We start from the raw sequence: 183606 nt of genomic DNA on the forward strand, positions 1-183606 counted from the left end.
CCTGCAGACGGTCTACCGCTCGATGCGGCTGGTGACGGTGCTCTACGGCCTGCTCTACATCCTGAATTCGCTGCTGCTGTTTTCGGTCACCGCTATTTCGCTGTGGCTATGGCTCGGCCAGGCGGTGACGATCGGCGCCGTCGCCGTGGTCATCGGCCTTGTGCTCAGGCTCTGGGGCATGTCGCAATGGATCATGTGGGAAATGTCGGGCCTGTTCGAAAACATCGGCACGGTGCAGGACGGCATCGGCTCGATCTCTTTGCCGCGCCTTGTCGACGACAGGCCGGGCGCCAAGGATATTGCCGTCACCAGGGGCGAGATCCGCTTCGACGACATCCGCTTCCATTACGGCAAGCAGAAGGGGGTCATCGAGCGGCTGTCGCTGACGGTGAAGCCGGGCGAAAAGGTCGGCATCGTTGGCCGTTCCGGCGCCGGAAAGTCGACGCTGGTCAATCTTTTGTTGCGCTTCTACGACCTGGAAAGCGGAAAGATCCTGATCGACGGCCAGGAGATCGCGTCGGTGACGCAGGATTCGCTGCGCGCCCAGATCGGCATGGTCACGCAGGATACCTCGCTGCTGCATCGTTCGGTGCGCGAGAACATCCTCTATGGGCGGCCGGACGCTTCCGAAGAGATGCTGGTCGAGGCGGCGCGGCGCGCCGAGGCGCTGGACTTCATCTCCGGGCTTTCGGACGCCAGCGGCCGCAAGGAGTTCGAGGCGCATGTCGGCGACCGCGGCGTCAAATTGTCCGGCGGCCAGCGGCAACGCATCGCCATTGCCCGCGTCATGCTGAAGGACGCGCCGATCCTCATTCTCGACGAGGCGACGTCCGCGCTCGATTCCGAGGCCGAGGCGGCCATCCAGGAGAACCTCTACAAGCTCATGCAAGGCAAGACTGTCATCGCCATTGCCCACCGGCTGTCGACCATCGCCGCGATGGACAGGCTCGTCGTCATGGACAAGGGTCGGGTCATCGAGGAAGGGTCGCACGAGGAACTGGTCGCCAGCGGCGGGCTCTATGCGCAGCTCTGGCAGCGCCAGTCGGGCGGTTTCCTGCTCGACGACGGGCCGTCCGAAGCCGCCAACGATGCGGTTGCCAAGGGGCAAGCCGCAGAATGATGGCCGCCGCATGATGACAGCCGTCTATCGCTGGTTCGAGAACTGGGTCTATCCGTTCCGGGAGCCCGCGAATCTTCGGCCACCTGCCGGCGTCGGCGGTTTCCTCTGGCACTATGTCGGCCAGGCGAAGTTCGCCTTCTTCGCCATGCTGGTCATTGGCGGCATCGCGCCGCTGGTCGAAGCCGGACTGTTCTACTTCGTCGGGCGGCTGGTCGATATTCTCGACCAACTTCCCGGCCAGCGTAGCTGGCATGCCTTGTGGACCGCCGCCGGCCCCGAACTCGTTTTCATGATCGTCGTGGTGCTGGTCGTCCGCACCATCGTCGTCGGTCTGTCGGCACTGGTCGACGAGCAGACGATCACGCCCGGCTTCTACAATCTGGTGCGCTGGCAGGCGCATCGGCATGTCTCGCGCCAGTCCTATGCCTTTTTCCAGAACGATTTCGCCGGCCGCATCTCGACCAAGGTCTGGCAGGCGGGGCAGGCGACCGGCGACCTGATGGAAAGCTTCATCGAGGTCGTCTGGTTCATGGTCGTCTATACGGTGACGACGCTGGCGCTGGTCGCCGGCCTTGACCTCAGGCTGGCGGTGCTGGTGGTGATCTGGATCACGGCCTTCGGCTTGCTGGCCAAGCTCTATCTGCCGGCTATCCGCAAGCATGCCGAGGCAACCGCCGAAGCCGGCTCGATGATCACCGGCCGCATCGTCGATTCCTATTCGAACGTGCAGACGTTGAAACTGTTCTCCGCTGACGGCGACGACCGCTACATCAGGAACGGTTTTGATATCTATCTCGATGCGCTGCGGCCGTTCACCCGCCGGCTGACTGGCGTGCGAATGGCGCTGACCACGCTGTCGGGCATCATGATCACGGCGATCGCCTGCTTTGCCGTCTATCTCTGGGTCGAAGGTTCGATCACCGTCGGCGCCGTCGCCTTCACGCTGTCGCTGGTGTTGCGGCTCAACATGCTGCTGGGACGGCTGATGATGCAGCTCAACGGCATATTGCGGAACCTCGGCGTGCTAGAGAACTCCAAGGCGCTGATCTCGCAGCCGCTCGGCCTGATCGATGCGCCGGATGCCAAGGAGCTCGTGGTGGCGGGCGGGCGCATCGATGTCAAGAACGTCGAGTTCCACTACGGCAAGGGATTCGGCGTGCTCAACGGGATCGACCTCGTCGTGCGGCCGGGCGAGAAGGTCGGGCTGGTCGGGCCGTCCGGCGCCGGCAAGACGACGTTGGTCAATCTTATCCTGCGCCTCTACGACCTCGAGAGTGGCAAGATCACCATTGACGGGCAGGATGTTTCCGCGGTGACGCAGAACTCGTTGCGCGCCAATATCGGCGTGGTCAGCCAGGATACCGCGCTGTTCCACCGTTCCTTGCGCGACAACATCAAGCTCGGCATGCCGGAGGCGACCGACGCGCAAGTGATCGCGGCGGCGAAAAAGGCCGAGGCGCACGACTTCATCCTCGGTTTGCGCGACAATCGCGACCGTGCCGGCTACGAGGCCTTTGTCGGCGAGCGCGGCGTAAAACTGTCAGGCGGCCAGCGCCAGCGCGTGGCGATTGCGCGCGTCTTCCTCAAGGATGCGCCGATCCTGGTGCTGGACGAGGCGACCTCGGCGCTCGATTCCGACATCGAGGCGGCGATCCAGGAAAACCTGACCAGGCTGATGGAGAACAAGACGGTCATCGCCATCGCGCACCGGCTGTCGACGATCGCGGCGCTCGATCGCCTGGTGGTGCTCGACGGAGGCCGCATCGTCGAGCAAGGCACGCATGACGAACTGGTGGCGCTCGACGGGCTCTATGCCCGGCTGTGGAAGCGGCAGTCCGGCGGGTTCCTCTATCATGAGGACAGCGTGCTGGAAGAGACGAGACCGGCGGAGTAGAACGCGATCATGTCGGTCAGAATGCCCTCGAATTTTGGACAAAGCAGCGCGCAGGAGAGCGCGCTCGACCTGCTCGGCCACGAGATCCTGGCCGAAAAGGCAGCCGCACTTGGCCGCACCGGCCAGCGCGTCGAGGAAACCCTGAAGAAGCTGCGCGAGAACAGCGAGGACGACCATCGCGCCCGGCTGCTGAAGGAAGCTGCAGCAGCCGTCCATGCCTATTTCATCCAGCGCGAGCTCTGCGGCTTGCGCAGGCATGAGTCCGTGATCCGCGAATACGACATCCCACGGGCGGTGCTGGTCAGGCTCGGCGCCAGCTAGGCGGACGAGATGTGATGCGGCCCGCCTCAGGCTGTCCCCGGGGCAGACATCATTCCAGCCACTCGGTGATGAAACTGCCGTTCTCGTGGATGTCGGTGGTTTCCAGCGGGCCTGGGCCGAGATTGGTGAATTTGTGCGGCGTGTTGGGCGGCACGATCAGGATCTGGCCGGCGGAGGCCTCGATCTCCTGATCGCCGACGGTGAACAGGCCGGTGCCCTGGCGGATGATGAAGATCTCGGCGTAGGGATGGGTGTGCAGCCGCGGGCCGCCGCCGACATCAGGCAGATAGTTGAAGATCAGGCAGGAGTTGGAGCCGTAGGCGCCGCATTGCAACTCGCCCTTCCAGCGGTCGGAGCGAACAGCCCATGTGTCGCGGTCTATGACGTGTGCCATGGACAGAGGATAGAACGCGCCCGCGTCTGTTGTCGAGGCAAACGCCGGCCGCGGATCCGCCGTTGATATAAGGCGGTTTGGCCGGGGCCGAACAGTATCTTGTGCCACCCCGTCCGGCGCCGGATTGCGCCCCCGCGACAATCTGCCCTTGTGCCTCCACCCCGCTGGACAAAAACGGGCTTCACGCATAAACCGAAGTCCAAATGCCGGAGGAATTCGCAAGCCTGTTCGCCATGCGCTGTCGGGTTGGCGTGAATGAGCGGGGAACAAGGCTCGACCACCGGCACGGAAGAGGCGAAAGGATCAGGCACCCGTGAGCGCAACCGACATCCAGGATCCCAACCGTCGTGATTTTCTCTACGTCGCCACCGGCATGGCCGCAGTGGTCGGCGCGGGTGCCGTCGCCTGGCCGTTCATCGACCAGATGCGCCCGGACGCTTCGACGCTGGCGCTGGCCTCGGTCGAAGTCGACGTCTCCTCGCTGACCCCGGGCATGTCGCTGATCGTCAAATGGCGCGGCAAGCCGGTGGTCGTGCGCAACCGCACCGAACAAGAGATGAAGGACGGCGAGACCGTCAATCTGGCCGACCTCAAGGATCCGATCGCCCGCAACGCCAACCTGCCTGCCGATGCGCCGGCGACCGACGCCAACCGCACCACGCCGGGCAAGGAAGCCTGGATGGTGATGGTTCAGGTCTGCACCCATCTGGGCTGCATCCCGCTCGGCCAGGAAGGCGATTTCGGCGGCTGGTTCTGCCCGTGCCATGGCTCGGTGTACGACACCGCCGGCCGCATCCGCAAAGGCCCGGCGCCCGAGAACATGGCGGTGCCGGTATTCAAGTTCATTTCCGATACCAAGATCCTTATCGGTTGAGGCAGGGGATATTTCGATGAGCGAGGGACACTCGACCTATACGCCCAAGACCGGTATCGAACGCTGGTTCGACGCCCGCATGCCGCTGCCGCGGCTGGTCCATGATTCCTTTGTCTCCTATCCGGTGCCGCGCAATCTCAACTACGCGTGGACCTTCGGCGGCATCCTCTCGATCATGCTGGTGGCACAGATACTGACCGGCATCGTGCTGGCCATGCACTACACGGCCGACACCAATCTCGCCTTCGATTCGGTCGAGAAGATCATGCGCGACGTGAATTCGGGATGGCTGCTGCGCTATCTCCATTCCAACGGCGCCTCGTTCTTCTTCGTCGCCGTCTACATCCACATCTTCCGCGGCCTCTACTACGGCTCCTACAAGGCGCCGCGCGAGCTGCTGTGGATCCTCGGCTGCATCATCTACCTGTTGATGATGGCGACGGGCTTCATGGGCTATGTGCTGCCCTGGGGCCAGATGAGCTTCTGGGGCGCCACCGTCATCACCGGCTTCTTCACCGCCATTCCGCTGGTCGGCACCTGGGTCCAGGAGCTGTTGCTCGGCGGCTTTGCCGTCGACAATCCGACGCTCAACCGCTTCTTTGCGCTGCACTATCTGTTGCCGTTCATGATTGCCGGTGTCGTCGTGCTGCACGTCTGGGCGCTGCATGTGGTCGGGCAGTCGAATCCGACCGGCATCGAGGTCAAGTCGAAGACCGACACCGTCGCCTTCACCCCTTATGCGACCATCAAGGACGCGTTCGGCATGATCGTGTTTCTGTTCGTCTTTGCCTATTTCGTGTTCTATCTGCCGAACTTTCTCGGCCATCCCGACAATTACACGATCGCCAACCCGCTGAAGACGCCGGCCCATATCGTGCCGGAATGGTACTTCCTGCCGTTCTACGCGATCCTGCGTGCCATCACCTTCAACATCGGGCCGATCAATTCCAAGCTCGGCGGCGTGCTGTGCATGTTCGGCRCTATCGTCATGCTGTTCCTGGTGCCTTGGCTCGACACCTCCAAGGTGCGCTCGGCGGTCTACCGCCCGTGGTACAAATTGTTCTTCTGGCTGTTCGCGGCCGACGCCATCCTGCTCGGATGGTTGGGCTCGCAACCTGCCGAGGGCAGCTATGTCTTCATGGCGCAGATGGCGACGCTGTTCTACTTCGCCTTCTTCCTGGTCGCGCTGCCGGTGCTGGGCCTGATCGAGACGCCGCGAAGGCTGCCCAATTCGATCACCGAGGCGGTGCTTGAGAAGAACAAGGGCGGCGGTCATCATCCTGCGGGGGCTACGGCCGCGCCGGAAACCAAGGGCTGAGCGGTAGAGAATCTAAGGGGATTTGGCATGAAGAAGATTCTCACCTCGCTGGCGCTGATTGGCCTTGTCGCCGCCGGCGTTGGAGCAGCAAACACCGGGGCAATCGCCGCCGAAGAGGCACACAACGCTGCCGCGCCGACGCATTTCCCGATCGACGAGCCGAAGGAGATGGACTGGAGCTTCGCCGGTCCGTTCGGCACCTACGACAAGGCGCAGCTGCAGCGCGGCCTGAAGGTCTACAAGGAAGTCTGCTCGGCCTGCCATTCGATGAACCTGGTGGCGTTCCGCACGCTCGAAGGCCTCGGTTACTCGGAAGCCCAGATCAAGTCGCTGTCGGCCGAATACACGATCCATGACGGTCCCAACGACGCCGGCGACATGTTCGATCGTCCCGGCAAGCCGTCCGACCATTTCCCAGCGCCGTTCGCCAACGTCGAGGCCGCCGCTGCCGCCAATGGCGGCGCTGCCCCGCCCGACATGTCGCTGCTGGCCAAGGCGCGCGGCGTCGAGCGCGGCTTTCCGCGCTTCGTCTTCGACATCTTCACGCAATATGCCCAGGGCGGTCCCGACTACATCCACTCGCTGCTGACCGGCTATGACGAGCAGCCGCCGGCCGGCATGGTGATCCCGGAAGGTACGCACTACAATCCCTACTTCCTGTCCGGCGTGTCGCTGAAGATGCCGAAGCCGCTCTCAGACGGCCAGGTGACCTATGACGACGGTTCGCCGCAGACCGTTGACCAGTATTCCCGCGACGTGTCGGCTTTCCTGATGTGGGCGGCCGAGCCACACATGGAAGACCGCAAGAAGACCGGTTTCCGTGTCCTGGTGTTCCTGCTGCTGTTCGGCGCGCTGGTCTACCTGACCAAGCGCAAGGTATGGGAAGGCGTGGCGCACTGAGCGCTGCAAGCTTCGAAAATGCGAGGGCGCCGAAAGGCGCCCTTTTTGCATTCTGGAGCAGGTGAGAACACCGGCCGTGTCACATGGCCGTCACCGCATTCGGCGATGCTGTGTTGCCCTCATCAAAGGATCGCACCCATGAAGAAATATGCATCGCTTGCCGCAGGCTTTCTGCTGCTTGTCGTCGGCTCCACGGCCTATGCCGACGACGCGGCACCCTTCGTCACCAACAAGGACATCGACCTGACGATGATCCTGCCACCGCCGCCGGCAAACGATTCCGCCCAGACGAAAGCCGAGTTGGGCGAGGTGCTGACGCTGCAGGTGACGCGTACCCCTGAAATGGAAGCCAGGGCCATCGCCGATGCCCAGGAGGACGTCTGGCGCTTCGCCGATGTCATGGGACCGAAGTTCAACAAGGAAACGCTGCCGAAGTTCAGCGCCTTCTTCGATCGCGTCGTTGCCACCGAGGGCGCGGTCGTCGACCCGGCCAAGGATGTCTGGAAGCGTCCGCGACCGCATCAGCTGAGCGATCTCGTCAAGCCCGTGGTCAAGCTGTCGAGTTCCGGTTCCTGGCCGTCCGGCCATGCGACGGTCGGCACCATGATGGGCATCATCCTTTCCGACATGGTTCCGGAAAAGCGCGCCGAGATCATGGCGCGCGCGGCCGAATACGCCCACAACCGTGAGGTCGGCGGCATCCACTATCCCTCCGATATCGAGATGGGCAAGATTTCCGGCAGCGTCATTGCCGCGATCCTGCTCAGCCGCCCCGATTTCAAGGCCGAATACGAAGTGGCGCGGTCCGAGCTCCGCTCCGACCTTGGCATGTGACAACCATCCTGCTCAAAAGGCAGCCGGCAGACGAAAAGGGCGCCCCAGGCGCCCTTTTTAGTGCGGTCACGGCCCACGAGGCGAACCGATCCTTTGCCAGACAATTTTTTGCCAGGCGGCACATGGCGGTAGCCGTCCCTGGCCTCGCCGGGTTACGATCGGCCAAATCCCTTTGACGTCCCTTCTGCCGAATCTGGACGACCGATCCCCGGAGAGCCGCCTGATGAAACCGTCGCTTGAAGACACGCTGCTTGCCGCGATCCGCACCATTCCCGATTATCCGAAGCCCGGTATCCTGTTTCGCGACATCACCACGCTGCTTGGCAATGCGCGCGCTTTCCGCCGCGCCATCGACGAACTGGTGCATCCCTATGCCGGCCAGAAGATCGACAAGATCGCCGGCATCGAGGCGCGTGGCTTCATCCTTGGCGGCGCCGTCGCCCACCAGCTTTCGGCTGGTTTCGTGCCGATCCGCAAGAAGGGCAAGCTGCCCTACGAGACAGTGCGCGTCGCCTACAGCCTGGAATATGGGCTGGACGAGATGGAGATGCACAAGGACGGCGTTGCTCCGGGCGAGAAGGTGATCCTCGTCGACGACCTGATCGCCACCGGCGGCACGGCGGAGGCGGCGGTGAAGCTGCTGCGGCAGATCGGCGCCGACATTCTCGCCGCCTGCTTCGTCATCGACCTGCCGGACCTGGGCGGGCGTGCCAAGCTGGAAGCGCTCGGCGTGCCGGTCAGGACGCTGATCGGGTTTGAGGGGGTTTGAGACCGGTTTGCCGAAGGCAAATTGAAAGGTCCAGTGGACCTTTCAAAGGGCTCGAACGCCCGGAGCGATAGCGAAGGGCAGGGTAGGGCAACGCGGGACACCAACGCTGGTGCCGCCCCTCATCCGCCCTTCGGGCACCTTCTCCCCGTGAACGGGGAGAAGGAAGAAACTCACCCCGCCTTCACCAGCACCGCGCTCTCAAACTCCAGCACCTTGTCGCCGGTCGAATCGAAGGCTTCCGCGCGTAGCGCCAGCATTCGCCAGCCGGGGCGCGAGGCAATGGGGCGATGGGAAAGTGCGGTGCGGCTGAAGGTGACGGTTTCACCGGCATAGACAGGCTTCAGCCATTTCAGGTTCTTGAAGCCGGGCGAGGGGCCGAATTCGGGCAACGGGCCGGGGCCGGTCCAGTTGATGCCTTCGGCGTCCATGCGGGTTTCGAGATTGTATTTCATCCAGGTGGCGGCGGTATGCCAGCCTGACGCGCAGAGGCCGCCCAAGACGCTGTTCTTTGCCGCCTCTTCGTCGACATGAAAAACCTGCGGATCGTATTTGCGGGCGAATGTCTTGATCGCCTCGGGTTCGAATCTATGCGAACCGAGCGTGACGGCGACACCGATGCAAAAGTACTCGTCCAGCGTCATGCGCTGGCCTCACGGGTCAGGAACATGCAGGTGTTTTCGAATTCGAAGACGCTTTCGCCGCGCTGGTTGAACAGTTCGCTGCGCATGGTGATCAGGCCGATCTGCGGCTTCGACCTGGAAACGCGTTTGGCAAGCACTGTCGCTTTGCCGGTGAGCGTGTCGCCGGCCAGCACCGGCTTCTTCCATTTGACCTGGTCGACGCCGGGTGCCCCTTGCGAGGTCGAGTCGAGCAGGAAGGCATCACACAGCATGCGCATGAACATGGCGCAGGTGTGCCAGCCGGAAGCCGCCAGCCCGCCAAGGATGCTGGCCTTGCCGGCTTCCTCGTCGAGATGCATTGGCTGCGCATCGAATTCCTGCGCGAATTCGATGATCTCGGCCGCACTTACCTGCTTCTTGCCGAGGTCGAGCGACGCGCCCTCGGTGAAATCCTCGTAGGCCCAAGTCTTTCCGGTCATCATCCGAATCCGGTTCAAGATTGTACGATCGCCAAGGATCGGCGTTCCCGGATGCAGGCCGGACGGCGTTTGGTCAAGCGATTTCTGGTGAGCCAAGCCTTGCTCAGAGCCAGCCGCGGCGACGGAAATACCAGAAGGGCAGGATCGCCGACAGGATCATCAAGCCGATGGCGAAGGGGTAGCCGAGCTGCCATTTGAGCTCGGGGATGATGTCGAAATTCATGCCGTAGATCGAGGCGACGAGCGTCGGCGGCAGGAAGATGACGGCGGCGACCGAGAAGATTTTGATGATGGCGTTCTGTTCGATCGAGATCATGCCGAGCGTCGCGTCGAGCAGGAACGAGATCTTCTGCGACAGGAAGGTGGCGTGGTCGGCGAGCGACAGCACGTCGCGCGACAGCGTCTTGATGCGGGCGCGGATGTCCTTGCTCATCTTCGTCTGGGTGGCGACATGGGCGAGGAAGCCGGCAAGGCGCTGCAGCGAGATCAGGCTGTCGCGGACCGAGGAGGCGATGTCCTCCTTGCGGCCTATGGCTTTCAGCAATTCCTGGAAGTCGCGGTTGCGCTTCGACACCTTGGTCGAGCGCGCCTCGAAGATGTCGCGCGAAATCGCTTCCACGTCGCGGCCGGCGCGCTCCAGAATGTCGGCGAGACGGTCGACGATCGCCTCCAGCAGGCCGATCAGGATGGTGTCGCCGCTGGTGCAGCCGGTTGCGACCTTCTCGGCGCGCAGCGGGAAGGTCTTGAAGGCCTTCGGTTCGTGATAGCGTATGGTGACCAGCCGCTGCCCGGCGAGCGCGAAGGTGACCGGCGACATCAGCGGATCGTCGGCCTCGGTCTGGGCGGGCAGCGTGGCGGTCATGAAATAGGCGCCGTCCTCGACATAGAGGCGGCTCGAAATCTCGATCTCCTCCATCTCCTCGCGGGTCGGGATGGCGACGCCGAGCCAGCTCTCGATGGCGGCTTCCTCATCCTTGGTCGGATTGAGAAGATCGGCCCAGACGACTTTGTCGCTGTTTTGCAAGAGATCATCGACGGTGCGCAGCCGGTCATTGTCCACGACGAAGGCCTTGATCATCGCCGGGTCTCCCTGCTGGGGCCAAAAAATGGATGGCACGGGACGGCCAAGCGCCGACCACGTGCAGCAGCCGATTAGACCTGCGACGTGGCAAGGTCAAGGCGCGTGAAAACGCACGGCCCGACGCCCGCGAAGCTACAATCGCGCCAAACGTCAGAGCCTGTTAGACAGCCGCTTCCAGCTCAGGTGTTGAACTTGAACAGCAGCACGTCGCCGTCCTGGACGACATATTCCTTGCCTTCATCACGCGCCTTGCCGGCTTCCTTGGCCGCCACTTCGCCGCCTAGCGTGACGTAGTCGTTGTAGGCGATGGTCTGGGCGCGGATGAAGCCGCGCTCGAAATCGGTGTGGATGACGCCGGCGGCCTGCGGGGCCTTGTCGCCCTTGTGGATCGTCCAGGCCCGCGTCTCTTTCGGCCCGGCGGTGAAATAGGTGATCAGATGCAACAGATCGTAACCGGCGCGGATGACCTTGTTGAGGCCGGGCTCGTCGAGACCGAGCGAGGACAGGAACTCCATCTCTTCCTCGTCGGAGAGCTGGGCGACTTCGGCCTCGATCGCGGCCGAGATCACCACGGTGCCGGCGCCCTGCGCGGTGGCCATCTTTTCCACGGCCCTGGTGTGCTCATTGCCGGTGGCGGCGTCGGCCTCGGCGACGTTGCAGACATAGAGCACGGGATGCGAGGTCAAGAGGTTCAGCCCTTGCAGGATGCGCAAATCTTCGGCGGAAATGCCCTTGAGCAGAATGCGCGTCGGCTTGCCGGCCTGCAGCAATTCGAGTGCTGCCTCCATCATCGGCAACACGGTGGTGGCTTCCTTGTCCTTGCTGCCGGCGCGCTTGCGGATCTGCACGATGCGGCGCTCGAGGCTGTCGAGATCGGCAAGCATCAGTTCGGTCTCGACGGTCTCGGCGTCGGCGACGGGGTCGATGCGGCCCTCGACATGAGTGATGTCGTCATCTTCGAAACAGCGCAGCACATGGACGATGGCGTCGACTTCGCGGATGTTGGCAAGGAACTGGTTGCCCAGCCCTTCGCCCTTGGAGGCGCCGCGCACCAGGCCGGCAATGTCGACGAAGGAGATGCGGGTCGGGATGATCTCCTTCGACTTAGCGACCGAGGCGATCTTCTGCAGGCGCGGGTCGGGCACCGCCACCTCGCCGGTGTTCGGTTCGATGGTGCAGAACGGATAGTTGGCGGCCTGCGCCGCCGCCGTCCTGGTCAACGCGTTGAATAGCGTCGACTTGCCGACGTTGGGCAAGCCAACGATACCGCATTTGAAACCCATTTTGTCCGGTCCTATCGGGAAAATAGAAATTTGATCAGGGCTATGGGGAAAGGGCCGATGATCGTCAAGGCGCAATTCAATTCAGGCGCTGCGCAATATCGTCAGTGCCTATGGTCAACGAGCGAACGCCGGACCTGCTCAATATGTGCAGGAGATGCCAGAACGCGTCGACTTCGGCGGTTCCGAAATCGATCGTCAGCTGCCCATCGAGCAGCAGTGTGCTGTGAATGATGTTTCCGACGATTTCCTTCGTTTCACGGTCGCCATCGATGTCGAACCAACTGCGAAACCATTCGTCGAAGAGATCGCCGTCAAGTTTCTTGGTATCGAACTTGAAATGGACTTCGTCCCACCTGAACGGCGAGATGGTGACATCCACTCCGCCGATCCCGGCGTGGATATCGGGAGAGAATTTCAGATAGGTATCGCTGTTGATGAATTGCGGATCTGGCTGTCCGTCACTGGCGACGAAGTCGACCGCGATGAAATTTCGGTAGAAGGAATCGACGTTCGAGAACTTGACCTCGGTCGCGTGCGATCCTTGGCTGTTGGCCGCCAGTTCGCCGACAGTCGAGACGAAGTGATCGATATATTTCTGCCGGATGCCACGGACCAGTTCCTGAACATCATCCATGTTCATGGTTCACTCCTTGCCGAACAGCTTCTTCAGCATCGCGGCCATCGGACCAGTCTCGGGCAGCTTGACCGCCGGCTGCTGCGGCCGCGCTTGGCGGACATGACTTTGGGCCTTTGGGCCCGGGGCTTTCGGCGCCTTGGGCTGCGGGCTGTCGTCGTCGCCGGTCGGCGTCAACCTGTCGCGTAACGCCAGCGTCACCCGGTTCATGAAGGAATTGTCGTCGCCCTTGGCAAGCAGTCCGGCGTCGCCGGCGATGGCGTCGAGCAGCACGTCCAGCCAGTCGCGGTCGGCCTTGGCGAAATCGCCAAGCACATGGCCGTGCACCATTTCCTTGACGCCGGGATGGCCGACGCCGATGCGCACGCGGCGATAGTCCTTGCCGACATGCTGGTCGAGCGAGCGAATGCCGTTATGGCCGCCGGATCCGCCGCCGACCTTGACCCGCAATTTGCCGGCGGCAAGGTCGATCTCGTCATAGAAGACTGTAAGCGCCGAAGGGCCAAGCTTGTAGAAGCGCAGCGCTTCGCCAACCGCTTGTCCCGACAGGTTCATGAAGGTCTGCGGCTTGATCAGGATGATTTTTTCGCCGGCAAGCGTGCCTTCGGCGATCAGGCCCTGGAATTTCTTCGACCAGGGCGAAAAGGAATGGCGGCGGGCAATTGCGTCCGCCGCCATGAAGCCGACATTGTGCCGGTTATCAGCATATTTCGCGCCCGGATTGCCGAGGCCTGCAAATACAAGCATCGTCAGCTCCGGGCCGGAATATTACTTCTCTTCGGCGGCAGGTGCTGCCGCTTCAGGTGCTGCCACTTCAGCCGTCTCTTCGACCTCCGGCTTCATCGCCGACGAGCCGGCAATGGTCGCGATGGTGAAGTCGCGGTCGGAGATCACCGGCTTGACGCCGGCCGGCAGGGTGACTGCCGAGATGTGGATCGAATCGCCGATGTCGGCGCCGGTGAGATCGACGGTGATGAATTCCGGGATCGCATTGGCCGGGCAGTGGAACTCGACTTCGTGACGCACGATGTTGAGCACGCCGCCGCGCTTGATGCCGGGCGACTTGTCTTCGTTGATGAAGTGGACAGGCACGTCGACATTGACTTCGGTGTCCTTGCCGATGCGCAGGAAGTCGACATGAACAGGGAAATCCTTGACCGGGTCGAGCTGGAAGTCCTTCGGCAGGACCTGGATCTTCTTGCCGTCGACATCGATCGTGGCGATCGTGGTCAGAAACCCGCCGCCGTGGATCTTGTAGTAGATGTCCTTGTAGGTGAGCGCGATAGCCAGGGGAGGCTGCTTGTCACCATAGATTACTGCAGGCACTTTACCGTTGCGGCGAACTGCACGGGCGGACCCCTTACCGACCTGTTCGCGTGCTTCGGCCTTGAGCTCGTAAGTGTCGTGGCTCATGGCATTTCCTTTCGGTTTGTTCTGGAGCGTTCGCGGCAAGCAATGTGCCTGGCCGTAAACGTCGAAAGCCGCCGGGTGAGGCGGCCTTCCGCCGCGTTGCCTCCAAGGGTGTCTACGCGGGTGGCGGCTCTATAGCGGAAGGCGGCCGGAGGTGCAAGCCAAAGGCGTCGCCGCCGCTGTTCAGGTCGGCAGCGGCTTACCGGCCTGCTCGGCTACCATGTATTCGGCGTACCAGTCGGGCCAGTTCTCATCGCGTTGTCCGCCTGTACGATTCTCGTGCTCGCCATGCGCGGCCGCGGCTCGCCGGAGTGCGGCTGCAAGCTCGGTCGACGAGGTGAATGTGGTGTCGCCGGCGTCCACCCGTCCGGGCAGTCGCGCGGTGATTTCCTGCAACAGCCAGCCATTGCCGTCCGGATCCTTGAAGGTGGCGAACGAGGAGTAGCTGCGCCCCTCGGGATCCCTGCCACTGAGCGGCGGCTGTCCGGGTCCCGCGCGGTGGAACACTTCGCTGGGATTGGCGCCGCGCACCAGAAGCTCGGCGCGCGCCGCTTCGATATCGGACACAATGAGATAAAGCCCTTGTGCCGCGCCGGGCGCGGATGGCGTGAGGCCGGTGCCGAAGTGGATCGAGGCCGGTGAGCCCGGAGGCGTGAACTGCACGACCCGAAACGTGTCGCCGACGGGGAAGTCGGCGTCCAGCCGCCACCCCAGGCCGCCGTAGAAGCGCTTGGCGCGGTCGACGTCCGAAACAGGGATGACGACGGCCTCGAGCTTCATGTCGACGCCTGTCTGAGTACTGCTCATGATCAACCTCCTTGGGTTTCCGCCCGGAGATTTGATACCGCGTTCAGGAGCGGGTGGTAAACCGCCCGCTCAGGCATTCAGGCAGCGCCGGCCTCCAGCTTTCTGGCTTGCTTCATGTTCGGCAGGAACACCGTCAGCAGGCCGAGCAGCGGCAGATACGAACAGATCTGGAAGACGAAATCGATGCCTTTCATGTCGGCGATGACGCCGAGCACGGCAGCTGCGATGCCACCCATGCCGAAGGCGAAGCCGAAGAAGATGCCGGCGATCGTACCGACACGCCCAGGCACCAGTTCCTGCGCAAAGACGACGATGTTGGAGAAGGCCGAGGACAGGATCAGGCCGATCAGCACGGTCAGCACCATCGTCCATTCGAAATTGGCGTAGGGCAGGGCAAGTGTGAACGGCAGCACGCCGACGATGGAGAACCAGATCATCGCCTTCTGGCCATAGCGGTCGCCGAACGGGCCGCCGAGCAGGATGCCGAGCGCCGAGGCGCCGAGGAACAGGAACAGCATGACCTGGCTCATCTGCACCGAAACGCCGAATTTATGAATGGAATAGAAGGTGTAGTAGCTGGACAGGCTGGCGATGTAGGCGTTCTTGGTCAGCACCAGCAAGGTCAGCACCGCCAGCGCTCCCATCACCTTGCGGCGCGGGAAGGGCGAGACGAAGCTTGCCGCTTTGCGGTTACCCTGCGCGGCGCGCATCCGGCTGTACCAGCCGCCGACCCGCCACAAGACGATGATGCCGATCAGAGAGCCGACGGCGAACCAGGAAATGCTGGTCTGGCCGAACGGCACGACGATAAAGGCGGCGAGCAGCGGTCCCATGGACTGGCCGAAATTGCCGCCGACCTGGAACAGCGATTGCGCCAGGCCAAAGCGACCGCCCGAGGCAAACCGGGCAATGCGGGAGGATTCCGGGTGGAAGATAGCCGAGCCGATGCCAATCAGCGACGCACCGACCAGAAGCAGGGCATAGTGGCCGGCATAGGCCAGCACGATCAGGCCGATCAGCGAGGAAGCCATGCCGTAGGGCAGGGAATAGGGCATCGGTCGCTTGTCGGTGATCATGCCGATGACCGGCTGCAGCAGCGACGCCGTTACCTGAAAGGTGAAGGTCAAAAGACCGATCTGCCAGAAATCGAGACCGTAATTCTCTTTCAGCAGCGGATAGATCGCCGGCAGCAGCGACTGCATGATGTCATTGATGCCATGGCAAAAGCTCACCGCCAGGATGACGGTGAAGGCGGTCGCCTGGGCTGAAGAGAGGCTGGCGCCGGCTGGCGGCGCAATGCTGGTGGCTGTCGTATCGGTCAAGGCAAGCTCCGAGGTCTTTTTGGCGGGTGTTAACCCGCGGGCAGGCTTGGCGGCCGCTCCTGCGGACCGCCTTAAGGACGCTCGTCTGAAGCGCCTTGGGGGACGGTTGCCTTATAAGCTGCTTGCGAGGCGACTTCTTTCGTGGTTTGGTCCAATAGTTTCGCAAGTGGGCCATAGCCAATGCCGCATGGCAGGGAAATCTTCAGAGGCGACGCCGCCGAGCTCGGCCGACTGCATCAGAGTCGCTGGCAGTGGCTGGAGCAGGCTGTCGGGCCGGCAGTGGCGTTGCCGACCGAATATCCGGACGGCTACCATGTGCCGCAACACCATCACAGCCGCAGCCAGCTGCTGCATGCGCTGGTCGGCGTCGTGCTGGTGACGACGCGGCATGGGCGCTGGATGGTGCCCCCCGATCACGCCATGTGGATCCCGGCGGGGATCGAGCATTCCGTCGAGATGCTGGGCGATGTCTCGATGCGCTCGGTCTATGTGATGCCGGAAGCGATCGCCGGGCTGCCGGATAGTTTGCGCGTCGTCGGCATCACCGATTTGATGCACAGCCTGATCGTGGAATCGGAGAAGCTGCCGCAAGGCGCCGAGCTGGAGGGGCGCGGCGGGCTGATCATGAACCTCCTGCTGCATGAGATCCCGAACCTGCCGGAACGGCCGCTCGGTCTGCCATTTCCGTCCGATCCAAAGCTGGCAGCGCTATGCCGGCGTTTTGTCGCGGCACCTTCGCCGCATGCGACGATCGACGAATGGGCCGACATCGTCGGCATGAGCCGCCGCTCCTTCACCCGCGCCTTCCATCGCCAGACCGGCTTGTCGCTGTCGACATGGCGCCAGCAGGCCTGTCTGTTCGCGGCCCTGCCGCGGCTGGCCGACGGCGAACCGATCACCAGGGTGGCGCTCGATCTCGGCTATGACAGCGTGCCGGCCTTCATCACCATGTTCAAGCGCATGCTGGGGGCGTCACCGCGCGGCTACATGCGCGGCGCGCGCGATGCCGGCGAAGGCATGCGGCGGAAAAGCGGGCCGGCTCTGCTTGAGGGTCCGACGCTCTAGTCGAACAGGCTCGACACCGATTCCTCGGTCGCGGTGCGCGAGATCGCTTCGCCCATCAGGTCGGCGATCGAAATAACGCGGATGTTGTGGGCGTCAAGAACGGCTTGCGTCGGCTGGATGGAATCGGTGATCACCAGTTCCTGCAGCTTCGAGCCGGCGATACGGGCACAGGCGCCGCCCGACAAAACGCCGTGGGTGATGTAGGCGGTGACGCTGGTGGCGCCATTGGCAAGCAGCGCGTCCGCGGCGTTGCAAAGCGTGCCGCCGGAATCGACGATGTCGTCGATGAGCAGGCAATCCTTGCCGGCGACCGCGCCGATGATGTTCATGACTTCGGATTCGCCCGGCCGCTCGCGGCGCTTGTCGACGATGGCGAGTTGTGCGTCGAAGCGCTTGGCCAGCGCGCGGGCCCGCACCACGCCGCCAATATCGGGCGAGACGACGACGACATTGGCAAGCTGTTTGTATTTTGCCTTCACGTCGCGGGCCATGACCGGCACCGAGAACAGATTGTCGGTCGGGATGTCGAAAAAGCCCTGGATCTGGCCGGCATGGAGATCGAGCGTCAGCACGCGATCGACGCCGGCGCGGGTGATCATGTTGGCGACCAGCTTGGCCGAGATCGGTGTGCGGCCGGAGGCGCGGCGGTCCTGCCTAGCATAGCCGAAATAGGGGATGACCGCGGTGATGCGCTTTGCAGACGAGCGCATGAAGGCATCGATCATGATGAGCAGTTCCATCAGGTGATCGTTGGTCGGGAAAGAGGTGGACTGCAGGATGAAGACATCCTCGCCGCGCACGTTTTCCTGGATTTCGACGAAGATTTCCTGATCGGCGAAGCGCCTGACGCTGGCTTTGCCCAGCGGGACATTGAGGTAGCGGGCGACCGCTTCGGCCAGCACCCTGTTGGAATTGCCCGCGAAGAGCTTCATGCACCGTTCCTGGTGAAGGATGGAGAGACCTAGCAGACTCTCAAGAGCCTCTTAACCGGGCTTTTAGCGGGCCGCGCCGGTATTGCAAGCCTCGTGATCGGGAATCCGCCGGCTAATCTCAAAAACGTCAACACTGACGAAAGCCGGCAACACGCCGATCAGCCGGCGGCGCCGCCAAGCCATGCGGCGAACTGGTCGATCGTCTGGTCGGCGATCGCCTGCATGGTTGCCGGCGCGACCGCCGCCCAGCCTTCGCCGCCACTGACCGAGGGGGATTTCTGCTGGCCGTTGATGCGGTGCAGCCGGTTGCCCGCGGGGTCATAGACATCCCAGACATAGATGACGGTGGTGTCCTTGCCTTCCGTCATCGTCGAGAAATAGCCCTTCAGCACATGCGTGGCGGTCTGGTCGGCGCTGCCGGCAAGCGTGATGCCGCGCTGCCTGGCGCGCGTCTGAAGTTCCGCCGTCAACGGCGTTGCGGCTTCCACCGAGGCGCCGACGATCGGCGCCACCTGCAGCCGCGTCTTCGACAGGATGGCCGCACTCTGGGCCGGTGTGGTTGGGGTCTGAGCAGCAGTGGCGGGCGACGAAGGCGCCGGAGTGGCGGCTGCAGCACTGCCCGGTGCTGCCGGCACCGTCTGTGTCAAGGTCGTTGGCGGGGCGATGGCCGAAGGCTCGAGGACGTCCTTGGCATTGGTGCAGGCAGCCAGCGCCAGTGCGGCGAGCAATGACACGGTCGTCACATGCGATCGTCTCATTTGCCTGAAAACTCCTTGGCGCTGAACGCCCTCCGCATTCCTGCCATTATGGATTCACTGTACGATCAAGTCGAGATCATGGCGCGAAAGCGGCTTCGGCTGCGATTCGGTGGTCAGATAGGTGCGGCCAAGCGTCATCGCCGTCTCGGTTTCGGAGTCCATGATGATCATGTGGGCAAACAGCGTCATGTTGGGCGCGATCGGCTCGGGATTGCCCTGGTAGAACATCGGCATGTCCATCCAGGACGGGGTGAAGCGAGCGCCAACCGAATAGCCGCAAGCGTTCAGCCGGTGCTTGGTCAGATTGTGGGCCTCGAGCGTGCGGGCATGGGCATCGAAGACGTCGCCAAAGGTGTTGCCCGGCGTCATCGCCTTTTCGACGGCAAGAATTGCAGCGCGGGCGGCATCGAAAAGCTCCTGGTGACGCTTCGACACCTTGCCGGTCAGCACGGTGCGCATCATCGGCGCATGATAGTGGTGGAAGACGCCGGCCCATTCGAGCGTCAGCTGGTCGTTCTTGGTGAGTTTGCGGCGGCCGGCCTTGTAGCGGCACAGCAGCGCGTCGACACCGGAGCCGATGATGAACTCGTTGGCCGGATAGTCGCCGCCACCGGCAAAGATCGCGCCCTGCATGGCGGCCAGGATCAAGGCTTCGTCGCCACCCTGCTTGATCAGCGGCAGGGCCGCATCGAGCGCATCGTCCGAAAGATTTGCAGCCTTTTCAGCCTTGGTGATTTCGGCCGGGCTCTTGAACAGCCGCAGCCGGCCGACGATGCCGGAGGCGTCGGCGATCTGGCCAAAGGTCTGCAACTGTTCATCGAGGCGACGGCCATTGTAGGCAGTCAGGCCGTGCGTGTCGTATTCGACGCCGATGCGGGCGCCGAGCAGGCCGAGTTCATTGAGCAAATTGCGCAGGTCGACCGCCGGATTGGCACCGTCCCGGTCGGTCCACAGCACGATGTTGTCGATGATCGAGGTGTGGCGCGCCTGGCGCAGATCGGCCGAGCGGGTGAGCAGGACCATCGACCCATCGGCTTTCACCACCAGGCACTGGAAGAAGCAGAAGCCGAACGTGTCGTAGCCGGTSAGCCAGTACATGCTYTCCTGRGCRAASAGCAGCAYSGCGTCGAGCTTCTTCTCGGCGAGTTCGATCATCAGACGATCGCGCCGCGCGTCAAATTCCGGCCGTTCGAAATGCAGCGCCATCACTCTTTCTCCAAAACGATTGCCGAAACCTGTCGCCCATAGTCCGGTTCCTTCCGGTGCGTGGTGCGCCGGTAGGAGTAAAAAAGCTCTTCCTCAGCATAGGTACAGCGGCCGAGGCCTTCTGCGGTCACGCCGGCCTTGTTGAGCCTGTCGACCGTATAGAGGTTGAGGTCGAACATCGCATGCCCTGGATTTGCCGAGGGTGTGAAATAGTTGATGTTTTCGGCATCCGCGTCGACAAAGCGGGCGACGAATTCCGGTCCGACCTCGTAGTTCTCGGGGCCGATGGAAGGGCCGAGCACGGCGACAATCCGCTCGCGGCGGGCGCCGAGGCCTTCCATCGCGCGAACCGTGTTTTCGAGCACCCCAGTGAAAGCGCCCTTCCAGCCGGCGTGTGCGGCGCCGATGATGCGCGCCTCGGCATCCGCGAACAGGATTGGTCCGCAATCGGCTGTCGAGGCGCCGACGGCGATACCTGGCCGGTCGGTGACGACGGCGTCGGCCCTGGGCCGCTCGCCGGCAAAGGGCTCGCGGGCAATGACGACATCCGGTGAATGGATCTGGTGAGCGGTCAGCAAATGGTTTGCCGGAACGCCCATCCAGTCGGCGACACGGCGGCGGTTCTCGGCAACCAGCGTCTGGTCGTCGTTCGAGCCCGTGCCGATGTTGAGACCCTGATAGATGCCGCTGGAGACGCCGCCAACGCGTGTGAAATAGCCGTGACGGATGCCTTGCGCGCGCGCATTCTCCAGCAAGGGCGACCGAACGGGATCCGGCTTGGTCTGATTCAGCATGGACGCGTTGTTGTCCGCGCCAGCGATTTCGTCAAGGCGAAGTTCAAGGCGAGTGCCGGACCAGACCCTGGACAAAGGCAGCCAGACGCCATGTCCGGCGGCCTCGCCGGCTTGGCGAAAAGCCGGCCTTCGACTATAGGCAGTGATCGACGGACCAGACGGTTTGGGTTCCGGCGAAAGTGTCAATGGCCTGGAAACCACTCAAGAGCCTGATCCGCCGGATTCATCAGAACCGCCGCGTGCGCAAAGCGAAGGATTTCCGCAACGCGCTGGTGGAAGGCTATTTTCGCTCGCGGGATGTGGCTTCGGGGCTCAAATTCGCTGAAACATTGCGGCAGACCGGCTCGCGGCACTATTGCTTTGCCATTGCCTTCAACACGCCCTGGGTCATCGATGCGCTAGCCAAGGCCTGGCTGACCTATTCGACCGACATGACGCTTGTCGTTGTCGACAATTCGTCAAACCGCGCGGCACGACAGGCGATCGAGACCGTTTGCCGGGCGCGAGGCATTGCCTATTTCGGCTTGCCGCGAAACCCGGAATGGAACCCCAACCGGTCGCATGGCACCTCGATGAACTGGGTGTTCCACAACATCGTTCGTCATCTGAGGCCAGAGCTGTTTGGCTATCTGGATCATGATTGCCTGCCGATCGTTGCGATCGACATACCCTGGCGAATGCAGGGCAAAGCGGCCTTTGGCGCCAGATATCCTGCCAAGAGAGGCCATGAAGGGTGGTATTTCTGGGCGGGACTTTGCTTCTTTCGCTATGCGGTGGTGGAAGATCTCGATCTCGATTTCACGCCTCGCTTCGAGACCGGGCTGGACACTGGCGGCGGCAATTGGCCAATGCTTCGTGACAGGTTGGACGAAGGCAACATCGCCGACGTTGGAAAGACGATGGTCAGGCTGGGGCTAGGTGGCGTAGACGTCGACCACCGCATGCTCGGCGACAGCTTCTTCCATATTGGCGGCGCCTCATACGGGGACCTGATCAGTACGCAGCGCCACCGCCGGCTGATGTCGGATTATCTCTGGGACACCTATCTCGGCGGCGTGGCGGGACGGCTTGTAAACGACCTCTAAGGATGGTCAGCCGATTGATGGCTGTATCCCTTTGTTTGAGCATGATCTTTTCCGAAAACTGGATTCCATTTTTCGGGATCATGCTCTAGCCGACTGCCTTCGGCTGGATTTTCAGCACCTTGAAAAGCTCCCCCATGGCGTCGGGGCCGGCCAGTCGCTCGACGGCGTCGGCAATGGCGTGTCGCGACTGTTCATTCGCCTGCGCGCCGAGCAGCCCGGCTCGCTCGATCAGGCCCATGCCAAGCAGGAATTCGCCCTGTGTGGTGAGCTGTGCATCGAGGCCGTGCGTCCGAACAATCCTGGCTAAGGCGGCGAAATCGACGTGGGCGGTGAGATCGGCTTCGCCCGGATTGGCCAGCACATCTTCGTAATCGTGTTTGCGCAAGGCCTGCAATGTGTCGCCGACGCCAGGCTTGAGATGGCCGTAGTCGATGAACAGGCCAGCCCCGCCGTGCTCGGCCAATCGCTCGGCGATGGCTGCCATCAAGGCAGCGCGGGCGGGCGCGATCTCGACAATCGCGCCTTGCGGCGCATTCCCGGCGTCGTTCGGCAACAATGTGGCATCGACCGAACCGACGCCGGCGAAGAAACGCAATTCATCGGCGTCGTCGAGGCCGATCACCCGTTCGCGCCAGCCGGTGCCGGCACGGATGAACTGGCGGATGGGGACCGCGTCGAACAATTCATTGCCGACGATGAGCAGCGGCGCCTTTGGCAGCGTGTCGATGGTTTCGTGCCAGTCGATCCTGGCGGCAGTCCCGGCAAGCGTCTGCTTCTGGATTTCGGACAATCTCGGGCTGGTCTCGATCATGGCGAAGGATGCGCCGGCGGTGAGCGCCGGATCGAGCCGCGAGAAAGTGCGCAGCATGTCCTTCATCAGCGTGCCGCGACCGGGGCCGATCTCTGCGACGGTGACCGGCGCCGGCCGGCCGATCGCCTGCCAGGCCTGGTAGAACCAGACGGCAACAAGCTCGCCAAACATCTGGCTGATCTCGGGCGCGGTGACAAAATCGCCGGCAGCACCGAAAGGCTCGCGCGTCGTATAGTAGCCATCGTCAGGATCGAACAGGCAGAGCGCCATGTACTCGTTGACGGGGATAGGCCCTACCGCGCCGATCAGGTCGACGATGCGGGCTTTCAGCCGTGTCATGCCGGCTGCGGCTGTGGCACCTGCCTGGCCGTCGCCATCGCCCAGATGCCGACAAGCACCATCGGCAGCGAGAGGATCATGCCCATGGTCAGCCAGTCGGTGCCGAGGAGATAGCCGAGCTGCTGGTCGGGCTCACGGAAGAATTCGACGAAGATACGCGACAGGCCATAGCCGCAGATGAAGGCACCGCCGACGAAGCGCGGTGTCTTCAGCTTGAGGCGCGAATGGGTGAGGATGCGCAAGACGAGAAACAGCACCAACCCCTCGAGCAGCGCCTCATAGATCTGGCTCGGATGGCGCGAAAACGGTCCGCCATTTGGGAATTCGACGGCCCACGGCACGTCTGTCACCCGGCCCCAGAGTTCGGAGTTGATGAAATTCGCGACGCGCACAAGGCCCAGCCCAACCGGCACGCCGGCCGCCACCACGTCGAACAGTGACCAGGTGCGGATGCCGCGCATCCGGGAAAACAGCGTCATGGCGATAATGACGCCGAGCAGACCGCCGTGGAACGACATGCCGCCTTGCCAGACGGCAACGATGTCGAGCGGGTGGGCGATGTAGCGCGACAGATCGTAAAACAGCACGTAGCCGACGCGGCCGCCCAGCACCACGCCAATGGCCGCCCAGACGATGAAGTCGTCGAGATCCACGGGCTTCATCGGCAGGACGCCATCGGGCCACAGCTTTGAGTTGGTGACGAGCCGCTTGGCATACCACCAGGCAAACAGGATGCCGACAATGTAGCCGATGCCATACCAGTGCACCGCCAGTGGCCCGATCTGGATGAGGATCGGGTTGATGTTGGGGAAGGGCAGGGAGGCCAGTGGCAGCAGGAAATATTCGTTCAACGGGGAACTCTCGATTGCGATCGCGTTTGGGCGCGGACCATGCGGCAGGGTTTTGGCAGGGTCAAGGCAAGGTCGACGCGGCAAAAACGGCTCTAGGAAGCAGGCTATCCTGCCTGTACTGCCGCCTCAGCGCTTAGCTGCGGCCAATGCCTTGTATTTGGCCCCCAGGCGATCAAGCACGTTTTCGGCTGGCTTTGCTCGCCCGGCGTTGGCATCGCTGATGCCTCTGGCAAGCGCTGCGTCGAGCGCGGCAAGACGCTCGTCCAAATCCGCACGGATGGCCATCGCACACTCCCAAAAACTCTTCTTGTGCTGATACCAGCTATTGGCTCGGCAGATCAAATCGCATCTGACTTGATGCCGCAGCCACCGCAACGTTCTTGCATTCCGCGCTGCGCGCCACTACGTGAATTCGAGCAAGCGAGGATTTGCCATGTCGACCGGACCGAACCGCATTCTCGATGAATTCGCCAAGTTGATGACCGACGCCGCCGGTGCCGCGCAAGGGGTACGGCGCGAGGTGGAGACAGCCTTCAAGGGGCAGGCCGAGCGCATCCTCAACACAATGGATGTGGTGCAGCGCGAGGAGTTCGAGGCCGCCCGCGACATGGCTGCCAAGGCGCGCGAGGAAAACACCCGCCTGGCTGCCCGCATCGAAGCGCTAGAGGCCAAGCTTGCCGAATTGACCGGACAGGCCGCACCGGCGGCGGCGGCCAAGCCGAAACCAAAAAAATAATCGTTAACTTTTCCACAAAGCACAATCCGAAAAAGCGCTTTGCCGTGAATCGCTTACCGGCATTGCATGAATCTTTGTGACAGCGCCTTTCCACATGCGAATGACGCAGTGCGAAAAATTGGGCTGTTCACGCGACTCCCGATCAATAGACTGAATTTGTTGCATGATTCGGAGCAGGGTCATGCGCCGGGCGGTGGGGTCCGGTCTGGGGTCTTTGCGTTGATGAAGTCCCGGCCGTCCGAGTTCTAGACACGATTGTTCGTTGTGTGTGCCTCTCCCGCGGAGCGTGTGGTGGCGCTCCCAGAACGACAGGAAGCATTCCATGGAACTTCTCGAACTCGAATTCTCCCGCGAAATCCATCCGGTGGATGTCATCGAGCAGGTGGCGCACAACAACGACTGGTCCTTCGAGCGGGCCGGTGATGACGAGATTTCGATTTCGGTTGCCGGAAGCTGGACCGACTACCATGTCTCATTCTCCTGGATGGAGGATTTCGAAGCGCTGCATCTGGCCTGCGCTTTTGACATCAAGGTGCCGGAGGCACGCGCTCTTGAGGTGATGCGGCTGTTGTCGCTGATCAACGAGCAGATGCTGTTCGGCCATTTCGACCTCTGGGAGCAGGAAGGCGCGATCATGTTCCGCCAGTCGCTGCTGCTGGCCGGCGGAGTCGAGCCGTCGAGCCAGCAGGTCGAGGTGCTTTTGTCGTCGGCGTTGGAAGCCTGCGAATGCTATTTCCAGGCATTCCAGTTCGTCGTCTGGTCGGGAACATCGGCCAAGGACGCGCTGGCCGGCGTGCTGTTCGAGACCTACGGAAACGCCTGAGCCAGAACCTGCGATGAGTTCGAGCAGCGCGCGCAAGCCCGAGATCAGCTTTGCCGATTTCGACCGTGTCGACATTCGTGCCGGCACGATCGTTGAAGCCGAGCCGTTCCCCGAGGCGCGCAAGCCGGCATTCAAGCTGAAGATCGATTTCGGCGCTGACATCGGCATCAAGAAGTCGTCGGCGCAGATCACCAAATACTATGCGCCGGAAACGCTGATCGGCCGGCAGGTGTTCGCCGTGGTCAATTTTCCGCCGCGCCAGATCGGGCCGTTCATGTCGGAAGTGCTGACGCTCGGCTTTCCCGACGAGGAGGGCGCCGTCGTGCTTGGCGCGATCGAGCGCAAAGTGCCCGACGGCGGTCGCCTGTTCTAGCGAGCAGCCTGCCGCTGCTCAGAAGTCGCGGCAGGCGCCATCACGCCGCAGCCGGCCGGATTGAAGCGATGGCTGGGGGCCGAAACGCGCCGAGAATGGTTCCGACCGTTGCGGCTGAGAGCACGAGATGCAGGACGTCGAACGGCCAGGCTAGACCGAAATGCATCAGCATAAGGTTCAAGGGCGACGCGCCATCCCCGGGAATCAGGATCAAGGCTGCGGCCAGGACCAGCCCGTATTTGAGTATGGCAACTAATGCGAAAACGATGAACATTATGGCGACGAAGCGCAGATGATTGCCGTCGAGCGCACGCCAGCACCCGATTGGATCAAAAGATCCCGTCCAGAGAAAGTCGCCGACAAAGAGATATGTGCAGGCAAGTACGAAACCACCCGCGAACACGTTGAAGACTCCCATCGCCGACGCCCAAGGCGCGACGTCCTCGGGGTTGAGCGGCAGGTCACGTGTGGCCAGCAGGCCGGCAATAAGCAGTCGGTGCTCGCCGTCGACCGCAAAGCCGCATAGAAGCTGGATGGCCGCGAGAAGCAACGCAGCCAGGAGGATCCGCCGGCCGAGCTCGAAGCGCAGGCCCGGGATAGCGAAGCGTTTGACACTTTCAACGCCGCGCGAAACAACGACACGGCCGTGCTCGGGCGCGTTTGCCATACGGTCCAGAACGAACGCAAGGACCATCGCCGAGAACGGCGCGGCAACAATCGGAGAAAGCCAAGTCCTGGGGTCAAAGCCTCGCGATAGAAGCCAGGTGGGCGCCTGCCCCGGGTCGGCAAAAAGGATGAGAGCAAGCACCGTCAGACAGAGCGTCGTCAGAAAGCAGGGAAACCAGGCGGCCACGAAGAGTGGCCAGGCATTCGCACGGCAATAGTCGAACACCCTCGCAACGGTCTTGCTGATGCGCAAGACGCGACGCTTCGGCGATACGGCAGGCAATTCGTCCGGCGTTGATATCGGCGTCAATCCCGCAGGGAACTACAGATGCGGAATAATGCACTGCAAGGAACTGTCGCACAAGCTCACGAAAGGAACTGTGCTTGCACTGCTCACATACCAAAAGTATGCTCCGCTCCGGTTACTGGTGTCACCATTCTCGGCTCGGTTAACCTGAATCCCAATACATCCCACCGCGAAATCTATCAGGCTGCAAGTTTCCGCGGCATCCCCAGCGCTTCCTCGACCGTGTCGAGAAACATTTCCGCGCAAGCATTCCAGCTGTAGCGCAAGGCACGCTGGCGCGCTTCGGCGCGGTCGACGTTGAGCGCGGTGAGTGACGCTTCGCGCAGGTCGTTCGACACCGCCCCGCCAATGCCGTCGCCGACGATGTCGATCGGCCCTGTCACCGGATAGGCGGCGACCGGCGTGCCGCTGGCCAGCGCCTCGATGATGACGTTGCCGAACGTGTCGGTGCGGCTTGGAAAGACGAAGACATCGGCCGAGGCATAGATTTCCGCCAATTCGTCATTGGGACGGTGGCCGAGGAAATGCGCTTGCGGATATCTGGCCTTGAGTTTTGCCAGTTCCGGCCCTTCGCCGACGATCACCTTGCTGCCCGGCAGGTCGAGGTCGAGGAATGCGGTCAGGTTCTTCTCGATGGCGACGCGGCCGACGCAGAGGAAGATCGGGCCGGGAAATCCAAGGTCTTTCCTCTTCTCCGGCCGAAAGTGATCTGTGTCGACGCCACGCGTCCATGGCCTGAGCTTGGTGAAACCGCGCGCCGCAAGATCGTCGGCCAGCGACTGGGTGGCGACCAGCGTGCCCTGTCCGGAATTGTGGAAGTCGCGCAGCCAGCGATAGGCCCAGCTTTCGGGGACCGGCAGTCGTGCGCTGAGATATTCGGGAAAGCGCGTGTGATAGCTGGTCGTGAACGGCCGGCCGGCGTGGCGGCAGTAGCGCCGCGCCATGATGCCGAGCGGTCCCTCGGTGACGATGTGGATATGGTCTGCCTTGCGCGCCTCGATCAGGCGCGAAACATTGCCCGGCGTGGTCAGTGCCAGCCTTATATCCGGATAGGTCGGCAAAGGCAGCGTGCGAAAGATGTTCGGCGTCAGGAAATCAACCGAGACGTCGAAGGATTTCAGCGTTTCGGTGAGCCGTTCCAGCGTGTGGACGACGCCGTTGACTTGCGGGCGCCAGGCGTCGGTGACCATCAATATGCGCATGGCGGCCCTTTGCTTGAAAGGTCGATGGTTGCCTTGAAACGATGCCGGAACGGCGACCAGCTTGCTGCCCTCGCTTCGCTCCAGCGCACCCGGGCGGGCACGGGATCAAAGTGAGGCGGCAAGGCCGAATCAAGAGTGGTCGCGCGCTTCATGCGCGCTCTTCACCATGGTTTCATGACGGGCGGATGAAGCCTCGTACCTGGTGCAGCTAGGCGGGGACCTTGATCACCGCCCGCAAACCGCCGAGCGGGCTGTCGTCAAGCGTGATGTCGCCGCCATGGCTGCGGGCAATGTCGCGGGCGATGGACAGGCCAAGCCCGGTGCCGCTGGCGTCGAGGTTGCGGGCTTCGTCAAGGCGCACGAAAGGCTTGAACACGTGTTCGCGTTTTTCGGCTGGAATGCCCGGACCGTCATCATCGATGGTGACGAGAAGTGAGCCGCGGCCGTGGTTGGCGGTGATCTCGACGGTCTTGGCATAGCGGAAGGCATTGCCGACGACGTTTGACAGCAGCCGGGCGAAAGCGTGGGGCCGCACATGCACATCCGGATCGCCGGCAAGCACGGTCGACAGCTTGCGCCTGTGCAGCGTCGCCTCCTCGCCGAGCTTCTGGAAATAGGCCTCGAGATCGAAACGGCCGGCGTCTTCCGATGCCTCGCCGCGCGCGAAGGCGAGATAGCCCTCCAGCATCGACTGCATGTCGTCGATGTCCTGATCGAGCGCTGCCTTGGTCTCGGCTTTGCCGCCGGTCAGCGCCAGCTGCAATTTGAAGCGGGTCAGGATGGTTCGCAGATCATGGCTGACACCGGTCAGCATGGCGGTGCGCTGCTCGAGCTGGCGTTCGATGCGCTCGCGCATCTGGATGAAGGCAAAGCCGGCGCGGCGAACCTCCTCGGCCCCGCGCGGGCGGAAATCGCGCGGCATCGGTCGGCCCTTGCCAAAACTCTCGGCGGCCTCGGCCAGGGTAAGGATCGGCCGGATCTGGTTGCGCAGGAAGGGGATGGCGATCATCAGCAGCACCAGCGAGGTGCCGACCATCCAGATCAGGAAGATATGAGTGTTCGAGGCATAGGCCTGGCTGCGGCGCACGAAGACGCGCAGCACCTTGCCCTCGAGCTGGACGCGGACCTCGACGATGTTGGAATTGCCGACCGTGTCGATCCAGAACGGACGGTTGATCTGGCGGGTGATCTCGGTTGAGAGAACATCGTCCAGAATCGAGAAAAACGGCTTTGGACCGGGCGCCGGCAGCGGATCGGGCGGCAGCAGGTCGACCTTCAGCTGCATACGATCCTGGGCAATGCGGATGACATTGGCGTAGTCGGCGTCGTGCGGATAGGTCTCGATCAGGTCGATGATCGCGGCGATGTCGCGCACGGTGGCCTGCGACAGGCGCTGCGTCACGGTCTGCCAGTGGCGTTCCATGAAGACAAAGGCGACGACCGATTGTAGCAGGATCATCGGCGCGATGACGATGATCAGGGAGCGGGCATAGAGCCGCTTGGGCATATAGAGCGCTACCAGGCGCCAGAACCGGTTCCAGGCACGCGGCATTGCCTTCAGCGTGCGCGTCAAGCGATCGCTCACGCCGCCATTTCCCGGCTGTCGCAGTTCCGTGGTCGCCATTCGCCCTTTTCGCTCGTCTGCGGCCTTCCAGCAAAGGGCCGGGTCGGCATTCTATTCCACGCTGAGCCGTTCTGGAACAGCTGTGGCCGTTCCAGTGCTTAGGCTGTCAAACGCTCGATTGCCGTCATTGATATCAAAGGCTTTATTCCCAGATTGTCAAACCAGCTTTCGGACCGCGGCCGATCCGATTGCAGTGGTATCGACGCGTATATAAGTCTTTTTCCTACACTCAACAGGGCGGAATTCAGCTCTTCCGAGATGTCCGTTGCCAGGGGATTGACGAAGGTCTGCACTTTCAGGGCGGCCGATGACCAACAGGCGCAGAAGCGCAAGAATCGTGATCGAGTTTACACCGGCGCGGAGCGAGGTTGGAACCAGTTCGCGTATTGAGCGTTTCGATCGGATGATCAGACGGTTTGCCTACGCCCTTATCTTCGTCCAGGTATCCATGGCGACTGCGCTCGCTACGCAGGTATTCTTGTCGACCGCCGAAGAAGCCCGCAAAGCAGAACTCTCGGTTAAGCCGGCGCCGGTCGCAAACGACGGATGCGCCAAGGCGACGTGGCCCAATATTCCGGAACGATGTCTGCAACGAGCCGAGCCGAAGGTGGTGACGCTCGTGCTCAGCCAAAACAACTGATGGGTGCGCTATCCACGGATGGCTCTTGCTGATTTGCAGGCTGCCATGCGCAGCTGGCTGCACTGCCGCAGGACCACCAACGCTCCGTTAATCCTCGCGCAACCTCTGCAATCTATCTTGAATGCCAGATTGCCGAGGGTGACATGAAGCGCAAGTCGATAATGCTCTTTGCCTTCCCAGCTCTGATCCTGCTGATTCTGGCAGGGGAGCGTATGGCAGCTTTCTTGCTAGGAGCCTATCCCGCCAGTCCGACAATGTGGCGAATTTGGCTTGAACTAAGGCCCCTGTCGACGATGTTCTGGCAGCAGGTTGATCTTTATCTCGGGGGGTCGATGGTCCTTGATGCCTCCATCCTCGCCGCCGCTTCGACCGTTTGCTGGATGGCGTGTCGGACAAGAAAGTCGGCCGCCTTCTTCCTTGCCAATCACGTCGCCCTGCTTTTCGCCGGGGTGATGATCGCGGTCACCAGCCATTCCGAAACAGCAAGCACGATCGCCTCATTCACCGTACCCGGCGGTCTTCCGTTCCAACTAATGGTCGATTTCACCTTGAAAAACAGCCTTGTACTGTTTTTGGGCGTGACAGCATGCGCCTACTGTCATGTCGCCTTCCTCAGCGAAGCTCGACAGCGGTCCGAAGCGCTGGCCGCGAGGCTTGTTGCTCTGCAGCGAGATGTCTAGAGACTTTTCCATCCCGATGGAATCGGGATGAGGCGCTATCTCTTTGTTTAAGCATGATCTTTTGCGAAAACCGGCTCCCTGCTCAGGGGCAGCCCGACGTTTTCCAGCGCTAGTTGATCTTTCGGTAGTAAACCTTGCCGTCCGCCTGCTGTATGCGCTGGTAGTCGGGGCTTGGGGCAGGCGCCGCAGCTGCAATCCGCCTTTTGGGCGGACGCGGCGCATCGACAACGCTGGGGTCGGTTGCGTCTTCACCGTCGATAACGGTGGGTGCCTCCGCCACGGCGCTGGTCGCGACCATCGAAGGTTCCGCTGCGCTCGACATGACTTCGTCGCCGGCAACTGGCTGGTTCTGTTCCAGCTTAGCTATGCTCCGGTTGATTTCACCGAAGCTGCTCTGCAGTTGACTGTCCAGTTTTTCAAATCGGCTCTGAAAACCGTTGTTGACCGTATCCAGCCGGCCCCCGATTCGTTGCTCGAACGTCCCGAGTTGTTCCAGGCGTCCTTCCAAAAAGCGCATATCGCTGATGCCGCGGTAGAGATAGACCGCGGCTATTATGTTCACCAAGGTGATCAGGGACGTGCCGATGACGACAGCGCCGATCAGGCTTTTGTCACTCGGTTTCCCTACAGCAGCCTGCTCTTCAATGTGGGTTGCCGCCCCAATCTCGATTGCCGGCATGTCCGGTTCGCTGATCATCGTCATTGGACCACCACCTTTGCGCCGACCGCGACGCGCTTGAAGAGATCGATCACATCGGTGTTGGTAAGGCGAAAACACCCCGATGTTCCGTCGAAGCCGACCCCTTTGGGATCGTTGGTGCCGTGTATGCGATAGAGCGTGTCACGCCCGTCCCGAAGCAGATAGAGCGCTCTGGCGCCAAGTGGATTGTAGGGACCGGCAGGCACCATTTCCGGCAGCTCCGGCTGGCGGGCGCGCATTTCCCTGGGCGGGCGCCATTCCGGCCATTCGGTCTTCGCCCCCACCTTGACGACCCCGGTCCAGCCAAATCCGTCCCGTCCGACGCTGATCTGATAGCGAAGCGCCTGGCCTTGCCGGGTCACCAGATAAAGCGCTTTCTCGCCCTTGCGGATAACGATCGTTCCGGGTTGTTCCGTGGTTTCAAAGGCGACAGTTTTGCGCAGGCTGGGACCCATTGCCGGCAGCGGCGGCCGTTCCGAAAGTGCCGATCGCGCGTAGGCGTCCTGGACGGACATCGCCAGCACGACGCCCATGACGCAGGCGCCGGCCAGTCCTTGGACGATCCGATACCTACTTGGCAGCGTCATCGAGCCGCTCTTTGAACATCCGCTTCAGATCCTTGTTGAAGCGCGCACGCCCATCCACCTCGGCAGGCAGGATAGCACGGTTCAAGGCATCGGTCAGAAGCGCATTGTCCAGCGCGACCGACTTGATGTGCGGCGCCTTGAAAATCTTTTCGAGCTCGCTGCGCGAAAAGTGGTTCCCGAACCATTTGCGCTTGTGCTTGTTGGCGACCAGCGTGATGCTGACCGCATTGCCGCGCAACTCACGAATCTTCTTGTAGAGCCGCTTGCCTTGCCGCAGCGAGGCGACGTTGAGTTCGAAGACGATGAAGATCTCATCGCTCGTCGACAGCACGGAATTGTGCCAGGGGGTCTCGATGTTCGGCAGATCGATGACGATGTCGTCGAACCGATAGGCGACGAGGTCCAGCAGCCGAAACACGAAATCGGCGCCTTGCGGCTCGAACGGCAGTTGCGGCCTTTCGAAGGAATAGAGCGTCAGCCCGGACGGACGCGAAAGCTTGATGACATCCATCAGCTCGACATCGAGTCTCTCCGGCATGCCGATGATCCCGCCAAGGTCGAACTGGTTGAACTGGTTGAGATAGGCGCCGCAATTGGCGCTCTGGAAATCGAGATCGACCAGGCAGGTGGAAGCCGCGCGCTCTGCCGATTTCGACGCCAGGTGTTCCGCCGCCGACAAGGCCAGTGTCGTGGCGCCGGCGCCGCCGCTTGCGCCGATGAAGGTGATGATGCGGCTCTTGGTTCCCTGGTTGCCGGTGTCGTGGAAGGTCACTGCGTTGAGCAGTTCCTTGCCGTCGAGTGGCTTGTGCAGCCAGTCCGAGGCGTTCATCCGCACCAGCACCCGCGTCTGCTCCGACGTCAGTTCGTCGGAGACCGCGATTAGCGGCACGGTTGCCCATTTGGAGCGCGCCTCGACGATGCCGGGCTGGCCGAGCATCTCGCCATGGCCAAGGTCGAGGATGACGATGCCCGGACGCGTGTCGGCAGGCGGGCCCTTGAGGAAGTCGCCTATCTCGGAAATCCGGACATCGTAGATCGCCAGCGCGTCGAGCCGCGTCGCCACATCGCGCTTGAAATTCGCATCCGACGAGAACAGCGCCACCTGCTTTCGCTTGGTCGGCAGCACTTTTGTGTTGATGGCATTCATGGCGCGGTACTCTTCAAATCTTCGCCCGTTACCGTGCTTAGCATGGAGGGCATGGTCATATTGCGGAGCCCAGGCACCAGTCCGCCCAGGAAGAAGAACTGGAATGTAATGTTCCGAAGATTGACAGTGATGGTCGGCACCGGGCCGCCCAGCCGGGTCTGGTAGCCGAGGCCGGTAGCAGAATAGGTCACGACGACGTTGCTGCGCAGCAAGCCAGGGAAAAAGTGACACATGCCGGATCGCTGGTTTGCTGTCGGCGTGGGGCAGGCATCGTCGTTGGTGACGGCTGTGTCCCCGCGAAAGATGCGACTGAAATTAGTGGCGTCGAATGCGCCGCTGTTGGTGCAGGAGCCAGTGGAACCGGCATAGCTGCAGGCGAACGGCCCATAGGCGCCTGCAACCACCGGAGCGCCCGGGGTCGTGGTCGGTGCGGCTGTCGCAAGGGCGGTTGCAACGGGATTGGAAATGGATGCAAGCCGAGCGCCGATCTGCACGGCCTTGGTCGCGGCATTCCATTGATACAAGGCATAGCCGAAATCGACAAAGCCGAGGGTCAAGGTGAGGAGCAGCGTCATCGCGATGGCCATTTCGACCATCGTCGCTCCGTCTTCCGATGTCACGAACCGCTTCATCATCATCAAAATCGGATGAACCGCTCCTGATGGCTGGCGTTGAGCGTGATCGGGCCGATGTTGAGCAGCGAAAGCATGCCGATGCCGCTGTAGGCAAGGGTGCCGGATGCCGTCACAACGCAGACTTGGGATGTCGTCGAGAGGTAGAGAACGACCCCGTTGACGTCGACCGTGTTGTAGCAAGTGGAAGTGTTGACGGTCACGTTGAAACCAGGGACGCGCTCAGTGCCGCCAGCTACATAGCCGCGCTCGGCAATGTTTTTTGCAACGGCGGCACAGTTAATTGTCAGATTGGCTTGAGTGTAGATTTGGCTGTTGCAACGCGCGGCGAAACGCGCTGCATCGTCAAGGCCGGCTTCCATCAACAGCTTGTCATGGATCAGATTGCCGAACTCGAACACGCCAGCCGACAAGAGCAGCATCAGCGGCGCCACTATCGCCATTTCAATAAGCACCGTGCCGCGCTGGTCGCGCCTAAATCTCCGGAGATGGCGAGCTATCAGCCGAACCATTGTCGTCATCACCGGTAAAGCTGCGCTTCGTCGCGCAGGAAGTTGTCGAGCGTGCCTTGCCCGCCGCGGCCAGTAATGTCGACGAGCTCGACAAAGACCGACCCTCCCTGCGACGCACCCGGAACGGGTTCCGTCATGAAGAAACTGGCGAAGGCTTCAACGGGAAGGTTGGTGCTGTTGCCGCTCAGATTGTTTCCGGCGGCCTGAAGCGCGTTGCAGTTCAGGATCGCGCCGTAAAGCAGTCTTCGGTCGACGGAGGTGACCGGCGGCTGGCACGAACTCGGTGGCGTTCCCACCTCGCCCCCTGCCGAGGCTGTTCCGACCAGGCTATTCGCAAGCTCGTATTTGTAGACCTGGTACCGGGTCGGCTTGGTCGTATTCCACGAAGAGGGATAGCTGGCGGAAGCGAAGTTGGTGCTCCAATAGCCGGAGAGGTTCCAATTTCCGTCGCCCATCCGTCCGCCCATATAGGGCGTGGTGGCATCCCTGGGCAGGCCCATGTTGCCGGTCCCATTGAACGTCAACTGATTGTAGGAAGGGCATTGGTTGCCATTGCCATTGCCGTTTCCATTGCCGCCCGTCGACGCACCCTTGCGGACATTCGCAGCCGGACCATATTCCGGGCTGTTGAAGGCATTGCCGCTGGCGTTGATACCGAAGCGAACGTTGAACGCGTCCTGGACCGGGCCATTGTTCTGGCCGGTCTTGGTGCTTACGCCCTGCGCCGAATAGCAGCCAAGGGGTGTCGAGGTGGCGATTGTCTGTGCGAGTGCCTGGGCGCCGTTGCCGACATCGTCCGGCGGTGCCAGGAAGCCGAAATTGCCCGGCCCATAGGCCGCGTTGTTCCCCACCAATCGCAGTTCGATCTCCCGGCGATGAACTGCCGGGTCGGTCACAGCCTGCTCGAGCGTCGCCCCACCCGCCGAATTGGTGCCATTCACCATCTCATACGGATTGCACATGAAGACGGGTGTGTAGTTGCAGACGCCGGAGGTGAACCCGGCAACCGAGACGGTGCTGAGATTGTAGCTGCTGTTGGCCGTACCTCCCGAGGACACAATGGAAACGGGGAAAAACGGCGTCAAGGTCTCCGGTTGTGCTTTTACCTGAATAAATCGGGTCACGATTGCCGATGCGGCATAGTTGGCTGGCGTAATCGGGGAGGAGTCGTTTGTTGGAATGGAGGCGAGGAAACACCATGAAACCTGCCCTTTCGACCGGCACGCCGAATAGGTTGAGTCAACGGTAGTGGCCCCGGTGCCGGTTAATAGCGGCACAGTGCCTCCATCCGAGAACCTGGTGCTGTTGGAGACGAGATTGGTCAGAGCGTTCTCGGCGCGTGTCCAAGCGTCGGATCGGCCATTCAACTCGGCAGCAGCGGCAAGCGCCAATGCGTCGGTGCCCTTCTGCAAGTCGTTGTGCAGATTGTTCATCCGGCTCGCGTCGATCGCCAGCAGCGAGAAGCCGATGATTGCCGGCAGCATGACGCTGATGAGGATCAGCGCTATTCCCCTCTGATCGTGCCAGAACGCGCGAATGGTTCGCAACATGGCGTTACTCTTAGCTCCCCTGGCGCCAGAACCCCTCGTCAGCCTGGCGCGTATAAAACCGCATCCTTCTGTTCAGTTCGCGGTCGGCGTGCCGACATTAACCGTGATCGCCGGCGGCGGCGGTGGTGGCGGTGGGAATTTGTAGTTGTGGGCAACAAGCGCAGCCCGCGTGCCGTCGCCTTCTATTCTGGTGTTCTTCGAGTTCGGATTGAACGGATCGACCGTCTGCAGCAGCGAATTGTATTTCTGGGTGTCGCCGGCGGCGAGCGTCACCGTGTCGTAGTGGTTCAGATAGTCCGCGGCGCAGCCCGATAATGCACCGGCGCACAGAATGAGGATCAGGACACTATTTCTTGACATAGAGCATCTTGTCCTTCGATTTGAAGTCCAGCATGTGGCCATATGGGCCGGTGACGCCGTCGCCGGTTTCATATTTTCTGATCATGTCCTTGTTCACTTCAAGCTGACCGAGGATGAAGAACTCCGGATCGTTGGCCGGTCGTGTCTTGTCGAACGGGGTCGCCAACTGCTCGCCGGGTTTCACCGGCCGCACGATATGCGGCGTGACGATCACCACCAGTTCGGTTTCTTCCTTCTGGTTGCTCGAATTGCGGAACAGCGCGCCGATGACCGGTACCTGGCCCAGCCACGGCACCTGGTTCTGCAGCTTGGTGGTCTTGCTGGACAACAAGCCGCCGACCGCGAAACTCTGGCCGTCGCGCAGTTCGACGACAGTCTCCAACTTGCGGTTGGTGAAGATCGGATCGCCAGCGGTGGTAAAGCCGGTGAGGTCACTCACTTCCGGCGCCAGCTTCATATGGATCTTGCCGTCGTCGAGTACGACTGGCGTGAACAGCAGATTGACGCCGAATTGCTTGTACACGATGCTTATCTGGCCATCGGTACCGACGACACGGATAGGCACTTCGCCGCCGGCGTTGAAGCTGGCTGGCTCACCGGACAGAGTGGTGAGATTGGGTTCAGCCAGCGTGCGCACGACGCCCTTGGCCTCAAGCGCCTCGATGATCAGGTCGACCTTGATGTTGCTGTCAATGACGCGCGTAATCAGCGCGGCGAAAGGATTGCTGGTCGACAGCAGGCCGCTGAGCAGATCGCCCGGGCCGAGCACTACACCATCTTTGTCGGCCGCCGCGACACCCGTCCCTGTACGGGTTGTGCCGCTGCTATTCGTGCTCCTGATCGACACGCCGAGATCGCGGCCGGCGTTGCGCTTGGCCTCAAGCACGCGGACCTCGAGATTCACCTGCTGGCTGTCGTCGACGATGACGGAATTGATGATGGCGTCAGGGCCATACTGCTGTGCCACCTCAAGGATCGACGCCAGCGTGGCGCCGTCCTTGACATGGCCGCCGAGCCTGACCTTGCCGTTGATCGAACCGATTTCGATGCGCGCCCTGGGCGCTACCTGGCGGATCGCTTGCGCCATGTCGCTGACGTCGACGCCGACCTCGATCTGGATGACGCCGAGCGAGCGCTTTTCCGGGGAGAAGAGATTGACCGTCGTAGTGCCGGCGCTCTTGCCGATGACGTAAAGCGTCCGGTCAGTCATCGGCTGGGCATCGGCGATCTTCTCGTCGCCGACAACGATATCGCCGAGATTGGCGCTCACCTGGAGGGTCACCGATTGCGACATCGGCAGGAAAATCCGATGGACGCTGGGGTTGGACACATCAATGAAGCGGTCGGCAGCGTGAGCCGCAAAGCTGAGCAGCGCTACAGAACAAGTCACAGCGGTCGCCAGTGGTCCCCAGAACGCACGCATCTACGCTACCCCCTTGCCGGCTGATTCGGACTCCGCTTATCCTAATATGCCGGTATTACTTTTGTCGCGGCACATCGTATGTTTCGAGTTTTATACCTCGAAAGACACCGACTGTCGCCCGCACCGGTTGTTCCGGCTGCACATATTTGACTACTTCCTTGACAATTTCCTTCACCTGCGGCGCAGATGCCACTACCGGAGCCGGCTTGATCTTGCTCAGATCGTCGAGCCTGCTTCCTACCCGGTCCACGGCCTGGGCCAACCCGGCCAATTTGTCGTCGGCGCGCTTGCGCTCGGCTGCCGCCTCGGCTTCGGCTGCAGCCTGCTTGCTGAGTTCAGCTTGCCTGGCGGCGACATCCTCGGGCGTATCGCCTGTAAGATCGGAAAGTGTGACGCGCTCGGTGGTCTCGCCCTGGCTGGCCGCGGCCTGGCGAAGCGCCAGCGACAACTGGCCAGCGCCGGCTGCCAATGTCAGCTTCTGCGCATCCTTGGTGTTGACTTCGACTGTCACGGCCTTGACCACAGTCGGGCTGTCCTTGCTCTCGTCGGCCACCTGATCGACGGCAAGCACCTTGACGCTCTGCAGCAGCACGTCGACAAAACTCTTGTCCGCGCCTCCGTCGCTGCGCATGGTACGCGTCAACAGCACATCGACACGATCACCAGGGAAGACGAAGCCGGCAACGCCAAGCACGTCGTTGACCCTGATCGAAACGGCTTTCATGCCTTCGCTCAGCACTGCCGATAGCGTGGCGCGCTGGCCGGGGCCGGTGATCTTTGTTGCAAGTATAGGCTCGTTGACGCCGATCGCCTGAAGGGCCTGTTTGCTGCCTTCGCCTTTCAGCAACTCCGTGGTCGTCTTGAAGGCACCGGCCGGAACCGCGCCTGCCGGCCACGCGACCTCCCGCAGCTTGTCCGCGGTCAGTGTGTCGCCGAATTTCAGCGCCACAGCCGCGACTACTACGGAGTCGTGTTGAACGTCATCCGACTTCGCCAGCGCACTGCGCTGGTTGGCCAGCCAGATATTGGCAAGTACCACCGCCAATACACCGAACACGCCGGCGAGGACGATCATAATGATTGTATTGGCGCGCATAGACCCCAAGCCCCAATTCCAGTGAATCGCCCGCCCTGGGCGAAGTAGGGTCCGGGCATTGCTGCCCGGACCCTGGATATTTCTGTGATCAGCTACCGGAGCCGCTGGCGCAGCTGCCGGGAACGCCATTGGCGTTCATGGCAGTGCAAAGGCCGGTAAACCGTCCCGTCACCCACAGACCGATGCCGACGATGATCAGAATAGATGCAGCGGCGATGATGCCGATCAGGATGGAATATTCGACCATAGCAGCGCCGTTTTCGTCGTCGCGGAACTGCCGGGCCACCGTCATGAGCTTCTTCATGTCAATGTCTCCCCTTGGAGGTTGAACCCGACGAGACAGAGCCAAGGATGAACCCCATACCCAGCATCCCCCGTCGACTTGATCTAAGTCCCGACAAAAAGCGAAGTCAAACGGGATTAACAGTTCCTTAACCTTCGAATACCTGATGTGAAGCCAGTTCAATTTCGACAAAGGCTTGATTCGCTTAACTTTTCAAGTGTTCTTAACCATTCGTTCACAATTGCATCTCACACAAGGCGGAAGGCTCATCATATTAGGGTATGTGCATAGTCCTTTATATGTAAGGGTTTACGGGAGCCCTGCAGAGGCACATTCCCACATTGCAGGGCGAAACGTTTCGTGAGGTCAGAGTTGGGGTGTGCCCCTGGATACACAGTCTCAAAATAAAACGATTTTTTTGGGGTCTCGTCTTAACTATGTTGTAAGTATTAGGTCTTCGCCGCCGCGCTCGGCGCTTGTGCCCTGCGTGGTTAACGCTTAGTTTCCAGCCTTGGGGAATCTCGGGGGCTCGAACGACATGTTAGGCCGCTTCATCAAGGGACCGAATGAGCCGCGGGCGGTGCTGCCGACACCCGTCGTGGCGGCGTCGAATGGAGCGGCAATCGTTCCGGTGGCAGAGACTGAACCGTATGGCGATGATTTTCTGACGCTGAAGGTCGAGCTTCACCGGCATCTCATCGACCGGTTCAACCTGACCGCCCTTGAAAGCGCCTCCAAGGACGAAATTCTGAACGAGATCAGGCCAATTGTGCGCGAGTTCGTTCGCCAACGGAACGTGCCGCTGAACGCCCGTGAACTCGATCAATTGACCAGCGACACCGCGGACGAGATGCTGGGGCTGGGGCCGATCGAGCCGCTGCTCAAGGACGACTCGATCGCCGACATTCTGATCAACACCCATAACCGGGTGTTCATCGAGCGCCGTGGCGTGATCGAGGAAACCTCGATCCGTTTCCGCGACGAGGCGCACCTGCTGCGTATCATCAACAAGATCGTGTCGGCCATCGGGCGCCGCGTCGATGAATCCGCGCCGATGGTCGATGCGCGCCTCGCGGACGGATCACGCGTCAACGTCGCGGTGCGGCCGATTTCGGTGGATGGCCCGCTGGTGTCGATCCGCAAGTTCTCGAAGAATCCCTATTCGCTCGAGCGCCTGATCGCATTCAATTCGATCCGCCCGCCGATGGTGGAATTGCTGCGGATCGCCGTGCAGGCTCGCAAATCCATCCTGGTTTCGGGCGGCACCGGCAGCGGCAAGACGACTTTGCTCAACGCGCTGTCGAGCTACATCCCAGCCAAGGAGCGCCTGATCACCATCGAGGATGCGGCGGAGCTGCAATTGCAGCAGCCGCATGTCGGCCGGCTGGAGACGCGCCCGCCCAACATCGAAGGCAAAGGTGAGGTTCGCCAGCGCGAATTGCTCAAGAATGCGCTTCGCATGCGGCCGGACCGCATCATCGTCGGTGAGGTTCGCGGCGAGGAAGCCTTCGACATGCTGCAGGCGATGAACACCGGCCATGAAGGCTCGATGACCACCATCCATGCCAACACGCCGCGTGACGCCATATCTCGGCTCGAGCAGATGGTCGGCATGGCCGGCATGCCGATGAGCCATGACTCCATCCGGGCGCAGATCGCATCGGCCATCGATATCATCGTGCAGACGCAGCGCCTTTCCGATGGCGGCAGGCGGGTCATCTCCATATCGGAGCTGACCGGCATGGAGGGCAATGTCATCCAACTCCAGGAAATCTATCATTTCGTCCGGCGCGATGTCGCCGCCGACGGCACGATCATCGGCGATTTTCGGGCAACCGGTGTTCGCCCGCGCTTTGCCCAGGAGGCGGCGACACTGGGGCATCATTTCGCCAAAGATGCCTTCAATCCGCAGGTTGCGCTGTAATGCTGACCGGTCAGACCTTGCTTTATTTCATCTATGTGCTGGCTGCCGCTTCGGTGATCCTCGCAGTCGAGTCTCTCTACGTGTCTTACTCGGCGCGGCGTGTAAGGCTCGGTGTTATCAATCGCCGGCTCAAGCGGCTCGGAGAGGAGGGGCCGGCGGAACAGACCCTGCAAGGTCTTTTGCGCGAGCGAGGCCTGAGCTCCACCGGCGACTACCTTTTTGGAGCTATAGGTCTAAACAGGCTTTATACGCAGTCAGGCACCACTGGGAATCCAATCCTCTTTGCAGTGATCTTCATGCTCGCGGGACTGGTTGTAGGGCTTCTCGCTACACTGGTCTTCAACCTGCAGATGGTTATCGGGTTCATTGCCTTTCTCGTGATCGGCTTCGTGCTGCCCTTGCTGGTTCTGCGGCGAGCGCGCAACAAACGAATCCTCAAATTCGCCCGGCAACTTCCCGACGCTCTCGACATGATCGTGCGGTCGCTCAGGGCTGGCCACCCGGCATCGGTGGCAATCAGCTTGGTCGCACGAGAGATGCCTGACCCGATAGGAACCGAATTCGGCATCGTATCCGACGAGATCACTTTCGGTCTCAGCCTGGAGCAGGCAGTGCGAAAGCTGTCGGAGCGGGTCGGCTTCGAGGGGCTGCATTTGCTGTCGGTGTCACTCTCGATCCAATCCAAGACCGGTGGCAACCTCACGGAAATTCTGGCCAATCTTTCGGGGGTCCTGCGTCAACGGCAAAAGCTTCGCATGAAGATCAAAGCGCTTACGGCTGAAGGCCGAGTGTCGGCCTGGATCATATCCTTGTTTCCTCTGGTGATGTTCCTGATCCTTCAGATCACCGCACCCGAATACTATGGAACAGTGTGGAACAATCCGCTGATGTTGCCTGCGTTTACGATTTTCGGGGGCTGGGCGCTGCTGGGCGACTTCATCATGTATCGCATGGTCAACTTCGATATCTAACGGGGGCGAAGCACGGATTTGTTCGCGAATTTGCAGGACCTGGGTCTACTCATCTCCATTGCGGTCTTTCTGACCGCGGTAGCGCTTTTCCTTTTCGGAGCGCTCATCATGCTGCCGGCGCTGCAGACGCGAAAACTGGTGACGCAGAGCCTGATTGCCGAAGGCATTCCCAATCGCCGGTCCCTGCTGGGACAGGAGCAGCTTGCGAAGATCGCTGCCCAGCGTCCGATCCAGGCCTATTTCCGGACTGCCGAGAAGGAGCGCGGGGAACCAAATGCGCTGGAGGCCAAGCTTTTCCGCGCCGGCTTCTATCAATCAAGCTCGCCGGTGATCTACACCTTGTCGCGGCTCGCTGTGGTGTGTCTCGGCTTCCTGGGTTGCTATGCGATACTATCGCGGGTACTGCCGCCATATTTGCCGGGTTTCATACCTTATGTCGTCTCCGCTCTGTTCGGTCTCGCCTGCTTGGTGATTCCAAGCGTCATGCTCGACCGCTTTGAAAATGGAAAGAAGCAGCTTTACCGTCGCGGCTTTCCGGACTTCATGGATATGATGATCACCTGCGCCGATGCCGGCATGAGCCTGGAGGCAGCGGTCGAGCGTGTCAGCCAGGAACTGGCCGGCACCCACAAATGGCTGGGCATTCAACTTGCGATCATGAATCTGCAAATGCGCGCCGGCAAGCCGTTGCGGGAAGCGTTGCGTGAACTCGCCGACCGCTTGGGACTTGAAGAGGCACGGTCTTTGGCGGTGCTTTTCAGGCAGTCGGAAGAACTTGGCACCAGCCTGACCGACGCTTTGCGGGTTTACAGCGACGAGATGCGCAGCCAGCGGATCCTGCTCGCCGAGGAGCGCGCCAATTCCCTGCCGGTCAAAATGATGATCCCTTTGGGACTTTGCGTTTTTCCAGTTGTGCTTATGGTAATTCTGCTGCCGGTAATCATCCGGATGAAGGGCGTTTTCTTCTAGTTATGGTTACGTTTTGATTCTAATATGACATGGGGGAACCCTAGGGGAAAACTATATGAGATGGCAAAACGCGGCCGCAGCCGGCCTGTTGATCATGGCGATTGCCGGCTGTCAGACGGACGCCACCGACGGTGTGGTTCGCACCAATGAGCCCTCCAAGGGCGACGTGACGTCTTTTGGCGATGCGTTCGATGGGCTGAAGACGGTCAGCGATGTCGAATACTACGCCTCGGACCTAGCCGTCGCCGAAGCCAAGAACCAGTTCCGCGCGGAAAATTACGGCAATGCCGGTGCCTTGTTCTTCAAGGCGACGCAACTTGCGCCTAATGATGGCAATGCATGGATGGGTTTGGCCGCCTCCTGCGACCGGATCCATCGCTTCGACCTCGCTGACCGGGCCTATGGCCGTGCCTTCAAGCTGGTTGGCGCGACGCCTGAATATTACAACAATGTCGGCTATTCCTATCTGCTGCGCGGCAAGCTGCAGGACGCGCGCAGCAATTTCCTCAAGGCCTACGAGCTGGCGCCCAATGATCCGACAGTCGCCAACAATCTGAAACTCCTATCTTCAAGCGTGCAGAACGTCGAGCGGTAGAGCACCTCTATGTTGTTTGCCGCTTCGTTGCTGCTGAAGGCGCTTGCCGTCCCTCTGCTTGCGCGGATCGCCTGGCTCGACTTCACCACTCAGAAGATATCCAACAGCAATGTGCTGCTGCTGCTTAGCCTGGGCGCCAGCTCACTGCTGTTGTTGGCCCTTCCGTCCGACTCTTGGTGGGACATGACGCTGAGTGCGCTTGCCGGCCTGCTGCTGTTTATCGTGCTCTTCCCATTCTGGGTCTTGCGCAAGGTCGGTGCCGGCGATGTCAAGCTGATGGCGGTCATACCGTTCCTGGTCGGCGGCAGCGGCCTCGTCGTGTTTTCTCTGCTCCTGATGGTGTTCGCCGTGGTCATGGCCATGGTGATGAAAAACCCGTTTCTGCTGCCGGAAGGTGCGTTTCGCGTCTATGTCCAGCACATGGACCGCAAGGGCGTTGTGCCTTTCGGCGTGCCGATTTCGGCAGCCGCGACTGGCGCTATTGCCTTCCAGATATACGGGAGTTTGGTGATGGCCAGCAGCTCGGGAGTTCTGCAGCAGCTGAACTAGCTCTTGGCGTGGCCATAAGCGGTTCGCTCTTCGACGGCCAATTACCGTCCTACCCATCGCCCGGAATATCGCCAGATCATCACAGTTGCGATGATGGCCAGATAGCCGTCGGTGGCGTAGTGCCATCCGAAGTAGATCGAGCCGAACATGATAAGGCCTGCGTAAATCCAGGCGATCAAGCCGGCCCATCGGTTGAGGCCCCAGAGGAAAAGGGCGTTCAGGACAGCGATGGCAACGTGGAAACTCGGCATGGCCGAAATTCCGGTACCGATCGACGCTTTGTGGGTCGTGTAGGACGAATAAAGATAGTCGGCGATCAGCAGGATGTCGGGGCCGGCATTGCTCGCGTTCAGCGATGCCATGAGGTCTTCGAACCTGTCAGACGCAAACATCCGGTCGTAGAAGATCGGCCCAGCCGAGGACGCGGCCAACCTCACGATCACGCCCAGAACAATCACCACCGCGGTGAGCGACAGGAAGTAGCGCTGACGCTTTGCAGCATCGTCAAGCCAGGCTGCGACGACAACAATGCCGGCAAGCAGAACAAACCACAGATGCGAATAAAGGATATAGAGCGCCCGATCGGCAAAGGCTGGAATAGGCCGAGCGCGCGCCCATTGCCAGGGATCGCCGAAATGCAAGGCCACGTCGATCCTCGCCAGGATATGATCGGCGAAGAACGGCACCATCTGCGAGAATTCGTGCTTGAAGGTTGTGAACGCAGCCAGACAAAGGATGAAGATTCCGAGCGTGCACGTCGCTCCGATGCCTCGTGACTTCAGCTTGTCCCGCAACCAGCTGAGTGGAGAGCCCGGCCGGTTGATGATGGCGGCAATGGCGAGCCCGAGCAATATCAGGAAGGGCAGCACGAGGTAGAGAAGTCTCAGCCTGTAGGTGCCCAGCGCCGCAAAATAGGTGTCAGGATAGAGGTAGGCCGCGAGCCCGGCATAGCATAGGCAGAACACTGCGAGCTTTGCGGAAGCGGAGAATCGCGGTCGTTCGACGGCTAGGTCAGGCGCCATTTCCATTGCCGTACCGGCTTCTTCTTGACGATAGGGAGCGGCGGTGGTTCGCCGGAGACCGTCGGCCTTGGGGGCTCAAGCACCAGGCGTTCGATGAGCGCAACAGCACCTGCGCTGATCGCGCCAGCAAGCGCTACAATGAAAAGCCCCTTGAGAAAGCCCAAATCAGATCCCGCTCCCGACCGGAGAATGCGACCGGCAGCACCAAAACGCAACCAACTTCCTTCGCCTGCCTGGCCCTGACCCCAACTTTCTCGACCTGCTTCAGCGCGTCCTTTTCGACCCGGTAGAACGGCATCGAACGCTGGCTGGATCCGTCCGCCTGGAGCCGGAACAGGTCCGTCGCGGAACCCGCTCGGGTCTATCGAGGCGCGGCTATTCCACGCTGAGCCGATAGCCGATACCGCGCACGGTCTGCAGCCAGACCGGATTGGACGGATCGCGCTCGATCTTGCGGCGCAGCCGGTTGATCTGGACGTCGATGGTGCGCTCGCCGACTTCCGAATCGTCGCCGACAAGTTCATGGCGCGGTATGGTTTCGCCGGCCCTTGCGGCGAAAATCGCCAGGATCTCCTGCTCGCGGTCGGTCAGCTTCAGCGCCTCGCCGCCGCGCTTCAGCTCTCGCCTGGCGATCTGGAACGTGTAGGGACCGAAGACCAGTTGCTCGACCTTTGGCGTCGTCGTCGGGCCGCCACGGCGCAGGATGTTGTTGATGCGCAGGATCAGTTCGCGCGGGTCGAATGGCTTCGGCAGATAATCGTCGGCGCCGGCCTCAAGCCCGGTGATGCGGCTGTCGGTTTCCGACAGCGCGGTGAGCATCAGGATCGGCACGTTCTTCTCGGCCCGCAACGCCTTGGTGAGATCGACGCCGCTTTCGCCCGGCATCATGACGTCGAGCACGATCAGATCGAAATCGAGACCGACAAGCTTTCGCCTGGCTTCGCCGGAATTTCCGGCAACGGTGACGCGAAAGCCGTTCTCGGTCAGATACTGCTTGAGCAGGTTGCGGATGCGGGTGTCGTCATCGACCACAAGCAGATGCGGTGCGTCGTCGTCCGGTGCTGCCGGGTGATCAACCCTCTCAATGGTCTCCATGGCTTTTCCCCGATGCGTTCGCAGGCACAATGTCGATCTGCGCTCTTAGTTCCGGATTCACCATCGCTTCCAGGAAACGTTCGATCAAGGTGCGTTCGGTGGCTCCGGAATCCTCCAATGCCGCACGGATGCGGCGCGACTGTGGCCGTGCCAGCGCCAGCGCCAGGGCACGGCCCTTGGCCGTCGGATAGAGTTCGCGCTGGCGACGGTCGCGAGGGCCTTGCAACTGGACGATATGATCGGTGTCGATCAGCTGCTTGAGCACGCGCGCCAGGCTCTGCTTGGTGATTTTCAGCACGTCCAGCAGTTCGGCGACGGTGAGGCCCGGCCGGCGATTGACGAAGTGCAGGACGCGGTGGTGGGCGCGGCCGAAACCATAGTCGGCCAGGATCTGATCGGGATCGGAGGTGAAATCGCGATAGGCGAAGAAGAACAATTCGATGATGGCGAAGTCGATGCCGTCCTCGTCGGTGATCGCCGTCCTGATCGGTTTTCCGGCAACTGGGCTTCGATCCGTCATCTTTTCTCCATGCGAAGCAGGAAATTATGTCAGTACTATTGACGTAATTTCCTGGCAATGGTAATTTTTGGCAAGCTTTTCGGTGGATTGCGAACGAAAAGGCAAAGGGAAGCGGTTTTTCCGGAACTTCCTGAGTTTGCCAACCCTCAAATATCCGCCTACGCTTTGAGACACCGGCTGCCCGGCGCGGCCGAGACGAAACACGCAACGAAAAAAATGTGCGGGCCGCCGCTCGCGGGAGGTTTCCATGGCATCCGTTCCCTTTGACCAGCTGGACGGCTTTATCTGGATGAACGGCGAGTTCGTCAAATGGGGCGACGCCAAGATCCACGTGCTGACTCACGGCCTGCATTATGCCGGCGCCGTCTTCGAGGGCGAGCGCGCCTATGGCGGCGAGATTTTCAAGCTCAACGAGCATACCGAGCGCCTGCATGAATCGGCACATCTGCTCGGCTACACGATTCCCTACTCGGTGGCCGAGCTCAACGATGCCTCCACCACGCTGTTGAAGAAGCAGGGGTTCCAGGACGCCTATGTCAGGCCGATCGCCTGGCGCGGCAGCGAGCAGATGGGCGTTGCGGCGCAGAACAATCGTATCAACTGCGCCATCGCCATCTGGCAGTGGCCGAGCTACTTCGATCCGGCACAGAAGCTCAAGGGCATCCGTCTCGATCTGGCGGAATGGCGCCGGCCCGATCCGCGCACCGCGCCGTCCAAATCGAAGGCCTCCGGCCTCTACATGATCTGCACCATGTCCAAGCATGCCGCCGAAGCCAAGGGCTATGCCGATGCCATGATGCTTGACTGGCGCGGCCAGGTCGCGGAAGCGACGGGCGCCAACATCTTCTTCGTCAAGGACGGCAAGATCCATACGCCCACGCCCGATTGCTTCCTCGACGGCATCACCCGCCGCACGGTCATCAGCCTTGCCAAGGAGCGTGGCATCGAGGTGATCGAGCGCGCGATCATTCCGGACGAACTCGAAGGCTTCCAGCAGTGCTTCCTGACCGGAACGGCGGCTGAAGTGACGCCGGTTTCGGAGGTTGGGCCCTACCGATTCGAGGTCGGCGAAATCGCCAAAACACTGATGAATGACTACTCGGCCGCAGTGCAACCCAAGCATGCGATCGCCGCAGAATAGCGTAAGTCACAGCTTTTTAGTCAAGCAGGGGCGGTTTTCGGGCCGCCCCTTTTATTTCAGCATCTCTGCATTTGACTTTCCTCCAATTCAGCGTCTCATGATGGCGTCGGCCCGGGAGGCTGGCAGTTATGGAGGGACTGGTAATATGGATATGAACACGCTTCTTCCGATCATTATTCAGGTGATTACGGGTATCATCGGTGGTCAGGCGGTGGGCGCGGCGCTCAAACAGGCAGCCTTGGGTCAGCTTCCCAAGATTCTGGGCGGCGCTCTCGGCGGCGTCGGCGGCGCGGCTATCCTCGGCAGCCTGCTCGGCGGCGGTGCGGTCGATCCGGCAGCGGCTGCGGCGGCCACCAGCGGATTGGGCAGCGCGTTGAACCTCAACAACATCGTTGGCGGTGCCGGCGGCGGCGCCATCCTGACCGGCATCATCGGCGCGGTCATGGGTGCGATGAAGAAATAAGCCTTCAGCGTTTCAGGCTTCTCGCATGGGCGGCTGCGGCCGCCCATTTCTATTTTTGGGCTAACTCGCCGGCCGCTTTTTGGCGGTGGACGGCTTTCGCCTCTGTCTCTACATCGGAGATGAGATAGCGAAAGGACGATCATGGGGCAGCTCAATGCCGGCATCGTGCCGGTCACACCGTTCCAGCAGAATTGCACCATCCTGTTCGACATGGATGACAAGCATGGTGTCGTCGTCGATCCGGGCGGCGATATCGAGAAGCTGCTGTCGGTGCTGAGAGACAACGCGATCACCGCGGGCGCGATCTGGATCACGCATGGCCATATCGATCATGCCGGCGGTGCGATGGAACTGAAGGAGGCGCTCGGCGTCGACATCATCGGCCCGCACGAGGCCGACAAGCCGCTGCTGGCCAATCTCGAGAACCAGGCCAAGCGCTTCGGCATCACCGATCCGGTGCGCAACTGCGTGCCCGACCGGTTTCTCACCGAAGGCGAAACCGTGTCGTTCGGCCAGCATGTGTTCGAGGTTCTTCATTGTCCCGGTCACGCGCCCGGCCATGTCGTCTACTACAACCGTGCGGCGAAGTTCGCCCATGTCGGCGACGTGCTGTTTCGCGGCTCGGTCGGACGCACGGATCTGCCGGGCGGTGACCATGCCGCGCTGATCGCCTCGATCAAGGAGAAGCTTCTGCCGCTTGGCGACGACATCGGCTTCATCTGCGGCCATGGGCCTGGTGGCCGTTTCGGCGAGGAGCGGCGGACCAATCCGTTCCTGACCTGATGCTTTTTGCTTCGACGGCAAAATCGAACAAGAAAAAAGCGCCGGCCTTGCGGACAGCGCTTTTTAGCTTTGGGGCAGGGACACCTCAGTTGGCGGTGCAGAAATGCTGCTCGCCGTCATTGCCGGTGAAGGTTCCCGAGCGGGAGTTGAAGGTCCGGTAGCGATCCGAGCAGTATTCGTACCATTCGCGGGTCCACGGCTCGGCGTAGCGGTCGGCATAAACGACCCGCGGCTGTACGTAGTAGCGGCGTACCGGTGCCGGCCGGGCGTAACCATCGTAGTCGTCATAGCCGGGATCGTAGTATCTCGGCTGCGGGTTGTTGAGCGCGCCAACGATCAGCGCGCCGGCTGCCAGGCCAAGGACGCCGGCGGCGAGGGCGTCACCATTGTGATGCCGGTGATGGCGCCACTCATCGGCATTGGCCGCAGGCAAGGTGGCGAGCGTGGTCGCGGCGATGGCTGCGGACAGGATGGTGGTCTTGAAAATGCGATTCATCTTGGTCTCCTTCGTGCCGGCCCGTGCAGTTTTCGGGGGGATGCGGTCCGGCTTTACCAAAGATTAATAGGCGACCGTGGCTGAACGGGGGCTGAACGAAATTTTCGGACGTTCAATGCGTGCGCCAGAAACCGCACGCTCGCAGAGAGCGGACATCACCCCGTTCGGTCCTGTCTTTCAGGCCGGCTCAGCCGACCGAAAGGTTGACGGCCTTCGGCCCCTTGCCACGCTTGTCCGGCTCGGTGTCGAAGGACACTTTCTGCCCATCCTCAAGACCGGGAAGACCCGACGCCTGCACGGCGGAAATATGGACGAAGACATCCTTCGCGCCATCGTCCGGCGTGATGAAGCCGAAGCCTTTGGCATGATTGAAGAATTTGACGGTGCCGGTCTGCGGCATGGGAAGCTCCCTTTGATCCCATAAAGTCCAGTCTCGGGCCGGCAAATGCCCGAAGGGAAATTTGTCCTTTATTTTAGCGCTATCGGCAAGAGAAAGTTTTGCGGGGGCGGGCTAAAGCGCGTCGCGTTGAAGCGGATTCATGCAACGCACTTTAAGTCTTTGTTTTGATGCATGTCGTTGTCCAAAACCGCTGCGCACTTTTGGGCGACATGCATTAGGCGCGCCGGACACGAAAAAGGCGCGACAAGAACCGTCGCGCCTTCGAAAAAATTCGAGCCCGACTCCGGAAGCCGGCTCAAGGTCTTGCAGCGTCCTCTCGCACGTCCGAACGGACGCGCAATGGTTCAGGCTGCGCGCAGATTGACCGCCTTCGGACCCTTGCCCATGCGGTCGGGCTCGACGTCGAAGGTGACCTTCTGGCCATCCACGAGAGTACGCAGGCCCGAAGCCTCTATCGCGGAAATGTGGACGAACACATCCTTGGCGCCGCCGTCTGGCGTGATGAAGCCGAAGCCTTTGGTCGCGTTGAAGAATTTAACGGTGCCGGTCTGGGCCATTGGGGAAACTCCTTCACCCGTGTCAGTCTTGTGGTTTGCCCGCCGCCTGGCGCCGTGGGCAAGTCCCGGTGGTTGCTTCGGCAGTCACGCATTTGCGCATGGTCAAACCCCCCGCCGAAAACGGGGCCGTCAGAGATTCACAGTATCGGGGAAAGGTCGTCCAAAACGTTCCGCTCTCCGGGTCGCAAATGCCCGAACACAAAATTTATCGCACGGAAACGTGATGGTTGCAAGATAGGCCCGCGGGGCGCCCCGATGGGCGCATCCCGACGTAGCGCATCGATAGACCCGGCTCTCTCCCCGGTCATCGGCCAGAGCCCGGCCACGCATGGTCCAGCGGCGGAAAGCGGGCGATGTCAGGGGTGGCGCCGGCACGCGCGCCGCGTCGTTTCCGCAAACGGCGGACCGCAAACGGGGGTTGCATTTGCGACCGGAATGAAGAGGATTGGCTGGCGTGTTTAGCGCCGGGACGGGGGGCTCGAGGGAGACATATTCATGAGATTTCTTGCGGCAATCTTCTCGCGACAGGGCTTTGCCATCCTGTTCGTGTCGGCAATTCTTGGCGCCTGTACGGTGGTGGTCGATGAGGGACCAGGGCCGCGCCCGCCAAGGCCGGAGCCGCAATTCTGCCCCAAGCACTATGAGCCTGTCTGCGCCCGGCGGGGCGGCGACCGCCAGACCTTTGCCAATGCCTGCCTTGCCGAGCGGGCCGGATATCGCATTCTGCGCGACGGCGAGTGCCGCGACGGTGGTGGTGACGGCGAGGAGCAGACATTCTGCACCCGCGAATATGCTCCGGTCTGTGCCCGCCGCCATGGCGAACTGCGCACTTTCCCGAACGAATGCGAGGCACGTGCCGCCGACTACAACGTCGTCGACGACGGTCCCTGCTGAGGAGTGAGCGGGGCGCGTCTCACACCTCTACGGGATACGCCCCATCAGCCGGCCCGGCGTAAAGCTCGCTGCCATCCTCGTCGGAAATGCGCAGGCGGTCGGGGATCTGCGGCATGGCCAGTGTGTGGAACAACGCGCTCGCGCCTTGCAAGGCGGCGCGCAAATTGGGCGCCTCCAGCGACACCTTGTCGAGCATCGCCTCGTCCGCATCGCGCGACCGATAGAACTCGATGACGAAGTTCAAGCGCGCCTCCGTGTTGGACAGGCATCCTGCATCGCGTTAGATATGCAGCGGCGCCTCTCGCCTTCGAGGCACCGGCGAGCGGTCCGTTTGCTTCCGCTACTTGGACTTCGGCTTCAGTCCGGTTTCCGCCTGCTTGACCGCCGAGCCGAAGGGCGAGGCCGGTTTTGCCGCCACCTTGTCCTTCTTGGGCTTGCGTGTCTCGCGATTGCTGCGCTGTTGACCCTTGGCCATTCTCTGGTCCCTCGTTGTGTGTCTGTTGAGGTGCGGACGAGAGCCTGATCCATTCGGGTGGATCGGGATGGGGCTCTGTCTTGTTATTCAAGCGCGATGGTCTAGACCGCCGGATTGTCGGCCGCTTCGAGATTGTCTTCCGTGGTGACCCGCTCGTGGGTCTCCTGCTCGCTGCGGATGCGGTATTGCGGCGAGCCGTCCTTGACCGGCATCATGCTCTTGATCTGGAACAATTCCGCGGTCTTCTGCACCAGGCCGGTGCGGCTTTTCATGCGCACTGTCTGGCCGATCGCGAAAAGATGCGCGGGCGTGTCGGTGCGTGGGCGTGCATTCTGCTGGAAACGGATCATGCGGCGTTCTCCCGGTCTTGCCGAAGCGCTGTTTCGAGTTCGGCGTGGTCGATGGCGATGAGCTGGCTGGTCGGGCTTTTCACCGTCCTTGCCGGCAGATGGATGAAGGTGGCGACACGGCGCCAGGCAAGCCACGACATGCCGTCGATCAGCTCTTCGTCGTGGTCGATGTCATAGTCGCCGGCCGGCAATTTTCCTTCCAGCCCGCCGAGCACGAAAGGTGCTGCGAAGTGGGCGATGGAATGGGTGGTGCGGCCGGACATTCTGGTGCCTCGATGTTCTATCAATCCGCGCGAGCGGTTTCTTGAAAGAGAGAAATGGTCGCGAGGTGTCGCGCGCCCTGTATCGGCAATCTGGGTATCGGCGATCTTGAATGAGGTTGACGGGTCGAGACTCTGACGCCGCGAGATGCCAAGCCTGACCCAAAATTGACCTCAAATCTTTATTCCGGAATCCCGGATAAATCAAGAAGATTCCTGTAAATCCCTGATCTTATCGCAAAAATCGTCCCCTATAACTATCTGTAGAATGCTGATAGGGTGCGGACGCATTCTCAAAAATTGTTTGATATTTCGCCGGAACATTTGTCCCGGCATTTGTATTTTATTTAGGCGTAGGAGGAGAAAACATGATTTCTGTAAAAACCCCGGACGGCTCCACCGTGACAATCAAGCCGATCGTCAAGCCGATCAAAGTCATCTCGGCGCGGCTGACGATCAGAAGCGACGAGGCAGCAAGGCGGATGATCGCCGACACCGACGGCACGCTGCGCCGCGCGCGCCAGCTTGCCGAAAGCAACCGCCTGATTTGACAGGGGCGGATCCCGTCTTGATCCGCTCTTGAATCTGCGTCTGCCATGGCTTAGGTCCGGCAAGCGGACAAACACGGTAGGTTTCCCATCACCAGAGATCCAAAACAACGGGCAGGCGCAGGCGGACAGCCGCCGCTAGGGCTAGACCAGCGCGTGCAGCAGGCGTTGCATCTGCATCAGGCCGGCCGCCGGCAAGAGGCCGAGATGCTGTACCGGCAGGTGCTGGCGCAAAAGGCCAATCACCCTGCGGCTGCGCATTTCCTCGGGCTGCTGCTGCACCAGACCGGGCGCAGCGCCGATGGGCTGGCGTTGCTCGAACAGTCGGTGCGTTTGCTGCCGAACAATCCGGATTTTCTCAACAATCTCGGCACGGTGATGCGCGATCTCGGCCGCGTTGCCGCGGCCGTGGATTTCTTCCGCGGTGCAGTGAACCTCAAGCCAGATCAGCTCGCGGCGCGCGACAATCTCGGTTCGGCGCTGAAACAGCTCGGCCAGTTCGAGGATGCCGAAGCCATCTATCGCGGCACGGTCGGACGCAATCCCTTCCATGTGCGTGCACGCATCGGGCTAGCCGAAACGCTGCAGGAAGCAGGGCGTCTGGATGAGGCGTTGGCAACCTTCCGCGAGGCGCTGACGATCCGGCCGAAGGATGCCGACCTGTTGCACGGCTTAGGCGTCGGGCTGATGGAAAAGGGCAAGCTCGACGAGGCGGCCGATCTCTTCCGGCAGGCGCTGGCGGTCGATCCCGGCATGGCGAGAGCCTGGCTGATGCTGACGCAGGTCAAGCCGCAAAAGGAGCGCGACGTGGAACTGACCGGCATGGAGGCACAGCATGCCAAGGCGGCGGCCGACAGCCTGGCGCGCATGCAGCTGTCCTTCGGTCTCGGCAAGGCCAATGACGATTTGAAGGACTATGGCCGCGCCTTCGATTATTTCGCCGAGGGCAATGCGATCCGGCGCAAAGGCATCGACTACGATGCGGGCAGGACGCGCGCCGAATTCGAGGCGATGAAGGCGACCTTCAACGCCGGCTTCTTCGAAAAGCACAGACCGAGCACGATCAGCGACGACACGCCGATCTTTATTGTCGGCATGCCGCGCTCCGGCACTACGCTGATCGAGCAGATCATCGCCAGCCATCCCAAGGTCTATGGCGCGGGCGAGCTCTCGATCCTGAAGACGGCGGTGGGAAAACAGTTTCCGCTGACCATGAAGGGCGGCTTCCCCCAGGGCATAGCCGACATGCCCGACAAGGCCTTCTTCGAGGCAGGTCAGGCCTATCTCGACATGCTGCACGCCCGCTATCCCGGCTTCCGGCATGTCACCGACAAGATGCCGGGCAATTTCCTTTTGGTCGGCTTCATCCATCTGATGCTGCCGAAGGCAAAGATCATCCATTGCGCGCGCGATGCGGCGGCGACATGCCTGTCGATCTACAAGGTGCATTTCCGCGGCGACAGCCATCGCTACGGCTACGACCTTGGCGAGCTCGCCGATTTCCACAATCTCTACACCGACATCATGGCGCATTGGCGCGCCGTGCTGCCCGGCGTCGTGCACGATGTGCGCTACGAGGATTTCGTCGCCGACCAGGAAGGGCAGACGCGGGCGCTGATCGCCCATCTCGGCCTGCCCTGGGATGACGCCGCGCTGTCGTTCCACGAGACCGACCGTCCCGTGCGCACGGCCTCGGCCGCGCAAGTGCGCCAGCCGATGTACCAGGGCTCGGTCGATCTGTGGAAGCGCTATGGCGACCGGCTCAAGCCGTTGCTCGACAGGCTGGACTGAACAATCAGGCCAATGCCTTGAGCTGATCGGCTTGCGCCTTCTGCTCGTAGCACAGAAAGACGTTGCCATTGCCAAAGGTCTGCGATCGGCTCAGCTTTATGTCGAGCCGTTTGCCGATGCCTTCGAACATCGTCCTGCCGGCGCCGAGCACGACCGGAACGATGACGAATTGGTATTCGTCGATCAGACCTTCCTCGGCCAATTGGGCGATGAGATTGCCGCTTCCCAGGATGGTTATGTGATTGCCCGGCTGCTGCTTCAGTTCCCGGAGCTTCGCGGCTGGTCCGCTTTTGACCAACTCGGTGTTGTTCCAACTGGCTGCGTCGAGCGTGCGGGAAAACACGACCTTCGGCATGGTGTTCATTCGATCGGCGACCACCGGCGCGATCTGTGCGGCCAGCGGCGTTGGCCAGAACTGGATCATCAGGTCATAGGTGACGCGGCCTAGCACCAGCATGCCGCCGCCTTTGGCATTGTTGGCGACGAAGGCGTTCCATTCCGGGTCCTGGCTGTGCGCCCAATCCATGGCGCCGTGCCCGTCGGTAAAATAGCCATCGAGCGATATGCTGTTGAAAACGATCAGCTTGCGCATAAGTCGGTCCTATTTTTTCGAGAAATCGAGTCGAGTTTCGCGTTCTGCCGTTGGCATCGGAACGCCCGGTCTACAGTTCCATGAACGGCTGGAAGCCGCCGAAGATCATGCGCTTCATATCGAAGGGCATAGGCCCCCAATCGGGCGTCAAACGCGGGTCGGCCATGACCTTGGGCATCACCGTGTCGCGACTTTCCCTCGATTCATAGACCACCCAGGAAAAGACGACGATCTCGTCGTCTTTTGCCTGCACGGCACGCGGAAACGAGGTCACCTCGCCATAGGGCACGTCGTCGCCGATGCATTCGACATAGGCGAGTGCGCCGTGTTCCATCCATATGGGGCCGGTGAGGTTGGCCAGCCTTTTGTAGTCATCGAGATTCGCCTTGGGCACGGCGAGTACAAAACCATCGACATAGGACATGAGGTTCTCCTGGGTTAGCGGCGCTCTTCCTTCTCCCCTTGTGGGAGAAGGTGGATCGGCGCGCAGCGCCGAGACGGATGAGGGGTGTCCCAGCTTGGCGCCAAGTTACCCCTCACCCGGATTGCCAGCCGAATTGCCAAGAGCAATCCGGGGCAATCCGACCTCTCCCACAGGGGGAGAGGTAAAAGCCTCAGGCTTTCTTGGCTGGTGCGTTCATGGCCCACTCGACACCGAAGGGGTCGCGCATGTTGCCCCACTGGTCTCCCCAGAACATGACCTGGAGCGGCACGGCGACTTCGCAGCCGGCCTCGACGGCGCGCTTCCACCAGGCTTCGATCTCGTCGCTGCCGAGGTGGAGCTGCATGGTGTAGCCCTGCGGCTTGACGGCGGGCATCCCGTTTTCGGGGTAGAAATCGGAGAGCATCAGCGTCGAGCCGTTGATGTGAAGGTGGATGTGCATGGTGCGGCCCTGGTCATCCGGCGGGTAGAAGAACACCTGCTCGGCGCCAAAAGCCTTCTTATAGAACTCGGCAGCCTTGAAGGCGCCGTCCAGTTGCAGATAGGGGGTCAATCCACCGAGAACTTTCGCGGCCGGCTGAACGGGGGTCTGGTCGGTCATGTCTTGCTCCTCTTTGCGTTGGGTCCGGGCGTGTGATCTGGCCTTGCGGACCATAGGACGAACGAGGTGACGGCATTCCTACATGGCCGCCGCGATTTTTTTGCGTGAAATGAACTTGCGTCGGGGGCCGCCAATCAGAGCGCAAATCTCGGAGCTCGCAGGCTAGAAAAGGGGGCTCCGCGCCGCTTCCTCAAGCCCCCTTGGGACGACCATGATCCTTTACTACCAGACCCACTCGCCCTTCGCGCGCAAGGCACTCGTCTTCGCGCATGAGGTCGGTATTGCCGATCGGCTCGAGGTCATTCATCACGAGACCAGCCCGACCTCGCGCAATGCGCGCATCTATGCCGAAAACCCGCTTGGAAAGGTGCCGGTGCTGTTGCGGCCAGACGCGTCGCCGCTCTTCGATTCCGATGTCATCTGCGCCTATTTCGACACGCTGCATGACGGCCGCAAGCTGCTGCCGCAAGACGGAGAGGCGCGCTGGCAAGCATTGCGGCTGCAAGCATTCGCTCAAGGGTTGGCGCAGACGGGCATAGCTTTGCGTTGGGAGACGGAAAGGCGGCCCGAACAGTTGCGTTATGCTGCTCTTGCCCAGGGATACCGGGACAAGATCGAGGCGAGCTATGACTGGATCGAGAGCACGCTGGATGATGAGGCCCCGCTCCATGTCGGCCATATAGCGCTCGCCACCACACTGTCCTGGATGGCATTCCGCCAGCTTCCGTCGTTTCGCGAGCGGGCAGGCTGAGGCGCTGGTTCGAGGCTTTCGAAAGGCGCGGATCGATGCAGGCGACGCCGCTGTCGGGCGACACGCACGATTGAGCAATGGTCGCCCCGTGGCGGCCTACATCGATATTGTCCGACCGCATGGTCAGGGCGCCCTGCGGATCCGCGGGCCGTTTTGCGCGTCGATGACGATTTCCGGCCAGCCGATATCCTTGCGCAGTTCGATCGGCAGGGACAGCAGCTCGCGCTCGCTGCGATGGCGGGCGCGGTTCTGTGCGTAGCGGGTGGCGACGCGGCCTATGGATGACAGAATGGACATGATGCTTTCTCCTCAGATGAAGCCGGCATCATCGTGTCGGCATCCCAAGGACGCGGTACGTTCAGGCGATCCGACAGAGCGCCGGAAGTATTTTACGAGACATGCGAAAACATGGGCCGCAACGCCATGCGGCCCATGCATTCCGGTAGTTCCTCAACCCGCCACTTCGGCCACCGAGCGGAAGAAATCCTCGGGGTCCTCGACCTCGATCAGCTTCCGCTTCTCGATCAGCCAGAAGCGGTTGCCGATCACCCTGATGAAGGAACGGTCGTGCGAAGCGAGCAGACAGCTTGCCTGATGCGCCAGCAGTTCCCCCTCCAGCGCTTCCTGGCCGTCGATATCGAGATGGTTGGTCGGCTCGTCGAGCAAATAGAAGTTGGGGTTGGCGAGCCTGAGCGCCAGCATCATCAACCGCGCCTTCTGCCCGCCCGACAGCACGGCGATCTTTTTCTCCTGCATCTCGATGACCACGCCGGCGCCGGCAAGCAGCGAGCGGGCGCGCTGCTCGCCGACATCGTAGCGGCGTGAGACCATCGCCAGCGGCGTGTCGTCGCTGCTGATGCCGGCCAGCGCCTGGTCGCTGTAGCCGAGCGCCGTCGACGGCGTCACCTTCACGTTCGGCACCGTTTCCGGCTCGGCGATGGCGTTGCGGATCAAGGTGACGAAGCGCGACTTGCCGACGCCGTTGCGGCCGAGCAGGACTATACGGTCGCCCTGGCAGATATGACGCTTGCCGGTCCGAAACAGCAGGGTTCCGTCAGGTGTTTCGACCGCCGCATCGTCGAGCGTGATCAGCACCTTGGCATGGGTGCCGCGATTGACCAGCCTGATCGCGCCCGCCGATTTCTCGCGGTGTGCCGGTGCCGCTGATACTTCGAGGCGCTCTGCCCGCTGGTTGAGGTGCTTGGTCTTGACCACCAAAAGATCGCTGCCCGAATTGATGCCGATGTTGTTGAGCTTGGCGGCCTGCCGGCGCAATTGCTGCGCCACCTTCATGTCGCGCTCGAACTTGCGCGCCATCGAGGCGTCGACTTCGTCCAGCGCCTGCCTCGCTCTGGAATAGGGCAGCGCAAACACCGGCGATTGTTCCGGGCGCAGGAACAGCGTCCTGTTGGTGACGGCGTCGAGGAATGCACGGTCGTGGCTTGCGATGACCACCGGCACCTCGCGAGGCAACGCGTTCAGCCAGGTTTCCAGCTGGCCGATCTTGGCGAGGTCGAGATGGTTGGTCGGCTCATCGAGCAGCAGCACATCCGGATCGGTGACCCAGACACGCGCGATCAGCGCCAGCCTTTGCCAGCCACCGCTCAAGGCCCGCATCGTCCGTTCGCGCATCGGCTCCGGCACATCGAGCGAATCCAGCACCACGTCGACGCGCCACAGCTCGCTTTCGGCCTGCTCCGCCGGCAAGGCATCGGCGACAATGTGATGAAAGCTGTGGTCGAGGAGAGCTGGCGGAACCGACTGCTCGACATGACCGACGCGCAGGCCGCGGGTGCGGGTGATGTCGCCGGAGGTCGGCTCGATCACGCCGGTCAGGCATTTGAGCAGAGTGGATTTGCCGCGACCGTTGGCGGCAACGATGCCGAGCCGGTCGCCGGCGCCGATGGTGAGGTCGAGATTGGAGAACAGCGGCGCACTCATGGTGACGCCGAGGGATTTGAGGCTGATCAGGGCCATTTTGATTTCTCTGGTCTGTCCGGAGGAAAGGTCCGGTTCAATGCACTTTGACGGTGCGCAGGCTGGCCATCAGGCTCGGCGTTGCGGCACCACGAAGGGCAGACCAAATAATCGAAGCGGGAAAAACCCGTGATGACCCTGGTCAGCCCTGCAAGCAAGCTCGCAGGGCAGAAATCGGGCCACGCTGACGATGGTGACGAGAAAAATCAAACACGTGAGCCCTCCTTTCAAGACGTTCGAGTGTGCGGAGCGATTACACCAAAGGCTGGGCGGATGGCAAGGGGACCGCTTTCGCCCGGCGCGGGAACGGATCCAGCACCAGCAAGCAACCGCAGATGATCGCCACCGCGCCGAAGCCCTGGATGATGGTCAGCGACTCGCCGAGCATGACCGTGCCGACCAGCACCGCGATCACGGTCACGGCGAACTCGACGCTGATCGCCCTGGTGGCGCCGATGCTGGAAACCAGCCGGAAATAGACGACGTAGGTCATTGCGCTCATCACGCAGGCGAGAATGGCGAGATAGAGGAAGTCCACGACGCGCGGCATTGCCGGTACCGGCACGGCGAGCAGCAGCGGCAGCGTCATCAACCCGCCAAACAGGAAGGCGGCACTGGTGACTTCCAGCGAGCCAACCGAGCGCAAATGACGGTTGGCGTAGTTGCTGCCGAATGCCGCCGAGAAGGAACTGAGCAGCGAGGCGGCGCAGCCGAGTGCGAAGGATGTCGTCATTGGCACCGAGGGAAAGCCGACGAGCACCATGATGCCGGCGGCCCCGAGCAGCAGGCCGGCCAGCCCGCGCACGGTGATGCGCTCCAGCCCCCAAAGCTGGGAAAGGATCATCGAGAACAGCGGGATCGCCGCGACGAGAATGGCCGCCATCGCCGTGCCGATGCGCGGGGTGGCATAGGACAGACCGATCAGCTGTGCCGCAACCGTCGTTGCGCCGACCATGGCGAATGGCCGCCAGCCGGCGCTGAAATCGAGCTTGCGCCTGGTCGCACCCGCCAGCAGCAGCAGCGTGACGCCGGCGATCAGCGACCGCAAGGTGACCGCGCCGATCCAGCCAAAGGCATGCACCACCTTGAGCAGGACCAGGAATGACAACCCCCAGGTGATGGCCAGGAAGATGTAGGAGGCGACGTCTCTGGGTTTCATGGTTGGGGGGTCAGTGGGAGGGCTTGCTGCGCGGAGGGGATCGCAACCGGCCGTATCGGTTCCGCCGGCGGCTGGCAAGGGTGGGCTCATGGTCCAGCGGGGCTGCTCATGCGTTGCAAAGCCGGGACTATCAATGCGCCGACGGTGGAGCGCTTCCCTTCTCCTCTTGTGGGAGAAGGAAAAGCAGGCGCTACCGTCCCGGCCTGCCCGTCTTGCCCGGCCGGCGCTTTTCGCGGCGAGCATCTGCCGGATCTTCATAAGAGCCGATGCCGGCGCGTTCGCGCTTGACCGGCTTGTCGCCTTCGATCGGCGTTTCGGTCCGCCGCACGGTCATCTCGTCGAGAGAATTCTTCTTGAACAGCGGCTTGGTGGTGTCACCCGGAATGCCGAAGTCGGAGCCATGCGCCTCTTCGGCTGATTGTTTCTTGAACAGCACGCGCGACACCGCACCGGCCGGTGTCGGCATGTCGGTGCCTGGCCCCATGGCGTCGAGATCTGGCTTGCGGAAGAGGTTGGGCCGGGCAGCCTTGGCCGCCGCTTCGGCGGCTTGTGCCGCGTCGAGCTTGCGGAAACGCTCCTGTTCCTCTGATGTACGATGCTTGGCCACGCCCTTGTTGTGCTTGCCCTTCTCGCGGCCCGAGACTGGGCTTTCCATGTCGGCATATTTGGCGAGCGGGTCCTCGGAGATGGACAGCTCCATCTCGCGCAGCCGCTTGATCTCGTCGCGAATGCGGGCGGCTTTCTCGAAATCGAGATTGGTGGCGGCCTCGCGCATCTGCTTGTCCATGGCGTCGAGATGGGCCTTCAGATTGTTGCCCATCATGGCGCCGGCGCTGTCGGTGAACTGCGAGATATCGGCGCGGACGTGGTCCTTCTCGTAGACCGAATCGAGAATGTCGGAGATGCGCGACTTGACCGATTCCGGCGTGATGCCGTTGGCCTCGTTCCACTCCATCTGCTTCTCGCGGCGGCGACCGGTCTCGGCCATCGCCCGCTCCATCGAGCCGGTGATCTGGTCGGCATAGAGGATGACCTTGCCGTCGACATTGCGAGCGGCGCGGCCGATGGTCTGGATCAGCGACGTCTCCGAGCGCAAAAAGCCTTCCTTGTCGGCGTCGAGAATGGCGACGAAGCCGCATTCGGGAATGTCGAGACCCTCGCGCAACAGGTTGATGCCGACCAGCACGTCGAAAGCGCCGAGGCGCAAATCCCTAAGGATTTCGATGCGCTCCAGCGTGTCGATGTCGGAGTGCATGTAGCGGACGCGGATGCCTTGCTCGTGCAGATATTCGGTCAGGTCTTCGGCCATGCGCTTGGTCAGCACCGTCACCAGCGTGCGGTAACCGGCCTTGGTGGTATCGCGGATTTCGCCAACGACATCGTCGACCTGGCTCTTGGCCGGACGCACCTCGACCGGTGGGTCGATCAGGCCGGTCGGGCGGATGACCTGCTCGGCGAAGACGCCGCCGGACTGTTCCATTTCCCAGCCGCCGGGCGTCGCTGAAACCGCCACCGAGAGCGGCCGCATAGCGTCCCATTCCTCGAAGCGCAGCGGCCGGTTGTCCATGCACGACGGCAGACGGAAGCCGTATTCGGCCAGCGTCGCCTTGCGCCTGAAGTCGCCGCGATACATGCCACCGATCTGCGGCACGGTGACGTGGCTTTCGTCGATGAAGACCAGCGCATTGTCGGGGATGTATTCAAACAAGGTCGGCGGCGGATCACCGGGCTGGCGGCCGGTGAGATAGCGCGAATAGTTCTCGATGCCGGCGCAGGAGCCGGTGGCTTCCAGCATTTCCAGATCGAAGCGTGTGCGCTGCTCCAGCCGCTGCGCCTCCAGCAGGCGGCCGGCGCGCTCAAGCTCCACCAGCCGGTGCTTGAGCTCTTCCTTGATCGACTTGATGGCCTGGTTCAGGGTCGGACGCGGCGTCACATAGTGCGAGTTGGCGTAGATCTTGACGCTCTTCAGCTCGCCGGTCTTCTGGCCGGTCAGCGGATCGAATTCGGTGATCTGCTCGATCTCGTCGCCGAACATCGAAATGCGCCAGGCGCGATCCTCAAGGTGGGCCGGAAAGATCTCGATCGTGTCGCCGCGCACGCGAAACGAGCCGCGGACGAAGTTGATGTCCTGCCGCTTGTATTGCTGGGCGACGAGATCGGCGAGCAAGGCGCGCTGGTCGAGCCGGTCGCCGATCTGCATCTGGAAGGTCATCGCCGTGTAGGTCTCGACCGAGCCGATACCGTAGATGCAAGACACCGAGGCGACGATAATGACGTCGTCGCGCTCGAGCAGCGAGCGCGTCGCGGAATGGCGCATGCGGTCGATCTGCTCGTTGATCGAGGATTCCTTCTCGATGAAGGTATCGGTGCGCGGGACGTAGGCTTCCGGCTGGTAGTAATCGTAGTAGGAGACGAAATACTCSACSGCRTTKTYSGGGAAGAAKYTCTTGAACTCGSAATAGAGCTGSGCCGCCAGCGTCTTGTTGGGCGCCAGGATSAGGGCAGGGCGCTGCGTCTCCTCGATCACCTTGGCCATGGTGAATGTTTTGCCCGAGCCGGTAACGCCGAGCAGCACCTGGGTGCGGTCATTGTCGTTGACGCCCTCGACCAGATCCTTGATCGCCGTCGGCTGGTCGCCGGCCGGCTCGAAATCCGACACCATTTTGATGGCGATGCCGCCTTCAGATTTTTCCGGACGGGCAGGGCGGTGCGGTGTCCAAAGCACGCCGTCCTTGTGCAAGGGATTGCCGGATTCGATCAGCGCCGACAGCGCGGCGACCGTGGCGGTGACGCCGCCGGAGGCCATGGTCTCGGCGTCCTCCAGCGAAATGTCGAGGCCGGCGACTGGATTGAGGCCAGCCGCGGTTCGCTCCCGAGCCGAGGCCGCGCCGCCCATCGAAGTGCCGCGCGCCGAGCGGCCGGGCGCGGCGGAGCGTTCAGGGATCTTTTTTGCGGCCTTCGGCGACTTGCTGGAGGCGCGCCCTTCCTTCTCGGCTTCCTGTTCGATCTGCTCGGCCCAATCGGCGATCGAGCCGGTCAGCGGCGCACCGCTGAATTCGGCTTGCGGCGCCTCGGCAAAGCCGCCCTTGTGCAGGGGCTGAGAGGCATCGAGGAAATCGGTCAGCGGGCTGCGCCGCTTGGGTGGCGAAGCGCTGTTGTCGCCCGCCGGCGGCGGCGTCTTTTTATCGGGAGATTTGGCCATGTTCCGAATATGGGCAGAGTCAGCCAAAATGGAAAGAGCCGAGTGGCGAGCCGCTCGGGACGAAACCAGGCTGCTGACACAAGGGTGTCAGGAGCCGTGTCGCCTGGAACCGCTCTCTCCCCTCAATTGAACCACAGCGCAAACGTCAGAAACCCGCTGCCGCCGAACTGGCGCTGGATCTGGTTGAATTCCTCGCTGGTCAGGATCTTTCCGCTTTCGAGATAGGGGGCGACGGCCGGGCCGGTGATCGACAGCACCAGATCGAAGGTTTTCGGTTCGTCGAAGAACCGCTTCATGTTGATGCCTTTGCCGGTGATGCGGAAATGCGGCAGCAAGGTGCGGCCTTCGAGCAGATCCTCGGCCATGGTCAAGGTGGCGAGCCAGGCCTGGACCTGCTCCTCGCCGACTTCGAGGCCGGTGAGCCGGTTGGTGCCTTTCTGCTGCGGGCCGGGCAGCCATTCGCGGTCATTGTCGGTCTCGGCGCGGATCGATTTCCAGTCTTCGCGCGACAGCCGGATCATTTCCAGCAGATGACGCCGCGCTGCTTGACGGCGCTCCGGCTCGACCACCGGCCAGTTGATGAGATGCACAAGAGAGATGAAATCGGCGAGGCGCCATTCCGAGGTGAGGATACCGCCGCCCATGCCGCCGTCCGGCGGGACGAGAATGTCCTGCAGCGGCAGTTTTGCGCGCGGAAACAGCATGTGAAACGAGCCGTCGAACATGTTCCTGAAGTCATGCGCCAGCCAAAAATCCGCCTGCGCCATCAGGAATTCGGCATAGCCCTGCAGCCAGAAACCGTCGGCGCGGTCGAAGCGGAAGATGAGCGGGGTGGCGTCCGGCGCATCGCCGCTATTGTTGGACAGTGCCGCCATGATTGCGGCGAGACTTTCCTGCGGCGTGATGTTGCCATCCTCGTCGAGGTCGACGCCGACATGGGCGAGATCGATCTCCATGCCGATATCGGCATCGGCGGGCACTGAACCCAGCGTTGCCGCGGACTTTTCAAGCCGGTCGCGGAAGGCGACCAGGATGGCGCGAAACTGCTCGTAGGTCAGCGGCTCGGGATTGGGATTTTCCGGCACCGGCAGCCGCATCAGCGGTAGCATGAAGGATTGCGGGCTCTCGAAACCGTGGCGGTGCAGGCCACTGGCCAGGATCTCCAGTGCGGCGAAGAATTCGCCGGCGCCGGCGGCATAGGCCGATGCGGAATCGGTGGGGGCGGCGGCCTCCAACGCGGCCAGCGCGCTGTTCCGCTCTGCCACGGTTCTGGCCTCGAACAGAGCGTTTGCGGCATCTGGCGCCGCGGCGAAAGAGGAAGACAGCGGCAGCAGCAGAATGAACGCTGATGCCAGCAGGGTCGAAAGTCGCTTCATAATGATCCTCCGATGGCTGTTCCGCTGCAACCATACACGCATCTGCTGCGCTGCGCCTGCCGGTGCTGATGCGGTGCGGGCCTGTATTTCAATTGGCCAAGACTTCGACGCTTCAACGATCCCGGCAGACAGTCTACACAAGGCAAACGATTGGACATCGCGTGTCGAACTATCCGCTTTCCTATAAACTGTCGTGGCTGCCGCGCTTCCTGAAGCCTTCGCTCAGTGGCGATATCAATGGCTTTGCACCGGCGGCCGCAACCATGATCGAACCGCCGCCGGCGCGGACGGTGCGGCTGGCCTTCGTTGGCGATATCTCGGCGGTTGCCAATCGTGCCATGCCCGAATGCGACCCGGCGATCGCGGCGCTGCTTGGCACCGCCGACCTGGTGATCGGCAATTGCGAAAGTCCGGTCGTGGAGCGACCAAGGGTTGTCGCCGGCACGCGGCTTGGCACGCATCATGCGATGACAGAGCGATTTCTTGCAGACGCGCTGGCGGCTGTCGGCATCCCACGCAAGAAGCTCGTGTTGTCGCTGGCCAACAATCATGTGTTCGACCAGGGCGTGGCGGGCTTTGACGAGACGGTTGCGGCGCTGAAACGCCTCGGCATCCGCAGCATAGGTACCACTGCCAAAGGTCCGATCGCGCGGATTGCGGTCGGGCCGCTGACCATCGGCTTTGCCGCCTTCACCCTGTGGCGCAATGCCGACGCGGCTTTGTTTGCCGGCCGCGTGTCCATGCAAAGCGATCCGGCACTTTGGTCGCGCGATGCGGCCAAGGGCGCCGATCTGCTCTGCGCCGTGCCGCATTGGGATTGGGAGTTCCGGCATTTTCCGCGCGCGCAAACGCGGGCGCTGGCCAGGCATCTGGCCGGGCACGGCGTTGGACTGGTCGCCGGCCACCACGCCCATGTCGTGCAGCCGGTTGAGCGGCTCGGCAAGGCGCTTGTCGCCTATGGGCTTGGCGATTTTCTTGGCACCGCCTTTGCCCACCAGCCATGGCCCGGCCGCATCGGTTGCGTTTTCGTCGTCGACGTTAGTGCCGATCTCGGCAAGCGCGGCGCGATCGCCGCCTACGGGCTGCACCCTTTCATGCGGGTGCGCGCCGGCAATCATGAGCGGCTGGTGCCGGTGGCGGCGCTGCAGGGTCGGATGCGTGGCAGGGTCGAGGGTCGGTTGAAGACGATCTTTGGCGGCTGACGACTTTCCCGCGAAAGCGGCTATCATGGGCCACTAGAGCGTTTCACCGTTTCGCGGAAACGGCGATCCGCTCTATCTCTGTTTTTACGCGATTCCGGGCGGAAAACCGCTCACACTTTTCCTGGAATTGCTCAAAGGCTTGCGAGGGGGCGATGGAAACAGCAGATTTCATGCCGAGCGAAGCGGTGATCGCTGGCATCAGGAAAAATATCGAAGCTTATGAGGCCGGACGGGCGTCGGCCTACCGCCAGGTGCGCTGGCGGGTGCCGGTGTTTTTGGGGCCGCTGCTGGTCTTTGTCGTGCTGGTGGCCTGGCTGTTCAACAAGGTCGCCGACGCCAACGAGCAGTGGTTCTCGACACCGCATGTGTTCCTCTATGTCGGCTGCTTCTTCACAGCGCTGCTGCTCTATTTCCTGGCGATCACACCGGCGACGCGGCTGCAGCAATCGTTTCGCGACACGCTGCTTCCGATCATCTTCGGTTTCATCAGAGATATGCGCTATCAGCATGGCGTGACGCCGAATTCCTTCGACCGGCTGCCGCGCGCCGTGGTCGGCTCCTTCAACCGGCAGGCCTTCGACGACATCGTGTCCGGCCGCTACGAGGACTTTCCGTTCGAACTCTACGAGGCAGAGTTGCGCGTAGGGACGGCCAAAAGCTCGTCGACGGTATTCAAGGGCGTCATCGTTGCCTTCGAGACGATTGCGCCGTTCCCCGGCATATTGGTGGCGGCGCGGCGGGCCAATGCGGTCGTCGGTTTCTTCCGCAGCATATTCACAGCAAAGATGCAGGAATTGTCATCCGGCGACGCGGCGCTCGATGCTGCCTACGAATTTCGCACCGACAATATCGCGGCCGCCCAGCCGCTGGTGACCGGCCGGCTGGCGCAGGCGCTGAAATGGCTGCATGAAACATGGCCCGAGGACCAGGCACGGGTGGCGCTCAACGGCAGCGACGGTTTCCTGCTTTTGCCGCAGCCGAAGAATTTTTTCGAACTGCCCGCTATTTCCGTGCCGCTCGACTACACCAGCCACATCGCGCCGATGATCGCCGACATGGGCGCTATGCTGGCGACGGCGGCGCTGGTGCGCAAGATCGGCGCGAAAGACGACGCGGGCTAGCCGGATCAGGAAACAAAATGTGTCCTCGGCGATGTTATGAGAACCATTTCGTGATGCCGCCGGCCGCGAAATGCGGCAGGCGCGTGATGGTCACAAGACGGTTGTTTCGGGCGACTAACCGACTCTTTTCGTGGGAAAAGCGCTGTAGCAGGCGACCGCCCGATTGGCCGGATCAGCGGGACCGTCTGACAATGTGTCAGAATTAAGTAGCTGATTCTGTTTGCAAAATTCATTCAACGTGATTTGCGGCCGGTAGCTTTCCGTACCAGCTTCGGGGCGTTCGGTGGCTGCCGCTTCCACGAGGCAGCGGTCCCGGCAAACTGAAACGGAGTACCTACCGATGAAGAAAATCCTTGTGACCACCGCCGCCATGCTCGCCTTTGTTGGCGCCGCCTATGCCGCGACCGTTCAAGGCACCATCCAGGCGGTCGATCCGACAACCAAGTCGATCACGCTGGACGACGGCAAGATCTACCAGCTGCCGCCGGAAGCGGCGATCGAAAAACTGAAGATCGGCGCCAAGGTGGCGGTGACCGTCGACGACAAGACCGGGCTGGTCACGTCGATCGAAAAAGCTTCGTAGAGATATTGCCGGCAGCAGCCTGCTGTCGGAACCTTTTTCAACAATGCCCCCTGTCCCAGGAGTGGTCGGTCCCGTCCGGGGCCGGCCGCTTTCATGCCGATGTTGCCAGTCAGGGCCAGGCGACCAGGATGACGCTCATCAACCCCACCGGCTGCATTCTGCGGCTGGCGTCCTATCCGGAATTGCCGGCGTTCCTCGCCAGCAAACGGCAATTTGATCCGATGGCGCTGTTTTCCTCGACCTTCTGCCGTGCGATCAAAGCGCTAAGCGGCGTGGCATAGCAGACGGCAGGAGCGGCGATGCGAACGAGATCAGCGGCGATGGCACTGGCTGTTGTGGCGCTTTGCTGCGGCCCGGCAGGATCGGAAGACCTCAAGGCGTTCAAGCTGACAATCGACGGCGTCGCCGTCGATATCGATGCCGGCGAGAGCGTCGACGTCACCTTGCCGGATGGGAAGAAGGCCAGGGCGACGCTCCAGCGCAACGACTTCGCCACCTTTTCTGGTGACCATTTCTCCTTCGTCCATCCGAGCGACGTCCAGGTTACCAAGACCGATCTGGATGAGCACACCAGCCAGTATCTGATGGCGTCGGCGCTCGGAACGATCGTCATCCTGCAAGAATATTCGGCAATGAACCCGGTGGCGCTCAACCAGCTGATGCTGCAGGAGATGACTAAGGAATCGGTGCAAGCGGGCGCGACGCTCACCCAGGAGCCGACAACGCGCAAGCTTGCCGATGGCAGGGAACTGACCGGCATCCGTGCCACGGTCAAAACGCGAACCGAAAGCGCCGACTATGAGGTGCTCAGCTTCGGCGCGTCGGATCAGGGCGTCATCATGGTCACGCGCCTTGGCGAGGAAAACGCCAAGACCGAAGGGCCGCTGATCGACAGATTCTGGCAGAGCCTTGAAATTAAGCTTTAGAGCCTGTTGTCCAGTCGGGCTTACAGCCCGTCCGGCATCAGCCCCGTCAGCCAGTTCGCCGACCGCTTGGCGATGCCGACAGTCGCGGACGCGGCGCGGCCGAGGTCGGTCTTGACCACGGCGTAACCGTTTTTCGTGCGATAGAGCACGCCGGTTCCGCCATTGACCACTTGTTCATAGGCGACGGGCCGGGCAGCGGCCGCGTCCATGGCCGTCGTCGGCGAGCCGACGGGGACGCTCGGCCGATGGCTCAGTTCCGGCGGCAGCGGGCTTTCAACCCTGACGACCTTGCTGACAGGCTTCAACTCCGGGCGGGACGCGGTCGCGGCCAGTTGCGAGGAGGACGACGAGCCCTTCGTGCGGCAGATGCCGGAGACCAGCGGGTAGTTGAAATTTTTCTGGTGCAACATCTGGCTTTTCATCGCCGCCTGGCAGTCGGCGATGGTCGCCCATTTGGCCGGCGTTTCGCCGATATACTCGCAGAGCTTGGCGTCGCAGTCGCAGCCGACGATGGTCATGGCGACAAGGGCGGTCTTGATCACGGTCTTGTCCCTTCGAATTGCCCCACGGCAGCCTCTCCATCGCTGCGGAACAAGGCGGGATTTTGGCCACGATCAAGGAATGAGCGCGGCGAAGCGCGACATGACGCCCAAGGGTGCCAGCTGTGACCGAAAAACCTCAGTAATCGTAGACGTGTTCGAGCTTGGCGCCGGCCTTGATCAGCGCCGGCAGCACCAGATGCAGCTTGCGCACGGCAACGGTCAGGCCGGTGCGGTGCATCTCCGGTTGGGCCGGAAGCGGGTAGCTGAACAAGATGCGGGCACCCTCCGGCGGGGCGACCTCGCTGGCGGATAGAACGCTGATCATGATCTCGTCATTGCCGCCGATTTCGACGAAGGAAACGCCCTTGTCGATCAGCCGCGGGATCATCTCGGTGAACACCTGGTAGCGTTTGGTGACGAAGATCGTGCCGTCAGCGCCGAAATCGCGCTCGAGCAAGGTGTCGGCCTCATCGTGCGTTGCTTCGCCGACCGGCCCTTTGGCCCAGACATGGATGTCGCGCAGGGCCGGGCCAGAGGTGGCGGCGAGTGCCTTGGTGATCAGGTCGGCGCAGGCTTGCTTGATCGTGTCGGCGAGGCCGAAGGCGAGCTTGCGTTCGCTGGTGCGTACGCCGCTGTCGCCCGGCGCCGGCTGCACGGCAAACAGTCCGGCACGCTTGTCGGCATAGGGAAACTGGTACCATGGCACCTGATCGAGAAAGCTCGCATATTCGCCCGCCACCTTGGCCTGGTAGATGTCGGCGGCGGTACGCTTGCCGGCGGTTGCCTCGGTGATGCGGCCGACCGTGTTCTCATAGGCCCATTGCAGGGCATGCTCGATCGTGTGGCTGGTGCCGATGACGACCAGCATCTGGTGTTTGTCGAAGTTGAATTTGTCGCTCGCGCTGGCCCGGATCATCATCGCGTAGTCCTGCCAGAAGCGGCCGACATAGGCGAAGTAGGGGAAGCCGCTCGGCTGGTTCTTGTCGACGAAGCCGGCATAGTCGCGGGCGGCGTAGACGATCGACCGTTCGGGGTAGGTGAGGTAGGTCGATTCCTCCGGCCGCTGGTAGCCGGGAAGCTCGGCCCGGACCTTGTCGGCCAGCGCCTTCGGCGGCGCGCCATCGGCAATGCCCGCCAGAGGTGCGGTGTCCAGCGACGGCGTGGTCAGGAAGCCGTAGCTCAACCCGACGATCGGGATGAGGATAACAATGACGATCAGCCAGAGGATCGTCTTGATGATGCGCTTCAGCCAGCGGAACAGGAACATTCCGGTCAGGCCGTGGCGAAGTGGTCGATGCCGGCGTCGAGGCAGCCCGAACCGGTGATCAGGCCGAGCAAACCGTCGAACAGACAGACCGAGCCGAGCTTGAAATAGAAAACCGCCTGGCGATGGGAGATGAAAGCCGCCGCCTCCGCCCAGACGCCGGAGAAGGCGTACAGCAGGTCATCGGCACGCTTCTGGATCAACGTCATGAAGTATCCCCTTCAAGCGACGCGACGATAGTAGCCGATTCTGCCGCAGGGTGAAGCGGCACCACGACAGGTTGCGGGGGGATGGCCAGAAAGACAGTCGGCGCCGGGATTTCTCCCAGCGCCTCCCTGTCAGATCAGGACACGGTCGCGGCAGCAACTTCCGTAAAGTCATCGCGCCTTGCCGGCCTTGATTTTGACGGTCCTGCCAGTCACCACCCGAGGGCAGTGCCCGTTCCAGACCACGCCGATCTCCACCCTTGCGAGCTTCGCCCAGCGCGCCATCGAAGGTTTTTGCCGTCCTTCATGGCAGCATCGGTCCGCCGTTGGCGTTCGCACGCTTTCCGCGGCCCCGTAGGTCTCGGCATCCGTCCCTCCAACAGGCAAGCCTGCTCTCGTTCCGGGCCGTACGGGCCTCAGGAAATCCGCCTTTTCGCTTTGCCTTTCGGCGTGGCGATCGGTAGCCGCCTGAGATGGGTTCAAGGTACGCCGGGGAAGTGGTTTGCGATACTGCTGCGAGCCTGTGGATAGCGGGATTATCGGGGACTACGTTCGGCAGCGAAGGGATTTTTTCGGCCGCACCCAACCGACAGGCGGGTCCAGTCATTTGTGGTATGCTCGGGACATTCGACCTTGCTCTGCAGTCCGGCGCGGTCTTCAATGCCGGCAAAGGATTCGAGGCGCAAGCGTCTTCGATCTCCCTGGGGAGGGTGTGCTTGAAGGTCGGGGTCATTCTCAATCCGATTGCCGGCGGCGGCCGGCTGAAACGGCATTGGCCGGAGGTCGCCGCTTCGCTGAAAAAGCACTTTGGCGATTTCGAACTGCGCGAGACGCAAGCCGAGGGCGATGCCGAACGGCTGGCGCTCGACCTGGCGGCAACCGGCTTCGACCTGGTGATCGCGGCGGGTGGCGATGGCACCGCCAGCGAAGTGGCCGATGGGCTGTTGCAGGCCTCCCAGGAAAGCGGCCTGACGACCGAGCTTGGCCTTTTGCCTTGCGGCACCGGCATCGACTTTGCCCGCGGGCTCGGCCTGCCGAAAGAGGTGGACGATACGCTGAAGCGGATCGCCGAGGCCAAGGCTCGCACGGTCGATGCCGGGCGCATCTGCTACATCGACGACCATGGCGCACTGGCCAGCCGCCACTTCATCAACATCGCCAGCCTGGGCCTCTCCGGCGCCACCGACCGCGCCGTCAACGCCGATAAGCGCAAGGGCAAGATGTCGGCCAAGGCGCTGTTCCTGTGGCGGACTGTGGTCGAGTTTATTCGCTACCGCTTTCAGGATGTCCGGATCACCGTCGACGACGGAACGCCGGTCGAAGCGCGCATGGCGCTGGTGGCGGTGGCCAACGGAAAATTCTTCGGCGGCGGCATGATGATCGCACCGGATGCCGAATTGGACGATGGCCAGTTCGACATCGTCATCTTGCGCGCGGCGGGCAAGCTGAAGTTGATCTGGGACATCCGCCTGCTCTATGGCGGCCGGCACCGCAACCATCCGGCGATCACCATTTTGCGTGGCAAGAAAGTGGTTGTCGAACCGCTCGGCGATGTGGAAAAGAACGGCGCCCTGGTCGATATAGATGGCGAGTCGCCGGGTCGTATTCCGGCGACCTTTGAGATACTGCCTGGGGCGCTGACGCTCAGATATTGAGTCAAGACGTTAAGAGGTTGATTCAGGCAGCTGCGGGCTTGATTCCGCCCGGCTGCCCAATTCGCTGAAATCGCTGGTAAAATTTAGCCGCCTCAGATTTCCAACTTGGCCGGAAAACCGGGTGCGCGCAGGTCGGTTCCAACTGCATCTTCGAGCAGCTTGACGATCTGGGTCGACCAAGCGCCGCCGCCATAGGCGGTCTTGCCGTGCTCAAAGATCGCGTTGACGCGTGATGCAAGGTCGAGCGGCACGCCGAATTTTTCGCCCATGCCGAGCGCAAAGCCGAGGTCCTTCAGCGCCAGGTCCATGGTGAAGCCGATGTCGTAGGAGCCGTTCAGCACCAGTTGGCTTTCGGTCTCGTGGACGAAGCTGTTGCCGGAGGACGCGACGATGGCGTGATAAGACTGGGCGAGGTCGAGCCCGCCTTGCTTGGCCAGCATCAGCGCCTCGCCGGCGGCGACGAGATGGATGAAGGCCAGCATGTTGGTGATGACCTTGATCACCGCCGCAGAGCCGACCGACCCCATCAGGAACGATTTTGCGCACATTGCCTCGATGGCCGGGCGATGGCGCGCATAGAGCGCTGCATCGCCGCCGACCAGCGCGGTGATCTTGCCGACGGCCGCCAGGTGCACGCCACCGGTGACCGGGCATTCTAGTGTCTCGATGCCGCTGGCCGAGGCGAGGGCTGCCAGCCGCAGGATTTCGTCGCGGCCGTTGGTCGACATCTCGATCCAGGTGCCGCCCTTGGGCAGACCTTCGAGCAACCCGTCCGGGCCGGCCAGCACCGCTTCGCTGATCTTGGGCGAGGGCAGGCACGTGATGGCGTTACCGGCACGGGCGGCGGCTTCGGCCGGACTTTTGGCAGCCGTAGCACCGAGCGCCACCAGGCGTTCGACGGCAGTGGGGTCGCGGTCATAGACGGTGACGGCAAAGCCATTGCGGATCAGGCTGGCGGCAAGGTTGGCGCCGAGATGGCCAAGACCGATGAAGGCGTAGTTTTCGCGCGTGCTCACGGCATCAACGGCGTCTGCATCATCTGCAAATGCAGTTCCTTGCCGGTGAAGGGATGCGCGTCGCAGACGGCTTCGTTGAGCTCGACGCCGAGGCCGGGTTCCCTCGACGGAATGACATTGCCGTCCTGCCATTCGATCTTTGTCTTCAGCAGCGTCGCGTGAAAACCGTCCCACTGCTTCAACGATTCTAGGATGAGGAAGTTGGGCAGCGTCACCGCCAGCTGGATGTTGGCCGCGCCGACGATCGGTCCGCAATAGCAATGCGGAGCGACCTGGATGTGGTAGGCCTCGGCCATGGCGGCGATCTTCTTGGTCTCGAGAATGCCGCCGGAGCGGCCGAGATCGGGCTGCAGGATGGTCGCGGCGCGGTTCTCGATAACGCGGGCAAACTCGAACTTGGTCGTCAGCCGTTCGCCGGTGGCGATCGGTATCGACGTGCCCCGCGCAACCTGCGCCATCACTTCGGGCATATCAGGCGGAACCGGCTCCTCGAACCACAGCGGGTCATAGGGCTCGATGGCGCGCGCCATGCGCAACGCGCCAGAGGCGGTGAACTGGCCGTGCGTGCCGAACAGGATGTCGGCGCGGGTGCCGACGGCTTCGCGGATCGCCTTGACCATACGGGTGGAGAGGTCGATGTCGACGAGGCGCGGCTGGTGGCCGTCGAACGCGGTGTAGGGGCCGGCCGGGTCGAGCTTAACCGCAGTAAAGCCCTGCTCGACGTATTCGAGCGCGCAGGCAGCGGCCAGATCGGGGTCGTTGTAGACGTTCTTGCCGTGCGCATCCTCGGAATGGACGCTCCCGGTGTGCGGATAGAGGTAGGTGTAGGAGCGCAGCGTCTCGTGCACCTGGCCGCCGAGCAGTTTGTAGACCGGCTTGTTGGCTTCCTTGCCGATAATGTCCCAGCAGGCCATTTCCAGTGCGGAAAAACAGCCCATGCCGGAAACATCGGGGCGCTGGGTGAAGCCGGAGGAATAGGCGCGGCGGAAGAAGTTCTCGATGTCGTGCGGGTCGCGTCCCAGGAGATAGCGCTCGGCCATGTCTTCGACCATCTTCGCTGTGACATGGGCGGAGAAAGTGGCGTTGTAGGCCTCACCATAGCCGACCACGCCGCCATCGGTGGTGAGCTTGACGAAGATGAAATACTTGCCGCCGATGCCGGGTGGCGGGTTGCCGACAACCCAGGTCTTGACGTCGGTGATCTTCATTTTTGATCCTCCAGGACCAGTTCGGCGCCCTTCCATCCGGTCAGGATGGAGGCGGCGTTGGTGTTACCCGTGATGTTGTCGGGAAAGATCGAGGCGTCAATGACACGCAGGCCTTCGAGACCGTGCACTTTCAAACGCGAGTCGACAACGGCGCGCGCGGGATCAGGTCCCATGCGGCAGGTCGAAACCGGGTGGTAGACGGTGCCCGAGCGTTTTCTGAAGTCCTGGATCAGATCGGCGTCGGACCTGATCGACGGGCCTGGCAGAACCTCTTCCTCGATGATCTCGGCCATCGCCGGCATCGAGGCGATCTTGCGCACGAATTTCACCGCCGCCAGCATCTCGTCGACATCGGCGTTGGTCGAATAGGCGTTGGCGACGATTTTGGGATAGTCGCGCGGGTTGCTGGAGCGGATCATGATCTCGCCACGGCTCGACGGCCGGCAGTTGGACAGGCCGATGGAAAAGCCCGGCCACGGATCGGGCGTCAGGATCGGGCGCTCGCCGCTTTTCGGAATGAGGGTCGAGAAGGCCTGGAAATAGAGCTGCATGTTCGGCCGCGTCGCCGCCGGATCGGTGCGGAAGAAGCCGCCGGCATGGTTCATCGACAGCGACAGCGGACCGGAACGGGTCAGGATGTATTGCATGCCGACCAACAGCTTGCCCCACCACGGGCGCAGGATCTGGTTGAGCGTCGGCAGCTTGCCCTTGAAGGTGTAGTTGATGCCGACATGGTCCTGCAGGTTAGCGCCGACATTCTCGTTGGCATGGACTAAGGGAATGCCGAGACTGCCAAGCAGCGCCTGGGGGCCAATGCCGGACAGCTGCAGCAACTGGGGCGAGTTGATCGAGCCGCCTGAAAGGATCACTTCACGGCCGGCGCGAGCGGTTTTCGTCTCGCCATTCTGCAGATACTCGATGCCAATGGCGCGCTTGCCCTGAAACAGAATTCTGGTCGCCCGTGCGTTCATCTCGACGCGGACGGTTTTTCGTTTCATCGCAGGATGCAGAAAAGCCCGCGCCGCCGACATGCGGCGGCCGTTCCTGGTGGTGATCTGGTAGACGCCGACACCCTCCTGCGCTGCGCCGTTGAAATCCGGGTTGAGCGGCAGCCCGGCCTGTTGGCCCGCTGCGAGATAACGGCTGGTCAGCGGATGGACTGACTTCGAGCAATCGGTGATGTGCAGTGGCCCGCCGACACCGCGCCATGCGTCGGCGCCGGCCTGATTGTCCTCCAGCGCCTTGAAGGCGGGCAGGAGGTCGTCAAAACCCCAGCCGGGATTGCCGGCGGCTGCCCAGGCATCGAAATCCTCGCGCGCGCCGCGGATCCAGACCATGGCGTTGATCGAGCTCGAACCGCCGAGCAATTTGCCGCGCGGCCAGTGGTCGACATTGCCGCCAAGGCCGGGATCCGGCTCGGTCTTGTAGTTCCAGTTGACCGCTGGATCGAAAAAAGTCTTGCCGTAGCCGAGCGGCATCTGCACGTAGAAGCGGCGGTCGGTGCCGCCGGCTTCCAGCACCAGCACCGAGAAACGGCCGGAAGCCGACAGTTTTTCCGCCAGAACCGAGCCGGCCGAGCCGGAGCCGACGACGATGAAATCAAAACTCTGCATGGTGGCTGCAAGCGGCTCCGGAATTTCAGGCTGCAGCCTAGACGCCGCAGGCTCCGAAAGTCGCCGTGCCATCCGGCATCGGCTGTGAAAAAAGCGACCGCTTCGGGGACGCGCTCTTCGCCTTAACCGGTACTTCCGGCATTTCGAGCGCGTTGACGCGTCGACGGCATGCCGATACGTGACTTGGAACTGTCGAACGCAAGGGGATTTCCGCATGGTGCAGTACGCTGAGGGACGGCCGATCGGCGATCTGACGCTGCGCACGCTGGCCATGCCTTCAGACGCCAATGCTGCGGGCGACATTTTCGGCGGCTGGGTGATGGCGCAGATGGACCTGGCCTGCGGCATCCGCGCCGCCGAGCGCGCCAAGGGCCGCGTGGTCACAGCGGCGGTGAAGGAAATGTCGTTCGCCAAGGCGATGAAGATCGGCGACACGCTGTGCATCTATACGCATGTCGAACGCGTCGGTCGCACCTCGATGACACTCAAGGTCGAAGCCTGGGCGCAACGCTATCTCTCCGATCTGATGGAGAAAGTGACCCATGCCGATTTCGTCATGGTGGCGCTCGACGGCGAGGGCAAGCCGAAGGCGGTTCCGGCCGAGAGCTGATCGGCTCGATCCTGTCAGCCTGATTAACAGCAAGGTCGCTGCCAGCGTCCCGCCGGGCGACGCGAACGGCGATGCTGTGTGATGCTTTTCATAGTTGCGTTCGCAAACTTCCGTGACCGTGCCCGTGCGGACCCGGGAGAAAGACAATGCGTCAACGATTGCTGAACGGCGCATTGGCCGGCGCGCTTGCAGCTCTGTTCTGCCTGCTCGCCGCCACTGCCTATACTGAGGTGAAACAGGACGGCGTCGAGGCCGGTTGCGCCTCCGAAAATCACACCCTCGATCGGCAGACGGCCAGGTGCGAAATCTGCGTGGTACCGCCATGCGGCAGCGGTGCGATGACCGCCAGCAATTGCGCTGGTGGGGCGACCTGCATCATCGACGGCAAGGTGGTCAGCCGGGATCCGAAATCGAAGCGGATCGAAAGCCGTCTGCGGACCGGACTGCAGATGCAGCCGTAGGATTGGCCTAAATCATGCTCCGCGCGAAAACCTTGCAATGGAAGGGTTTCAGGCATGAATCCCATCGAACTTCGCGCGTGCCGCCCTGACGCGATCGGTGTTGTTGCGAGCCCATTCGCCGAGTGCGCCGACCGGCACCAGCAAGTCACATCCAAGCTGTGTCAGCTCGTAATCGACACGCGGCGGGATGGTCGGAAACACGGTGCGGGTGACGAACCCGTCGCGCTCCAGACCGCGCAAAGTGGTGGTCAGCATCTTCTGCGAAATGCCGCCGACGGCGGCCCGCAGTTCATTGAATCGCAGCGGTCCTTTGCCCAGTTTTCCGACGACCAGGACGGTCCATTTGTCGCCAACGCGCTGCAAGATTTCCGAGATGGCGCGACAGTCCTCGGTGCGGTGCGGGTGCCTAGGTAACAAAAAGGTGCCTCCTTGCGCGTCGTCTTGGCAGTATCTCATATAGCTCAGGTATCTAAATGATACCAGAAATACCTACTAGGAGAGCCCCCTTATGTCCAAACCCAAAATCGCCATCGTCGTCGGTTCGACGCGCGCCGCACGCTTCGCCGATGTGCCCACCCAGTGGATCGCCAAGATCGCCAAGTCGCACGCCGACATTGACGTGGAAGTCGTCGATCTCAGGGACTTCCCGCTACCCTTCTTCGACGAGGTTGCTTCCTCCGCCTGGGCGCCGTCGCAGAACGAAGTGGCACAGCGCTGGCAGAAGAAGGTCGCCGGCTTCGACGGCTTCATCTTCACCGCCGCCGAATACAACCATGGCCCGACGGCCGTGCTGAAGAACGCGATCGACTACGCCGCCAATGAATGGAACAAGAAGCCGGCCGGCTTCGTCGGCTATGGCAGCGTCGGCGGCGCTCGCGCTGTCGAACAGCTCCGTCTTCATGCCGTCGAGTTGCAGATGGCGCCGGTCAAGTCGGCAGTTCACATCGCCTGGGCCGATTTCCTCGCCGTCAAGCAGGGCGAAAAGAAGCTCGATGAGCTCGAACACCTGAACCAGGCAGCAACCGCTCTGGTCAACGACATTGCATGGTGGGCGAGAGTGCTCAAGGCAGCCCGCGCGGCAGACGTCGTCGCCGAAGAATCCAAGGCGGCCTAAGTCGTCGGACTTGAGATTATCCTCCCAAGGAGATGGGGCGGCGCTTGCGCCGCCCTTTTGATTTCCGAGGATGACGCTATCGAAACGCCCCCAATGACGACCTCAGCGATCAGCGTGCCAAATCGTCATTCTGTCCTCCATCGACTTCCAGATCACCAGGTGCCAAATGCTCGCCACAGGCGCGGCAATGCACCTGTGCCGCGACTTCGTGGTCACACTGTCGGTGGATCAGGCGAATCGAGTCCGGCTGTCCGCTCCGGACATGGTCTTGGCCCCACTGCTTTAATGTGAGCAGTACAGGCAACAGCCCGCGCCCTGTGGCAGTGAGCCGATATTTGTAGCGCAATGGATGATCGCTGTACGGCTCTCGATCCAGGACGCCGTGCTCTTCCAACTTGCGAAGCCTGACGGCGAGGATATCTCGCGGCGCTCCGGTATTGTTCACAATCTCGGTGAACTTCTGCTGCCCGTAAAGCAGCTCCCGAACAATCAAAAGACTCCACCGGTCGCCCACGACCTCGAGGGCGGCCGCGATGTTGCACAAACGTGGGGTTAAATCGGCAGCCTTCGATCGCATGCCAGATCTCATATCAAGAGAAAGTTGTAAAATCAAACCGAAATGGGTTGCGATATCCAACTGACTGTGTAATTTTCAGAGTTGGAATACCCAACTGACCAATTGCGGCATGGAAAACGCCCGATCGCCTAGCGTTGATGTCGCTTTCACAAACACCGCGCCCCGGGCGGAAAATATCAACCGGACGTGGATCGAAAATTGTCTTTAGCGGGGCTCAGCAAAGAGGGTCACCGGCTCTTGAAGCGCCGTTACTCGTCAGTCGCGCAATGAGGGCAACGAGGCTGGAAGCGTCATTGGATGGCATGCGGGTCGAAGGCAAAGCGTGAACCGCAGCGCCTTCACCAACTTCATCGATGGCGGACTTTGCCCGTGCTGAATTGCCTAAGGGAGTAGATGATAATCATGGATACGCAATCGCACGCCGCATCCTCGAGCGAAATCTCAGATCAAAGATCGCTTCTGATAACTTTCGTCCTGTGTGGGGCGGCATTCATGGCGATGATTGATGTATTCATCGTCAATGTCGCCTTCCGCCAGATAGGCACCGAATTTCCCCAAGCCAGCTTTGCCGATCTCAGCTGGATTCTGAACGGCTACACCATAGTTTATGCGGCCTTGTTGATTCCGTTCGGCGGGCTCGCCGACAAGTGGGGACGCAAACGTGCGTTCCTTGCAGGCCTGACGATATTCACGCTGGCCAGCGTTAGCTGTGCGCTTTCGGGCGCGATGTGGTCCCTCATACTCTCCCGCGTGTTGCAAGCTGCTGGAGCCGCGATGCTCACTCCAAGCAGCCTTGGCCTTATATTGACGGTTCTTCCTGCGCAAAAGCGATCGGGAGCGGTCAAGATCTGGGCGACGACATCCGCGCTTGCAGCGGCCGTTGGTCCGGCCCTTGGCGGGGTTCTTGCAGAATATTCATGGCGATGGGTTTTCATCATAAATCTGCCGGTCGGGATTCTTGCCGGCATCGCAGCCGCATTGCTGATACCAACAATACAGCCTGCCAGTGTCTCGACCAGAAATCTCGATCTGTTTGGCGCCATGCTTGCTGCAATCGCTGTCGGATCCCTGTCTCTCGCCGTTGTCGGACATGAACAATCGACGACATTGCAGATCATGGCATATTACGTCTTGGCAATTCTGGCCGCAGCCTGGCTCGTAAGGCGAATCCTGTTTCACCAGGCGCCGATCGTGGATCCGGAGCTTTTCAGGGTTTCGACATTTACCTGGGCGAACGTCACCATAATTGTGTTCTGCACGGCCTTCGCCGCTATGTTTCTTAGCATTGCAATCTGGTTGCAAACAGGTGCCGGCCTTTCCTTGATCGAAACCGGATTTGCGATCGTGCCTGGCCCTGTTTGCGTGCCCATAGCGGCCTACTTCGTTCAGAAGTTTGCGTCTGCCGCGTCACCACGAGCGCTTGTGATGGTTGGCAATGTCATTTTTGCAATTGGAGCGTTGGGCTTCGCCTTCATGGCGTCAATCGCCCCCCGCTACAGCATAGATATCATGCCGGCATGGATGTTGGTCGGCATCGGCATCGGCATTGCCATGCCGACTATGATTGGGAGCGCGACGCGCGATCTTCCGGCAAACATGGCAGCGACGGGTAGTGCAGTGGTCAATACAAGCCGGCAACTGGGCTATGTTCTGGGTGTGGCGCTGCTGGTGGCGGTTCTGGGCTCTCTCAGTCTCGCCCCGAACCAGGCATTGCATGCTTTTCAAACGAGTTGGCAACTCATCGCTCTCGGCGCAGCACTCAGCGCGTTAACGGCGCTGGGCATGCGGAAAACGGCTTGACCTCCAGCTTCTCAAGAACGGCTCTTCTACCTTGTCTGACCAGGCGAAAAACGACCGCGACGCGGTTCCACATCGATCAACAGCAGGAAGGTTTGCCATGCAACAAAAAGAAGTGAGCGATGCCGCAAACCGAGTTGCAGCGTTTGCTGACAAGCTGCTCCGGATCAAGCGACCGCCTATAGATCAGCCGTTTCAGGCACTGTTGGACGCCGAATCCATAACAATGCAGGTCGAAGCGCCGGGCGACTGGCCCGATGGCCGTCAGATCGAGGTGCGAGTCCATCGCTGGGGGGCCGGGCCAAATGCACTGCTTGTCCATGGATGGCAAGGGCTGCGCTCCGATCTCATCGGCATAGGGCGCAAGCTCGTGGAGGCCGGCCACACAGTCTGGTTTCCCGACCTTCCCGGTCATGGAGATTCTGCCGGTGAGCGATTGTCCATTCCGTTGGCAGCCGCCGTTCTACGGGCCGTCGAGCGGCTGGCTGGACCGTTTGCTCTGGCAGCGGGGCATTCGATTGGAGGGGCCTGCGTGGTGCAAGCTCTGGACCAAGGTCTTTCAGCTGAGCGGATCGTCCTCCTCGCCACACCGACGCACTACGGGCACTTTGTCCGATTCATGGCGCGCAAGGCTGGGCTTGAAGGAGACGAAGACGCAATACTACGGCAGCTGGAAGGCCTGATCGGGCTCCATCCTGATCGCATAGACATGCGGCGACAGGCGGCGAAAATGTCCCAACCCGCCCTGTTTGTTCATTCATCCGATGACACTGTTGTGCCCTACAACGGTGCGGAGGTTGTGGCTTCGATCTGGCCCGGCGCCCAGTGGCTCCTCGTCGATGGCCTAGGCCATCACCGAGAGTTCCTGAACGACAATGTTGTCCTGGAGCGGGTCTCTGCTTTCGTAGGCAGCGCCCCCGCGCATCTTAAAATCGTTCTGGCGACCGCGCGACGCGCGAGCCTCTGAGCTCGGCTTCGCTATTCCCCTTAACGACAGTTATTGAAGCGCAAAGCTGCCGTTCGCGTCATAGAGACCCATGCCCGTTTGGGGTCAAAAGCCGACATTCGAAGAGTCAGCGCACCACCTCCCGGTGGCCGCCGGGCAGGCGGGTGGCGATCAGTTTGTCGATGCGGCGGCCGTCGAGGTCGACAACCTCGAAGCGCCAGCCTTGCGCGTCGACGCATTCGCCGGTCGCCGGCAGATGGTGCATATGCGCCAGCACATAGCCGGCGACGGTTTCGTAGTCGCGGTTCTCCGGCAGGTCGATGCCGAGAACGTCGGCCATTTCGTCGGCCTGCATATAGCCGGCCAGCAGCCATGAGCCGTCCTCGCGCCTGACGGCGTTTTCCTCGTCGCCGGCGTCGGTATCGGCGCGGAACACGCCGGTGATGGCTTCCAGAATGTCGGCGGGGGTGACGATGCCTTCGAAGTGGCCGTATTCGTCATGGACGAGCGCCATCGGCACGTCCGATTCCTTGAGCTTGGACAACACGTCCAGTGCGTCGGCCTGATCGTAGACGATGGGTGCGGCGCGCACATGCTTGCGCGGATCGAGCGCGCGGCCGGCAAGCATGGCCGCCAGCACATCGCGGGTCTGGACGACGCCGACCATGACATCGACGCCGCCGTCACCGGCGGGCAGACGCGAATGCTGGGTCTCCATCAGCAATTTTCGGATCGCCGTTTCGTCGGACTGCAGATTGATCCAGTCGACTTCGGTGCGCGGCGTCATCACGGCGCGCACGGCGCGGTCGCCGAGGCGCATGACACCTGCGATCATGCGCCGCTCGTCGGATTCGATGGTGCCGTGATGCTCGGCCTCGGCGACCAGCATCTTGATCTCCTCGTCGGTGACCTTCTCTTCGCTTTCGCCGCGCTGGCCGAGCAGCCACAGGATGGCGCGGCCGGAAATGTCGAGGAGAAAGACAAGGGGCGCCGAGACGGTGGCCAGGATGGTCATCGCCGGGGCAGCGCGGGCGGCGACGCGCTCGGGATCGCGCAACGCGATCTGCTTGGGCACCAGTTCGCCGACGATCAGCGAGAAATAGGTGATGATGGCGACGACGATGCCGACGCCGAGCGGATCGGCGATGGTTTCACGGATGCCGGTCGAGGCCAGGAACTGGGCAAGCCGTTGCCCCAGCGTAGCACCCGAAAATGCGCCCGACAGCACGCCGACCAGGGTAATGCCGATCTGCACCGAGGACAGGAATTTTCCGGGATTGGAGCCGAGCGCCAATGCGCGGCCGGCGCCTTTGACGCCACGGTCGATCATCGCCTTGAGGCGGGCCGGCCGTGACGAGACGATGGCAAGTTCGGACATCGACAGAAGGCCGTTCACGCAGATGAGGACGACCACGATGGCGATTTCAACATAAAGCATGAGGGGTCAATAGCATTGCGGCGGGGCGATCGAAAATAGACGGCCGCCATTTTTCAGGGCCGTCCGTCAGGTGGCATCCCAGGGCGGCGACGAAAAGCGCTCGACCAGCGCGTCGACGACGACACGGACCTTCGGCGTCAGGTTGCGCGTGACTGGCCAGATGGCATTTACGACGACGTTTTCGACCAGACAATCCGACAGGACCATCGTGAGTTCGCCGCTTTTGAAACTGTCGGCTGCCAGCCAGGTCGGCAGGAAGGCGATGCCGCAACCGGCAAGGGCTGCATCGAGCATCGGTTCGCCGTGGCCGAGGACGAGCCGTGCCTTGGGCACGAAAGTCGCGAGATGGCCGTCGGCCTGCCTTATGACCCAGGGACGAACGACGCCGTCGCGGCCATAGCCGATCACACTGTGAGAGGCGAGATCCTCGAGCGATTGTGGCCTGCCGTGTTTTTCGAGATAGGCAGGCGCGGCACAGATCGCCGAGCGCTGGGCATAGATGCGACGCGCGGCGAGCGACAGGCTGTCATCGAGCTCGCCCATGCGAACCGCAAGGTCTATGCCTTCCTCGACCAGGTCGACGCGCCGGTCGTTGAAGGAAATTTCCATCGTCAAATCAGGGAATTGGTTGGAAATGTCGAACAGGACAGGCGCGACGCATCGGCGGCCGAAGGCGAGCGGCACATCGATCCGAAGCCGCCCGGACGGGACCTGCCGGCGTGAGGCGAGCAGCGACTGTGCGGCTTCGATCTCAGCCAGCGCCCTGACACAGGCTTCGTAGTAGCTGACGCCCTCACTGGTCGGACCGAGGCGGCGGGTGGTGCGGTTCAGCAAGCGGACACCAAGCCGCTGCTCCAATTGGGCGATCGACTTGCCGACCGCCGATTTCGTCACATGCAGCCGTTCGCCGGCGCCCGTGAAGCTGCCGGCCTCAACTGTCTGAACGAATGCGACGATGCCCTGCAGGTCGGCCGGTTCCATGAAGATTTCCTATTGTCAATTTCTAGTCCGCAATCAGTCGAAAATTATGCCACATAGAAGCTCTATTTTCTATAGTCAGAACGCATAGATGTCTCGCGTGGCCACCAATGACGGAGCGCGAAACGACATGAGCACTGACATCAACAGATCCTGGCAGATGAGCGGCTTCGGCCTGTCGAAGCTGGGCCAGGTGAGGGGCAAGGTGCCCGAGCCGGGGCCGCACGATTTGCTGGTGCGGACCAGGGCCGTATCGCTGAACTACAAGGACAAGATGATCGTCGATGGCGTGCTCATCCCCGACCTTGCCTTTCCCTTCGTGCCGACCTCCGATGCGGTGGGCGAAGTGGTGGCTGTCGGCAGTGCCGTCAGCCGCTTCCAGGTCGGCCAGCGGGTGCTCGGGCAGGTGATCGCCGACTGGCCGGATGGCGATGCGCCGCCGGTGCTGCACAAGCGCACGCTGGGGTCGTCGCTGTCGGGCATGCTTTCCGACCATGTCATCTTGGGCGAGGACGCCGCTGTGCTGGCGCCGCCGTCGCTCAGCGATATCGAGGCGGCGACCCTGCCGATCGCGGCGCTGACCGCCTGGTTTGCCATGGCAGAGGCGACCAAGCCGGTGCCAGGCCAGAGCATTCTCATCCAGGGCACAGGTGGCGTGTCGCTGTTTGCGCTGCAGTTCGCCACCGCCTTCGGCCTGCGTGCCATCGTCACCTCAAGCAACGACGACAAGCTGGAGCGGGCAAGAAAACTCGGCGCCTGGCAAGTGATCAACTACCGCACCCAGCCGGCATGGGACGAGGCCGCGCGCGAGCTGACAAACGGCGTGGGTGTGAACCACGTGCTGGAAATGGTCGGTGGCGACAATGCGCGGCGATCGCTCAACGCGCTCGCCGCCGACGGCCGGCTGTCGATTATCGGCCTGCTGGGCAGTACGGAGCTCAGCTTTCCGATCATCCCGTTCATGCGCAACCGCATCACCGTGCAGGGCATGTCGGTTGGCCACAGGCGCGCCTTCGAGCGGATGAATCAGGCGATCGAGGCGCTGGCGATCAAGCCGGTCATCGACAAGGTCTTCGGCTTCGACGAGGTGCCGAAAGCCATGCAGCATCTGGAGAAAGGACCGTTCGGCAAGATTGTCATCACCACGAGCTGACCTTTCGGTCGTCTCATGGCAGCTGCTTCAACACCCCGACCACGGCCTTGCCGTCGGTGAAATAGGGATCGCCACCGCCATTGCGCCCGGCTTTGGTGGCGCCGATTCCAGGGATGTCGCTCGTCGAGACAAGCGTGCCGGCGGCGGTCAGGTCGCGGATCAGGGCGTCACGCTCGGCGTCGATGTCGGGGCCGATATGATGGGTGACGGCACCGGTCTCATGGCTGAGGCCGACGCCGCGATCGAAGCTGGCCGAGCCCAGCCAGAGTGGGCGGCCATCGTCGCCGGTGGCATCGGTCTGCCAGAAGCGGACGTGGTGACGTTGGTCGGCGCTGTCGCCGACCGGTTTTTCGAAGGCGAGGTCCTGGGAGCGGCCTTCGAACAGCAGCCGGCTGACCGGCGCGTCGGGATAGGGGCGGCCGAACAAAACACTTTCGCCGATCTCGATCGCGGTCTTCAGCGTGACGGCGTCGGCCGTATCCCATCCTGCCACGGCGAAGGCGTGAACCAGTTCCTTCTGCGTGCCGACAAGGCCGACATTGATCGGATCGCCGGGAATGCCTTGCGGCGTGTGCGTCAGCATTTCGAAGCGCTGCGTGCGAAAGCCGCGATCGTGAAACGTCCAGAATTCCGGTGCGGCGAAGTAGGCCAGCACCAGATAGGCTGCGCAGAGCGCCACCAGCCAGGTCAATGCGTGTCGTCGCAGGCTTCGTCGGCTCATGAATGCGGCTCGATCCGTGCGGTATCTGTTGCCTGACAGACCCTGGAAATCAATGGCCAGCGGCGCGCAGCTGTTCTATCGTCGGCCATCGCTTTTTGGCTGGGTGGGCAGGGATGAAGCGGAAGCCGGTAGGTCGCGGTTCAATGACACTGACGGCCGACCTCGTCGCGAGGGTCGAACGTATCGAACCGGATCCCGGTCCCGAGCCTGGAACAACCGAGCATACCGACGCGGAGTTCGACGGCCTGGTCGAGCGATTGCTTTCACAGCACCGGCCCGAAGTGCTGTGGGTCTTTGCCTATGGGTCGCTGATCTGGAATCCCGAATTCGACCATGTCGAGCAGCGCCCGGCCACGGCGCCAGGATGGCACCGCTCCTTCTGCCTGAAGCTGACCCGCTGGCGCGGAACCCGCGATTTGCCGGCCTTGATGCTGGCTCTCGATCGAGGCGGCAGCTGCAACGGCATCGTTTATCGGCTGCCTGCGCAAGACCATATTGGGCAACTTGGCCAATTGATGCGCCGGGAGATCGATGCCAACCCACCAACCAACGTGCCGTGCTGGATCAAGGTCAACACCAAGGACGGGCCGCTGCGTGCCCTCGCCTTCGTCGCCGCGCCAGACGGCAGGGCCTATGCCGGCCGGTTGCCATTGGAGCAGGTTGCCGACACGCTGGCGCGGGCTGCCGGGCATTGGGGCTCGTCGGCGCAGTATCTGTTCCGAACCGTCAGCAAACTGGAGGAGAGCGGAATCCGCGACAGGAACCTTTGGCGCATCCAGGATCTGGTGGCTCGGCAAATCATCGCGTCCACGGGCGGCGCCCAGCACGCCCGATCTTCACCCTAGCGGCAGGCGCGATAGCCGCTCTTGCGGTTCTTGATGTCGAAATGGAAATGGTTGCGGTGGTCGTAATTGTAGCCGGGGCCAAGCACGGTGGTGAAATACTGGCAGCCATCGGCGCGCACTGTGTTGAGGAAGCCACGGGTGCGGAAGGCAAACAGGCCGGGCTTGCGCACATCGATGTCGTCGCCATTGTTGAGCTCGATGCTCATGACGTCGAGCGCGTTGCCTTTGCCATGCTCCGACAGGACACCTTCGCCGGCAATGTTGCGGCAGGAATAGCTCGAACCCTGATGGATGGTCTTGACGCCGGAGAAATAGCGCCAGCGGGCGGACGGAACCAGTTCGTTCTTCGTCCAGCCGGCGAAGGTGGCGGCCATGTCGCAGGTCAGGGTGGCGGCAGGCTTCATCTGGATGCTGCCAATGGCCGAGACCTTGACAGGATAGTCGATGCCGCACTGGCCTTCGTGGATCGGCTGGACGTCAGTGTAGACGACGCCGAGGCGCCTCAGCTCGCTGCGGCAGTCGATCTCGCTGGCCGGCATCTGCTCGGGCTCAGACATTGGCTCGTCCATGCGCGGATAGGCGGCGGTCATGTAGGGGTTGGAGGGCACTAGGCTCTGCATGCCGCCGTATTGCGGAACGGCCGACGTTTGCGCGCCGACGTCGACCGCCGGCTGCAGCGAGAATACGCTGCCGGTGTTGCAGGCCGAAACGGCGGCGAGGGCAAGGCCGGTGGCCACCATCGCTGCACGTTTCGATTGGCGTGCGACCATCGCAGCGGCGCGAAATATTCCGGCCATGGGCGGAATCCCTGTCCCTAGATGTCCGGCATTTTAACGATCAAGGGTAAAGGAAAACTCAGCGGTTGCGTTCACGCCTGCGGCTGAATTGCGGCAAGCAGCCTTACGCCTACTGGCAGAATGTGCCGCCATGCCGGCGCGGTTCCAAATCGAGATGGAAATGCAGGGAATGATCGGGGTCAGAACCTGGTCCGAGCACGGTCTTGAACGGCCCGCAGGCCGCCTTGCGAACAGCGTTGAGGAATTTGCCGTCCTCCTCCGGTGGCGTCGGGCCGACTTCGATCTTCCGGCCATCCGACAGCGTGAAGCTGGCGATGTCGAGCGCGTCGCCAAAAGCGTGTTCCGACAGTTTCCTGGTGCCGTGGCGCGGCCGGCAGACAAAGGCCGATGCCTGGCTGATCGACTTCAGATCGGCGCCGAATTCGGCCTTCGCGGCCGGCTGGATGACATTGGCGGCAAAACGCGCGGCGGCCTCAGCCATCTGGCAATTGAGCTCGGTGCCGGGGCCGATGCCGATGGACTTGCCGAGCGTCATCAGTACCAGGGGATAGGGGATCGAGCAGCCGATTTCGGGATTGCTTTCCGCCTTGTGCTCCTCGAACTCGACGCCGAGCGTCTTCAGCCGCTCCCGGCACGCAAGTTCAGCCGCAGGCATTTTTTCATCCGGCAGGTCAGCCGAGCGCGGATCGGGAAGCATCTTCTCGCCGGCATCCGCTGGTTTTGGCGGCGGCTGCGGAGCGACGGCCGGTGGCTCGGTTTCCGGCGGCATGGCGGTATCGGGTTTTTGTGTCGGTGTCGGCACTGCCGCCGGCGGCTCCGGCGCGCTTTCCATCTCGGCCGACGATTCGGGGCGAGCCTGCTTTCTCTCATGGGACTTTTCTTGATTGAAGCGGTCGGACGCTCCGCCGGCCTTTGGAGCGTCCGTCTTCTGCTCATCCATCTCTGATGAGTCGATCTTTGCAGCATCCGCCGGCCGCGGTTTAGGCACGGGCATATCGGGCGATGCCACCGGATCCGGGGTTGTCCGATGCGTCGGCTCCGGTGTGACCTGTCGGTTGCTGCGCCGTTTCATCGGCTTCGCTGCTCGCCGCTTCGGGGGTTGCTCGGCCCTCGGTGTCAGCAGTTGCTCCACCCATGTCGGCTTGTGCTGTTTGTGGCGATGTCTGGCGTCAGCCGGCATTGTCAGCAAGGCCGTGAGGCCGATGACCAGTAAAACCCTGACTGTTCGGGAAAAATCAATCGACCCCATGGCTCTCAACGGCGGCAAGGCCTGGAGGTTGCCTTTGGTCGGCCGCTCAGGCGATCACGATCGGTAACGGCGCTGTCATGCACCAATCGCTTCCAGCCCTTCCTCCAGCCAGTCGGCCAGCAGCGGCATGCCGAGCAGATATTTGGCCGTGCGCTTGTTGGCACGCTCTCGTGCGGCGGCCAGCGCGTCCGTCCATTCCGAGGCGTCGTAGTCGCCGCGGCCGACCCAGGCCAGCGCGATCAGCTCGGCGGCTTCATCGACATTGAGGTCGTTGATGAGTTCGCGCAGTTCCTCCTCGGTCAGGTTTTCGGAGCTCTCCTCGGCCAGGCCGTCATGATGGTGATTGTCGTGCGCCTCGCCGTCGAGCTCTATCTCGTGCTCCGCGCCATCGGTATAGTCTTCGTTGACGGCGGCGCTCAGCGCCTTGGCCTTGAGAATGAACAGGCGCACGGTGTCGGGACCGATCGAAAGCTCCCATTCCTTTTCAAGGCGCCGCTGCACTGGCCTTCTCCATCCTCCGTTCCCTGGATGATAGCGGATTTGCAGCGCTCGTCACGTCACGTTCGGCTTGCCGTGTTCACCTTTGGCAGAATCCCCGGCGCAGCGGAGCCTTGCCGAATGTCTGCGGACGCCGGTCAGAGAATGTTTCGCGGCCATTACTTTTTCTGGGATGAAACGGACTTCGCCCTGCGTTATTGTTGCATTATCATCCTCAAGGAGGCTTCGATGCATAAAAGAGTGCTGATCCAGGCGGCCGCGGCGCTTGTCGCGCTGCAGTTCTTTGCGGTTCCGGTGTTTGCAGCCGGCGAGGGCGGCGGTGGCGGTGGTGAACAGACCACCACCAAGTGCAAGAAGGGCGAGGTCTGGGACAAGAAGCTGAAGAAGTGCGTGGCGCCGAAGTACGGCATGCTCGACGACGACAACATCTATGATGCCGGCCACGATCTGGCGATGGCCGGACGCTATGACGAGGCGATTGCCGTGCTCAGTCTTGCCGCCAACAAGCAGGATCCACGCATCCTCAACTATCTCGGCTATTCGCATCGCCATTCCGGCCGCGTCACGGTTGGCCTCGGTTACTACGAGGAAGCACTGCGCATCGATCCCAACTACACGCTGGTGCGCGAATATCTTGGCGAGGCGCATCTGCAGATCGGCGATCTGGCCGGCGCGCGCGAGCAGCTCAGCGAGATCGAAAAGCGCACCGGCAAGGGTTCGCGCGAATATGGCATGCTGTCGGAACAGATCGACCATTTCATGAGAAGCTGATTTACCCCAACGCTTCTCGGGCCGGCTGCGAGCAATCGCGGCCGGTTTTTTGTTGGCAAAGCCGCATCTGCCGCAACGGCAATCGCGCCACTGGCAGATGAATTTTCAGAATCTGATTTTTTGGCGTGAAAAACCCGCGAAGATTGCTATATTCAGCGAAATTGCGGTGAAACGGTTCCGTTAGCCCGAGGCTGGCGGACCGTTTTCTTTTTGTACCCATCGACAAGGCTTTCCCCGAAACGCGGGGGTGGCGGCAGGAAAGGTCAGGCATCATGAACAAGGTCCCGATGACAGGCGAGGGGTTCGCGTCATTGAAGGAAGAGCTGCGCTGGCGTCAGCAGGAAGAGCGGCCGCGCATCATCGAGGCGATCTCCGAAGCGCGCTCGCACGGCGACCTGTCCGAAAATGCCGAATACCATGCCGCGAAAGAGGCACAGAGCCTCAATGAGGGCCGGGTCAACGAGCTTGAAGACTACATCGCGCGGGCCGAGGTCATCGACGTCAGCAAGCTCAGCGGCGACAAGGTCAAGTTCGGCGCCACCGTGGTGCTGGTCGACGAGGACACCGAGGAAAAGAAGACCTACCGGATCGTCGGCGACCAGGAAGCGGACGTGAAATCGGGCCGCATCTCCATCTCCTCGCCGATCGCGCGCGCGCTCATCGGCAAGGAAGTCGGCGACGCCATCGAGGTCAACGCCCCCGGCGGCGCGCGGGGCTATGAGATCGTCCAGGTGCAGTTTATCTAGGATTTTTCGATAATTCTGCTCTGGCAGCCAGCAACCTCTCGGCTTCCGCTATCACCTCATCCGCCGCAACGCGGCCGCCCGGCGTGGCCAGCAGCGTCGACGAATACGGCCCGCGCGGGCCGGTGAGACCGGGCTCGGTCGCCAGAAATATCGCGACGGTCGGCAGGCCGAAGGCGCTGGCGAGATGGGTAAGCCCGGTGTCGGCGCCGATGATCAGGATCGCGCGGCCGATGATTGCGGCGATTTCGGCAAGCGGCGATTTGGGCACCACAACAGTCTGTGGAACGGCCTTTGCGATGGCTTCGGCGACTGTTTTTTCACTGGCGTTGGACCAGGTGGTGACCGGCGTCATCTTACGCTCAACGAGAAGGCGGGCGGTTTCGATCCAGTCGCCGACCGGCCATTTCTTGTCCTCGCGGCTGGTGCCGTGCAGCAGGAAGGCGGTTTTTCCTGCAATTCCGGTCAGACCGCCAGGCGGCGGCTGAATGCCTGATACCAACGTCGAAAAATCAGGGGTGTAGCCGAGCACCAGCCCGAACAGCCGTCTCGTCCGCTCGATAGCATGGAGATTGCGGGGCACGGCGTAGCGGCGGTCGTAGAACAGGCTCGCCGATGGCTCGCGCGCGCTCGACCGGTCGAAGCCGGCGATCGGTGCTTTCGCCTGTTTTGCCACCAGGGCCGACTTCAGCAACCCTTGCGCATCGATGACGAGGTCGTAGCGGCAGGACCGCAGCGCGTGGCGCAATCCCAAGGCCTCGTGCCAGGTGCGGCGGTCGAGCAGCGCCTTGCGCCAGCGTCTTATGGCCACGGTGTGGATGGTGCCGATCGCCGGGTGCAAGGCGACAATGCCGGCAAAAGCTTCTTCAACGCACCAGTCGAACGACACATCCGGACGGTTGCGGCGCGCGTCCTCGACGGCGGGAAATGTGTGGATGACGTCGCCCATCGAGGAGGTTTTGACAACCAGCACCTTCATACGGCGGCCGGAATTTCCAGCAACCGGTCGGCTGCTGCCGCAACCCGTGCGACGTCCAGCGTCTTCAGGCAGTTGAGGTGGCCGAGCGGACAGATCTTCTGGTGGCAGGGCGAACATGACAGGCCGAGCCAGACCAACTCGCGGTGTTCGGCAAGCGGCGGCGTGTTTCGTGGCGATGTCGAGCCGTAGACGGCGACGATCGGCGTGCCGACCGCGGCGGCGACATGCATCAGCCCGCTGTCGTTCGACACCGCCAGCCTGGCCGCTGATATCAGGTCGATAGCGTCCTCAAGCCGCGTCTTGCCGGCGAGGTCGACGACGCCAGGCGCAAGTGCTGCGATTTCCGCCGTCACGCCGGCATCGTTTTTCGACCCGAACAGCGCGACCTGAAAACCTTTGGCCATCATGTCGCGCGCAAGGCCGGCATAGCTCTCGCTCGGCCAGCGTTTGGCCGGCCCGAACTCGGCACCAGGCATAAGGGCCACGAATTTTTCCGCTCGCAACCCAAATCGACCGAGCAACGCCGCCTGGTTGGCTGCATCGACGGTCAGCTTCGGAGCGCGGAATGCCCCTCCTTGCGCGAGGCCGAAATAGGCTTGCGCGGTGCGCCGTTTCGCCGCCTCGGGCAGCGGCACGATGTCGGTCAGCAGGCCATAGCGCATCTCGCGCAAATTTCCGACGCGGCGCGGAATGCGGGCAAAGAACGGGATCAGCGCCGATTTCCAGCTGCCCGGCAGGATATAGGCCATGTCGTAGCGGCCACGCAGCAGGCGGCCGAAGCGGCGGCGAATGGTGAATTCGAGCGCACCGGGTTTCAGCGGAAAGTCGATCTGCTGGCGTAGCTCCGGCATGCGCTTGACCAAAGGTGCGGCCCAGGCCGGCGCCAGCACGTCGATCGCGGCGTTGGGATGCAGCTCTTTCAGCGCCGAGAACAGGCACTGCGCCATGACCATGTCGCCCACCCAGCGTGGGCCGATCACGAGGATCGTTGGGCTTTCAGCCATTCGACATAGTCTCTGACACCGGTTTCCACTGTCCGGAATTGGCCATTGTAACCGGCCGCGCGCAAACGGGACATATCAGCTTGCGTAAAGCTCTGGTAGCTGCCCTTGAGATGGTCGGGGAATTCGATGAATTCGATCTCGCCTTTGCCCAGCGTGTCGATGACGGTTTCGGCAATGGCGCGGAACGGCTGGGCGCGGCCGGTGCCGCAGTTGAAGATGCCGCTCGAACCGCGCTTCCACAGCCACAGATTGACGTCGGCGACATCGCCGACATGGATGAAGTCACGGCTTTGCTCGCCAGGCCCGAAACCGTCATAAGCGCCGAACAGTTTTGGGTTCTGGCCTTGCTCGACCTGGTTGAACAGATGGAAGGCGACCGAGGCCATGGCGCCCTTGTGCGCCTCGCGTGGTCCATAGACGTTGAAGTAGCGCAGGCCCGCCACCTGCGAGTGATCGGTGTCGAAGACGGTGCGCCTGATATAGTCGTCGAACAGTTTCTTGGAATAGGCATAGACGTTGAGCGGCCGCTCGCATTGCGGCTCCTCGCGAAACTCGGCGCCGCCACCATAAACCGAGGCCGAGGAGGCATAGAGGAAGGGCACGCGCAACGCCTGGCAGGCATGCAGCAGACGCTTCGAATAGGCGTAATTCACCTCCATCATGAACTTGCCGTTCCACTCGGTGGTGGTCGAGCAGGCGCCCTGATGGAACACCGCCTCGATGCGGCCAAACGCGCCTGCTTCGAATTGCGTCAGGAATTCGTCCTTGTCGAGGTAGTCGGCGGTATGGAGGTCGGCGAGATTGGCGATCTTGTGGCCGTTGGTGAGGTCGTCGACGACGACGATGTCGCTATGGCCTTCGGCGTTGAGAGCGGCGACGATGTTGGAGCCGATCATGCCGGCGCCGCCCGTGACGATGATCATGGAAGCCTCTGGTTTGCCTTGCCGATTCCGGCCCTTATAGGGGAGGCTGGCTGGCCTGTCGATAAAGCAGGCACTTGAGATGGGCGCACGGGCCAGTCACAGTGGCGCCGCAAATCTCCCGCTTCAGTCGGCACGGGCCGACCGTCGGGGTGCGCCAGGAGCAAGACAATGCCGTCGACCGAACTGCTCATCGCGTTTTTCGCAACCACGGCGATCTTCGCCTATATCCCCGGCCCGGCCATGCTCTATGCCGCGGCGCAGACGATGGCGCGTGGTCGCTGGTCCGGCCTGACGGCGTCGTTGGGCATTCATCTTGGCGGCTATGTGCATGTCATCGCCGCCGCGACCGGGTTGTCGGTGCTTTTTCACGCCGTGCCGACGCTTTACATGGCGGTCAAGCTGGGCGGTGCGCTGTATCTGATCTGGCTCGGCGTCTCGCTGTTTCGCGCCAAGGCGCAAGGCGATGCGGTTCTGCCCGGCATCGAGCCGAAATCGGCCCGGCGGGCGTTTTTCGAGAGCATCACCGTCGAGGTGCTCAATCCCAAGACCGCGATCTTCTTCATGGCGTTCCTGCCGCAGTTCATCGATGCGTCGGCGGCGTTTCCGGTCTGGCTGCAGTTCGTCGTGCTGGGCACCATCGTCAATTTGATGTTCTCCTCGGCCGATATCATGTGCGTGTTCCTGGCAGGTGCGGTGATCGGCAGGCTGCGGCGCTCCAGCCGCGCGCAGCGGCTTATGCAGCGTGCCGGCGGCACGGTGCTGGTCGGACTGGGCGTGCATGTCGCCTTGCAGAAGGCTTGACCGGTTGAGCCGTTGCGCTCGTGTCCTGCCGTTGCGCTGCGCGGAATTGCGGTATATCGGCTTCGCCATGAACGATCCGACCCGTAAATTGACAATTTTCGGCACGACAGAGATCGGCCTCTCTTTCGAATTGCCGGTGACATGACCAAGCACAATCCGCCTTCTTCCGAACCCTTGCACCGCGCCATTGCCCGGTTCGGCAGCGTGACCGTGCTGGTGGTCGGCGACTTCATCCTCGATCGTTTCGTCAACGGCGTCATCGAGCGGATTTCGCCGGAAGCGCCGATCCCGGTGCTGCACGGGCGCGGCGAAACGGCTGCGATGGGCGGCGCCGGCAATGTCATCGCCAACATCGTTTCGCTTGGCGCGTCCGCCATACCGGTGTCGGCAATCGGCGCCGACACGGCTGGAAACACACTGGTGCGCATGCTCGGGGAACTGGGCGTCGACACAAGCGGTCTGGCGCAAGACGGCGATCGCATGACCTCGTCGAAAAGCCGCTTCAGTGCGCTCAACCAGCAGGTGCTGCGCTTTGACGAGGAGGAGATCAAGCCGCTGGGCGAAGCGGAGCGGGCGATGCTGATCCGGCATTTCCGCGCAGCGCTCAAACAGGCCGACATCGTCATCCTGTCCGACTACGGCAAGGGCATCTTGCTCGACGGCGTTGCCGGTGAGTTGATCTCGATCTGCCGCGAGGCGGGAAAGCCGGTGCTGGTCGACCCGAAGGGGCGCGACTATGCGCGCTATGCCGGGGCGACCGCGATCACGCCCAACCGCAAGGAACTCGGCGAGGCCGTCGGCCGCGCGGTGTTTGCCGACGAGGAGATCGTGGCGGCCGCGCGCGAATTGATTGCAGCCCATGGCTTCGATTTCGTCGTCGCGACGCGCAGCGAAAAAGGCATGAGCGTCATCGGCCCGGACGATGCCCGGCATATTTCCACGCAGGCACGCGAAGTGTTTGACGTCTCAGGCGCCGGCGACACGGTGATCGCAGCATTTGCACTGGCGCTTGCCGCCGGCGCCGACCGTGTCATGGCCGCCTCCATCGCCAATGCCGCCGGCGGCGTGGTGGTGGGCAAACGCGGCACCGCGCGGCTGACGGTCGAGGAACTCACCGGCGCGCTGTTTCGCTCGCACGGGCCGACTGCCCACAAGGATGCGATCCTCGATGCCACATCAGCCGCGCGCATGGTCGCGGCGTGGAAGGACGAGGGCCTGAGCGTTGGCTTCACCAATGGCTGCTTCGACATCCTGCATGCCGGCCATGTCAGCCTTTTGCACGCCGCGCGCAGCCAGTGCGACCGGCTGGTTCTCGGCCTCAACAGCGACGCCTCGGTGCGCCGGCTGAAGGGTGCCGGGCGTCCGGTCAACGACCAGCATGACCGCGCCTGCGTGCTGGCAGCGCTTGCCTCGGTCGACGCAGTCGTTGTCTTCGAGGAAGACACGCCGCTGGCGCTGATCGAAGCCTTGCTGCCCGACATACTGGTCAAGGGCGCCGACTACACGGTCGAGACCGTGGTCGGCGCCGACGTGGTGCAGAAGGCGGGCGGGCGCGTCGTGCTGGTCGATCTCGTCGCCGGCAAAAGCACGACCGGCACCATCGGAAAATTGCGGGCCGGCGGCAACACGAACTGAGGATTTGATGTCCGAACTGAATGACTATCTGGTCCGCTCGGCGGCCGCGATCAACGCAATGGTCGAGCGCGACCTCACGGCCGAGATGGAACGCGCGGTCAGCGCTGTCGTGTCGGCGCTTTCCTCGGGCAAGGCGCTGCTGATCGCCGGCAATGGCGGTTCGGCCAGCGACGCCATCCACATCGCCGGCGAACTGGTCGGCCGCTTCCTGAAGGAGCGCAAGGCCTACAACGTCATCGCGCTGCCAGCCAATGCCGCGGTGCTGACCGCCTGGGGCAATGACTATGGCTTCGACACGGTGTTCTCGCGCCAGGTCGAGGCGCATGGTTCGGCCGGCGGCGTGTTGCTCGCCATCTCGACCAGCGGCAATTCGCCGAGCATCCTCGCCGCCGCCGAACAGGCACGGATGATGGGTATGACGGTGATCAGCCTGACCGGCGACACCGGCGGCAAGCTGAAACCGCTGTCGGACATCCTGCTTAACGTGCCATCGACCTCGACGCCGATTATCCAGCAGGGGCATCTGTGCCTCTACCATCATCTGTGCGAGGTGGTCGAAGCGCGCCTGAGCAATGGCTGACGGGACGCCGCCCGTGAAGCCTGACCCGTATCCGCTCGAAGAACCGGGACTATGGGTCGAGCGGATCGGCACCCGGGGTTTCACCCCGGGGACACCGGCGCTGTTCCTTGATCGCGACGGCACCATCAACATCGATACCGACTATCCCAGCGATCCCGCCGACATCGTCTTGCGCGGCGACATCGTTCCGGCGATCGAAGCCGCCAACCGGGGCAAGATCCCGGTCGTCGTGGTCACCAACCAGTCCGGTATCGCGCGCGGCTATTTCGGCTGGGGTGCGTTCGCCGCTGTCAACGGCCGTGTGCTCGACCTGCTCCGAGAAAGCAACGTGTTCGTCGATATGGTCGTCGCCTGCGCCTATCACGAGGCGGGCACCGGACCGCTTGCCATCGCCGACCATCCGATGCGCAAGCCCAATCCCGGCATGCTGCTTGAGGCGGCAAAGCGTCTCGGGCTCGATCTAGAGCGTTCGCTGATCGTCGGCGACAAGTTGGCGGACATGGAAGCGGGCCAGCGCGCCGGCCTGGCGCGTGGCTGGCTGGTCGACGGCGAGGCCTCCGAGGAGATCGGGTTCAAGGTGATCCGCCTGCACGACCGAAATGATCTCGCCGGCTTGGTGGCGGCGATCGAGGCGCTGGCTCGCTACTAGGGCGCTGGCTCGCTACTAGGGCTACTAGGGTGTGCCGAACGCCACCAGACCCTCATCCTTGACGCGGCGGATGGTGAGCGCGGTGCGCACGGTGTCGACATTCGGCGCCGAGGCCAGTTGCTCGATGACGAAGGTCTGGAAGGTGCCGAGGTCGCTCGCCACGCAATGCAGCAAAAAGTCGGATTCGCCCGACACCATCCAGGCATCGCGCACGATCGGCCAGCCGCGCGTGCGTTCGGCGAAGGTTTTGAGCTCTGCATCGGCCTGATGATGCAGGCCGATCAGGCAAAAGGCGACGACGTCCATGCCGAGCGCCGGTGCATTGAGCAGCGCGCGATAGCCACGGATGATGCCGGTTTCCTCCAGCCGCCTGACGCGGCGCAGGCAAGGCGGCGCCGAAATGCCGACACGGCTCGACAGTTCGACATTGGTCATGCGCCCGTCGCCCTGGAGTTCGCGCAGGATCTTCCAGTCGATGGCGTCGAGGTCGGCTTTGAGCGGCATGGGCGGCTTTCGTGCAGCGCGAAAGAATCTTTCGTGATTTTGTAATTAAACGAGTTCACTGTCCATTCCATCCCTGCCTTTTGAAGGATTTCCTGGGCCTTTGAAGGATTTCTCGGGCTGTCGACACGGCGACAGCCCTTGGCGCGGAAGCTTTCCGGGGACGAATGCCGACTCGCCTTGCTGGCATGGCGGGCAGCACTTACATTACGCGCGATATCAAACGAGATTTCCATGCCACAATCACTGGCTGCTGTCCGCAGAGGCTTTAGATGACCACCAAGCACGCGCCTGTTCTTATCATCGGTTCCGGCCCTGCCGGCTATACGGCGGCGGTCTACGCTGCCCGCGCCATGCTGAAGCCGATGCTGGTCGCCGGCCTGCAGCAGGGCGGCCAGCTGATGATCACCACCGATGTCGAAAACTATCCCGGCTTCGCCGATCCGATCCAGGGTCCGTGGCTGATGGAACAGATGCTCAAGCAGGCCGAGCATGTCGGCACCGATATCATCAACGACATCATCACCGAGGTCGATCTCAATGTGCGGCCGTTCCGCGCCAAGGGCGATTCCGGCACCACCTACACCGCCGACGCACTGATCATCGCCACCGGCGCGCAGGCGAAATGGCTGGGCATTCCGACCGAACAGACCTTCATGGGGTTTGGCGTGTCGGCCTGCGCCACCTGCGACGGCTTCTTCTATCGCGGCAAGGATGTCGCGGTGATCGGCGGCGGCAATTCGGCGGTCGAGGAAGCGCTCTACCTCTCCAACCTCGCCAAGAGCGTGACGGTCATTCACCGGCGCAACGATTTCCGCGCCGAGCGCATCCTGCGCGAGCGGCTGTTCAAGAAGGAAAACGTCCGCGTCATCTGGGACACGATCGTCGACGAGATTACCGGCCGTCCCGGCAAGACGCCGCTGCCGCCCTCGGTGGAAGGGCTGAAGCTGCGCAACGCGGTGACCGGCGAGGAAACGCATCTCAAGGTCGACGGCGTGTTCGTGGCGATCGGCCATGCGCCGGCGGTCGAGCTGTTCGCCGGCAAGCTGAAGCAGAAGCCCAACGGCTACCTGTGGACGGCGCCGAATTCGACCCGCACCGACGTGCCCGGCGTGTTCGCCGCCGGCGACGTCACTGACGACATCTACCGCCAGGCGGTGACGGCGGCGGGGCTTGGCTGCATGGCCGCACTCGAGGCGGAAAAGTATCTGGCCGGCATTGAGGTACACCGCGAAGCGGCGGAATAAATCTAATCAAAGCGGCGGGACAAGCCGTTCAAAAGCCTGATTTTTCATTCAGACGCCAAACCAGAACGAGGGGAACTCATGGCGTTGGACTGGGACAAGCTACGCGTGTTTCACGCTGCGGCGGAAGCTGGGTCCTTTACCCACGCCGCCGAGACGCTGCATCTGTCGCAGTCGGCGATCTCACGCCAGGTCAGCGCGCTCGAACATGATGTCGGCGTGCCGCTGTTCAATCGCCACGCCCGTGGTCTGGTGCTGACCGAGCAGGGCGAGATGCTGTTCCGCACGGCGCATGATGTGCTGATGAAGCTGGAGACGATCAAGTCGCGGCTGACCGAGGCCAAGGACCGGCCTTCCGGCGTGCTGCGGGTGACGACGACGGTGGGCCTGGGCGCCGGCTGGCTGACCGAGCGGGTCCAGGAATTCATCGAGCTTTATCCGGAAATCAGCCTGCAGCTGATCCTGGCCAATGAGGAACTCGACCTCACCATGCGCCAGGCGGATTGCGCGATCAGGCTGCGCCAGCCGCAACAGCCGGACCTTATCCAGCGCCGCCTGTTCACCGTGCATTTCCACCTCTATGCCTCGCCGGCCTATGTCAACAAACACGGCAAGCCGGCTTCGGTGGCCGAGCTGAAGAACCATCGCATCGTCACCTTCGGCGTGCCGGTGCCCTCGCATCTGTCGGAATTGAACTGGCTGGAAACAGTCGGCGATTTCGAAGGCGGGCAGAGGGTGCCGACGCTGCAGATCAACGACATTCTGTCGATCAAGCGCGCCGTGCAGGGCGGTGCCGGCATCGCCATGCTGCCGGACTATGTGATCAGCAAGGAGTCAGGGCTGGTGCAGTTGCTGCCGGAGACCGAAGTGCCGTCCTTCGACACCTATTTCGCCTATCCGGACGCGATGAAGAACCAGGCCAAGCTGCATGTGTTTCGCGATTTCATCATCGCCAAAGCGCGCAGCTGGTCGTTTTGAACCTGATCCATTCCGAACGAATCTAGCCCCGCCAAGCCGTCAGCCGCGGCAGCCAGCCGGGGACGTTGCGGCGGTAGGTTTCGTATTCGGCGCCGTAGCGGCGGGCCAGCGTCGGCTCCTCATAGAGCTTCACAAACGAGATCATCGCGGTGGTGGCGATGACGGCGTAGACCACGACCGCCCAGCTCGAAAACAGCAGCGCCTGGCCAAGGATGATCGACAGCACGGCGACATACATCGGGTTGCGTACATGGCGATAGATGCCGCCGACGACCAGTCTTTCAGTCGGCGCCACCGGGGCGGGCGTGCCCAGGCCTTCGAGGGCAAAGCGGGCGAAGGAATGCAGCAGCAAGGCCGCGGCCGCGACAATGAGGATCGCGCCGACCACGACAAAGCCTGGCACGGCCGACAGCGGCAGATGGTAGCGATCCGTCAATAGCCAGGGCACCAGTCCCGCCACGACGCAGGGTGCGGCGATGAAAAACAGTGCGCTGCCGGCGATAGCCTGAGGTGTTCGCATCGATGTCTTCCTGCAGGCTCACGGCCTGGTGCCATAAAAATAAACTCCGGCTGCCCGATTCAGCATCATTCGGCGTTTTGCGAATTTCGGCAACAGAATCGGTTCGGATTGGCGGTTCCGCAATGGCTTTGGTGCCGGACGCGCCCATTTCAGCGGGTTTTTCTGGTCCTATCGGGTCCGGGAATGGGTTGGACCACAGACTGCGTCTTTTTGCATGCGTGTGTTGCAAAATAGATGCTTGTTTCTTGGGCATGATGAGCACATATATAGTTCATCTCCTGGGCGCGTTCTCCTCCCATTAGCGCCCGCGAGTGTTCCCCTCTGGAGGTTAGCCTTAACAGGCACTTCCAATCAAACTCAGCCGGATCTTTATTGATCCGGCTTTTTTGTTGCCCGAGCGCTGCTCGGGCCGGCCGAAAATTGATCAGCATTGCCGCGTAACAGTGACATGTAACCCCAGGTAACATGTCACGGACGCACTCTATGGATTAAGCAGATCATAGGACGCGGTGTGGTTCGTTCGGGAGATGGGGGCATCACTCGAACGATCCGGGCTCAGGCGGCTACCGCGTCCGAACCTTTTTCTCTGCCAGCCAACATGGCGGAAATCGTGCGGCGGACCTGCCGTTTTTACCTCCCACAAAGACGGTCCGCAAAACGGCGCCCGGATCATCCGGGCGCCGTTTTCATGTCGGTGCCGATGGCGAAGACAGGCCGCCATCGCAAGCGCCTGTTTCAGGCAGCCTTGCCGTTGGCGTTCATCGCCTCGTCAGCGAGACGCCCGGTCAGCTCGGCCATGTGATCGAAAACGCTGCGATAGGTGGCAACGCCTGCGGTCGCCGAGCGCAATTCGATGATCAGGTCGCCGATCTCGGCCTGTGGCATGGTCGCCTCGACGACATCCCATCCCGGCCAATCGGGCCGCGCGTCGTAGCCGAGGATCTGGCCGCGCCGCTGCGGGATCAGGGCAATGATCTTCGAGGTGGCGTCGGACGGCGTGACGATCTCGACCTTCATCACCGGTTCAAGCAGCACCGGCGAGCAGGCGGCCATGCCTTCCTTCATCGCCAGCTTGGCTGCCATCTGGAAGGCCATGTCCGAGGAATCGACGGCATGGTAGGAGCCGTCGGAGAGGTTGACGGCGACATCGACCACCGCAAAGCCAAGCGGGCCGGATTTCAGATAGTCGCGCACGCCGGTTTCGACCGACTGGATATAGGTTTTCGGCACAACGCCGCCGGTGATGGTGTCTGAGAACTGGAAACCGGAGCCGCGCGGCAGCGGCTTGATCTCGATCACCACGTCGCCGAACTGGCCGTGGCCGCCCGACTGTTTCTTGTGGCGGCCGCGCTGCTGGACAGACTTGCGGATCGTCTCGCGGTAGGGGACCGCCGGAGCGTGGCCCTCGACCGGAATCTGGTTCTTGCCCTCCAGCCGCTCGCGCACGACGCGCAGATGCATCTCGCCATGTCCCGACAGTACGGTTTCTGCCGAATCCTGATTGTGGCGCAGGCTGAGCGAGGGATCCTCCTCGGCGAGGCGCTGGATGGCGGCCGACATCTTGACCTCGTCCTTGCGTTCCTTCGGCCGCAGCGCGAAGGCGAAGACCGGTTGCGGTGGCGTCAGGGTGATCAGCGGCTTGATGCCACCTTTGGCCGAGCTCAGCGTCTGGCCGGTCTTGACGTCGTCGAGCTTGCCCAGCGCCACCGTATCGCCGGCCTTGGCCGAGGTCAGTTTCGACTGGTCCTTGCCGAGCATTCTGTAGATGCCAGAGACTTTTGCCGTCTCGCCCGTCGAGAGATAGAGCTCCGAGGCGTCGGCAAGCTGGCCGGACAGGATGCGCGACACCGAAAGCTTGCCGCCATGCGCGGTGTGAATGGTCTTCATCACCTGGACCACGGTCGCATTGCCGTCGGGAGCGCCGAGGCGCTTGCGGGTCGCTTCGATATCGGGGGCATCGTGGCGGATCGCCTTCAGGAGGCGCAGCACACCATTGCCCTTTTCGGCGGTGCCGATCAGCACCGGCGTCACGATGCCGGCGCGCAGGTCGGCGGCGAGATCGTCGAAGATCTCGTCCTTCGGCGGCTCGATCTCTTCCAGCAACTGCTCCATCAACTGGTCGTCGTGGTCGGCGAGCGTCTCCAGCATGGAGAAACGCGCCTCGAGTTCGCGCGCCTTGTCGTCGCCGGGGATCTGGGCGACTTCGCTTTCGGCATATTCGCGATAGATGTAGGCGCGCTCCAGCGCGAGATCGATCGAGCCGACGACGACGCCATCCTTGCGCAGCGGAATCTGGCGCAAAAGCAGCGGCACCGAGCTTGCCGGCTGCAGCATCTTCAGCGTGTCGCGCACGCCGGCAATCGCCTTGTCGACCTTGTTCAGGAACAGGATGCGCGGCACGCCGAGATCGTCGAGCTTGCGCATGATTAGCTGCAAGGCGGGGATCTTCTTCTCGTCGGCTTCGGCAACGACCACGGCGAGGTCGCAGGCCGCCAGCACCGGCTCGGCCTCGAAGGAGAATTCGATCGAGCCTGGGCAGTCGACGAAGGTGATCTGCTCGCCCATGAATTCGGTGGTGGCGACGGTCGCCTCGACGCTCATGGCGTGGGCGCGCGCCTCGGGCGAATGATCGGAAACGGTGTTTCCCGATGAAACAGGGTTCTGGCGGGGAATGGCGCCCGTACGGGCGAGTATGGCTTCGAGAAGTGTCGTCTTACCGCTTGCGAAGGGACCGACTATGGCAATGCATTTCGGTCCCGTGCGTCGTCCTCCGGCGCGAGTACCCATGACTGACCTCCACTCAGGCGTTTCCCTGGGAGCGGCGGCCGGCCTGTCGACCGTCGCGGGCGGGGTTCTTTTCGTTCGCCACCTGCCCAAGACCATCGTCCCACGGGTTTGCCGGCGGGGCAAGGAAAATAGGAAGCCGGCACTGTTGGCTCGCCCAGGTGGTTGCACCGCCCGCGAGATCGGACGACACTGCCATCGGCGGAAGAGCGGGCGGCACCGCCATCGCCACGCCACCAGATTGAGGATTGCCTGTCATGAAGATCATTGCCTGCGGCAGCGTCGCGACCATCACCGCGCCGGAAAAGTACTTTACCGGCCGTGTGTTGCAGACGCCGGTCATCGAGAAGGAAGCGCCGGCGCGGCTGCGCGCCACCATGGTCAGCTTCGAACCCGGCGCACGCACCCACTGGCACACCCATCCGCTTGGCCAGACGCTGTATGTCACCGCGGGCGCCGGTCGGGCGCAGAGCTGGGGTGGGCCGATCCAGGACATCAAGGCCGGCGACGTCATTTCGTTTGAACCGGGCGAAAAGCACTGGCATGGCGCCGGTCCGAAATCGGCGATGACGCACATGGCCATGCAGGAGGCGCTGGACGGCTCCCATGCCGACTGGATGGAGCAGGTGACCGACGAGCAGTATGGCGGCTGAGGCCACAAAGGCTCTGTTGGAACCGGTGTAAAAAAACCCGGCCGCGCGGCCGGGTTTTTCATGGTTCTCGTCGATGTGCCGATCAGGTCAGCGATGCGGTAAAGCGCTGGATGCGCGTGCAGGCTTCCTCGAGCAGCGTCTCCGACGTGGCGTAGGAGATGCGGAAGTTGGGCCCAAGGCCAAAGGCCGAACCGAACACGACCGCGACGCCTTCGGCCTCGAGCAGTTCCGAGCAGAAAGTCTCGTCGGTGTCGATCACCTTGCCGGCTTTCGTCTTCTTGCCGATCAACTGGGCGCAGGACGGATAGACGTAGAAGGCGCCTTCCGGCGACGGACAGGTGATGCCACGCGCCTGGTTGAGCATCGAGACGACGAGGTCGCGCCTTCCTTGAAAGATCGCCTTGTTCTTGGCGATGAAATCCTGCGGGCCGTTCAGCGCCTCGACCGAGGCCCATTGCGCGATGGTGCAGGCGCCGGAGGTCTGCTGGCCCTGGATCATGTCCATCGCCTTGATCAGCGCCACCGGACCCGCCGCATAGCCGATGCGCCAGCCGGTCATGGCATAGGCCTTCGACACGCCGTTCATGGTCAGCGTGCGCGCGTAAAGCTTCGGCTCGACCTCGGCGATGGTCTTGAAGACGAAGTCGCCATAGGTCAGGTGCTCGTACATGTCGTCGGTCAGCACCCAGACATGCGGATGCTTCAACAGCACATCGGCGAGTGCGCGCAGTTCGGCTTCCGTGTAGGCAGCGCCCGACGGGTTCGAGGGCGAGTTCATCAGCAGCCATTTGGTCTTCGGCGTGATTGCCTTTTCCAGCACTGCCGCAGTCAGTTTGAAGCCATTGTCGATGGAGGTGTCGGCAAAGGTCGAGGTGCCGCCGCAGATCGCCACCATTTCGGGATAGCTGACCCAGTAGGGACGCGGGATGATGACCTCGTCGCCGGGGTTCAGCGTCGCCATGAAGGCGTTGAACAGGATCTGCTTGCCGCCGGTGCCGACAATGGTCTGCTCCGGCCGGTAGTCGAGATTGTTCTCGCGCTTGAACTTTTTCGCGATCGCTTCGCGTAGCGGTGCGATGCCCGAAACCGGCGGATACTTGGTCTCGCCACGGCGAATGGCCTCGATCGCCGCATTCTTGATGTTGTCTGGCGTGTCGAAATCCGGCTCGCCGGCGCCCAGCCCGATAATGTCACGGCCGGCGTTTTTCAGCTCGCGCGCTTTCTGCGTCACCGCGATGGTCGCGGAAGGCTTTACGCGGGAAAGGGCGTCGGCAAGAAAGGCCATGACCAAATGTCTCCAGAGAGGATCGGCGCGGCCAACAGCGGCCGCGGCGCTTCTCATGTCGCATCATTTAGCCAAGCGCAAGCATTGTCGGGTGAACCAGGGCTCAAATCCTCGGCAACACTAAATTCATTAACGAGGGGTAGACCCTTTGCATGGCAGGATCGCGGTCCAATTCCGCCCGTCTTGCGGAGCGAGGAACCGTGTCGAGCATCGGGCTTGCCCACCACATCGTCCGCCAGAATGACGGCACCTCCACCGGTGTCTGGGGCATCTATACGCTTCAGAGCGCCTTCCAGCCGATCTTCGCCTTCAGGAATGGCAAGCTGTCGGTTGTCGCGTTCGAGGGGCTTATCCGGCCGTTTCGCGACGGCGAGCCGCAATCGCCGATGAGTTTTTTCAGGAGCTGTCCGGCCGGCGACCGCCTGCATATCGAGGCGCTGACACGGACACTTCACCTTTTGAATGCCGGCGCATGCCTGCCGGAAGAGGCGTCCATCTTCATCAATTTCGACCCCTCGGTGTTCACCGATCGCGCCATCTCCGACCATGCGCTGCGCGACATGCGGCTGGTTCTGCAGGAGGCCGGCATCGATCCGCGCCGTGTCGTCTGCGAGGTGACCGAGCAGAAATCGGCATCGCAGGAAACGCTGTACAGTTTCGTCGCGGCGCTCAAGGCCAATGGTTTTCGCATCGCCGTCGACGATTACGGCGCCGACGAGTCCGACATCAACCGCGTCAAGGACCTCAAGCCGGACATCGTCAAGTTCGATGCGCACTGGATCACACAGCTGATGGAGTCCGGCGCCGGCTTTGCCCTGTTGACCGCCATGGTGACGAGCTTCGAACAGCAAGGCATCCGCACCGTGTTCGAGGGCATCGAGGAAGGCTGGCAGCTTGAGCTGGCCGAAAAATCGGGAGCCTCCATGGTGCAGGGTTTCGCGGTGGGGCGACCGGAACTGGCACCGACCAGTTTTCGTGCATTCGGCAAGGACACGCAGCCATCGGCCGCGGCAGCCGATGCTGGGACTTCCAAGCCAACCGCGGCGCCGTCGGCACGCCCGGTGAAAGCATTCGGGCGCAGGAAGACGCCATGATCCGCCCCGGCGACAGGCGGCGCAACGCCGGCGAGGCGATCTTTGCCGACGAGATCGGGATCGAATATGGCATCTATGGCGAGTTCCGGCTGAAGAGCGCCTATCAGCCGATCTTCATGCCGCGCGGCCGGTCACTGACGGCGGTCGCGGTCGAGGCGCTGGTCGAGCCGCACCGCGCAGGCATGCCGGTTGCGCCATCGGTTTTTTTCGGCGGCGTGCCATTAGAGGATCGCCTGTTCGTCGAAACCATGTGCCGGATGCTGCATCTCAGGAATTTCCGCAATATCGGCGTCGATGGGCTTAACCTGTTCTTCAACTACAACCCGCTGATCAACGATCATCCCGGACGGGCGCTGGCCGAAATCCGGCTGATGGCCAGGCATCTCGGCGATCTCGGCCTGCATCCGGCGATGCTGGTCTGCGAGATCACCGAGCAGGCGGCCGACGACAAGGTGCTCATCAGCCTGGTGCACGAGATGCGGCGTAGCGGCTTCCGCATCGCCATCGACGATTTTGGCACCGGCCACTCGACGGAAGAGCGGATAAGCCTTCTGCATCCCGACATCGTCAAGATCGACGGCGCCTGGTTTGCGGAATTCTGCCGCCATGCCGCCGCCGAGCGGTTTTTTCGGCCGCTCGTCTCCATGCTGCATGATCGCGGCGCCAAGGTGCTGGTCGAGGGGATCGAGCAGTCCGTGCACCTTCGCGTTGCGCTGGAGGGAGGTGTCGACCTGCTGCAGGGCTTTCTCTTGGCGCGGCCGGCGCTCGCCGGCACGATCTTCAATGAAGAACCGCTGCGCATCGACACGCTGCTCGGCACCGACAACAAGGTCATCCCGTTGCATCAACGCCGCTGATGGACGCGCCAAAACAAATCACTGGTTGACGCTGTTCCCGTCGCGATAATTGCCTCAGCTGGGGAACGCAGCCCCAAGGGAGCGGCAATGACCATACTTTACGGGATGATCGACAGCGGCAATTGCTACAAACCGCGCCTGTTGATGGCCAAGCTCGGCATCGCCTTCACCAACATCGAGGTGAGTTCGCACACCGGCGAGACGCGCAAGGCCGACTATGTCGCCAAGAACCCCAATGCCATGGTGCCGCTGCTGGAATTCGACGATGGTCGGCGGTTGGCCGAATCCAATGCCATCCTGCTCTATCTCGCCGAAGGCACGCGCTTCCTGCCGACCGACCGGTACGAGCGGGGGCTGGCCTATCAGTGGCTGTTCTTCGAGCAGTACAGCCACGAGCCCTATATCGCGGTGCGCAAGGCGCTGCTGACCTTTCCGGAAAGGGCCAGGGATGCGACGCCGGAGCGGCTGGCGGTGACGCTGGAGCGCGGCAACAAGGCGCTCGGCGTGATGAACAGGCATCTGGAAAGCAGCGCGTTCTTCGCCGGCGCTGCCCTCAGCGTCGCCGACATCGCGCTCTATGCCTATACGCACACGGCAGAGCAGGGCGGCTTCCAGCTCGACGCCTATCCGGCGGTGGCGGCCTGGCTGAAGCGGGTCGAGGCGGATCCGGGGCATGTGCCGATGGAATGGTTGGGATAAGCGATGTCGGCGATGAGAGCGTCCTTCTCCCCGTTCACGGGGAGAAGGTGGCGGCAGCCAGATGAGGGGCGGCGCCAGCTTCTCAAAGATTGGTCTGGTGATGGGAAGTTCTGATGTGTGGGCGCTGCCCCTCATCGCCCTGCCGGGCGTTCGTCATTCGAAAAGCCAAGCAATTGGCTTTTCGTCCGCTTCGCGGACCACTCCTCAACTCCCCGTAAACGGGGAGAAGGAGGCTGAACTCCAGGCAAATAAAAAGGCGGGATAAATCCCGCCTTCCCATTTCCGGTAGCCTGATCGGGAGCGTTTGGTCCGGGCTGGCAGCTATCTGCTGATCCAGCTTGTCGGGTCTTTTCGCTCCGGTGCGCTTCTCGCGCGACCGTCAGTACATCCGTGACTTGCCGCGCGCCCCGAGCTACCGCCCGGCGCGCGCCATTCGCAAAATCAGGCCGCCTTGCTCAGAGAACCAGCGGACGACTTGCCAGTGCGGCGGTCCTGCTCGATCTCGAAGTTGATCTTCTGGCCTTCGACCAGGGTCGACAGCCCAGCGCGCTCGACAGCGGAGATGTGAACGAAAACGTCCGCGCCGCCATTGTCAGGCTGGATGAAGCCGAAGCCCTTGGTGGAGTTAAACCACTTGACCGTACCAGTTGCCATTTAGATAGTCCTTCAACATTTGCTTTAGTTTGACCGAACCGAAGTCCAGCCGGTGTGCATCGAGATTTTGGAGATAGACGTCAGCAAACGCGAAGATCGCGAGGCCCGGATCGATCGGCCGAAATATCAATGGGACGCATATAGTCTGGTTTTGCACCAAAAACAAGATGGTGCGGAAAAAGGCGCCACCGCGGCGCTGCCCAACGACCGCCCCAATCGCGTGAAAGCGTTGCAAAATAAGGCCACGGCGCGCGCTCTTTTTTGGCACTCATTGTACGCTATGGCCTTGATTGTGCGCGTGTTCCTTGCTGAAAAACCGATTGTGCGTTTCGAGGTCTGCGCGGCGGGAAGATCGTAGCGCCTTCTGGCGTTCGTCCGGTTTTGGGAGAAGACCATGAAAACCATTCTGCTTGCCGCATGCCTGACGCTGGTTGCCGCCGAGGCGCAGGCGATCTCGCGCTATGACCCCACCCATATGAGCTGCGGCGAGGTGCAGGCGACGATCGCCAGGCAAGGCGCGGTCATCCTGCGCTACCAGTCGACGCGCGTGCCTGGGCTGCCGCTCTACGATCGCTATGTGCAGAGCGAACAATTCTGCAACATTGGCGAGGTCAGGAAGCGCGTCTATGTGCCAAGCGCCGACACGAAATCCTGCCCGGTCTACATCTGCAAGCGGGTGGATTCGGAGAGGCGTTTCCGCCGGCGACTTCTCCCGGACTAGAGTTTTCCAGGCGTTATCCCGAAACAGGGTCGGGCTCACGTGCCGGCCTTAGAATCCGAACGATACCTGTGCCGGCGGCGGCGGGCCGACGCGCACGCCTTCCATCGCCAGCATCTTTTCCTTGGTGGCCGAGCCGCCCGGTGCCGAAAATCCGCCGATCTTGCCGCCTGCGGCAAGAATGCGATGGCACGGGATGACCAGCGGCACCGGGTTGGCGCCGAGGGCAGATCCCGTTTCCCGCGCGAGCCCGCCATGGCCGGCGCGCTTGGCCAGTTCGCCATAGGTGGTGGTTTCGCCATAGCTCAGTTTTCGCGCCGCGTCGTAGATGGCAAGGCGGAAATCGTCGACGCCGGCGAGATCGACCGGCACGCCGGAGAAATCGATATCCTCGCCAGCCGCATAGGCCTTGATCGAGGCGATCAGTTCGACCACCCATTGCGGCTGGTCGGTGGAGGTGGAAACACCGGCATGGCGAAACAGCCGGCGCTCAACCGCCTCGCGACTGCGCTCGGGCAGGCAAAGCCGGATCAGGCCTGTCTCGCTCCAGGCGATGCCCATGAAGCCGATCACTGTTTCTAACACTGCGTGGCCGGCTGTGATCGCGGGTGCGTTTTCCATGGTGGCTCCTTTTCGCAAAAGGCCAAGAAACGGGTAGATGTCTGGTACAGATAGGGAACAATATCGCAGCTTGCACCCGACCTCGCCAACCGAAAACCACCTGATGGCCCTGATTGCCGCAGGAAAAGCGCTGGTGTAAGGACTTCTTAACAACCCGACAAACTGGACCCCCGCGGCTTGCCAGCGAAAATCATCATCACCGCAATCGGCGTGCTCGCTGCCGCGGCCGGCCTCAGCGGCTGCACCTCGACATCGCAGACCAAGCCTATGCCGGCGCTTGCCGCGGCCGCCACGCCTGCCGTCGTGGACGACACGCCGACGGTTGCGCTGCCTGAAACCGTGGCCGTGCTGCCGGAACCGTCCGGTCTTGCCCAGGTTCAGACGGCGGCGCTAGCCGGCGGCGAGACGGTCGCCGCGGCGACGCTAGGCGCGCCGGCGACACCTGGCGCGGCGCTGCCGCCGCCCGCGCAGCCTGGCGCGGCGCTGGCCCAGCCGGCCGCCTTTGCCGGCTCGACACCCATCGCCGGACAGTTTCCGCCACCGCCGGCCGTGATGGCCGGCACATCGCCGACAAGCCCCGGCTCCATCAAGGCCGTCTATGCCACCGCGGCCGTCGCCATGCCGATCACCGGGCAGACGATGAAGGCAGCACCGATGCCTGGCGTTCAACAAGTCGCCTATGTGGTGCCTGAGAATCCGGCGCTGCTCGCGCCTCCCGGCCAGCCCGAGGAGCATGCAGCCGGACCGCGCGGCGAAATCGAGCGGCTGATCGAGAAATATGCCGCGCTCTATCAGGTGCCGGTGGATCTGGTGCGCCATGTCGTCAACCGCGAGAGCACCTTCAACCCGAAGGCCTACAATCACGGCCATTGGGGGCTGATGCAGATCAAGCACGCGACGGCGCGCGGCATGGGGTATCTCGGACCGGCAAGCGGCCTGTTCGATGCCGAGACCAATCTCAAATATGCGGTGAAGTATCTGCGCGGCGCCTGGCTGGTCTCCGACGGCAATGCCAAGCGCGCCGACCGGCTCTACCAGACCGGCTATTACTACGACGCCAAGCGCAAGGGCCTGCTGGAAGAAACCGGCCTTGGCCGCGACCGTTCACGGCGGCGCCTGCAGCCCGATGCCTGAGCCGCGTCCGCCGGCGCTCAACGACATCCGGCTGCGCAAGATCCTCGACGACACGCTCGTTATGCCGCGCTGGCCCGAAGGCTTTGTCATGCGCGGCTTTGCGACTTCTGATGCGCTCGCCTTGCATGCGCTGCTGACAGAAGTGTTCGACGACGGCAGCGACGGTCCGTTCGACGAATGGTGGCCACGCATTGCAGGTGACGCCGAATTCGATCCGGCCTTGTGCTTCCTGGTCATCGACGACAAGGGCCGGCTGGCGGGGGCGGCGCTCTGCTGGACGCGGGCCTTCGTCAAGGACCTTGCCGTCCACCCCGAGGCGCGCGGCAGGGGTATTGCCGAGGCGCTGATGTGGCACGCCTTCGCCGTCTTTCATGCGCGCGGCGCCGCTTATGTCGACCTGAAGACCAACACCGTCGAGAACGCTGCGGCTGTCCGGCTCTACGAGCGGCTGGGTATGACGCCTGTCGCCTGGGAAGGGTAGGGCGGTTTCTGCTGCCGCGAAGCCACGCGCCCGAGGAATGCGTTGGGTTTGTGAACTGCTTCACATAGGCCGCTGCAGGCAAATGTTAACCACATATCCACGCCGCTCGGCCGATCAGGGATCTGCGAGAGGCAAGATATCGGAGTGGGCTGCGCCGGCATGTGTCGGTCCCTCCCGGGCGGGTCTCAGGCGGGGGTTTGGGACCCGCCTGTTCTTGGCGGTTCGCTCGCAAGCTTGCTTCTTCAGCTCGGTATCGGTGTGTCTGACGCCCGCTCAGATGTCAGGTGCGTTGCCGATCTTTCGTTTGAGCTCGAGCGCCCAGGCGCGGCCTTCGTCGCCGCCCCATAGCAGCCAGGCGATGTGGCCTGCCGACGGGTTCGCCTCATTGCCGTAATTCTTGCCGCGCTTGTCGACCTCGTGGCGGGCGAAATAACTGACCATGCGGCGGATGGTGGAGGGGGCGAGCTTTTCGCGGTTCATCAGTTCGGTGGCCCGCGCCACGCCGATCTCGGTGCCGCCGCGGCCGAATTTTTCGCGCAGCCGCAAACCCTTGGCAGCGTTGTCGGCAACGATCTGCGGGCAGCGCAGGTCGATCTCGTCATCATCGTGCATTTTTTTCCCCCGATCCCGTAAGCTCTAGCCGATGGGAAGAATGCGGGGAAGCGGCACAGGTTCCGCAGTGCGGCACGGCAGCGGCGTGCAAAAATGTCGGGACCAATTGCTGCCAAACGTCCTTGGTTTGCAGAGCAACCGCGCCGGGACGCCGGCGCGATACCCAAGGAGCCGACCATGATCACCTTTCCCAATGAATCCGCGAAATACCGCGCCGCCCGTGAAAGACTGCTGCAGAAGGAAATCGAGCTGCGCCGGGTCATGGAAGACGTCGCCGTGGCGCGGCGCGCGCTGCCGCCGGGCGGGCTGGTGCCGCAGGATTATGTGTTCGACGGGCTTGGCGCCGATGGCCGGCCGGCCAAGGTCAAACTGTCGGAGCTGTTTGCGCCGGGCAAGGACACGCTGATCCTCTACTCCATGATGTTTCCGCGCCACCCGGAGGAAACGCGCGACGTGGCGACCAGCGGCGGCACGGCGAAACTCGCGCGGCCGGACCAGCCGTGCCCGTCCTGCACCGGCCTGCTTGATCAGTTCGACGGTGCCATTGGTCATCTCGAGGCTGCCGGCTTCAATTTCGCCGTGGTGGGCAAGACCGCGCTCGACAATCTGCTCACGCTTGGCCGCGATAGAGGCTGGCGCAACATGCGACTGCTGTCCTGCGCCTCCAACAGCTTCAAGCGCGACTACAATGCGGAAGCCGCCGATGGCGCGCAGCTGCCGCTGCTGTCGGTGTTCCACCGCGATGCCGATGGCGTCAGGCATTTCTGGAGTTCCGAGCTTGGCTTCGCGCCGCAGGAACCCGGCCAGGACCCGCGCGCCATCGGCACTTGCGAGATCCTGTGGAACCTGATGGATTTTACACCGCAAGGTCGGCCGGACTGGAACGAGCAATTGCAGTATTGCGAGGCGTGCTGCCATTGAGCGGGCAATAGGGCTTGCCCTGCACGGAGGGCAATCGTTTCACGGGCGTTGGCGCCGCCCCTCATTGCCCTGCCGGGCATTTCTCCCCGTATAGTGACGGGGAGAAAGAGGCTTGCGCCGATGGTTTCGCCAATCACCGGCGTTGCGGCCAGCCCCCTTCTCCCCGTTTACGGGGAGAAGATGCCGGCAGGCAGATGAGGGGCAGCGCCGAGATTTCATGATTGGCGTATGCGCTAGGCGGTTGTCGCTTAGAATGCTGGGACCAAGGGAGAATCCCATGCCCAAGATCGACCTGTCCGCCGTACCCATCCGCAAGGGCTCGGGCTATCCCAAGCCTTTCGATGCACCCTGCGCCACCCGCACACGACGGCGGCTGGGCGATGCCGGTGGCCTCACCGATTTCGGCGTCAATCTGATGACATTGCCACCCGGCGGCTGGTCGAGCCAGCGCCACTGGCACAGCCATGAGGACGAGTTCGTCTATGTGCTGGAAGGCGAACTGGTGCTGGTCGAAGACGGCGGCGAGACGCTGCTGCGCGCCGGCGACTGCGCCACCTTTGCCAAGAACAGCGGCAATGGCCATCATTTGATCAACCGGTCCGCCACGACGGCGCTCTATCTGGAGGTCGGCTCACGCAATCCCGACGATGTCATCACTTGCTCCGACATCGACATGATGAGCCCCAGTTCCGACGGACGGTTCTTGCACAAGGACGGCACGCCGTATCCGGGGCAGGGGTGAGGACTGGACCATTCGTCGGCGCTGGCGTTCGCCGGACAGCGCGATAAGCTCCCTGCCAAACCCAGGGAGATTGTCATGAAAAAAGAAGTCATCGAGGTGCCGGTGATGTCGGCCAAGGTGCGGGCGCTTGGCCTGCCATGCTCGACCGCAGTCAGGGCCAACGGCTTCGTGTTCATCTCGGCGACGCCGCCGGTGGACATGGTGACCGGCGAAATGGTGCGCGGCGACATCGAAACGCAGACTGAAGCGTCGCTGAAGGCGCTGAAACATTGCCTGGAAGCGGCTGGCACTTCGCTCGACAACGTGGTGATGGTGCGCATCTACGCCGTCAATTCCGGCTTCTACAACGCCATCAACCGGGTCTATGCCAAGTACTTCAGCGTGAACCCGCCGGCGCGCAGCTTCGTGCCGGTGGCGTCATGGCCGATGGAGTTTGATATCGAGATCGAGTGTGTGGCGGTGGCGTGAGGCATTGGAAATAGAAACTGCTTTGGCGCTTCTAGGAGCTTGAACCAGTCCTTTCCTGTCAATTTCAAACGATCAATTTCGTCTTCAGCAAGCAAACCACAGTGGCGCGGCGCAGCGACTTCGAGTCCGCCTTCTGGCCATCAGTCGTGTTGAAGACGATCTGCCCTGGCGGTTTCGGATGGCGCCCTCGATGTGCGGGCGGCCTTCCAGCACCTGTTGATTTTTGCCTGCCTTGTGCGTCGGCGTCAGGGCGCCCATAGTCAACAGCGGCCGCGGTGCTGGCCAAGGAATGACAATGCTTGAGCAGCCGGAGCAATGAGCACGACCCCTCTACGCGTGGCGGTCGTTGGCGGCGGCATCGGCGGCGCCATCACGGCTTACGCCCTGCATAAACGCGGCATTGACGTTCGTCTCTACGAGCAGGCGGCAGCCCTGGCCGAGGTCGGCGCCGGCGTCGCGATCCAGCCGAACGGTGTCCGGATGCTTCGGCGGCTCGGCCTCGGTTACGAGCTGATCCGCTCGGGGGCCAGATGGATCGACCCACAGTTTCGTCGCGCCGATGGATCCTATGCTGCGGCGATGTGGCCCCCAGAGCTTGCCAGCCAGATCGAGTTCCACGGCATGCACCGCGCCGATTTGCTGGCAATGTTCGTCGACCGGCTATCTCCCGACGTTGTGAAGACTGGTCACAGATGCACCGGCTTCGAACAGGATGACGAGCAGGCCGTCATCACTTTCGCCAATGGCTTGCGCACCACGGCCGACGTCGTGATCGCGGCTGACGGCATCCATTCAACCCTTCAGCAATTCGTCGTTGCCCCGTCCGCCCCGCTCTATTCGGGATCGGTCGCCTATCGAGGGGTGATCCCGGCGGCGAGCGTCTCGTGGCCGTCAGGGGCGATGCGCAACTGGCTTGGTCCGGGCCGGCATTTTCTCGTCTTTCCGGTGCGCGCCGGCCAGCTCATCAACTACGTCGGCTTTGTCACGACTGACGAGCCAATGAAGGAGTCATGGTCGGCGCGGGGCGAGCCCGCCGCCCTTGCCCGGGAGTTCGCCGGCTGGGATCCAATGGTCGAGACGATCATTGCCCAGGTGAAAGCGACGTTTCGCTGGGGCCTGTTCGATCGCGAGCCGCTGGCAAGCTGGACTCGCGGGCGCCTGACCCTTCTGGGTGACGCCGCCCACCCGATGCTGCCGCACATCGGTCAAGGCGCCAATCAGGCGATCGAAGACGCCGTTGCCCTGGCGACCGTGCTGAGCCATGCAGACCGCAAGTCTGCCCCACGAGCGCTGCTGATTTACGAGCAGCTGCGGCGCGAACGGACTGCCGGGGTCCAGCGCATGTCGCGCGTGAGTGGGGCTCGCTATGACGCATCCAGCGGCGACTTGCATAGCCGCGACCGCCAGCTTGACGCCCAGCGGCAGGAACGCGCCTGGGTCTGGAACTACGACGCCTATGCCGAAGCCGAGGCGGCCGCCGCTTCGCTCTAGGCAAAATACTCCTGCAGCGGCCGCACCTCCAGGCTCCCCGCCTTCAGCGCCGCAATCGCTTCCGCCACCGCAGCTGCCCCCGACAGCGTGGTGTAATACGGCACTTTCTGCATCAGCGTGGCGCGGCGCAGCGACTTCGAGTCCGACACTGCCTTCTGGCCGTCGGTGGTGTTGAAGACGATCTGCACCTGGCGGTTGCGGATGGCGTCCTCGATGTGGGGGCGGCCTTCCAGCACCTTGTTGATCTTCTGGGCGTCGACGCCGTTTTCGGCGAGGAAGCGCTGCGTGCCGGAGGTCGCCAGCACCTTGAAGCCGAGGCCGGCCAGACGCTTCACGGCGCCGAGAATGCCCTTCTTGTCCTCGTCGCGCACCGAGACGAACAGCGTGCCGGAGCGCGGCAGGTCGACGCCGGCCCCTAACTGGCTCTTGGCGAAGGCCAGCGCAAAGTCGCGGTCGAGGCCCATGACCTCGCCGGTCGAGCGCATTTCCGGGCCGAGCAAGATGTCGACGCCGGGGAAACGGGCGAAGGGGAACACCGCTTCCTTGACCGCGATGTGGCCGGGATTTCTGGGATCGGGCATGGCGCCATAATGGGCGAAGGCGTCTTCCAGCTTTTCGCCGGCCATGATGCGGGCGGCGATCTTGGCGATGGGCCGGCCGATGGTCTTGGCGACGAAGGGCACGGTGCGTGACGCGCGCGGGTTGACCTCCAGCACATAGACGATGCCGTCCTTGATCGCATACTGCACGTTCATCAGGCCGCCGACATTGAGGGCGCGGGCAAGGGCCGCCGTCTGGCGCTCCAGCTCGTCGACCAGCTCGGAGGGCAGGGAGTGCACCGGCAGCGAGCAGGCACTGTCGCCCGAATGGATGCCGGCCTCCTCGATGTGCTCAAGAATGCCCGACACGAATGTGTCCTTGCCGTCGCAGAGGCAGTCGACATCGACCTCGATGGCGCCCGAGAGGTAGGTGTCGAACAGCAGCGGGTTCTTGCCCAGCAGCGTGTTGATCTGGCCGGTCTTGTCGTTGGGGTATTTCTGCTTGATGTCCTCCGGCACCAGGCCGGGCACGGTGTCGAGCAGATAGGTTTGCAGCATGCCCTCGTCATGGATGATCTGCATGGCGCGGCCGCCCAGCACATAGGAGGGGCGCACCACCAGGGGGAAGCCGAGCTCACCGGCGACGAGGCGGGCCTGCTCGACCGAATAGGCGATGCCGTTCTTGGGCTGGGTGAGGCCGAGCTTGTGCAGCAGCTTCTGGAAACGGTCGCGGTCTTCGGCGAGATCGATCATGTCGGGTGACGTGCCGAGGATCGGGATGCCGGCCTTCTCCAGCGCGTCGGCGAGCTTCAGCGGCGTCTGGCCGCCGAACTGGACGATGACGCCGACCAGTTCGCCTGACGCCTGTTCGGCGCGCAGGATCTCCAAAACATCCTCGGCCGTCAGCGGCTCGAAGTAGAGACGGTCCGAGGTATCGTAGTCGGTCGACACGGTCTCCGGGTTGCAGTTGATCATGATCGCCTCGAAGCCGGCGTCGCGCAGCGCGAAGGCCGCGTGGCAGCAGCAATAGTCGAATTCGATGCCCTGGCCGATGCGGTTCGGACCGCCGCCGAGGATGACGACCTTCTTGCGCGACGACACCTGCGCCTCGTTGGCGAGCGCGCCGGCGAACGGCACTTCATAGGTCGAATACATGTAGGCGGTGGGCGAGGCGAACTCGGCGGCGCAGGTGTCGATGCGCTTATAAACCGGATGAACGTCGAGCTTTTCTCGAATCTTCTGAATCACTTCGGCGTCAGTCTTCGTTAATGAGGCGAGGCGGGCATCGGAGAAGCCCATGGCCTTCAGCATGCGCAGATTGACGGCGTCCTCGGGGATGCCGTGCTCGCGGATGCGGGCTTCCATATCAAGGATGCCAGCGATCTGTTCGAGGAACCACGGGTCGATCTTGCACATGGCGTGCACGTCTTCGAGCGAAGTGCCCATGCGGATCGCCTGCGCCACCATGCGCAGCCGGTCGGGCGTCGGCGTGCCCAAGGCGGCGCGAATAGCGTTGCGGTCATCGGCGTGGTTGGCGACAGCGGCACCGTGGCCGAGGCCGGGGATCTCGATCTCGTCCAACCCGGTAAGGCCGGTTTCGAGACCGCGCAACGCCTTCTGCAGCGATTCCTGGAAGGTGCGACCGATGGCCATGACTTCGCCGACCGACTTCATCGACGTGGTCAGCACCGGCTCGGCGCCGGGGAATTTCTCGAAGGCAAAGCGCGGGATCTTGGTGACGACATAGTCGATCGACGGCTCGAAGGAAGCTGGCGTGGCGCCGCCGGTGATGTCGTTCTCCAACTCGTCCAGCGTGTAGCCGACGGCGAGCTTTGCCGCGATCTTGGCGATCGGGAAACCGGTTGCCTTGGAGGCGAGCGCGGAGGAGCGCGAGACGCGCGGGTTCATCTCGATGACGACGAGACGGCCGTCAGCCGGGTTGACGGCAAACTGCACGTTGGAGCCGCCGGTCTCGACGCCGATCTCTCTGAGCACCGCGATCGAGGCGTTGCGCATCATCTGGTATTCTTTGTCGGTCAGCGTCAGCGCCGGGGCGACGGTGATGGAATCGCCGGTGTGCACGCCCATCGGGTCGATGTTCTCGATCGAGCAGACGATGATGCAATTGTCCGCCTTGTCGCGGACAACCTCCATCTCATACTCCTTCCAGCCGAGCACGCTTTCCTCGATCAGCACTTCGGTGGTCGGCGAGGCGTCGAGGCCGGACTGAACGATCTCGTAGAATTCGGCGCGGTTATAGGCGATGCCGCCGCCGGTGCCGCCCATGGTGAAGGACGGGCGGATGATGGCGGGCAGGCCGACATGGTCGAGCGCCTGGGCGGCGATGGCCATGCCGTGGCTGATATAGCGCTGCTTGCGGTCGCCTTCGCCGAGGTTCCAGCGGGTTTCCAGCGCATCGAGTGCTGAGTCGAGATTGTCAGGCTTCTCGGCCTTGAGTGCTGCGCGCTCGGCCTCGTGCGTCTTGCGGTCGGTGTTCTTGACGTCGGTGGCGTTGGCCAGCATCGACTTTGGTGTTTCCAGGCCGATCTTCTGCATCGCCTCGCGAAACAAAGCGCGGTCCTCGGCCTTGTCGATGGCCGTGGCGTCGGCGCCGATCATCTCGACATTGTAGCGGTCGAGCACGCCCATCCGGCGCAGCGACAAAGCAGTGTTGAGCGCGGTCTGGCCGCCCATGGTCGGCAGCAGCGCATCCGGCCGCTCCTTGGCAATGATCTTGGCCACCACTTCGGGCGTGATCGGCTCGATATAGGTGGCGTCGGCCAGTTCCGGATCGGTCATGATGGTGGCCGGATTGGAATTGACCAGGATGACGCGAAATCCCTCTTCCTTCAGCGCCTTGCAGGCCTGGGTGCCGGAATAGTCGAACTCGCAGGCCTGACCGATGACGATGGGGCCGGCCCCGATGATCAGGATCGACTTGATGTCAGTGCGTCTTGGCATGTCATAGGTCCGTTCGGCGGGCGGCTTGCACAAAAAACCGGGACGGGAAGACCCGGCCGGTTGTGCTCGCGATTCTGGTATCAGGCTAGGAGGGCCTTATAGGGAAGAGTTTTGGCGGATGTAACCCCGAAAATGCGGGTTGTTGCTAATCCCCAAGCGCCAGCGCATCCGTAATCTCGAACCGCTCCGACACGCCGACACGGACGATGCTCAGGCTGCCCTCGCGGGTGAAGCGGAATTCGCCGGGCGCGTTCGAGCTGGTCGGCAGGCCGGCGGAAAAGCTGATGACACGCGTGCCGCCATCGGGCCAGGTCACGGTCACGTCGGCCTTGCCGGCGTCCATGCGGACGATGCTTGCCGCACAGCTTGTCATCGGCTGGCCGATATAGCGGGCGCACGGAAGCTCGCCGGTGGCAGTGGGGGCGGGCGCGTTTGCCGCCGGCGCTTCTGTCTCCCCGGCCGACGGGTCGGCTGCGAACGCCATTGTGTAGGCATCCTCGATGGCGGTCTTGCCGATGATCTCAGCAGGCGTCTGACCGGTTTCAGGGTCGCCCAGCCGCACTGTCAGGTTGGGCTGCGGCTGGCCCGCCGTGGCGGGACTTGCGCCGGTCGCCTCGGTGTCCGGAACGGCCACCGGATTCTCGGGGTTCAAATAGCGCGCCGGCGCCCATCCGCTCATTTGCGAATTGTCCATCGCTTCGACCTTGCACCAGCGATGCCCGTTGACGTCGTTGCAGCCGAGGTTCTTCAGGCTCGAACCACTCGGCAGGCGGGCTTCGGTCTTGCCGATCGGCGACGGCGTGGCGCGTACGTTGAGGAGATCGCCGGGGGCGAGGTTGGTGACGATGGAGACGACCAGAGAGGGATCGTCCTCGGCCTTGGCCGCGATTGCCGCCAGCAGCAGCGCAGCAGCAATCAGCGCGGCCAGCGTCGTCCGGAGGGAAAGTGTGCGCCTCATCATCTGGCCGTGGGCGATCGATTGCATTGCCGAGAATGCGGCCAGACTCAAGAGCGCCACCGCATGCCACGCCGGTTTTATAAGCAACCACATGGCGCTATGTAAGCCCGAAAATACGGCTGGTTTGCGGGGAGGTGCCGTACGGTTCTGCGGGGGRCTGAACGCGTTCCGCGTTCAGCCCGGCATGAATCCAGTCCGCAGCGCGTGAGCCCATTCCGGCCGTCCCGCCTGCTCGGCCTGCCGTGCCGCCGCCTCGTGGTCGTAATCGACAGCAATGGTCTCGAAGATGTCGGGCCGGCCCTCGCCACCCAGCGTGACGATGCCGTAGCGCGCGTGCGGCGAGCCTTGCTCGGAGACATGTGCAGGCGGGGTGGAATCGTCATAGGCGGGGCAGCCGATGCTGCCCGGATTGAAGATGACGGGACCACCGGGAATGTGGATCAGCTCGCTGCGGTGGCTGTGGCCGCACAGCACGATGCGGCATGCGGGGTCGAGGCTCTTCAGCCGCCGCTTGATCGCTGCCAGTGGCGCGCGCACCAGCTGGCCATCGGTAATCGCGTCAGCCAGATATTTCTCGTCATGGTCGGGCCGGGCGTGAAAGGCGATCACGCCGGGCGCGATCTCCAGCGTCAGCGGCTGAGCGAACAGCACCTCGCGCTGCGCTACGGTCAGCCGCTCCTGCGCATAGCGGTCGGACGCCCACATCGTGTCATCGGCCGGGTCGCGGGCGACGCGGCGGTCGTGGTTGCCGCGCACCGTCGGCAGGTTGAGCGCTTCCAGCCGTTCAAAAGTCTCGCGCGGCCACAGCGGACCTGAGACGCTGTCACCGAGATTGACGGTCAGGTCGGCGCCGCCGCGTCGCTGCAGATCGTCGAGCACGGCATCGAGGGCCAGCACGTTGCCGTGGATGTCGGCGAGGACGGCGATGCGCATTCAGAAGCTCCGGTTGGTTCGAAGCTTCGCATATCTGCACAGCAGCCGGGGTTCTACCGGTTCTGTGCTGAGTCCTGTCGTGTCGCGCTAGGCAGAAATTTCAATATCGTGGCCACCGACCGCGGGCAGGGCCGTATCCTCGCCGGCGGCGGCAATGACGCTGTCGAGCAGGCCGGGGAAGCGGGCGTCGAGGTCGTCGCGGCGCAGCGTGATCAGCCGGCTGGTGCCGACCACCTCGGCGCGGGTGACGCCGGCTTCGCGCAGTTTGGCCAGGTGATAGCTGAGATTGGTTTTCGAGCCGAGATCGAGGAACTGGCTGCAGTTCAGCGGCACGCCTTCCTTGCTGGCGAGATAGCGAACGATGGCGAGCCTGGTCGGGTCGCCAAGCACGGCAAGCACGATCGGCAGGCTGATCTGGTCGGTATTGGGGTGGGGCAAGGTCATGCCGCTGAATTAAGCACAATCGGGGCCGATTTCAACGCATCTCCTCCTTTGGCCGGGGCCACACGGTTTCTCGTTTCGCGATCCGTCCTGACACAGGGTTGTCAGCAGGGTTGGACTATTTATGCCCTCTGACATTGACATGATGGCACCTTATGTCCAATTGTTCAATGACTTTTGAACTAAGGACATCGCCATGGACAAGCGCCTCTTCTGGCTTGCGCTCGGATCGTTCACGATCTCGACCGAAGGCTTCGTCATTTCCAGCCTGCTGCCCGATATCGCCACCGATGCCGGTATCTCCATTCCGCTGGCCGGCACGCTGATCACCGCCTTTGCGCTTGCCTATGCGGTCGGCACGCCGATCCTGGCGACACTGACCGGCGAATGGGATCGGCGCCGCGTCATCCTGTGGACGCTGGTGTTCTTCGTGCTCGGCAATCTGGCGGCCGCATTGAGTTCCTCCTTCGAATTGCTGCTGATCGCTCGCATCGTCATGGCGCTGTCTTCCGGCCTGTTCGCGGCCACAGCGCAAGGCACGGCGGTGGCGCTGGTCGATAGCCATCACCGGGCGCGCGCCATTGCCGTCGTCGTCGGTGGCACCACGGTGGCGGTTGCGGTCGGTGCGCCGCTCGGCGCGCTGGTGGCGGCCTTCGCCGGCTGGCGCGGCACGTTCTTTGCCATCGCCGCCCTCGGCGCGCTCGCTGGCGCTATCCTTTGGTACCGGCTGCCGCGCGGCATCATCGGCACGAAGCTGCCGCTCAGGCAGCGGCTTGCCGCGGCCCTTCGGCCCGGCGTGATGCCGATCCTGTTGACGACGCTGATGGCGCTGACCGGCGCTTTCACCGTCTTTGCCTATGTCGCGCCGCTGGCCATTCAAGGCGGCGGGCTGAGCCCGATCGCCCTGCCCGGCATGCTGCTCGCCTTCGGCATAGGCGCGGTCATCGGCAACATCGCAGGCGGCCAGGCCGCCGATCGTTTTGGCGCGACGCGCACGGTCGGCTGGTCGCTGGGGTTGAGCGCGGCCATGCTGGTCATGCTCTCGGTGATCCCGACCTTCCTGCCGCACCACATCGCCGGACCGGCGCTGATGGCGATGATGGTGCCGTGGGGCATCGTCGGCTGGGCCTTCCCGCCGGCGCAGGCGAGCCGCATCATCAAGCTCGCGCCTGACGCTGCCCCGATCGTGCTGTCGCTCAACGGCTCGGCGCTCTATCTCGGCGTGGCGCTGGGCGCCGTGGTCGGCGGCGCCGTGCTGCGCTACGGCGCGCCGGCCGACCTCGGCCTGATCGCAGCGGCGTTCCCGATCGTGGGACTGGGCATCGTGCTGGCCGGCCTCTGGGCGGCGCGGCCGGTGGCGATGCCGGCGGAATAGCACCGTTTCCAGAGCTGATTGCCGGCCGCTCTTTCAGGTTGAAAGGGCGGCCGGCGGCACTTCGTAGTTCAGCGCGGCGACTTCATCGAGCAAGGCGCGCAGGTCTGCCGCCCGTTGCTTGCCGACCATGGCCTCGAAGCGCTGCTGGGCAATGCTCCATAATTTCGTTGCCTCTTCGAGCTTGACCAGGCCTTCGCGGGTCAGTCGCACCCGCTTGACGCGGCGATCGTCCTTGTCGGCGAAGGTTTCGACATAGCCGTCACGGATCAGCGGCTTCAGCGTGTGGCCGAGCGCCGACAAATCCATCACCATCGCTTCTGCGATCGTGCCCATCGCCGGCTCGCTGCTGACATAGATTTGGTAGAGCAGGCCGTATTGCGTGCCCTTCAGGCCCGAAGGCGAGATCACATCGTCATAGAAGCGGCCGAGCTTGCGCGCGGCGCGCCGCAGCGTGGCATTGTTGCAAGGGCTAAATCCCGGCATCGCAGTCTTGTTCATCACGACTCCTCGCCGGCAAGAGCGTCTGCCGGCTGCCGCAGAAATAGTTTCTGTCGCCGCCGTTGACAAGATAGTGGCATATACCTATTTCCCAGAAAGTGGCATATGCCACTAATTAGAAATCAGGCGGCGGGGCAAGGGACATCGGCCTGTTCCGCCGGGCAGCAACACAAGGAACAGGACAATGAGTGTAGAAAACAACAAGGGCACGGCGGTGGTCACCGGTGCCTCGTCGGGCATTGGCGCGGTCTATGCCGACCGGCTCGCCGGCCAGGGCTATGATCTGGTGCTGGTGGCGCGGCGCGCCGACCGGCTCGAAGAACTGGCTGAGAAGCTGCGCTACGCCTACGATCGCAAGGTCAGTGTGATCAGCGCCGATCTTGCCGACGACAACGACGTCCGCCGGGTCGAACAGGCGATCGCCGCCGACGACAGCGTGACGCTGCTGGTCAACAATGCCGGCATCGGCGGCGCGGCAGTGGTGGCGACCGCCGACGCCGACGTGGCCGAGCGCATGATCAAGGTCAATGTCATCGCCTTGACGCGGCTGACCCGCGCCGTGCTGCCGGGCCTGATCGCGCGCAACCGCGGCGCCATCGTCAACATCGCCTCGGTGCTCGCCTTCGACACCTCGTTCGGCGGCATCTACAGTGGCACCAAGGCCTATGTCGTCAACTTCACCGAAGCTCTGCAACGCGAAGTCGCCGACACCGAAGTGAAGGTGCAGGTGGTGCTGCCGGGCGCCACCCGGACCGATTTCTGGGAGCTTGCCGGCAGCGATATCGACAACCTGCCGAAGGAGATCATCATGAGCGCCGACGATCTGGTCGATGCCGCACTGGTCGGCCTCGCCAGGGGCGAAGCCGTGACCGCGCCGGCGCTGGCCGATGCGGCCAAGCTGGACACTTTCCTCGGCGCCCGGCAAACCTTCTACGGCAGCCTGCACGCCAACAAGCCGGCGGCGCGCTACGCGGCTTGAGGAGGCAGGTTCGCTTCGCGAACCAGAACCCCCACCCCGCTGCTATGCAGCGACCCTCCCCACAAGGGGGAGGGTTAGGGGCGCGCTCCCTACCTCCCCCTTGTGGGGAGGTCGGACCGCAGGTCCGGGTGGGGGTACTGCGCCGGAAAGTAGTTACCTCTACGCCGTCCGCCACATCGGAATGATCGAGGCAGCAAGCAACAGGCCGAGCGCGATGTTAAGCACGCGCCACTGCAGCTCGGTTCTAAGCAACCGGGCGAGCAGCGTGCCCGCCGCGCACCACAGCGACAGCGATACCGCAGCCGCAAGGCCAAATACCGCGCCGAGCAGCAAGGCAAGTTGTAGGGGTCCGTCGGCCAGTGCAGCGAACGATGCCGCAGCACCCAGCCCCATCGCCCAGCCCTTGGGGTTCATCCATTGCAGGCCGGCGCCGCCGAGAAAGCTGTTCGGCCTGGCCATCGCCAGGTCGAGATTGGGCGGGCCGCTGCGGCCGATCTTGAGGGCGAGCCAGACGAGATAGAGCGAACCGGCGATCTTCATCGCCAGTTGCAGTGACGGGACCGCCGCCAGCAGCCCGGCAAGCCCGGCCGCACCGGCAGCGGCCACGGTGGCGAGACCAGCGGCGCTGCCGGCCATCAACGGAACGGAGCGGCGAAAGCCGAACTGTGCGCCGGACGCCGTCGACAAGGTCGTGGCCATGCCAGGCGTGGAGGTGGCGACCAGCGCGAACAGGACGAGGGGAAGGATGGCCTCAAACATGCTGGTTTCTCTCCAGGGAGGCCGCATGCTAGGCGTCATCTCACATCAGTAAATGCAATGTTTACGATGGTCGGCATTAGGGATTATAATATCACCATGATCCGCAACCTTGACACGGCCCTGATCCGCACCTTCGTCACCGTTGCCGACAAGGCCAGCATGACGGCGGCGGCGAACGCCTTGCATCTGACGCAGGGCGCCGTCAGCCAGCAGATCAAGCGGCTGGAGGAGGTTCTGGGCTGCAGCCTGTTCGAGCGCGACCGGCGGGGGCTGCGGCTGACGCGCTCCGGCGAGCGGCTGTTCGGCAAGGGCAAACGCCTGCTCGGCCTCAACGACGAGATCTGGGCCGAGATGGCGGGCAATGCGGTTGCGGGCGAGGTGCGGCTCGGCGTGCCCTACGACCTTGTCGGCACCTTGCTGGCGCCAATTTTGAAGACCTATGCCGAAACCTATCCGCAGGTCGAGATCTCGCTGGTCTGCGCCTCGTCGCCGGAACTCGCCGCGGCATTGGCGACCGGCACCATAGACTTAGCCGTCATCGAGGAGCGGGTCGGCTCATCCGCCGGCGAATGCCTCGCTATCGACCGGCTGGTCTGGGTGGGCGCCAAGGGCGGTGTCGCGCGCCGCAAACGGCCGCTGCCGGTGTCGATGGTCGCCGACACCTGCGCGTTTCGGCCAGCGGTGCTATCGGCGCTCAATGAGCACGGACTGGAATGGCGCACCGTGTTCGAGAATGGCAACATCGATGCGACGACGGCGACGGTGCGCTCGGACCTCGCCGTCACCACCTGGCTGGCGTCGACGGTGCCTGCCGACCTCGACATTCTGTCTGGCGATTCCGAGCTGCCGGCCTTGCCGAATTTTTCGATCAATCTGCATTTGCCCAGGCATGGTGTCGGGCCGGCGGCGCAAGAGTTTGCACGCCACATCCGCGATGGGCTGGCTCGGCGGCTGGTGGCGGCTTGAGGCCACGCCTCTGTTTCCTCTCCCCCATTTTATGGGGGCGAGGAACCCAAGTCCTGCAAAGCTACTTCCAGTTCTTGCGCCGTTCGATCTCTGCCTCGGACGGCTTCTCCGGAACAAACGACCCAACCTTGATCTCGCCGCCGCGCGCATAGGTCGCCATAATGACGCCGGTGGTCGAGGCTTGCGAGCGGGTCAGCTTGAAAGCAGCGGGCAGCGTGCCGTTGCCGAACAGCCGCTTGCCCTTGCCCAGCACCAGCGGGAAGATCAGCAGGCTGATCTCGTCGATCAGATCGTTGGCGAGCAAGGTCTGGATCAGCTCGCTCGATCCCTGGATGAGCAAGTCCGGGCCATCCTGTTGCTTGAGCTGGCGCAGCGTCGCCACGACGTCATCACCCAGCGATTGGCTGTTTTGCCAGGACAACGTTTCGGGCCGGTGCGTCGCCACATATTTGGTGACGGCGTTGAAGCTGTCGGCGATCGGATCGTTCTCCTGATACGGCCAATGGGCGGCGAAGATGTCGTAGGTCTTGCGGCCGAGCAGCAGCGCGAAAGGCTTGGAGAACGTCTCACCCATGGCGGCACCCATGACGTCGTCCCAATAGTGGAACGTCCAGCCGCCATATTCGAAGCCGCCGACCGGATCTTCCTCCGGCCCGCCCGGCGCCTGCATGATGCCGTCGAGGCTGACGAATGTTGCTGCGGTAATCTTCCTCATTGGGGTGCTCCTTTTCATGGTCCCGCCGTCAAGGCCGGACTTCGGCCTAAGGACGCGCGAGTGCACACCTGTCCGACAGCCGCCTGAGAAATTTCCGGCATTCCGCCCCTCGAAGATCACAAGGCAGTCTTGCCCTTGGTCCGTGAAGCTGGCGGTCGGTCGTCGAGGCTCTGGGACGAAAACCAGACGTCGCCGATGATGGCTGTGGCGGTTCCGTCCGGAGCCTTGTCTGATGTCAGCCAGATCGAACGGCTGCGCGCGGCCTGTTCGCGGTCGGGAATTTTCGCTGCCGGACTTGCGACCGAGGCACCGACGCAAGGGATGAACCAGGAGCCCATGAACGGGTTGCAGGCAAAGCCCTTTTTGGTGCGGGTCACCAGCACCGCCAGGGCAACACGCTCGGCCGGACGCCAGGGGAAGATCATGCGACCGCCCGGCCTCAACGCCTTCAGCCATCCGGCCGGTGGTGCGGCGACGCCGGCATTGACATAGATGACATCTGATGGTGGCAGCGTGGTGGTGACGGCATCGCCATGGATGACGGTCACATTGCCATAGGCTTCAAGATTCTTTGTCGCGCGGCTTGCAAGATCGGCCTCCAGTTCGAAGGCGGTGACAGGGCCGCCGGGCGAAACCAGCCGCGCCAGCAAGGCGGTGTAGTAGCCGGTGCCGGCGCCGATATGGGTGACGGCTTCACCCGGTTTGGGCGCGATCTTGCCGATCCACATGGCGTGCAGGGAGGGCTCGCCATTGTTGATGCCCTTGTCGGCATCGAGCGCCACCAGCACGTCCTGATAGATGTGGACCGGATCGGCGCTTGGGGTCACGACCTTGCCATTGCCGGCCGTGACCATCGTGCCGACGATGACCGTCCATGGTCCTGGACCAAGAAAGGCTTCGCGCGGCACCGTGGCGAAAGCCTCTTCGAGACGCGGATCGGCCGAGCCGGAATTGGCAGCCATCAGCCGCGCGTAGAATTTTCGAGCTTCCGCAAGGACGGTCATCGTCCGTCAAGATAGCGCAGACAACCGATTTGTCTCACCGGTTTGTCGGACAAGCCGATGAGGGAGCAATTGGACTGTTCGTTGCTCAGCCGACGCCGAAGACGGTGTCGTAGAGCAGCTTGAAGTTGAGCACCAGGATGATGGCGGCGACCACCCATGCGAGTGCGGCGACGCTGCGTGGTATCGCGAGATTGCCCATCTTCTTCTTGTCGGAGACGAACTGCACCAGCGGAACCACCGCGAAGGGCAACTGCATCGACAGGATGACCTGGCTGAAGACGAGCAGCTGGCCGGTTCCTTTTTCGCCATAGAGCGCGGTGACGATCACCACCGGAACGATGGCGATGCCGCGCGTCACCAGGCGCCGCGCCCATTGCGGGATGCGCAGGCGCAGGAACCCTTCCATGACGATCTGGCCGGCGAGCGTCGCCGTCACCGTCGAATTCAGGCCCGAGGCAAGTAGTGCCACCGCAAACAGGGTGGAGGCGATGCCGAGGCCAAGCAACGGCGACAGCAGTTCAAAGGCCTGGCCGATCTCGGCGACGTCCTGATGGCCGGTGCCATGGAAGGCAACTGCCGACACGATCAGGATGGAGGCGTTGATGAACAGCGCCAGCATCAGGGCGATGGTCGAGTCGGTGGTTGCCCATTTGATGGCGTCGCGCTTGCCTTTTTCGGTGCGCTCATAGGCACGCGTCTGCACGATCGAGGAGTGCAGGTAAAGATTGTGCGGCATGACGGTGGCGCCGATGATGCCGATGGCAATGTAGAGCATGGCCGGGTTGGTGACGATCTCGGACGACGGCACGAACATGGCGTGCAGGACCGAGCCAACCGGCGGAGAGGCGGCAAAGATCTGGACGGCGAAGCAGCCGAAGATGATGATCAAAAGCGCGATGATGAAGGCTTCGAGGAAGCGAAACCCCTTGTTCATCAGCAGAAGCAGCAGGAAGGCGTCGAGCGCGGTGATGAGGGCGCCGCCGATCAGCGGAATGCCGAACAAAAGCTGCAGCGCAATCGCCGTGCCGATGACCTCGGCGAGGTCGCAGGCGATGATGGCCAGTTCGCAGGCGATCCACAGCATGAAGTTCACTGGCCGCGGATAGTAGGCGCGGCAAGCCTGGGCGAGGTCGCGGCCGGTGGCGATACCGAGCCTGGCGGCGAGCGCCTGCAGCAGGATGGCCATCAGGTTCGACAGCAGGATGATGAAGAGAAGCGTGTAACCGAACTGGGCGCCGCCAGCGAGGTCGGTCGCCCAGTTGCCGGGGTCCATGTAGCCGACCGAGACCATGTAGCCCGGTCCCATGAAAGCGAACAGGCGGCGGAACCAGACGCCCGAGCTTGGCACGGCGATCGAGGAATTGACTTCGCGCAGGCTGGGCTGGTCGTCCTCTTCCGGCCGGGCAAATCGCCACATGGATCGGGATTCAGTGGTGGCTTGGGCTTCCGACATGAGGGGGATTTCCGCTGGGATTGGTGGATGTTGCCGCCAATCTATGCCACGGCTGAACATTATGCAATATGCTATATTTCATTGTATGTGCTTTTTAGGGGCCCCTTGTCACAGAGCAGGGGGCAATCGGGGGAACCCGGTTGCGCCTGCCAAGGAATGCAAATAAACGGCCAGAACATTTCAAGCTCGTGCTATGAATGTTCAATGTCGGGACATCCGCCGACGGCTAGAGGGAGCGCATATTGGCGCTGAAGAACAGACCCGTTCCGCGCGAACCGCTGCCGGATGCCGACGTCCATTCGGAGGGATTCCGGCAGACGCGCGAAGCACGCCGCAGCGCGCTGGTCGAGGATTATGTCGAGCTGATCGCCGACCTGATCGAGGACGGCAACGAGGCGCGGCAGGTCGATATCGCGGCAAGGCTCGGTGTCGCCCAGCCGACCGTGGCCAAGATGCTGACCCGGCTGTGCACCGACGGGCTGGTGTCCAGGAAACCCTATCGCGGTGTCTTCCTGACCGAGGCCGGCCGCAAGGTTGCCGAGGAGAGCCGCATTCGCCACCAGACTGTGGAAGCCTTCCTGCGCTCGCTCGGAGTCAGCGCCGAAACGGCGCGCATCGATGCCGAGGGCATCGAGCACCATGTCAGCGCCGAGACGCTCGAAGCCTTTCGCAAGGCGATGACCGCGCCCCGCTAAAGTGGTTCATCGTTTCACGGGAACGCCGAACCACTCTATCTCTTTGTTTTGACGCAATTCCGGACGGAAAACCGCTTCACACTTTTCCTGGAATTGCTCCAACCCTCGCTTGCCGACAGACTTGCCGGAACCGCCGCATCACGGATGCGTTGAGGAGCATGCCGCGCGATTGGCGCGAGGCCGAGGAGGACATCATGGGCGTTGAACAGGCACCGACAGCGAAGGGCAAGCAGGCGGCAAAGGGATTGAAGCAAGCTGCGGCGAAGGACGAGCGCAAGACGGAAGCCGAAACCGGCCGGCCGCTGAAAAAGGGCGCTGCCCGTTTCGAGGAGCGTTCGAAAAGCTCGGACGGCAAGAGCGCAGGCGCCAAGCAGAAGAGTTGAGATTTGCCCCGGGGCGGCGCCTTTACTCTTGGGTGTCTTGCACCCAGCTGCGCGGATGACCGTCGACGCGGAACTGAAAGATGAAATAGGGCGGGATGCAGGTGCCTTTGCCGGGTTTCGCCTCCGCCAGATCATCGTAGCCGGCGGTGCAGATATAGTCCTCGCGGCAGGGATGGGCTTTGTCGCAGGCGCGTAGACCAGCTGTCTTGGTGAATTCCTTGGTGCAGAATTTATGATCCTTGCCTGAGGCGATGCAGTCGTTGAAACCGGTCTTGGCAAGCCGTCCGCAAGTCGCCTCGTCGGGCAGTTTCTCGCAGCTCGCCTTGCGCAGCATGCCGCCGGGAAAGCCGCCAGTCTTCTGCTCGGGATTGTCATAGCGCTGGCGCGCCGCGCCATAGCCGGCGAGTTTTATCGGCGGTTTCTTGTCCCTGATAGGGTCGATGGCGCAAGCCTTGGCGGTTGCCGGCGACAGACGGCAGTATTGGTCGCTGCCCCATTTGGACATCTTGATCTCGCCGAACTCGACGGGGTCGCCGACAGCGGTTCCCGCTTCGCTGACGCAGGTGCCGAAGCCCGGATGGATGGCGCTCTCATGCACGCCGGCGCAGCGCAGGCCTTCGTCGCAGATCCAATCCTTGAAGCTCGCATCCTCGCCGCGATAGCAGATCGAGCCCCAGCCATTGTAGAGATCAGTGCCTTTCAGCGCCTCGGCATACTTGGCGTCCGGCCGGGCAGCGAAGCCGCGGGTAAAATCGGGATGGCCGCCGGCGGCGAATTCCTCGACGATGGCGCGGCGGCGCGGCAGGTCGGCGAAGAACACCGCAGAGCCCGGCACGAAGACCGCGTTGCGTCGCGGTTCGCTGGCCGGATCGGCGCCGGTGTAGTGGAAGCCGGCAATGCCGTGCGTCTGGTGGCAGCCGGTGCAGCTCATCTCGTTGAGCCGCAGGTTGAAGCCGGCAACCGACTTCACAGTTTTCAGCTCGTTGCCCCTGGCGACATAGTCTTTCAGCGCCTTGTCGACGGTGTCGTCATCGAGCAGCCCGTAGGCCAGATTGTTCTGCGACCGGCTCATGCCGCCCGGCGCCACCGAGACGGCGCTGGTCGCCAGGAATTTCTCGTCGATAACCAGCCGGCCGCGATCGAGGTCGTAAATGTTGCGGTCGGTGAGCAGCCATTTGGCGAAGGCCTGCCTGTCGGCCAGCACCAGTTTGCGGTCGATCTCGTTCTCCATCTTCGATTCCTGGAAGGTGGTGGTGGCAGGATCCCATTTGAAGATCTTCAGCAGATATTCGGCGTGGCCACCGAAATCGCGGCGGGTCGAGGCCGACAGCCGCAAAACCTGCATGTTGAGCTCGAGCCGCATGATCTGCGAGGAATTCAGCATGGCGTTCGAAAGCGGGCCCTCGTCCGAGCGCAGCCATGCCGCCAATTGGTCGGGATCGAGGTCCTTTTGCCCGGCGGCAAGCCAGCGCTTGGCGACATCCGCACAGGAGGCGCCAGTGGCGCTGGGGCGGTCTTTCGAGGCACGGGCCTGCGCCTCGGTGGGCCTGGCGTTGAAGACCAGGCTCATGGTCAGCGGCAGGCGAGACGAGATGCGCTGGCCTGGTGTCTCCTCGACCGAATAGTGAAAGCGGTAGATCAGCCTGATCTCGCCGCATTGGGTGTGGCCGAGATAGCCGCGATCCATGCGGTTGACGACGCCGGTGAGGTCGAGCGTCGAGCCATTGTCGTCAATGTATTTGGGGTTGAATTTCTGGCTGGTGTCCTTCGAATTGGCCAGTGCCGCGACATAAGGGTCTGGGCTGTTGCCTGGCTCGTCGATGATTTGCTGCTTGACGGCGTTGCGCACCGGGGTCAGCGCGTGTACCGAAAACAGCCCGTGATTATCGACATCCCGCGTCAGGCCAAGTGCTGGCCCAAGCAGGCGGCTGATCGAGAGGCCGCCGCGCTCGAGCGCCTGCAAGGTTGCGGGGTCGGTGACGGCGACGCTGGAATCGAGCGTGACGGCGCCGGCCGACCAGGGGCCGAGGCAAAGCAGCGCCGCCAGCAACAAGAATCGGCCGATCGTTCGCAAGTGCCCTCACACCCCTGTTCAAGCTGGATGCTACAGCGCCTGTGCCCTCTCGGCCAGAGCGGCGAAGCGGCGACACCAGCGGCGAAAAATGCTGTGACTTGGTGCAACCATTGGGCTAATTGTTTGTTGGGTCGGACCGGGCCATGAGATCGGCAGGTCAACCGAAACGTGCATCACGGGGAGTTGCCATGCTCTGGAAGGGCCGCCGTCAGAGTGACAATGTCGAGGACGAGCGCAGCGACAGCGGTGGCGGTGGGATCGGTGGCGGCAGCCCCGGTCAGTTTCGTGTCCCGATTGGCGGCCGCACCGGTGGCGGCGGCAGCATCTTGCTCGTCATCCTGGTGGTGCTCGCTGGATGGTATTTTGGTTTCGATCCATCACAGATCCTGGGCGGCGGCGATGGCGGCCTGCTGCCGGGCGGCGACGGTCAGATTACCGACAACAGCGGCGGGCAGGACGCCGGTACCGGTGCGCCGGCCTCCGACGAGATGAAGCAGTTCGTTTCGACGGTCCTGGCCGAAACCGAGGACACCTGGACCGGTATTTTCCAGGCCAACGGCCTGAAATATGAGGATCCCAAGCTGGTTCTGTTCAGCGGCCAGATACGCTCGGCCTGCGGTGCCGCCTCGACCGCGGCTGGACCGTTCTACTGTCCCGGCGACCACAAGGTCTATCTCGACACCAGCTTCTTCCAGCAGCTCGACCAGCAGTTCGGTGCCTCGGGCGACTTCGCCCAGGCCTATGTCATCGCGCATGAGGTTGGCCATCACGTGCAGAACCTCACCGGCATCCTGCCCAAGTTCAACCAGATGCGGCAAGGCATGAGCGAGGCCGACGCCAACCACATGTCGGTGCAGGTCGAACTCCAGGCCGACTGTTTCGCCGGCATCTGGGCGCACTTCACCGCGCAGAAAGGCATTCTGGAGCAGGGCGACATCGAGGAAGCACTGAACGCGGCTCAGAAGATCGGCGACGACACGCTGCAGAAGAAGATGCAGGGCTATGTCGTGCCGGAAAGCTTCAACCATGGCACGTCGCAGCAGCGGCAGACATGGCTGGCGCGCGGCTACAAGAGCGGCAAGCTTTCCGACTGCGACACGTTCAACAATCCGATCTGAGGCACTGGCCGACCAGGCACTGGCCGATCCGAGGCACTGGAATTTTCTGAAAAACCGACGCATCCAGCGATGCGGTTCGGGCAGCATCCATCGTGGCAAGTGATGTCAGGATGAGAATATCTGACCCGTTCCCTTATTGTTCCTGGCGGCGGGCTCGCCTATAAGGTGCGTCCGCCTGCGCCCCAGGGCGAGCAGAGGAGCCAGACCACCATGATCGACCCCAAAACCGCCAGGCGGGGCCTTGCGCTCGTTTTCACCACGCTGCTGCTCGACATTATCGGCTTCGGCATCATCATGCCGGTGCTGCCCGCCTATCTCAGGGAACTGACCGGCGTCAGCATCAGCGGCGCGGCTATCGAGGGCGGCTGGCTGTTCTTTGTCTATGCCGCGATGCAGTTCTTCTTCGCGCCCATCATGGGCGGGTTGAGCGACCGCTTTGGACGGCGGCCGATCCTGCTCGCCTCGGTGCTGACCTTTGCCATCGACAATCTGATCTGCGCCGTCGCCTGGTCGTACCCGATGCTGTTCATCGGGCGTGTGCTGGCCGGCGTTTCGGGAGCCAGCTATTCGACGACATCAGCCTTCATCGCCGACATTTCAACCGATGAGAACCGGGCGAAGAATTTCGGCCTGCTCGGCATCGCTTTTGGCGTCGGCTTCGTCATCGGCCCGGTTCTGGGCGGGCTGCTCGGCACGTTCGGGCCGCGCGTGCCGTTCTATTTCGCCTCCGGGCTTGCCTTCGTGAATTTCCTGATCGCGATGTTCTTCCTGCCGGAAACGCTGGATGACAAGCACCGCCGCCGCTTCGAGTGGAAGCGCGCCAACCCTGTCGGAACGCTCCTCCAGATGCGCCAATACAAAGGCATTGGCTGGATCGGGCTCGTCTTCTTCCTGATGACGCTCGGGCACATGATGTACCCGGCGGTGTGGTCGTTCGTTTCCACGTACCGCTATGGCTGGAGCCAACAGCAGATCGGCTTTTCGCTGGGTGCGTTCGGCCTGTGCGGAGCGATCGTCATGGCGACGGTGCTGCCGCGTGTGATCCCAAGGCTTGGTGAGTGGAAGACGGCGGCAATCGGTCTGGCGTTCACGGCACTCAGCGCCTTCGGCTATGCCTTCGCGTCGCAAGGCTGGATGATCTATGCCGTGATCGTCGTCGGCTGTCTCGAAGCGTTGGCCGACCCGCCGCTCAGGAGTCTGGCCGCCGCCAAGGTGCCACCTTCGGCGCAAGGCGAACTCCAGGGCGCTATGACCTCGATCTTCTCGATCACCTCGATCATCACGCCGCTGCTCTATACGGCGATCTTTTCCTGGTTCACCGGGCCGAGCGCGCCGGTGACCTTCGGTGGCGCGCCCTATCTGGTCGGCGGGTTGTTCATGACGCTGGCGCTCATCGTCTTCGTCACCAAAGTGGCGAGGTCGGCGGCACTTGGAAAAGTTGCGACCGGCGTCGCGGAAGATGGGGCCAAGATATGAGCCATGCGAGCCGCATCGTCCTGACGTGACGTTTGCGCCGCCCCTCATTGCCCTGCCGGGCATTTCTCCCCGTATAGTGACGGGGAGAAAGACGCCGTCGCCGCCGCTTTCGCCAATCGTCAACGTTGCTGTAAGAGCGCCGAGGTTGCGACAAGCCCCTTCTCCCCGTTTACGGGGAGAAGATGCCGGCAGGCAGATGAGGGGCGGCGCTAACGGATCGGCTCAAGCCCGCTCAGACAGCAATTCTTCGCCGCGCTTTTCACGAATGAGATTGACGAAGCGGCGGAACAGGTAGTGCGAATCCTGCGGGCCGGGCGAGGCTTCGGGGTGATGCTGGACCGAGAACACCGGCCTTCCGGTCAGCGCGATGCCGCAGTTCGAGCCATCGAACAGCGAGACATGGGTTTCCTCGACGCCGTCGGGCAGCGAGTCGGCATCGACGGCAAAGCCGTGGTTCATCGAGACGATCTCGACCTTGCCGGTGGTGTGGTCCTTGACCGGATGGTTGGCGCCATGATGGCCCTGATGCATCTTGGCGGTCTTGCCGCCCAGCGCCAGCGCCAGCATCTGATGACCGAGGCAGATGCCGAACACCGGAATGTCGGTCTTCAACAGGTCCTGGATGACCGGCACGGCATAGTCGCCGGTGGCTTCCGGGTCGCCGGGGCCGTTGGAGAGGAAGATGCCGTCCGGCTGCATCGCAAGAATCTCTTCGGCGCCGGTGCTGGCCGGCACCACAGTGACCTTGGCGCCGAGACCGGCGAGCAGCCGCAATATGTTGCGCTTGACGCCATAGTCGATGGCAACGACGTGCATGGACGGCTCGGCCTGTTCGCCAAAGCCTTCGTTCCACACCCATTGCGTCTCGCGCCAGACCGAGGACTGGCCGGAGGTGACTTCCTTGGCGAGATCGAGCCCAATCAGGCCGGACCACGCGGCGGCGCGGCGCTTGAGATCATCAAGGTCGAAGACGCCGTCGGGCGCATGCGCAATGACGGCATTGGGCATGCCCTTTTCGCGGATCAGCGCGGTCAGCGCACGGGTGTCGATGCCCGAGAGGGCAACGATGCCGCGCTTCTTCAGCCACTGGTCGAGGCCGGTGCCGGCGCGGTAGTTGGACGGGTTGGTGACATCGGCCTTGAACACGGCGCCGACGGCGCCTGAACGTGCCACCGGGTTGAGATCCTCGATGTCCTCGTCATTGGTGCCGATGTTGCCGATATGCGGAAAGGTGAAGGTTACGATCTGGCCGGCATAGGACGGATCGGTGAGGATTTCCTGGTAGCCGGTGAGCGCGGTGTTGAAACAGACTTCGGCGACGGCGGAGCCGGTGGCGCCGAGACCGCGACCCTCGATGACCGTGCCGTCGGCCAGCACCAGCAGCGCGGTCGGCTTTTCGGTGGCCCAAGCGGGTGTAGACGCAGCGGTCATCGTGGCCATGGCGGCGCTCCTAAAAGGCTGCTTGCGGATTGTCGCGGGCAGCAAACGGCGCGGCAGCGATTTCTCGAGCCTGCGCGCGCTAATTCATTGTCTTATGCAAGGCCGAGTACATAGGGGAAGGCGCCAGAACGGTCAATCATGCCGTGCCAAAACGGTGGGCATTTGTTTCGTCAAACAATATCAGTGACTTGGCACGTTTGCTTTACGAGTTCGCCGCGGTTATTGTCCGCGCCGTTCTAAGGAGAAAGCATCATGCGCGCAAAAATCGCCGAATCCCTGAAGAGCGCGATGAAGGCGCAGGACAAGCGCCGGCTGCCGACGCTACGGCTGATCCAGGCCGCCATCCATGACCGCGACATCCTCAATCGCGGGTCCGGCAAGGAGCCGGCCAGCGACGAAGAGATCCTGCAGATCCTGGCCAAGATGGTGAAGCAGCGCGAGGAGTCGGCCAAGGCCTTCGACGACGGCAAGCGGCCTGAACTTGCCGCGCAGGAGCGCGACGAGATGGCCATCATCCGTGATTTTCTACCGACGCAGCTCGACGATGCCGCGGTGACGGCCGCGGCGCGTGAGGCGATCGCTGCCACCGGTGCCGCCAGCCAGAAGGATATGGGCAAGGTGATCGCTGCGCTGAAGCAGAAATATGCCGGCCAGATGGATTTCGGCAAAGCGAGCGGCATCGTCAAAGGCCTGCTGCAGTAAGGATTTCCCCGATGCCGCCGTTCGGGTGTGAGCCGACGCCGGCTTGGCGCTGATGCCTATTCGGCGGCGGCGGGGACAGGCGGGGTAGCGTTGCTGCGCCCCTCCGAAATGAAGGAAACGGCGGCGACCGCCACCGCGACCAGCATGGCAAGCGCGCCGACGACCGGCAGGCTGCGATAGCCATAGCCGGCATTGAGCATGGCGGAACCGAGCGATGCGGCGAGCGCGATGCCGACATTGAAGCCGGACGGAATGAGCGACGAGGCGAGGTTGGAGGCGTCTGCCGTCCAGGCCAGGATGCGGGTCTGGATCGGCGTGCCGATGGCGAAGTTGAGACCGCCCCAGACGATGATCGCAACGACCATCGGCAGCGGATAGGGGCTGACGGCATAGATGACGACAAGGGTTACCGCTTGCAGGAGAAGCATGGTGATCAGCGACGGCATCAATTTCCAGTCGGACAGCTTGCCGCCGAGGAAGACGCCGATCGTGGCGCCGACGCCATTGAGCAGAAGCACCCAGGGCACCAGGCTCTTGTCGAGGCCGGTAACTTCAAGCAGCGTCGGCGTGATGTAGGTGAACAGGGTAAACTGGCCGATCATCAACATCAGCATCAGGATCAGCGAGGTCCAGACCTGCTGGCGGGCCAGCACGCGCACCTCGCGGGCAAAGCCTGCCTGCTGGTTCATCGCACCTGCCGTGCGTGGCAAAAGCGCCAGCATGGCCAAGGTCGCGACCACGCCGAGTGCGCACATCACCCAGAAGGTGGCGCGCCAGCCCCACAGCGTGCCGATCGCGGTTCCGGCTGGAACGCCGATGACGTTGGAGACGGTGAGGCCGGACAGGATGACCGCCACCGCCATGCCGCGCTTGTCCTCGGGGACGAGGCCGACCGCGACCACCATGGCGACACCGAAATAGGCGCCATGCGCCACAGCGACGGCAATGCGTAAAAGCAGCATGGATGCAAAGTCGGGCGCCAGCGCACAGGCGGCCTGGCCGAAGGTGAAAGCGATCGCCAGGCCAAGCAGCAAGGTTTTGCGCGAAAAGCCTTTGGTTGCGAGCGTCAGCAGCGGGCCGCCGATCGCGATGCCGCAGGCGTAGCCGGAGACGAGATAGCCTGATGTGGGGATCGAAACGCCAAGGCCGTCCGCCACCTGCGGCAGCACGCCGGCGATAACGAACTCGGTGGTGCCGAAGGCGAAGGCGGCAAAGAACAAGGCGAAAAGCGGCAGCATGGCGCGGAAGCGTCCTCGAATGGAGTGGCCTCAAACCACGGATCGGCACTGCCGGCAATGCAGAAATTGTCGAAGCCGCTTTAGGTTTTCTTGACCGTCTCGCCTTCGTCCGTGTGCTTCCAGCGAGGTTAAGCAGCCGTTTTCCGTCCGTAAGGAATCTTCAGCCACGCCCGTTCATGAAAATAGTAAAGCAGCGACTTGGTGACGACTTCGGTCAGGCCGATGGTAGCGGCGAGCTTGATGCTGCCGGTCACGACGAGCGAGATGATGATCGTGTCGATGGTGCCGGTGACGCGCCAGGAGAGCGCCTTGGCGAAACTGCGCGAATGCGTATCCATCGATTTTCCTCCCGGTGGACTTTGATCGATCCTTAGCCGACGGACAGGAGGCGGCGCAAAGATATTCTTGCGGCCAGTTGAACTCGTGAGACCGCTCAACTCGCCTTCAGCCGCGAGCCGGTGAGCAGGCCGCGTTCTTCGAGCACGGGGTAGGCCATCGACGCCAGCAGCGAGTTGATCTGCTTGAGGTCGCGGATGGTGTCGAGATGGATCGAGCTGGTCTCGACGCTCTTGGCGGTGCCGTCGCGCAGCCGCACGAAATGGCTGGCGCTGGTTTCCTTCTCGCGGTCGCGCAGCCGGTCCTTTTCCAGGACAAGCTGGCGGGCGGTCTCGGGATCGCGCGATACCAGAACGTTGAAGGCAAGTCGCGCATTTGCAAGCACCGAGGCGTGGAAGGCGCAAAGCTCGCGCCAGCCCTCGGGCGTGAACTCAAGCCCGCGCTCCAGCTTCTTCTTCACATGCACCAGCATGTTGCGCACGATGATGTCGCCGACCTGTTCGAGCTTGACGCAGGCGCCGATCAGCTCCTGGCAGCGCAATGCCTCATCTTCGGTCAGCGGGTTCTTGGTGACCTTGGCCAGATAGAGCTTGATCGCCGCGTGCTTCCGGTCGACGCGGTCGTCGAGTGCCGCCAGCGCCTTTATCTTGTCGGCGTCGGCGCTCTCATAGAGCTCGATGATGCGCTTGAGCATAATCTCGACCGTCTCGCAGACGCGCACCACCTCGCGCGCGGCGTTGGCCAGTGCCTGGCTCGGCATGTCCAGCGCACTGTCGTTGAGCGCGGACAATTCGACGACATCGAGCGCGTTGGCCGGTACCGGCGGGGTGCCCAGCGCCACGATCTTTTCCGAAGCGCGGTAGACGAGGCCCGCCAGCGGCAGGCCGGCGAGCAGGATCAGGACATTGAACAGAATGTGGGCGTTGACGATCTGGTCGGGCACGGTGGCGCCGAGAAAGGCGACCGGTGGCTTGAAGGTCATGAACAGGATCAGCATCACCAGCGAGCCCATGCCGCGCATCAAAAGGTTGCCGATCGGCACGACGCGTACGCCGGGCTCGGCATTGCGGGTCAGCAGCGGGGCGATGATCGACGAGCCGAGATTGACGCCGAGCACCAGCACGATGCCGAGCTCCGGCGGGATGAAGCCGCGGCCGGCGAGCGTCACCATCAGCAAAACGGCGGCGATCGAGGAATGGAACAGCCAGGTGATGAGCGCCGCCAGCAGATAGGCGGTGATCGGGTCGCCGGAGAAATAGTTGACGATCATCGGCATCAGCGTGCTCTGGCGCAGCGGCTCCGACGCCTGGCCGATCATTTCCAGCGACAGCAGCAACAGGCCGATGCCAACCAGGATGCGGCCGAACTGGCGCCAGTCGCGCCGCTCGGTGGCCATGAACATGACGGTGCCGGCGGCAAGGCAGATCGGCACCAGCAGCGACAGGTCGAAGGTCAAAAGCTTGACCACAAGGGCCGAGCCGATCTCGGCGCCGCGCACCGCAAGCTGGCCCGATATCCCTGAGACGATGCCGGCGCCGGCGAAGGAACCGACCAGCAGAGTGACGGCGGTGGAGCTCTGCAGCGCGATCGACAGGCCGCAGCCGGCCAGCACCGCCATGATCGGATTGCGCATGGTGGCGCGCAGTTTGTGGCGCAGCACATCGCCATAGGCGCGCTCGACGCCGGTCTTGACCATGCGGGTGGCAAACAGCATCAGCGCCACGGCGCCGGCCAGATGCAGGAGGACGACGGAGCCGCTCATCTTGTTGTGTGCATGCCAACAGGGGCCGCCACGCGGACAGCGTGGCGAGCGGGGTGAAAGACAGGGGTACGAATCATGATCATGGCAGCGACCGATAATAGTCCGAATATTTTAGCCGGATAATAAAATCTTGTCGATTTCAGGGACTGTTGCGGCGCGACAGGCGGTGTCGGAAAATGGACGGATGTCGAAATGGCTGCGGTGGTGTGGCGGATCGACTGAGGTCGCTGCACTGACGGCGTCTGCCTTTGCGATGATGTTCAGTTCTCTTGGATAAACGAAGGAATTCATTACATAATTGTAATGCGCGCGTTCAGTTTCAGTTCATCCCCTGGCCGCTACTCCTTGGGCATCGACAACCAAGGAGACTCCTATGAAACGCATTGTTCTTTCCGTTCTCGCTGTCTCGATGCTGGCCGCCACGTCCCTGACGGGTCAGGCTGCACCGCTGAATGTGCCCGCAGCACCGCAGTCGAATTACACGCAGGTCGACTGGCAGCAGCCCGGCAAGCACGTCGACGTCAGGAAGCGCGTCATCGTCAAGAAGCGCGTCGTGGTGAGAAATAACCACTGGAGGCACGGCCAGAAATATTCCGGCTGGAAGCGCCACCAGCCGATCCGCGACTACGGTCGCTATGGCCTGCATCGTCCCGGCCGCGGCCAGGAGTGGATCCGCGTCGGCAACGACTATGTGCTGGTCAGCATCCTCTCCGGCATCATCTTCGGCGCCATCGCCGCGCACTGATCCGGGCTTATGCTGAACCATGAAAGGAAGGCGGTCAGTGATGGCCGCCTTCCATTTTTGCCCTGTGGAAACCGGGTATGGCTCGCATTGGGGGTCGTCGGATTTCGCCGGTATGATTATATGGTGGAGAAAAGAGTTTCCCATGCGCTTTCCGCCCGCCTTCCTCGACGAGATACGCGACCGCGTGCCGATTTCCTCGGTGATCGGCCAGCGCGTCGCGTGGGACCGGAAGAAGACCAACGCGTCGCGCGGCGACTATTGGGCGTGCTGTCCGTTCCATGGCGAAAAGAGCCCGTCCTTCCACTGCGAGGACAAGAAGGGCCGCTACCATTGTTTCGGCTGCTCGGTTTCGGGCGATCACTTCAAGTTCCTTACCGAGCTTGATGGGATGAGTTTTCCCGAGGCGGTCGAGAAGATCGCCGATATGGCCGGCGTGCCGATGCCGGTTCGCGATGCCAATGAGGAGCGGCGCGAGAAGGAACGCGCCAGCCTGACCGATGTCATGGAAATGGCGACCACCTTCTTCCAGGAGCGGCTGCAAGGGCCTGAGGGGGCAAAGGCCCGCGCCTATCTCAGGGACCGCGGGCTGACGCCGGCGACGCAGCAGTCGTTCCGGCTCGGCTATGCCCCGGACAGCCGCAACGCGCTGAAGGAGCATCTTGCGGCCAAGGGCGTGCCGAAGGCCGACATTGAGGCTTGCGGGCTGGTGCGTCATGGCGACGACATTCCGGTGTCCTATGACTGGTTCCGCGATCGCATCATGTTTCCGATCCCGGATTCGAGAGGCAAGATCATCGCCTTCGGTGGCCGGGCGCTGGCGCCCGATGCGCTGGCCAAATACATGAACTCGCCCGACACCGAGCTCTTCCACAAGGGCAATGTGCTCTACAATTTCGCTCGGGCTCGCAAGGCGCTGGCCAAGGGCGGTACGGTCATTGCCGTCGAAGGTTATATGGACGTCATCGCACTGGCGCAGGCCGGTTTTGAGAATGCCGTGGCGCCGCTCGGCACCGCACTCACCGAAAACCAGCTCGAACTGTTGTGGCGCATGGCGCCGGAACCGATGCTGTGCTTCGACGGCGACCAGGCCGGGCTGAAGGCGGCATGGCGGGCCGCCGACATGGCGTTGCCGGCGGCGCAGGCGGGGCGCTCGGCGCGTTTTGCGCTGTTGCCGGAGGGCAAGGACCCTGACGATCTGGTCAAGGCCGAAGGGCCGGATGCGTTCCGGGCGGTGCTTGCCGAGGCGCGACCGCTGGTCGACCTGTTGTGGATGCGCGAGACGGCGGGCGGTGTCTTCGACACACCGGAGCGGCGGGCGGAACTGCAAAAAACGCTGCTGGAACTCACCAGCCGCATCCGCGACGAAAGCACGCGCTATCACTACCAGCAGGAAATGCGCGAGCGGGTGCGGAACTTCTTCAGTGCCCAGCGTACTGTTCGGCAAGATCGTCAGGATTGGAAACCGGGTCAGGGCAAGGCGCCCGCGCCCGGCGGACAGTTCGCGAAAGGCAGCGGCGCCGGCGGGCGCGCCGCGATCACAGAAAGCCTCGGCCGCTCCGCCATGCTCAAGCGCGGCGGCGAGATGATGTCGGTGCGCGAGGCGACGATCATCGTGGCGCTGATCAATCATCCGGCGCTGATCGACGAGAACTTCGCCCATGTCGAGTTCCTCGACCTCGCCAACACCGATCTGAAGCGGCTGCATGCAGCTATCCTCGACGCCATGGCGCATGACATGGCCAATGACCGCGCCGCGGTGATCGCGACAATTGAGCGCGCCGGCTGCAGCGACATCTGGGCGCGCTCGGTGGCGCTGATCAAGCGCGCCAGGCAATGGCCGGCGCTGGAAACCGCGGCGCTCGACGATGCCCGCGACGCCTTCAACCAGGCCCTGCACTTGCAGCGCAGCGCGCGCACCTTACATAGAGAGCTGAAACAGGCGCAAGCGGCGCTCGATGTGGATCCTTCGGACGAAAATTTCCGGCATCTGGTCGAGATTCAGGCGCAATTCAATGATGTGCAAGCGACGGAAGCGTTGATCGAAGGGTTTGGCGTGTCTTCAGGGCGTGCCGGGCGCGTATAGGTCGAAGCCTGCGTCGAAGTGAAAGAGCAAGAACGTGCTTACGCGTCGAATTGGGCGCGCGGCGCTCTAAGTCGGGTAATTGATTCGCTTTTTTCATGCGAATCATGCGAGAGGCGCTTGACCTTCTGGCAGAATGGCGGAATCAGGACGATTCGAAACGTTAACCGCACCCGGCGTCGATGGGCAATGCAACGATGTGAGGTACTGATCACTGGACAGGCAAGCTGCCTGCCACAGATATCAGGGTTAATCTGGACTTAACGAGAGATGCAGTTACTGGGCCCGGTGAAGCGCGTTTGACAACGAGCGCATCCGATTTGACCGGTCCGGCAGCATACGCGGCTTCAATGTTCAGCCGCTAGGAGAAAACAAAGACTATGGCGACAAAGGAAAAGGAAGAGGTCGAAACCGAACGCGAAGGCGCCACCGATGGCCCTCTGCTCGACCTTTCCGATGATGCTGTCAAGAAGATGATCAAGGCCGCCAAGAAGCGCGGCTATGTCACCATGGACGAGCTGAATTCGGTGCTGCCCTCGGAGGAAGTCACCTCCGAGCAGATCGAGGACACGATGGCGATGCTGTCCGACATGGGCATCAACGTGGTCGAGGACGACGAGCAGGGCGAGGAGCCCGAAGCCACTGATACGGCCGCCGACGCCGAGGAAGACGCCAACGAGCTGGCCGAGCAGACCGGCACCGCCGTTGCCGCCACCACCACCAAGAAAGAGCCGACCGACCGCACCGACGATCCGGTGCGCATGTATCTGCGCGAGATGGGCTCGGTCGAGCTTTTGTCGCGCGAAGGCGAAATCGCCATTGCCAAGCGCATCGAGGCCGGTCGCGAGACGATGATTGCGGGCCTGTGCGAAAGCCCGCTGACCTTCCAGGCCATCATCATTTGGCGCGACGAGCTCAACGAATCCAAGATCCTGCTGCGCGAAATCATCGATCTCGAAGCCACCTATGCCGGCCCCGAAGCCAAGCAGGCGCCGGTGGTCGAGCGTATCGAGGAGGCGCCCAAGGTCGAGGAAAAGTCGCGCCGTTCGCGCGATGAGGAAGAAGACATCACCAATGTCGGCGCCGATACGCGCGGGCTGGTCGATGACGACGAGGAAGACGAGGACGAGGCCAGCCTGTCGCTGGCGGCGATGGAAGCCGAACTGCGTCCGCAGGTGATGGAGACGCTCGACGTCATCGCCGACACCTACAAGAAGCTGCGCAAGCTGCAGGACCAGCAGGTCGAGAACCGCCTGGCTGCCGCCGGCACGTTGTCGCCCAGCCAGGACCGCCGGCTGAAGGAACTGAAAGACCAGCTGATCAAGGCGGTGAAGTCGCTGTCTCTCAACACGGCGCGCATCGAGGCGCTGGTCGAGCAGCTTTACGACATCAACAAGCGCCTGGTGCAGAACGAAGGCAAGCTGCTCAGGCTCGCCGAAAGCTACGGCGTGCGTCGTGAGGAGTTCCTCAAGGAATATCAGGGCTCGGAACTCGACCCGAACTGGACGCGCTCGATCGGCAATCTGACCTCGCGCGGCTGGAAGGAGTTCACCAAGAACGAAAAGGACGCGATCCGCGACCTGCGCGCCGAGATCCAGAACCTCGCCACCGAAACGGCGATCTCGATCCTGGAATTCCGCAAGATCGTCAATCAGGTGCAGAAGGGCGAGCGCGAAGCCGCGATCGCCAAGAAGGAAATGGTCGAGGCCAATCTGCGCCTCGTCATCTCCATCGCCAAGAAATACACCAATCGCGGCCTGCAGTTCCTCGACCTGATCCAGGAAGGCAATATCGGCCTGATGAAGGCGGTCGACAAATTCGAGTACCGCCGCGGCTACAAGTTCTCGACCTACGCGACATGGTGGATCCGGCAGGCGATCACGCGTTCGATCGCCGACCAGGCGCGCACCATCCGCATTCCGGTGCACATGATCGAGACGATCAACAAGATCGTGCGCACCTCGCGCCAGATGCTGCACGAAATCGGCCGCGAGCCGACGCCGGAGGAACTGGCCGAAAAGCTCGCAATGCCGCTCGAAAAAGTGCGCAAGGTGCTGAAGATCGCCAAGGAGCCGATCTCGCTCGAAACGCCGGTCGGCGACGAGGAGGATTCGCATCTCGGCGATTTCATCGAGGACAAGATGGCGATCCTGCCGATCGACGCGGCGATCCAGGCCAATCTGCGCGAGACCACCACGCGCGTGCTGGCCTCGCTGACGCCGCGCGAGGAGCGCGTGCTCAGAATGCGCTTCGGCATCGGCATGAACACCGACCACACGCTGGAAGAAGTCGGCCAGCAGTTCTCGGTCACCCGCGAGCGTATCCGCCAGATCGAAGCCAAGGCGCTGCGCAAGCTCAAGCACCCGAGCCGCTCGCGCAAGCTGCGGAGCTTCCTCGACAGTTAGGCTAGCTAGCGTGGAGAATGCAGGAGGGAGGTGGGCACTACGCCGCTATCTTCTGGATACTTTTGTGTTCTGTCTGGTAGGCCTTACCATTCACGGATCGGCTCTACTCGGAGCCATGTTCTTCGGCCATTCTTTTGTGCCGTCGCAGGCTTATCTGAGCAGCCACGATATGATCGCGAAATCGCTAGCGATACCCGGAGGCTGCTTGATATTCGTCCTTTGCTGCCGAAAGTTCGCAAAGGACTTCCAGGCCTCGGACGTATCCGCCAAGACCCTTATTCTTTCCGGTTTCGGTGTTCTCGTGTTGCCTTTTATTTTCGGGGTTGTTGTCCGTGCAACTGTCCTGACTGCGTACCCGCTTTGGTCTGCGGCGCTGATGGGGGAGCATACGCAACTCGAATTCTCCGTCGATCATGTAGGGGGGCCGTCATTCCGCTGTCCAAACAGAGTGGTTCTGGCGGGTATGCCGATAATGACCGACACCCTATGCGGTATCCCAGATGATTTTCGTAAGACACTTCATCAGGGCACTCGGGTCGTGTTGACAGGGCGCGGCACGGCTGACGGGCTTTTTGCGACGGGAATCGGTGTTGTTCACTAACTGGCGCCCATTTTCGTTCGTGGTGCACGCGATGGTGCGCCAAACCCGCCGCTCTTGCGGCTGGTATCCTTCGGGCAGATAATCTCCAGGTCGGATGCATTTTCTGGGCGACAACCCGGCTGCCCGCCCCGGCGAAGGTCAATGACCTGGCGCCGTGCTCCGTGGCCCCGGAGGGAGGTGTGCCATGACAACTTACATCGTGCTTATCAACTGGACGGAACAGGGCGCCAAAAATGTGCGCGACTCGCCAAAGCGGCTCGATGCCGCCAGGAAGATGCTGGGGGACATGGGCGGCTCGTTCAAGGCGTTCTACCTGACCATGGGCGAATGCGACATGGTGGCGGTGGTCGAGGCGCCCGACGATGCGGTGCTCGCCCGCTTCTCGCTGATGCTGGCGAGTGGCGGCAACGTCAAGACGCGAACGCTGAAGGCTTTCCCGGAGGTTGCCTATCGCGAGATCATCGCATCACTCGGATAGGATACTGGCCAGACTCCAGCAGCGAGCGACAAGACCAAATAGTTTTCTCGATCGCTCACAGTCAGGCGCCGCTTGACGGCGCCTGATCCGGCAACAATGAAAAGAAATGCTCCTCTCGCTCGAGAAAAACTTCATTTTCATTCACATCCCGAAGACCGCCGGGAGCTCGATCACCCGTGCGCTGCGGCCGTGGTGCCCGAAGCCGAAGCCGACGCAGTGGCGGCGCCTGCTGTCGCATCTGCCGGTTCGAGAAGCGCCGGAAAAGGCAAATTTCAACCAGCATGACAGAGCCAGCTGGCTGCGGCGCAAACTGCCCAACCCGCTCTACGACGGCGCCTACAAGTTCGCCGTGGTGCGCAACCCTTTCGACCTGGCCGTCTCCAATTTTCATCATTTGCGCAGGAGCACGCGGCGACGCCGGCATCGACAGGCGCAGGGCTGGGACTTCAAGGCTTTCCTGCACTATCTCGAACGCAAGAACCGCGTTGCAAAGATCGACCAGACAAGCTGGATCTCGGACGGCCAAGGAAACCTCATCGTCGATGAGGTCCTGCGTTTTGAGACGCTGGCCGAGCATTTCGATGGCCTGGTCGAACGGCTCGACCTGCCGGGCGACGTGACGCTTCCCAGGGCGAACGTCAACGCGCCCTTTGACTATCGCACGCACTATGATGACGAGGCGAAAAGCATCGTTCGGAGGCTCTATTTCAGAGATTTCGAGCGCTTCGGCTACGAATTCTGATTTCGGGCGCGTAACGGGAAGACGGGACGCGACGTCGTGGTAGGATGGGTGATGTCTGAACCGCATTCACATTCGCATCTGTGGCCCGGTGTGCCGCTTGCCCTCGGCTCTGCCGCTTTGTTTGGTGCGGCGCCGCCGCTTTCCAAGCTGCTGCTCGATAGCATCAACCCCTTCATGCTGGCCGGCCTGCTCTACCTCGGTGCGGGTGTGGGGCTGGCCGTATTTCGTCTGCTTCGAGGCGCGGAAGCCCGGGCCGGCGAAGCACAGCTGGCGCGCAAGGACGTGCCATGGCTGGTGCTGGCCATCGGCATGGGCGGCATCGTCGGGCCGGTGCTTCTGATGTTCGGCCTCACACTGAATACGGCATCCAGCTCCGCGCTGCTGCTCAACCTCGAAGGGCTGGCGACCATGGCGATCGCCTGGCTCATCTATCGCGAGAATGTCGACCGGCGTCTGCTTTTCGGTGCCTTCGCCATCCTTGCCGGCGCGGTTCTGTTATCGTGGGAGGGCAAGGGTGTAGCGTTCAACCTTGGCGCCCTGCTGGTGGCCGGAGCCTGTCTGGCATGGGGTCTGGACAACAATTTCACGCGCAAGATCTCGGCCACCGACCCGGTGGTCATCGCCATGCTTAAGGGTCTTGTGGYGGGCATCGTCAATGTCGGGCTCGGCTTCATTGCCGGTGCCTCATTTCCCGCCGCGTCCTTTGTCGCTGCTGCGGCCGCTGTCGGCTTTCTCGGCATCGGCGTCAGCCTGGTAATGTTCATCCTGGCGCTGCGCCATCTCGGCACGGCACGCACAGGAGCCTATTACTCGCTGGCTCCGTTCATCGGCGCGCTGCTTGCCATCGCTGTCGTCGGCGATCCCTTGACGCTGAAGCTGGCGATTGCCGGACTTCTGATGGGCGTCGGCCTGTGGCTGCATCTTTCTGAACGCCACGATCACGAGCACGATCACCAGGCTCTTGAGCATGAGCATAGTCATATCCATGACGAGCACCACCAGCACCATCATGACGGGCCGGTCACCGAGCCGCATTCGCACCCACACCGGCATGCGCCGATGCGCCACGCGCACGCGCACTATCCCGATCTGCATCACCGGCATGACCACGGCTGACATATGGCCGGGCCTCTGCTGACCGTCTGGTACAACACACGCTGCCCGGTCTGCGATGCCGGCATCGTCAGGCAGAAGCGGCGGCTGATCGAGGCGATCAAGGCCGGGCGGATCGAATTTCGCGACATCAATGCCGAGCCGGCGGCGCTGGCCAAATACAATGTCTCGCTGGAAGACATCCGCCGCCGGCTGCACGCCACCGACGCGCAGGGCAAGCTGCTGGTCGGCGCCGATGTCGCGGTTGCCGTGTGGAGAGCGACGCCGGGCGAGGGCTGGCTGGCTTCGCTGTTCGGCAATCCCGTTGCGCTGCCGTTGTCGCGGTTTGGCTACGACCGCTTCGCCGATCTTCTCTATGGCTGGAACCGGCGCAAGGGCCGCTGGTAACTGGCATTCTTGCAGTTTGAAAGGCCCGGAAGCATTTCCGAGCCTTTCCCGTGGGCTTCTATCGGGTCGCAGGTTCGCACAGCCAGCCGACGATGCGGCGCACTACGGGCAGCACCAGCAGCAGCGTCGGAAACGCCACCAGCCAGGACAAACCCCAGGCGGTGAGCCAGATGGCTGGCAGGCCGGGTTGGAAGCCGAGGCTTTTCAGCGTCGAGATGAACGAGACGATGAAGGTCATCAGCAGCGACAGCACCAATGGGCTGATGATCGTCGCATAGCGCGCCGGCAGCTTCCTGCGCTGGTTTTTCATGGTCATTGGGATTTTCCCTGAAGTGTCCGGTCCGTCGCATTGGCATCCATTGGCCGGTTGTCGGCACAATTGCCCGGAAAGACCGGGGTTGGATGCGTTGCTTGACGTCAGACGCTTACGGAGCAGCCAAGGGCACTCAAGCGGCCTTCTAGCCGGACTGGCCGACGATATCAATCCCCGCTGGCGACCTTCTTAGATACATCGTAAGATATATCTTGACTCTCCGGGGGCCTGCGTTTACTTAAGATATATCGTAAGATAGAACTCAAGGAGTATTTCAATGCACAAACATCATCCCTTTGGCGAACGCGCCGAGCGCGCTTTCATGCACATGGCCGGCAAATTCGGCGGCCGCGGCGGCGGCTTCGGCCCGTTCGGGCACGGCGGTCGTGGCGGTGGCCGCGGTGGACCGGGCGACATGTTCCGCGCCGGACGCATGCTGGCCGATGGCGATCTCAAGCTGATCACGCTGTCGCTGTTGGCTGAGGCGCCGCGCCACGGCTACGACATCATCAAGGCGCTGGAGGAGCGCACCAGCGGCATCTACAGCCCAAGCCCGGGCGTTGTTTATCCGACGCTGACCTTTCTGGAAGAGGCCGGCTACGCCACGTCCGCCGCCGATGGCAACAAGAAGGTGTTTTCGATCACCGAGGAAGGGCAGGCGCATCTCAACGAAAATCGCGAGATGATCGACGGCGTGCTCGAGCATCTCGAGCGCTTCGGCCGCAAGATGGCCAAGGCGCGCGACTGGTTCGGCTGGAACGACGACGGCGAGGAAGGCGGACGGCGCGGTGGACGTGGTCGCTCGGATGCTCGCGACGAGTTTCGCGCCGTGCGCCACCGCTTGCGTGCGACTCTGGGCGACTTCGTCGATGCCCCGGCCGACAAGCAGGCCGAGGCGATCGCCATTCTCGAAGGCGCCGCCGAGGCACTGGAAGCGCTGTCACGCGGCTGACCTCTGGCGAGAACCCTTGCCCGTTTGACTGAGGAACGGTACTGAAAATTATCCTGCACCGCGAGGTGGTGCGGGATGATTGCCGTTGGAGGAAGCCCCCATGTCTTTTCTGAAGCGTCTTTTCGGCGGTGGCGGCGGTAAAGCGGGCGTGCCAAAGAGCGCTGCGCCGGCAAAGCAGGTCGAGCACAAGGGATTTTTGATCAGCGCCACGCCCTACAAGGCGGAGGGCGGCCAGTACCAGACCTGCGGCGTGGTCTCGAAGGAAGTCGGCGGCGTCCTGAAGGAACACAAATTCATCCGCGCCGATCGCTTTGCCGGGCTGGACGACGCCGTCGACATCTCGATCAAGAAGGGCATGCAGCTGGTCGACGAGCAGGGCGAGAGGATGTTCGGGTAGGGGCCGAACTGGTCGAGGCAACGAACGCAGGCTTTGCGCCAGAAGCGGTTATTCACCGCCGGTTTCTCGAATGACGGCACTGGGCCGCAAGCAGAGAGTCTCGACAATTGAGCGTAGCATTTGCCAAGGAGGAAAGCGCCGAGGCGGCATCGGAAACCATCCTGCCGGCTCGCCCTATCTCCGATCGGATCAACCTTGTCACGGAGGCGGGCCTCAAGATGCTGCAGGTTGAATTGGCTCGCGCTCAGCAAGCTCTCGAGGCTGCTAACGTGCTGGAAGATGTCAACGAGAGGCGACGCCAGTCGGCGGTTCCGGTTCGAGATATGCGCTATTATGCCGAGCGCGTGCGTACGGCTCAGCTTATGTTGGCGCCCACGTCGAATGAAGTGATCGCCTTCGGGCACACCGTTACCTTCAAGCGTGATGATGGCCGCACTCAGACCTTCCGCATCGTCGGTGAGGATGAGGCCAACCCGTCTCAATCTTCCATATCGCATGGTTCGCCGGTTGCCATCGCGCTGACTGGCAAAACCGTTGGCGACTTTGTCCAGCTAGGGCAGCGCGAACTTGAGATCCTGTCCATTTCCTAGTTGGGCATGGCGCACGACCGGAGCAAGGATAGTGCGCCTGACAGCAAAAAGGCAGGCGCCGCAGCGCCTGCCTTTTCAATGCGGATGACGGGGTGTGCTTACGCGGCGATTTGCGCGCTCGCGGTCTTGGCCACCACCGCGTCGACCTTGGCCGTCGCCTTGGCGAGCGCGGCGGTCACCGCGTCCGGACCCATGCCGACGCCTTCGATGCGGATGACGTCGACGTCGGTCATGCCGAGGAAGCCGAGCACGCCGCGCAGGTAGGGGATGGCGTGATCGAACTGCACGGCTGCACCTTCGGAATAGATGCCGCCCGAGGCCAGCACGATGTAGACCTTTTTGCCGGTGACGAGGCCCTTCGGGCCGTTCTCGCCATAAGCAAAACTCTTGCCGGAACGGGAGATGTGATCGACCCAGGATTTCAGCGTGGAAGAAATGCCGAAATTGATGAAGCCGGTGGCAAGGATGATGGTGTCGGCGGCGAACAGTTCGTCGAGCGCGACATCGGAAACGCCGACCACTTCAGCCTGGCGCGGGGTGCGGGCCTCGACAGGCGTGTAGATGCCGGTCGAATAGTCGGCGTCGATGTGCGGCAGCGGGTTGGCGACGAGGTCGCGCACGACAAGCGTCGCCGACGGATCGGCCGCGAGCAATTTCTGAGCGAATTCAGTGGCGATGCGGGTCGAGTGCGAGGCGGCGCCGCGCGGGCTGGATGTGACGAGAAGGATGGACATGGGGGCTCTCCAGGGTTGGAATGAATTGTCCAGCCAGATATGGAGCCTCCGACCCATTTGAAAAACTGGTATATTTTGTATAGTATCCATCTACAATCTGGATATGATGATGCAACCCAACCCGACGCTCGACCAGCTTCAGATCCTCGTGGCCGTGTCCGACACCGGCAGTTTCTCGGCGGCCGGCCGAAAGCTCAACCGCGCGCAATCCGTCATCAGCTATGGCATCGCCAATCTCGAGGCACAGCTTGGGCTGAAACTGTTCGAGCGCGAGGGCACGCGCGAGCCACAGCTGACCGAGATCGGCCGGGCGATGCTGGAAGATGCGCGGCGCATGGTCGGCGTGCTGCAGCGCATTCGTTCGCGTGCCGACGGTCACCATCAGGGATTGGAGGCCGAAGTCGCGCTTTCGGTCGATGCGGCACTGCCGTCGCCGGTGCTGGTGCGGGTGCTGAAGGCATTCGAGGAACAATTTCCAACCGTGATGCTGCGCCTGCATATCGGCTCGCTCGGCCTGATCCCCGATCATGTCGTCAGCGGACAGTCCGATCTTGGCATTGGTGGCCTGCTGGGGGAGGTCGACGTGCATCTCGTGCGTATCGGCTTCATGTCGATCGTGCTGGCTGCCGCGCCCACCCACCCTCTGGCGCTGCTGCCGAAACCGGTGGCGATCGAAGATGCGCGCGAACACACCCAGCTCGTTGTCACCGACCAGTCCGAACGCACCAAGGGACGCGACTTTGGTGTCTTTGCCTATCGTACATGGCGGCTGACGGATGTGCGTATTAAACATACGTTGATGCGCGAGGGCCTGGGCTGGGGTGGGTTGCCGCGCTGGCTGATCGCCGACGATCTGGCCAGCGGCAGGCTGGTGGAACTCGATCTGGAGCCCTACAGCGAGGTGCGCTCATCGCTCTATGCCATGCACCGCGCCGACCGCAGCCCGAAACCGGCGGCGGCCTGGTTGATCGACCAGTTCAAAAGTCAGCTCGGCTGCTTCAACGAGTTCGAGCCGGGGCAGGTGCCTGAGGAAGAGCCGGAGACAGTCCGTCGATCAGCGCCATGAGAACGGTGCGGTAGTCCTCGGCTGAGGCGCCGGCCTCGATGGCGAGCGCTGCGCGGTCGAAGGCGGCGGCGAGCAGCGCCGTCAGCGCTTCGGCCGGCAACCGTGTCATTGCCTGCGCGCGCATCGCCGCAACGAGGCCCTCGCGCAAGGAGCGACTGCCGTGGCGGTTGTCGATTGCGTCCATGGCGGCGCGGCCAAGCACAGCCGGTCCGTCGAGCAACAGAAGCCGGGTGCGGCCGGGCGTGCGCATGGCGGCAAGATAGGCGTCGGAGCCGGCAATCAGTGCGTCGCGGGGGAACAAAGAGGGCGGCGAGGCGCGCTCGATCTCTTGCGCCACAGCCGCCGCCTCCTGCTCGACCACGGCGGCGAACAGCGCCTGCTTGTCGGCAAAGTGGTGATAGAGCGCGCCGCGGGTGACGCCGGCAGCCGCGACAATCTCGGGTGTGCCGGTCTCGGCATAGGATTTTTCGGTGAACAGTTTTCGCGCTGCCGCGATCAGGTCGGCGCGTGTCGCTTCGGTGCGGTCGCGGTTTGAGCGGCGAGCGGATTCCTGTTGCATACATGCAGCCTGTATGTTATTTCAACTTACATGCAGACTGTATGTTGTTCGGCGGGAGAAGGAAAGATGAAGACGACGAGCTATTATCCGGTGCTGATGACGGGCGACGTTGCCGGCACGGCAGCCTTCTATGTCAACCACTTCCGCTTCAAGCCGCTGTTTGCGAGCGACTGGTACGTGCATCTGCGGTCGACCGACAGCAAGCGCGTCAATCTCGGCATCGTCCAGGGCGACCATGAAACGATCCCGGAGGAGGGGCGGGGCCGCACATCAGGGCTGCTGATTAATTTCGAGGTCAGGGATCCGGACGCGGTCTACGAACGGATCCTTGCTGCCGGCCTGCCGATCCTGCGCAGTTTGCGCGACGAACCCTTCGGCCAGCGTCATTTCATCACCCAAGATCCCAATGGCGTGTTGATCGACGTGATCAAGCCGATCCCGCCGAGTGAAGAATTTCTGGCGCAATTTGTTGAAGGAGTGGCCGGCTAGACGGGCGGAGCAAGGCCTCAGCTGGCTCTTGCCACCGGCGTCACCGTCACCTGGCTCACTCCGGTGCGGCGCACGACGGTGCACAGCGTCTCGCGGCCGATGCGTTCGGCATCCAGCATGCGCACCAGATCGTCGACTCCGGTGACCGGGCGGCCGTCTATTGCCGCGATGATGTCGCCCTCCTTCAGGCCGGCCTTGGCCGCCGGGCCGTCCTTCTCGATGCTGCGCAGGCGCACGGCCGTACTGCTCGACACTTGCGACAGGAGGGCGGCGCGGCGTGGCAGGTTGGTTGTGTCCGCCGAAATGCCGATGAAGGCGCGCCGCACGCGGCCGAAGCGGATGATTTCCGAAATGACGAAGTTGGCGGTGTTGGAGGCGACAGCGAAGGCAATGCCTTGCGCGCCGTGGATCATGGCGGTGTTGACGCCAATGACCTCGCCGGCCGAAGACACCAGCGGCCCGCCGGAATTGCCGGGGTTCAGTGCTGCGTCGGTCTGGATGACGTCGTCGATCAGCCGGCCGGTGGAGGCGCGCATCGAGCGGCCGAGCGCCGAGACGACGCCTGCCGTAACCGTCCATTCGAAGCCCAACGGATTGCCGATGGCGATGGCGATCTGGCCGCGCCGCAGACGCTTGGAATCGCCGAGCGGTGCGACGTCGGTAAAGCTGCCGTCGGCGCGCACCAGCGCGATGTCGGTGTCGGGGTCGCGGCCGAGCACGCGGCCTTCGCTGGAGGCGCCATCCGGCATCGAGACGCGCACCGTGCGGGCATCGCCGACGACATGGAAATTGGTGACGACCAGTCCGTCGGGTGCGATGACGAAGCCCGAGCCATGGCCGCCGGCGCCACCGATGCGCTCGATGCGGCAGACGGCCGGGCCGATGCGATCGACCGCGTCGGCAACGGTCGTCGAATAGGTGTCGAGCAAGGTATCGTCGGATTGGAATCTTGGGGCGAGGAGGGCCATCGACGGGCTCCGTGTTATCAGGCCAAAGGATGACTATATGTGCGAAGCGGCCCATTCGGCCGCGACCTGACCAGATGGCCAGTCGGATCAGCAACTAGCCGTCAGGCGAGTACAAGCGAACGCGTAGCCGAGCGATATCTGGGGCACGAGAAAACCCAGGAGACACCAATGAGCGACTTCAATCTGAGCGCATTTTCCGATGCCATCGCCGACATCGCGGCAACCGCGGCACCGGTGGCGGCAAGCTTCGCCACCCATCACCACCGCACGGCAACCGCCTTCCATTGGCGCGACGGCTATTTCGTCACCGCCGAAGAGGCGGTGGAAACCGGCGAAGAGATCGAGCTGACGCTGGCCTCCGGCGAGACCGTGAAGGCCGAACTGGTCGGGCGCGACCCGTCGACCGGTGTCGCCTTGCTGAAGCCGGCAGGTGCTGTCAGCGCACCTGCGTTAGCCAAAGCGGGCGCGGTGCGGCCGGGCAACCTGGCCATCGCCGTTGGCAACAGCGATGGTTCGGCGCTCGCCGTGTTCGGCACGGTCGCCGAGGTTGGCCCGGCCTGGCGCTCGATGCGCGGCGGCACGATCGACCAGCGCATCAATCTTGCGGTCGGTGCCGGTGGCCGTTTCGAGGGCGGCCCGGTGCTCGACGCCAAGGGTGCGTTGATCGGCATGCTCTTGTTCGGGCCGCGCCGCCGCGCGCTGGTCATGCCCTACGAGACGATCGAGCGGGCAGTGGCGACGCTGCGCGAGAAAGGTTACGTCGCGCGCGGCTATCTCGGCGCCGGCCTGCACCCGATCCGCAATGGTGATGCGCATGGCGCCATGGTGATGAGCCTCGACGACAATGGTCCGGCCAAGGCCGCCGGCCTCTCTCTCGGCGACATCATCGTCTCGTGGAATGGCGAAGCGGTGCACGGTCCGCGCGAGCTGATCCGCAAGCTCGGGCCTGACAGTGCCGGCGCCTCGGTGACGCTCGGCGTGGTGCGCGGCGGCGAGACGCGCGAGGTCGTGCTGACCATCGGCGAAAAGCCGCTGAGCTGAGAGGATCGATGGCAGGCAGCGAGGCTGACGGAATCGCAAGTGCCGGGATCATGGGGCGGCGGCTGACGGTGCTGATCGCGCTCGGTGATGCCGCGCGCGCCGAGCGCCTGTCTGCTGCGCTTGCCATGAGCGACGATCTGCTGCCGGTTGTCGTCGGCGGCGGCGAGGTGGCTGATGTCGCCATCGTGGATGGCGACGCGCCGGAAAACGCGCTGAGCGGCAGCGGCATTGATGCACACATACCGCGTGTGCTGCTCTCCCCGGGGGCAAACCGCGTGCGGCCGACGGGTGCAGTGTTTGCCGTGCTGCCGGCGGCAGCGGACGCGCTGCTGATCGCCGCTGCCGTGCGGCTGGCGGCGGCGGGCTACCGGATTTCCGGCGAGGGCCGGTCCGTGCCCGATCGGCGTGACGATTTCCATGACGGCGATGGCGACCTGTTCGAAGATGAAACGCTCGACGGCGTTTCATCCAGGCCATCGCTTTCGCCGCGCGAGAGCGAAGTGCTGGCGCTGCTGGCGGAGGGCGCGCCCAACAAGGTCATCGCGCGGCGGCTCAACATTTCCGTGCATACGGCGAAGTTCCACGTCGCCGCGATCCTGATCAAGCTCGGCGCCGCCAACCGCACCGACGCGATTGCCATCGCCATGCGGCAGGGCCTGGTGCTGGTTTAGGTTCAGCCGATGTTCAGGTGAGGTCGGCCTGCAAACGGCGACTTCCTGCGCTTCCGGTGCTCACGTACTTAAGTACGCTCCGCTCCGGTTCTCAGAAGCCACCATTTTCGGCGCGGCCTGACCTGAATCTCAGCAGACCTAATCCCGCCATCGCTTTCAACCCTACGCAGCGTAATCAGCTTTGCATGCGTTGGGGCCTTGCGCACTGCATTGTGGCCGCGCAAAGGTTCGCGCCTCGGTGATGTCGCTAGGGAGGTGCCAAGACATGTCGCTCAAGGGAAAGACGCTTTTCATCTCCGGCGGATCGCGCGGCATCGGGCTGGCGATCGCGCTGCGTGCGGCGCGCGACGGTGCCAATGTGACGATCGCGGCCAAGACCGCCGAGCCACATCCGAAGCTGCCGGGCACGATCTACTCGGCGGCTGAAGAGATCGAACAGGCCGGCGGCAAGGCGCTGCCGATGCTGTGCGACATACGCGAGGAGGCGCAGGTCGCCGAAGCGGTGGCAAAAACCGTGGAGAAGTTCGGCGGCATCGACATCTGCATCAACAATGCCAGCGCCATCCAGCTCACCGGCACGCTGGAGACCGACATGAAGCGCTACGATCTGATGCACCAAATCAACACGCGCGGCACCTTCCTGGTTTCCAAAATGTGCATTCCGCACCTGAAGTTGGCACTAAATCCTCACATTTTGAATCTGGCGCCGCCACTCGACATGAAGGCCAAGTGGTTCAAGAACCATGTTGCCTACACGATGGCCAAATTCGGCATGTCGATGTGCACGCTGGGCATGAGCGCTGAGTTCGCGAAGGACGGCATCGCAGTCAATTCGCTGTGGCCGATCTCGACCATCGACACGGCGGCGGTGCGCAACCTTCTGGGCGGTGCGACAGTGGTGGCAATGAGCCGTTCGCCCGACATCATGGCCGATGCCGCGCACGCGATCCTGATGCGGCCGTCGCGCGAGGCGACCGGCAATTTCTACATTGACGAGGAGGTGCTGCGCGCCGAGGGGGTCAGCGACTTTTCAGTCTATGCGCCCGGCGCAACGGGTCCGCTGGCCGGCGACTTCTTTGTGCCTGATGAGGTGTTTGCGAACTCGAGCACGAAGATAAAAGGCATCTACTAGCGGCACCCCCGCTGGCGTCATTCCTCGCTGGCCTTCTTGGCTTTGCCCAGGCCCATCAGCCGGTCGATGTAGGCAAGCATGAATGCCGAGAGGACGAAGGCGAGGTGGATGATGGTCAGCCACATCAACTGGTCGGTGGTGTAGGAGACCGAGTTCAGGAACACCTGCAAGAGGTGGATCGAGGAGATGGCGACGATGGTCGAGGCAACCTTGACCTTCAGCGAGCCGACATCGATCGTGCCCAGCCAGTGAACCTCGCCGTCATTCTCGTCGAAACGGCTGACGAAGTTTTCGTAGCCGGAGATGATGACCATCACCACCAGCGAGGCGACCAGAGCCGCGTCAATCAGGCTGAGTATCTTCAGGATGGTGTCGGTCTCGCCGAGCGTGAAGGCCATGAGAACGAACTCATAGAGCTTCTTGCCGAAGGACAGTGCGTAGATGGCCAGCGCCAAGCCCAGTCCGAGATAGAAGACGACCAGCAGCCAGCGCGAAGCGAGAATGATCGATTCAATGGCGAGTTCGAGACGCTTCATAAGGTGGTTCCGGTTGTTTCTTCTTTAGGCTTATGCACGCCCTTCTTCCAAAATCGCCAGGCAATTTTTGGGCGGGGTGAATTGAGGGCGGTATTTCGGGCAGGCCGACACCGTTTGCAAGGGCAGTCGTTCCAAACAGAAACCCCGCCGGGAGGGCCGGCGGGGCTCATGTGTCCCGCTGGAGTCGGGACAGGGCAGGGAACGCCCTATCGTGAATCTGGGGTGGGTAACCGCGCGATTCAATGATCTCTTCGAATCGCGCGGTTCACATCTTGGTCAGTTGGCGCTTGCCACCGGTGCCACCAGCGAGGTGATGCGGCGGATGGCGACGCGGCGGTTCTCGCGGTTGGGCGCCTGCGTGTTGACCTTCAGATATTCCTCGCCATAGCCCTGCGTCGTCAGGTTTTCAGGCGGGATACCGAAGGCGTTGGTCAGGGCCTCCGCCACCGACTCGGCACGGCGGTCCGACAGGGCCAGATTGGCCACCGGCGTGCCGACCGCGTCGGTATGGCCTTCGATCAGGAAGGTCTCGGCCGGGTTCTTCTTCAACAGCTTCTCCATGGCGCCGGCGACGCCCTCGAGTTTCTGCACTTCGGTGTCGGAGATCGAGGCCGAGCCGAATTCGAAGTTGAGCGTGTCGAGGTCGACGCGCCGTGCAATGTCGCGCACGCGGGCCGATCGCTTCACCTCGTCGATCGAATAGAGGCGTTGGACTTTTTCAACCGGCGGCTGCTCGAGGAAGTCGTAGTAGTCGTCCGGGCTTTCGACGTCCTCGGAATCCAGAATGTACTCCCGGCGGGAGATGTTGAGCCGCATCGGCGGCAGGTCGTCGCCGGGATCGCGCCAGTCGTTATCGTCGTCATAGTGCCGCTCGTCGACATAGCTCAGCACATATTCGCGGCCGTCCGGCGTGATGCGCGAGCGCTGGATGACGTCGCCGTTGCGGTTGCGGATGGTGACGATCTGAGTGCCGTTGGCGCGCACCACGGTTTCGCGGATGCGGCCGCGCGGCAGATCCTCGTAGTAGACATCCTTGGCGCCGCGGTTCATGCGCGGACCGTCATTGCTTTCGACGATCGTCTGGTTGTTGAACTGGATAATGACGCGGTCGCCGATTTCCTTCAGCACGTCCACGCCCTTGGGACGCCGGCGGTCGCGAACATTCTCGTCGGGTGCGCGCTCGACGCGCGTGCCCTGTTCCTCCGTCACCGGAACGATCTTTTCAGGCTTGATCTCCTGCTGGGCTGCCTTGTCGTCGGTAGGCGGCGGTCCCTGATCGACCGGAGCCGGCTGTGGGGTTTGCACCTGTTCGCCGGTCTGCTGGTCGGGCTGGTTGCCGCCCTTGTCCCTGCCACCACCCTTGTGCTTGCGCAGGACATCCTTCTGGCTGTCCAGGATGGGGGCCGCGTTTGGATCGGTCGGGGCTTCGCCCTGAACCAGATTTTCACCCTGAACCGGCTGCTCGCCAGTGACGGGCTGCTCACCAGTGACAGGCTGTTCGCCGGTGGCGGGCTGTTCAGCCGTTGCCGGCTGTTCGCCGACGGGTTTCTTGCCGTGCTTCTTCTTGTCCAGGGGCTGTTCGCCCTCGACGGGAGCCGCCTGCTGGTCGGTCGGAAGCGGTTCGGCCTGCGGCACGGGCTCTCCGGCAGGTGCTTCTGTCTTGGCCGGCGCCTGTTCCGCAGGGGCGGCCTCGATTTGCTGGTCCTGCTTGTGCTTTTTCTTGCGCGGGTTTGCCTGCTCATTGTCGTTCGCGGGCGCGGCCTGTTCGGCAGGTGCGATCTGTTCGGCAGGTGCCGCCGGCTGGGCTGGCTGTTCGGCAGGGGCAGCCTCGATCTGCTGCTGCTGATCGTGCTTCTTCTTGCGCGGCTTGAGTGGCTGCTCATCGACTGCCGGGGCTGCCTGCTTGGCGGGCTGCTCCGCAGGGGCAGCCTCGATCTGCTGCTGTTGATCGCGCTTCTTCTTGCGCGGCTTCAACGGCTGTTCGTCGACTGCAGGGGCAGCCTGCTCGGCTGCAGGAGCGGCCTGTTCTGCCGGCGCTGCCTCGATCTGCTGCTCCTGCTTATGCCTCTTCTTGCGCGGCTGCAGTTCTTCCACAGCGGGAGCGGCCTGTTCGGTTGGGGCAGCCTGCTCGGCTGGAGCCGATTCCGTCTGTTGCTGCTGGTCCCGCTTCTTCTTGCGGGGCTGTTCCTGCTCGACGGGTTGCTCGCTCTGCGCGGGCGCGGCCTGCTGTTCAGGCTCAGCCTTCTTCTTTTCCGGCTTCTTTTCCGGTTCTGCCTGCTGCCTCTGGGCACAGGCTTCGGCCGATTCACCTTCGACGCAAGCAGCTTGCGCCAGGATGAGCGGTGTTGCCGTGCGCTGCAACGGGGCGAATGTGGCACCGCTGTTCAGCGGGAACGCGCCCAACGGCGCGGATGCCATCAGCAGGCCAAGCGCTGTGCCTGCCAGAATCCGTGGTTGGCGTTTCATGTCAGAAATTCTCCTTGTGGGGTCCCATCCCTGCCCAAACTGTCCTTAACCGGATTGGTTCCAGTTTGCAGGCATTACCGGCAACGAAAGACGTTTGGCCGGCGTTTTGAAGGCGATTTCGTGTTTTTCGTATGGTGCGGCCGGCATTTGCGACCATCGCGCTGCTTGACCTTGACGCCAGCCCGGGCCACATCCCCGCAATGGACAAACCCTTCTGGAAAACCAAGACGCTGGAGGCGATGACCCCGACCGAGTGGGAGTCGCTCTGCGACGGGTGCGGCAAATGCTGCCTGTCGAAACTCGAGGACGAGGACACCGGCGAGATCTACTGGACAAGCGTCGGCTGCCGGCTGTTCGACGCTCAGACCTGCCGCTGCTCGGACTACGCCAACCGGCTGGCGCGTGTTCCCGACTGTGTCGGGCTGACACCGCAAAATGTGCGCACCATCAGCTGGCTGCCGAAGACATGCGCCTACCGGCTGGTCGCCGAGGGCCGCGATCTCTACTGGTGGCACAGGCTGGTTTCGGGAAGTGCCGAGACCGTGCACGAGGCCGGCATCTCGATCCGCGGCCGGGTTAGCGCCAGCGAGACCGACCTTGCCGAGCCGGAGGACTATTTCGACCATATGCTCGACGACGAGCCCTGACTCGCTTGCGGAACAGACTTTGCGCTCAAACGTTTTGGGCGATCAAACGTTTGGACAATCAGGCGTTTGGGAGATCGGATTTTTTTGAGGTTCAGGATCGTTTGCAAACGGGGAAGGCCGGAATTCCATCAGGGTTCGCCCGTCCCGCGGATTAACCGAAAATGAACAGCCGGTTCGCAATGAGTTCAGACTGCAAGGAGCATTCTCCGCTCCATCGGTTCGACGAAGACGGGCAAAAAGCCCCTCAACAAGGAGAGAAGACAATGTTCAACGTGATCAAGACCGCGACGCTTTCGGCCATGATCGGCCTTAGCACGCTTGCCGCCATTCCCGTCGCTCATGCCGACAGCCTGTATCTCGGCTTCGGCAACGGCGACGACAGTTTCTTCCGCCGCGAGCATCGCCGTGACGACCGCGACTGGCGCCCTGACGACCGTGGCTGGCGCCGGTTCTGCTCGCCGGATCGTGCTCTCGACAAGGCCGAGCGCATGGGTCTGCACCGCGCCCGCATCGTCGACATCAATCGCCGCACGGTGAAGGTTGCGGGCCGCCAGTACGGCGATCGCGTGCTGGTCGTGTTTGCCAATGAGCGCGGTTGCCCGATCCTCTATCGCTAAAGCGAGATCGGCACCGGACACGGCCGAAAGGTCGGTCTGGGGACACGACCTTCTCCGAAGGTTAGTCTGGAGTAGTATGGGCCCCTCCACACGGATGGGTGGCTCAAGCAAAACCCCGGAGGATCGATCCTCCGGGGTTTTTCATTTTCATGACTGACGTTTCAGGCGCCCGTCGCTTCAGCTCGAAAGTGCCAGTCACTTAAGCTCGAAAGTGACAGTGACCTGCACAGCGTAGGAATTCTCGCCTGCCTGCACCGGAACCGCGGCACCGGCCGCGTCGAAGGCCTTGGCGTTGATCGGCATCGGCGCTGGCGCGACATTCTGGTCGGTGATCTCAAGCACCCGGCCAATGCTGACGCCCGCGGCTTCCGCCAGTGTCTTGGCCTTGGCCATGGCGTTGGCGACCGCTTTCTTGCGGGCTTCGGTGATGGCCGCCGCCGGGTCTTCATTGGTGAAGGCGATGCCGCCACCCTGGTTGACGCCGAGCGACACCGCCTTGTCGAGAATGTCGCCGGTCTTGTCGATATCGCGGATGCGTACCGAAAGCGTGTTGGTCACCTGGTAGGCGACGAGCTCGGCCTCCTGGCTGCCGTCCGGCTTGTTGGTGTAGTTGTAGCGCGGGTTGATCTGGATGCCGGCGGTCTGCAGATCGCGTTCCTTGATGTCGGCCGATTTCATCGACGCAATCACGGCGGCCATGGCATCATTGTTGGCATCGAGTGCGGCGCGCGCGGTCTTTGCCTCACGCATGACGCTCAGCGTCAGCAGTGCCAGATCGGGTGCCATGGTCGCATCGCCTTCACCGGAGACAATGATGCGGGGTGATGGCAGCGAATCGGCAGCGTCGGCCATCGCCGGAAAAGCGATTGCGGCAGCAAGTGCTAGAGGCAAAAGAAATCTGGTCATGAAAATCTCCTTGGTCTGCGATCTGGTCGCACCTGCCAAGTAGGGCGCGAATATGTGCTGATTTGGGCGATCGCTTCCAGCCCTTCCGGAAAGCCTTGTGCCGCCCCGGGAAAAACATTATCCAGCCAGCGTGGGGCCTGTAGCTCAATGGTTAGAGCCGGCGGCTCATAACCGCTTGGTTGGGGGTTCGAGTCCCTCCGGGCCCACCAACTTGTTACAAATCAGTAGCTTACGCTTAATTCCTTGAGTTTGAATTGAGCGTTGTCGGGTAAGCCTCTGCGTTTTGGGTGAAATGTTTTGGGCCCGTTCGTCAATTTTCTCCGTGTCGTTGATGCACCCGTCACACGTAGCTCAACAACTCCGGCTTCGAAAGATCTTCCAGCGATGCATGCGGTGATCGGCGGCTAGGACGTGCAATTGGGCGGGTTCTGATTTCGGCTGCAGGCTCAAAATGATCGAAGGCGGTATCGTTCAGTTGATCAACGTCCACAGTTGGCACCTTGCCTAAGGGATGTTCTTTCGCAGCATTCGCGCCCTGAGCAAGGCTGCGGGCGCCGGTGTACGCCAGACGACCTGATAGGCTTCGGCCACATTGCTGGCAGTGCGCTGAGGCCGGGAAGCGTCATCAATGGCGGCCGCTGTCTTTCGAGCAGGCCGAGAATGGTAGCGATGCCGGCCGCACCGGTCGCCGCGACCGGTTAGGGAATGGTCCTTGTTGTTAACAATCGCTCCGATAGACAAGCGGCAATCTGACTCCGTTGCCGACATCAACCCGGACAGGTACCGGTTGCAGGGTCTTCAGGGAGGAAGAAGCTTCGCCGCTCGCAAGGGGTGAGTTCGCGAGGGACGGTGCGCCGGGCGAAGTCAATGAGGTCCCGGGGTGTCTGGAAGACGCGAACGATGCGGATCCTTTTTTCGCCGGAAACAATTGCGACATGGGTGCCGTCGGCGCTGAAAGCTGCGCGTGGAAAGCCCGGTAGAACGGTTGCTTCGTCCTGACTGCCAACGACTGCAATCTGGCGCCCCGATTGCGTCGCCCATAACCGGACCGTTCGATCTTCGGTCGACGCCGTCACGACGTACAAGCCATTGGGACTGAACTCGGCGCTGTTCACCGCGCCGCTGTGGCCCCGAAGAACGGCCCTTTCCAGTCCATCGGAGACGCTCCAGATACGGACGGCTCCGTCGCGTGACGCGGTCAGCAGCGACTGACCGTCCGCGCTGAAGGCGACCACCGTCACCTCGTCGGTGTGTCCCTCTAGCGTTGCGACGTTTGCTCCGTCCGTGGCCGACCAGATTCGGACCGTGTGGTCGCGTGAGCCCGTGGCGACCAGTTGACCGTTCGGGTTGAAGGCCGCTGCCGTGATGCGATCCCGATGCCCGACAAGAGCCTTGAGCTCATACCCGCCCGCGGTCAGGAGATGGCCCAAATTGTCTTCCCTGGCAGCGAAGATCATACGGCCGTCAGGGCTAGGGATGGCCTGCGGCAGCTTGCTGCTTGTATTGATGACGGCCAACTCGGTACCCGTCGCCGCGTCCCACAGCTGGGCGGTCCCGTGGATCGATGCGGATAGAAGCGATTTGCCATCGCGCCCAAACTGGATCTGGATCAGTCCCCCACGTGAGCGGAACTGGGCGGTCTCGTGTCCCGTGACCGCATTCCAAACACGGACATGCCCCCCAAGAGATGCCGTCGCGACGCGCTTTCCGTCCGGGCTGAACGTCGCGCTTTGAACCATCTCATGTGTATCGAGACGAATTGTCTCGCGCCCGCTCAAGACATCCCACAGATGCGCCGCGCTGTCGCCGCCACCGGTCAGCAGGTGGACGTTGTCAGGACTGAAGACCGCGAAAACCGGCCGATATTCATGTGAGAGCGTGGTCGTGAGAGCGCCGTCGACATCCCACAGCCGGGCGGTGCCATCGTGTGAAGCAGTGAGAAGAATGTTGCTATCGATCGGGCTGAATTCCAGATGCTCGACCAAAGAGTCATGACCTGCGATCGTAGTGACCAACGAGGCGCGCTCAACGTCCCAGATGCGGATCGGCCCATTGACTGAGGCGGTCGCCAGGAAGTGGTCATCTGGGCTGAAAGCACCGTTCATCTCCTCATCGCGTACATCGCCACCGATATCAGTCAGCCTCAAACCCGAGACTTCTTGGCCGAGCAGGCCATGCGGCGTTCCCGACGCTCCATCCCAGATCCGGGCAGCGCCATCGAGGGACACCGTGGCGATCCGCTGACCCCCGTGACTGAAGATCACGCCGTTCAATTGTGTGTCGCTCGTGTTGCCGGCCAACTTTGCGATCTCGGTTCCCTTCGACACATCGATGAGGGTGGAAGGGCCGCCGTATGTAAGCGGGGCCCACGCGCCGGACAGTATCCGGCTCCCGTCCGGGCTGAAGGCCAGGCTGTAGGGCCAGCAGCTCACTCGAATCGATCGCGTCAGTACACCATCTGCGGTGTTCCAGATCGAAACGACTCCCCTGTATGCGGTCGCGAAGCTACGGCCGGCAGAATTGAAGGCTGCACGCGTATATCCGTCGCTGCTCACACTCAGGACTTTCGTTCCGGTCCGAGCGTCCCAGAGCGTTGCATCGCTGTCCTGTCCTGCCGTCAGCACCCGGTCGCCATTCGGGCTGAAGATTGCCGTTGGATAATTACCCACCGGCTGCAGGACGAAAAGCTGTTCTCCCGAGATGGCGTTCCAGAGGCGCGCAGTGCCGTCCCTTGCGGCCGTCAGGATACGGCTCCCGTCCGGGCTGAATTCAGCCCTCTCTACGGCCCCTTCATGACCTTTCAGAACCGCAGTTTCGGCACCGCTGGAGATGTCCCAGACGCCTGCAGTTTTGTCGTAGGAGGCAGTGACTATTTGATCGCCGGTCGGATTGAACGCCGCATCCGTAACGCCGGCGCCATGCCGGAAGTTTTTGATCTGGCGGTGTCCCAGCAGGGCCTTGTAGAGGGCTGCCTCCGCTTCGAAGAGATAGGGCCGCTCGGACTGGTCTTTCGAGGAAAGTGCTTCGAGCGCCAAGAGGATCGCAGCCTCGGTGTTGCCCGTAGCCGTGGACTGCTGCGACAGAAACGAGAGCGAAAGAGACTGGTTACGCAGCGCCTGGTCGCGTTGCCAGCTTGCTTCCTCCTGCGCCTTGAAGGCGACCAGTGCACCTGCGCCCGCCAGGAGAGCGAGCACTATCGCCACAATCGCTGCAGTGCGCGTACGTCGGGCCAGCCGGTTTGCCGCGGCAGCCGCGAGGCTCCGCCGCTCCGCCTCGCGCTCCAGGCGCTCGCGTTTTGCCTCTTCGGCGGCCTCGATCAGTGCCAGCTCTGCCTGCCGGTCCTTCTCCTCTTTCTGCTGGTGGGCACGTACGGACGCCTCGATATATTCAACGACGTCATCGTCGACCTCCTCGCGCCTTGACAGCAGCAGCTCTTCGCCCTCCGCGAGACGTTTGCCGGACGGCAGGAGAAGCTCTCGATTCCTGCTCTCCAGATGCCAACGGTGGGCGTCGGCCCTGAGGCGGTCGCGCGTTGCGAGGAAGTTGCGGTTTGCATTCACAACGTCACCGGCGCGCGGCCAACGGCTCAACAATGCTTCATGGGCAACGCGTACGACGACATGCCCTGAGGGGTCCTCATCGCTGACGAGGAGCCGCGCCTCGGTCATGGCCCGGACGAGGGCCGATCGCGCGGGAGTGCCTGCAACTTCGGTGAGCAGGGCGGGACGTGCCGTCACCGTTTCATCGCCCGGACTTGCCGTGGTGAGGGCGCGCAGCACCGCGGGCAAGGCCTCCTGGATCTCGGGCGCGAGCAAGTCTACGACTTCATCGGCGCGGCGCGCGATTGCGCCTTCGAGCCCGCCGAGCGCGCGATAATGCGCAAAGGTGAGAACGCGGCGCTCGCGGCCGGCCTCGTACAACGCGTCGAGCACAAACTCGAGAAGCGGCAATGATCCGGGATCGGCAGCTGCGGCCTCCTGCAGCACATCATCGAGCCGTCCCAACTCGGCACTCTCCTCGAAGCGAAGTCCGGCAATGCCCGCCGGTTCGCGGATGATCTGGGCGATCTCTGGGCCAGTCGGCGGCAGGAGTTCGTAGCTGGCGAGGCCGTCCTTGAGCGCCGAGAATCCCGGGACTTCACCGCAGCGGTGAAAAAAGTCCGAACGGATCGCGGCGATCACCCAGACAAATCCGCTCGCGGCCAGCGCCGCTGTGAGCCGCACAAGGGCCTCGCGCGTCGCGGGCTCCCTCTCCGTCGTGAACAGCTCCTCCAGCTGATCGATGGCGACAAGCAATCTGATCTGTGGACGGGCCGGCCCGGCGGCCTTGCCAAGTGCCTTTCGGACCATCGCCAGTGCCCGATCCGGCGCGTTCCTGCAAAGCAGAGCAAACTCCGCGGCTGTTACCTCGCAGGCCAGCTCCGGCACCGCACCTTCGCGAAGCAGTGCCGCAGCCAGCACAGCGAATGTATCCGGTCCTTCGGACAGGCGGATCAGGCAGCGGCGCCACAAGGAGATGCCTGCTACCGCTCCAGGCCGGGTCAATGACGGCAGCAGGCCAGCGCGCAGGAGGGAAGACTTGCCGCAACCGCTCATTCCGTAGATGAGCAGGAATGCGGTGCCGCTGGCTGCCTGCTGCTCCAGTCTTGCAGTGCAGGCAGCAATCGCCCGCGCTCGGCCGAAGAAGAGGTCGGCATCTTCGAATTCGAATGCATCGAGACCGCGAAATGGCGACCTGACCGGTTCCTCCGAAGCAAGGGATACGCGGTAGATGCGCAAGGCGCGTGCGACGCTCTTCAGCTTGTGCTCGCCGAGATCGACGAATTCCAGCGAAAGCCGGTCTTGAGCCTGGGCGTGGACCGCCTCCGAGACGCAAATCCCGCCCGGTCGTGACAATTCTTGCATATGAGTGGCGATCGCGACCGCCTCGCCCGCGAGGTGGTCGCCCTCGGCAACGACATAGCCCAGGTGAACGCCGATGCGGAAGCGCAGGCGCTTCGTCGTGGCAACGTCGCAGTTCCGCCTATCGACGTCCTGCTGGATTTCGATCGCGCACCGCATCGCCTCGACAGGGCCGCTGAACTCGGCGACCAGGCTCTCGGCGGTCCAGAACACGCGACCTGCATGTTGAACTAGCAGCCGATCGATGATCTGCCTGTACGCCCGGAAAGTTGCAGCAGGGATCCGCTTATCCTTGCCTGTCGGCTGGCCCTCGGCGGCCACTTCGGCGACCAGGATGGTGGCCATTCTCGGTCCGGCATTTGAGGGAAGGACCAGCCTGTAACCGCGCCTCGGCACTGTCTGCACGACGGCCTGCCCATTGTCGTCGAGCGCCGCACGGATCTCGTGAATGCATTGCACCAGGCTGTCATCGGTCACGGCTATCCCGTTCCAGACCGCCTTCATGAGGTCGTCCTTGGTGATGACGCGATCGGCGTTCTCCAGAAGGTGACGAAGCACCGCGAAGGCCTGGTGGCGAAGTGCGATGGTCCTGTTGGACTTGTCGCGCAAGGTCTCGCTGCTCAGATCGGCGGTAACGCCATTGAGTACGAACGTCGTGGGCGGCGAGCTGGTCAAGCCGGTTCCCTCAAGCACGAGGCCGCAGTCCAATGCCTCGATCTTAGCACGGTTTCGCACTGCGAAGTGTCATCACCGCCGATAGCCCAGATTTCGGCGAATGATCGGAAGTCGTTCGTGACCCGGGCGACGCCTCTGACGACAATTGCTTTGTCAGCGGGAGGCTTGCCATGGACTACTTGGTGCAATTTGCCGGAAGTGCGGGTGCAAAGTCGGTGCTACGGCTCACGGGGTTCTGCGCGCTCACCCTGTTCTTGGCGATGACGTCACAGGCTCGCTCGACCCACCGTCCCACCGACGCCCTGGCCGAAGTCGATCTGCAGTTGATACTTGCCGTGGACGTCTCGCCCTCGATGAGCAGAGTTGAACAAAAAGTACAGCGCGACGGCTACATCGGTGCCTTCCGCCATGCGGACATCGCGAGGGCAATCAGGTCGGGAGAACGGGGCAGAATCGCAGTGCTTTATCTCGAGTGGGCAGGGCCGCGTCAGCAGACAGTCATCATGCCGTGGACAATCGTCGAAAGCCTCGACGACGCTGTGACTTGGGCAGACAGACTCACGGCGCTGCCGTTGACTGAAGGCCGCGGAACATCAATTTCCGGCGCATTATCGGTCGCGAATGATCTGTTCGCGAAGAGTGGCTTACGCAGCCTGCGCCGGGTTATTGACCTATCCGGCGACGGACCCAACAATGCCGGTCTGCCGCTGCAACTGGTGCACGACGCACTCATAAACGGCGGCGTGACCATCAACGGACTGGCGATCTCTCTGCGCGCTGCCGACACGCTCGACAGCTTTGGGCCGCACTTTGTCGAGCTCTACTACGAGAGTTGCGTCATTGGCGGTTCCGACGCCTTCGTTGTCACCGTCGAAAACACAGCCGGCTTTGCGAACGCGATCCGAAAGAAGCTGGTGAATGAAATTGCCGGCTTGCCCGCTAGCGTGCAGCCGGCAACGTATCGCAGCCACTCACGACCGGTCGTCGATTGCGACACGATCGGAGAGACGCCTGGACGATAAGAGAGCCAACAAGAGCATTGGAGTGATTTCAGCGCCCTTCCGTATTCATCGAATCTCTTGGCCTCTTCCATGATCAGGCGGCGCCGACGACAAGGATCGAGCATTCACAAGAGATCACCGGGTCAAAACAGACGCTCAACGTCGTCATCTCCTGCCGAATTCGCGCCATGGGTGGTCGATCCGAGGGGTGGTTCCTCCAGCAACCGCCGCATCGCCCTCGCATTCTTTGGCGCAAAGCCCTCATAGTCATTATTGAAATAAACCCAGGCCTTCTTTGCGCCGCTGGCTCGGATTTTGTCGGCCCATTTGGTTAACTCGTCGCCGGTGTAGTCATGCCTGTACCACCGCTCTGGACCGTGGAGCCGCAGGTAGACATCGTCGGCCGTCCGCACCAGGGCATCCGGAAGGCGGGGGCCGCTGCATGAGCAAAAGATCGTGCCTCTTTCACGGAAGGCCGAGTAAACCGTTTCGTTCCACCAACTGGCGTGACGAAACTCCACCACATTGCGCCGGGCCGGGTCGAGTTGGTCGAGAATGCCGTTCAGTCTCGCCTTTGTGAAATGATAGCTGGGCGGAAGCTGAAATAAAAAACAGCCCATTCGCTCGCCAAGGATATCGGCGATCATTCCAAAATCCATGACAAGGTCCTTGGTGCCCTTGAACCTCTTGATATGAGTGATCAGCTCACAGACCTTGACGGTATAGACAAAGTTTCGGTTACCCGGTTGTCGAGCCCAGCTTTTGACATTTGTGACGGTTGGCCATGAATAGAACGATGCGTTGATCTCGACCGTATCGAACTGGTTCGCGTAGTAATCGAACCATTTGCCTGTGGGCAGGTCCACCGGGTAAAACTGTCCCCGCCATTTCCAGTAAAACCATCCCGAGCAGCCGACATAGGCAGAAGCCACAAAGGAAGACGCAATGGGCCCGCGCTCTGCACTTGCCCCGGCCAAGCGGGCGGTATGCATTTTTTCGGCACGTCCAATGTTTTCAATTCTCTGCCTCTCTCTCCTTAGCCTTCGCCGCTCCCGACGCTCTTCGGTTCCAAGTTCTTTCTGTTTGCTGTCATCCTCCGTCATGATCCGAGATAACGCGGCCACAGTCTGATGGCTCCGTCGCCACGCGCTGATCGCCTACAGGGGTTTATGCGTTCCCCAGCGCTTTGGAGACAGTAATTTGTCGCCGCTTGCAGCAGCCTCAAGCTTGCCGGCTGCAGCAGCCTCGGCGAACCTGTCGCGCTGTCGCTCACCTTGCCGGCCCACCGCCGCCCGGCAATGTGCCCGTGAAAACCGCTTCGGACGAGCGCATGCGGCTGCGTGTCTTGCAGCGCCCGGAAGTGATCGCCTGTGGTCGATTGCAGCGGCTGGACAACGCTCTTGTGCAGCGCCTCGGCTGCCACCAGAAACCGATCAAACAATTGCGCCAATTAGGCAAAGTCCGACGCAATCCGAGCGGTCGCGGTTGCTTTCAGCTTACGCCTTTGCATCCTTCAACGAAGCGTCGTGCGCCTGCTGCGCGCGCTCCCATCTTTCGTCTTCGCCAGCTTCTTCTTTGTCCAGTTTCTCCCGTCGCTGCCTGATGGAGTTTATCACGCCTTCATGGCGGCTACGAGCCCGTTCGAAAACGGCATTTGCCTTAGCGATCACTCTTTCGCGTTGCCTTTTCTCACGCTCGCGCTCGGCCTCTGCTTTTGCGCGATTGAGGGCCTCGCGTTTTCTTTCCTTTTCGAGAGCCGCAATCGCCTTCAGTTCTGAATTCTCTGCGGATTTCGTGTCGGCCTTCTTTCTGGCGTGCGGCGGTGGCGCGCGATCCTGCCCAGCCGATTGACCCACAACGTGTGCTTTTGGAAGGGCCGCCTTTTCAGTGAATTCCTCGCGCGATCCGACCGGCCGCCGCAACACCACGCCTGGCGTGGCGTTCGCTGCTGCCACCACCTTTGGGTCTTCGGTTTGTTTCGCGAAACCGCGTTTGAAGATGTCGGGGTCCGATCCCCAGGCTTGTGCGGCAGCTTTCATCGATGGTGCGGCGATCGCAAGGTCAAAGAAGCCGATGGAGGTTTGATAGACTTTGAGTTTCTTGGCCATCCGATAGAGACCCTTACATGCACACGTTTGGATCGAGCTGCAGGAAAGTTTGCCCCCGCGAGGAAAAACACTGAAACACCGCTATCGATGCAGAGCATTCCAAGGAATCGACGCTCGGTCACCGCRTGGATGCGATGAAACGCTCGCGCACGTGTCCCAGATCGCAGGCCCTGGGAAAGTCCTCCCTACCGATCGGGGGAAGTGTCGGCACCTAGTCGAGGAGTGTTGTTTTACCGGTCCCTTGACTGGGATTTTCTGCCGGCAGCGCACCGTCTGGCGTGAGCTTGTCTACGGCGTCGGGCAATTCTTTCGAGATTCTGGCTACCAGTTCATCGCGCGACAGACCGGTTTGCATCGAAAGGGAAGTGAGGGTGTCCTCGTCTATTGCCATCTCAACGTCTTTCGTTTCGATCGGGTCGTTTGGTCCGGTACCAACCCAAGAATCTACCTTCGACCCCACTCCTGCATTTCTGAAGCGGTCCAGTATGTCCCCAAGCGCCGTCCCAGACACGCCCTTGGACAGCTGATCCATGATCCCCCCTTGCGGGTTGTTTGGATCGCGATTTCCCGCGCCTCGGATCAAGTCTCCGATCTTATCGCGATTTTGGTAGGCCAGAACGCCAAGCATTGCGACAGCCAGTTTTCCCAGATTTGCCATTGGTTTCCTCCCTTGGGTCAGAGGAAGAAGGCTTGTTGTTCGCAAAGGTTCCATGCCCGTTCGATCCAGGCTGGCACATCTTGAACCGCGTCACCCGCTGGGAACTCTCTACCGTGACGTGGCGAACCCAGTCACTCGCGTTGAGGGCCAGGTCGTGTGATGCGGCCGCTCGCGCTTTCCTAGAAGCGGTGTTATGCAACCAGATCGCGGCTGAAGGGTTCTTGCTATGATTTGAGAAAGGCCGGTGCCGAACGCCGGCTGTGCGAGTTTGTATGGACGTTTCTGTTTCGCGAATTGCTGACGACAATATCGCCGCTGGCCGGAGCGGCTTGCTGCTCGTCGCGGACAATTATGACGCCTTCGCCATACGCGTTCTGGCGGCAAGAAGCGCCATTCGCACTCTCGACCTGATGTACTACCTTTGGCACGATGACCACACCGGTCGCCTGCTTCTTCAAGAGGTTTTCCGGGCCGCTGAGCGCGGCGTTCGGGTGCGCATGCTCCTTGACGACGTCAACCCGTGCAGGAGCGATTCGACCTATTTAGCGCTGAGCAATCATCCGAATATCGAAGTGAAGTTGTTCAATCCAAGTGGCATCAGACGGTCTAGCATCATGCGCGGCGTGGAAGTGCTCTTGCGGCTCTTTGCTTTGACCCGGAGGATGCACAACAAGGCGTGGATCGTGGACGAGACGATCGCTATTGTCGGCGGACGCAATGTTGGCGATGCCTATTTCGACGCGGCGGAAACCAATTTCCGAGACCTCGATGTCCTGCTCCTCGGGCCTGCGGTCCAGCAAACCGCTCAAATCTTTGAGGCATTTTGGGCTTGCAAGGAAGCGATACCGATTGGCGCACTCGCTTCTGTCACCGAAGCCAACCATGCCACTGCGTTTGAAAAAAGCGATGGCGACACCGACTCGAAACTCCTGAATTCCATTGGTGAACGGGCTTCCGTCGCCGAGTTCATCGCGGCAAGCAACGACGTGCATTGGACAGCCCACGCTCGGGTAATTTCCGATCCCCCAGAAAAGGTTCGCGGCTGGAGGCGTCGGAGCTGGCTGATGAAGGAGTTGCTCCCCATCATTCAGTCTGCGCGAAATTGCCTTGAAATTGTATCCCCCTATTTCATTCCCGGCAGAAGGGGTTCGGCCGTACTGCTGGACCTGGTCAGCAAAGGGGTTGATGTTTCGGTTTTGACCAATTCTCTGGCGGCTACAGATGTCGCTGCGGTCCACGGAGCTTATGCAAACTACCGCAAGCGATTGCTCAGGAATGGCATCAAGCTTTTCGAGCTTCAGCCTTTCAGCCGTCAACCGGTGATCTCGGTATTTGGGTCCAGGGGCGCCAGCCTGCACACCAAAGCGTTCACTGTTGATGACAAGACCGGCTTCGTCGGTTCCTTCAATTTTGATCCGCGGTCAGTGTCATTGAATTCGGAAATGGGCGTTCTGTTTGAAGATGAGAAATTGGTAGCTGAGCTGCGGCAGCGTTTTCAAGCTGAGATCGCGCCGGAAGCGAGCTATAGGCTCGAGTTGAAAAGAAATGTTCTGCATTGGCACGGCTGCGATGAAGGCAAGCTGCAGGACTACACCCAGGAACCGGAAGCCGGAGTTTTTCGCCGCATCCTGGCGGCCTTGGTCCGCCACCTACCTATCGAGTCTCAGCTATAGGCGAGACTGCCACAAGGTTGCACCTGTCTCTGCCTTAAGAGTGCCGGGTCTCTCGCTCAATAGCCTCCCACAATCGGCAGGATCTCGCCAGTGATGTAACTTGAGCATTGCGACGAGGCCAAAAACACATATGCCGGTGCGATCTCCTCGGGTTGGGCCGGTCGTTTCATCGGCGTTTTTGCCCCAAACTGCGCGACGTCCTCTGCTGTTTTTTCGGAAGGGTTGAGAGGAGTCCACACCGGCCCCGGTGCGACGGCGTTGACGCGGATCCCTTTCCCGATGAGGTTGCCGGAAAGTGCCCGCGTGAATGCGTGGATGCCACCCTTGGTCATCGAGTAGTCGACCAATTCCCTCGAGCCGTGGATGCCGGTGACCGAACCGGTGTTGACGATGGCCGAGCCTGGCTTCATGTGTGCCACCGCTTCCTGCGCCATATGAAAATAGCCGTAGAGATTGGTCTTCAACGTGGTGTCGAAGTGCTTTTCGGTGAGGTCTGCGAATTCGGCCGAATGCACCTGGAACGCGGCGTTGTTGACCAGCACGTCGAGCCCACCCAATTGCTTGACGGTTGTTGTTACCGCCTGGCGACAGAAGGGACGGCGAGAGACATCGCCACGCAGCGTCAAACAGCGTCGCCCTTCGGCCTCCACGGCCCGCTTGGTTACATCCGCGTCCCGGTCCTCCGACAAATAGACGATGGCGACATCGGCGCCCTCACGGGCGAACAACACCGCGACAGCCCGGCCGATCCCTGAATCGCCGCCGGTGATCAGCGCCACCTTGCCCTCAAGCTTCTGCGAACCCTGCCAGAACGGCGCGTCGTAGAGGGGTGCCGGCTTGATCTGCCATTCCTCGCCGGGCTTGGGATGGTGCTGCTTTGGGAAGGGTGGCTCGGGGTATTTTCGCGCGCCCGCCTGCATGGCGCCCTCCGGTTTTGATTTCGCCTTCTTGCGATCGTCTGCGTCAACCTTGCGCTGCACGCGACGTTGAGCCTGCGTTGCCTCGGACGTGTCGGTTTTTGTGTTGGTCAGCATGAACTGTCTCCTTCGCTTCGAAGGGACAACGCAGATGGGGCAAAAAGGTTTTCACCGCCTGCTCATGATCTCCACCGCCGGGAATTAAGAGCAATGATATCTTGTTGCTCGATTTCGTCCGAAGCAGGCAACCATCCGAAGACGCTGCGTCAGCCGAGCAAAGGCGATTGATCGAGTTCTCCGCAGCTGGATTTGTTGGAACATTAGCTTGTCCTAAGAGTTCGTATCGGCGGCAGATAACGACCCCTCGGTATCTGCCGAAGATCGGGTCCGCAACTCGATCGAAGCCCGCGCGCTCCGCCAGAGGCGCGGGCTTTTCGCGTTCTGGCCCAACTGCATGGAGTTTGTCGAATGCCACGGACTAATGAGGGAGCAAACTGTGAGGGTATTGCTACAGCATTTTAAGACCCTGCATGTAAGGTAGGTTTCGGTTGGGGTGATTCATGTTCAAGATCTTTTATGCATCGGTTGCTCTCGGTGCGGTAGTCGCGCCAGCGATGGCGCAAGATGGCAATTGGGCGGGCTACTATGCCGGCGCTGAGATCGGTGCGGGATTTTCGCATCCAGGCTTCAGCGGCGGCAATGTCATCAGCGGCTCGGACTTCAACAACACCGCCTTCGTCGGCGGCGTTTTCGTCGGCCATGATTGGCAGTCCGGCCAGTTTGTTTACGGCGGCGTGGCGAGTGTTGACTTCCTCGGCTTCCACGAACAGACGGCCGAAGATCCGATATTCGGTGGCAAGACAAATGCGTATGCCTACGATCTCGATTGGGTCGCGTCCGCCAGAGCACGCGCAGGGTTCCTAGCTTCGGACCAGTTGCTGCTCTACGGCACGGCGGGTGTCGCGGTTACACGCATCAATACGTCGTCGGATTTCTTTTTGGGCGGCACGAATACCGTGGACAAAACACGTTTCGGCGGCGCATTTGGCGCCGGTTTTGAATACGCCTTCGCTCCAAAATGGTCTTTCAAAACCGAATACATCGAATATCTGTTTGATAAGGTTGAGGTGGCGAACTCGATTGATTTCAAACCACGGTTCGGGACCCTGAATTTTGGGATTGCCTATCGGTTCTAGATCTTCCCACGGCCAAAAGACCTGGCAGTTTCGCGTACGAAATTTCTGGCCAGTCCGGGCCCCTCGAATTTGGGAAGTCTGGCGACAGCACACACTCGGCTCTTGAATTCATCTATCGTGAGCGCGAAGATCAGTTGGTCGAGCCTTGTGCCTGTCTTGGCGTCTAGACGGTGGGACCGCAATTCGCCCTCCTGCCTCAACATTCCAAGCCGGCATGCGGCAACCGCCGCTTGATTGCGGGAGAGCGGCTCAAACATCAATTTTTGCATCCCACGTTCAACAAACATGTGCCAGATCACGAGCGTGACTGCTTCGAACGAAATTTGGAGCCGTCGATGGGCAGTGTCTCCAACGATAAGATGCAGCGATCCGATGCGGTGCCTCTGATCGATCTCCGCCATGATCAATCCGATAGGCTCGTCGTCGAGCATGCGGATCGCCATCAAATTACGCCGGAGGTTGTCAAAGCTGCCGATGTAGGAGCGAAACGAATCCAGGCCCATTGTCGTGGCGGGCATATTTAACCCAGCAGCGACGGCTGGATCGCCAACCCAATTTGTAAATCGTTCATTCACTTCGCCTGGTCGCAACGTGCGGATCCGACAATGTTCACCGGATCGGTCGACGAATATGGATCGTGGAGCAGCGCTTGTTGGCGGGAAGCCTATGCGCTGGCCATGTACAGGCATCTTGGGCATTTGCGGGCTCACTCCCAGGCCAAACATGCACTGACCAAAAATTCGAGATCGACGCAAGCCGCCATGGAGTGGAAGATCGGCACTCCCTGATCGCTTGGCCAATGTGTGCGGCCTTCGACAGATCATCCAATGGGCGAAGGGAAAGCCGCCTACATCACGATCAAGGGCTACAATTGCGGGCGGCTGATGACACAAAATGCGGCTCTGGAACGGGCAGCGTCTGAAAGCCGTTACTCCCCGTAAGCAAGGAGATTGGGAAATGGCTATCAAGCAAAGCAAGAAGGACAATCGGATCTCCGACAAGGAGGCAATGCACATCGCGGAGACAACCGACGTGTCACCGAAGCAGGCCAAGGATCTTGTTGCCGAGCTGGGGAAGGACAAAGGCAAGGAGGAGGCCAAGAACTTCAAGGCCGAGGGCTAGACGGGACGTTTGTGGGAAAGCGCACGGGGTCAGTCAGCAATCTTACCCAGTGTGTCAGCGACTACCGCTCCGCGCTTTCCCATTGGAAGTGCCGGACCCGTGGTCGAGTCGATCGCAGTCTGGTGTTCCATCTCCGCATTGATTGCCGCGCCGGCGATGAGGATGATGACGGAGATCCATGTCCACATCATCAAGCCGACTACCGCGCCGAGCGATCCGTAGGTAGCGTTGTAGTTGGCGAAATGCTGGAGGTAGAACGAGAACAGCCACGATGCAGCGATCCACACGGCTGTCGCCAACAGCGCTCCCCAGCTTAGCCACCGCCATTTCGCGCGTTCGCGGCTTGGCCCGAAGCGATATAGCAAGGAAATGCCCGTCAGCATTGCCGCCACCAGAACAGGCCATCGCGAGACCGCGACAAGCGTTTCGGTCCAGGCATCAAGATAGAAGAAGCGCAACAGTGCCGGAACAACGCCAACCGTCAGCAATAGCACGACGCCAATGAACAAGGCTCCAATCGTGAATAAGATCGACATGAGGTTCAGGGTGATGAAGCTGCGTTTCTCGCTTTCCTCGTAGGCAATGTTCATTGCGTCGAACAGCGCCTTCATCCCGCTGTTGGCGCTCCAGAGCGCGATCGCCAAACCAACAAAAAACCCCGTCCCGAGTGTGCCCGGTTTCTGTGTGGCAAGCGCATGCAATTGATCGCGAATAAGCTCAAGGCCTCCCGACGGCAACAATCCGCCAAGATATGCGATATGGTCGGCGACACTGACCGGATCGGCGACAAATCCATAAATTGAAATGAACGCCGCCAGTGCCGGAAACAGCGCGAGCAGGAGATAGAACGTCGCGCCCGCCGCCACAAGCAGCACGCGATCCTTGTTGAATTCTTCCCACAATCGCCAGGAAATATCCTTCCAGCCGAGCGGTGGAATTTGCGACGGCCAAGCCGCATCGCGGCCGCGATCTCCGTGCTCCGACCGAAGCGCGGCCTTGCTGGTTTCCGTCGTCAACTCCGCGCGACTGGCCGCTTCGAAATCAATTAACGAGGGCTCTTTGTCCATCGCGCGATTGTTCCGCTTTGGCGCCTAGGGATTGTTTGACAAGTAGCAGCGGGGCTGGACCTAAGACATTTTCACTTTTGGTTCCCGATCCCACAGACGCAGCGCGCCCAGCTTGCCAAGAAAACCGGCGACATCTCTCGGGCCGGACAAGGCTACGACACCCTTGTCGAGACTGTCCGCGATGCCGGCCTTCTCGAAAAGGGCCGTTGCCGCTTCGACGTAGCCGATGAACTTGCAATGCGCGAAAGCGTCGGCGACGAAATCGCGGGCGGTCGATTCCTTCGCCAACTCGGCGATGGCAGCCTGCGAGGGCAGCAGCGCCACCGCGTCATACAGGACGGATGGAGCGCCCGCGAGCATCTGATCCGCCTCGATCAAACTGCCGTCGCTAGCTTTGGCGCCGCCAACCTTCGGAGCGATGATCTCGAAGCTGGCGCCGGCCTTGGCCAATGCAGATGTCAGGGCCTTGAGCAGAGCTGCGTCGGTGCCGTCGGTGACGAGGATCCCGAGCTTGCGGCCCTTGAACTCCCGTGCACCGTTTTGCAGGATGCTGAGCGATGGCGCGGTGCCAAGGTCTTGGCGGGTGGCAGCAGCCGCATCGGCGGGTTTCGGCATCGCCTTCAGCCCGAGATCGGCAGCAACCTTCCTGGCAAGCCCGTCATCGATGTTGAGCAGGTGCGACACCATCCGTTCGCGAATGACCGGCGTCTTCACTTTGCTCAGTTCGAAGGTCAGGGCGGCCGCTATGTGACCTTGCTCTGTGGTCGTCTGGCTGATGTAGAACTGACGGGCCTGGCTGTAGTGGTCGGCAAAGCTCTCAGCGCGAATGCGCTTTTTGGGACCGTCTTCGGCTTCGGCAAAGGAACGGAAACCACGCTGGGGCGACTCCCGTGGCCCTTCGCCGAAGGAATTCGGCTGGTAGTTCACGCGTCCGACCGGATTGCGCATGGCCATGTGGCCATCCTGCTGGAAATGATGGAACGGGCACTTTGGCGCGTTGATCGGAATATGCGTGAAGTTAGGCCCGCCGAGTCGCTTCAGCTGTGTGTCGAGATAAGAAAAATTCCGACCCTGAAGCAATGGGTCGTTTGAAAAATCGATGCCGGGCGGAACATTCTGCGTCATAAACGCGACCTGTTCGGTCTCAGCGAAGAAATTGTCGGGCATGCGGTCGAGCACGAGGCGACCGACCGGGATCGGCGCCAGGATTTCCTCGGGGATCAGCTTGGTGGCGTCGAGCACGTCGAAATCGAAACCATCGGCAAACGCCTGGTCGAACAGCTGCAGCCGCAGCTCCCACTCCGGAAAATTGCCGGCCTGGATCGAGTCCCACAGGTCGCGGCGATGAAAGTCAGGATCGGCGCCATTGATCTTCACCGCCTCGTTCCAGGCCACCGATTGCATGCCGAGCTTAGGCTTCCAGTGAAACTTGACGAAGGTGGATTCGTCCTTGGCATTGACCATCCGGAAGGTGTGGACGCCAAAGCCCTCCATGAAGCGCAAGGAGCGCGGGATGGCCCGGTCCGACATGACCCACATGATCATGTGCATGCTTTCAGGGGTCAGCGAGATGAAGTCCCAGAAATTGTCATGCGCCGACTGCGCTTGCGGGAAGCCGCGATCTGGCTCTTCCTTGACCGAATGGACGAGGTCGGGAAACTTGATGGCGTCCTGGATGAAGAACACCGGGATGTTGTTGCCGACAATGTCCCAGTTGCCTTCCTGGGTATAGAGCTTGACGGCGAACCCGCGGACGTCGCGCGCCAGATCGGCTGATCCCTTACTGCCTGCGACGGTGGAGAAGCGCACGAAGGCCGGCGTCTTTTCGCCAGCGCGCTGGAAGATATCGGCGCGGGTGTATTTGGCCAGCGATTCATAGGTTTCGAAATAGCCGTGCGCGCCGTAGCCGCGCGCATGAACGACGCGCTCGGGTATGCGCTCGTGGTCGAAATGAAAGATCTTCTCGCGGAAATGGAAATCTTCGAGCACCGTTGGGCCGCGCGCGCCGATCTTCAGCGAATTCTGGTCATCGGACACCGGGCCACCTTGAGCCGTGGTCAACACCGGCACATCGCCTTCGGCCGTCTGGTGAAGTTCGCCGCCTTCGCCGCGCATCAGCTTTTGATCGTGAATGGCAGCAAGTGTGCCGTTCGGGTTGCGCGACGACTTGGCCATGGCATGTTCCTTGTGAACGGTGCGGGATTGCACCTCTTCACAATGCTGCGTCCTGCAGGCGGTTCCGCCCGTTTGGCGAATAACTGGGGCGATACGGGTGATCTCGTCAGGTCATCTGCAGAGGTCGCTTGATCTGTCCGCTTCCCGGTAGAAGTAAAAAGCAGATGGCGAACGCCGGCTGACGTTTCCACCATCGGACGTCACCTGGCTACCGGCAACGTCAAATCATCCAGCATGCTAAGTGCCGAGCTGGTTTTGGTTGGCTGGAGAAGTCCCTGTCTGGAAGCCTCGCTTTTGAAAGCATCGAAGGCCACGGCTGGCTTGCAAATTCCGTCTTTCGCAGCTGCCAGTAGACGAGCGGCTTCGTGATATGTCGTGGCCTCTTTGTTCCGCCATTGGCACGCCAGCGCTTTCTGTGCATCTGGGATGGATGAGACTACCATCGTAGTTCCGTCGACAAAACGGATATTGAGAGGAAGAAATCTACTCATCACCTGGTTCCCTGGATGCCGCTGGGCGTAGTTTTCATTGGAGCGGGCATTAACGCCGAAGGACCAAGCTGGTTGCATCGTCGAACAAAAGCCGACTGGGGAACGAGTTGCGCCAGACGGACAGCAATCTGGCGAAGCCGTATGTTCCGGGGCGCTCAAATCGCTCACACAATCTGAGCTTTGGAGGAACCTCCCCGATTCCGCAGCGTTCTGAATGAGTTGATTATCCCCAAAAGGAGCGCGTATCGTCATGGGAAGCACAAGCGACAAGACGGCCGGCCTTGCAAACCAGGCAGCCGGCAAAGTGAAGCAGGGCGTCGGCAAGGCCGTTGGCAATGACAGGCTGAGAGCGGAGGGCGCAGCCCAGGAAGCAAAAGGCAAAGTCCAGAAGGCTGTTGGCGACGTGAAGTCCGCAGTCAAGGACGCCACAAACAAGACGGCGGCAGCCATCAATAAGAAGCTGTGAGATTCAAGAAGGGTCAGCAGATTTACGCTGGCCCTTTTTTTGACAAGTCCAGGTCAACGCTCCAACTCAGCTGCAACCCTTTCGAGCACCTTCTGGGGTTCGTCGACGATCACGTCACCGTGGCTGACGATGACGCGTGCGAGGCCTGGTTCGTTTGCCCATTTGCGGAAAGCCCCGGCGAGCGCCTCCCGGTCCTTCACATACAGCCATTTGCTAACTCGCGGCATCTGTGGACGATTGACACCGAAGCCCAACACGCGTGCCATAATGTGAGCGCCAATCCCATGCGGATGACGCACATTGGCGAGTATGTCGTTTATGACGAAGGTCGTCCCACCTTCACGTCGCACGAGCAGCGAAGCCTCCTTCTCGGAAACGCCGGGCACTGACTCCATGCGGACGGCGGGATCATTCAAGATATCTCCCGTGCTATCGACTTTTACGACTTTCTCGATGGCGTCCACCGCACCAGGAGCGCAGACAATCTTTGCCTTGGGATAGCGCAGCTTCCAGGGTTTGATGTCGAGCCGGTGAGCGGTACCCGGTACAATAAGGAAGGAGGGGTCGCCAAGGGCTTCGATTTCTCGCATTTCGGGCTCGGCGAGCGGGATGGCGCTCCAGATAGCGGTGCGCCTCCCCCGGAGTCTGACCACGGTCATCCGCCGAGGAAAGTTGCCCAACGGCATTTGGATTTCGCCCTCAAGAGTTAGCAGCCCGTCGTCGAGTTTTTCCAGCCGGCCGTGCGACCCGACCTTCCATTCGTCATTGAATTTTGGCATGCGAACATTCTCGATTGGTTCGCATTCAACAATAGTTCAGCTCCAATTTCGTTCCGCAATGCTGCCGGTGGTCGAGGCTCGTGCCAAGCACCAGAGGAGCCTTAGGTCTGTGAGAGTGAATCTCGAGCGGACATCATGAAACCTTTTGATTTTAAAGCCGTTATCGCCTGATGTCGGGGGCTAAGCTCAAGCCGAAATCGGTCGACCGCGCCAAACGAGGCGTCGCTGAAAAGTCGCGCCAGGAAAAGGCATCGACTGTAGAAGCCGCGCCTGAGGTGGACGGCCAGGCCGCACCGCCGCCGGAGGCCATCGAGCCCGATCCGCAGCTGACGCCCGAGCAGGCCGAGCAGGCGCGCAAGAAATACCTGCTGCGGCGTTTCTGGATCAGCGCACGCGGTTATTGGGGCCGCGGCGCCGACAGGCTCGCCTGGCCGTTCACAATCGGGGTGTTGGTGCTGATCTGCATCAACATCGGCTTCCAGTATGGGATCAATGTCTGGCACCGCTCGATTTTCGACGCCATTGAGCAGCGCAATGCCCGCACAGTCTATTTCCTGAGCGCCGTATTCGTGCCGCTCGTGCTCGGCAGCGGCAGCCTTGTCGTTGCACAAGTCTACATGCGCATGACGATCCAGCGCCGCTGGCGTTCCTGGCTCACTACGGCGGTTATCGCGCGCTGGCTGGCAAACGGCCGCTACTACCAGCTGAACCTCGTCAGCGGCGACCACCA

General features: G+C 62.2%; 196 protein-coding genes, 1 tRNA gene and 2 pseudogenes (1 of these 199 cut by a window edge). 93 read left to right on the forward strand and 106 right to left on the reverse strand.

The window, feature by feature from the left end:
* The 3 genes in view from AC1DXN_RS04925 to AC1DXN_RS04935 are tightly spaced (at most 10 nt apart) and all read left to right on the forward strand, a layout consistent with a single transcriptional unit that may run on beyond the window.
* Positions 1-1120, forward strand: partial view of an ABC transporter ATP-binding protein gene (locus tag AC1DXN_RS04925; RefSeq protein ID WP_477272817.1) — the 3' portion only. Its footprint begins 761 nt before the window's first position; the window shows 1120 of its 1881 coding nt (coding positions 762-1881); its start codon lies off the left edge, out of view; the stop codon is at positions 1118-1120.
* A 10-nt stretch (positions 1121-1130) separates the two neighbouring features.
* Positions 1131-3014: an ABC transporter ATP-binding protein gene (locus tag AC1DXN_RS04930; protein ID WP_477272815.1), complete on the forward strand. Its 1884-nt coding sequence runs from the start codon at positions 1131-1133 to the stop codon at positions 3012-3014.
* A 9-nt stretch (positions 3015-3023) separates the two neighbouring features.
* Positions 3024-3335, forward strand: coding sequence for a DUF6665 family protein (locus AC1DXN_RS04935; protein ID WP_477272813.1), 312 nt, complete (start codon positions 3024-3026; stop codon positions 3333-3335).
* A gap of 49 nt (positions 3336-3384) precedes the next feature.
* Here the strand turns inward: AC1DXN_RS04935 and AC1DXN_RS04940 are convergent, their stop codons facing one another.
* The gene (locus tag AC1DXN_RS04940; RefSeq protein ID WP_109659739.1) at positions 3385-3729 is read right to left on the reverse strand and encodes a cupin domain-containing protein; all 345 of its coding nucleotides are present in this window, start codon (positions 3727-3729) and stop codon (positions 3385-3387) included.
* A gap of 313 nt (positions 3730-4042) precedes the next feature.
* Here AC1DXN_RS04940 and petA point away from each other — a divergent pair, with 313 nt between their 5' ends.
* The 5 genes from petA to AC1DXN_RS04965 all read left to right on the forward strand — a co-directional run bounded on the left by petA (position 4043) and on the right by AC1DXN_RS04965 (position 8424).
* A complete protein-coding gene (gene petA, locus AC1DXN_RS04945; protein ID WP_477245502.1) occupies positions 4043-4603 on the forward strand; it encodes a ubiquinol-cytochrome c reductase iron-sulfur subunit in 561 nt (186 codons plus the stop codon).
* 16 nt (positions 4604-4619) lie between these two features.
* Positions 4620-5921 carry a cytochrome b gene (locus AC1DXN_RS04950; RefSeq protein WP_477421478.1) on the forward strand — a complete coding sequence of 434 codons (1302 nt, stop codon included), beginning with the start codon at positions 4620-4622 and terminating at the stop codon, positions 5919-5921.
* A 27-nt stretch (positions 5922-5948) separates the two neighbouring features.
* The gene (locus AC1DXN_RS04955) at positions 5949-6821 is read left to right on the forward strand and encodes a cytochrome c1 (RefSeq protein WP_477245499.1); all 873 of its coding nucleotides are present in this window, start codon (positions 5949-5951) and stop codon (positions 6819-6821) included.
* Between the two features lie 138 nt (positions 6822-6959).
* Entirely contained in the window at positions 6960-7655 is a 696-nt protein-coding gene (locus tag AC1DXN_RS04960) for an acid phosphatase (protein ID WP_477272811.1), read from the forward strand.
* 223 nt (positions 7656-7878) lie between these two features.
* Positions 7879-8424: an adenine phosphoribosyltransferase gene (locus AC1DXN_RS04965; RefSeq protein ID WP_477272809.1), complete on the forward strand. Its 546-nt coding sequence runs from the start codon at positions 7879-7881 to the stop codon at positions 8422-8424.
* A gap of 170 nt (positions 8425-8594) precedes the next feature.
* Here AC1DXN_RS04965 and AC1DXN_RS04970 read toward each other — a convergent pair whose 3' ends face one another.
* The 9 genes from AC1DXN_RS04970 to AC1DXN_RS05010 form a co-directional block, all read right to left on the reverse strand.
* On the reverse strand, positions 8595-9065 hold the full coding sequence (locus AC1DXN_RS04970) for a MaoC family dehydratase (protein ID WP_477245493.1): 471 nt from the start codon (positions 9063-9065) through the stop codon (positions 8595-8597).
* Positions 9062-9523, reverse strand: coding sequence for a MaoC family dehydratase (locus AC1DXN_RS04975; protein WP_477245491.1), 462 nt, complete (start codon positions 9521-9523; stop codon positions 9062-9064). Before AC1DXN_RS04975 ends, AC1DXN_RS04970 begins: the two co-directional genes overlap by 4 nt.
* 103 nt (positions 9524-9626) lie before the next feature.
* Positions 9627-10601 carry a magnesium/cobalt transporter CorA gene (corA, locus tag AC1DXN_RS04980; RefSeq protein WP_477245489.1) on the reverse strand — a complete coding sequence of 325 codons (975 nt, stop codon included), beginning with the start codon at positions 10599-10601 and terminating at the stop codon, positions 9627-9629.
* A 182-nt stretch (positions 10602-10783) separates the two neighbouring features.
* Positions 10784-11887: a redox-regulated ATPase YchF gene (gene ychF, locus AC1DXN_RS04985; RefSeq protein WP_477272807.1), complete on the reverse strand. Its 1104-nt coding sequence runs from the start codon at positions 11885-11887 to the stop codon at positions 10784-10786.
* Positions 11888-11963: 76 nt separating this feature from the next.
* On the reverse strand, positions 11964-12527 hold the full coding sequence (locus AC1DXN_RS04990; RefSeq protein WP_477272805.1) for a hypothetical protein: 564 nt from the start codon (positions 12525-12527) through the stop codon (positions 11964-11966).
* Positions 12528-12530: 3 nt separating this feature from the next.
* Positions 12531-13268 (reverse strand): aminoacyl-tRNA hydrolase, encoded by a 738-nt coding sequence (pth, locus tag AC1DXN_RS04995; RefSeq protein WP_477272803.1) that lies wholly within the window; start codon positions 13266-13268, stop codon positions 12531-12533.
* A 21-nt stretch (positions 13269-13289) separates the two neighbouring features.
* Positions 13290-13934, reverse strand: a complete 645-nt coding sequence (locus AC1DXN_RS05000) for a 50S ribosomal protein L25/general stress protein Ctc (protein ID WP_477272801.1) — start codon at positions 13932-13934, stop codon at positions 13290-13292.
* A gap of 180 nt (positions 13935-14114) precedes the next feature.
* On the reverse strand, positions 14115-14738 hold the full coding sequence (locus tag AC1DXN_RS05005; protein ID WP_477272800.1) for a VOC family protein: 624 nt from the start codon (positions 14736-14738) through the stop codon (positions 14115-14117).
* Positions 14739-14815: 77 nt separating this feature from the next.
* Complete coding sequence (locus tag AC1DXN_RS05010) at positions 14816-16060, reverse strand: MFS transporter (RefSeq protein WP_477272798.1); 1245 nt, start codon at positions 16058-16060, stop codon at positions 14816-14818.
* Between the two features lie 180 nt (positions 16061-16240).
* Between AC1DXN_RS05010 and AC1DXN_RS05015 the strand changes: the two genes are divergently transcribed.
* Positions 16241-17125, forward strand: coding sequence for an AraC family transcriptional regulator (locus AC1DXN_RS05015; protein ID WP_477272796.1), 885 nt, complete (start codon positions 16241-16243; stop codon positions 17123-17125).
* Here the strand turns inward: AC1DXN_RS05015 and AC1DXN_RS05020 are convergent.
* The 4 genes from AC1DXN_RS05020 to pgeF all read right to left on the reverse strand — a co-directional run bounded on the left by AC1DXN_RS05020 (position 17122) and on the right by pgeF (position 20815).
* Positions 17122-18057 carry a ribose-phosphate pyrophosphokinase gene (locus AC1DXN_RS05020; protein WP_477245476.1) on the reverse strand — a complete coding sequence of 312 codons (936 nt, stop codon included), beginning with the start codon at positions 18055-18057 and terminating at the stop codon, positions 17122-17124. The two genes, AC1DXN_RS05015 and AC1DXN_RS05020, sit on opposite strands and share 4 nt — an antisense overlap.
* 158 nt (positions 18058-18215) lie before the next feature.
* Positions 18216-18815, reverse strand: coding sequence for a hypothetical protein (locus AC1DXN_RS05025; protein WP_477272794.1), 600 nt, complete (start codon positions 18813-18815; stop codon positions 18216-18218).
* Positions 18816-18869: 54 nt separating this feature from the next.
* Positions 18870-20021, reverse strand: a complete 1152-nt coding sequence (locus tag AC1DXN_RS05030; RefSeq protein ID WP_477421480.1) for a M24 family metallopeptidase — start codon at positions 20019-20021, stop codon at positions 18870-18872.
* A complete protein-coding gene (pgeF, locus tag AC1DXN_RS05035) occupies positions 20021-20815 on the reverse strand; it encodes a peptidoglycan editing factor PgeF (protein ID WP_477272790.1) in 795 nt (264 codons plus the stop codon). The genes AC1DXN_RS05030 and pgeF overlap by 1 nt, the downstream gene beginning before the upstream one ends.
* A gap of 185 nt (positions 20816-21000) precedes the next feature.
* Here pgeF and AC1DXN_RS05040 point away from each other — a divergent pair, with 185 nt between their 5' ends.
* Positions 21001-21900 carry a hypothetical protein gene (locus AC1DXN_RS05040; protein ID WP_477272789.1) on the forward strand — a complete coding sequence of 300 codons (900 nt, stop codon included), beginning with the start codon at positions 21001-21003 and terminating at the stop codon, positions 21898-21900.
* Between the two features lie 85 nt (positions 21901-21985).
* Here AC1DXN_RS05040 and AC1DXN_RS05045 read toward each other — a convergent pair whose 3' ends face one another.
* The 3 genes from AC1DXN_RS05045 to AC1DXN_RS05055 form a co-directional block, all read right to left on the reverse strand.
* The gene (locus AC1DXN_RS05045) at positions 21986-23050 is read right to left on the reverse strand and encodes a class I SAM-dependent methyltransferase (RefSeq protein WP_477272787.1); all 1065 of its coding nucleotides are present in this window, start codon (positions 23048-23050) and stop codon (positions 21986-21988) included.
* Positions 23047-23901, reverse strand: a complete 855-nt coding sequence (gene lgt, locus AC1DXN_RS05050) for a prolipoprotein diacylglyceryl transferase (protein WP_477272785.1) — start codon at positions 23899-23901, stop codon at positions 23047-23049. Before lgt ends, AC1DXN_RS05045 begins: the two co-directional genes overlap by 4 nt.
* Positions 23902-24027: 126 nt before the next feature.
* Positions 24028-24186, reverse strand: a complete 159-nt coding sequence (locus AC1DXN_RS05055) for a hypothetical protein (RefSeq protein WP_477272784.1) — start codon at positions 24184-24186, stop codon at positions 24028-24030.
* A 148-nt stretch (positions 24187-24334) separates the two neighbouring features.
* Here AC1DXN_RS05055 and AC1DXN_RS05060 point away from each other — a divergent pair, with 148 nt between their 5' ends.
* The 3 genes from AC1DXN_RS05060 (at position 24335) to AC1DXN_RS05070 (ending at position 25833) form a co-directional block, all read left to right on the forward strand.
* Positions 24335-24637, forward strand: a complete 303-nt coding sequence (locus AC1DXN_RS05060) for an accessory factor UbiK family protein (protein ID WP_477272782.1) — start codon at positions 24335-24337, stop codon at positions 24635-24637.
* 322 nt (positions 24638-24959) lie between these two features.
* Positions 24960-25460 (forward strand): type III secretion system chaperone family protein, encoded by a 501-nt coding sequence (locus AC1DXN_RS05065; RefSeq protein WP_006202532.1) that lies wholly within the window; start codon positions 24960-24962, stop codon positions 25458-25460.
* 13 nt (positions 25461-25473) lie between these two features.
* Complete coding sequence (locus AC1DXN_RS05070) at positions 25474-25833, forward strand: tRNA-binding protein (protein WP_477272780.1); 360 nt, start codon at positions 25474-25476, stop codon at positions 25831-25833.
* 40 nt (positions 25834-25873) lie between these two features.
* On the opposite strand, the gene AC1DXN_RS05075 is transcribed toward AC1DXN_RS05070, so the two are convergent.
* The 3 genes from AC1DXN_RS05075 to AC1DXN_RS05085 form a co-directional block, all read right to left on the reverse strand.
* Entirely contained in the window at positions 25874-26752 is an 879-nt protein-coding gene (locus tag AC1DXN_RS05075; protein WP_477272778.1) for a hypothetical protein, read from the reverse strand.
* A 233-nt stretch (positions 26753-26985) separates the two neighbouring features.
* Positions 26986-28008: a glycosyltransferase family 4 protein gene (locus AC1DXN_RS05080; RefSeq protein ID WP_477272776.1), complete on the reverse strand. Its 1023-nt coding sequence runs from the start codon at positions 28006-28008 to the stop codon at positions 26986-26988.
* A 208-nt stretch (positions 28009-28216) separates the two neighbouring features.
* Entirely contained in the window at positions 28217-29632 is a 1416-nt protein-coding gene (locus tag AC1DXN_RS05085) for an ATP-binding protein (RefSeq protein WP_477272774.1), read from the reverse strand.
* Between the two features lie 307 nt (positions 29633-29939).
* Between AC1DXN_RS05085 and AC1DXN_RS05090 the strand changes: the two genes are divergently transcribed.
* On the forward strand, positions 29940-30272 hold the full coding sequence (locus AC1DXN_RS05090; protein WP_477272772.1) for a hypothetical protein: 333 nt from the start codon (positions 29940-29942) through the stop codon (positions 30270-30272).
* Between the two features lie 143 nt (positions 30273-30415).
* Positions 30416-30952 carry a hypothetical protein gene (locus AC1DXN_RS05095; RefSeq protein ID WP_477272770.1) on the forward strand — a complete coding sequence of 179 codons (537 nt, stop codon included), beginning with the start codon at positions 30416-30418 and terminating at the stop codon, positions 30950-30952.
* Positions 30953-31061: 109 nt separating this feature from the next.
* Here the strand turns inward: AC1DXN_RS05095 and AC1DXN_RS05100 are convergent, their stop codons facing one another.
* The 10 genes from AC1DXN_RS05100 to AC1DXN_RS05145 form a co-directional block, all read right to left on the reverse strand.
* Positions 31062-31655, reverse strand: a complete 594-nt coding sequence (locus AC1DXN_RS05100; protein ID WP_477272768.1) for a hypothetical protein — start codon at positions 31653-31655, stop codon at positions 31062-31064.
* A complete protein-coding gene (locus tag AC1DXN_RS05105; protein WP_477272766.1) occupies positions 31652-32239 on the reverse strand; it encodes a L,D-transpeptidase in 588 nt (195 codons plus the stop codon). The genes AC1DXN_RS05100 and AC1DXN_RS05105 overlap by 4 nt, the downstream gene beginning before the upstream one ends.
* Positions 32223-33386 carry a CpaE/TadZ family protein gene (locus tag AC1DXN_RS05110; protein WP_477272764.1) on the reverse strand — a complete coding sequence of 388 codons (1164 nt, stop codon included), beginning with the start codon at positions 33384-33386 and terminating at the stop codon, positions 32223-32225. The genes AC1DXN_RS05105 and AC1DXN_RS05110 overlap by 17 nt, the downstream gene beginning before the upstream one ends.
* On the reverse strand, positions 33383-34024 hold the full coding sequence (locus AC1DXN_RS05115) for a TadE/TadG family type IV pilus assembly protein (RefSeq protein ID WP_477273392.1): 642 nt from the start codon (positions 34022-34024) through the stop codon (positions 33383-33385). The genes AC1DXN_RS05110 and AC1DXN_RS05115 overlap by 4 nt, the downstream gene beginning before the upstream one ends.
* Positions 34024-34539 carry a TadE/TadG family type IV pilus assembly protein gene (locus tag AC1DXN_RS05120; protein WP_477273390.1) on the reverse strand — a complete coding sequence of 172 codons (516 nt, stop codon included), beginning with the start codon at positions 34537-34539 and terminating at the stop codon, positions 34024-34026. The genes AC1DXN_RS05115 and AC1DXN_RS05120 overlap by 1 nt, the downstream gene beginning before the upstream one ends.
* Positions 34539-36080 (reverse strand): TadE/TadG family type IV pilus assembly protein, encoded by a 1542-nt coding sequence (locus tag AC1DXN_RS05125; RefSeq protein ID WP_477272763.1) that lies wholly within the window; start codon positions 36078-36080, stop codon positions 34539-34541. The genes AC1DXN_RS05120 and AC1DXN_RS05125 overlap by 1 nt, the downstream gene beginning before the upstream one ends.
* A 72-nt stretch (positions 36081-36152) precedes the next feature.
* The gene (locus AC1DXN_RS05130; RefSeq protein WP_477272761.1) at positions 36153-36440 is read right to left on the reverse strand and encodes a hypothetical protein; all 288 of its coding nucleotides are present in this window, start codon (positions 36438-36440) and stop codon (positions 36153-36155) included.
* The gene (locus tag AC1DXN_RS05135) at positions 36427-37863 is read right to left on the reverse strand and encodes a type II and III secretion system protein family protein (protein WP_477272759.1); all 1437 of its coding nucleotides are present in this window, start codon (positions 37861-37863) and stop codon (positions 36427-36429) included. Before AC1DXN_RS05135 ends, AC1DXN_RS05130 begins: the two co-directional genes overlap by 14 nt.
* 55 nt (positions 37864-37918) lie before the next feature.
* Positions 37919-38959, reverse strand: coding sequence for a Flp pilus assembly protein CpaB (gene cpaB / locus AC1DXN_RS05140; RefSeq protein ID WP_477272757.1), 1041 nt, complete (start codon positions 38957-38959; stop codon positions 37919-37921).
* Positions 38960-39047: 88 nt separating this feature from the next.
* Positions 39048-39263, reverse strand: coding sequence for a Flp family type IVb pilin (locus tag AC1DXN_RS05145; protein ID WP_477272756.1), 216 nt, complete (start codon positions 39261-39263; stop codon positions 39048-39050).
* 517 nt (positions 39264-39780) lie between these two features.
* On the opposite strand from AC1DXN_RS05145, the gene AC1DXN_RS05150 reads away from it, so the two are divergent.
* Genes AC1DXN_RS05150 through AC1DXN_RS05170 form a run of 5 tightly spaced genes read left to right on the forward strand, consistent with a single transcriptional unit; the run spans position 39781 to position 44250 of the window.
* Positions 39781-41166 carry a CpaF family protein gene (locus AC1DXN_RS05150; protein ID WP_477272754.1) on the forward strand — a complete coding sequence of 462 codons (1386 nt, stop codon included), beginning with the start codon at positions 39781-39783 and terminating at the stop codon, positions 41164-41166.
* Positions 41166-42137: a type II secretion system F family protein gene (locus AC1DXN_RS05155; protein ID WP_477272752.1), complete on the forward strand. Its 972-nt coding sequence runs from the start codon at positions 41166-41168 to the stop codon at positions 42135-42137. The genes AC1DXN_RS05150 and AC1DXN_RS05155 overlap by 1 nt, the downstream gene beginning before the upstream one ends.
* A gap of 18 nt (positions 42138-42155) precedes the next feature.
* Positions 42156-43106, forward strand: coding sequence for a type II secretion system F family protein (locus AC1DXN_RS05160; protein WP_477272750.1), 951 nt, complete (start codon positions 42156-42158; stop codon positions 43104-43106).
* Between the two features lie 55 nt (positions 43107-43161).
* Positions 43162-43701 carry a tetratricopeptide repeat protein gene (locus AC1DXN_RS05165; protein ID WP_477272748.1) on the forward strand — a complete coding sequence of 180 codons (540 nt, stop codon included), beginning with the start codon at positions 43162-43164 and terminating at the stop codon, positions 43699-43701.
* A gap of 27 nt (positions 43702-43728) precedes the next feature.
* Positions 43729-44250, forward strand: coding sequence for a prepilin peptidase (locus AC1DXN_RS05170; RefSeq protein WP_477272746.1), 522 nt, complete (start codon positions 43729-43731; stop codon positions 44248-44250).
* Between the two features lie 41 nt (positions 44251-44291).
* On the opposite strand, the gene AC1DXN_RS05175 is transcribed toward AC1DXN_RS05170, so the two are convergent.
* The 4 genes from AC1DXN_RS05175 to AC1DXN_RS05190 form a co-directional block, all read right to left on the reverse strand.
* A complete protein-coding gene (locus AC1DXN_RS05175) occupies positions 44292-45272 on the reverse strand; it encodes a phosphatase PAP2 family protein (RefSeq protein ID WP_477272745.1) in 981 nt (326 codons plus the stop codon).
* Positions 45257-45436, reverse strand: coding sequence for a hypothetical protein (locus tag AC1DXN_RS05180; RefSeq protein WP_477272743.1), 180 nt, complete (start codon positions 45434-45436; stop codon positions 45257-45259). The genes AC1DXN_RS05175 and AC1DXN_RS05180 overlap by 16 nt, the downstream gene beginning before the upstream one ends.
* Before the next feature lie 211 nt (positions 45437-45647).
* Positions 45648-46367 (reverse strand): response regulator, encoded by a 720-nt coding sequence (locus AC1DXN_RS05185; RefSeq protein WP_477245457.1) that lies wholly within the window; start codon positions 46365-46367, stop codon positions 45648-45650.
* Positions 46354-46887, reverse strand: coding sequence for a MarR family winged helix-turn-helix transcriptional regulator (locus AC1DXN_RS05190; protein WP_477272741.1), 534 nt, complete (start codon positions 46885-46887; stop codon positions 46354-46356). The genes AC1DXN_RS05185 and AC1DXN_RS05190 overlap by 14 nt, the downstream gene beginning before the upstream one ends.
* Positions 46888-47134: 247 nt before the next feature.
* Between AC1DXN_RS05190 and AC1DXN_RS05195 the strand changes: the two genes are divergently transcribed.
* The 3 genes from AC1DXN_RS05195 to AC1DXN_RS05205 all read left to right on the forward strand — a co-directional run bounded on the left by AC1DXN_RS05195 (position 47135) and on the right by AC1DXN_RS05205 (position 49274).
* Positions 47135-48028, forward strand: a complete 894-nt coding sequence (locus AC1DXN_RS05195; RefSeq protein ID WP_477272739.1) for a branched-chain amino acid aminotransferase — start codon at positions 47135-47137, stop codon at positions 48026-48028.
* Positions 48029-48173: 145 nt separating this feature from the next.
* A complete protein-coding gene (locus AC1DXN_RS05200) occupies positions 48174-48491 on the forward strand; it encodes a hypothetical protein (protein ID WP_477245452.1) in 318 nt (105 codons plus the stop codon).
* 141 nt (positions 48492-48632) lie between these two features.
* Positions 48633-49274, forward strand: a complete 642-nt coding sequence (locus AC1DXN_RS05205) for an MBL fold metallo-hydrolase (protein ID WP_477272737.1) — start codon at positions 48633-48635, stop codon at positions 49272-49274.
* An 85-nt stretch (positions 49275-49359) separates the two neighbouring features.
* Here AC1DXN_RS05205 and AC1DXN_RS05210 read toward each other — a convergent pair whose 3' ends face one another.
* The 3 genes from AC1DXN_RS05210 to AC1DXN_RS05220 all read right to left on the reverse strand — a co-directional run bounded on the left by AC1DXN_RS05210 (position 49360) and on the right by AC1DXN_RS05220 (position 50727).
* A complete protein-coding gene (locus AC1DXN_RS05210) occupies positions 49360-49770 on the reverse strand; it encodes a BA14K family protein (protein WP_477272735.1) in 411 nt (136 codons plus the stop codon).
* A gap of 187 nt (positions 49771-49957) precedes the next feature.
* Positions 49958-50170, reverse strand: a complete 213-nt coding sequence (locus tag AC1DXN_RS05215) for a cold-shock protein (RefSeq protein ID WP_013530020.1) — start codon at positions 50168-50170, stop codon at positions 49958-49960.
* A 344-nt stretch (positions 50171-50514) separates the two neighbouring features.
* Positions 50515-50727 carry a cold-shock protein gene (locus tag AC1DXN_RS05220; protein ID WP_006202520.1) on the reverse strand — a complete coding sequence of 71 codons (213 nt, stop codon included), beginning with the start codon at positions 50725-50727 and terminating at the stop codon, positions 50515-50517.
* A 495-nt stretch (positions 50728-51222) separates the two neighbouring features.
* Here AC1DXN_RS05220 and AC1DXN_RS05225 point away from each other — a divergent pair, with 495 nt between their 5' ends.
* Positions 51223-51621, forward strand: coding sequence for a Kazal-type serine protease inhibitor family protein (locus tag AC1DXN_RS05225; protein WP_477272733.1), 399 nt, complete (start codon positions 51223-51225; stop codon positions 51619-51621).
* 19 nt (positions 51622-51640) lie between these two features.
* Here the strand turns inward: AC1DXN_RS05225 and AC1DXN_RS05230 are convergent, their stop codons facing one another.
* The 4 genes from AC1DXN_RS05230 to AC1DXN_RS05245 form a co-directional block, all read right to left on the reverse strand.
* The gene (locus tag AC1DXN_RS05230) at positions 51641-51865 is read right to left on the reverse strand and encodes a hypothetical protein (protein ID WP_477272732.1); all 225 of its coding nucleotides are present in this window, start codon (positions 51863-51865) and stop codon (positions 51641-51643) included.
* Positions 51866-51961: 96 nt separating this feature from the next.
* Positions 51962-52096 (reverse strand): hypothetical protein, encoded by a 135-nt coding sequence (locus AC1DXN_RS05235; RefSeq protein WP_477245443.1) that lies wholly within the window; start codon positions 52094-52096, stop codon positions 51962-51964.
* A 101-nt stretch (positions 52097-52197) separates the two neighbouring features.
* A complete protein-coding gene (locus tag AC1DXN_RS05240; protein ID WP_477272730.1) occupies positions 52198-52446 on the reverse strand; it encodes a hypothetical protein in 249 nt (82 codons plus the stop codon).
* On the reverse strand, positions 52443-52709 hold the full coding sequence (locus AC1DXN_RS05245) for a hypothetical protein (RefSeq protein ID WP_477245440.1): 267 nt from the start codon (positions 52707-52709) through the stop codon (positions 52443-52445). Before AC1DXN_RS05245 ends, AC1DXN_RS05240 begins: the two co-directional genes overlap by 4 nt.
* Before the next feature lie 365 nt (positions 52710-53074).
* On the opposite strand from AC1DXN_RS05245, the gene AC1DXN_RS05250 reads away from it, so the two are divergent.
* Positions 53075-53257 (forward strand): hypothetical protein, encoded by a 183-nt coding sequence (locus tag AC1DXN_RS05250; RefSeq protein WP_477272729.1) that lies wholly within the window; start codon positions 53075-53077, stop codon positions 53255-53257.
* A gap of 153 nt (positions 53258-53410) precedes the next feature.
* The gene (locus AC1DXN_RS05255; RefSeq protein WP_477272727.1) at positions 53411-55045 is read left to right on the forward strand and encodes a tetratricopeptide repeat-containing sulfotransferase family protein; all 1635 of its coding nucleotides are present in this window, start codon (positions 53411-53413) and stop codon (positions 55043-55045) included.
* A 4-nt stretch (positions 55046-55049) separates the two neighbouring features.
* Here the strand turns inward: AC1DXN_RS05255 and AC1DXN_RS05260 are convergent, their stop codons facing one another.
* The 3 genes from AC1DXN_RS05260 to AC1DXN_RS05270 form a co-directional block, all read right to left on the reverse strand.
* Positions 55050-55637, reverse strand: a complete 588-nt coding sequence (locus AC1DXN_RS05260) for a dihydrofolate reductase family protein (protein ID WP_477272725.1) — start codon at positions 55635-55637, stop codon at positions 55050-55052.
* A 70-nt stretch (positions 55638-55707) separates the two neighbouring features.
* A complete protein-coding gene (locus tag AC1DXN_RS05265) occupies positions 55708-56061 on the reverse strand; it encodes a DUF1428 domain-containing protein (protein WP_477272723.1) in 354 nt (117 codons plus the stop codon).
* Between the two features lie 190 nt (positions 56062-56251).
* Positions 56252-56680: a VOC family protein gene (locus AC1DXN_RS05270; RefSeq protein ID WP_477272721.1), complete on the reverse strand. Its 429-nt coding sequence runs from the start codon at positions 56678-56680 to the stop codon at positions 56252-56254.
* A 211-nt stretch (positions 56681-56891) separates the two neighbouring features.
* Here AC1DXN_RS05270 and AC1DXN_RS05275 point away from each other — a divergent pair.
* Positions 56892-57505, forward strand: a pseudogene (locus AC1DXN_RS05275) (glutathione S-transferase family protein).
* Between the two features lie 49 nt (positions 57506-57554).
* On the opposite strand, the gene AC1DXN_RS05280 reads toward AC1DXN_RS05275, so the two are convergent.
* From AC1DXN_RS05280 to AC1DXN_RS05300, 5 genes are all read right to left on the reverse strand, one after another.
* Positions 57555-57728, reverse strand: a complete 174-nt coding sequence (locus AC1DXN_RS05280; protein WP_477272719.1) for a hypothetical protein — start codon at positions 57726-57728, stop codon at positions 57555-57557.
* A gap of 153 nt (positions 57729-57881) precedes the next feature.
* Positions 57882-59408, reverse strand: a complete 1527-nt coding sequence (locus AC1DXN_RS05285) for an ABC-F family ATP-binding cassette domain-containing protein (protein ID WP_477272718.1) — start codon at positions 59406-59408, stop codon at positions 57882-57884.
* 253 nt (positions 59409-59661) lie between these two features.
* On the reverse strand, positions 59662-60567 hold the full coding sequence (locus AC1DXN_RS05290) for a DMT family transporter (RefSeq protein ID WP_477272716.1): 906 nt from the start codon (positions 60565-60567) through the stop codon (positions 59662-59664).
* A gap of 190 nt (positions 60568-60757) precedes the next feature.
* Positions 60758-63769 carry an excinuclease ABC subunit UvrB gene (uvrB, locus tag AC1DXN_RS05295; protein WP_477421482.1) on the reverse strand — a complete coding sequence of 1004 codons (3012 nt, stop codon included), beginning with the start codon at positions 63767-63769 and terminating at the stop codon, positions 60758-60760.
* A 122-nt stretch (positions 63770-63891) separates the two neighbouring features.
* Positions 63892-65145, reverse strand: a complete 1254-nt coding sequence (locus AC1DXN_RS05300; protein ID WP_477272712.1) for a hypothetical protein — start codon at positions 65143-65145, stop codon at positions 63892-63894.
* A 161-nt stretch (positions 65146-65306) separates the two neighbouring features.
* On the opposite strand from AC1DXN_RS05300, the gene AC1DXN_RS05305 reads away from it, so the two are divergent.
* The 5 genes from AC1DXN_RS05305 to AC1DXN_RS05325 all read left to right on the forward strand — a co-directional run bounded on the left by AC1DXN_RS05305 (position 65307) and on the right by AC1DXN_RS05325 (position 68977).
* Positions 65307-66347, forward strand: a complete 1041-nt coding sequence (locus AC1DXN_RS05305) for a CapA family protein (RefSeq protein ID WP_477272710.1) — start codon at positions 65307-65309, stop codon at positions 66345-66347.
* Positions 66348-66499: 152 nt separating this feature from the next.
* Positions 66500-67468: a hypothetical protein gene (locus AC1DXN_RS05310; protein WP_477245411.1), complete on the forward strand. Its 969-nt coding sequence runs from the start codon at positions 66500-66502 to the stop codon at positions 67466-67468.
* Between the two features lie 340 nt (positions 67469-67808).
* The gene (locus AC1DXN_RS05315) at positions 67809-68051 is read left to right on the forward strand and encodes a DUF1344 domain-containing protein (protein ID WP_477272708.1); all 243 of its coding nucleotides are present in this window, start codon (positions 67809-67811) and stop codon (positions 68049-68051) included.
* A 128-nt stretch (positions 68052-68179) separates the two neighbouring features.
* On the forward strand, positions 68180-68332 hold the full coding sequence (locus tag AC1DXN_RS05320) for a hypothetical protein (RefSeq protein WP_477272706.1): 153 nt from the start codon (positions 68180-68182) through the stop codon (positions 68330-68332).
* An 18-nt stretch (positions 68333-68350) separates the two neighbouring features.
* Positions 68351-68977, forward strand: a complete 627-nt coding sequence (locus AC1DXN_RS05325; protein ID WP_477272704.1) for a hypothetical protein — start codon at positions 68351-68353, stop codon at positions 68975-68977.
* Between the two features lie 20 nt (positions 68978-68997).
* Here the strand turns inward: AC1DXN_RS05325 and AC1DXN_RS05330 are convergent, their stop codons facing one another.
* The 3 genes from AC1DXN_RS05330 to AC1DXN_RS05340 form a co-directional block, all read right to left on the reverse strand.
* Positions 68998-69519: a hypothetical protein gene (locus AC1DXN_RS05330; protein WP_477245405.1), complete on the reverse strand. Its 522-nt coding sequence runs from the start codon at positions 69517-69519 to the stop codon at positions 68998-69000.
* Between the two features lie 136 nt (positions 69520-69655).
* On the reverse strand, positions 69656-70786 hold the full coding sequence (locus tag AC1DXN_RS05335; RefSeq protein ID WP_477272702.1) for a hypothetical protein: 1131 nt from the start codon (positions 70784-70786) through the stop codon (positions 69656-69658).
* 5 nt (positions 70787-70791) lie between these two features.
* A complete protein-coding gene (locus tag AC1DXN_RS05340; RefSeq protein ID WP_477272700.1) occupies positions 70792-70992 on the reverse strand; it encodes a hypothetical protein in 201 nt (66 codons plus the stop codon).
* A gap of 713 nt (positions 70993-71705) precedes the next feature.
* Between AC1DXN_RS05340 and AC1DXN_RS05345 the strand changes: the two genes are divergently transcribed.
* Entirely contained in the window at positions 71706-72644 is a 939-nt protein-coding gene (locus AC1DXN_RS05345; protein ID WP_477272698.1) for a diacylglycerol/lipid kinase family protein, read from the forward strand.
* Between the two features lie 92 nt (positions 72645-72736).
* On the opposite strand, the gene AC1DXN_RS05350 is transcribed toward AC1DXN_RS05345, so the two are convergent.
* The 3 genes from AC1DXN_RS05350 to AC1DXN_RS05360 are packed head-to-tail and all read right to left on the reverse strand — an operon-like array spanning position 72737 to position 76481.
* On the reverse strand, positions 72737-73660 hold the full coding sequence (locus AC1DXN_RS05350; protein ID WP_477272697.1) for an NAD(P)-dependent oxidoreductase: 924 nt from the start codon (positions 73658-73660) through the stop codon (positions 72737-72739).
* A complete protein-coding gene (locus AC1DXN_RS05355; protein WP_477272695.1) occupies positions 73657-74868 on the reverse strand; it encodes a mandelate racemase/muconate lactonizing enzyme family protein in 1212 nt (403 codons plus the stop codon). Before AC1DXN_RS05355 ends, AC1DXN_RS05350 begins: the two co-directional genes overlap by 4 nt.
* Positions 74865-76481 carry a GMC family oxidoreductase gene (locus AC1DXN_RS05360; RefSeq protein WP_477272693.1) on the reverse strand — a complete coding sequence of 539 codons (1617 nt, stop codon included), beginning with the start codon at positions 76479-76481 and terminating at the stop codon, positions 74865-74867. Before AC1DXN_RS05360 ends, AC1DXN_RS05355 begins: the two co-directional genes overlap by 4 nt.
* Before the next feature lie 214 nt (positions 76482-76695).
* On the opposite strand from AC1DXN_RS05360, the gene AC1DXN_RS05365 reads away from it, so the two are divergent.
* The gene (locus AC1DXN_RS05365; protein ID WP_477245391.1) at positions 76696-77091 is read left to right on the forward strand and encodes an acyl-CoA thioesterase; all 396 of its coding nucleotides are present in this window, start codon (positions 76696-76698) and stop codon (positions 77089-77091) included.
* A gap of 146 nt (positions 77092-77237) precedes the next feature.
* A complete protein-coding gene (locus AC1DXN_RS05370) occupies positions 77238-77552 on the forward strand; it encodes a hypothetical protein (protein WP_477272691.1) in 315 nt (104 codons plus the stop codon).
* A 48-nt stretch (positions 77553-77600) separates the two neighbouring features.
* On the opposite strand, the gene AC1DXN_RS05375 is transcribed toward AC1DXN_RS05370, so the two are convergent.
* On the reverse strand, positions 77601-77969 hold the full coding sequence (locus tag AC1DXN_RS05375; protein WP_477272689.1) for a winged helix-turn-helix transcriptional regulator: 369 nt from the start codon (positions 77967-77969) through the stop codon (positions 77601-77603).
* A 91-nt stretch (positions 77970-78060) separates the two neighbouring features.
* Between AC1DXN_RS05375 and AC1DXN_RS05380 the strand changes: the two genes are divergently transcribed.
* Positions 78061-78666 carry an NADPH-dependent FMN reductase gene (locus AC1DXN_RS05380; protein WP_477272688.1) on the forward strand — a complete coding sequence of 202 codons (606 nt, stop codon included), beginning with the start codon at positions 78061-78063 and terminating at the stop codon, positions 78664-78666.
* A gap of 109 nt (positions 78667-78775) precedes the next feature.
* Here AC1DXN_RS05380 and AC1DXN_RS05385 read toward each other — a convergent pair whose 3' ends face one another.
* Positions 78776-79243: a winged helix-turn-helix transcriptional regulator gene (locus tag AC1DXN_RS05385; RefSeq protein ID WP_477272686.1), complete on the reverse strand. Its 468-nt coding sequence runs from the start codon at positions 79241-79243 to the stop codon at positions 78776-78778.
* 402 nt (positions 79244-79645) lie between these two features.
* Between AC1DXN_RS05385 and AC1DXN_RS05390 the strand changes: the two genes are divergently transcribed.
* Positions 79646-81043, forward strand: coding sequence for an MFS transporter (locus AC1DXN_RS05390; protein ID WP_477421484.1), 1398 nt, complete (start codon positions 79646-79648; stop codon positions 81041-81043).
* A gap of 97 nt (positions 81044-81140) precedes the next feature.
* Positions 81141-82007 carry an alpha/beta hydrolase gene (locus AC1DXN_RS05395; protein WP_477272682.1) on the forward strand — a complete coding sequence of 289 codons (867 nt, stop codon included), beginning with the start codon at positions 81141-81143 and terminating at the stop codon, positions 82005-82007.
* A gap of 106 nt (positions 82008-82113) precedes the next feature.
* Here AC1DXN_RS05395 and AC1DXN_RS05400 read toward each other — a convergent pair whose 3' ends face one another.
* Positions 82114-83424, reverse strand: a complete 1311-nt coding sequence (locus tag AC1DXN_RS05400) for a hemolysin family protein (protein WP_477245383.1) — start codon at positions 83422-83424, stop codon at positions 82114-82116.
* Between the two features lie 66 nt (positions 83425-83490).
* Positions 83491-84405, reverse strand: a complete 915-nt coding sequence (locus AC1DXN_RS05405) for a LysR family transcriptional regulator (protein WP_477272680.1) — start codon at positions 84403-84405, stop codon at positions 83491-83493.
* Between the two features lie 127 nt (positions 84406-84532).
* Between AC1DXN_RS05405 and AC1DXN_RS05410 the strand changes: the two genes are divergently transcribed.
* Complete coding sequence (locus AC1DXN_RS05410; protein ID WP_477272678.1) at positions 84533-85555, forward strand: zinc-dependent alcohol dehydrogenase family protein; 1023 nt, start codon at positions 84533-84535, stop codon at positions 85553-85555.
* A 13-nt stretch (positions 85556-85568) separates the two neighbouring features.
* Here the strand turns inward: AC1DXN_RS05410 and AC1DXN_RS05415 are convergent, their stop codons facing one another.
* Complete coding sequence (locus AC1DXN_RS05415) at positions 85569-86276, reverse strand: LssY C-terminal domain-containing protein (RefSeq protein ID WP_477272676.1); 708 nt, start codon at positions 86274-86276, stop codon at positions 85569-85571.
* A 113-nt stretch (positions 86277-86389) separates the two neighbouring features.
* On the opposite strand from AC1DXN_RS05415, the gene AC1DXN_RS05420 reads away from it, so the two are divergent.
* Positions 86390-87121, forward strand: a complete 732-nt coding sequence (locus AC1DXN_RS05420; protein WP_477272674.1) for a gamma-glutamylcyclotransferase — start codon at positions 86390-86392, stop codon at positions 87119-87121.
* Here AC1DXN_RS05420 and AC1DXN_RS05425 read toward each other — a convergent pair.
* The 3 genes from AC1DXN_RS05425 to AC1DXN_RS05435 all read right to left on the reverse strand — a co-directional run bounded on the left by AC1DXN_RS05425 (position 87118) and on the right by AC1DXN_RS05435 (position 89668).
* Positions 87118-87918, reverse strand: coding sequence for an extensin-like domain-containing protein (locus tag AC1DXN_RS05425; protein ID WP_477272672.1), 801 nt, complete (start codon positions 87916-87918; stop codon positions 87118-87120). The genes AC1DXN_RS05420 and AC1DXN_RS05425 overlap by 4 nt on opposite strands.
* Before the next feature lie 109 nt (positions 87919-88027).
* On the reverse strand, positions 88028-89098 hold the full coding sequence (locus tag AC1DXN_RS05430) for an extensin-like domain-containing protein (RefSeq protein WP_477273388.1): 1071 nt from the start codon (positions 89096-89098) through the stop codon (positions 88028-88030).
* 144 nt (positions 89099-89242) lie between these two features.
* Positions 89243-89668, reverse strand: coding sequence for a DUF3775 domain-containing protein (locus AC1DXN_RS05435; RefSeq protein ID WP_477272670.1), 426 nt, complete (start codon positions 89666-89668; stop codon positions 89243-89245).
* A gap of 225 nt (positions 89669-89893) precedes the next feature.
* Between AC1DXN_RS05435 and AC1DXN_RS05440 the strand changes: the two genes are divergently transcribed.
* Entirely contained in the window at positions 89894-90436 is a 543-nt protein-coding gene (locus AC1DXN_RS05440; RefSeq protein ID WP_477272668.1) for a tetratricopeptide repeat protein, read from the forward strand.
* A 1-nt stretch (position 90437) separates the two neighbouring features.
* On the opposite strand, the gene AC1DXN_RS05445 is transcribed toward AC1DXN_RS05440, so the two are convergent.
* Positions 90438-90710: a hypothetical protein gene (locus AC1DXN_RS05445; protein ID WP_477272667.1), complete on the reverse strand. Its 273-nt coding sequence runs from the start codon at positions 90708-90710 to the stop codon at positions 90438-90440.
* Here AC1DXN_RS05445 and greA (AC1DXN_RS05450) point away from each other — a divergent pair.
* Positions 90709-91182: a transcription elongation factor GreA gene (greA, locus tag AC1DXN_RS05450; RefSeq protein ID WP_095090920.1), complete on the forward strand. Its 474-nt coding sequence runs from the start codon at positions 90709-90711 to the stop codon at positions 91180-91182. The genes AC1DXN_RS05445 and greA (AC1DXN_RS05450) overlap by 2 nt on opposite strands.
* On the opposite strand, the gene waaC is transcribed toward greA (AC1DXN_RS05450), so the two are convergent.
* Genes waaC through rfaD form a run of 3 tightly spaced genes read right to left on the reverse strand, consistent with a single transcriptional unit; the run spans position 91175 to position 94085 of the window.
* Complete coding sequence (gene waaC / locus AC1DXN_RS05455) at positions 91175-92158, reverse strand: lipopolysaccharide heptosyltransferase I (RefSeq protein WP_477272665.1); 984 nt, start codon at positions 92156-92158, stop codon at positions 91175-91177. The two genes, greA (AC1DXN_RS05450) and waaC, sit on opposite strands and share 8 nt — an antisense overlap.
* Positions 92155-93162 carry a lipopolysaccharide heptosyltransferase II gene (waaF, locus tag AC1DXN_RS05460; RefSeq protein ID WP_477272663.1) on the reverse strand — a complete coding sequence of 336 codons (1008 nt, stop codon included), beginning with the start codon at positions 93160-93162 and terminating at the stop codon, positions 92155-92157. The genes waaC and waaF overlap by 4 nt, the downstream gene beginning before the upstream one ends.
* Positions 93135-94085 (reverse strand): ADP-glyceromanno-heptose 6-epimerase, encoded by a 951-nt coding sequence (gene rfaD, locus AC1DXN_RS05465; protein WP_477272661.1) that lies wholly within the window; start codon positions 94083-94085, stop codon positions 93135-93137. Before rfaD ends, waaF begins: the two co-directional genes overlap by 28 nt.
* Before the next feature lie 168 nt (positions 94086-94253).
* Here rfaD and AC1DXN_RS05470 point away from each other — a divergent pair, with 168 nt between their 5' ends.
* The 4 genes from AC1DXN_RS05470 to AC1DXN_RS05485 all read left to right on the forward strand — a co-directional run bounded on the left by AC1DXN_RS05470 (position 94254) and on the right by AC1DXN_RS05485 (position 97750).
* The gene (locus AC1DXN_RS05470) at positions 94254-94886 is read left to right on the forward strand and encodes a LysE family translocator (RefSeq protein WP_477245354.1); all 633 of its coding nucleotides are present in this window, start codon (positions 94254-94256) and stop codon (positions 94884-94886) included.
* Positions 94887-95027: 141 nt separating this feature from the next.
* A complete protein-coding gene (rfaE1, locus tag AC1DXN_RS05475; RefSeq protein WP_477272659.1) occupies positions 95028-96521 on the forward strand; it encodes a D-glycero-beta-D-manno-heptose-7-phosphate kinase in 1494 nt (497 codons plus the stop codon).
* Between the two features lie 7 nt (positions 96522-96528).
* Positions 96529-97101, forward strand: coding sequence for a D-sedoheptulose-7-phosphate isomerase (locus tag AC1DXN_RS05480; protein ID WP_477272657.1), 573 nt, complete (start codon positions 96529-96531; stop codon positions 97099-97101).
* The gene (locus AC1DXN_RS05485) at positions 97094-97750 is read left to right on the forward strand and encodes a D-glycero-alpha-D-manno-heptose-1,7-bisphosphate 7-phosphatase (RefSeq protein ID WP_477272655.1); all 657 of its coding nucleotides are present in this window, start codon (positions 97094-97096) and stop codon (positions 97748-97750) included. Before AC1DXN_RS05480 ends, AC1DXN_RS05485 begins: the two co-directional genes overlap by 8 nt.
* A 24-nt stretch (positions 97751-97774) precedes the next feature.
* Here the strand turns inward: AC1DXN_RS05485 and AC1DXN_RS05490 are convergent, their stop codons facing one another.
* A complete protein-coding gene (locus AC1DXN_RS05490) occupies positions 97775-98254 on the reverse strand; it encodes an Lrp/AsnC family transcriptional regulator (protein WP_477272653.1) in 480 nt (159 codons plus the stop codon).
* Positions 98255-98523: 269 nt separating this feature from the next.
* Between AC1DXN_RS05490 and trxB the strand changes: the two genes are divergently transcribed.
* Positions 98524-99498 carry a thioredoxin-disulfide reductase gene (trxB, locus tag AC1DXN_RS05495; RefSeq protein ID WP_477272651.1) on the forward strand — a complete coding sequence of 325 codons (975 nt, stop codon included), beginning with the start codon at positions 98524-98526 and terminating at the stop codon, positions 99496-99498.
* A 78-nt stretch (positions 99499-99576) separates the two neighbouring features.
* The gene (locus AC1DXN_RS05500; protein WP_477245345.1) at positions 99577-100473 is read left to right on the forward strand and encodes a LysR family transcriptional regulator; all 897 of its coding nucleotides are present in this window, start codon (positions 99577-99579) and stop codon (positions 100471-100473) included.
* Positions 100474-100495: 22 nt separating this feature from the next.
* Here the strand turns inward: AC1DXN_RS05500 and AC1DXN_RS05505 are convergent, their stop codons facing one another.
* Together AC1DXN_RS05505 and AC1DXN_RS05510 are read right to left on the reverse strand one after the other, a co-directional pair.
* Positions 100496-100993, reverse strand: coding sequence for a methyltransferase family protein (locus AC1DXN_RS05505; protein ID WP_477272649.1), 498 nt, complete (start codon positions 100991-100993; stop codon positions 100496-100498).
* A 735-nt stretch (positions 100994-101728) separates the two neighbouring features.
* Positions 101729-103780, reverse strand: coding sequence for an elongation factor G (locus tag AC1DXN_RS05510; protein WP_477272647.1), 2052 nt, complete (start codon positions 103778-103780; stop codon positions 101729-101731).
* A 254-nt stretch (positions 103781-104034) separates the two neighbouring features.
* Between AC1DXN_RS05510 and AC1DXN_RS05515 the strand changes: the two genes are divergently transcribed.
* The gene (locus AC1DXN_RS05515) at positions 104035-104430 is read left to right on the forward strand and encodes a (R)-mandelonitrile lyase (RefSeq protein ID WP_477272645.1); all 396 of its coding nucleotides are present in this window, start codon (positions 104035-104037) and stop codon (positions 104428-104430) included.
* An 82-nt stretch (positions 104431-104512) separates the two neighbouring features.
* Here the strand turns inward: AC1DXN_RS05515 and AC1DXN_RS05520 are convergent, their stop codons facing one another.
* On the reverse strand, positions 104513-105715 hold the full coding sequence (locus tag AC1DXN_RS05520) for a pyridoxal phosphate-dependent aminotransferase (RefSeq protein WP_477272643.1): 1203 nt from the start codon (positions 105713-105715) through the stop codon (positions 104513-104515).
* 152 nt (positions 105716-105867) lie between these two features.
* Here AC1DXN_RS05520 and AC1DXN_RS05525 point away from each other — a divergent pair, with 152 nt between their 5' ends.
* The 3 genes from AC1DXN_RS05525 to AC1DXN_RS05535 all read left to right on the forward strand — a co-directional run bounded on the left by AC1DXN_RS05525 (position 105868) and on the right by AC1DXN_RS05535 (position 108365).
* Positions 105868-106809 (forward strand): EAL domain-containing protein, encoded by a 942-nt coding sequence (locus tag AC1DXN_RS05525; RefSeq protein WP_477245334.1) that lies wholly within the window; start codon positions 105868-105870, stop codon positions 106807-106809.
* Positions 106806-107666 (forward strand): EAL domain-containing protein, encoded by an 861-nt coding sequence (locus AC1DXN_RS05530; protein ID WP_477272641.1) that lies wholly within the window; start codon positions 106806-106808, stop codon positions 107664-107666. Before AC1DXN_RS05525 ends, AC1DXN_RS05530 begins: the two co-directional genes overlap by 4 nt.
* An 87-nt stretch (positions 107667-107753) precedes the next feature.
* The gene (locus AC1DXN_RS05535; RefSeq protein WP_477245331.1) at positions 107754-108365 is read left to right on the forward strand and encodes a glutathione S-transferase family protein; all 612 of its coding nucleotides are present in this window, start codon (positions 107754-107756) and stop codon (positions 108363-108365) included.
* Positions 108366-108806: 441 nt separating this feature from the next.
* Here AC1DXN_RS05535 and AC1DXN_RS05540 read toward each other — a convergent pair whose 3' ends face one another.
* Entirely contained in the window at positions 108807-109019 is a 213-nt protein-coding gene (locus tag AC1DXN_RS05540; protein ID WP_112396569.1) for a cold-shock protein, read from the reverse strand.
* 52 nt (positions 109020-109071) lie between these two features.
* Between AC1DXN_RS05540 and AC1DXN_RS05545 the strand changes: the two genes are divergently transcribed.
* Together AC1DXN_RS05545 and AC1DXN_RS05550 are read left to right on the forward strand one after the other, a co-directional pair.
* Entirely contained in the window at positions 109072-109377 is a 306-nt protein-coding gene (locus AC1DXN_RS05545) for a hypothetical protein (RefSeq protein ID WP_477272639.1), read from the forward strand.
* Positions 109378-109413: 36 nt separating this feature from the next.
* On the forward strand, positions 109414-109740 hold the full coding sequence (locus AC1DXN_RS05550; protein WP_477245326.1) for a hypothetical protein: 327 nt from the start codon (positions 109414-109416) through the stop codon (positions 109738-109740).
* Between the two features lie 48 nt (positions 109741-109788).
* Here AC1DXN_RS05550 and AC1DXN_RS05555 read toward each other — a convergent pair whose 3' ends face one another.
* Positions 109789-110358, reverse strand: coding sequence for a methylated-DNA--[protein]-cysteine S-methyltransferase (locus tag AC1DXN_RS05555; protein WP_477245324.1), 570 nt, complete (start codon positions 110356-110358; stop codon positions 109789-109791).
* Between the two features lie 177 nt (positions 110359-110535).
* Here AC1DXN_RS05555 and AC1DXN_RS05560 point away from each other — a divergent pair, with 177 nt between their 5' ends.
* Both AC1DXN_RS05560 and AC1DXN_RS05565 read left to right on the forward strand, forming a co-directional pair.
* Positions 110536-111492 (forward strand): transglycosylase SLT domain-containing protein, encoded by a 957-nt coding sequence (locus AC1DXN_RS05560; protein WP_477245322.1) that lies wholly within the window; start codon positions 110536-110538, stop codon positions 111490-111492.
* Positions 111485-111973, forward strand: a complete 489-nt coding sequence (locus tag AC1DXN_RS05565; protein WP_477245321.1) for a GNAT family N-acetyltransferase — start codon at positions 111485-111487, stop codon at positions 111971-111973. The genes AC1DXN_RS05560 and AC1DXN_RS05565 overlap by 8 nt, the downstream gene beginning before the upstream one ends.
* A 273-nt stretch (positions 111974-112246) precedes the next feature.
* Here the strand turns inward: AC1DXN_RS05565 and AC1DXN_RS05570 are convergent, their stop codons facing one another.
* A complete protein-coding gene (locus AC1DXN_RS05570; protein WP_477245319.1) occupies positions 112247-112585 on the reverse strand; it encodes a hypothetical protein in 339 nt (112 codons plus the stop codon).
* A 177-nt stretch (positions 112586-112762) separates the two neighbouring features.
* Between AC1DXN_RS05570 and AC1DXN_RS05575 the strand changes: the two genes are divergently transcribed.
* The 4 genes from AC1DXN_RS05575 to AC1DXN_RS05590 all read left to right on the forward strand — a co-directional run bounded on the left by AC1DXN_RS05575 (position 112763) and on the right by AC1DXN_RS05590 (position 116207).
* The gene (locus tag AC1DXN_RS05575; RefSeq protein WP_477272637.1) at positions 112763-113506 is read left to right on the forward strand and encodes a DUF899 family protein; all 744 of its coding nucleotides are present in this window, start codon (positions 112763-112765) and stop codon (positions 113504-113506) included.
* Between the two features lie 277 nt (positions 113507-113783).
* A complete protein-coding gene (locus tag AC1DXN_RS05580; RefSeq protein ID WP_477272636.1) occupies positions 113784-114248 on the forward strand; it encodes a cupin domain-containing protein in 465 nt (154 codons plus the stop codon).
* Between the two features lie 75 nt (positions 114249-114323).
* The gene (locus AC1DXN_RS05585) at positions 114324-114716 is read left to right on the forward strand and encodes a RidA family protein (RefSeq protein WP_113194079.1); all 393 of its coding nucleotides are present in this window, start codon (positions 114324-114326) and stop codon (positions 114714-114716) included.
* Positions 114717-115031: 315 nt separating this feature from the next.
* A complete protein-coding gene (locus tag AC1DXN_RS05590) occupies positions 115032-116207 on the forward strand; it encodes an FAD-dependent monooxygenase (RefSeq protein ID WP_477272634.1) in 1176 nt (391 codons plus the stop codon).
* Here AC1DXN_RS05590 and carB read toward each other — a convergent pair.
* The 4 genes from carB to AC1DXN_RS05610 all read right to left on the reverse strand — a co-directional run bounded on the left by carB (position 116204) and on the right by AC1DXN_RS05610 (position 122042).
* Positions 116204-119707: a carbamoyl-phosphate synthase large subunit gene (gene carB / locus AC1DXN_RS05595; protein ID WP_477272632.1), complete on the reverse strand. Its 3504-nt coding sequence runs from the start codon at positions 119705-119707 to the stop codon at positions 116204-116206. The genes AC1DXN_RS05590 and carB overlap by 4 nt on opposite strands.
* Positions 119708-119852: 145 nt before the next feature.
* The gene (locus AC1DXN_RS05600) at positions 119853-120716 is read right to left on the reverse strand and encodes an SH3 domain-containing protein (RefSeq protein ID WP_477421486.1); all 864 of its coding nucleotides are present in this window, start codon (positions 120714-120716) and stop codon (positions 119853-119855) included.
* Positions 120717-120839: 123 nt separating this feature from the next.
* The gene (locus AC1DXN_RS05605; RefSeq protein ID WP_477272628.1) at positions 120840-121598 is read right to left on the reverse strand and encodes a metallophosphoesterase family protein; all 759 of its coding nucleotides are present in this window, start codon (positions 121596-121598) and stop codon (positions 120840-120842) included.
* 87 nt (positions 121599-121685) lie between these two features.
* Positions 121686-122042 carry an ArsR/SmtB family transcription factor gene (locus tag AC1DXN_RS05610; RefSeq protein ID WP_477245301.1) on the reverse strand — a complete coding sequence of 119 codons (357 nt, stop codon included), beginning with the start codon at positions 122040-122042 and terminating at the stop codon, positions 121686-121688.
* Between the two features lie 193 nt (positions 122043-122235).
* Between AC1DXN_RS05610 and AC1DXN_RS05615 the strand changes: the two genes are divergently transcribed.
* Entirely contained in the window at positions 122236-123414 is a 1179-nt protein-coding gene (locus AC1DXN_RS05615; protein ID WP_477272626.1) for an MFS transporter, read from the forward strand.
* 33 nt (positions 123415-123447) lie between these two features.
* On the opposite strand, the gene AC1DXN_RS05620 is transcribed toward AC1DXN_RS05615, so the two are convergent.
* On the reverse strand, positions 123448-123912 hold the full coding sequence (locus AC1DXN_RS05620; RefSeq protein ID WP_477272624.1) for a MarR family winged helix-turn-helix transcriptional regulator: 465 nt from the start codon (positions 123910-123912) through the stop codon (positions 123448-123450).
* Positions 123913-124096: 184 nt separating this feature from the next.
* Between AC1DXN_RS05620 and AC1DXN_RS05625 the strand changes: the two genes are divergently transcribed.
* Positions 124097-124891: an SDR family NAD(P)-dependent oxidoreductase gene (locus AC1DXN_RS05625; RefSeq protein WP_477272622.1), complete on the forward strand. Its 795-nt coding sequence runs from the start codon at positions 124097-124099 to the stop codon at positions 124889-124891.
* 159 nt (positions 124892-125050) lie between these two features.
* On the opposite strand, the gene AC1DXN_RS05630 is transcribed toward AC1DXN_RS05625, so the two are convergent.
* On the reverse strand, positions 125051-125650 hold the full coding sequence (locus AC1DXN_RS05630; RefSeq protein WP_477272620.1) for a LysE family translocator: 600 nt from the start codon (positions 125648-125650) through the stop codon (positions 125051-125053).
* A 96-nt stretch (positions 125651-125746) separates the two neighbouring features.
* On the opposite strand from AC1DXN_RS05630, the gene AC1DXN_RS05635 reads away from it, so the two are divergent.
* Positions 125747-126616: a LysR substrate-binding domain-containing protein gene (locus AC1DXN_RS05635; protein ID WP_477272618.1), complete on the forward strand. Its 870-nt coding sequence runs from the start codon at positions 125747-125749 to the stop codon at positions 126614-126616.
* Positions 126617-126677: 61 nt separating this feature from the next.
* Here the strand turns inward: AC1DXN_RS05635 and AC1DXN_RS05640 are convergent, their stop codons facing one another.
* From AC1DXN_RS05640 to AC1DXN_RS05650, 3 genes are all read right to left on the reverse strand, one after another.
* Positions 126678-127331 (reverse strand): dihydrofolate reductase family protein, encoded by a 654-nt coding sequence (locus AC1DXN_RS05640; RefSeq protein WP_477272617.1) that lies wholly within the window; start codon positions 127329-127331, stop codon positions 126678-126680.
* Positions 127332-127447: 116 nt separating this feature from the next.
* The gene (locus AC1DXN_RS05645) at positions 127448-128335 is read right to left on the reverse strand and encodes a protein-L-isoaspartate O-methyltransferase family protein (RefSeq protein ID WP_477272615.1); all 888 of its coding nucleotides are present in this window, start codon (positions 128333-128335) and stop codon (positions 127448-127450) included.
* Between the two features lie 85 nt (positions 128336-128420).
* Complete coding sequence (locus AC1DXN_RS05650) at positions 128421-129788, reverse strand: Nramp family divalent metal transporter (protein WP_477272613.1); 1368 nt, start codon at positions 129786-129788, stop codon at positions 128421-128423.
* A gap of 242 nt (positions 129789-130030) precedes the next feature.
* Here AC1DXN_RS05650 and mntR point away from each other — a divergent pair, with 242 nt between their 5' ends.
* Together mntR and AC1DXN_RS05660 are read left to right on the forward strand one after the other, a co-directional pair.
* Positions 130031-130483: a manganese-binding transcriptional regulator MntR gene (gene mntR / locus AC1DXN_RS05655; RefSeq protein WP_477272611.1), complete on the forward strand. Its 453-nt coding sequence runs from the start codon at positions 130031-130033 to the stop codon at positions 130481-130483.
* 194 nt (positions 130484-130677) lie between these two features.
* On the forward strand, positions 130678-130866 hold the full coding sequence (locus tag AC1DXN_RS05660) for a hypothetical protein (protein ID WP_477236907.1): 189 nt from the start codon (positions 130678-130680) through the stop codon (positions 130864-130866).
* A gap of 22 nt (positions 130867-130888) precedes the next feature.
* Here the strand turns inward: AC1DXN_RS05660 and AC1DXN_RS05665 are convergent, their stop codons facing one another.
* Complete coding sequence (locus AC1DXN_RS05665) at positions 130889-132940, reverse strand: hypothetical protein (RefSeq protein WP_477272609.1); 2052 nt, start codon at positions 132938-132940, stop codon at positions 130889-130891.
* Positions 132941-133128: 188 nt separating this feature from the next.
* Here AC1DXN_RS05665 and ypfJ point away from each other — a divergent pair, with 188 nt between their 5' ends.
* Together ypfJ and AC1DXN_RS05675 are read left to right on the forward strand one after the other, a co-directional pair.
* Positions 133129-134058, forward strand: coding sequence for a KPN_02809 family neutral zinc metallopeptidase (gene ypfJ / locus AC1DXN_RS05670; RefSeq protein WP_477272607.1), 930 nt, complete (start codon positions 133129-133131; stop codon positions 134056-134058).
* 210 nt (positions 134059-134268) lie between these two features.
* Positions 134269-135534: a TCR/Tet family MFS transporter gene (locus AC1DXN_RS05675; RefSeq protein WP_477272605.1), complete on the forward strand. Its 1266-nt coding sequence runs from the start codon at positions 134269-134271 to the stop codon at positions 135532-135534.
* A 222-nt stretch (positions 135535-135756) separates the two neighbouring features.
* On the opposite strand, the gene carA is transcribed toward AC1DXN_RS05675, so the two are convergent.
* Positions 135757-136974, reverse strand: a complete 1218-nt coding sequence (gene carA, locus AC1DXN_RS05680; protein WP_477272603.1) for a glutamine-hydrolyzing carbamoyl-phosphate synthase small subunit — start codon at positions 136972-136974, stop codon at positions 135757-135759.
* Positions 136975-137226: 252 nt separating this feature from the next.
* Between carA and AC1DXN_RS05685 the strand changes: the two genes are divergently transcribed.
* Positions 137227-137676, forward strand: a complete 450-nt coding sequence (locus AC1DXN_RS05685) for a GatB/YqeY domain-containing protein (protein WP_477272601.1) — start codon at positions 137227-137229, stop codon at positions 137674-137676.
* Between the two features lie 56 nt (positions 137677-137732).
* Here AC1DXN_RS05685 and AC1DXN_RS05690 read toward each other — a convergent pair whose 3' ends face one another.
* From AC1DXN_RS05690 to AC1DXN_RS05705, 4 genes are all read right to left on the reverse strand, one after another.
* Entirely contained in the window at positions 137733-138914 is a 1182-nt protein-coding gene (locus tag AC1DXN_RS05690; RefSeq protein ID WP_477272599.1) for an MFS transporter, read from the reverse strand.
* 128 nt (positions 138915-139042) lie between these two features.
* Positions 139043-139252, reverse strand: a complete 210-nt coding sequence (locus AC1DXN_RS05695) for a DUF2061 domain-containing protein (RefSeq protein WP_477272597.1) — start codon at positions 139250-139252, stop codon at positions 139043-139045.
* A gap of 95 nt (positions 139253-139347) precedes the next feature.
* The gene (locus AC1DXN_RS05700; protein WP_477245267.1) at positions 139348-141012 is read right to left on the reverse strand and encodes a Na/Pi cotransporter family protein; all 1665 of its coding nucleotides are present in this window, start codon (positions 141010-141012) and stop codon (positions 139348-139350) included.
* 111 nt (positions 141013-141123) lie between these two features.
* Entirely contained in the window at positions 141124-141303 is a 180-nt protein-coding gene (locus tag AC1DXN_RS05705; RefSeq protein ID WP_477272595.1) for a hypothetical protein, read from the reverse strand.
* Between the two features lie 82 nt (positions 141304-141385).
* Between AC1DXN_RS05705 and AC1DXN_RS05710 the strand changes: the two genes are divergently transcribed.
* The 8 genes from AC1DXN_RS05710 (at position 141386) to AC1DXN_RS05745 (ending at position 149563) form a co-directional block, all read left to right on the forward strand.
* Positions 141386-141757, forward strand: a complete 372-nt coding sequence (locus AC1DXN_RS05710; protein ID WP_477245265.1) for an RcnB family protein — start codon at positions 141386-141388, stop codon at positions 141755-141757.
* 142 nt (positions 141758-141899) lie between these two features.
* Positions 141900-143840, forward strand: a complete 1941-nt coding sequence (gene dnaG / locus AC1DXN_RS05715; RefSeq protein WP_477272593.1) for a DNA primase — start codon at positions 141900-141902, stop codon at positions 143838-143840.
* Positions 143841-144217: 377 nt separating this feature from the next.
* Positions 144218-146242 carry an RNA polymerase sigma factor RpoD gene (gene rpoD / locus AC1DXN_RS05720; protein ID WP_477245261.1) on the forward strand — a complete coding sequence of 675 codons (2025 nt, stop codon included), beginning with the start codon at positions 144218-144220 and terminating at the stop codon, positions 146240-146242.
* Between the two features lie 115 nt (positions 146243-146357).
* The gene (locus tag AC1DXN_RS05725; protein ID WP_477272591.1) at positions 146358-146843 is read left to right on the forward strand and encodes a hypothetical protein; all 486 of its coding nucleotides are present in this window, start codon (positions 146358-146360) and stop codon (positions 146841-146843) included.
* Between the two features lie 184 nt (positions 146844-147027).
* Positions 147028-147321, forward strand: coding sequence for a GYD domain-containing protein (locus AC1DXN_RS05730; protein ID WP_477245259.1), 294 nt, complete (start codon positions 147028-147030; stop codon positions 147319-147321).
* A 106-nt stretch (positions 147322-147427) separates the two neighbouring features.
* A complete protein-coding gene (locus AC1DXN_RS05735) occupies positions 147428-148063 on the forward strand; it encodes a sulfotransferase family 2 domain-containing protein (RefSeq protein WP_477272589.1) in 636 nt (211 codons plus the stop codon).
* Between the two features lie 51 nt (positions 148064-148114).
* Positions 148115-149179 carry a DMT family transporter gene (locus AC1DXN_RS05740; protein ID WP_477421488.1) on the forward strand — a complete coding sequence of 355 codons (1065 nt, stop codon included), beginning with the start codon at positions 148115-148117 and terminating at the stop codon, positions 149177-149179.
* 3 nt (positions 149180-149182) lie between these two features.
* Complete coding sequence (locus tag AC1DXN_RS05745) at positions 149183-149563, forward strand: thiol-disulfide oxidoreductase DCC family protein (RefSeq protein ID WP_477272585.1); 381 nt, start codon at positions 149183-149185, stop codon at positions 149561-149563.
* Positions 149564-149621: 58 nt separating this feature from the next.
* On the opposite strand, the gene AC1DXN_RS05750 is transcribed toward AC1DXN_RS05745, so the two are convergent.
* Complete coding sequence (locus tag AC1DXN_RS05750) at positions 149622-149879, reverse strand: DUF2798 domain-containing protein (protein WP_477272583.1); 258 nt, start codon at positions 149877-149879, stop codon at positions 149622-149624.
* A 274-nt stretch (positions 149880-150153) separates the two neighbouring features.
* Between AC1DXN_RS05750 and AC1DXN_RS05755 the strand changes: the two genes are divergently transcribed.
* The 3 genes from AC1DXN_RS05755 (at position 150154) to greA (AC1DXN_RS05765) (ending at position 151815) form a co-directional block, all read left to right on the forward strand.
* Complete coding sequence (locus tag AC1DXN_RS05755; protein ID WP_477272581.1) at positions 150154-150828, forward strand: PadR family transcriptional regulator; 675 nt, start codon at positions 150154-150156, stop codon at positions 150826-150828.
* 100 nt (positions 150829-150928) lie between these two features.
* On the forward strand, positions 150929-151225 hold the full coding sequence (locus AC1DXN_RS05760) for an HlyU family transcriptional regulator (RefSeq protein ID WP_477272579.1): 297 nt from the start codon (positions 150929-150931) through the stop codon (positions 151223-151225).
* Between the two features lie 107 nt (positions 151226-151332).
* Entirely contained in the window at positions 151333-151815 is a 483-nt protein-coding gene (gene greA / locus AC1DXN_RS05765; protein ID WP_477272577.1) for a transcription elongation factor GreA, read from the forward strand.
* A gap of 98 nt (positions 151816-151913) precedes the next feature.
* Here greA (AC1DXN_RS05765) and AC1DXN_RS05770 read toward each other — a convergent pair whose 3' ends face one another.
* The gene (locus AC1DXN_RS05770) at positions 151914-152549 is read right to left on the reverse strand and encodes an FMN-dependent NADH-azoreductase (protein WP_477272575.1); all 636 of its coding nucleotides are present in this window, start codon (positions 152547-152549) and stop codon (positions 151914-151916) included.
* A 109-nt stretch (positions 152550-152658) separates the two neighbouring features.
* On the opposite strand from AC1DXN_RS05770, the gene AC1DXN_RS05775 reads away from it, so the two are divergent.
* Positions 152659-153615: a LysR family transcriptional regulator gene (locus tag AC1DXN_RS05775; RefSeq protein ID WP_477272573.1), complete on the forward strand. Its 957-nt coding sequence runs from the start codon at positions 152659-152661 to the stop codon at positions 153613-153615.
* Here AC1DXN_RS05775 and AC1DXN_RS05780 read toward each other — a convergent pair.
* Positions 153548-154174: a TetR/AcrR family transcriptional regulator gene (locus tag AC1DXN_RS05780; RefSeq protein ID WP_477272571.1), complete on the reverse strand. Its 627-nt coding sequence runs from the start codon at positions 154172-154174 to the stop codon at positions 153548-153550. The two genes, AC1DXN_RS05775 and AC1DXN_RS05780, sit on opposite strands and share 68 nt — an antisense overlap.
* 66 nt (positions 154175-154240) lie before the next feature.
* Here AC1DXN_RS05780 and AC1DXN_RS05785 point away from each other — a divergent pair, with 66 nt between their 5' ends.
* A complete protein-coding gene (locus AC1DXN_RS05785; RefSeq protein ID WP_477272569.1) occupies positions 154241-154663 on the forward strand; it encodes a VOC family protein in 423 nt (140 codons plus the stop codon).
* Positions 154664-154680: 17 nt separating this feature from the next.
* Here the strand turns inward: AC1DXN_RS05785 and AC1DXN_RS05790 are convergent, their stop codons facing one another.
* On the reverse strand, positions 154681-155631 hold the full coding sequence (locus AC1DXN_RS05790) for a S1C family serine protease (protein ID WP_477245237.1): 951 nt from the start codon (positions 155629-155631) through the stop codon (positions 154681-154683).
* A 168-nt stretch (positions 155632-155799) separates the two neighbouring features.
* On the opposite strand from AC1DXN_RS05790, the gene AC1DXN_RS05795 reads away from it, so the two are divergent.
* From AC1DXN_RS05795 to AC1DXN_RS05805, 3 genes are all read left to right on the forward strand, one after another.
* Complete coding sequence (locus AC1DXN_RS05795; RefSeq protein WP_477272567.1) at positions 155800-156672, forward strand: S1C family serine protease; 873 nt, start codon at positions 155800-155802, stop codon at positions 156670-156672.
* 8 nt (positions 156673-156680) lie between these two features.
* On the forward strand, positions 156681-157343 hold the full coding sequence (locus AC1DXN_RS05800; RefSeq protein WP_477272565.1) for a helix-turn-helix transcriptional regulator: 663 nt from the start codon (positions 156681-156683) through the stop codon (positions 157341-157343).
* A 265-nt stretch (positions 157344-157608) separates the two neighbouring features.
* Positions 157609-158475, forward strand: coding sequence for an SDR family oxidoreductase (locus AC1DXN_RS05805; protein ID WP_477272563.1), 867 nt, complete (start codon positions 157609-157611; stop codon positions 158473-158475).
* A 17-nt stretch (positions 158476-158492) separates the two neighbouring features.
* On the opposite strand, the gene AC1DXN_RS05810 is transcribed toward AC1DXN_RS05805, so the two are convergent.
* On the reverse strand, positions 158493-159011 hold the full coding sequence (locus tag AC1DXN_RS05810; RefSeq protein WP_477272561.1) for a TIGR00645 family protein: 519 nt from the start codon (positions 159009-159011) through the stop codon (positions 158493-158495).
* A 276-nt stretch (positions 159012-159287) separates the two neighbouring features.
* A complete protein-coding gene (locus AC1DXN_RS05815; protein WP_477272559.1) occupies positions 159288-161477 on the reverse strand; it encodes an OmpA family protein in 2190 nt (729 codons plus the stop codon).
* Positions 161478-161677: 200 nt separating this feature from the next.
* Here AC1DXN_RS05815 and AC1DXN_RS05820 point away from each other — a divergent pair, with 200 nt between their 5' ends.
* A complete protein-coding gene (locus AC1DXN_RS05820) occupies positions 161678-162124 on the forward strand; it encodes a YcgN family cysteine cluster protein (protein ID WP_477245226.1) in 447 nt (148 codons plus the stop codon).
* Between the two features lie 263 nt (positions 162125-162387).
* Positions 162388-162741, forward strand: a complete 354-nt coding sequence (locus AC1DXN_RS05825) for a hypothetical protein (protein ID WP_477245224.1) — start codon at positions 162388-162390, stop codon at positions 162739-162741.
* A gap of 195 nt (positions 162742-162936) precedes the next feature.
* Here the strand turns inward: AC1DXN_RS05825 and AC1DXN_RS05830 are convergent, their stop codons facing one another.
* Positions 162937-163647: an SIMPL domain-containing protein gene (locus AC1DXN_RS05830; RefSeq protein WP_477272557.1), complete on the reverse strand. Its 711-nt coding sequence runs from the start codon at positions 163645-163647 to the stop codon at positions 162937-162939.
* A gap of 133 nt (positions 163648-163780) precedes the next feature.
* Between AC1DXN_RS05830 and AC1DXN_RS05835 the strand changes: the two genes are divergently transcribed.
* Positions 163781-163856, forward strand: a tRNA-Ile gene (locus tag AC1DXN_RS05835).
* 558 nt (positions 163857-164414) lie between these two features.
* On the opposite strand, the gene AC1DXN_RS05840 is transcribed toward AC1DXN_RS05835, so the two are convergent.
* Positions 164415-169223, reverse strand: a complete 4809-nt coding sequence (locus AC1DXN_RS05840; protein ID WP_477272555.1) for an nSTAND1 domain-containing NTPase — start codon at positions 169221-169223, stop codon at positions 164415-164417.
* Positions 169224-169393: 170 nt separating this feature from the next.
* Here AC1DXN_RS05840 and AC1DXN_RS05845 point away from each other — a divergent pair, with 170 nt between their 5' ends.
* Positions 169394-170245, forward strand: coding sequence for a DUF1194 domain-containing protein (locus AC1DXN_RS05845; RefSeq protein ID WP_477272553.1), 852 nt, complete (start codon positions 169394-169396; stop codon positions 170243-170245).
* 122 nt (positions 170246-170367) lie between these two features.
* Here AC1DXN_RS05845 and AC1DXN_RS05850 read toward each other — a convergent pair whose 3' ends face one another.
* The 3 genes from AC1DXN_RS05850 to AC1DXN_RS05860 form a co-directional block, all read right to left on the reverse strand.
* Complete coding sequence (locus tag AC1DXN_RS05850; protein ID WP_477272551.1) at positions 170368-171327, reverse strand: DUF72 domain-containing protein; 960 nt, start codon at positions 171325-171327, stop codon at positions 170368-170370.
* 393 nt (positions 171328-171720) lie between these two features.
* On the reverse strand, positions 171721-172332 hold the full coding sequence (locus AC1DXN_RS05855) for a cell envelope biogenesis protein TolA (RefSeq protein WP_477272549.1): 612 nt from the start codon (positions 172330-172332) through the stop codon (positions 171721-171723).
* Between the two features lie 211 nt (positions 172333-172543).
* Complete coding sequence (locus tag AC1DXN_RS05860; protein WP_477272547.1) at positions 172544-172990, reverse strand: YidB family protein; 447 nt, start codon at positions 172988-172990, stop codon at positions 172544-172546.
* Positions 172991-173262: 272 nt separating this feature from the next.
* Here AC1DXN_RS05860 and AC1DXN_RS05865 point away from each other — a divergent pair, with 272 nt between their 5' ends.
* On the forward strand, positions 173263-174663 hold the full coding sequence (locus AC1DXN_RS05865) for a phospholipase D-like domain-containing protein (protein WP_477272546.1): 1401 nt from the start codon (positions 173263-173265) through the stop codon (positions 174661-174663).
* Between the two features lie 56 nt (positions 174664-174719).
* Here the strand turns inward: AC1DXN_RS05865 and AC1DXN_RS05870 are convergent, their stop codons facing one another.
* Positions 174720-175697, reverse strand: a complete 978-nt coding sequence (locus tag AC1DXN_RS05870) for an SDR family oxidoreductase (RefSeq protein ID WP_477272544.1) — start codon at positions 175695-175697, stop codon at positions 174720-174722.
* 443 nt (positions 175698-176140) lie between these two features.
* Here AC1DXN_RS05870 and AC1DXN_RS05875 point away from each other — a divergent pair, with 443 nt between their 5' ends.
* Positions 176141-176776 (forward strand): outer membrane protein, encoded by a 636-nt coding sequence (locus AC1DXN_RS05875; protein ID WP_477272542.1) that lies wholly within the window; start codon positions 176141-176143, stop codon positions 176774-176776.
* Here the strand turns inward: AC1DXN_RS05875 and AC1DXN_RS05880 are convergent.
* Positions 176773-177474: a GNAT family N-acetyltransferase gene (locus AC1DXN_RS05880; RefSeq protein ID WP_477272540.1), complete on the reverse strand. Its 702-nt coding sequence runs from the start codon at positions 177472-177474 to the stop codon at positions 176773-176775. The two genes, AC1DXN_RS05875 and AC1DXN_RS05880, sit on opposite strands and share 4 nt — an antisense overlap.
* Before the next feature lie 259 nt (positions 177475-177733).
* Between AC1DXN_RS05880 and AC1DXN_RS05885 the strand changes: the two genes are divergently transcribed.
* Positions 177734-177898 carry a hypothetical protein gene (locus AC1DXN_RS05885; protein ID WP_477272538.1) on the forward strand — a complete coding sequence of 55 codons (165 nt, stop codon included), beginning with the start codon at positions 177734-177736 and terminating at the stop codon, positions 177896-177898.
* A 29-nt stretch (positions 177899-177927) separates the two neighbouring features.
* Here AC1DXN_RS05885 and AC1DXN_RS05890 read toward each other — a convergent pair whose 3' ends face one another.
* The 3 genes from AC1DXN_RS05890 to AC1DXN_RS05900 all read right to left on the reverse strand — a co-directional run bounded on the left by AC1DXN_RS05890 (position 177928) and on the right by AC1DXN_RS05900 (position 181883).
* The gene (locus AC1DXN_RS05890; RefSeq protein WP_477272536.1) at positions 177928-178965 is read right to left on the reverse strand and encodes a YihY/virulence factor BrkB family protein; all 1038 of its coding nucleotides are present in this window, start codon (positions 178963-178965) and stop codon (positions 177928-177930) included.
* Positions 178966-179025: 60 nt separating this feature from the next.
* Entirely contained in the window at positions 179026-181140 is a 2115-nt protein-coding gene (katE, locus tag AC1DXN_RS05895; protein ID WP_477272534.1) for a catalase, read from the reverse strand.
* 200 nt (positions 181141-181340) lie between these two features.
* On the reverse strand, positions 181341-181883 hold the full coding sequence (locus AC1DXN_RS05900) for a DUF982 domain-containing protein (protein WP_477421490.1): 543 nt from the start codon (positions 181881-181883) through the stop codon (positions 181341-181343).
* Between AC1DXN_RS05900 and AC1DXN_RS05905 the strand changes: the two genes are divergently transcribed.
* Positions 181882-182097 (forward strand): CsbD family protein, encoded by a 216-nt coding sequence (locus AC1DXN_RS05905; protein WP_477272530.1) that lies wholly within the window; start codon positions 181882-181884, stop codon positions 182095-182097. The two genes, AC1DXN_RS05900 and AC1DXN_RS05905, sit on opposite strands and share 2 nt — an antisense overlap.
* 53 nt (positions 182098-182150) lie before the next feature.
* Here the strand turns inward: AC1DXN_RS05905 and AC1DXN_RS05910 are convergent, their stop codons facing one another.
* Positions 182151-182876 carry a hypothetical protein gene (locus AC1DXN_RS05910; protein ID WP_477272528.1) on the reverse strand — a complete coding sequence of 242 codons (726 nt, stop codon included), beginning with the start codon at positions 182874-182876 and terminating at the stop codon, positions 182151-182153.
* Positions 182877-183046: 170 nt separating this feature from the next.
* Between AC1DXN_RS05910 and AC1DXN_RS05915 the strand changes: the two are divergent.
* Positions 183047-183606, forward strand: a pseudogene (locus AC1DXN_RS05915) (ABC transporter ATP-binding protein/permease); the annotation flags it as partial.

It is taken from the genome of Mesorhizobium sp. P2_H9 (assembly GCF_056403215.1).

What these genes read in the sequence shown, in the direction of transcription:
- AC1DXN_RS05405 (WP_477272680.1), bottom strand. Translation starts at nt 84,405, where the DNA reads ATGGAACCGGCCGACCTGCAGGGCATCGTCGCATTCGTTCAGACAGTT.
- AC1DXN_RS05085 (WP_477272774.1), bottom strand. Translation starts at nt 29,632, where the DNA reads ATGGCGACCACGGAACTGCGACAGCCGGGAAATGGCGGCGTGAGCGAT.
- AC1DXN_RS04940 (WP_109659739.1), bottom strand. Translation starts at nt 3,729, where the DNA reads ATGGCACACGTCATAGACCGCGACACATGGGCTGTTCGCTCCGACCGC.
- AC1DXN_RS05370 (WP_477272691.1), top strand. Translation starts at nt 77,238, where the DNA reads ATGCGTCAACGATTGCTGAACGGCGCATTGGCCGGCGCGCTTGCAGCT.
- AC1DXN_RS05260 (WP_477272725.1), bottom strand. Translation starts at nt 55,637, where the DNA reads ATGCGCAAGCTGATCGTTTTCAACAGCATATCGCTCGATGGCTATTTT.
- AC1DXN_RS05225 (WP_477272733.1), top strand. Translation starts at nt 51,223, where the DNA reads ATGAGATTTCTTGCGGCAATCTTCTCGCGACAGGGCTTTGCCATCCTG.
- AC1DXN_RS05865 (WP_477272546.1), top strand. Translation starts at nt 173,263, where the DNA reads ATGGACGTTTCTGTTTCGCGAATTGCTGACGACAATATCGCCGCTGGC.
- AC1DXN_RS05485 (WP_477272655.1), top strand. Translation starts at nt 97,094, where the DNA reads ATGGCTGACGGGACGCCGCCCGTGAAGCCTGACCCGTATCCGCTCGAA.
- AC1DXN_RS05730 (WP_477245259.1), top strand. Translation starts at nt 147,028, where the DNA reads ATGACAACTTACATCGTGCTTATCAACTGGACGGAACAGGGCGCCAAA.
- AC1DXN_RS05280 (WP_477272719.1), bottom strand. Translation starts at nt 57,728, where the DNA reads ATGTCCATTCTGTCATCCATAGGCCGCGTCGCCACCCGCTACGCACAG.
- AC1DXN_RS05020 (WP_477245476.1), bottom strand. Translation starts at nt 18,057, where the DNA reads ATGAAGCTCTTCGCGGGCAATTCCAACAGGGTGCTGGCCGAAGCGGTC.
- AC1DXN_RS05520 (WP_477272643.1), bottom strand. Translation starts at nt 105,715, where the DNA reads ATGGCCTTTCTTGCCGACGCCCTTTCCCGCGTAAAGCCTTCCGCGACC.
- AC1DXN_RS05015 (WP_477272796.1), top strand. Translation starts at nt 16,241, where the DNA reads ATGCCGCATGGCAGGGAAATCTTCAGAGGCGACGCCGCCGAGCTCGGC.
- AC1DXN_RS05200 (WP_477245452.1), top strand. Translation starts at nt 48,174, where the DNA reads ATGGATATGAACACGCTTCTTCCGATCATTATTCAGGTGATTACGGGT.
- AC1DXN_RS05100 (WP_477272768.1), bottom strand. Translation starts at nt 31,655, where the DNA reads ATGACGATGATCAGCGAACCGGACATGCCGGCAATCGAGATTGGGGCG.
- AC1DXN_RS05630 (WP_477272620.1), bottom strand. Translation starts at nt 125,650, where the DNA reads ATGTTTGAGGCCATCCTTCCCCTCGTCCTGTTCGCGCTGGTCGCCACC.
- AC1DXN_RS05700 (WP_477245267.1), bottom strand. Translation starts at nt 141,012, where the DNA reads ATGAGCGGCTCCGTCGTCCTCCTGCATCTGGCCGGCGCCGTGGCGCTG.
- AC1DXN_RS05165 (WP_477272748.1), top strand. Translation starts at nt 43,162, where the DNA reads ATGAGATGGCAAAACGCGGCCGCAGCCGGCCTGTTGATCATGGCGATT.
- AC1DXN_RS05245 (WP_477245440.1), bottom strand. Translation starts at nt 52,709, where the DNA reads ATGTCCGGCCGCACCACCCATTCCATCGCCCACTTCGCAGCACCTTTC.
- AC1DXN_RS05590 (WP_477272634.1), top strand. Translation starts at nt 115,032, where the DNA reads ATGAGCACGACCCCTCTACGCGTGGCGGTCGTTGGCGGCGGCATCGGC.
- AC1DXN_RS05860 (WP_477272547.1), bottom strand. Translation starts at nt 172,990, where the DNA reads ATGGCAAATCTGGGAAAACTGGCTGTCGCAATGCTTGGCGTTCTGGCC.
- carB (WP_477272632.1), bottom strand. Translation starts at nt 119,707, where the DNA reads ATGCCAAGACGCACTGACATCAAGTCGATCCTGATCATCGGGGCCGGC.
- AC1DXN_RS05070 (WP_477272780.1), top strand. Translation starts at nt 25,474, where the DNA reads ATGAGTTCGAGCAGCGCGCGCAAGCCCGAGATCAGCTTTGCCGATTTC.
- pgeF (WP_477272790.1), bottom strand. Translation starts at nt 20,815, where the DNA reads ATGCTGAATCAGACCAAGCCGGATCCCGTTCGGTCGCCCTTGCTGGAG.
- AC1DXN_RS05005 (WP_477272800.1), bottom strand. Translation starts at nt 14,738, where the DNA reads ATGAGCAGTACTCAGACAGGCGTCGACATGAAGCTCGAGGCCGTCGTC.
- AC1DXN_RS05310 (WP_477245411.1), top strand. Translation starts at nt 66,500, where the DNA reads ATGGAAACAGCAGATTTCATGCCGAGCGAAGCGGTGATCGCTGGCATC.
- AC1DXN_RS05130 (WP_477272761.1), bottom strand. Translation starts at nt 36,440, where the DNA reads ATGTCAAGAAATAGTGTCCTGATCCTCATTCTGTGCGCCGGTGCATTA.
- AC1DXN_RS05490 (WP_477272653.1), bottom strand. Translation starts at nt 98,254, where the DNA reads ATGCCGCTCAAAGCCGACCTCGACGCCATCGACTGGAAGATCCTGCGC.
- AC1DXN_RS05795 (WP_477272567.1), top strand. Translation starts at nt 155,800, where the DNA reads ATGAGCGACTTCAATCTGAGCGCATTTTCCGATGCCATCGCCGACATC.
- AC1DXN_RS05155 (WP_477272752.1), top strand. Translation starts at nt 41,166, where the DNA reads ATGCTGACCGGTCAGACCTTGCTTTATTTCATCTATGTGCTGGCTGCC.
- AC1DXN_RS05365 (WP_477245391.1), top strand. Translation starts at nt 76,696, where the DNA reads ATGGTGCAGTACGCTGAGGGACGGCCGATCGGCGATCTGACGCTGCGC.
- AC1DXN_RS04975 (WP_477245491.1), bottom strand. Translation starts at nt 9,523, where the DNA reads ATGACCGGAAAGACTTGGGCCTACGAGGATTTCACCGAGGGCGCGTCG.
- AC1DXN_RS05605 (WP_477272628.1), bottom strand. Translation starts at nt 121,598, where the DNA reads ATGCGCATCGCCGTCCTCGCCGACATCCACGGCAACGTGCTGGCCCTC.
- AC1DXN_RS05115 (WP_477273392.1), bottom strand. Translation starts at nt 34,024, where the DNA reads ATGATGATGAAGCGGTTCGTGACATCGGAAGACGGAGCGACGATGGTC.
- AC1DXN_RS05235 (WP_477245443.1), bottom strand. Translation starts at nt 52,096, where the DNA reads ATGGCCAAGGGTCAACAGCGCAGCAATCGCGAGACACGCAAGCCCAAG.
- corA (WP_477245489.1), bottom strand. Translation starts at nt 10,601, where the DNA reads ATGATCAAGGCCTTCGTCGTGGACAATGACCGGCTGCGCACCGTCGAT.
- AC1DXN_RS05775 (WP_477272573.1), top strand. Translation starts at nt 152,659, where the DNA reads ATGCAACCCAACCCGACGCTCGACCAGCTTCAGATCCTCGTGGCCGTG.
- AC1DXN_RS05445 (WP_477272667.1), bottom strand. Translation starts at nt 90,710, where the DNA reads ATGATGCCTGACCTTTCCTGCCGCCACCCCCGCGTTTCGGGGAAAGCC.
- AC1DXN_RS04935 (WP_477272813.1), top strand. Translation starts at nt 3,024, where the DNA reads ATGTCGGTCAGAATGCCCTCGAATTTTGGACAAAGCAGCGCGCAGGAG.
- rpoD (WP_477245261.1), top strand. Translation starts at nt 144,218, where the DNA reads ATGGCGACAAAGGAAAAGGAAGAGGTCGAAACCGAACGCGAAGGCGCC.
- AC1DXN_RS05905 (WP_477272530.1), top strand. Translation starts at nt 181,882, where the DNA reads ATGGGAAGCACAAGCGACAAGACGGCCGGCCTTGCAAACCAGGCAGCC.
- AC1DXN_RS05880 (WP_477272540.1), bottom strand. Translation starts at nt 177,474, where the DNA reads ATGCCCAAGATGCCTGTACATGGCCAGCGCATAGGCTTCCCGCCAACA.
- AC1DXN_RS05910 (WP_477272528.1), bottom strand. Translation starts at nt 182,876, where the DNA reads ATGCCAAAATTCAATGACGAATGGAAGGTCGGGTCGCACGGCCGGCTG.
- AC1DXN_RS05045 (WP_477272787.1), bottom strand. Translation starts at nt 23,050, where the DNA reads ATGACACGGCTGAAAGCCCGCATCGTCGACCTGATCGGCGCGGTAGGG.
- AC1DXN_RS05430 (WP_477273388.1), bottom strand. Translation starts at nt 89,098, where the DNA reads ATGCCGGCTGACGCCAGACATCGCCACAAACAGCACAAGCCGACATGG.
- AC1DXN_RS05885 (WP_477272538.1), top strand. Translation starts at nt 177,734, where the DNA reads ATGGCTATCAAGCAAAGCAAGAAGGACAATCGGATCTCCGACAAGGAG.
- AC1DXN_RS05190 (WP_477272741.1), bottom strand. Translation starts at nt 46,887, where the DNA reads ATGACGGATCGAAGCCCAGTTGCCGGAAAACCGATCAGGACGGCGATC.
- AC1DXN_RS05695 (WP_477272597.1), bottom strand. Translation starts at nt 139,252, where the DNA reads ATGGATACGCATTCGCGCAGTTTCGCCAAGGCGCTCTCCTGGCGCGTC.
- AC1DXN_RS05845 (WP_477272553.1), top strand. Translation starts at nt 169,394, where the DNA reads ATGGACTACTTGGTGCAATTTGCCGGAAGTGCGGGTGCAAAGTCGGTG.
- AC1DXN_RS05055 (WP_477272784.1), bottom strand. Translation starts at nt 24,186, where the DNA reads ATGGCCATCCGTGCGGATTTGGACGAGCGTCTTGCCGCGCTCGACGCA.
- ypfJ (WP_477272607.1), top strand. Translation starts at nt 133,129, where the DNA reads ATGCTCTGGAAGGGCCGCCGTCAGAGTGACAATGTCGAGGACGAGCGC.
- AC1DXN_RS04990 (WP_477272805.1), bottom strand. Translation starts at nt 12,527, where the DNA reads ATGAACATGGATGATGTTCAGGAACTGGTCCGTGGCATCCGGCAGAAA.
- AC1DXN_RS05500 (WP_477245345.1), top strand. Translation starts at nt 99,577, where the DNA reads ATGGCGTTGGACTGGGACAAGCTACGCGTGTTTCACGCTGCGGCGGAA.
- AC1DXN_RS05175 (WP_477272745.1), bottom strand. Translation starts at nt 45,272, where the DNA reads ATGGCGCCTGACCTAGCCGTCGAACGACCGCGATTCTCCGCTTCCGCA.
- AC1DXN_RS05550 (WP_477245326.1), top strand. Translation starts at nt 109,414, where the DNA reads ATGAAAACCATTCTGCTTGCCGCATGCCTGACGCTGGTTGCCGCCGAG.
- AC1DXN_RS05505 (WP_477272649.1), bottom strand. Translation starts at nt 100,993, where the DNA reads ATGCGAACACCTCAGGCTATCGCCGGCAGCGCACTGTTTTTCATCGCC.
- AC1DXN_RS05515 (WP_477272645.1), top strand. Translation starts at nt 104,035, where the DNA reads ATGAAGATCATTGCCTGCGGCAGCGTCGCGACCATCACCGCGCCGGAA.
- AC1DXN_RS05105 (WP_477272766.1), bottom strand. Translation starts at nt 32,239, where the DNA reads ATGACGCTGCCAAGTAGGTATCGGATCGTCCAAGGACTGGCCGGCGCC.
- AC1DXN_RS05290 (WP_477272716.1), bottom strand. Translation starts at nt 60,567, where the DNA reads ATGAAACCCAGAGACGTCGCCTCCTACATCTTCCTGGCCATCACCTGG.
- AC1DXN_RS05285 (WP_477272718.1), bottom strand. Translation starts at nt 59,408, where the DNA reads ATGGCCCTGATCAGCCTCAAATCCCTCGGCGTCACCATGAGTGCGCCG.
- pth (WP_477272803.1), bottom strand. Translation starts at nt 13,268, where the DNA reads ATGCTTGTATTTGCAGGCCTCGGCAATCCGGGCGCGAAATATGCTGAT.
- AC1DXN_RS05355 (WP_477272695.1), bottom strand. Translation starts at nt 74,868, where the DNA reads ATGAAGATCACCGACGTCAAGACCTGGGTTGTCGGCAACCCGCCACCC.
- AC1DXN_RS05575 (WP_477272637.1), top strand. Translation starts at nt 112,763, where the DNA reads ATGATCACCTTTCCCAATGAATCCGCGAAATACCGCGCCGCCCGTGAA.
- AC1DXN_RS05270 (WP_477272721.1), bottom strand. Translation starts at nt 56,680, where the DNA reads ATGACCGACCAGACCCCCGTTCAGCCGGCCGCGAAAGTTCTCGGTGGA.
- AC1DXN_RS05210 (WP_477272735.1), bottom strand. Translation starts at nt 49,770, where the DNA reads ATGAATCGCATTTTCAAGACCACCATCCTGTCCGCAGCCATCGCCGCG.
- AC1DXN_RS05400 (WP_477245383.1), bottom strand. Translation starts at nt 83,424, where the DNA reads ATGCTTTATGTTGAAATCGCCATCGTGGTCGTCCTCATCTGCGTGAAC.
- AC1DXN_RS05760 (WP_477272579.1), top strand. Translation starts at nt 150,929, where the DNA reads ATGTCTTTTCTGAAGCGTCTTTTCGGCGGTGGCGGCGGTAAAGCGGGC.
- AC1DXN_RS05660 (WP_477236907.1), top strand. Translation starts at nt 130,678, where the DNA reads ATGGGCGTTGAACAGGCACCGACAGCGAAGGGCAAGCAGGCGGCAAAG.
- AC1DXN_RS05120 (WP_477273390.1), bottom strand. Translation starts at nt 34,539, where the DNA reads ATGACGACAATGGTTCGGCTGATAGCTCGCCATCTCCGGAGATTTAGG.
- AC1DXN_RS05820 (WP_477245226.1), top strand. Translation starts at nt 161,678, where the DNA reads ATGGACAAACCCTTCTGGAAAACCAAGACGCTGGAGGCGATGACCCCG.
- AC1DXN_RS04965 (WP_477272809.1), top strand. Translation starts at nt 7,879, where the DNA reads ATGAAACCGTCGCTTGAAGACACGCTGCTTGCCGCGATCCGCACCATT.
- AC1DXN_RS05825 (WP_477245224.1), top strand. Translation starts at nt 162,388, where the DNA reads ATGTTCAACGTGATCAAGACCGCGACGCTTTCGGCCATGATCGGCCTT.
- AC1DXN_RS05800 (WP_477272565.1), top strand. Translation starts at nt 156,681, where the DNA reads ATGGCAGGCAGCGAGGCTGACGGAATCGCAAGTGCCGGGATCATGGGG.
- AC1DXN_RS05185 (WP_477245457.1), bottom strand. Translation starts at nt 46,367, where the DNA reads ATGGAGACCATTGAGAGGGTTGATCACCCGGCAGCACCGGACGACGAC.
- AC1DXN_RS05675 (WP_477272605.1), top strand. Translation starts at nt 134,269, where the DNA reads ATGATCGACCCCAAAACCGCCAGGCGGGGCCTTGCGCTCGTTTTCACC.
- AC1DXN_RS05110 (WP_477272764.1), bottom strand. Translation starts at nt 33,386, where the DNA reads ATGAATGCCATCAACACAAAAGTGCTGCCGACCAAGCGAAAGCAGGTG.
- AC1DXN_RS05815 (WP_477272559.1), bottom strand. Translation starts at nt 161,477, where the DNA reads ATGAAACGCCAACCACGGATTCTGGCAGGCACAGCGCTTGGCCTGCTG.
- AC1DXN_RS04960 (WP_477272811.1), top strand. Translation starts at nt 6,960, where the DNA reads ATGAAGAAATATGCATCGCTTGCCGCAGGCTTTCTGCTGCTTGTCGTC.
- AC1DXN_RS05735 (WP_477272589.1), top strand. Translation starts at nt 147,428, where the DNA reads ATGCTCCTCTCGCTCGAGAAAAACTTCATTTTCATTCACATCCCGAAG.
- waaC (WP_477272665.1), bottom strand. Translation starts at nt 92,158, where the DNA reads ATGAAGGTGCTGGTTGTCAAAACCTCCTCGATGGGCGACGTCATCCAC.
- AC1DXN_RS05415 (WP_477272676.1), bottom strand. Translation starts at nt 86,276, where the DNA reads ATGAGCCGACGAAGCCTGCGACGACACGCATTGACCTGGCTGGTGGCG.
- AC1DXN_RS05340 (WP_477272700.1), bottom strand. Translation starts at nt 70,992, where the DNA reads ATGACGTTGATCCAGAAGCGTGCCGATGACCTGCTGTACGCCTTCTCC.
- AC1DXN_RS05335 (WP_477272702.1), bottom strand. Translation starts at nt 70,786, where the DNA reads ATGTTCCTGTTCCGCTGGCTGAAGCGCATCATCAAGACGATCCTCTGG.
- AC1DXN_RS05240 (WP_477272730.1), bottom strand. Translation starts at nt 52,446, where the DNA reads ATGATCCGTTTCCAGCAGAATGCACGCCCACGCACCGACACGCCCGCG.
- AC1DXN_RS05065 (WP_006202532.1), top strand. Translation starts at nt 24,960, where the DNA reads ATGGAACTTCTCGAACTCGAATTCTCCCGCGAAATCCATCCGGTGGAT.
- AC1DXN_RS05615 (WP_477272626.1), top strand. Translation starts at nt 122,236, where the DNA reads ATGGACAAGCGCCTCTTCTGGCTTGCGCTCGGATCGTTCACGATCTCG.
- trxB (WP_477272651.1), top strand. Translation starts at nt 98,524, where the DNA reads ATGACCACCAAGCACGCGCCTGTTCTTATCATCGGTTCCGGCCCTGCC.
- AC1DXN_RS05080 (WP_477272776.1), bottom strand. Translation starts at nt 28,008, where the DNA reads ATGCGCATATTGATGGTCACCGACGCCTGGCGCCCGCAAGTCAACGGC.
- AC1DXN_RS05420 (WP_477272674.1), top strand. Translation starts at nt 86,390, where the DNA reads ATGAAGCGGAAGCCGGTAGGTCGCGGTTCAATGACACTGACGGCCGAC.
- dnaG (WP_477272593.1), top strand. Translation starts at nt 141,900, where the DNA reads ATGCGCTTTCCGCCCGCCTTCCTCGACGAGATACGCGACCGCGTGCCG.
- AC1DXN_RS05855 (WP_477272549.1), bottom strand. Translation starts at nt 172,332, where the DNA reads ATGGCCAAGAAACTCAAAGTCTATCAAACCTCCATCGGCTTCTTTGAC.
- AC1DXN_RS05385 (WP_477272686.1), bottom strand. Translation starts at nt 79,243, where the DNA reads ATGCGATCGAAGGCTGCCGATTTAACCCCACGTTTGTGCAACATCGCG.
- AC1DXN_RS05710 (WP_477245265.1), top strand. Translation starts at nt 141,386, where the DNA reads ATGAAACGCATTGTTCTTTCCGTTCTCGCTGTCTCGATGCTGGCCGCC.
- AC1DXN_RS05625 (WP_477272622.1), top strand. Translation starts at nt 124,097, where the DNA reads ATGAGTGTAGAAAACAACAAGGGCACGGCGGTGGTCACCGGTGCCTCG.
- AC1DXN_RS05830 (WP_477272557.1), bottom strand. Translation starts at nt 163,647, where the DNA reads ATGACCAGATTTCTTTTGCCTCTAGCACTTGCTGCCGCAATCGCTTTT.
- AC1DXN_RS05525 (WP_477245334.1), top strand. Translation starts at nt 105,868, where the DNA reads ATGGCAGGATCGCGGTCCAATTCCGCCCGTCTTGCGGAGCGAGGAACC.
- AC1DXN_RS05555 (WP_477245324.1), bottom strand. Translation starts at nt 110,358, where the DNA reads ATGGAAAACGCACCCGCGATCACAGCCGGCCACGCAGTGTTAGAAACA.
- AC1DXN_RS05470 (WP_477245354.1), top strand. Translation starts at nt 94,254, where the DNA reads ATGCCGTCGACCGAACTGCTCATCGCGTTTTTCGCAACCACGGCGATC.
- AC1DXN_RS05570 (WP_477245319.1), bottom strand. Translation starts at nt 112,585, where the DNA reads ATGCACGATGATGACGAGATCGACCTGCGCTGCCCGCAGATCGTTGCC.
- AC1DXN_RS05265 (WP_477272723.1), bottom strand. Translation starts at nt 56,061, where the DNA reads ATGTCCTATGTCGATGGTTTTGTACTCGCCGTGCCCAAGGCGAATCTC.
- AC1DXN_RS05780 (WP_477272571.1), bottom strand. Translation starts at nt 154,174, where the DNA reads ATGCAACAGGAATCCGCTCGCCGCTCAAACCGCGACCGCACCGAAGCG.
- AC1DXN_RS05640 (WP_477272617.1), bottom strand. Translation starts at nt 127,331, where the DNA reads ATGAGGAAGATTACCGCAGCAACATTCGTCAGCCTCGACGGCATCATG.
- AC1DXN_RS05250 (WP_477272729.1), top strand. Translation starts at nt 53,075, where the DNA reads ATGATTTCTGTAAAAACCCCGGACGGCTCCACCGTGACAATCAAGCCG.
- AC1DXN_RS05650 (WP_477272613.1), bottom strand. Translation starts at nt 129,788, where the DNA reads ATGTCGGAAGCCCAAGCCACCACTGAATCCCGATCCATGTGGCGATTT.
- AC1DXN_RS05195 (WP_477272739.1), top strand. Translation starts at nt 47,135, where the DNA reads ATGGCATCCGTTCCCTTTGACCAGCTGGACGGCTTTATCTGGATGAAC.
- AC1DXN_RS05410 (WP_477272678.1), top strand. Translation starts at nt 84,533, where the DNA reads ATGAGCACTGACATCAACAGATCCTGGCAGATGAGCGGCTTCGGCCTG.
- AC1DXN_RS05705 (WP_477272595.1), bottom strand. Translation starts at nt 141,303, where the DNA reads ATGAATTCCTTCGTTTATCCAAGAGAACTGAACATCATCGCAAAGGCA.
- AC1DXN_RS04930 (WP_477272815.1), top strand. Translation starts at nt 1,131, where the DNA reads ATGATGACAGCCGTCTATCGCTGGTTCGAGAACTGGGTCTATCCGTTC.
- AC1DXN_RS05610 (WP_477245301.1), bottom strand. Translation starts at nt 122,042, where the DNA reads ATGACCTTGCCCCACCCCAATACCGACCAGATCAGCCTGCCGATCGTG.
- AC1DXN_RS05135 (WP_477272759.1), bottom strand. Translation starts at nt 37,863, where the DNA reads ATGCGTGCGTTCTGGGGACCACTGGCGACCGCTGTGACTTGTTCTGTA.
- rfaE1 (WP_477272659.1), top strand. Translation starts at nt 95,028, where the DNA reads ATGACCAAGCACAATCCGCCTTCTTCCGAACCCTTGCACCGCGCCATT.
- AC1DXN_RS05635 (WP_477272618.1), top strand. Translation starts at nt 125,747, where the DNA reads ATGATCCGCAACCTTGACACGGCCCTGATCCGCACCTTCGTCACCGTT.
- AC1DXN_RS05220 (WP_006202520.1), bottom strand. Translation starts at nt 50,727, where the DNA reads ATGGCCCAGACCGGCACCGTTAAATTCTTCAACGCGACCAAAGGCTTC.
- AC1DXN_RS05755 (WP_477272581.1), top strand. Translation starts at nt 150,154, where the DNA reads ATGCACAAACATCATCCCTTTGGCGAACGCGCCGAGCGCGCTTTCATG.
- AC1DXN_RS05205 (WP_477272737.1), top strand. Translation starts at nt 48,633, where the DNA reads ATGGGGCAGCTCAATGCCGGCATCGTGCCGGTCACACCGTTCCAGCAG.
- AC1DXN_RS05040 (WP_477272789.1), top strand. Translation starts at nt 21,001, where the DNA reads ATGGCCTGGAAACCACTCAAGAGCCTGATCCGCCGGATTCATCAGAAC.
- AC1DXN_RS05870 (WP_477272544.1), bottom strand. Translation starts at nt 175,697, where the DNA reads ATGCTGACCAACACAAAAACCGACACGTCCGAGGCAACGCAGGCTCAA.
- AC1DXN_RS05770 (WP_477272575.1), bottom strand. Translation starts at nt 152,549, where the DNA reads ATGTCCATCCTTCTCGTCACATCCAGCCCGCGCGGCGCCGCCTCGCAC.
- carA (WP_477272603.1), bottom strand. Translation starts at nt 136,974, where the DNA reads ATGGCCACGATGACCGCTGCGTCTACACCCGCTTGGGCCACCGAAAAG.
- AC1DXN_RS05785 (WP_477272569.1), top strand. Translation starts at nt 154,241, where the DNA reads ATGAAGACGACGAGCTATTATCCGGTGCTGATGACGGGCGACGTTGCC.
- AC1DXN_RS05215 (WP_013530020.1), bottom strand. Translation starts at nt 50,170, where the DNA reads ATGCCGCAGACCGGCACCGTCAAATTCTTCAATCATGCCAAAGGCTTC.
- AC1DXN_RS05320 (WP_477272706.1), top strand. Translation starts at nt 68,180, where the DNA reads ATGACGCTCATCAACCCCACCGGCTGCATTCTGCGGCTGGCGTCCTAT.
- AC1DXN_RS05535 (WP_477245331.1), top strand. Translation starts at nt 107,754, where the DNA reads ATGACCATACTTTACGGGATGATCGACAGCGGCAATTGCTACAAACCG.
- AC1DXN_RS05060 (WP_477272782.1), top strand. Translation starts at nt 24,335, where the DNA reads ATGTCGACCGGACCGAACCGCATTCTCGATGAATTCGCCAAGTTGATG.
- AC1DXN_RS05000 (WP_477272801.1), bottom strand. Translation starts at nt 13,934, where the DNA reads ATGAGCCACGACACTTACGAGCTCAAGGCCGAAGCACGCGAACAGGTC.
- AC1DXN_RS05805 (WP_477272563.1), top strand. Translation starts at nt 157,609, where the DNA reads ATGTCGCTCAAGGGAAAGACGCTTTTCATCTCCGGCGGATCGCGCGGC.
- AC1DXN_RS05810 (WP_477272561.1), bottom strand. Translation starts at nt 159,011, where the DNA reads ATGAAGCGTCTCGAACTCGCCATTGAATCGATCATTCTCGCTTCGCGC.
- AC1DXN_RS05645 (WP_477272615.1), bottom strand. Translation starts at nt 128,335, where the DNA reads ATGACCGTCCTTGCGGAAGCTCGAAAATTCTACGCGCGGCTGATGGCT.
- AC1DXN_RS05125 (WP_477272763.1), bottom strand. Translation starts at nt 36,080, where the DNA reads ATGTTGCGAACCATTCGCGCGTTCTGGCACGATCAGAGGGGAATAGCG.
- waaF (WP_477272663.1), bottom strand. Translation starts at nt 93,162, where the DNA reads ATGGCTGAAAGCCCAACGATCCTCGTGATCGGCCCACGCTGGGTGGGC.
- AC1DXN_RS05390 (WP_477421484.1), top strand. Translation starts at nt 79,646, where the DNA reads ATGGATACGCAATCGCACGCCGCATCCTCGAGCGAAATCTCAGATCAA.
- AC1DXN_RS05150 (WP_477272754.1), top strand. Translation starts at nt 39,781, where the DNA reads ATGTTAGGCCGCTTCATCAAGGGACCGAATGAGCCGCGGGCGGTGCTG.
- AC1DXN_RS05510 (WP_477272647.1), bottom strand. Translation starts at nt 103,780, where the DNA reads ATGGGTACTCGCGCCGGAGGACGACGCACGGGACCGAAATGCATTGCC.
- AC1DXN_RS05325 (WP_477272704.1), top strand. Translation starts at nt 68,351, where the DNA reads ATGCGAACGAGATCAGCGGCGATGGCACTGGCTGTTGTGGCGCTTTGC.
- AC1DXN_RS05440 (WP_477272668.1), top strand. Translation starts at nt 89,894, where the DNA reads ATGCATAAAAGAGTGCTGATCCAGGCGGCCGCGGCGCTTGTCGCGCTG.
- AC1DXN_RS05095 (WP_477272770.1), top strand. Translation starts at nt 30,416, where the DNA reads ATGAAGCGCAAGTCGATAATGCTCTTTGCCTTCCCAGCTCTGATCCTG.
- katE (WP_477272534.1), bottom strand. Translation starts at nt 181,140, where the DNA reads ATGGCCAAGTCGTCGCGCAACCCGAACGGCACACTTGCTGCCATTCAC.
- AC1DXN_RS05875 (WP_477272542.1), top strand. Translation starts at nt 176,141, where the DNA reads ATGTTCAAGATCTTTTATGCATCGGTTGCTCTCGGTGCGGTAGTCGCG.
- AC1DXN_RS05360 (WP_477272693.1), bottom strand. Translation starts at nt 76,481, where the DNA reads ATGCAGAGTTTTGATTTCATCGTCGTCGGCTCCGGCTCGGCCGGCTCG.
- AC1DXN_RS05565 (WP_477245321.1), top strand. Translation starts at nt 111,485, where the DNA reads ATGCCTGAGCCGCGTCCGCCGGCGCTCAACGACATCCGGCTGCGCAAG.
- AC1DXN_RS05425 (WP_477272672.1), bottom strand. Translation starts at nt 87,918, where the DNA reads ATGGCCGGAATATTTCGCGCCGCTGCGATGGTCGCACGCCAATCGAAA.
- ychF (WP_477272807.1), bottom strand. Translation starts at nt 11,887, where the DNA reads ATGGGTTTCAAATGCGGTATCGTTGGCTTGCCCAACGTCGGCAAGTCG.
- AC1DXN_RS05685 (WP_477272601.1), top strand. Translation starts at nt 137,227, where the DNA reads ATGCGCGCAAAAATCGCCGAATCCCTGAAGAGCGCGATGAAGGCGCAG.
- AC1DXN_RS05580 (WP_477272636.1), top strand. Translation starts at nt 113,784, where the DNA reads ATGCCCAAGATCGACCTGTCCGCCGTACCCATCCGCAAGGGCTCGGGC.
- rfaD (WP_477272661.1), bottom strand. Translation starts at nt 94,085, where the DNA reads ATGATCATCGTCACGGGCGGCGCCGGCATGATCGGCTCCAACATCGTC.
- AC1DXN_RS05025 (WP_477272794.1), bottom strand. Translation starts at nt 18,815, where the DNA reads ATGAGACGATCGCATGTGACGACCGTGTCATTGCTCGCCGCACTGGCG.
- AC1DXN_RS05690 (WP_477272599.1), bottom strand. Translation starts at nt 138,914, where the DNA reads ATGCTGCCGCTTTTCGCCTTGTTCTTTGCCGCCTTCGCCTTCGGCACC.
- AC1DXN_RS05790 (WP_477245237.1), bottom strand. Translation starts at nt 155,631, where the DNA reads ATGGCCCTCCTCGCCCCAAGATTCCAATCCGACGATACCTTGCTCGAC.
- AC1DXN_RS05395 (WP_477272682.1), top strand. Translation starts at nt 81,141, where the DNA reads ATGCAACAAAAAGAAGTGAGCGATGCCGCAAACCGAGTTGCAGCGTTT.
- AC1DXN_RS05850 (WP_477272551.1), bottom strand. Translation starts at nt 171,327, where the DNA reads ATGACGGAGGATGACAGCAAACAGAAAGAACTTGGAACCGAAGAGCGT.
- AC1DXN_RS05145 (WP_477272756.1), bottom strand. Translation starts at nt 39,263, where the DNA reads ATGAAGAAGCTCATGACGGTGGCCCGGCAGTTCCGCGACGACGAAAAC.
- AC1DXN_RS05585 (WP_113194079.1), top strand. Translation starts at nt 114,324, where the DNA reads ATGAAAAAAGAAGTCATCGAGGTGCCGGTGATGTCGGCCAAGGTGCGG.
- AC1DXN_RS05745 (WP_477272585.1), top strand. Translation starts at nt 149,183, where the DNA reads ATGGCCGGGCCTCTGCTGACCGTCTGGTACAACACACGCTGCCCGGTC.
- AC1DXN_RS05315 (WP_477272708.1), top strand. Translation starts at nt 67,809, where the DNA reads ATGAAGAAAATCCTTGTGACCACCGCCGCCATGCTCGCCTTTGTTGGC.
- AC1DXN_RS04970 (WP_477245493.1), bottom strand. Translation starts at nt 9,065, where the DNA reads ATGACGCTGGACGAGTACTTTTGCATCGGTGTCGCCGTCACGCTCGGT.
- AC1DXN_RS05480 (WP_477272657.1), top strand. Translation starts at nt 96,529, where the DNA reads ATGTCCGAACTGAATGACTATCTGGTCCGCTCGGCGGCCGCGATCAAC.
- AC1DXN_RS05090 (WP_477272772.1), top strand. Translation starts at nt 29,940, where the DNA reads ATGACCAACAGGCGCAGAAGCGCAAGAATCGTGATCGAGTTTACACCG.
- AC1DXN_RS04955 (WP_477245499.1), top strand. Translation starts at nt 5,949, where the DNA reads ATGAAGAAGATTCTCACCTCGCTGGCGCTGATTGGCCTTGTCGCCGCC.
- AC1DXN_RS05750 (WP_477272583.1), bottom strand. Translation starts at nt 149,879, where the DNA reads ATGACCATGAAAAACCAGCGCAGGAAGCTGCCGGCGCGCTATGCGACG.
- AC1DXN_RS05540 (WP_112396569.1), bottom strand. Translation starts at nt 109,019, where the DNA reads ATGGCAACTGGTACGGTCAAGTGGTTTAACTCCACCAAGGGCTTCGGC.
- AC1DXN_RS05725 (WP_477272591.1), top strand. Translation starts at nt 146,358, where the DNA reads ATGTTCTTCGGCCATTCTTTTGTGCCGTCGCAGGCTTATCTGAGCAGC.
- AC1DXN_RS05530 (WP_477272641.1), top strand. Translation starts at nt 106,806, where the DNA reads ATGATCCGCCCCGGCGACAGGCGGCGCAACGCCGGCGAGGCGATCTTT.
- greA (WP_095090920.1), top strand. Translation starts at nt 90,709, where the DNA reads ATGAACAAGGTCCCGATGACAGGCGAGGGGTTCGCGTCATTGAAGGAA.
- AC1DXN_RS05620 (WP_477272624.1), bottom strand. Translation starts at nt 123,912, where the DNA reads ATGAACAAGACTGCGATGCCGGGATTTAGCCCTTGCAACAATGCCACG.
- AC1DXN_RS05300 (WP_477272712.1), bottom strand. Translation starts at nt 65,145, where the DNA reads ATGAAGCGACTTTCGACCCTGCTGGCATCAGCGTTCATTCTGCTGCTG.
- AC1DXN_RS05380 (WP_477272688.1), top strand. Translation starts at nt 78,061, where the DNA reads ATGTCCAAACCCAAAATCGCCATCGTCGTCGGTTCGACGCGCGCCGCA.
- AC1DXN_RS05890 (WP_477272536.1), bottom strand. Translation starts at nt 178,965, where the DNA reads ATGGACAAAGAGCCCTCGTTAATTGATTTCGAAGCGGCCAGTCGCGCG.
- cpaB (WP_477272757.1), bottom strand. Translation starts at nt 38,959, where the DNA reads ATGCGCGCCAATACAATCATTATGATCGTCCTCGCCGGCGTGTTCGGT.
- AC1DXN_RS05900 (WP_477421490.1), bottom strand. Translation starts at nt 181,883, where the DNA reads ATGACGATACGCGCTCCTTTTGGGGATAATCAACTCATTCAGAACGCT.